This window comes from Roseibium sp. QJM3NY_11 (assembly GCF_056173175.1).
Genome location: NZ_CM149660.1, coordinates 2,435,074 through 2,657,823, shown reverse-complemented (window position 1 = coordinate 2,657,823; position 222,750 = coordinate 2,435,074). Strand labels below are relative to the sequence as shown.

The following is a 222,750-nucleotide window of genomic DNA, read 5'->3' as shown; positions in this document are numbered from 1 at the left end:
TCAAAGGATCCTGCGCACCACCACCTTCCCGATGGTCAAGGAAGCCATCCTGCACAATCTGGGCGTCGGCCTGCTTCTGGAAGAGAGCCTCTACCCCTCCGACAAGCTCGCCGCCGTCCGCGTCGATGAAATGCCCGAGCACTACCGCGACTGTATCGCGATCCCGTCGGAAAAACGCGACCTCAGGCTGATCCGGAGTTTTCTGGATGTGGCGGTGGAGGTCAGGGCGAGCGGGGAGATCTGAGGCGACACCGCGCGCTTGTACGCCGGCTCCTGGCGGATCCCGGTTCGCGTGTCTAATGCCGCGATTTAGTCTTGAAAATTCCTCAGGCTCAGCACGACCAGCGGAACGTAGAGCGCAACGAGAAACAACGGCAGGTAAACCTCGCCTGTCGCTCCGATCAGGCTTCCGACAGCCGGCAGGCCAACGACTGTCGTCAGCCCCCACGTTAGTGCCAGCAAACCGCTTCCGGTCAGAAGATCCGCGCCTATATGCTCATCGCCCAGTTTTTTCAAGGACATGGTATATGTCCCGAAGGCCGCTCCCCCCCAGAAAAACGCGATGACCGTCAACAGAAAAAAGTCGCTGGTCAGATAGAAGACAAAGGCCAGCGCAATCGTCGCCATGGATGCAAGACAAATAACCTTGTCGTTCGAGTTCTTGTCGGCCAGGACGCCTATCATGGGCTGAAAAACGGCGCCGCCGATGATGATCGAGCCGAGGACGAGGCCTATTTTTTCCACACCGATACCCTGGGCTTCTCCGTAAAGAGGCATCAGGGCCATCGCCGCATTGTCAAGCAAGGCAATACTGGCGAAACAGAGCACCAGATACGGCGCTCTCAATGCGAAGCCGATCATGCCCTGCCTGCCGCCCGCCCGGCTTGCACCGGTTGTGAATTCAAGCGCTCTTATCGTGGTGAAATAATAAAACAGCGGCCCTGCGGCAGCCAACAGGAACAGAAGGCTTGCGGACTGGATCATCAGATCACTGCCGGCCGAAATCGAAAGCAGGATCGGCCCGACGCCGTATCCGGCAATCAGAGCGGTCGTGTAGACACCGAGCAACCGGCCCCTCAGATCCGGTGGCGCGAGCTTGTTGATCCACGCTTCGCCGATCACGAACAGACCATTGATGAAAATGCCCAGGCACACGCACAGGGGCATCAACAGGTAGAACAGGTTTTCATTGCTTGCGAAATCGAGCCACAGATACATTGAGGCGAGTAAAACGGCGGACGCGAAGATCGAAAGCAGGGCCACCGCGTAGGGTCCGTGACGCATCGCGAACTTTGGCGTGACGATGCTGCCGATGATCAGTCCGACCGGGATCATCGCGGCGTTGACGCCGATAACTGACGAGGGAAACCCGCGTGCGCTCAAGAGGATCGTCAGGTAGGGATAGACAATTCCAAGCGTAACAGTGAAGACGCTCACCGCGACTATGACAGCCAAGGCCGGGCCGAACGAAGCCCGGACAGGCGTTTCCAGATGCTCATCCATCAGCTGGTTTGCTTGACGGCAGTAAGAATGAAACTCATGGGCGGCCGTATCTCGAAGTTTTCGACTTCTCTGTATCCGATGGAATTGTCGACATCATATTCATTGAAACGCTGGATGCTGAAGCCCGCTTTCAATACCGCCGAGAAGATATCCGAGAGTTTGTGATGATACCAAAGCACGGATTTCTTGCCGAATATTTCGTTGGAGTAATAGTCCAGCCCGGATTGATAATCGACCGGTTCATCCATGAAGTAGGAATAGTGCATTTCGAGTCTCTCGTCACCATCCCGCTTTCGGTCCCGGTCGGGCTTGAACATCTCCAGGCAGGGGTGGGTTTCCCACAGGGTCAGACAGCCACCGGCTGAAAGCGTCCTGAAGGCGATGTCAAAATAGGTGTCCAGATCGGGCATCCAGCAAAGCGCGCCTGCCGTGGCAAACAGGTGATCGACCGAGTTCGCGTGCTCCGCACCGATCTTGTAGATGTCCGTCTCCACGAACTGCGTGGAAACGCCGACTTCACGTGCATAGTGAGACCCCTGTTCGACAAATTCCTTCGAAAAGTCGAAGCCGACGGCATTCTTGAATCCGAGTTGATGTGCGGAAATCGTTTCCCGGCCATTGTTGCAGTTGAACTGGCCGACCGTGAGCGCGCCAACCGGTCTCCGCAGCAACTCCTGTTTCAGCACCGTGTCGATGAAGTAACCGGGCGTCTGGAGATTGCCGATGACTGTATCGCGATTGATGGAAAAATGTCGTTTCGCCACTTCATTCCAGGCGTCCATGTTCTGCGTGATGACCGGATTTATCTCTTGCAACATTTCAAGATCCCTTGCGGCTCTAGGTAAACACCGAAAACACGTTTGACTTTGCCTCGCCCGAGGGCTGGCTCAGGTAGAAGTCGGCGCACATGAACTCGTCGAGAAGGAACCTTTCCTTTTCGGAGGAGGTTTCCGCTCTTTTCGACAAGATCTGCGTCACACTTGTTTTTTCGTTTTGATTCTTGAATTTGCGCTGGCGAAATTTCCGTTGATCCAGGTAGACGGAATTGTAGTTGTATCTTCGCAGAGCGTCACCGATCGGCTCGAAATCGAAAATCTGCAGAACGAACGACGCGATCCAGGGCTTTTCCAGCTTGTAGTACTCGGCCAGCTTTCCAAGAGTAATTTCCGTAATATATCCGATGCAACCGGTAGAAACGATTATATCCACATCATCCGGCAGCTTTCCGGATTGGATATTTTCTTCCATTTCAAGATTTACGGCCAAGCCGCTCTCGATAAAACCTGAACTTATACTGTACTCTATTGCGTTCGCGCTCGTGTCGATCCCATGGAATTCAACGTCTTTCCTGCACGGCAGGTTTCGGAACCACCCGTCATCCAGACGTCCCTTATCCATGCCTTTCTGATTGTATTTGTTATACAGAACCTCGAGGTCCAGATTGAATTTGATGAGCGCAGAAAGAATTCCATAAGAACAACCAATATCCAGAATTTTAATCACATCCTTTCCGGTGCACTGCTTCTTTTCTTCAATTAGAAAATTCAAGATAGTTTTTGAGTTTTCCGGGATTTGATAGTCGAGAGATCTCATTTCTTTTAAATATTCAACCGGACTAGTCATGTTGTAGGCGTGGTCGAATCTGGTTTTTATCGCATTCTCTGCGCTATATCCCACAATCTGTCTCCAATGCAGGAGTAAAATCTAAAGGTGCATATTATAAAAACACAACTATAAGGTTTGTGCAACGGTACGATGACGGCGAGCGCACCGGCACGTCCCGGGGTGCCGCTCAAGGCTCATTGCAGGCCGCGTGCCGGCAAGGCAGCACGCGCACGCTCCCCGGCATCGCGGATGGATGCCTTGTCATCGGTAAGCAGAATTTGCGATTGAGGTCAGAGCCCGCGGTCCGGGCCCGAACTCCTGTCCGGTGTGCCGGAAAGCGGCTCATCTCGGGAATGATTTGGTGCGGGTGAAAGGTTCAACCTGGAACCAAACCCGCGCTCAAGCAGCCCGAAGGGCGGTAGCGCCAACAAAAACCGCGCTCAAGTAGCCCGAAGGGCGGTAGCGCCAACAAAAATGGTGCGGGCGACGGGACTCGAACCCGTACAGCCTAGGGCCGAGGGATTTTAAGTCCCTTGTGTCTACCAGTTCCACCACGCCCGCAGATCCATTTCACCTAGCGGGCCTTCCGGAAAAGCGCAAGCCGCAAGCCTAGAGCAAGCTCGACTATCCGCGCTTGTTAATAAAAAGAAATGGCAAAAACCCCAAAACAAAGAGCCAAATAAGTAGAATACCCAAAATGATTTGCCCGTCATAAACCCAATCATAAATTTGAGATTGAAATATATCGGCGGAAAATTCTTTCTCCACACCGTAATATTTATGAGCTGATTGAGCACCACGCACGAAATACGCTGGTGTTATAATAAAAATTGATAGAAAAAAACCTACCAAACAAATCAAAAAACGCCAAATCTTTGAAAACTCTTCCTGGTGTTTGTAGGCAAACCAAGTAAGCCCACTAAAGCCAGCAAGGCAGAGCCCGAAAAGAAAGGTTTCCATCCACATTCACGCTTTTTTTGAGACACAGTCATTTTCAAACGGCAAATCCCAGACTTTGAAAACATGCCACATCATAATCCTTAAAGCGCAAGCGGCAAGGTCGTGTTTGGAGTTCGGGCGCAACGGGTTTCCACGGACGCTTCAGTTTGCTGCATCGGGTGCTGGAAATTGGCGTCCGCAGGCGGTATGTGATCAGATAACCGAAAACAAGGAACGCTCGGAACCGTCTGGCATCGCACACCATCGTCTGGCATCAGCCGACCGGAGCCGGTTCCACCAGGACAAGACACGGACACCCCATGGTCAGCTATATCGACGCCGCCGTAGCCCCCCTGAAGAACACGGGACAGGTGCGCCTTTACGGACCCGAGGATTTCCAGGGTATGCAACGCGCCGGGCAATTGACGGCCGCCTGCCTCGACGACCTGGTCGACATCGTCAGGCCGGGCGTCACCACCCAGGAAATCGACGACTTCGTCTACCAGTACGGCCGCGATCACGATGCGCTGCCGGCCACCCTGAATTACCGCGGCTACACCAAGTCCTGCTGCACCTCGATCAACCATGTGGTCTGCCACGGCATTCCGAACGACAAGCCTCTGCGCGAGGGCGACATGGTCAATATCAACGTCACTTACATTCTGGACGGCTGGCACGGCGATTCAAGCCGCATGTATCCGGTGGGCCAGTTGAAACGGGCCGCCGAACGCCTGATCGACGTGACGTATGAATCGCTCATGCGCGGCATCGAGGCGGCCAGACCGGGCAACACGACGGGCGATATCGGCGCGGCCATCCAGACCTATGTCGAGGCGCAGCGCTGTTCGGTCGTGCGGGATTTCTGCGGCCATGGCCTCGGCTTGCTGTTTCACGACACGCCGAACATCCTGCATTACGGCCGCCCGGGCGAAGGCGTCGAACTGAAGCCCGGCATGATCTTCACCATCGAACCGATGGTCAATCTGGGCCGCCCCCATGTGAAGGTCCTCAGCGACGGCTGGACGGCGGTGACACGCGACCGGTCCCTGTCGGCCCAGTTCGAGCATTCCATCGGCATCACGACGGAGGGCTGCCAGATCTTCACGACCTCGCCCGGGGGCATCCACAAGCCGGGACGCCCCGCCGACTGATCAGGAGCGCATGAGCCAAGGCATTCCCGAAGACGCGGACACGGCTGCGGACAAGGACCCCGGCCACAAGGGACACCGCCAGAGACTGCGGGACCGGTTCCGTAAAACAGGCGAGCAGGGTCTCGCCGACTACGAACTTCTGGAATTCCTGTTATTCTCCGCCCTGCCCCGCCAGGACACCAAACCGATCGCGAAGGCGCTCCTCAAGCGCTTCGGGTCCTTCCCGGCCGCCCTCGCCGCACCGCGGGAACGCCTGAAGGAAATTGCGGGTCTTTCCGACATCAGCATCGATGCGTTCCAGGCCGTCCATGCCGCCGTCGTCCGGTATCACCGCTCGGGCTTCAACGACAGGAAGGTCCTGGAGTCCTGGTCCGGTGTCATCGATTACCTTCAGGCGGCCATGGGCCAGAGCGAGATCGAACAGTTCCGGGTCCTGTTTCTGGACAAGAAGAACGCCCTGATCGCCGATGAGGTCCAGCAGACCGGGACCGTCGACCACACCCCGGTCTATCCGCGCGAAGTCATCCGGCGCGCGCTGGAACTGTCCGCCACCGCGATCATCCTGGTGCACAACCACCCGTCCGGCGATCCGAGCCCGTCGGGGGCCGATATCAAGATGACCCGCAAGATCGTCGAAATCGCCGAGCCTCTTGGCATAACCGTTCACGACCACATCATCATCGGCCTGAAATCCAATGTCAGCTTTCGTGGCCTCAAGCTGATCTGAAACATCTCCACCGTCCGCATCACAAGACAGTTCCGCAATTCAGGAGAAGTCTGCAAGTTCCGGAAAACCTTACGCTTTGGTGAGTCGGAGCGAGCGGTATCAGGCAAACGTTCCGCGCGAACACTCGAGATGATGGAAGATTGCAATGCCAGAAAAAGTGGTGCCTCGCAGCCAGGACTACCTCATGACGATCCGGTCCGACCAGTATATCGAACTGGCCCCGGATCTGCTCGGACCGAAGATGAAGGTGTTTTCGGAAAAAATCGCGATGATCGGCGCTCCGTTGAACCCGCCTCTGGGCAATGCCGACACGATCATGGAACGCTTCGAGGATGCCGAGGACGGCAAGACGGTCAAGAGCAGACTGGTCGCGTTTGCAAATGTGAGCGCCGCTCCGATACTGCTCGAAGGCGACAGTGCGCTGGCCGGCTACTACGACCTTTACGCGACCTTGTCGCCCACGCGGGAATCGCCGGGCGAGATGACCTTCCATTTCGAAACGGACACCAGCGGGTATTTCAAGAGCATTGCGGAGTTCTGGCCCATGTTCGAACTGCGCCCGCTGGGCGGCGGCCGGTCGATCTTCATCGACACGGGCAAGGACAAGGTTCCCGGCTTCCCGATGAATGTCGGCCAATCCGGTGGCCGCTGGTCCTTCGAGGCACCGGTGAAGGACCCCGTCCGCGGTTTTCGCACAAGGCAGCTCTATTATGAAAACGTTGTCATGATCACCGCGGAACGCGACGGCCAGGTCACGGCCGAACGCAAGATGGAATTCGCCCCGCCCGTCCTGGCGGCATGCGCCAAGGCACAGGCGCAATTCCTGTCCGCCGGCACCATCGGCGCCTTCGGAAGAAACAATTTCCTGGAAACCGAGCGCGGAGCGAATTTCACCGACGAGTAACCGCGCGTGAACGCCCGCGCAACGATCCGGATCTTTTCGGTGATCGGCCATGCCGGCCTCGGGTTCGCGCATGGGCTCGTGATCGCGCGGCGACGCAAACGGCAGGACAGCCCATTCGACGGGTCCCTGCCCGTCGCCATGGCAATAGACAGGCTCGCCCGCAAGCTGGGCGGCCTGTTTCCGAAGCTCGCGCAGATCGTCAGCACCCGCCACGACCTGTTGAGCCCGGACGCCATCACCCTGTTGTCCCGGTCCTGCGACCGGCTCGACATGCAACCGGCACACAGCAGGAAACGGAAAACCGCCGGGCGTCATGGCGCGAGAACCATTTCGATCATCGGCTCCGGTGCGATTGCCGAAGTCTTTCTGACCGCCCCTGACAAGGGTGAAAGCGTCGTGATCAAGGCGCGGCGCCCCGCCATTGACGTTCTTCTGGCGTCCGATATTGCCGTCATGAACGCGCTTGCGGGCCTGGCCGGGCGCACCGGCCTGTTCAGATCGCTCAATCTGACTGCGAACGCCGCGCTGTTCTCGGACCTCCTGACCCTTCAACTGGATTTCGTCGCTGAAAGCCGAAACCTGAAGCAATTGCGATCAAATCTGGCGGGACATGCCACCGTCCCGCGCGTTTACGCGACCGGCGGCGCAGAACGCCTCTACATGCAATACCTGCCACGCGGAAACGACCTGACCGACGTGACGCCGGAGCACGGCAAGCGCCTTGCCATTAACGTCATGCGCCTGATGTATCGCATGGTATTCATCGACGGCTTGATCCATTGCGACCTGCATGGCGGCAACATCTATCTCGGTGAAGGCGGTGACATCGTGATCGTCGACGCAGGCTTCTGCGCTCACATCGACCCTGAAGTCCGCTCGGATTTCCGGGAGTTTTTCCTGGCGATCGGATTGAAAAGGGCCGCGATCCTGGCAGAACTCATCATCCGCTATTCGACCGGGCCCCGCGCGCCGGATCTGCAACGCAGGATGACCCGGCAATGCACCGATCTTGTCGACAGGCATTCCGGGCTGAAGGCGGGAGAGTTCCGCCTGATTTCCTTTATCAAGGACCTGTACAAGATCTACGATTGCCACGGGCTGACAATGACGAGCGATTTTTTCGCGATCATCTATGCGCTTCTCGTCGTGGAGGGACTGGTGATCAGGCTGGATCCCGAACTCGACTTCCAGGCCCTGGCCTTCGACTTCATGATCGCGTGCCGCGACCAGATATTCGCCAGCTAGCCTGCCCGTTCCTGTCAGGAGATCATGGGCTTCCATTTGCCATTAGATGCCCTGCCGGTGTGCCTTCAGCCGGAATTTGCCGCCAGGAAATCCGACATCCTTTCAGGCGCGCGTCCGAGAACCCGGGCCAGCGTGGGGTCAACGCCGGCAAACTCCCCGGCCCGCGCGGCGCGGTAATATCCCAGCAGGAGCGCAATCAGCCCGTCATGCGCCCCGGCACGGCGCGCGCCCGCCTCGAAGTCTTTCTCGCTGATCACAACGCGGGAAATCTCCTTGCCCGCAAAATCGCTCATCAGCCGTGCCAGGTCCTCCAGATCGAGGGCCTCGCCACCGGTCAAGGGCGGTGCCGGACCGTCGATAACCTCGTTTCCGGCAAGCAGGGCGGCATCCAGCGCGGCAAGGTCGTCATGCGTTGTCCAGGCGACCTTGCCGTCGTGCGGTGCGGCCAGTGTTCCAGCCTCGAAGCCTCGGGCATGCATCTGTCGTGCACTTTGCGCGTAAAAACCGTGGCGCAGCGCTGTCCACGCAAGCCCTGAGTCTGCAAGCATGCGCTCGGTCGCCGCGTGATCGCGAGCCGGCGGGAAGTGCGATGCCGCGGAACTGGAGATCTGGCTGGTGTAGAAAACCCGGTCAACGCCAAGCTCACGGGCCACGTTGATCGCCGTCGCGTGCTGGGCGAGCGGATCGCCTCCCGTCGCGGCCGCATTCGAAGAGACCAGCAAAAGACGCCCCGCCCCCTCCCATGCATGCCGCAGGCTCCGGGCATCGTCATAATCTCCCTGGCGCACGCGAATGCCCCGCGCTGCGAAATCGGCAACTTTCGCGGGATCGCGAACACTCACACCGATGCGGTCCGCGGGCACATGGTGCAGCAGGTTTTCGACAATCTTGTAGCCGAGATGGCCGGAGGCACCTGTAACGATGAGCATGGATTTGTCTCCTGAAAAATGATGACCGGCCGGGCTCCTGCAGCCCTGTCCCGGCATTCAGGCGACAATGACTGTTCTTCCATTTTTTGATAATGCTTCAAAAATCGAATAGGTTGTTCTCAATGAAGAACAATCCCTCTCCCGATCAACTTTCAATTTTCCTGATGGTGCTGCGTGAAGGCGGCTTTCGCGCGGCGGCCAGGCGACTGGGCGTCGCCCCCTCGAAAGTCAGTACGACCGTCTCCCGGATCGAGGCCCAGATGGGTGTGCCGCTCATTCTGCGCACGACGCGCAGCATCAGGGCCACGAACCAGGGGCGTGCCCTCGCCGACCGGATCGCACCGCTTCTGTCTGAAATCGAGGCTGCCTGTGTGGAAACGGCGCAGACCTCGGAGCGTGTGCGGGGCAAGCTGAAGCTCAACGTGCCTGGCGCGGTCATGCCGGACATACTGCCGCCGATCCTCGGGGCGTATCGGAGCGCCTACCCGGAGGTCGAGGTCGAGATCGTGGTGGACAACGACTTTGTCGACATCATCGCGGCGGGCTGTGACGCAGGCATCCGCTATGGGTCCCGGCTGGAAAAGGACATGATTTCCATTCCGATCGGACCCCGTGTCCAGAAGATCGCATTGGCTGCATCGCCCGCCTATCTGCAAGAGCGAGGTCATCCGCGAAAGCCTGCGGATCTGACGCGCCACGACGCAATCAGATACCGGTTGTCCGAAGGGCCCTGCCTGCCGTGGATCTTGAACGACGGGGGCAAGCGCGTCACCGTTGAGCCGGTCACCCGGCTGACGATCAGTGTGAATGCCCTGAACACCGGACTTTCCTGCGCCCGCGCCGGGCTGGGCGTCATCGGCACCTTTCACAATTGGCTTGAGGATGATTTCCACGCCGGAAAACTCGTGCCGATCTTGCAGGATTGCTGGCCGACGCAGGAAGGGCCACGGCTCTATTATCCCAGCCGCTTCGCCTCAGCGCCTCTCCGGGCTTTCATCGCCATATGCAGCAGATAAATAGCCGTGTATCGCGTGCAGGAGCAGGTCAGGCACAAAACGCATGCCAGTCAGGTCTGGATCTGAGTCTGGGTCTGAACCCGGGCTCAAAGCCGCCGCACGTTCCGGCACCGGCAGCGGCGGGTGGAAAGCGGGCCCGCCTGGAGGCTCGGGACCCTTTGACCTGACAGTCCGGCTTCCGCGACCATAGAAGGTCTTTGCGCGAGCTGCGGCGTGTCTCTCGTCCCTGCACATCATGGCTTCGCCGCCATGAAGGTCAGACCTGTTGGTCCCTGTCAGTGAGCCGTAAGATTCCGTCTGTCGGTTTACCCTTATTTTACTATGAGTTTGGGGCATTCCCTTAACCCGGAACGGCAATACTTCGCCCGAAGCAAACGGGCATTTGAATGTACAAGTCGACCGGAAATTCAGGCAGCCGTATAGCAAATGCGATCATTGTCCCGATGGTCGCCGTTGTTGTCATATCGCTGTCCGGAATATTTGCGCTGCTGCACTGGTCCGCCCGTGTCTCGGATGAAACCGCCGAACAGTCCCAGTACCAGCTCATTGCCGGCGCATTGCGGCTCACGCAGAATTACCTCGCCAAGCAGCAGAACGGCGTCGTGATCTGGGACGAGGCCTATCACCGGATCAATCAGCCCGAGCCCTCTCAGGGCTGGATCTACGACAACGTCATGCACTGGCTTTACAAGACCGACGGTTTCAACCGGTCGGTCCTGATCAATCGCGAGTTCAAGCTCGAATCGGTCTACGCCCAGAACCATTCAACCAAATGGCTGAACGCGAAACTGCTTGCCGATCTGAAGCCCGCCATCGCCAAGGTCCGGGCACGCTACATCGCGTCCTTCAAGCGCACACCGTCGGGCCTTTTCAGCTATACGCCGGAACTGATCAGTACGCGCCGGTCCATCGCCGAGACCGGTGTTGTTGCCCTGGAGGGCGAACCTTACCTCTTCAGCGCGGCGGCGATCATTCCGCAGATCCAGTCGGTAACACCCCGGCGCGTCCCGCCCGCCGTGCTTGTCAGCATGATGCCCCTACGCGGCGAAAAGCTGCAGGAAATCTCAGAGATGTCGCGTCTGGACGGATTCGTCCTGATGCAGCAGCAGAGCAGCGAGGCCGATCTGGGCCGCTATCCGCTGAAGTCGCCCCGGGGAGAGACCATCGGCGTCATCGCCTGGCAGAACGTCGCAGCCCGGCACCCAGATGATGCGCCGGATCGATCCCTTGCTGATCCTGGCCGCGCTGATGATTGCAGCCGTGGTGGTTCTGGTCACCGTCTTCACGCGCCAGATGACCCGCAGGCTCGCCCGCAGCGAGGCCAAGGCGGTCCATACGGCCCGGCATGATGCCTTGTCCGGATTGCCGAACAGAAGCCGCTTTCATGCCATGCTGAGCGACACCCTGATCGAGAACGCGGACGGCGAAACCAACACGGCCGTTGTCTATATCGACCTCGACCACTTCAAGGACATCAATGACACGCTCGGCCATTCCGCGGGTGACAAAGTCATCGTCGCGGTCGCTCAGCGCCTCAGGCGCGTCATTCCGGAAAGCGGCATCGTCGCGCGCATCAGCGGCGATGAATTCGCGATGGTCATCAGGAACTGCGAAGATAACGTCTGGCTCGATTTCATTCTGGATCAGGTCCAGGACGAGATCAGCCGCCCGATCATGATCGGACGCCGGGAGCTGTTCGCCAGCCTCTCCATGGGTGCAGCGATTGCGCCCCGCGACGGCAACGACCCGGATGAACTTCTGCGCAAGGCCGACATCGCCCTTTATGACGCCAAGGCCAACGGACGCGGCCGGCGCTCGTTCTTCGAACAGAGCATGGAGCTTCAGGTCCAGTCCCGGGACAAGATGTCCCGCGAACTGCGCCTGGCGCTCAAGAACGACGAACTGGACCTGGCCTTTCAACCCCAGACCGACACCAGCGCGAAACGGATTGTCAGCGTGGAGGCCCTTGCCCGCTGGACCATGGACGACGGTACGGTCGTGCCCCCGTCCCAGTTCATTCCGGTGGCCGAGGAAACCGGCCTGATCAACGAACTCGGCATCTGGGTCCTGAACAAGGCCTGCGCCAAGGCGCATGAATGGCCGGGCATCACCATGTCGGTCAATGTCTCGCCCAATCAGTTCAAGCACCCGAGATTCGTCGAAAAGGTCATGGCCATTCTGGCCGCCAACAACCTGCCGCCCCAGCGTCTGGAGATCGAAGTGACGGAAACCGTCTTCGCCGGACGCAATAACTCGGTGCTGAAGGCTCTCCGCAGACTGAAAAATCTTGGTGTGAAAGTCGCTCTTGACGATTTTGGCTCCGGCTATTCAAGCCTCAGCTATCTGCGCCGGTTCCCGTTCGACACCCTGAAAATCGATCGGGATTTTGTCTCCGACATGAACGGCAACGCCGAAGCCGAAGCCATACTGGTGTCGATCATTCAGCTCGGCAAGGCGCTGGGCATGACCATCGTCGCCGAAGGCATCGAGACCATAGAACAGATCCGCTTCCTGCAGGCGCATGATTGCCACAGGATGCAGGGCTACTTCATCTCAAGGCCCCTGGACGCTGGCGCGCTCAGCCAGTTCCTGGAAGATTTCCAGGGTGAATACAGCGCCGGTTTCGGCATGGATCTGAGCTATCGGGGTCGGACGGCCGAAGCCTGAACGCCCTCCCTTGCATGGCCTCCGGTCGCCGCTTGCGCTCGATGGTAATCCTTGTCGCGACGACAGTGCTCAGGGCTGCAGCAGGCCGGTCATTTTACCTGAAAACGATGCGAAGCTCGAAAAGGGAGCGGTCCGCGCCTCTTCCAGCCACGCCGCCGCCTGGTCTCCGCAGGCAAGCCGAAGGCCGGCAAGGCCGTATTGCGCGCGCACCATGTCCTTGAACCAGGCCGCATGCTGGGCCCGGCGCCTCGTCTCCAGCAGCCCACCCTGCGCCAGGTGGTCCTGATGACCGCCGAGAAAAGCGACTAGCTCCGGCAGCCCCGCTCCGGTCTGGGCCGACACTTCGCAGACGGGCACCTGCCAGGTATCCGCCGCGGCGCGGCAGAGGGACAGGGCTCCCGCAACGTCGGACGCCGCGCGGCGTGCCAGCGTTCCCATGTCCGCCTTGGTGACCGCAACGATATCCGGCAGTTCCATGATGCCGGCTTTCATGAATTGAAGACTGTCGCCCGAACCGGGCTGAATACACAGCACCACCGTATCCACGGCCTGTTTCAGGTCCCCTTCCGACTGGCCGATCCCGACTGTCTCGACAATCACCCGGTCGCAGACAGCCCTAAGGACAGCGATCGCGGCGACAGCCTGGTCGGACAATCCGCCAAGCCGGTCGCGCGCGGCCATGGAACGGACGAACACTTTCTCGTCCGAGGGGTCGGTCTGCAACCGTGTGCGGTCGCCCAGGAGCGCGCCCCCCGTCAGTGCCGAGGACGGATCGACGGCCAGAACACCGACCCGGTGCCCCTGCGCCCGGAACGCCCGGATCAAGGCATCCGTCAGGCTTGACTTGCCCACCCCCGGAGGCCCGGTCAGTCCGAACACCTGCGCGCACGGTTCGCACGTTACCTTGTCCAGGAACGCGGCGGTCGCGGGAGCACCGCTCTCTGCCTCCAGCCGCGAGAGCACCCGCGCGAGCGTCCGCTTGCCGCCCGAGCGCAACTCTTCCAGCGACGGAAACGAGACGCTCACCTGCGCGCCTCCTCTCTCCGGCCCTGGCCCGCCATTCAGGTGCCCGACGCGCGCTTGAGGGCCGCCTGGGCTGCGGCCAGGCGCGCGATCGGCACGCGGAAAGGCGAGCACGAGACGTAGTCGAGACCGACCCCCTCGCAAAAGGCGATCGAGGACGGATCGCCGCCATGTTCGCCGCAGATACCGAGCTTGATGTCCGGCCGGGTGGACCGGCCCCGTTCGACACCGATCCGGATCAGTTCGCCGACGCCTTCCTGGTCCAGGGACACGAACGGATCCTGCTCAAGCAGACCGCGGCTCTGGTAGGTCCCGAGGAACGAGGCGGCATCGTCACGCGAGATGCCGAAAGTCGTCTGGGTCAGGTCATTGGTGCCGAAAGAGAAAAACTCTGCGGACCGGGCAATTTCCGCCGCCTTCAGCGCCGCTCTCGGCAACTCCACCATGGTTCCGATCTGGTAGTTCAGCTCCGTGCCGGTTTCGTCCGACACCGCCTTCGCCATGGCTTCGATGCTCTGGCGGACGAGGTCCAGTTCCCCCTTGAGGCCGACCAGGGGCACCATGATTTCCAGCAAGACGGGCGCGCCCGATTTCCGGGCCGCCTCGACAGCGGCCTCGAATATCGCCCTGGCTTGCATTTCCGCGATTTCCGGATAGGAAACCAGAAGCCGGCAGCCGCGATGGCCCAGCATCGGGTTGAATTCCTCAAGCGCGTGGGCCCGGTCGCGCAGCAGGTCCGGATCGGCGCCCATCGCCGCGGCCACCTCGGCGAGTTCCTCAGCCGATTTCGGCAGGAATTCATGCAGGGGCGGATCCAGCAGGCGGATGGTTACCGGCAGACCGTGCATGATCTCGAAGAGGTCAGTGAAATCCTGGCGCTGCATCGGCAGCAGCTTGGCGAGCGCCGCCCGCCGTCCGTCTTCCGTCTCGGCCAGGATCATCTCGCGCACGGCCACGATCCGCTCGCCCTCGAAGAACATGTGCTCGGTCCGGCAAAGGCCGATGCCCTCGGCGCCGAACTCCCGCGCGACCCTGGCGTCCTGCGGGGTTTCCGCATTGGTGCGCACGCGCATGCGGCGCACCGTGTCCGCCCAGCCCATGAGGGTTCCGAAATCGCCGGAGAGCGTCGGTTGAAGCATGCTGATCTCGCCCGGAAGAACCTGCCCGGACGCGCCGTCGATGGTGATCGTCTCGCCTTCCTTCAACTGGCGGCCGGCCACGTTGATGACGCCGTTGCGATAGTCGATCCGCAAGGTGCCCGCCCCGGCCACACAGGGCTTGCCCATGCCTCGTGCGACCACTGCCGCATGGCTGGTCATGCCGCCGCGGCTGGTCAGGATGCCTTCCGCCGCATGCATGCCGTGAATGTCTTCCGGGCTGGTTTCGACCCGCACGAGGATCACCTTGCGGCCTTCAGCCCTGGCTTTTTCGGCCTCGTCAGACGAAAACACGATGGCACCCGACGCCGCGCCCGGCGATGCGGGCAAGCCGGTGGTGATGATGTCCCGATGGGCCTTCGGGTCGATTGTCGGGTGCAGAAGCTGGTCAAGCGACGCCGGCTCGACGCGGGCAACGGCTTCGTGTTCCGTGAGCAGGCCTTCGCCGACCATGTCCACGGCAATCTTGAGCGCGGCCTTCGCGGTCCGCTTTCCCGACCGGGTCTGCAGCATCCACAGCTTGCCCTTTTCGATCGTGAATTCGAGATCCTGCATGTCCTTGTAGTGCGCTTCCAGCCGGTCGCAATAGGACTGGAATTCGGCGAAGGCCTCCGGCATCAACGCTTCCAGCGACGGGTTGTTCGACCCGGCTTCCTGACGCGCCTTTTCGGTGATGTCCTGCGGTGTGCGGATGCCGGCAACCACGTCCTCGCCCTGGGCATTGACCAGGAATTCGCCGTAAAGTGCCTTTTCCCCGGTCGAGGGATTGCGCGTGAAGGCCACACCGGTTGCGGAGCTGTTGCCCATGTTGCCGAACACCATGGCCTGGACATTGACCGCCGTGCCCCAGGACGACGGCAGATCGTGCAGGCGGCGGTAGGTCACCGCCCGCGGCACCATCCAGGAACTGAATACGGCCCCGATGGCGCCCCAGAGTTGCTCGTGCGCGTCTTGCGGAAACGGTTTGCCGAGTTCCTCTTCCACCAGCGCCTTGAACTTGCCGATGATGCCGAGCCACGCATCCGCGTCGATTTCGGTATCAAGGCTCAGTTCGTTGCGGTCCTTGTAGTCCTCGAGAATTTCCTCGAATTCGTGATGATCCAGACCCAGCACGACGTCGGAATACATCTGGATGAAGCGCCGGTAGCTGTCATAGGCAAAACGGCGGTCGCCCGCCTCCCGGGCGATCGCCTCCACCGTCTGGTCGTTCAGTCCCAGGTTGAGAACCGTGTCCATCATGCCCGGCATGGAAACCCGGGCGCCGGATCGGACCGACACCAGCAGGGGCCGTTCGGCGCCGCCGAAGTTGCGGTTCGTCGCTTCGCCGATCTTCTCCATGGCGGCAACAACCTGCTCCGAAAGCGTGTCCGGATAGGACCTGCCGTCGTCGTAATACCGGGTACAGACTTCCGTGGTGATCGTGAAGCCGGGCGGGACAGGCAGACCGAGACTGCTCATTTCAGCAAGGTTCGCACCTTTTCCGCCAAGAAGGTTGCGCATGTCCGCGCCTCCTTCGGCCGCACCGTTGCCGAAACCGTAGACCCACTTGGTCATCTGTCATTCTCCTCACCTGGGGCACCTTGCGCATGTGAGAAAGCGGCAAGGTGCACGCCCTGACCGCCGCCGATGCACCGGCCGCGGCATGTGCTTTTGCACTTGATCCGAACGGCACGGGCTCCGAAACGCCGGTCCCGCCCGTTTTGCACCGCACATACCTGCTACGGCAGGTGCCCGTCATCAAGCCCTTTTTGGCAGAAAGCCAATTCGCCGCGCCGCTTGCTTCCGTTTTTCCAACGTTCTGCAAAATCAAATGGATTTAAACTCTCAGAAAGTTATCCCGGCTGCCTTGCCGCTCAGCCTTAAAGACGCCATTCTCAGGAGCAATAAGCAACAAATACCCTTCAAGCGACCAAAGTGCGAGGAATGATGACACAAGAGACCGGCGCCGTTGCGAAACCGGACCGCGGGCCCTTCAGGCTGATGCTCCTCGCGCTCGCCGGTGTTCTGGCGCTCGCGCCCGCTGTCGCCTCCGCGGAGACCACATCCGATTCGGTGACCTTCGGCACGCCCTCCGGTTTGCCCTTCACCCTGTCAGGAAGCTACCTGTCAGGGCGTCTGGCCGGGTTTCAGAAGGATTACGGCCAGGCGGCGGCCTTCTACGAGGAGTCCCTGTTGGCGGACCCGGCCAACACCATGCTTCTGGAACGCACATTAACTGGCCAACGGCAATGTCGATGAGGCCGTTCGCTTTGCCGAAGATCTTGAAAAGGCCGGTCTCCAGAATTTTCTCGCCCAGCTCGTGCTTGGCGCGGACAAAATGGGCCAGGGCAAATACGGCGAAGCGGAGAAGATCCTTTCCGAGAGCCGCAACGGTCCGCTGGCGCAACTGTCCATCGGCCTTTCCCGCGCCTGGGCGCTTTATGGCGATGGCCAGATCGACGAGGCGCTGAAGGTCATCGACGCTCTCAGCGGTCCGGACTGGTTCGAAGTCTTCACGGCAACCCACAAGACCCATATCCTGGTCGCCGCCGGACGCAATGCGGAGGCTCTCGAAGCCGCCGAAAGCGCCTATGCGATCGATCAGGGCGCCATTCGTGTCACGGATGCCTATGCCCGGGTTCTGGCCGCCAACGCCCGCCAGAAAGACGCCCTCGAGGTCCTCGACCGCTACGACAGCCAGTTTCGCGGTCATCCCAAGCTCGATCAGACCCGCGCGGTGATTGCCGCCGGCACGGTGGTCCCGCCCCTGGTGACGGAACCGGCCGAAGGCATGTCCGAAATTCTCTACGGTCTGGGCGCCGTGATCGGCCGGGACGGCGGCGAGGAACTGTCGACCTCCTATCTGCAGCTCGCGCTGTTCCTGGATCCCAGGGCCGAATTCGCGGCCATCGCGCTCGGCAGCGTCTTTGAGCGCATGGAACAGCCCGACCGGGCCATCGAGGCCCTGATGATGGTGCCCGATGACAGTGTCCTCAAGCGCGAGGCCGAAATCCAGGTCGGCATGAACTACAACCAACTCGACAAGCTTGCCGAAGCCCGCGACCATCTCGAGGCGCTCATCAGGGACGATCCGTCCGATCTTGAGGCAGTCATCGCGCTTGGCAACATCTTGCGGGCCCACGAGATCTATGAGGACGCGGAAGCCGTCTACAGCCAGGGCATCGACACCATTGCGGAACTTGAAAACCGGCACTGGCTGCTGCTCTATTTCCGCGGCATAGCGCGCGAGCGGCTGGGCAAGTGGGAGCTGGCGGAAGCCGATTTCCGCAAGGCGCTTGAACTCAACGAGCAACAGCCGCTTGTGCTGAACTATCTCGGCTACTCCCTGGTCGACCAGGGCCTGAAGCTCGACGAGGCGCTGGAGATGATCAAGACCGCGGTGGAACTGCGGCCGACCGACGGCTACATCGTCGACAGTCTCGGCTGGGTCTATTTCCGGCTCGGTCGCTACCCGGAAGCCGTCAAGGAACTTGAACGGGCCATCGAACTGCGTCCCTCGGACCCGGTCATCAACGATCACCTCGGCGACGCCTACTGGATGGTCGACCGCCGCAACGAGGCCCGCTTCCAGTGGAACCACGCCCGCGATCTCGAACCGGACGAAAAGGACCTTCCGAAGATTCTGGACAAGATCGCGAATGGCCTTGAAGACAGTCCGGCAACCGATGCGGCCAAGGCCGATACCGGCAACAACGGCGGCTAACGGAACACCGCCATGTCCGTTGCCTCAACCGCAAGACCCCGGGTGGAACTCGCCCGGGCCAAGGTCAACCTGACCCTTCATGTGACGGGAAGACGCTCCGACGGCTACCACCTTCTGGATTCGCTGGTGGTTTTTCCCCAGATCGGCGACCGGATCAGCCTGCAGGAAGCAAGCGGTCTGGACTTGCGGATCGAAGGACCGTTCGCCCGCGATCTTCACGCGCCGGCCGGCGACAACCTGGTTCTGAAGGCGATCACAAGTTTCTCGGCCAGCGCCCGCATTCCCCTGCCCGGCCTGCTCGTCACCCTGACCAAGCGTCTCCCGGTCGCCTCCGGTGTCGGCGGCGGCTCCAGCGACGCGGCGACCACCCTGAGGCTGCTCGAGGATTTCACCGGCACCTATCTGTCCGAGGAAGAGCTTCATGCCCTCGCCCTGTCTCTCGGCGCCGATGTCCCGGTCTGTCTCGTTCCCGAGCCACAGGTGATGCGCGGCATCGGCGAATTGATTTCGTCCGGTCCGGAGCTTCCCGCCTGCGGCATCGTGCTGGTCAATCCGAAGGTGAGCGTATCGACCCCCAACGTCTTCGAGGCCCTGACCAGCCGTGACAATGCCCCCATGCCGCTGCTGCCGGAGGGGTTCGACACACTCGGGCAACTTGCCGCCTACCTGGAAAGTTGCCGCAACGATCTCCAGGCTCCCGCCGTCGGCCTCGAGCCGCAAATCGGCACCGTGCTGTCCGCACTTCAAGAGGATCGCCGGGTGGAATTCGCCCGCATGTCGGGCTCCGGCGCCACCTGTTTCGGACTGTGCGAACTTGCCCATGCCATGGAGATCGAGCGGAGCCTGCGCGAAGCGCATCCCCAGTGGTGGATCGCCTCGGGCCCGCTCGCCTGACAAGCCGGCCGGCACCTGTTCCCTTCCAGCAACCGGACACGGATCATCCCCGTAGCTCTAAAGGCTATTCTGTATTCTTTATCAGAAACTTACAAAATTCAGCTCACACGTGAGATGCAGAACGCCACCGCGTCGGCAAGCGCATCATTGTGCGGCCCTGACGGCAGGGTTTCCAATGCGCCAAGCGCGTTGTTGCCGTATGTCTTTGCCCGTTCGACCGTCTCGGAAAGCGCATCGTATTTCTTGAGCAGTTCAATGGCCTGCTCCAGGTCGCCGTCCTCGACATTCTCGCCTTCCAGGCACCGTTTCCAGAAGGACCGGTCCGCATCCGAGCCGCGCGCGACCGCGAGCACCACCGGCAGTGTGATCTTGCCTTCCCGGAAATCGTCGCCGATGTCCTTGCCCAGATCAGCGGAGGAGCCGCCATAGTCAAGCGCGTCGTCGACGAGCTGGAATGCGTAGCCGAGTTCCATGCCGTAACCGCGGGCTGCCTGCTTCATTTTCTCCGGCTGTCCGGCGATCACCGGACCGACTTCCGCGGCTGCCGCGAACAGCGCGGCGGTCTTGGCCTCGATGACGCGCAGATAATCCGATTCCGTGGTGGTGATGTTCTTGGCGGCGCCGAGCTGCAGCACCTCGCCTTCCGCGATCACCGCGGAGGCCGACGCCAGGATGCGCAGCGCTTCCAGAGAGCCGACATCGACCATCATCTTGAAGGCCTGGCCAAGCAGATAGTCGCCGACGAGAACACTGGCCTGATTGCCCCAGAGCTTGCGGGCCGCCAGCTTGCCGCGGCGCATGTCGCTTTCGTCGACGACGTTGTCATGCAGCAGCGTGGCCGTATGCATGAATTCGACGCTGGCCGCCAGCGTGACATGACCCTTGCCGTCATAGCCGAACATGTCGGAACAGGCGAGCGTCAGCATCGGCCGCAGCCGCTTGCCGCCCGAGGAAATCAGATGTTTGGCGATTTCCGGGATCAGATCGACATTGGAACCGGCTTTCGACAGAATCAGCTCGTTGACATCTCCCATGCCTGCGGACACAAGTTCCACGAGCGACTGTATGCTCGGACGGCGCGGTTGACTGTCGGAATAGGTTGCAACAACGGCCACTTATGGCACTCCCTGAATATTTGTGCGGACAATATGGTGGGAACGGCTCCGGGGCAAGCCGCCAATCCGTTGACAAACCGTTGAATAGCCGCGATCTGCTGGGTTTGTTGCAATCTTGTTGCGGATGGATCGACGATGCGTCTGCGCGGCCACGCTGCTAACGCGGGGAAACCAATGGAAGAACTTGTCAGAACTAACGATCCCGTCCTGATCTCGTTTCTGGAATCGATCCTGGAAGAGGCCGGTATCAAGCATTTTGTCGCAGACGGCAACATGAGCATACTGGAAGGTTCGCTGGCCATGATCCCCCGGCGCGTCCTGGTCGACAGCGACCAGATCCGGCAGGCGCGCATGCTGCTTCGAGACGCGGGCCTGGAGCATGAGCTCCGGCCGGAAAACGGACAGACCTGAGATGTCCGCGCAGCAGGACATGACCGGAGACGATACGACCCGCGACGCGTTTCTGGGCGGCAGGATCTATGTGCACCAGCCCCGGACCGGCCGGCACCGGGCCGGTCTCGACGCGGTCTTTCTGGCCGCCGCCTTGCCGGAAACGACCCGGGGACATGTGGTCGACCTGGGCGCCGGGGTCGGGACGGCCGGGTTCTGCGCCGCCATGCGGCTCAAGGACATACGTGTCACGCTGGTTGACGTTGACACCACCGTGCTGGATCTGGCCCGGCACGGCCTTCAGGATCCGGTGAACGCGGCTTTCGCCAACAGGATCTCGCTGCTGGAAGCAGACATCACCGCCAAGGGCAGCCTGCGCCACACCGCCGGGCTGACACCGTCCATGGCAGACCATGTCATCATGAACCCGCCCTATTACGAGGCGGACCGGTTCCGCGCCTCTCCCAAATCGGCACGGGCGGGCGCGCACATGCTCGACGACCGGGGGCTGGAGCCCTGGGCGAAAACCGCCACCGACATTGTCCGGGAGAGCGGCAGCCTCACCGTCATCTTTCGCGCCGACGGATTGCAGGAGCTGTTGAACGTGCTCCAGGGCCGCTTCGGCGCGATCGATCTCATTCCCCTTCATCCGCGCCCGAACATGGCGGCCACACGGATCCTCGTGCGCGCCATCCGCGCCAGCAAGGCGCCCCTGCGGCTGCTGCCCGGCTTTGTGCTGCACGAGGAGACCGGGTCGGATTTCACTCTCCGGTCCCGCACCGTCATGCGTGATGGCGCGGGTCTCTGCCTGCCGCCCCGCTGAGCGGACCGCCAACCGGTTCAATGCAGGACGATTTCACCGTCCGCGTAGCGGAAGTCGACCGGTTCGATCAGATTCTGATGGGCGACACGCACCGAGTGGATGCGGCCTTCGATTTCCTTTTCCCAGAAATCGAGAAACCGCGTCAGTTCCGGAAACCCGGGTGCCATGTCTTCCGTCTGCAACAGAAAACTCTGCAGAAACCTCGGATGGTCGGGCAATCTGTAGACGATCTCGGCGGTGAGCAGTCCGTAGCCGAGAAGCCGCTTTTCAAAGTCAGAGCTGGTTTTCATGCCAATCCTTTCCGTCTTGCAGGAAAAGAGTGTCACGAAAATCCGGCGATCCAAACCCGGGAAACAAGATTTTCCGTTTATACGCAGCACTTTAGCAGCAGCTTCTTGCGGCTGCTACTAATTCGCCGGTGCTGGACGGCGCGCCGGCATCAGTTGGTCTGGATGGTGCTCAGATAGCCCAGAAAGGCATCGATGTCATCCGGCTCGAACGCAAATTCGGGCATGCCGTCATGGCCGGTGACGATGCCTTCCGCCAGCGGCTCTTCCAGACTGTCCAGGGGATACATCTTCGACAGATCCCGGAAGGCGGGCGCACCCGCCTGCGCACTGACGTTGCCGGCGGCGACCGCATGGCAGGCCGCACAATGGATCTCCGCCAGCTCTCTGCCGCTGGCAAGGCTCACGGGATCGCTCGGGTAGACGCTGTCGGCGGCCAAGGCAGCCGACCCCATGATGATCAGGACCGCAGCCGCGCTCATTACAAGTTTGCCAGGCAATTCTGTCTCTCCCTCGAATCACGTGCCCCTTTATAGGAGGTTCGCGCAGCGATGCCCATTAGGAGGATCACGTGGTCCCTGACGGATTGAACGCCGCCGCCGCCGCCCGGCGACGGCGGACCGCTCGACCGAAGTGCTTATATTGCTGCACTATGATGGTGAACTGCTCTATAAAACCGGAACACGCCTTGCCCGCTGGAGGAAACATGACCGCGCTGCCCCTGCCCGCTTCTATTGACGACACACTCGCATTGATGGACCAGGCGGGTTACGTGGCCGACCGGTCGCTGGCAACCGTGCTGCATCTTGCGCTGAAGCTGAAACGGCCCCTGTTTCTGGAGGGCGAGGCCGGCGTCGGCAAGACCGAAATCGCCAAGGTGCTGTCGGCATCGCTGGGGCGCGATCTGATCCGCCTGCAATGCTACGAGGGCCTCGACCTTGCCTCCGCGGTCTATGAATGGAACTACCCCGCCCAGATGGTCGAGATCCGGGTCGCGGAAGCGTCCGGAGACATGGACCATTCGGAACTGTCCAAATCGATCTTCGACGAACGGTTTCTGATCAAGCGCCCGGTGCTGCAGGCGCTGCAACCCTCGCTGTCCGGCCCGCCGGTGTTCCTGATCGACGAACTGGACCGGGCCGACGAAGCGTTCGAGGCGTTTCTGCTGGAAGTGCTCGCGGACAACCAGGTGTCCATTCCCGAACTCGGCACGGTCAAGGCCGACGAACCGCCGATCGTCATCATCACCACCAACCGGACCCGGGAAATCCACGATGCGCTGAAGCGCCGCTGCCTCTATCACTGGGTCGACTATCCGGACGCCGAACGGGAACTCGAGATTGTCCGCCGCAAGGTTCCCGGCGCGGCTGCGCGGCTGGCCGCCGAAGTCGTCGCCTTTGTCCAGAAACTGCGCGCGGACGAGGACCTCTTCAAACAGCCCGGTGTCGCCGAAACGCTGGACTGGGCGACGGCCCTTTCCGAGCTCAACGAAATGGCCCTCGATCCGGACATGGCCTCCGATACCCTCGGCGTCCTGCTCAAGTACCAGGACGACATCGAACGGGTGCGCGGCTCGAAAGTCCGCCAGATGATCGACGACATCCGCAAGGACGCCCCGAACCCGCAGTCCATGCCGGCGGTGTGAGTAAAGGCATGGTTTTCGTTGAAGCTCCAGAGCTTGCCGCCACAGCAATGCGTTCGCTTTTGAGGAAAAAGCACCGATGCCACTGGTGCCGCCCCGGGCGAGCAGCGCGAGACCCGGGGCCCACTCGGTTCCAGAGACCCGAGTGGGATGGGGATCTTCATGCGAGACAATTTCCCACTTCGACAACCGGCAAGGCAAATGCGCCCCGGCTCTGCACCACGCTTGTCCGGGGTGACCTTGTAGCAAGGCGCGACAAGAGCCTCGGCGTCCATGGAGAACAATATGTCCTCTCCTGAACTGCGCTCGCGCATCACCGACAACATCGTCTTTTTCGCGCGGACCCTGCGCAAGGCCGGCATGCCCGTCGGCCCGGCCTCGGTCGTCGACGCGGTCGCCGCGGTCGAGGTGTCGGGCATCGAGAGCCGGGAAGACCTCTACTGGACACTGCACGCGGTGTTCATACGCAAGCGGGAACACCGTGTCCTGTTCGACGAGGCCTTCCGGATCTACTGGCAGAGTCGCGGGTTGATCGAAAAGCTTCTGGCGGTTCTGTCTCCCGTCGCGCCCCCGCGCGGAGCGCCTGAAAAGCCCAGAGCCGGCCAGACCCGGGTCTCGCAGGCGTTCGAGGCGGCGAAGGAGCGGGTCGCCGAGGAAACGGTCCCCCAGATCGAGATCGATGCCAAATTCACGGTCTCCGGCAGGGAGCTTCTGCAATCCAAGGATTTCGCCCAGATGACGGCGGCTGAAATCGAGGAGGCCAGGCGGGCCCTGCGCGCGATGGCATTGCCGATGGACCGGATCCGGCTGCGGCGCCCGGCGGCCGCGGCCCGGGGACGGGTGGACCCGCGCCGGACCTTGCGCGCTTCCCTGCGGACCGGCGGCGGCATGATCGATTTGAAATTCCGCAAACCGGCCGAAAAACGGCCGCCGCTGGTGGTACTTTGTGACATTTCCGGCTCCATGAGCCAGTATTCCCGCCTGCTGCTGCATTTTCTGCATGCCGCGACAGCGGAACGGCGCGACGTGCACACGTTCCTGTTCGGCACGCGCCTCACCAATGTCACGAGGCAACTCAGGATGAAGGACCCGGACGAAGCGCTTGAAGCCTGTTCGGACGGTGTCGAGGACTGGTCCGGCGGGACGCGCATCGCCTCGGCCTTGCGCGATTTCAATCTGCACTGGTCGCGCCGGGTGCTGTCCGGCAAGCCGACAGTGCTTTTGATCACGGACGGCCTGGAACGGGACACGGACGAGGATCTGGACCGGGAGATCGACCGGCTCCACCGCTCCTGCAGGCGCCTGGTCTGGCTCAATCCCCTGCTCCGCTTCGACGGTTTCGAGGCAAAGGCCAAGGGCATCCGCGCCATACTGCCCCATGTGGATGAATTCCGCGCCGCGCATTCGCTTGACGCGGTCAAGGACCTGGTCGCCGCCCTGTCGTCGTCGGGCGCTCCCGATCCGGCCACCGACCCGCGGCGCTGGCTGTAACGGTCCTGCCCGGCGTCAGTCTTGCTTGCGGTAAAGGATCGTGCCGCGCTGGTTGATCAGCAGCACTTCGCCGGAAACGGGGTGCACATAGACCTCGACCCTGAGACCGTCCGGAGAGGTTCCATAGACCTCCCAGCAACCGCCGTCCTCTTTCATGCGGCGTATTTGCCAGCCGTCCTCCGTCAGCTTTTCACTGACTTGCACCTCACTGAGCCAAGCGGCCTTTTCAGTCGGTTCGCATTGATAGACACCGGTCGCGTAGGCCGGACAGGTGAAGATGCAGGACAGCATGGAAACCGCCGTGTGCAACGTAAGGTTCATGTGAATTCCCTCTCCTGGGGCGTGTTGGAATGTCCGGCCCGTGCCCCCTTGCCGTAAATCCGGTGGAGGCGATAGGCCTCCAGCCCGGCCAGTGGCAGGAAGTGGACCAGCGCCGGTCCGAAATTGTTGTGCACGAACATCCAGTGGAGCAGCGTCGCCACGGCAGCGGCATAAACCGTACGCTGAAGCGGTTTCCAGCTTCGGCCCAGCAGACGGACGGACGCATCGTTTGAGGTTACCGCCAGCGGGACGAACACCACGAATGCCAGCCATCCGGTCCAGATGCCGAGGCTCCGGAAGTCACCCAGAACAGACCGCAGAGTGCCCATGTCGACCAGATAAAGTGCAGTGTGCAGAGCCGCGTAGCCGAAGGCGGCGACCCCGAACGCACGCCGGCGCCGCCCCATCCAATGCCAGAACCGGGACTTGGGAAAGATCAACCTGAGCGGTGAAATGACCATGGCGATGATCATGAAACGCGCGGCGAATTCACCCGTCGGATGCAGAAGGAACTCGCTCGCGGAGCGGCCGTCCCCGGACACGGTGCCGCCGGCAAGCGCGGCAATCATCGGAAGGGACGGAACAGCAAGCAGGGCCCAGAGAAAATAGCGCGATTGGAGGATGCTTTTCATGAAATCACCAGCCGGAAGGAAAGCGACCGGTCTGAACCGGCGCGTCGGTCTCTTCACAAGCTAGAAGAAAGGTGTCGCGAATCTATGGCCGGAAACCGGTGAATGTGTCGCAATGTGTAACCGTGCGACATGCGCGGAAGCAAAACCCCGCCGGCACCGTGTTGGGGCACTGGATACCGACAGGGCTTTGCGACGGGCCGCAACCGGCCCGCCCCGAAATATATATTCAACAAAGCGAAACAACATGCGGCACGCTGTCCCTGCGCCGGCCTGGCCCTGGATCAGGGCAACGCCACCACCGGGCTGCGCACGCCGACCCGCTGGAACAGGTCCTGAATGTCGTGGTTGGCCATGCGGATGCAGCCGTAGGACACCGCGCGCCCGATGGAGCCCGGCCGGTTGGTTCCGTGAATGGCATAGTTTCCGTTGGAAAGCGTCATGGCGGCGACGCCCATCGGGTTGTTCGGCGCTCCGCCCCGGATCAGGGTGGGAAGATGCGGGTGGTCCCGGCGCACTTCCAGTGACGGCGCCCAGTCAGGCCTGATGTATTTCGCGGTAATATGCGCCCGCCCCGTCCAGGATTTCGTGCGTTTTCCGACGGCCACCTTGTAGCGGATCGCCCGGTTGCCGCGCAAAACCAGGTAAAGCCGCTTTTCGGAATTCCTGATGACGATCGTCCCCGGACGGAACCGGGTGTCGGAAAAGCCGACAAGCTCGGCCGCTGCTGCGGGCGCGCCGGCCGCAAGGCCGCAGAGCAGCGCAAACGCCGGCAGAGTTTGGTGCAACAAGGTGAAAAGACGCATTACGATCCCCGTGGTCACTGCCGCAGACTACCCTGCCGGGCGCCTTGACAGAACGGGGGGACGCCAGTTTCTTACCGGAAGGTTAACGGGCAAAGTCACATCGAATGGATCGGCGGACGTCGCGGAAAGCCGGACTGTGTCGCCTGTCACTATGCCAGCGGCGATCAACGGGGATACTGGATCACGACCCCGCCGGCTCCAGACACAGGAGCCTGACAGCGGAAACCCGCAGTCAACAGCCGCATCAGATTGCTTAGGCAATCCCGTTCAAGGATCTTTGAAATGCCCGTTATCACGTTTCTCCCGGAAGGCACACGTAATCGCTTCTGGACGTCGTTTGCCGCTCTTGCCGGCCTTCTTGGCGTCATCGCGGCCCCGCTACCCGCCGCGGCCGGACCGCTTTCGGGCACCTATACGCTGTCTCCGGCCAACATCGACGCGGATTTCTCGGTCAAGGTGCTCGGCCGGGGTCCCGTTACCGGCGAATTCAAATCCGTCTCCGGCAGCCTGGTCCTGAACCGGAAGCAGCCGGAAAAGAGCCGGGTCAGCGTAAAGGTCGACCTCTCGAGCGTTTCCACCCGGAACGACACGGTCACCGGCTTCCTGAAGAGCTCGGCCATGTTTGATGTCGCCAATCATCCGGTCGCGACCTTTCAGAGCACCCGGGTCCGCATCACCGGTGACTACACTGCCGAAGTCGACGGCGTGCTGAGCCTGCGCGGTCAGACGAAACGCACCAGTCTGACGGTGAAGATCACTGGCGCCAAGGCCAAGGGCCAGGTCGGGTTCGAAGTCACGGGCGGCTTTTTCAGAAGCTTCTACGGCATGGCGGCCGGTCTTCCGATCTATGCCGACAAGGTCAACCTGGTGATCAGGGGAACGGGACGCCGGACCTGAATATCACCGGAACTCGGCGAAAATCACCCGAACGGAACACCCGCGCACCGCTCCGACCGCGGGTTTTCCGTTTTTGAACGGCACGCCTGTTCCAGTGAGTTCACTCATCTGCGCGCCGGTGCACCGTCCCGCCATTCGTACCAGACATAGGCCGGCACGCCCGCATCGCCCTCGTCGTCAAAGGCAACGGTTCCCAGGACGGTCTCGAACGATCCTGCCCCAAGGGCGTCGACAACGTCCTGAAAGCCGGTGGTCTGTGCCTGCCGGGCGGCCTTTGCCCAGATCTGAACAGCAGCGTAAGTCGTCAAGGCATACCGATCGGCGAGCAATCCGGCCTTTTCCATCGCGGTGACGACCTTGCCAGCCGCTGCCATCCGGCGCGGGACCTCCGGATAGGTCAGCAGCGTGCCGTTCCCCGCCGGCCCGGTCACCGACCAGTATTCATCCGTCATCAACGCGTCGCCGGCGATCAGGATCGCATCAAGCCCCTGGCGCACCATTTCCAGCTTGATCAGTCCGGCTTCCGGGTGGTAGCCGCCCAGATAAACGACATCGATATTCTGAAGGACGAGATCGGAAACGAGCTCCCGATAGGCGTCCTCCCCGGCGTCATATCCGATTGACAGGCTCTCGCGTTTGCCCAGACCGTTCATCACTGTCTTGACCGCGTCGACAAGGCCCTTTCCATAGGCCGTCTTGTCATGGAGAAAGGCGATGCGCGCGTCGGCATGGTCCCGCGCCAGAAAGGCACCGGCGACGTCCGCCTGCTGGTCATCCCTTGGCGCCAGGCGGAAAACACCCGCGCCGGGACGGTCCTGCGTGAATTTCGGCAAGGTGGTGGCGGGAGACATCTGGATGATACCCGCCTGCGCATACACCTCGCTCGCCGAAATCGAGGGACCGAAGCAGAAATGACCGGCGACAAAAACCACTTCCTTGCCGATCAGCTGGTTGGCGACGGCAACCGCCTTGTCGGCGTCGCAGCCGTCGTCGACCGTCTCCAGAACCACCGTTTCGCCGTTCACCCCGCCGGCGGCATTGATATCGGCCACCGCGCTGGCGGCCCCGCCGGTCATTTGCGCGCCGAAGGCAGCGAACTGCCCCGTCATGGGTCCGGCGACGGCAATGCGGATTTCGGCAAGGACCGGCGCCGGAACCAGGCTGATGGCGAAAAGGACCAGGCCGGCCGCAACGTTCTGAAAGATCATCCGTGTCTCCGGCGCTCGATTGACGCCTGAATGTGGAATTTTATGTGTCCGCACCCTAGCGCGAGCCGAAACCGAGCTCAATCGGAGCAATCACAAAATACTGGCCGGATCCACGTTCGGATGCCATATCCCGGAGGGCGGCCCTTTGAACTCGCATCTAGGCAGTGCCCGCCGGCGCGCATAAACTCCGGACGCATCCGGTCGCACACGTGATTCTCGTATCGTCCGCCCAAGGAGCAGGCACCATGGCCCTTTCCCCGCCAGACCCCAACGACCAGGACAGGCTGACCCTGGATACAAGGGGATTCCGCGAGGCCATGAGCCGCATCGCCGCAGCCGTTCACGTGGTGACCACGGACGGACCCGGCGGGCGTCTGGGCGCCACGGTTTCCGCGGCCTGTTCCGTCAGCGACAATCCCCCGAGCATTCTCATCTGCCTCAACCGGGACACCCGGATCCACCATGCGGTTCTGAAAAACCGCTGTTTCTGCCTCAACACCTTGAGCGACGATCACGAGGAAATCTCGGACGTCTTCGCCGGGCGCAACAGTCTCGACATGCCGGAAAGATTCGCGAAAGGGGCGTGGACCAACCTTGCCACCGGATGTCCCGCGCTCGACAGTGCCCGCCTCAGTGTCGATTGCGAGGTGTATTCGGTCACCGAGATGGGAACCCATTCGATCATTGTCGGCACCGTCGCGGACCTGCGCATGACCGATCCCGGCAAATCCCTTCTATATGTTCGGCGCGGCTATAAAAGCCTCGACACGTGAGCGTGTCCCGATCAGACTTGAAAGAAGCATCGCAGCACTGATGGAACCCGCACCCATGACCGGCAAACGCAATCTGATCACCGATGTTCCCGGCCTGAAAATCGGCAATGCCTCCGATCAGGACCTCAAATCGGGAGCGACCGTGCTGGTTCCCGATGAGCCCGCGGTGACCTCGGTCGCCATCCATGGCGGCGCGCCGGGAACCCGCGAGATCGCCTTGCTGGAACCCGAGCAGACCGTTGAAAAAATCGATGCGGTGGTGCTGGCCGGCGGGTCCGCCTTCGGCCTGGATGCCGGCGCCGGCGTTCAGGGCCGTCTGGCGGAACTGGGTTACGGATTTCAGATCGGGCCGTTTCGCGTGCCGATCGTGCCGACGGCCATATTGTTCGATCTACTCAACGGCGGCGACAAGAGCTGGGGTCAGGCGGCTCCCTACCGCGATCTTGGACGCGCCGCTCTGGACGCGATCGGCCACGACTTCGCTCTCGGATCCGTGGGCGCCGGAACAGGCGCAACCACCGCGAACCTGAAGGGCGGCCTTGGGTCCGCATCCCAGGTTCTGGACAATGGCGTCACCGTCGGGGCGATCGTGGCGGTGAACGCCCTTGGTCGTGCGACCGTCGGTGACGGCGCCCATTTCTGGGCGGCGCCCTTCGAGATCGGCGAAGAATTCGGCGGTTTGGGCATGGCACACCCCCTGCCCGCTGACGCCATCACCGTTCGCACCAAGCTGGACGGCCTGAAGGCCGGCGCCAACACGACCATCGCAGCGGTGGCCACGGATGCGATCCTCACCAAGGGCGAAGCCAAACGTCTCGCCGTGATGGCCCATGACGGACTCGCCCGGGCCCTGTGGCCCGCGCACACGCCTCTGGACGGTGATCTTGTCTTCGCCTTGTCAACCGGACAACGCAGGCTGGAAAACGGTCTTGAGGACATGGTGCAACTGGGGGCGGCTGCGGCGTCCTGCCTGGCAAGGGCGATCGCAAGGGGCATCTACAATGCCTCCCCCGCCTCAGATGACCCCGTGCCGACCTGGCGGGACCGGTTCGGCCGCTGACGCGCCATCAGCCGGGCAATCCGCCTTCAAGTCATGAGGCCCGGCGGCCGAGACGCGCCGCGCGATCGAGCATCTTGTCGCGGGCCTTCTCGTCCGACCCGCGCAGCGGCGAAAACAGGTGATAGCCGACCGGCTTGAGACCGCAAAATCCGAGGATCTGTTTTTCGATCTGCTTGCGCACGCCCGCCCCGTAGATCCACCGGAAATACCACCCGGGCGTATCGCAGGTGACCAGAACCTCCGACGTCCGTCCCTTGAGCAGTTTTTCGGGCAAGGGCTTGCCCTGGACATATTTGAAGGCCGCGCCGGGAAGAAGAATCCGGTCGAACAGCCCCTTCAGCTTGGCCGGCAGGCCGCCCCACCACAGCGGATGCGCCACCACCAGATGTTCGCACCACTGGATTTCCTTCCAGACCGCTTCAAGGTCGGGCTCAAGCGGTTTGGCGTCCTTGAAACGCGACACGCCGAAATCGGGGTCGAAGGTCATCCGCGACAGCAGGCTGATGCGAACCTCGTGCCCCTTCTCGCGCGCCTGTTCGGCATATGTGTTCGCCAGAGCTCCGCAGAAGGAACCTTCGGCCGGGTGTCCGTCCAGGACGAGAATGCGTGTCATGTCTGATCCAGTCTTGTGCGAGGAAGTGCCGTAAAAAATTGACCACGGTCATTTTTTGACATCGACAGACGCATCGGTCAAGATATTTTTTGACCGCGGTCAATTTTTAAGAGGCTACATGACACGCAAACCGCAACAGCGCAGCATCGCCACACGCGCCCGAGTGCTGTCGGCCGCCCGGGACCTGAGCCACACCCACGGGCTGGAACTGATCACGGCGGACGCCGTCGCCAGGGAAGCCGGAGTTGCCAAAGGCACCGTATTTGCGCATTTCGGCGACATGGATGGCTTGCTGTCCTACATCCTGCTGGACCGGCTGAATGCCCTGCGCAGCACCGCCTCGGTAGAACCGGCGGAAATCGGGCAGATCGCCGACCCGGTCGGGCTGCTGATCCAGCGCATGATGGCGTTGATCGCGGTCATCACCGACAGCCCGACAATCCTGCGTCTGTTCATGGACAATATCGGGGTCACCAAGCCGAATTGCGCGGAAGCGTTCGTCGAGACACTCGACGCGCTCGATGGGGAACTGGCGGCGTTTCTGGAAATCTGGCAGCAGTCGGACACGCTTGAGCCGCCATTGCGCCGGGACAGGTCACCGGCCGAAATGGTCGACGGGCTGATTGCCTTCATGATCCACGGGGCAATTCTTCTCAAGAGCCATCAGCTCACGGACCGGACCGTGCTCAAAGCCCGCCTCCGCCGCCATGTGGAAGCATTTCTGCTGACGTCATGACGGCTTGGTGGCGCCTGTTCAGGCCGGGACTTCGGCCGGCCAGCTCACCACATGCCGCTCGTAGTCCTCAAGGGCCATGCCGTCTTCCGGGACCGTGCGTCCGCGAACGGAAATGCCGGCCTCGTGCACGGTTGCCGGATCGCCCGAGACCAGAGGATGCCACCAGTACAGATCCGCGCCCTCCCGGACCAGCCGATAGGCGCAGGTGGGTGGCAGCCAGGTGAGTGTCCGGACTTCTTCCGGCGTGAGCTGAATGCAGTCGGGCACGGTTTGCGCCCTGTTGGGATAGTCCCGGCAGCGGCAACTGGTGCCGTCCAGCAGCGTGCAGGCGACGTCGGTCCACACAATGGCGCCGCTGTCCCAGTCTTCCAGCTTGTTCAGGCAGCAGCGGGCACAACCGTCGCACAGGGATTCCCACTGCGCGCCGTTCATGTCCTCAAGCGTTGTTGTCTTCCAGAACGGAAGCCCGCCCGCGTTTTCGTCTGCGCTCATGGAACTGAAGGTGCCTTTCGGGTGCCGGATGATCCCGGCGCGTAGCATGCCGGGCCGCGCGCGGCAATGCAAACGCAGCTTATTGCGCCTGAAAACCGGACCTTCCGCTGGAAATGGTGGGTAAACCGCACCCCGGGCGCACCCTCGCACTCACAGGTTTTCCTCGCCGTCAAAACCGGCTAGTTTGCGTCCATCCAGTCTGATCCGGAGACACCGTTCGCGTGACGGACACACCGCAGTCAAAAGAAACCGGCCCGGCAGACGGGCAGCCGCCGAAGAGCAAGCGCCGAATCCGCCGCTTCTTCCTCGGTCTCGATGCCTTTGTCGACACCGCGCTGTGGAGAAGCGGATCAACCATCCGCCGGATCTTCGAAAGATATGACGCGTTTCTGCGCCGTTTCCGCGCCACGGGCGTGTGGCGCTTTCTCGCCGAGCTCTCCTCCGACGGTCTGACCTACGGTCTTGCCGGTTTCATCGTCGTGCTCGCCTTCGCCCAGCCCGCGTTCGAGGCCACCCGCTACGCCGACTGGAAGACCACCGACGATTTTGCGGTCACCTTTTTGGACCGGTTCGGCAAGGAAATCGGCCGCCGTGGCATCGTTCTCAACGACAGCGTGCCGCTCGAGGAAATCCCCGACTCGCTGATCAAGGCGACACTGGCCACGGAAGACCGCCGTTTCTTCAGCCATTTCGGCATCGATTTTGTCGGCACCTTCCGCGCCATGGTGGAAAACGCCCGGGCCGGCGGCGTTGTCCAGGGCGGCTCGACGCTCACCCAGCAGCTCGCCAAGAACCTGTTTCTGACCAACGAGCGCAGCCTCAGCCGCAAGGTCAAGGAGGCCTATCTCGCGCTCTGGCTGGAGGCCAATCTCACCAAGCAGGAAATCCTGAAACTTTATCTCGACCGCGCCTATATGGGCGGCGGCGTGTTCGGCGTCACCGCGGCCGCCGAATTCTATTTCAACAAGAACGTGCGCGAGCTGACGCTGGCCGAAAGCGCCATGCTGGCCGGGCTTTTCAAGGCGCCCGGAAAATATGCGCCGCACATCAACCTGCCTGCGGCGCGCGCGCGCGCCAACGAGGTTCTGACCAACATGGTCCAGGCCCGCCTTCTGACCGAGGGCCAGGTCATTGGCGCCCGCCGCAACCCGGCCCTCGCGGTCGACCGCTCCCAGGAACAGTTGCCGGAGTATTTCCTCGACTGGGCCCTGGACGAGGTCAAGAAGCTGGCGCGGCGCAATCCCGCGCTCGCCCGGGACCGCATCGTCACCGTGCGCACCACGCTGGATCCGGCGCTGCAGCGCCAGGCGGATCTGGCCGTTGAAACCGTACTGCGGGAAAACGGCAAGTTGCGCGATGCCGGCGCTGCCGCACTGGTGTCGATGATCCCCGATGGAGCGGTCGTCGCGATGGTCGGCGGCAGTTCCTACGGCGAAAGCCAGTTCAACAGGGCGGTCAACGCCCTCCGGCAGCCGGGTTCCTCCTTCAAGCCCTTCGTCTACATGACCGCCTTCATGAACGGCTATGAGCCGGACAGCATCGTGCCGGACCGGCCGGTCTGGATCGGAAACTGGTCGCCCAAGAACTACAACAGGAGCTATCGCGGCCCGGTCACCCTGAGGCTGGCGCTGACCAAATCGATCAACACCATTCCGGTCCGCCTGTCCCTGGATTTCGGCCGTGAAAAAATCATCGAAACCGCCTATGCCATGGGCCTCACCCATGAGCTGGAGAATTCGATCTCGCTGCCGATCGGCTCGTCGGAAGTCTCCGTCATCGACATGGCCTCCGCCTATTCCTCCCTGGCAAACGGCGGTTTCAAGGCGCCCGCCTACGCCATACTGGAGGTGACGAACAGCGACGGCGAAGTGCTCTACCGGCACGAGCAGGACGCGCCCCCGCCCCAGCGCGCCTTGCCGGAGGACAAGGTCCATCAGTTGAATGAAATACTGGTCAATGTGGTTGAGGCGGGCACCGCCCGCCGCGCGCGGATCGACGGTGTTGTCGCCGCCGGCAAGACCGGCACGACCAATGCCTACCGGGATGCCTGGTTTGTCGGCTATACCGGCAACTTCTCCACGGCCGTTTGGTTCGGCAACGACGATTTCACCTCGACCCGGCGCGTCACCGGAGGCAGCCTTCCCGCCATGACCTGGCAGAAATACATGGCCTTTGCCCACAGCGGCATCGAACTGGCCCGCATGCCGGGTGTGGAGGCGGACAGTCTGCCGCGCCTGGCGCGCGCCGCGCCGTCGCGGCAGGCCGACAAGCAGGTCGATGCCGTTCAGCCGCGTGTCCTGAAACGGCGTACCCAGGATCTCCTGCTCGAGATCGGACGGGACCTGCACCGGCTGCGCGCGCAAAAGAGCGCGCGCATCACGCCCTCTGGCGAACCGGAAAAGGCCGTGACGGTACAATGAGTGCGACTTTCCTGAAGCCGTTCTTCGGCAAGGACGACTGGTCGGACGGCCACCTGCCGCGCGCGATCCGCCCCCATCGCGGTCATCCCATGCGGACGCTGGCGACAGTCATCCTGGTGGTCCTGATCGCGGCGCTGCTGGGCATCAGTTCCGCCTATCTGATCATTGAGCGCGAAGAGCCGCTCAATGCCGCCACCATCGGCCCCTGGCATGCCTATCCCAAGGCGGGAACCTCGGAAGCCGATCCCTATTCGGTGGCCATCTACACACGCGGGGCCGTCATCCCGCTGGCCTCGGGCGAGGGTTTGGCCCTGACCGCGCGCGAGGACAGCGCCGGCCACCTGCTGGACCCGACCTGCATCTACCGGATTGCCGGCCAGACACCATCCGCGCGTCTGTGGACCCTGACCGCGCTTGACGGTCACGGCAATCTGGTGGAGACCCTGCCGGGCCGGGTGAACCTGGCGAGCCACACCCTGCTGCGAAACCAGGACGGAACATTTGAAATCACCGCCGCAAGGCGCGCGCATCCCGGCAACTGGCTGCCGCTTGCAGCCGCCGCGAACGCAAGCGACGGATTGCGTTTCGTGCTCAGGATCTACGATGCCCCGGTGACCACGGGCGCAGCCCTGGACGGTGTCAGCATGCCGGCAATCGAACGGCTGGGCTGCCCATGACGCTGTCCCCCCGTTTCAGCCTGACCGTTGGCGCGCTGGCGACACTCTGCCTTGCCGCGATCATCCATATTCTCGTGGTGCTCAGCATTCCGCGCAACGTCCAGCACAATGCCTACGACAAGGTCGCCGGCCACGGTCCCGACCGGCAGTTCAATCTGCTGCCGGATGTCCGTCCGGGCCAGGAGGTCCTGCCCGATCTCGATCCGGCCATGAAACACGCCGCATGCCGCTTTCAGCTCGACGAAGGTCCGGTCCTGTTCGACGCCAGAATTCCGGCGCCCTTCTGGTCCATCGGCCTGTTCAACACGGCCGGTGAAGCGGTCTACAGCCTCAACAACCGCACCGCCGGCGCGGAGCGCCTGTCCATGCTGGTGCTGACCACCGAGCAGCTTTCCATCCTGCGCGAGAACCCGCCGGAAAACCTGGAGGAGCTGATCGTCATCGAGACCGCCAAACCGATCAGCGGCTTTGCCCTGCTGCGCGCCTATGTCCCCAATCCGGCGAAGGCAGGCACGATCGACGGCGCATTGCAGGCGGCGCGCTGCGGCGGCATCGGCTGACCGTCGAAGCATGCACCCCGGTTTCAAGTGTCCGGGTTTCAAGTGTCCGGGTTTCATGTGTTTCGGACCGGGTTATTGGCCCTGCTGGAAAACCTGGTGCTGCCGGGCCACATCATTGTCTGGAAGATTGGGACGCTCCTCGTGACCGGCGAGCAGGCCTGCGGCGCCATCCGTCATTGTCGGCGCCAGCGGCCCAAGCGCCACGAACAGATCCTTCAACAGGTCCTTGTACCGTCTCCAGCGACCGATCGAGGACTGGAACATCGGCCTGCGGACCTGCAGGTTCGAGAAGGTCGTGACAGGACTGTCGCCCTGGTAGAACTGCAGGCAGTCATCTTCCCAGTCCATGCCGGTCTGTGCCAGCAGCGCCCTGCTTTCCCGTTCCTGGTTGTGCACGAGTTCCTCGTAGGAAAGCTGGTGCAGCTTCACGGGCAGGACCTTGGCCCAGTGCTCCATCAAATCCGTGTAGGTCTGGAAGTACCGGCCGAGCGTTTCCTGGGACAGGCAATAGTTGTGAGAGGGCGAAAGGGAGTGTGACAGGAGCGAAATGCAGGTGTCGGCCGGGCAGCGAACACAGTGGATGAAGGTGGCCTTGGGAAACAGCAGGCTCATCATCCAGAGCATTTCGAAGTTGTGCGGCATCTTGTCGGTCACCCGGTCCGTCCGCCGGTCGATCTGGTTGAGTTCAGCCAGGTAGCTCCGGGCAAACCGCTGATAGTCCTTTGGTCCGAGGTTTTTCAACCGCGTTTCCAAAGCTGCACTGGGCGCGCCCCTCAGGCCCAGATCCTGCTGCAACTGCCTGAAATAGGAGAGTTCCGCCCCGCTGGCGATCCGCGAGTGCCGGCAGATGATCTGTTCCGCAAGCGTGGTCCCGGAACGCGGCATGCCGAATATGAAGACCGGCCGCTCCGAACTGTCCTGAACCTCCTGGCGTTCCGCGAAGAATTTTTCGTTGAAGACCTCCTTCATGAAGGAGATCCGCTCCTCGTGTGCCTTCCGGTCGAAAGGCGGGTAGCGCAGTTGGCGGGCGGTCCGGAAGTGATGGACGGTTCTCTGGGTATCTCCCAGATCGTAATAGACCTTACCGGCGGCCCAGTGCAGGTTGGCCTGATCGGGAGCGGCGCGCGGAACGTCCTGCGACAGAAGGCCTTCGATGGTGTCCAGCTCGACCGGTCTTTCCTTGTAGGTCCGGGTGCCGGTAAGAAGATGCAGGGCCGTCGGCAGCTCCTTTCCTCCGTCAATCGCCTTTCGAAACCAGACGACGGCCGCCTCGATGTCACCGATGGTGATTTCCAGCTGCCCCAGACCGATCAACGCATAGCCATTCCCTGAATCGATCGCCAACGCTTTCTCGTAACTCTGCCGGGCGAGCACCGGTTGACGCCTCAACCGGTAGAGATCACCGAGGTGGGAATGAAAATCGGCCTGCCTGGGAGCCAGCGCGACAGCTTTTTTCAGGGAGTTCTGAGCCCCGGCGAGATCGCCCGCGTTCAGGAGCGCCAGTCCGAGCAGCTGATGGACCTGCGGCAGCTTGGAAGCCTTGCGTTCCGCGACGCGCAGCAATTCGATGGCGACCCCGAGATCGCCGTTCAGATAGGCCGCGATGCCGAGTGAGAAATTCGCCTGCGGGTTCCGAGGATCCTGCTGCAAAACCTTCTCGAACAATCCGAGTGCAACCTGGATGCGCCCAGCATGCTGATGAGCAAGGGCCTCTTTCACAATGAGATCGACGCTCGGGTTCATGGCTCACCCTCAAGTTACAAAAAAGCCGACATGTAAACTACACCGTCTAGTTCCTCGCCGGCTGAAGGGCAAGTCACATTCCAATGATCCATTGAGTATCACGGAAAAGTCAGCCGGCTTCCAGATAAGCAATTGTAATCAATTGTATCTTTGTTCTGCACAAAAATGCTGCACTGCAGGAAGCTGCCAAATGAGCGAATAATTATGTAATACAACCAAGAGTTTAGATCGCCTTGCCATCGCGCATCCAGCAAATCACTGACGTTGCGGGAGGTTCGTGCATCACCCGGCGTTGTCATCCAACGCCGCGGGCGGTCGGTTTGAATAGCAGGTTGTACCCGTCCCGGCATCCTGCCTGGAAATTAATCGTTCCCATATCACAGGTTTGGACAGTTTTTTTTCACGAAGACGCTACTTCTGCACCGGCGCGCGCTCGGTGCCCCAGCCCGTGAAGATCCTGGACCGCTTCGCTGGCCTGTTATCTCCGGAATGACTTTCCGCGCCGCAGCCGGCTTCGGCGATTCGGACCTGGCCCTCCAGTTCGCGGATGGCATTGTTGACTTTCCAGACCCGGTTACGGGTCGGCGTCTCGATTTCAAGGCCTTCCAGCGCCTTCTTGTAGGCGGTGATGCGGTAACGCAGGGCCTGACTGACCCATTTGGTCATCACCCGGTTTTCCCAGACCCGCGCCTTGGCGCCGTCATAGGTCTCTTCCGTCGTGACCGGCTTGTTCTTGAGGACGCGCAAACGTTCATCGTCGGCGGTCCTCACGCGCAGAGCCACCTCGCAGAACGGCATGACAAGTTCGGCATCACCATTGGCGTCGGCGGCGATTTTGTCATAGCGGGCATCCGACGACAGGAACCTGTCGGAGCGCAGATAGATGAGATAAAGATCCGGCGGCACCCGGCCTTCCACTTCCGGAAGCACACGCGTGCGCGACAGCTCCACGATGGTGCCCCCGATCCAGTCCTTGGTCCAGGGCGGGCGGATCAGCGTCCAGCCGCGGTTGCGCAGCAGTTTCTCGTCATTGGTATAGTTGAACTTGGAAACCGGATCGCCACGCAAGCGCGCGGCTTCGTTCCCGGCGACCGGCATCACCCTGTCGTGAATGACGGAAGGTCTGGCCCTGTCGAAATCTCCCGTGGGGCGGACGCAGGCGCACAGGCTGGCGCCGACCAGCAGCGCAGCAGCAAGCCGGACACCCCGTGGCGCGCCCTGTTCCCTGTCCCGAAAAAATGCGGCGGCGGAATGAACCGCGTTGCCTTTGCCCATAGGGCGTGTCTCCAGACCGCTGGTCAGATGCTCCGACACGTCTCGATCGATCACCGCGCGTGGGTCCCGGTCCCGTCCGGTTGTCCCTCGGGTGATCAGAAGCGGCTGGAGAGGCTTGGACCGTCAGTCCTTGTCGGAACCAGCAGGTCCGGCCGCTTTTCCGATGGTCGCGATTCGCGCGGCAAGATCAAGGTCATGACGCTCATAGCGCACACCTGGGAAGAGGATAACTTCACCAAAGCTGCCCGGCTCGGCCGCGTGGTGCCGGTCGGAGCGGTGTTTCAAGCGCGCGGCAGGCCGCTGTGCGGATGAAAAGTTCAACAAAGTGCCCATCGTCTCCTCCTTCGGTTCCGGTCTCCCCTAGCGGCGTATTACCGGCGGGAAACGGTCAAACGGGCGACGCATTACTTGCTGCTTGTTCATTAGGAAGCCGTCAGGGTTAACAGCATGCTAACGCTTTTAGGGCAATTTGAAGCAAGTCAGTCCCACCGGTGGTCCGGTCTTTTGTTTTGAGTAGTCGGGTCTCATGCGCCAATCCAAACGTTTCGATCATTTTGTGCCGAATTCACCTTCCACCGACACGAACATGCGCGGCAGTGGTCCGGATCGCGGCGTTCTTCTCGCGGCCACTGAACTCTTCACCCAGAGATCGCGCCACGACGTTGAAGAAAAACGGATTTTTCTTGAGCTCGCCTGCAATCTCCTGCCGTCCACTTCGCTGCAGGACCGGCGCAGGATTGCCACGCTGCTGGCCGGTCATCCTGAAATTCCGGAGGATCTCCTGGGTGCGCTTGCCGGAGACCCCGACGAGCTGACTGCCTATCCGGCACTTCGTTACAGTCCGGGGCTTTCTGTGGATCTCCTCCTGCGCACCGCGGTGGCCGGTCCCGATTCCCTCAGAAAGGCCATCGCCAACCGGCCTTCCCTGCGCGAATCGGTGATCGGAGCGTTGTGCGATCATGCCGGGGCCAACGTGATCGGCATTCTGCTCGACCGCAACAACGTCACTCTGACACCGGATCACCGGGCCAGGCTGGGCAGGCGCAGCGATATTGTTGCCACCCTCGGCCTGGAACTGGCCGGTCGCGATGCCCTCAATCCGGACGGTCTGATGGGACAATTCCTGCATTTGCCCAATCAGCTCAAGGCAAGGGCCATCGCCGCGGCGGAAATGACGTCCCTTGTGAAACAGGCCCAGGCGCCAGGTTCCGGCTCCCAGGTGCGCGCACGGCCCCCGCGCCGAAAGCTCTGTGACGGCTTGCACCGCGAGGCTCTCCGTCAGGACGCGACCCGTTTCGCGGATCTCCTGAGCCAGGGTCTCGGACTGCCCCTCGAGACATGCGAGCTGCTGTTGCGGCAAGACCAGGGAGACGGGCTGACGATCGCCCTGAAAGCCCTCGGCATGAGCGCGCGACAGGTGACGGCCGTGCTGATACGGCTCTGCCCCGGACTGTCGCTGGACCACTTGCGCGGTCTCCTGCGCCTGTACCGCACGCTCGGCATGGGCGCCGCCGAAGTGCTCGTGGATCAATGGATGTTGCAGGACCAGGGCACGCAGCCCCGGCACGAGACCCAGTTTCAGGACACCGGCAGGCGCGGCGGCATTGCCTCCGCGGCAAAGCTTCCCGAAAGCGTGCCCCTTGGAAAAACGGCCGGATCCTGATCCGTTGCCGCCCCAGGCGGTTCAAAAACGGAACAGCCCCGCGCCCGGATCAGGACCCGGGTTTTCCTGCGCAAGCGGCAGCTCCACCCGGCCGTCGCGTGCCTCGATCTCGACCAGCCAGTAATCCGGGTCCATGCGGGCTTCGCCGGCAAGGCGGCTGTCCACGGCCTCTCGCGCACTCTTTTCCAGATTTCTTTCAAACAGACGCCCCAGAGGCTCGTCACCGAACATGGCCTGCGGCGCCGGGCCGTAAAAATCGAACGTTCCATCCAGCCGGTCCACGCAGACAAAGACCGCACCGGCCTCCGGCGCTCCCCGCCTGGACACCGCGGCAAAACCACCCTCCCCGAAGACACGCCGGACCAGCGCACTGACAAAGAACTCCGAGGTGACGCGCATGGCACTTCTCCGATCAACGACGATTGCTGTTACGTCACGAGATAGATTCCGGCAACCGGCCTTCCAGCAGGATACGGACCCGGGCAGGCCCTATCCGGAGAGGGACAGCCCGCTGACCATCTCGAGGCGCTCGATCACCTTCGCCCCGGGGTCGCCGGTCAGCGGCAGGCCGCGGTCGAATTCGAACCGCTTGATGGCGGCCGTGGTGTTGGCTCCCATCAGCCCGTCCGCCGTCAAGGGACCGTACCCGAGTTCGGAAAGCGCCTGCTGGATTTTCATGAGCCTGGGATCGGCGTCTACATCCGACACCGCAGCCTCTTCCCCCGGCAGGGAGACCGTGCCCGAGAACCCCGGCTTGCGCCGGGGTACGGGCGCCATGTCTTCGGCGGGAGCATCCTTGTGCATGAGGACAAGCGCCAGCAGTGCCTCGCTCGCCTCACCTGTCTCCACCTGTTCCGCCCGCCGTTCGAACGCCCGGATCGCCCGCTCCGTCGCCGGTCCCTTGAGGCCGTCCAGCGGACCTTCATAAAGGCCGATCTTGCGCAGGGAGATCTGGATGTCGAGCACCAGAGTGGAAATTTCCTGGATCTGAAGGCCCGGACTGCGGCCGTCCGGCTCGGGCATCTGCGTGGTATCCGGCCGCTCGCGGGTGGCAAAGAACGGGGCCGGATGACGCCCTGGCTGAAGCCCGACCGCATTGGCAACGATAAGACAGGCGGTCAGTCCCATCACAACGGTGCCGCCGGCGGCAACCGGATTGTCCAGCGCCACGTGCCCGGCCTTCGCCATCAGCGACTCGGTGTGCTTCGGCGCCTGCTTCTTTTTCTGTTTCTGCGGTCTTGATGTCCTCGCCATGCGACCGCCTATGCCGTTTTCGCCAGCCGGCCGGTGCCGGAGGTGCTCACGAGGGCAGATGCGCTGAGCGGCAGATGCACGATCACGCAATCGCCCTGTCCCTGCGTTGCAAGAACCGACATGTGGGCGTCCGTGTGTTCCAGCAGCCCGGCGGCAACGTCAAATGCCAGTTTTGATCCGTCAACGCTCCAAAGCGCGCCGGACTGCCGGTTTCTGACCGAAATCAGGCAATCCAGTCTGGCGGTTTCAACAACAGCGGCAACCGTCACGACGGCGCCCTCCGCGCACGTCCCGATCATGTCCGCAAGAACGGAATAGAGCGCCTGGCGCAACAGTTTCCTGTCCATGGCCACGGCCGGCAGGTCTGCGCCTGCCGCAAGTTCCAACAGGATCCCGCGACGTGCGGCAACCGGCATCAGCAGATCGCGGCATTGCTCCAGGCAGCCGCCAATGTCGATGGCGGGGAGATCGGGTTGACGCCCGCTTTCCTGCCGCGGATCAAGGTCGAGGCCCGCGTCCAGGGCCGCAACATCACGCTCTCCCGATCGCGTCAGACCGCGGGGCAGAGCACCTCCGGTCAGGCTAATTCCATCCGGCCGCATGATCTCCGGCGCACGGCTGATGGGCGGCAGCGCGTCGCCGTCCGTGGCTTCGACGTTGATCCCGGCCGCCTGCTGCCGCTCCGCCAGATCCCGGAGCGTCATCAGCAGCACCAACTGGCCGTCACCGGTGCTCCGCTCCGCCGGGAGCGGGCGCACGGTCACTTCAAGGAGACGGTAGTCCGCCTGCCCTGCTTCCCCGGGGTTCGAGGTGCCGACGCGCAGGCGCACGTCAACGACCCGGGTTTCGCCGCTGTGCCGTGCCCCTGACACATGTGTCAGGTAAAGCGGGCGATCCGCCACATGGAGCCTCGGAAACAGCCAGTCCTCGTCATGGGCAAGCGGCAGGTGGCCAATGAGCTGCTTGACGGGGCCGCCCAGCACTCTCAGGGAACCGTCCGCTCCCAACTCGCAGACAACCTCGGAAATGGCGAGCCCCATCTCCCTCAGCCGTGCCTCGCAGGCACCGACGATATTTCGGGCCAGCTTGCGATCGAGTGTCAGCCTCAAGGACAGGATCCCCGCGTATAACACCGCTGCCAGCGTCGTGACCGCAACCAGATTGCCGGACGGAACGGCAAGCTGCATCGGCGGCAGGGGCAACAAGGCGATGACCGCAAGCAGCCCGCCACACAGCAACGTCACCGCGACCGAGGTTTTGCGTCCTGTTGAAAAGGCCGCCTCCATGGGCGCCACGAGCAACCACGCAAGGGCAAAAGAGCTTGTCCCTCCGGTCAGAAGGCAGACGGCGGCAACCAGACAGGCGAACAGTCCGGCGGACAATCCGATGGCACGGTCAAGCGCTCCAGATCTGGACAGGAACAGCGCCAGCGGCCACTGAATCAGCATCCAGGTCAGCACAAGCAGGATGATCGCATGCGGCGGACCGGCCAGCGCGAGATGCAATGGCAGCACAATCAGGGCGGCGCCCCCGCTGACAAAGCAACTGATCAGGAAGGAACGGTGCAAGGGAGCAAGAAAAGAATCGGATGCGGCTTCGGGATGAACCATTCCGTTCACCCGGGCGGCCCAATGCCCCAGTACATTATTAAATGATTTCAGAAAGTTACGCACGCTACTCTACCATACGACAACGACGAACACAGCCGCTTGCACCCATTGTGGAGACATTGTCGTCCGCAGCACTTAAGGAACGATAAAGGATGAAATCGGCAGGTCGATTTTTTCCGAAAAAGGCCTGAAATCAGGACCTTGCCGGGCATTCATTCAAATTTGAATCAAATTCTCAGACAATTTCACTCAAACACCTGTTTTATTTTATGAAAATTGGTCTTTCCGGTTCAACCGGGCATTCTCTTGTCGCTGCTATCGTTCCTTCATAACAAGCGTGCCCACGGCACAAGGGCGCGCACAGACAGAACAGACTATTGGGTAGCGACATGTTCTTTCTCTTGCGAACGGCCTTCTGGCTCACATTGGTTCTGGCCCTGATTCCATTCGGGTCCGAACAGAAAACCACTCCGACCGAAAATGTCGATCCTGTCTCCGCGTTCCTCGCCGCGCAGGCAACGGTCTCGGACCTCGGCGGTTTTTGCAGCCGCAATCCGCTTGCCTGTGAAACCGGCGGCAACGCACTCACCGTGATCGGAAGCCGGGCACGTGACGGCGCCCGCATCGTCTACGAGTACCTCGACACAAAAATTGCCGACAGTTCCGGCGACGAGCCTGTCGTGACCGGCTCGACCGGAAACGCGGTCGCCGGCTGGATGGAGCAGGCACGTCCCGGCGACGCGGCCGGTCCGCGCGAACTCGACAACGTCTCCACCGTGGAGACAGAACTTGGACCGGTGCCACGGTCCAAACCACGCTCGGGCCTGAGAACCTGAGCACCAAGGCCGCCGACGAACTTATGACCTCCTGGTTCTGAAACGGTCGATTGCGCCCCGCTGACGCGGTGCCGTCCAACGGCATCGCAAAGACGGCTTCACTTCAGCGGTTCTTCCGCTGCGCCGCAGATGGATAGCTGCCCATTTCATCTGCGGCGTATTTTTGTTTTCAGTTGCGTCCGTTCCCGAATGTCCGGTCCGCCTTCTCGTTGCAAATGTGTGAGACTGCTTTCAATGTCCCCGTTTGCACAACTGCCCTTGCGGGCTATATGAAGTCGAAAGCCTCCTTCAAAGACCGGTGCCATGACAGCAAGCCTCAGTGAAATCCTTGAAACCTTTGAATTTCTCGACGACTGGGAAGATCGATACAAATATCTGATCGACCTCGGCCGGGAAATGCCCGATCTGTCCGCCGACGAAAAGACGGACGGAAACAAGGTGCGCGGCTGTGTGTCACAGGTCTGGCTGATCACCTCTATCGAGAAGGGGCCGGATGGATCTCCGGTCCTGACCTTCAAGGGCGACAGCGATGCCCTGATCGTCCAGGGTCTCGTTGCAATCGTGACCGCTCTATTCAGTGGCAAGTCCGCCAGGGAAATTCTGGAGACCGATGTCGAGGAGATCTTTTCCCAGTTGGGCCTTCAGGACCACCTGACACCCCAGCGCTCCAACGGGCTGCGATCGATGGTCGGCCGCATTCGCACCGATGCGCAACAGGCCCTCGAGGCGGCCTGCCCCTGACGGCGGTCGCCTTCGGGAAATCGGAAAGGATTCCCGACAAAAAAGAGCTGCTCAAGGAGCAGCTCTCAGGACAGTCGGATAGCGGGCTGCGTTACTTGGAACGCTTGCGCTGCTGGCCGAGGCCCATTTTCTTCGCCAGTTCCGAACGGGCGGCTGCGTAGTTCGGTGCGACCATCGGATAGTCTGTGCCCAGGTCCCACTTCTCACGGTATTCTTCCGGAGTCATGTTGTAATGGGTCCGCAAGTGGCGCTTCAGAGACTTGAACTTCTTGCCGTCTTCCAGGCAGATGATGTAGTCCGGCATGACCGACTTCTTGATCGGCACGGCGGGCTTCAGCGGCTCAGGCTCTGGCTCGCTGGAAGCGTTCGCCGTCTTCTCCAACGCACCATATATCTCGCTGATCAGGTTTGGCAGATCTGTTGATGCAACCGTGTTGTTGCTCACATAGGCGGAGACGATGTCAGCCGTAAGATCAATCAGATTTATGTCCACCGGACTGTCAGTCATATGTCACCCGTTCTCTTCTGATTTTAAATTAAGCATTTGTGTTTACCTGCAAATCGAATGGCACGTAAGCGGTTCTAGAATTTCCGTTACTTGGAGATCCGAAAATCAAAAACGATTCTACTTTGCAGGAAATCGTTACAGCCTTATATCGCCGACTTTCAGAAACGACAACCCCGGAAACCAAATAAAAATCGATCAGTATCAATAAAAATCAAATTATACAAATATTGACAGGAGCCTGTGCACTTTGTTTCACAATGGACCGATAGTATTGTGCATGCACCAACCATCCCCCCGGGAAACAGCCCTCAGCCTTTTGGCCGCACCGTTTCAGCCAGGGCGTCTTCCTTGGTGTCTGCGCAGGGCCGATATCCAGCGGCGTAGGCAGCTTTCGCCAACAAATGGGCCGAAATTGGGGCGGTCAGCAGGAAGAATACCACGCCGGCGACAGCCCGGGTGACAACGGCAAGGTCACCGGCATGCACGGCAAGGGCAAGCAGCATGACACCCGACCCGAGCGTGCCGGCCTTGGAGGCCGCATGCATGCGCATGTAGACGTCCTTCAAACGGATGAGCCCGATCGATGCCGCAAGCGCGAAAGACGCGCCGATGATGAGCATGATGCCGGTGACAATCTCAACGACCGCGGTCATTGTCCGGCCTCCCTGCGTGCGATGCTTTCTTCCACTTCATCCATGATGGTCTTGTCGCCCGCCAACCCGCGATTGAGCACAAATCGCGCAAACGCGACCGTTGCCAGGAAACCGACCAGACCAAGCGTGATGGCGATGTCGATATAAAGGTAGAACCCGGTGGACACGCCGATGACGGCGATGAAGCCGATACCGACGGCAACCAGCATGTCCAGCGCAACCACCCGGTCAGGCAGGCTCGGCCCCTTCACCGTCCTGTAAACGATGATCAGGAAGGAGATCGTGAGAAGAGCGAAGGCGATATGCACGCTGGCGTCGAGAAACTGGCCGGCGAAGGTCTCAAACTGTGTCACCGGAACACCTCCAGAATCTTGCGCTCGAACCCGTTCTTGATGTCGTCGATCGTGGCCTGCACGTCCGGAACGTCGATGCAATGGACGTAGAGAATTTTTCTGTCCTCGGAGACATCCACCGACAGGGTTCCCGGGGTCAGTGTGATCAGGTTGGCCAGCATCGTGATCTCGAAATCCCGGTCGACGGTCAGCGGAAACGCGATGATCCCCGGCTGCAGCTCGATTTTCGGCCGCAACACGATGATCGCAACACGCCAGGCGGACAGGACAAGTTCGTAAACGAACAGCAAGGCCAGCCCGAACCCCTTGACGACGCGTTGAAAATACGCGCCCGTCCCGACCTGTTCACGGATCAGGTAAAGGGCTCCGAACCCCAGGATAAAGCCGAAGGCCAGGTTCAATTCCGAGAAACTGCCCGAGACGGCGCCCCAGGCAAGCGCCATCAGGATATTGATGAGAAAGAGACCGTTCATCCCTCACCTCCGAAAACCGAGCGCAGGTAACCGAACGGGTTGACGACACCGCTGGCTCCTTGCGTTGAAAGTTCCAGCATCCATTCCGGCTGAAGGCCGATATAGACGACAAGAGCGGTAAGTATCCCGAGCGGCAGCCACATGGCGGCTCCGGCGAGCTGCACCGGTTCTCCGGGCATGCCGGACACCGATTGACCATCCGGCGTTCCTTCCGGCCCGCCGCGCCAGAAAGCGTATATCCAGACACGGCCCATGGCCACTGTCGTCAGGAAGCCGCTCACCAGGATCGCGGCGCCCAGCCAGGCCCGTCCGTCCTGAAAGGCCGCATCGACCAGGATGACCTTCGGCCAGAAACCGGAAAAGGGCGGCAGTCCGGAAACGGCGAAGCCAAGTACCAGAAACACGCCCGCGAAGGCGGCGTTCTGCTGATAGAGACCGCCAAGCCGGCGCAGGTCGCTGGATCCGCCCATCATGCTCATGACGCCCGCGGCCATGTACAGCGCGGTCATGACGATGATCGAGTGGACGGCGTAGAAAATGGCGCCGGACATCGCCAGCACGGATCCGACGGCCACACCGGCCAGCATTGCTCCGATCCCGGCAATCACCAGGTAACCGAGAAGGCGCCGCACCTCGCTTTGCGCCAGCGCGCCGAAGGCTCCGGTCATGAGTGTCGCGATGGCCACCACGCTGATCACGTCGGCCAGGTACCCGCGCGATGCGGGCAATATCATGACAAGCACCCGGATCAGCGCATAGACGCCGACCTTGGTCAAAAGCCCGGCAAAAACGGCGGACACCACCACATTCGGCGTGTGATAGGACGCCGGCAGCCAGAAGTTGACCGGAAACGCGGCCGCTTTCATGGCAAAGGCCAGGAAGTAGAGTGCGGCGACGGTCGCCAGGGTGCCGGATGCCGGGTTCTCGAGAGCGGAGACCTTCATGGCGATGTCGGCCATGTTGAGCGTGCCGAAGATGCCGTAAAGCAGGCCCGTGGCGATCAGGAACAGGTTCGTGCCCACCAGATTGAGCACACCGTATTTGACGGCTCCGTCCAGCTGGATGCGGTCGTTACCGAGCACCAGCAGGCCATAGGAGGAAATCAGCAGGACTTCGAACCAGACGTAGAGGTTGAAGACGTTGCCTGTCAGAAACGCGCCGCAGACACCCGTCATCAGCAACAACAGGAAGGGATAGAACCCGTAGCGCCGGCCCGTGTTGTCGACAGTTGCTGCCCCGTAGACGCCGGCGCAGAAGGCAACCACCGAACCGATCAGCGACAGGGTCGCCCCGAGCGTATCCACGGTGAAGGCAATTCCGAAGGGGGGCAGCCAGCTGCCCATGACCATGGTGATCATGCCCGTGTCGAGGACACGGATCAGAAGGCCGACATTGGCCAGCACCAGAAGCGCCAGGAAACCGATACCGAGTTTCGGCTGCAGATCGGTGTTCTTGCGCAGCATCAGGCAGAGCGACCCGCCCAGAATGGTGATCAGCGACGGCGCGACCACCAGCCAGTCGCCCGCCGGAACCGGCAGGACGTTCATGGCCAGGGCAAGATCAACGGATTGGGAAGAACCGGCCATAAATATTAGTACCCCTGCGGCGGAGTTTGATCGTTTTCAGGTTCGGCGAGACGCATTTCGTTGACCTCGTCCGTGCCGAGTTCCTGATAGGCCCGGAAAGCCAGCACCAGCAAGAAGGCGAAGAAGGAAAAGGAAATCACGATAGCGGTCAGCACCAGGGCTTGAGGCAGCGGATTGGCCGTTGCGGTTGCAGGCACGTAGAGATCTTCGGGGATCAGCGGCGGCACCTCGCGTGTCAGCCTGCCGTTGGTAAAGATCAGCATGTTGACCGCGTTGCCCAGAATGGCGATGCCGAGCAGCATCCGCACGAGCTGTTTGGACAGCATCAGATAGACGGCAACGGAGAAAAACAGACCGATCAGAATTGTGACACCGGTTTCCATCAGTCGGTCTCCCTTTCCTCAAGCGCGAGCGCGATCGAACCGATCGCCCCGACAACCACCAGATAGACGCCGATATCGAAGACCAGCGGCGTCGACAGGGCCACCTCCACGTCGAACAGATCGAATATCAGCCATTGGCTGGTCATGAACGCCTGGTTCTTGAAGAACGACAGGGTCCCTGCGAGCGCGCCGATGAACAGCCCGAAGCCGGCAACGCCCATCGGATGGAACACCATGGCGCGGCGGACCGAGGCCACGCCACAGGCGATACCGAAAATCGCCAGCGCCGAGGCTGCGATCAGGCCGCCGATGAAACCGCCGCCGGGTTCGTTGTGGCCGCGCAGCAGCACGAAGATCGAAAACAGGACCATCAGCGCGGCAAGATAGGGCGCGATGGTGCGGAAGATGATTGTGCGCATCAGCGGGCCTCGGCCTGTTGGGTTTGCATGGCTTCCTGTTCGGACGCCTGTGCCGTCTTGTCCGGCCTGGTCCGCACCCGGATCAGGGCCAGCACGCACAGGCCGGCGAGCACGACCACGGCGATCTCGCCGAGCGTGTCGAAGCCGCGGAAGTCGACGATGATCACATTGACGATGTTGCGGCCATGCGCGATCGATCTGCTGAACTGCGCGAAGAAATCGGACAGGCGCGAATCGAAGGGCTGCTGGGTGATCGCCAGCATGGTCAGCGTCAGACCGAGGCCGACGGCAATGGCCACGATGCCCGTCAGGACGGCTGCGGGCCAGGGCCGGTGATCGCTGGGCGACAGGTTCAGCCGTGTCATGACAAGAGCCAGAATGACAACCGACAGGGTCTCCACCATGAACTGCGTGAAAGACAGGTCCGGCGCGCCGAACATCATGAAGATCAGCGCCACGGCGAACCCCTGGATGCCGAGGGACACGATCGCCGTCAGACGCGTCTTGGCGACCAGAACCGCGATCAGCCCAAGAACGGCGATCAGGAAGATGCCCCACTCGTAGAACCGGTATTCCGGCATTTTCGGCATGGCCGGGTAGCTGCCGGTAAGATATCCCGGCAGCAGCACCGCCACGGCCGTGAAACCGAAGATCAGGATCATGTAGGTCTGCATCTTGCCGTTCTGCACCAGCCGTGTCAGCCAGCCGGAGAAGCTGACGATGCCGGCGACGACCTGATCGAACCCCCTGTCCGGTCCCCACCCGATTGCCGCCAGCGCGCCGGCGATCAGGCTCCGCAAGCGGTCGATCTGCGTGAACAGGGCGATACCGAGCCCGATCGTGATCAGCGACAGGATCAGCGGCGCATTGATCTTGGTCGGCCACAGGTGGAGATCGACCTCCATGATCCGTCCGGCCACGGACGACAGGGTCGGACCGATGAAGAGCGTGCCCGTTGTGTGGGCGACCAGGGCGAGGCCGAGCCCCGTGACCGAGAGAAAGACCGGCCCGGCGAACAGAAGGACAGGTCCTTCATGCGCATGTTTGGGCGTCTCCACCTTCGGGCCCAGAAAGGGTTTGATGGCCACGGCAGCGGCGATGACCAGCATCAGGGCATTGCCGATGACCGCGGTCGCGGTGACGGCCAGCCCGAACCCGGGCCAGCCCCAGGTCCCGTAATAAAGCACTTCCTTGGCGACAAAGCCGATGAACGGCGGCAGCCCGGCCATGGAGAGAGCCGCAAGACAGGCGGCCGCGAACGTGATCGGCATTGCCGAACGCAAACCGCCCAGCTTTGTGACGTTGCGGGTTCCTGCCTCGTGATCGATGGTGCCGGACACCATGAACAGCGCGCCCTTGAACAGCGAATGGGCCAGCAGGTAGAGAACCGCGCCTTCCAGCGCCTTCTCGTGACTTGTGCCCGTCAGCATGACCAGAAGGCCGAGCGAGGCGACCGTCGTATAGGCGAGCATCAGTTTCAGGTCGGTCTGGCGCACGGCAAGCAGCGTGCCCACCAGCAGCGTCACCCCCCCGAACAGCGGCAGCACCGTTGTCCACAGCACCGTATCGCCCAGCAACGGATGCATGCGCATGAGAAGATAGACACCGGCCTTCACCATCGTTGCCGAATGCAGATAGGCGGAGACGGGTGTCGGCGCTTCCATAGCGTTCGGCAGCCAGAAATGGAACGGGAACTGCGCCGACTTGGTGAAGGCGCCGCCCAGCACCAGCAGGAAAATCGGCAGATACAGCGTGGTGTCCTTGATGATGTCGGGTGACGACAGCAGCACCGACATTTCGATTTCACCGGTCGCCGAGATGATCAGGATGAACCCGGCCAGAAGCGCCAGGCCACCGCCGCCGGTCACCAGCAGAGCCTGCAGCGCCGCCCGCCGGGACGCCGCGCGCAGATGATCGAAACCGATCAGCAGGAAGGAGGTGATCGATGTCAGCTCCCAGAAGATGAACAGCGAGATCAGGTTGTTGCACAGCACCAGCCCGAGCATCGACCCCATGAACATGAACAGGAACGAGAAGAACTGGCCCTGCTGGGGATGTCCTTTCAGGTAGCCGCCCGCATACAGGATGATGAAAGTTCCGATCCCGGAGATCAGCATCGCGAACAGGGTCGACAATCCGTCCACATAAACGGAGAAATTCACTCCGTAGCCCGGAGCCCACGCCATGGCCGCGACGAAGCTCTCCCCCCTGGACACCGGCTCGACGAAGCCGGCGAAATGAAGGAAGATCAGCGCGGGTACGATCGCGAGCGGCCAGGCGGCGTTGTGTTTGAACCTGCGTGTCAGAAACGGCGCGATCACAGCCGCAGCAAAGGGGGCGAGGACAGCATAGAGTGTGGTGTCGTCGATCATTGCTGGCGTCATTCTGATCTTTCGTCACGATAAAGAGTGAAACCTCAGCACGGATCGGGTCGAATCAGCGCTGGCTCGCCGGATCATAGCGATCCGGAAGGTCTATGACATGTCTTAGGCAGTAGAAATCGCCTCTTCAAGCTCCCGAATGCCGATTTTCAGACTTTTCGAACAGCCGCTTGCGCAGTTTTACAAGGGTCCGGCATCGTACAGCCTCACTTCTGCAGATTTTCCCGATGCCGGCAGGCCGCCGGCGAACCGCGTCAGGGGTTTTGCGGACGGTTTTGCGGGTTCCTTGCGCCGATCCGAACAACCGGCACAGGCCGGTCTCTCGCCGAACCGCCCTTGCCTCTTGATTTCGCAGCGTAAATACCGTTGACTTTGTTATGTCTTTTGACTTTCAGGTTTCGGTTCAGCCGGATTTGCCGGTGAACTGAGCGAGGCAAATATGGCGTTGGACAGCGACAGGGATCACCGGCCCGAGGCGGATTTGTTTCGCTCGTCCAGCATCGACTTCGAAAGCCTCGTCAAACTCAGCAATGATGCCCTCGCGCTCGTGACGCTTGACGGGACCCCGCTCTATATCTCGCCCGCCGCGGAAAAGCTGTTCGGCTGGAGCGCCGACAAGCTCGCGGACCGTCTCAGCGATCTTGTCTATGTCGGCTCCTTGAACGCGGACGCGGAACTGCTGCACCTGATACTGTCAGGCGGCGGCGACCCGCTTGCGCCGCTGCCTTGCGCGGAACTGCAGTTCCGGTCCGCCAACGGCACCCTGGCCTGGGCGGAAGTCACGACCCGTCTTCTGCATGATCCGGCCGGTGCGCCCTATGCATTTGCGGTCTATTTCCGCAGCATTGCCAAACGCAAGGAACTGGAATGGCTGCTGGAAGCGGCCACCCAGACAGATCCTCTGACCGGCCTGTACAACCGCAGGGCTTTCGAGGATGCCCTGAAGCGGGAATGGGCAATCGCCCTGCGCGAGAAGACCCACACCGGCCTGATCAAGGTTTCGCTCGACCGCTTCGATGCCCTGAGCGAACATTTTGGTCCGAGCGCCGCCGAGGACTGCCTCACCAAGGTCGCCAACACGCTGATGGAAACTTCCCGGCGTCCCGCCGACATCGCTGCCAGAACCGCGTCCTCGGAATTCTCGCTGCTTCTGCCCAGAACACACGAACTGGGTGTGGAAACAATCAGCGCCTATATACATGTCGCCATCCAGGATCTCGGCATCCCCAATCCGGACAACAGTGCCGGCAACGGTGTCATGACCGCGTCTGTCGGCGCGGCTTGCGCGGTCGCCGAACAGGCAGGGATTGCGGAAAGCTCCGAGTTCCTGCTGGCCGCCTCTGAAAACTGCGTCTTCAAGGCGCGCCAGGAAGGGGGCAACCGGGTCAAGTCCGTGATGAGTTCTCTCACACGCTAGCTGACCGGCTTCCCGTCTGGAACGGCTTGTCGCCATCCTGCATCGCGCTTATGTCTGGAGCAGACGGCAGAGAAGGATTTGTGGGATGAGCAAAGAAAACACGGACCAGGCCACCGAAGGCCCGCGTGTCAGGAAAAGCACCGCGGAATGGATGAAACAACTGTCCCCCGATCAGTTCTATGTGACCCGCCAGTCCGGCACCGAGCGCCCGTTCACCGGGCCGTACTGGAACAACACCCTGTTTGGCCGGTATGACTGCGTGTGCTGCGGCGCGCCGCTGTTCATGTCGGACACGAAATTCGACGCGGGCTGCGGCTGGCCGAGCTTCTTTCAGAGCGTGGAGCCCGATGCCATCCGCGAACTGGAGGATTCGTCCCACGGCATGGTGCGCACGGAGATCCGCTGCAACAGCTGCGACGCCCATCTGGGGCATGTTTTCCCCGACGGGCCGCCGCCGACCGGCCTGCGGTATTGCATGAACGGCCATGCCATGAATTTCGTGCACGGCGGCAGAAAGCCCGTAGGGAAAAACGAGGCCGAATAACCCCGAAAAAACAACCCCTGATAGAAATTTTGACAAAGCAGCCACCACACAGACCGTTTTTGCCTTTTTATTGGCATCCCGGCGTAGTGATTCAGAATTCAGTTACATTACATAAGCATTATTGCCGATAAGAATGATTTCTTCATCGGGAGATGTGCTTGTCTTTTCTACGAATATTCCGAGCACCCGCGCTGTTGCTCTGTCTGGGGTTCCTTGTCGCGAGCCCGCTTCGGGCTGAAACGGCAACGCGCCTGGTTGCCTTCACCGGCTACCTGCCGCCACTGTCCATCGACAAGCAGCACAAGGGTATTTCCGTCGAATTGATGGAACTGGTCGCCGAGGAAGCCGGTCTGGAGATCGAGGTCCGCTACGCTCCCTGGAAGCGGGCGCAGGTGCTTGCGGAGACCACGCCCGGATCGCTGCTGTTCACGGCCGCCTACTCCGCAAGCAGAAAAGAAAAATTCCGGTACATCGCCCCTCTTCTCTATACCCAGAGCTCTTTCGTGACCCTGGACCGGCCTCTGGACACGATCGAGGAGGCCATCGAGAACAACAAGGTCATCGGCGTCCATCTGGGCAGCCTGCGCAGCCGAATTCTGAAACGGTCCGGACTTGGAAATCTCGAGGAGATCTCCTCGGCGGACCAGATGAGTTCGATGCTCCGTGCCGGCCGTATCGACGCCTGGTACACCATGTCCATACGGGCGCGGTACATGTTCCAGCAACAGGGGTACGATCCGGAAGACCTCGTGGTCGGCGCACCGGTCAGCCATGGCATCCTGTGGCTGGTCGCCAACCGGGACCTGGATCCGAAGATAAGCTCCCGGCTGGCCGCCGCTGTCTCGCAGGTCTGGCGCGATCCGCGTTATTGGCAGATCGTCGACCAGTATACCCGCTAGCCGATCTTGCGCTCAATCGGCTCAGGCCGGTACCAGGGCCCAGGCCATCAGGATCGTCCCTGCCAGTGCGATGCCATAGGCAATCGACCGCGGACCCGGGATGCCGCTGAGATAAAGCGGCACATAGGCAAGACGGCCGAAAAAGAAAGCCTGCGCCCCGATCACTGCGAGGTCCATGTCCGTTTCCGGCAGGACGCAGGCAAGCACCGCAGGCACCAGGAAAAACGGCAGGTTCTCCTTCATGTTGACCAGCGCCTTGTCCGAGCGGGCGGTGAATTTGCCCTTGTCGGGCAAGACATCGCGTCCGCCCGCGTGGCGGAACAGGCCCTCCGCCGGCAGATAGAGCGCTGCGCTCAGATAGATCTGGCAGAAGTAAAGAACAAGAACGGCAAGGATCCAGGTCGTCATAGGTCTCTCCGGGGTGTCGGTTGCGCGGGAACGGTACGGACCCTAGATAATTTCATGTCCCCGGCAATTCCCTTGCCGGGAATAACATGGACGGTCTGATGACATTCGGCAGCAATTTGAAGTCCTTGCGCCGCGAACGCGGCCTCTCTCAGGCGGGACTGGCGGACCGGCTTGGATCGACCCAGCGACATGTGTCCTTTCTGGAAACAGGGCGTGCCAGCCCAAGCCGCTACATGGTCCAGCGTATTGAGCGCGAGCTTGCCCTTCCGGTCGCGCGCGCACAGGTGCTTTATGAAGCCGCGGGCTTCGCCAGCCCCTACAGATGCCGCGCTCAGGATTCGCCCGACATCGTCGAGGCACTTGACCTGATCGAGACACGCCTGCTCGCCCATTGGCCGTTTCCCGCCTATGTGCTCGACAAGCGCTGGACGATCCTGCGCCGCAACCAGCCCGGAAACCTCTTTCTGTCCGGGTTTCACGAAGACCGGAACGAGCCGCCGAACCTGTTCAGGATCTTCCTGTCGCAGGCTTTCCGGGACCGCATCCTAAACTGGGAGGAAGCCGCACCGATCTTCGCCGCGCGGCTCTACCGGGAAGCCGCGGAAGATCCGGAACTGGCGGAACTTCTGGAGCAGGCGCGCGAAAGCGGCCTGCTGGACGGGCTCGACGAGAGCTTCCGGGAGAATATTCCGATCTTTGTCCCCGTCGAGGTTCTGGGACCGGACGGCAGCCGTCTGAAGATCACGTCCCTGCTCGGTCAGCTCGCCTCCGTGCAGGACGCGGTGGTCGAGGGCATGACGGTGGAACTCATGGTGCCGATGGACGCCGCCAGCGAAACCTGTCTGTTGGGTGCCGGCGCGCAGGCGTCCACTCTCAAGGCTGCCGGATAGTCCCGGCACCGGCCGCTTCCGCGCGCGCCTGCGAGGCGTCTCCCCTTGCCGTCAGGATCCGGCCGATATTGACTTCGATCCAATCGGCGAAGTCCCGGACCTTGACCGCCACCTCCTGTCCGATGGGAGACAGACTGTAGGAGACACGGGGAGGAACCACCGGATACGAATGACGATTGACGAAGCCATCCGCTTCAAGGGTCTGCAGTGTCTGTGCCAGCATTTTCTCGCTGACCCCGTCAACCTTCCGGCGCAGGTCGGAAAACCTGTGATCGCGCTCCAGCAGTGCCATCAGCACAAGCACGCCCCAACGGCTGGTCAGATGCTTCAGGATCTCCCGCGACGGACACCCCTGACTGAACAGCGCACCGCGCCTCAACTTGTCGGACAGGGCCACGCCGTCACCGGACATATCCGTTTTTTCCGTCCCGTCGTCTCTCAAGGTCTCACCTCGGCTCAAAATCAAAACTAACCTTTTTGTAGGTACTAACAAAAAGAAAGCATCTCGTCTACATCACGGATGTCCGATGGAAACATCGCAGTTGAAACCAAGGAGAAACGAGATGATCGCAGTCACCGGAGCCAACGGCCAGTTGGGCCGCCTTGTTCTGAAGCATTTGGCAAAACTGACCGACACCCCGGTGCGCGCGCTCGTGCGCACGCCGTCGAAAGCGGAAGATCTCGCGAGCAGCCGGATCAGCGTCGTGAAGGCCGACTATGACGAGCCGGCAACGCTGCGGACGGCCCTTGAAGGTGTCGACACCCTGTTGCTGATCTCCGGATCGGACATCGGCAGCCGCGTCCCCCAGCATACCGCGGTCATCGAGGCCGCCGGTGAGGCCGGCGTCGGGTTCATCGCCTATACCAGCATCTTGAACGTTTCCCGTTCCAGCCTGATCCTCGCGAGCGAGCACGCTGTCACGGAACAGCTCCTCGCGGACAGCGGCATTGCCCACGCCCTCCTTCGCAACGGCTGGTATCTTGAGAATTTCGCCGGCACCATTGCCGGCGCCCTTGCCCATGGCGCCGTCGTCGGAGCCAGCGGCGACGGCAGGTTCTCGGCTGCCGCACGCGAGGATTATGCGGAAGCGGCCGCCCGCGTCCTCACCGGCGAGGACCGGACCACCCGTGCCCTTGAGCTGGGTGGCCGGCCTTCCTTCACCCTTGCCGAACTCGCCGCCGAGTTGTCGTCCCGGACCGGCCGGGACATTCCCTTCAAAAACCTGCCGGAAACGGCCTATGCGGATGTTCTTCAGCAGGCCGGACTTCCAGAAGGCTTCGCCAGGGTGGTTGCCGATGCCGACAGGGGCGCGGCGCAGGGCGAACTCGAAACGAATTCCTCCGACCTTGAGGAGGTGATCGGCCACCCGACCCGATCTTTGAGTGCCTTCGTGGCCGACACCCTGAAAGGGCTCGCCGCAACTGCCGCCTGATCCGTTCTGAGCATTCCGACCATTCGGCCCGCCCGGCCTGCCCGCGAGCGCGGGCACCCCATTCCGGGCGGTGCCGAGGTCATTCATTCCTAAAACTGTTCAATAGCTTCAAGGATATTTGTTGGTTTGGGCCGGCGGGAGCTGTTAGGCAGGACAGATCGTCATTCCCCGGAAGCAGACCGATGTCCATCGCCGCCGTGCCCGATCCATACATACAGGACGGCCCCTATGCCTGGTTCCGCCTGGCTGTCTGCATTCTGTTGAGCACCATCGGCGGCGCGGGCATGTGGGCGGTCGTCGTGGTGTTGCCGGCGGTGCAGGCGGATTTCGGCATCGACCGGGCGGACGCCTCCCTGCCTTACACCGCCACCATGCTCGGATTTGCCGCCGGAAACTATCTGCTCGGGCGCTTCGTCGACCGGTTCGGCATCGTCCCGCCGGTCATCGGATCGGCCTTCGCCCTGAGCGCGGGCTTCGCGCTCGCCGCCCTATCGGGCGATGTCTGGATGTTCTCGCTCGCCCAGGGCGTGCTGGTCGGCCTCGGCACGGCGGCGACCTTCGGTCCGCTGATCGCCGACATCTCCCACTGGTTCGTGAAGCGCCGGGGACTGGCGGTCGGCTGCGCCGCTTGCGGCAACTATCTCGCCGGCGTGCTCTGGCCGTCCTTCATCCAGTGGAACCTGGCAACGGCCGACTGGCGCGAGACCTATCTCGTGATCGCGGTGGCCTGTCTTGTCACGATGGTGCCGCTGGCACTGATCCTGCGCCGCCCGCCGCCGGAAGGCGCGCTGTCGGCCGGCGCCGGTGCCCGCCCGTTCGGCGCTGAATCCACGGGACTTCCCCCGGCCGCCCTGCAATGGCTGCTGGTGCTGGCAGGGCTTGCTTGCTGTGTCGCCATGTCCATGCCCCAGGTCCATATCGTCGCCTACTGCGTCGATCTCGGGTTCGGCATCGCGCCGGGAGCGGACATGCTCGCTCTCATGACCGGCGCCGGCGTGATCAGCCGGCTGGCCTCAGGTTACGTCGCGGACAAGATCGGCGGCGTCAAGACACTGCTGATCGGCTCCGTCCTGCAATGCGCCGCTCTGTTTCTCTATATCCCGTTCAACGGCCTGGCCTCCCTCTATCTGGTCTCGCTGGTATTCGGTCTTTCCCAGGGCGGTATCGTGCCGAGCTATGCGGTGATCGTGCGGGAATACCTGCCGGCCAGGGAAGCCGGGCAGCGGGTCGGACTGGTCATCATGGCGACCATTCTCGGCATGGCCCTCGGCGGTTGGCTGTCCGGCTGGATTTACGACCTGACCGGCTCCTACGAGGCCGCGTTCTTCAACGGCATCGCCTGGAACTTCCTGAACATGGCCGTGATCGTGTTCATTCTCTTCAGCGGCCGCCGCCGGCCTTCGATCGCAGCAGGACAATGAAGAACAGCCCGCCGATCAGGCCGGTGACGATGCCGATCGGCATGTCTTCCGGCGCCATCAGCGTGCGTGCCAGAATATCGGCCCAGATCAGGAAAATGGCGCCCAGGAGCAACGAGACGACGAGCACCCGCTCGTAATTTCCGCCGACAAGGTATCTGGCGATATGCGGGATCATCAGACCGACAAAGCCGATAATGCCGGAAAAGGCGACCATGACACCCGTGACCATCGCACCGACGACAAACACGGTCAGACGGAACCGTGCAACGGCGATGCCCAGTGTTGCTGCGGTCTCGTCGCCGATGGTCATCGCATTGAGATCGACGGCTTTCAGATAGAGATACGGGGTTGCCACGGCCAGAGCGGCGAGCGGATACAGCAGATGGCTCCACTGGGCCAGCCCCAGACCGCCCAGCATCCAGAAGACCACCGTGTGGGTTGCGCGTGGATCGCCAAGAAAGATCAGGACGTTCGCGAACGCCATGATGACGAAGGACACCGCGACCCCCGCCAGAACAAGCTTGTCAGCGCTGGTAGCGGACGCAAAACGCGTGACGCCGAGGACCGCCAGTGTGGCCGCAAGCGCGCCGGCGAAAGCCATCAATGGCACCGTCAGCAATCCCAGGAACAATCCCGTGTGGAGCAGTGCCAGGATTGCCCCGGCGGCGCCGCCCGAGGAAATGCCGAGCAGGTGCGGATCGGCAAGCGGATTGCGCGTGATCGCCTGAAGCGCTGCTCCCACGACGGCAAGCCCCGCCCCGACCAGGCCGGCCAGCAGGGTCCGTGGCAGCCGGACGTCCCAGACAATCGCTTCCCGGCCGGGCGACCAGTCCACGGCCACGAGACCGGGCCAGAGCTTGTTGGCGATCACGCCGAGAACCGTCTCGGCCGAAACGGACACGGCCCCGACCGTGACACCGGCGATCACGGACGCCGCCAACAGGACAAGACCGAGCGAAACGGCGGGCGCCATCGCGCCCCGCCTCCCCTCCGCTCCCGGGCCGTTGTCGTCGTGTCCTTGTGCCGATCCGTTGCGTGCCGTCTGCAAGGCCTCACTCACCCGCAAAGGCCTCGACAAGTTTCCGGACGGCCCCGATGTTGCGCGGGCCGGGCGTCGCCTCGACATAGTCAAGGGTGACGAAGCGGTCGTTCCTGACCGCATCGATCCCGGCAAGCGCCGGATTTGACCGCATGAAATCCCGCTTCTCTTCTGCCGTGACATTGCCGTAGTTCACGATCACCACCACTGCCGGGTCGCTGTCGATGACGGTCTCCCAGTCGATCCTGGCCCAGCTCTTCTCGAAACCGTCCAGCACGTTGACCCCGCCCGCAGCCTCGATGAGCGCTGTCGGCATGGCATAGCGTCCGGCAGTGAACGGCTTGTCCTCACCGCTGTCATAGACGAAGACGCGTACCCGCTCCGCATCCTTCAGCGGGGCCGTGATCCGGTCCAGTTCGAGCTTGTAGGCGGCGACCAGATCATGGGCTGTATCCTCGACGCCGAAAATCTTCCCCAGATTGAGCAGATCCGCATACATGTCATCCATGGAGACTTTGGCTTTGCCGCCGACATGGATGCAGGATTCGGTGAGTTCGTAGACCTTGATGCCGAACGGTGCCAGCGTTTCCGGTGTCACCTCGCCGCCGACCTTCATGCCGTAGTTCCAGCCTGCGAAATAGAAATCCGCGTCCGCCCCGATGAGAACTTCCTTGCTCGGATACCGCGCCGACAACTCCGGCAGTTCGGCGATGCCCGACCGCATTTCCTCATCCAGGGTTTTCCAGCCCGAGATGCCGGTATAGCCGACCATGCGGTCGCGCAGGCCGAGAACGAGCATCATCTCGGTCAGATTGACGTCGTTTGAAACCGCGGCACGGGGCGGCGTGTCGAACGAGACTTCCCGATCGCAGCTTCTGACGGTTGTTTCAGCGTATGCAGACCCGGTAAAAAGGACGGCAGTCAGGCACAAAAGCAGTCGTTTCATGTGTTTTCTCCAAAGTTCAAAGATGAAATGTCAGATGGGCCCGGCCACCGGGATCGCAGTCCCTGCGATGGACCTTCACCGCATAGGCCTTTTCGATATGCTCTGATGTCAGGACCTCGTCCGGCCTGCCGTGGGCGACCTGGATGCCCCGGTGCAGGAGCAGGATCCGGTCGCAGACCTGCGCTGCCAGATTGAGGTCATGCAGGCTGGTGACGACTGTTATGTCGAGACCGGCAAGCAGGGCCACGATTTCGAGCTGATGACGGATGTCGAGGTGATTTGTCGGCTCATCCAGAATGAGCAGTTGCGGCTCCTGTGCGAGAGCACGCGCAACCATCACCCTTTGTCGCTCACCGCCGGACAGGGTCCCCATCGACCGCCCCGCCAGATCGGCAAGGCCCATGCGCTCCAGAGCCCCCTCGACAATGTCGACGTCCCGCCGCCCGCCGCGGGAAAATCCGGCGCCGTGCGGTCTGCGGCCAAGGGCCACAATTTCGCGTACCGACAGGGCGAAGTCGGTGGGCTGTTCCTGCAAAACGGCAGCAACCTTGCGCGCGGCCTCGCGCGCCGACAAGGACCAGATATCGTGTCCGTCCAGACAGACGGTCCCCTCCACCGGCCTGTGAAACCGGTACAGCAGACGCAACAGGGTCGATTTTCCCGCCCCGTTGGCGCCGGCGATCCCCAGGACTTCGCCCCTTTCGAGCTCGAAACTGACCCGGTTGAGGAGCGGATCGCCCCGACCCGGTTGCCAGCTGACACCGCGCACAGACAAATGACAGCCGCTCATGACGGGTCCGCCATCTCGGTTTCCGTCGCGATCATCGCCGCGGGAATGCGGGCAAGCGCGGTCCGGCGCAGTTTGCCCGGCCGGTCCCCGGACGTGCACCAGCCATCATCCAGGGAACGGTACTGTTCGGCGAAGGCCACGAGGTCGTCGATATCCGTCTGGGGATCGATGTCCCCGAACAGATAGGTCGCCTTTTCACTGGCCCGGTAAGCCACCGTGCAGGGCCTTGAGCATCCGGCCATGCAGGCGATCCCGGACACTTCGAAGCCGTCCGCGACCAGAGGCGCCGCCCCCTTCAGCGCTTCCTGAAGTTTCGCGATGAGGTCATGACCGGGACGGCAATCGCCGCCCTTGTGACGGCATGATGTGCACACGAAGATCCTGTGTTTGTCGGTGGTCATCAGTCTGTGCCCCTGCCGGTTCTTCCATGACGGTCCGGCACCGGGATATCCGGCACCGCGCACCTGCGCGCCTCCGGCACACGGGTGTCCACGGCGGCAGAGATTCGTAATGTTATTACATTACTACTATCATAATGCGCAAGGCCGCCGGCACAGCCGTTCGGGCGCATTGTCCTGGCCGCGCGATTGCCAAGACGGCTAGCAGCCGCCGCGATTAGGGATCGGATTGAAGGATATGTCGTGCGTGTCCGGTTCATGTCGCCCTCCGCGAAGATGCGGGGCGGCAGGAAACCGAATGTCAATCTGTGTCAGCGCGGGCTGATAGGCCATGTCACTCGCTCCTCCGGGACACCCCGCCCGGGTTGAGGTTAAAGATGAAATGGCAGGTCTCCTGACTTGCGGGTCGACGCTTTCCTGGTCCTTCCCGGGTCTCCCCAGTGGCGTTTCCAGGTTCGCTCACCGCTCACAGTTGCGGGGGCAGTCACGGTTTTGGTGCCTGATGGCTACGCCGCACCGTGTTCCCTTTTAATCCCGATCCGGGGACGCCGGATTCGGAAACCATGTCGATCTTTGTGGCGAATTGCCCCGTGCCTGTCAATGCGCGAGGATTGCGTTCAGGCATGTCGCCGTCGTGCCGTCCGCCTGGTCCTCTTGGCAACACTGTCCTCTTGCCTTCCCGGGTCAAAACTCCTACCTGCGGAGCCATGACAAAAAACTCACTTCCCCCGCGCGCCGAAGCGCGCCCCGTCACCCTCAAGACCCACGGCATCGAGCGCCAGGACGACTACGCCTGGCTGCGCGCCGACAACTGGCAGGAGGTCATGCGCGACGGCCGCGCAGCTTTGGCCGATGACATCGAAGCCTACCTCGATGCCGAGAACGCCTACCAGGATGCGCAGATGGCGCACACGAAGGATCTGCAGGAACAGCTCTTTTCCGAGATGCGCGGCCGCATCAAGGAAGACGACAGTTCGGTGCCCTTACCGGACGGCCCCTATGCCTACGGCCTGAAATACGAGACCGGCGGCCAGCAGCCGATCTTCTTCCGCACGCCCCGCGACGGCGGCAAGGAAACGCTCCTGCTGCACGGCGACAGGGAAGCCGAGGGCAAGGCCTATTTCAAGCTGGGCGGCGCCGGCCAGTCGCCCGATCACAAGCTGCTCGCCTGGGCCTATGACGACAAGGGCTCGGAATTCTATACCCTGCAGGTCCGCGACATCGACACCGGCAAGGACCTGAGCGACCGCATCGAGGACACCGGCGGCGGCGGCGTCTTTTCCGCCGACAGCCGATATGTTTTCTACATCCGCCTTGATGACAATCACCGGCCGTCGAAACTGTTCCGTCACGAGATCGGCACCGACCCGTCCACGGATCAACTGGTTTTCGAGGAACAGGACGCCGGGTTCTTCATGGGGGTCGGCAAGACCCAGTCCGGCGACACCATCGTCATCGACATTCACGACCATGAAACGTCCGAGGTCTGGACGATCCCCGCGAACGACCCGACTGCCGAGCCGGTGCAAATCGCCCCGCGCGAGACCGGCATCGAGTATTCCATCGACGATCACGGCGACACCTTCTACATCCTCACCAACGCGGGCGATGCGGAAGACTTCAAGATCGTCACAGCGCCGAAGGCCAGTCCCGGACGCGACAACTGGACCGACCTCGTGCCGCACAAGCCAGGCTGCCTGGTCCTGTCCCACTGTGTCTACAAGACCTTCATGACCCGCCTGGAGCGCGAGGACGGCCTGCCCCGGATCGTGATCCGCCGCCTGGCCGACAATATCGAACACGAGATCGCCTTCGACGAGGAAGCCTATTCCCTCGGCATGGGGGGCGGCTACGAGTTCGACACCTCGACCATCCGGATTTCCTATTCCTCGATGACGACGCCGTCTCGGACCTACGACTACAACGTCGACACCCGCGAACGGGTCTTGAAAAAGGAACAGGAAGTGCCGTCCGGCCACAAGGTCTCGGACTATGTCACCCGCCGCGTGATGGCCCCTGCCGCGGACGGGGAAACCGTGCCTGTGTCGATCCTCTATCACAAGGACACCGAGCTGGACGGGTCCGCCCCCCTGCTGCTTTACGGCTACGGTTCTTATGGCATCACGGTGCCGGCCAGCTTCAACACCAACGCCCTGTCCCTGGTCGACCGGGGTTTCGTCTATGCGATTGCCCATATCCGTGGTGGCAAGGACAAGGGCTTTCGCTGGTACAAGGACGGCCGCCGGGAGCACAAGAAGAACACCTTCACGGACTTCATTGCCGCCGCAGATCACCTTGTTGCGGAAAAGCTCTCCTCACACGACAAGATCGTCGCCCATGGCGGCTCCGCCGGCGGCATGCTGATGGGGGCCATTGCCAATCTCGCGCCGGAGAAATTCGGCGGTCTGATCGCCGAGGTTCCCTTTGTCGACGTTCTCTCCACCATGCTGGACGACACGCTGCCGCTGACACCGCCGGAATGGCCCGAATGGGGCAACCCGATCACCGACAAGGCCGCATATGAGTACATTGCGTCCTATTCGCCCTACGACAATGTCGCGGCGAAAGCCTATCCCGCGATCTTTGCCGTCGCCGGCCTTACCGATCCGCGCGTGACCTATTGGGAGCCGGCAAAGTGGGTCGCAAAACTGCGCGCCACCCAGACCGGCGACAGCCTTGTGTTGCTGAAGACCAACATGGAGGCCGGACACGGCGGCGCTTCGGGCCGTTTCGACCGGCTGAAGGAAGTCGCCCTCAATCAGTCCTTCGCACTGATGGTCGCCGGCAAGGCCTGATCCGGTCGCTCACGGTGAATTGAAAACAGATCCGGGCCCGCATGCGGGTCCGGTTTTTCTTTTTCCTGCAAATGCCATAGGCTTGATTGAGACGAACAAGACCATGAACCATGGGGATATTCATGAAACAGTCCTGCCACTGGATCCAGAGCCTTGCGGCGGTTGTCACACTTACCGCGGCCCTTCTGTCATCCGTGACGCTCGCATCCGCCGCCGAATTGCGCTGGTCCTCGCCGACGGATCCGCAGACAATGGATCCCCATGCCGTCAGCTCCGCTCCGGTGCTCGGGTTTTTGAACAACGTCTATGAAGGCCTGGTCCGGCGCGACAAGGACATGGCGATCGCGCCCTCTCTGGCGGCAAGCTGGGAACCGCTCGGCGGCGACGGTTGGCGCTTTCACCTGCGCGAGGGCGTCAAGTTTCATGACGGTGCCGATTTCACCGCCGAAGACGTGTTGTTCTCCTACCAGCGCGCCTCTTCCGAAGCGTCGGACGTGAGTTCCTGGTTCGCTCCGGTCAAGGAAGTCAGGGTGGTCGACGACTACACGGTCGATTTCCTGACACATGCCCCGGATCCGATCTTCCCGGACTCGATCGCCAATTTCATGATCCTGGACAAGGACTGGGCCGAGGCCAACGGTGCCGCACTGCCGGCAAAGGACACGGAAACCCACGCCACCCTCAATGCCAACGGCACCGGCCCTTTCAGGCTGGCCGCGCGGGAACCGGGCGTCGAGACGGTCCTGGAAGCCTATGACGGCTGGTGGGATCAGCCGGAGCACAATCTCACCAAGGCAACGTTCCTTCCGATTGCCAACCCCGCCACCGCCGTCGCCGGCCTGTTGAGCGGTCAGGTCGACCTGATCAATCCCGTGCCGGTGCAGGATGTCGACCGCATCCGGAACCAGGACGGTTTCGCCCTGCATCAGGGCATCGAGGCGCGCGTGATCATGCTCGGCTTCGGCCACAGCCACGACGCCTTGAAGTCATCCGGCGAAACCGCCGGAACGAACCCGTTCCAGGATGTGAAGGTGCGCACCGCGGTCCAGAAGGCGATCAATGCGGAAGCACTGGTCGACAAGATCATGCGCGGCAATGCCGAGGTCGCCAGCCAGCTCGTCAGCCCGCAGATGAAGGGCTACAGCAAGGCGGCGAGCGCGCGTATCGGCCACGATCCGGAAGGCGCCCGGGCGTTGCTCTCGGAAGCAGGCTATCCGGACGGTTTTTCCTTCGGACTGTCCTGCCCCAACGACCGCTACATCAATGACGAAGCCCTGTGCAAGGCCATGGCCGCCATGCTTGCGCAGGCGGGCATGAAAGCAAAACTGAACGCGATGCCGGTGCGCAACTACTGGCCGGAACTGCGGGCGGGCAATTTCGACATGTATCTTCTCGGCTGGTCGCCGGGCACGTTCGACGCCGAGCATCCGGTCCGGTTCCTGGTTACATCCAAGAACGACGAGAAGAAGCTCGGCAGCTGGAATTTCGGCGGCTATTCCAATTCGAAGGTCGACGCGCTGTTGCCGCAGATCCAGCGGGAAATCGATCCGGAGAAACGCCAGGCCATGCTGGACGAGGTCGCAACGATTGTCCGTGACGACGTGGTCTATGTGCCGCTGCACATCCAGCCGCTTCTGTGGGGCTCGAAGTCGAACATCGACCTGACCCAGCGCGCAGACAACTTCCTGATGCTGCGCTGGATCACGGTCAACTGAGACCGGCCTGTTGAGAAAAAGGGCGGCAACCGGCGTCAGTGCGCCGGCTGCCGCCTGACCCAGTCGACGAAGGCCTTCGCTGCCTTTTTCTTCAGCGCTCCGTGGGAGCAGGTCACGAAATAGGCCGTTCCGAAGTCATGCACGCCTCCGGGCCACGCCGCCAGGGCTCCGTCGTCGACCAGTTTTCTCGTGATCGACTGCCATCCGAGCATGACCCCTCTCCCGTCATGCGCAGCCTGAACCGCCTGCACGTAGTTGTCGAAGGTATGACCGGGCCGGCCGCTGCGCCTGATCTGTCTCTGTGCAAAATAATCGGACCAGGAATCCCACAGGTGCGGGGACCCCAGCCGGACATCGATCAGCACCGCCTCTTCCAGTTCGCCCGCCTTCCGTGCCTCGGCGATGACATCGGGCCTTGCGACCGGGCAAGCGCGCTCGTCGAACAGTTTCCAGGTCCTGCCGTCCGTCCAGTCGCCGCGCCCGTAGCGAAAAGCGACATCGAGCCCCGTGGACAGAACGGGCTGGTCCGAGGGAGGCGCCTGCACGTTGACGGTTATGTCCGGATGACGCGCATAGAAATCGGAAAGCCTCGGCATCAACCAGTAGGTGGCGAAACCGAGCGTGCAGCACAGCGTGAGCTGATGGTCCGACACTCCGGCCGCATGACGTGTTTCGGCAATCGTATCCTCGATCAGGGCAAATCCGTTCCGCACCGCTCTTGAGATCCTCTCGCCGGCTTCCGTCGGCACGGCCGGCTTGGCGCTGCGATCCAGCAGGCAAACCCCGATCTCCTGTTCGAGCGCGCGGATCGCCTGCGTGACCGCCGGCGGTGTCACATTGAGCGACTGCGCGGCCCGCTGCATCGAACCAAGCCGGCAGACCGCATCGAACGTCAACAGGAGTCGAAGGGGAGGAAGATTGGCCATAACTTAACACATGGATTAACTTGGGTTCAGCGTTTATCGCCTTTTTGCATGACCCGTTCGCCATCATCTTAAGAAGCACACAGAATCTGAAATGGCAATCGAAGCCGGATCGGACGCGTGCTTTTCAAAGAGGTGGCGCAGGATGCGGTTACGAACTGCCTGTTCCGGCACGGGAGACATTCCGCGCAAACAGACATACGGGGATTGATGACATGACGGAGCACACACTGACCGAAGACCAGTTGAGATCCTTCGAGGAAGACGGATTTCTGGCGATAGACAATCTGCTTCCCGCCGACGACCTGTCGGAGATCGAGGAGGAATACGCGCTTCTTCTGGACCGGACCGCCGAGTTCCTGCGCGCACAGGGCCGCATCCCCAGGCTCTACGCACATCTTTCGTTCGGAGACCGGTATTGCGCAATTCTCAACGACTATCCGGATCTGCACCGGCACTTCAATGTCTCTCTCCCCTTGCAGAACGAGGCGATCACACCGGAAAACTTTCTGATGCACACCGGTCCCGCAGCCTTCAGGCTGATGCGGCACCCGGCGATCCTCGATGTGGTGCAATCCGTCATCGGGCCGGAAATCACCTGCAGTCCCGTTCAGCAAATGCGCATGAAACCGCCCCAGGGCAATCTGTCGGGCGGCCTCACCGCCCACTCCAATGTCGGTGTGACGACCTGGCATCAGGATATCGTCGCCCTGCTTCCGGAAGCCGACGACACGCAGCAGGTAACGGTCTGGCTTGCCATCACCGAGGCCTCGATCGAAAACGGCTGCCTCGTCTCGGTGCCCGGCTCGCACCGCGCGGGCCCCAGGGTCCATTGCTCCAATCGCAAACTGGCGTCGGAACCCTCCGTGCCGGACCGGCTGATGCAGGAGCAGGAAGGCGTGCCGCTGCCCGTGAGCAAGGGGGGCGTGGTGCTGTTCCACAAGATGAACGTGCACAGGGCGCTGCCAAATCTGTCAGACGGTCTGCGCTGGAGCCTCGACCTGCGCTATCTTCCCACCGGACAGGCGACCGGCCGGCCCGCCTTCCCGGAGTTCGTTGCCCGCAGCCGGTCAGATCAACACCTTGAACTGCGCAATCCCAACAGATGGGCAATGTCGTGGGATGACGCCCGTGATGCAATCCTGTCGGGACGCTACAAGGGACGGATTTTCGAAGATGCCCGATGGGCCGACCCCGCGGTGTGCTAGCGTGCGCGGCCGGCGCGCCGGTGCGGCGTCACTCCCCGGATAATGACTTGATTTTGCCCCGGTCTTCGGCTCATGTGACAGGCGTTGCAAATCAGTCTTTCGGCCGCGCACAAGACGGTCATGTCAATCTCTGGAGCGAGCCATGCACCGCAGTTTCCGCAGTCTGTTCCCGGCCAGCCGGCTGAAGGCCGGCCTGAAAGCGGCGCCCGCCCTGTTGGCGGCGCTTGCGCTGACGGCCTGCCAGACGGAAACCACGCAAGTGTCCGATCTACTGTTCGCTCCGACCTTCTCCAAGAGCCGGCAATACCTTCCCAACACCTACAACACCCAATACGACTGCCGCGCCTTCACCGGCAGTGGCTGGAAGGGCATTGCCAGTGGGCGGGTGGAGTATTTCGACGAACGATACATGATCTCGCAAGCCGGCTGTTTCCGCACGAAAAACGAATGCGAGGCCTGGCTGTCCCTCATGCGCGGCTACATCGATATCCCGCGTTTCATCCGCTGCAATCCCTACAGCGCCTAAGAGCGTTTCTCTTTCATATGGAACCCTATGAACAAGACACGCCCTAGGGACCGTCTGCGCCGGGCATTGCGCCTTGAAATACAGAACAGTCGTTGAGAAAAGCGGCCATGTACTCGCGCAGGCATTTTGCCCTGGCGCTGAGCAGCCGTCCGGTCGGCCAGACCGCAAAAATGTCGCGTCCCGGCCCCCTCCAGTCTGTCAGGACCCGCCGGAGCCGACCAGACTGCAGATCGCCGGAAATCTCGCTGACAGGCAAAAGCGCAAGCCCGTGGCCGTCTGCAGCGAACTGACGCGCAAGACCGATATCGTCAACGGTGACGAAGGCATTCGGATGAAGCATTTCACGGTCTCCGGAAAGAGTGTTTTCCAGTTCCCACGATTGAAGCGCCACAACCTTTATCAGGCTGTGACCGGCCAGGTCATCCGGAATCAACGGTGTACCTGCCGCCTTCAGATAGTCCGGCGATGCCACGACGGTCGTGGCGATGCCGCCCAGCCTTCGCTGAAAAAGACGAAGGTCGGTCTGTGGACCAATCCGTAACGCAAGGTCCACGTGGTTTTCCAGCAGGTCCTTGTTCTCGTTGTTGAGTGTCAGCGTCAGCCGGATATCGGGAAACTCCCTTATGAAGCCGGACCACATCGGCTGCAGGATGCCAACGGAAATATTGGTCGGTGCCGCGACTTTCAGGCCACCTTGCAGCGCATGCAGATCGGCGCTCAAGCCACGGAAATTTGCTTCCGCTTGCCCGATCAGATCTGCAAAGGCTTCATAGAAGGCTTCACCCTCGCTCGTGAGGGCGAACTTGCGGGCGGACCTGTGCAGCAGCTTCGCACCGGTCCGTTCTTCCAGCTTGCGCAACCGCCGTGTCACCGTTGCTGCCGGAACGCCCAGATGAGACGCCGTCCGCGCAAGACTGCCTTTTTGAACGATGTGAACAAACAGCGCGATATCGTCGAACATGATTTCATCTATGGAATTTAATTTGCCATATTTCAATATGGATTATCAGATCACAAATCAATACGTCTTCGTCAGTCACCAGACTGAAACGGAGATATTCATGACCCACTATTTCATCAGCGCCGGAATCGAGCTCCAAAAGGGGGCGGATCTCATGAAGGCCGAGGCAGGTCTTCAACGCCTTGCAAAACAAACCCGCGACGAACCGGAGTGTCACCTTTTCGAGATCCGCCAGAACCTCACGGACCCGACCCGCTTCACCTTGTGGGAATGCTGGACTGATCGGGCCGCCCTCGCCGCCCACTACGAGATGCCCCACACAAAGGCCTATCTGGCGCAAGATCTGACAAAGGTCTGTTACATCGAGGAACTTGGCGAAATCGGTACGCGGGAGCCGGCCTAGCCATGAAAAGCCGTCTGATCGCAACCTTGCTGATGTCCTTCGGCCTGTCCCTGCTGATGTCTTGCTGGGTCACTTTTCTCAATCTGGGCCTGACGGATGTCTTCTTCGAAAAATGGATGGACGCCTTCCGGCTCGCCTGGCCTGCCGCTGCCGTGATTGCCTTTCTTCTCGGCCCGCCAGTCCAGAAAGCCACGGCATTTCTCACCAGCAGAACCCCCTGAAACTCTCTGGAGACACAATGACCATTGTCAGAAAAAACTCCGAAAGACTCGGTAATCCGGTTGGCCCCTATACCCACGCGGTTGTCCACGACCGAACGCTTTACACGTCCGGGTTCACGGCGTTCGGCACGGAGGCGCACTCGGGATCAGCCGGCGCGCAGACCCGGGCTGTGCTCGATCAGCTCGACAGTCTTGCCGAGGAATTTGGCAAGTCACTGGCCGACCTTGTCAAGGTGACGGTCTTCGCGATCCATCCTGACGACATTGCCGAGATCCGCGACGTCTTGTCGGAACGCTATGACAATGCGGTTCCGGCAAGCTCAATGGTATTGGTCGCATCCCTGTTTGCGCCCGAGCTGAAAGTTGAAATCGAAGCGATTTTCGGTCTCTAGCGCATTGCCCGGTCATTCTTGAAACAGTCAAGTCATTGGAGGTTGGCTCTTCCCGGAACCGTGAATTGTGCCAACGGGCTTCGGTGGCCCGCTCAGACTGTCAGGCGCTTGCGGAAAAACACGGTCTCCGCGATCGGCGTATCGTAATACGCGGGCGTTTCCTCGAAGCCGGACGCGGTGTAGAGCTTGATCGCGCCGGTCATGCTGGGCAGCGTATCGAGCAGCATCTCGCGGTAGCCGGCCGCCTCCGCCGCAGCGACGACGCGCCCGACCAATGCGGCGCCGACGCCCCGGCCCCGCCCGGCCGGCAGCACGTAAAGCCGTTTCATTTCGCAGTCCCCCGCTTTGCCGAACCCGCGCAGGCCGACACAGCCCAGAACGCAGCCGTCATGGTCGCGCGCCAGGAACAGCGCCCCGGCGGGCGGCGTGTATTTTCCGGGCAGGCCCGCCAGTTCCTCGTCGAACCCCTGATACGACAGGTCGATGCCGAGCCAGTCGACATAGGCCCTGAACAGGTTCCTGATCGCGTCCAGATCTTCCGCGCTGGTCGCGGCGACGATGGCAAAGGAATGCGCGCTTGTCATGCTGTGTCAAATCCGAGGAAATGCCGGGTCAATCCGCTGCCGGCACAACCGGCGGGATCGCTTTCAGGTAGGCCGCGATGGCGTCCCGGTCCTGGGCGGGCAGTCTGGCCATGTTTTCCTGCACATGCACCATCTCGCCGCCGACGGAATCGTAATCCGGCGTGAAACCGCTTTCCAGGTAATAGGCAATGTCGGACGCGCTCCAGCTTCCGAATTCGGGCGCACCCGGCGTGATGTTGGGGATCCGCCCCTCGCCCGTCGGTGCCGGGGCACCGCCAAGCCAATCGGTCAGGATCAGCCCACCGGCAAGATTTCGGGCGGTGTGGCATTCCCCGCAATGGCCCGGACCTTCCACGAGGTAGCGGCCGCGTTGCCACAGTTCCGGATCGGCCTCTCCGTCGCCCGAAGGCGCCGCGATGACCGCAGCCGGCTTCAGAAAGAGGCGTTTCCACAGGCCCAGAGCGCGCCGGATGTTGAACGGAAAGCCGAGTTCATGCGCCGCTGCCTTGCCCGCGACCGCCGGCAGGGATTTCATGAAAGCGAACAGGTCGCCAAGATCCTCTGCACTCATCCGCGCATAGGAGGTATAGGGAAACGCCGGATAGTAGTTGCGCCCGTCCGGCGACGTTCCATGGGTCATGGCATCGGCGAAATCGGTGAGCGTCCAGGCACCGATCCCGTCCGAAGCACTGGACGAGATGTTTGGCGCCACAAAGACACCGAAAGGCGTCTCGAGCCTGAGGCCGCCGCCGAGTTTGAGCAGATCGTCCCCCTCCGCGCCCTTGGCGGCATGGCAGGAGGCACAGCCTCCCGCCCAGAACACGAACTCGCCCCTGTCAGGGCTGCCCTCGGACAACAGGGCGCTGTCCGCGGCGCTCATGCGCGTGGGCGCGGACAGAACCCAGCCGGTCCCGGCGCCAACCAGGACCAGCGCGACCAGAACCGCCAGCGCTTTCTTCATCGTGTTTCTTCCGCAATCGGTTCAGGAAAATGCCCCGAACAGGGTCAGTTCTTCTTACGGTAGGTTTCGTGACACGATTTGCAAGTGCCAAAGACCGGCCCCATGGCCGCCTTGAAGGCGTCCAGATCCGCAGGGCCGGATTTGCCCGAGGCACTCGCCGCAGTGGCGGTGGCCGCCGCGAATTTTGCCAGTTCACCGGCAAATCCGTCGGCATTCTCCCAGATCGCCGGAGCGGCTCCGGTATTGCCCTGATCCGATCCGGCAGGCAAAAAGTCGCCAAAGGTCAGCGAGGCCGCCCGCATTGTCGTGATCGCCGCCTTTCCGGCAGCCGGCGTATAGGCGATCTCGCCCTTCATCATGCCGCCGGCAAGACCTGCGGCACCGCCCACGGACGCCATGATGGCCTGCCGCGTGGCAATCGGGTCATCCGCGGCCTGCACGGATGCACCAGTCAGCCCGAGCCCTGCGACCAGACCCAGAACGGCAATTTTCAGGAAACGACCCATAACATTCTCCCTCTCTCTCATGCGCATCTACCGATGCGGCACCTCACCGGGAGTACAGCGCATTCCCCCGTTGATCATGAAATCACGCTCCCGTGATCAGGTCCGTTTTTTTGTAACAAACGGTCCCGTGGCCGGATAAATCGCACGCGCGGATACAAAAAGGCCCCGGTTCTCTCGAACCGGGGCCTTCACGGGACAAGGTGGCCCGCTTATTTCGTGGCAGCTTCGTACATCTCCAGGACGTAGTCCCAGTTGATCATGCTGTCGATGAACGCTTCCAGGTACTTCGGACGCGCGTTTCGGTAATCGATGTAGTAGGAGTGTTCCCAGACATCGCAGCCCAGGATCGGCGCAGCGCCGTGAACAAGCGGGTTTTCGCCGTTCGGTGTCTTCATGATTTCAAGCTTGCCGTCCTTGACCGCAAGCCAGGCCCAGCCCGAACCGAACTGGCCGACGCCGGCCGCGATGAAATCGGCACGGAACTTGTCGAACCCGCCCAGGTCGCTGTCGATGGCCGATGCCAGGGCGCTCGGCAGTGACGAACCGCCACCGTCCTTCTTCATCCACTTCCAGAAATGGATGTGGTTGTAATGCTGGCCGGCGTTGTTGAACAGCGGCGCGTTCTTGCCGTAGCTTTCCTTGACGACCTCTTCCAGCGACTTGCCTTCAAGGCCACTGCCGGCGAGCAGCTCGTTGCCTTTGGTAACATAGGCCTGATGGTGCTTGTCATGGTGAAACTCGAGTGTTTCAGCGGACATGTAAGGGGCCAGTGCATCATATGCATAGGGCAGGTCAGGCAATTCGAAAGACATGGCTAACTCCTTGGAAAGGTCGGTGACCGGCGGTCCGCACGGCACGCGCCCCGGGACCGCTTCGAGGCGCAAAATAGGATCGTGGAGCGAGGTCGGCAAGCAGGGATCGCCAAAATAAAGAAGATTTTTCTTATTTTTTTACAATCGATGCCTGCCCGCAGAAAATGTCGTGCCCTCTGGACCAGTCGCCCCGAAGGGTGCCTGGAAATGTCCCGGCCCGAGATTCAGGCGATCCGGTTCTCGTTTTGCGGATCGAAGACGACTGCCTTTTCCATATTGAAGGCAAATGGATACACGTCACCTGCATTGACAGCGACGTTGGCCCTGAACCGGGCCGTCACGTCCTTGCCGCTGATCTGGCTGACAACAAACGTGTCCGACCCGGCGGGTTCGGTGACTTCGACAGGCGTCTCCACCACGTGGATCGCCCGGGAGTTGCGATCCGCGCCGTCCAGGTCCGTGATCGCCTCGGGCCGGATGCCGAGAATGATGTCCCGTCCAAGGCTGGAGGACAACTGATCGGAAGCAAACGGGATCGCGGCCTTGGTGCTGTCGGCAAGGGCAACTTCGGCAGCCGGCTTGCCGTTCAACGAGACCACCTTGGCGGGAAACAGGTTCATGGACGGCGAGCCCATGAAACCGGCGACAAACATGTTGGCCGGATTGTCGTAGATCTCCTTGGGCGTACCAAGTTGCTGAACAAAGCCGCCATACATGACCGCGATCCGTGTGGACAGGGTCAATGCCTCGATCTGGTCGTGGGTCACATAGACGATGGTCGTGCCCAGTTTCTGGTGAAGCTTCTTGATCTCCGTGCGCATGTCGACGCGAAGCTTTGCATCCAGATTGGAAAGCGGCTCGTCAAACAGGAAGATGTCCGGCTCACGCACCAGGGCACGGCCCATGGCCACCCGCTGGCGTTGCCCGCCGCTGAGCTGCCCCGGTTTCCGGTCCAGCAGGTGCGTGATCTGCAACAGGTCGGCCACCTGATCGATGCGCTTTGCGCGTTCCGGCTTGGCGATGCCGTGCATTTCCATGCCGAAGGAAATATTGCCCCGCACGGTCATGTTCGGATAGAGCGCATAGGACTGGAACACCATGGCGATGTTCCGGTCAGCCGGCTTCACCCCGTTCATGCTCCTGCCACGCACGGATATGTCGCCCGTCGTGACACCTTCCAGACCAGCGATCATGTTGAGGAGCGTTGATTTTCCGCAGCCGGAGGGGCCGACGAGCACAAGAAACTCGCCTTCCTCGATGGAAATGTTGGTTTCCTGCAAAACCTGCACGGCCCCGTAGGACTTGGTCGCCTGCTTGATGTCTAGAAAACCCATGGTGTTATCCCTTTACCGAGCCGGCCATCAGGCCGCGCACGAAGTAACGCCCCGCGACGATGTAGACGAACAACGTCGGAAGCGCGGCCATGATCGCCCCGGCGAAATGGACGTTGTATTCCTTCACGCCGGTCGAGGACTGCACGAGATTGTTGAGCGCAACCGTCATCGGTTGACTGTTGAAGTCGGAAAACGATGCTCCGAACAGGAAGTCGTTCCAGATGTTAGTGAACTGCCAGATGATGCAGACAACCGCGATCGGACCTGAGGATGGCAGCAGAATGCGCCAGAAAATCCTGAAGAACCCGGCTCCGTCGATTTGAGCCGCCCGAACAAGTTCGGTCGGAAAAGCCGCATAGTAGTTGCGGAAGTAGAGTGTCGAAAATCCGATCCCGTACACAAAATGGACGAAGATCAGCCCGGGCACGGTCCCGGCGATCCCGATCAGGCCGAGCATCCGGGCCATCGGAATCAGGACCATCTGGAACGGGATGAAACAACCGAACAGCAGCAACCCGAACAGAACCGTAGAACCGCGAAACGCCCATTTGGTGAGAACATACCCATTGAGGGCCCCGACAATCGTCGACAGTGCAACGGCCGGCACCACCATGATGATGGAATTGAGGAAATAGGGGCGCAGCCCCGTCGCCTGGACGCCGATCTGAGCGGTCGACCAGGCGCTGGACCAGGGCGCCAAGGTCCACTCCTGCGGCAACGCCATCATGCCGCCCGCGGTGATCTCGGACAGCGGTTTCAGCGAATTGACCAGCATCACGTAAAGCGGAAGCAGGTAGTAGATGCAGAACACGGCCAGAACTGCATAGAGAATGACACGCGCGGCACCAGACGACCGCGATCTTGAAACGGCGGCCATCATTTTTTCTCCCGCAGTTCGGACCACAGATACGGCACGATGATCGCTGCGATCGTCATCAGCATGATCACGGCGGATGCGGCGCCAATCCCCATCTGGTTCCGGGAGAACGTATAGGAATACATGAAGGTTGCCGGCAGTTCGGTCGCCGTTCCCGGCCCCCCGCCCGTCAGCGCAATCACCAGGTCATAGGACTTGATCGCCATGTGGGCGAGGACGACGAAAGCAGACATGAAGGCCGGCCGAAGCTGCGGAATCACGATCCGCCGGTAAAGCGCAAACGTCGACGCGCCGTCGATCTGGGCGGCCTTCATCATCTCTCCGTCGATGCCGCGCAAACCGGCAAGGAACATGGCCATGACGAAACCGGACGTCTGCCAGACCGCCGCGATGACGATCGTGTAGATCGCCATGTCGCTGTCCTTGATCCAGTTGAAGGTAAAGGTCTCCCAGCCCCATCCGCGGACAACGGCTTCAACACCAATCCCCGGATCCAGGAACCACTTCCAGGCGACGCCGGTGACGATGAAACTCAGTGCCATCGGGTAAAGGTAGACCGTTCGGATAAACCCTTCCGCACGGATCCGTTGATCCAGCAGGATCGCCAGAAACAAGCCGAGCACAGAACAGATCGCGATATAGAGAACACCGAAGATGACCAGATTGGAAACGGCCTTGTCCCAGGCACGAATCCGAAACAGGTTCTCGTAATTCTGCCAACCGACCCAACCGAAAGACGGCAGGATGCGGCTGTCGGTGAACGACAGATACAACGTGAACGCGATGAAGCCGTACACGAAGATCAACGCAATCGCGATTGTCGGGCTGAGCACCAATTTGGGTAGGGCATCGCGCAATCTGTCAACAACAGAACCACGCGGGTTCGCCGTTTCAGGCAAAGACATCAGGGCCCTCCGGGCAGGCCGGGAACGGTGAGGTTCCACCGTTCCCGTTTCGATCGTTACTTGTTGATTTGAACCGCGGTCACGAGTTCATCAACAGCGGTTGCACTGTCGTATTCCCCGTTGAAATGCGCCGTGATTACATCATACATGGCATTCTTGATCGCCGCAGGATTGGCGTGACCATGGGCCATCGACCCGTAGAGATTGCCGCTCTCGGCAGCTTTTTTCAGGTCGGCCATTCCCTTCTTTCCGCAAGCATCAAATGCTTCGTTCGACACATCCGTACGTGCCGGCACCGAGCCTTTGACAACGTTGAATGCGGACTGGAAATTCGGAGACAGGATCGCGGTCGCAAGGGCGGCCTGTTCCTTGCCGACTTCCGAGCCCTGCGAGAACATCGCAAACTGATCGGCGTTGAAGGTGACCTGCTCCTGAGTTCCCGGGAAGCGGAAGCACAGGAAGTCCTGATCGGGCACCTTGTCGGCATTCAGGAATTCGCCCTTGGCCCAGTCGCCCATCATCTGGAATGCAGCATCCCCGTTGATGACCATGGCTGTCGCCAGGTTCCAGTCCCGTCCGGAGAAGTTGTCATCGACATGCGACCGGATCACGGCCATGCGATCGAAGGCTTCCTTCATGGTGTCGGACCCGAGAGTGTCTTCATCAAGGTCGATGAAGGCCTTCTGGTAGAATTCCGGTCCGCCGGTGGACAATGCGACGGCATCGAACACGGTCGCATCCTGCCAGGGCTGCCCGCCATGAGCGATCGGAGTTTTGCCGGCTGCCTTCACCTTGTCCAGGGCGGCGACGAATTCGTCCCAGGTTGTCGGAACCGCGATACCAAGCTCATCCAGCACGGCCTTGTTGGCCCAGACCCAGTTTGTTGAGTGAACATTGACCGGCGCCGCGACCCATTTGCCGTCGTGCTTTGAAAATTTCTGCAAGGCTGCCGGAACGACGGTGTCCCAGTTTTCCTGTTCAGCCTGGGTATTCAAATCGGCAAGCGCCCCCTCTTCGGCCCAGTCCAGAATGTCGAAACCGAGCATCTGTACGGCGGTGGGCGGGTTTCCGGAGGTCACGCGGGCCCGCAAGACGGTCATCGCCTGTGTCCCGCCGCCACCGGCGACCGGCATGTCTTTCCAGTCAATCCCCTGGCTCTCGAGGTCCTGCTTCAGGACGTTCAGGGCAGCAGCTTCACCACCGGAAGTCCACCAGTGCAGGACCTCGACTTCCTCGGCCTGAATGCTCGTGCTTGCAGCCATTAAAGCGGCGGCAGCCGTCACCATTCTTGTCAATTTACGCATATATTCCTCCCATTAAGCGCCATTCGGCGTCCCGGATACCGTCAACGGGTATCTCGTTGCCAGACAAAATACATTGTAACGTTACAAACGAACCATCTGTCAATAAATTTTGGAAACCAGAACAGCCTTGTTTTGCGTGCCCGTTTTCACATTTTTCAATGCCTCTCCATGCTGCATTGCAAAATAGGATTTTATTGTAACGTTACAAATTCCCTGTTTAGACTGACATGGAATTCCGCCACGCGCTTCATCACCTGAACAAAACCGGGCATCTCTCGCAAACCATTGAAAAACACGGAAGACATTGCGGCGGAAAAACCGCCTCGCCCAACCCTGCGCACCGTAGCGGCTGAATCCGGCTTCGCGGTCACGACCGTGTCACGTGCCCTGTCCGGTGACCCCCGAATAGCGGAAAATACCCGAAACAAGGTGGCCGAAGTCGCACGCCGGCAGGGTTATGTTCCCAATCGCGCAGCTCAGAGGCTGCGCACGGGAAAAACGAAGGTCATCAGCCTGATCCTCGATCCGCACCACGAAATACCGGATTTCGGCCGCTCCCTGATCGCCGGCATCAGCTTTGCCCTGAAAGGCACTGGTTACCACCTGACAATCATCCCGCATTTCCAGGAAGAATCGACGACGGACCCGGTCAACTACATCCTGGACAACCGTCTGGCCGACGGCCTGATTTTCACCCGGACCGAGGCCTTCGACGCGCGTGTCCGACTATTGCAGGAAGCGAATTTTCCGTTCGTGACGCACGGCAGGACCGACTTCACCCGACCCCACGCCTACGTCGACTATGACAATGAGGAATTCGCGTATCAGGCTGCACGCCGGTTGATCGATCTCGGCTGTGACCAGATCGGCATTGTGCTGCCTCCCGAACGCCTGACGTTTTCGCAGTATTTGCGATACGGGTTCATGCGCGCCGTCCGCGAAAGCGGGATCAAATACGACATTCCCGAAGAAGTTACGCTCGACAGTCCGGCGGAGGCCCTGTGGGCGGTCTATCGCGACCGGCTGAACAGCATAGCCAGGCCTTATGGCGTCGTTTGCGCAGGCGAAACCTCTGCGCTCGCCATTTCATCCCTGTTTATTGATCAGGGGCTTGAACCGGGAAAAGACTTCCACCTGGTCGTGAAGCGGACCTCGAACCTGTTCAAACTGCACCGACCCGTGTTCCGAAGCATTTACGAAAACATATTTGAGGCCGGAACACTGTTGGGGGATACCATTTTGAAGGTGGCCAGTGGGAGCCCTCCCGCCGAAAACCAGACCGTGCAGAGGTCGGTACCGGATTGATGCCGTTCCCGGATATCCCTGATTTTCCATAGATCCCGGCGTCTGCTGTCCCGGTTTTGGGCCCCCCCCCCGACACAGTCAAGCGCGTTTGCAAAAGCAGCCGTCCCCGGCGGGCAAGGCAGTCTGCCTCGCACGTCAGGGACAAGCGATGGACGGCACCCGGGCATCCGACGCCGGCTATGCAGGTCCAGCGGCGGCTTCCGGGGATCTGTCACCAGGGCTGGAGCCCCAGCAACCTTTCTCCAAGCGGGGTCAATGTCGCCGTTTCGGCGTTTTTCCTTTCCCAGTTCCGAGGATCTCCGGGGAAGTCCGGCCGGTCGGGATGATCGAGCTCGCGCCACAGGCGAATGCGCTCGTTGCGTTCGGCGACATTGTCGTAATCGGACGGATACATGGAGATATATTGCGCCATGCGCACACGGTTGTCGGAATGGTTGGGCCTCACACCATGCGCCAGCAGCGAATTGAAGATCAGAAGGTCGCCGGGCTCCATCGAGATGTTCTCGCGATCCAGGCCGGTCATGTCCGGCAACAGCGGATTGCGGTCTTCGGGCTGGGTCTTTTCCCATTCCTCGAAATGTTCAAACAGATAGGGCACCGCCTGGAAGCCGCCCGTCTCGTGGTCCTGCTTCTTAAGGCTCAAGACCCCTTGAACACCAATCGGTTGCGGGCGCTGCTTCGTGTCGACATCCCAGTGGATGAAACCTTCGGGATTGCCTTTCTCCCGCTTTGGCGGATTGAGGTTGGCACGATCAATGGCAACCCAAAGATCCTCGCGATCCCAGATGTCCACGAAAGCGTCGTAGACCCGCTGCTCCATGCGGTTGTCCCAGAGATACTGGTGATTGTAGATCTCGACCATGCCGGCATTGTTGAGTTCCTTGCGGACGTGCGGACGGCGTTCCGGAGCGTACCAGGTCGATGGATCATCCGGATCCTTCTCATCGAACTCCCAGAGCAGATCGGCCAACCGGTCGGCATTTTCCAGCGGCACGGCCTGCCGGACGATGACATACCCCTTGGTGATCCAGTGGTGCCAGTCGGATTGGCTCAGCACCCTGAAAGGCAGGGTTTTCTCGATGTCCTTGAGTTGGGTCGTTACCTTCTCGCTGACCGGATGGCTGATTTCGGCGGCGGTTGGCTGCATGGTCTTCCTCCTCCCTTTCCCGGCTTTCATGTCCCTGTGTCCGGGTTGATGAACGCAATTCTAGAACCGAACCGGCATCCGGTGTTGTATTCGCGTGGCCCAAATTGATACTATTCTGGCGCCAGCAGGAGAATGACGCCCGATGAAGCCCTTTCTGGAGACCTTGCCGCGCCAGCCCGACTCGTCGCTTGCCATGCTGAACCGCCGGCTGGAGACGGCAATCCCCTTCGAGTGGCACCACCATCCCGAATACGAACTGACGTTGACGCTGAATTCGCGCGGCCAGCGGTTCATCGGCGATCATGTGGGCGACTACGACGACGAGGACCTGGTGCTCGTCGGGCCGAACCTTCCGCATACCTGGGCGTCACACCAGGCGATCGACGGGACCTCGCCGCATGTCGCGCTGGTAATATGGTTTCATCCGGAGTGGGCGGACTCCGTGGCGCGCGACTTCATAGAATTCAGGAGCATCGGCAACCTCCTGGCCCGCGCCGGCCGAGGATTGTCCTTCCCGCCGGAGGCAGCCGCCGCCGTCCGCAGCCGGTTCGAGCTGTTTTTCGATCAATCGGCCGCCGAGCGCCTGCTCACCCTGATGAACATTCTCGATCACCTGAGCGGCGCCCCGAACCCGCAACCGCTCGCAAGCGCCCCGGTCTCGCTGGACGGTGTTTTCGAAAGCCGCGAACGCATCGACCGGGTCCTGACCCATGTCCACGCGCAGTACACCAAGGCCATCACCTTGCCGGAACTCGCCGATGTGGCAGCCCTCAGCGTCTCCGGATTGCACCGGCTGTTTCGCAAGCACACGCAGGGAACGGTCAGCGATTATGTCCGGGCCCTGCGGATTGGCGACGCGGCCGCGCGGCTGTCTAGTACAAACCAGCCAGTCGCTCACATCGCGGCCGCCGTCGGCTATGGCGCACTTGCCAACTTCAACCGTCAGTTCAAGGCCGCAAAAGGCATGACGCCGCGCGATTACCGGGCGCATTTTCGGCAGGGTTGAACCGTCCGCCGCCGAAAACATCGTCAGGTGCGTTTCAGAAATCAGCGGCGCTCGGCGCAAAGAACCGGCATTTTGTGGAGACGGAAAAGGGGCTTGTTTGCAGCTCTGTCCAAGCCACGACCAAGAAAGGTACTTCACGCAATTGTGCACCGGACAGATGCCCGCCCGAAGCCTTCAGACCGGTCTCCCCTGGACCGGCATACCACAGAAATGACAAGGCCCCGGGAGTATGCAAGGTTGCGCCTGCGAGACCTGAATACTCACGGCACGTTGCCACTCCCCCGGAACCACACCGAATGTCCTCACCTGCCCGTTCACCGGTCGCACTTGCCTTTGGCGGGTTTCTGGCTCTGGCCGCTGCCATGGGGATCGGCCGCTTCGTCTATACGCCCGTTCTGCCGTTCATGAGCGAAGCCTTGAACCTGCCGGCAGGCGATGCCGGCCTGATCGCGTCGGCGAATTTTCTCGGCTACCTTGCAGGCGCCCTCGCGGCTGCCTCCCGTTCCCTGTCCGGCAGTCCCCGTCTCTGGTTTCTCGGCGGCCTGCTGGTCAGCGCGCTGACAAGCGCGGCCATGGCGGCGACAACCTCCCTAACAGTTTTTTTCCTGATCCGCTTTGCAAGCGGCATTGCCAGTGCCTTTGTGCTGGTATTCGCGACCACGCTCGTCATGGAGCGACTCACGGCCACGGGCAAAGCGGGCCTTTCCGCGCTGCACTTTGCCGGGGTCGGCTCCGGCATCGCGTTTTCCGCGTTGATGGTCGCGGTGGTGGCGGATCTTTCGGCGGATTGGCGGATGCTCTGGCTGGCCAGCGCTGCCGGAACGCTTCTGTTCCTGGTGGGAGCGGCCTGTCTGGTGCCTTCGCACGCACTGGTGCAAGTCGGCACTGCCGGCGGGCCCACCGGCACAGTCGCGGCATCGCCCGGCGCGGCGCGCAGCCGGCTTCGGCTGATCCTGGCTTACGGTCTGTTCGGATTCGGCTATGTCATCACGGCAACATTCGTCAACACCATCGCCCGCGCGGCCCCTGCCCTGCAGCCGACGGAACCATTCGTGTGGCTCACCGTCGGACTGTGCGCGGCACCCTCGATCTTTCTCTGGAACACGATAGCCGTCCGTCTGGGGACCCGCAGGGCGTTCGCGCTGGCCTGCCTGCTCGAAGCCGTCGGGGTCGCCCTGACCGCCCTGACCCTTCACCCGGTCCTGTTTCTGGTTGGCGCCGGCCTGCTCGGAGCAACCTTCATGGGGATCACCGCGCTCGGGCTGATGGAAGCACGACGCCAGGCGACCGCCGGAGGGCCGGCGGCGATCCGCCAGATGCTTGCGGTCCTGACCGCCAGCTTCGGCCTGGGCCAGGTCGCCGGTCCCTGGTTCGCCGGGATGCTGCACCACGCCACCGGGTCCTTTGCTGCCCCGTCGCTGGCGGCTGCCGCCGCATTGCTGCTGGCAGCCGCCCTCGTCATCCGCTGACCGGCTTTCCAGGCGCCGGCCACAATCAATGTTCGTGACATTCAGGCGTGGGAAAAGTCCCAGTAGAGCTCGCGTGCGCGCGCGGCGATCGGACCGGGTTGCAGATCCTGATCCTCGATCCGCTTGACCGGCGTCACCTTGTTGTAATTGCCGGTCGAGAAAATCTCATCGGCCTGCAGGAACTCGCCATATTCCATGGTCCGTTCAAAAACCTCATAGCCGGAGGCGCGCAACAGCTGGATCACGCGCTGGCGGGTGATCCCGTTCAGGAAGGTCCCGTTCGGCGCAGGCGTGTGCACCTTGCCGTCCCTGGCAATGAAAACGTTGGCGGACGTCAGTTCGGCCACATTGCCGAGCATGTCGCGCACCACCGCATTGTCGAAACCGCGTTCCCTGGCTTCCACCATCGCCCGTGCATTGTTGGGATAAAGGCAACCGGCCTTGGCATTGACCGGCATCGATTCCATGGTCGGGCGCCGGTAGGGCGACAGCGTGATGCTGATGGCCGCGTCCTTCGGCGTCATCGGTGCATCGAACAGGCACAGACAGAAGCGGGTGCTGTCCGGGTCACCTGTTATGACCCCCGGACCATCGTTTTCCAGCCAGTACATCGGCTTGACGTAAATCTGCTGATCGCTGCCGAATTTCTTGCAGCCTTCCCTGGTCAGCTCGGCCATCTCCTCGGCACGCAAGGTCGGCTTCATGCCAAGTGCATAGGCTGAATCGTTGACCCGGCGGCAGTGAAGGTCGATATCCGGCATCACCCCTTCGAAAAAGCGGGCACCGTCAAAAACACTCGAACCGAGCCAGGAAGCATGGGTACGCGGCCCCATGATCGGCGGATTGCCTTCATGCCAGGTCCCGTCGATCCAGGTCCAGGTGTCACTCAATCCGCGCATGTCAGTTGCCTCTCCCGCTATGTGTTTCCGATGAGGAGCCGACACAACACCCGCCGCCTCCCGGCGTCAACAGCTTAGCGATTTTTATGAAAAAGTTGTTGTCTTTCTTCTACCTGCACCGGACTTCAGGGATGGATTTACCCTCAAGCCGCTTGATGACGAATGATTTTTCCGGGACGCGCGGCGCTTCCAGATGCGGCAGCAACAATAACCACGCCGCAGTCGCCGCGGCTTCATCCACGGAACGGCAGTTGACTCGCCCCACTAATTGTTCTCTTTATGTTCCGCCTCATCTGGAGACCATGACATGGAACAACGCATTTCAATGATCACGCTTGTGGTCGATGACATCGCAGAGACACGACGTTTTTTCGAAGACGGCCTGGGCTGGCAGGTCAACGAGGCCCCGGCACCGGACGTGGTGTTCTTTCAGGTTATCGGAGGTGCGTTCGCGCTCTACAGCCGCGCCGCGCTGGCAGATGAAATCGGCCGGGAGGTCACCGCCCTTCCGTTCGGTGCCACGACCATCGCCTGGAACAGCCGAACGGCTGAGGAAGTCGACGAGGCCTATCAGCGGGCCATCGATGCCGGCGGAAAAGCCGTGAAAGCACCTGAAAAGGCATTCTGGGGCGGCTACACCTCCTATGTGGAGGTGCCCGGCGGCCATCTGCTTGAAATTGCCTACAATCCATTCTGGCCGGTAGGCCCGGACGGCGCCGTAACGTTACCCCCACAAAAATAACCGGGGTCTCCGGCCATGGCCCGGCGCCGCATCCGGTGTTTTCCGCCAGAACAGCAGCAATCTCCGGATGCGGGGCTTCACTAAGACTTTTGTCGCACACGGCGGCGCTTGACGCATGATCCATCAGGCTGTTCTCTTCCGCGGTTTCCGGAACAAGGCTTGGAGGTCCCGTTATGGCGCATGCCGCCTATGTATTTGATGCCTACGGCACATTGTTCGATGTGCATGCCGCGGTTCGCAAACACGCGTCAAAGCTCGGGCCCGACGCCCAAAGACTGTCCGCGCTCTGGCGTGAAAAACAACTGGAGTACTCCTGGGTGCGTGCCCTGATGGGCCGTTACGTGGATTTCTGGGAACTGACGCAGCAGGGACTGGACACCGCGTTCGCTCTGGTGCCGTCAGCCGATAAATCCCTGCGCGATGAATTGCTGAATGCCTACTGGGAACTGGACTGCTACCCGGAAGTTCCCCAGGTGCTCACCAACCTGAAGGCAAGCGGCGCCAAGATCGCCATCCTGTCGAACGGATCCCCTGCCATGCTGGAGGCAGCGGCAAAGGCGGCGGCGCTGACCGATCTGTTCGACGAAATCTTTTCCGTGGACCAGTTGAAGACATTCAAGACCGATCCGCAGGTCTACGAGATGGTTACCACCCAATTCCGCATCTACCCGGAAGAGGTCTCTTTCCAGTCCTCGAACCGCTGGGATGTCGCGGGCGCGGCCGCGTTCGGGTTCCGCACCGTCTGGATGAACCGGGCCGGCATGCCCGATGAGTATCCAGACCTTGCCCCCAAGGCGGTCCTTGCCGATCTGACCGGGCTGGCCGCGCTCGATTGAGACCTTTTCCGGAGCACATACCGGCCGGCGTACCTGCCGGCCGGCGGCCCCCCTGTGCCTTTTCCCCCGGGAGGGCGCACGGCACAAAAGTGCAGGATCTTGAAGGCGTGATGTCTTCCAGTCACCTGGGGCGCATGTCTTCAGATCTTCCAAGGCCGGCGTAAGGCAACCAAAAAACATATCATTCAGAAGATAAAATTTATTGTTTTACATTAATTTTTAAATCCAAAACGTGTTTTTCCCGTTGTGCTTCCGTACCATTCGGTATAGTGTTTCGGCAATCTGATCGACCTCGTGGAGACGGCTATGAGCACCCTTGAAGGACTGGAGCGGGACACGCGGCTGAGGCGCATCCGGCGGCTCTCGAACGCGATGAAATGGTTTGTGACGGTGTTGCTGGTACTGATGAGCGTTGCCAGTGCGATTCTGGTTTTCATGCTTCTGCTGCCCGCCTTTCTCGATGTCCCGAACGGATTGCTCGATTCGGCCGGTCTGGAGCGGAAACTGGAGGAAGTGCCGGTCGCCCAGCGCCTCGGCCTCAGCGCGATGGTCGTGTTGGCCTTCTTTCTTCTGCGCAGCATTTTCTGGAACCTCCGGCAGCTCTTCGTCCAGTTCCACGACGGAGCGTTTTTCGCCCCGGCCACTCAGGCGCACATCCTGAACGCAGGTTTCTGGCTGATTGCCTATGGCCTGTTCGATATTCTGAGCGACCCGGTCAGTTCCGTTCTCCTGACCTGGGACAATGTCCCGGGTGCACGCAGGCTTGAAGTCGAACTGAGCGGAGGCGAATTCTTCTCTCTGGTTTTTGGGGCGCTCCTGCTCGTGTTCGGCTGGATCATGCGCGAGGCTGCCTCGCTCGCGGACGAAAACCGTCAATTTGTCTGACCCCTTGCGGCGCAGACCGTCCTCCGATCGATAAAGGAACCCAATGCCGATAGTCGTGGAACTGGACGTGATGCTCGCACGCCGGAAGATGCGGTCCAGGGAACTGGCGGAACGCATCGGCATCACGGAGCAGAATGTGTCCCTGCTCAAGTCGGGCAAGGTGAAAGGCATTCGTTTCGATACGCTTGAGCGGATCTGCGCTGCGCTCGAGTGCCAACCCGGCGACATTCTCGTCTACCAGCAGCCCGCTGCACCGAAAGACTGATCCTCCCGGGTGATCGCCACCGGCCAACGCGAACGCCCGCCAGCCCCGCGCAAGTTTCAACCGGTATCTCCAACCCTGGAGAGTCCGACGACACCCAGGTTGAGACAGGCAAGGCCCGCTGGAATGCAACAGACCCATTTTTATTCGGAAGACCGGCCCACCCCTGCGACCAGAACCCGTCTGCGGTCCGGCAAACTGTTCGATCTGGACAAGAAGCCGATCTGCGAATGCACCCTGTATGATCTGGAAGACGGCGATATCGGCATTGTCGTGCCGGAAACCGAGCTGTCCGTACCGGACCGGGTCCTCATTCAGGACGACAAGGATCTGACTTTGGCATTCACCCAGATCTGCTGGCGCATGGGCCCTTATCTCTTCGGCGCCTATCTGGAGCCGCCGATACCGCTCGGCATGACCGCGGACCGCTGACAGGATTTACTGCCGCACTCTGCTGGCCGAGCCTTTATTTTGCCTGCGGCGTCATTTCCTCGAAACAGACCAGTTCCGGATCGGCCGGGTCCCAGGAAAGCGCGCGCGACACGTAGATGGCCCGCTCCGGCGTGACGCTCTCCGGATCGTCCAGAGACGACGCCCGGACGACCACGAGCCCCTCCATACCGCCGCGCGTATGATAGAGCGCACTGCCGCAGACGGGACAGAACCGCCTGTTGATGGTCCGGCCGCTGTCGGCGGTCTTTTCGTATTCGGTAACCGTGCCCGTCAGAGAAAAGGCTTCTTGCGCAAAGACGCTGTGGGTCGCGTGCCCTGTGCCGCCGATCCTGCGGCAGTCGCCGCAATGGCATTTGACCGTGATCGTCGGCGGCGCTTCGCAGACATAGCGCACCGCCTCGCACAGGCACCCTCCGGTCAGTTTTCGGGACACTGCCTGCTCCTGCGATCTTGAACTATTCGGCCGCTTCCGCCGAACCGTAACCGAGCTGCTCGTTCAGTTTGCCGATCAGCCCGATCGCCGCTTCGGCAATGACGGTACCGGGAGGGAAGATCGCCGCCGCGCCGTTGCTGTAGAGTTCGTCGTAGTCCTGTGGCGGCACGACGCCACCGACAACGATCATGATGTCTTCACGGCCCTCGTCGGCCAGTGCCTTCTTCAGGGCCGGAACCAGGGTAAGATGGCCTGCCGCCAGCGACGACACGCCGACAACGTGCACGTCGTTCTCGACGGCCTGACGGGCCGCTTCTTCCGGCGTCTGGAACAGCGGACCGATATCAACGTCGAAGCCGAGATCTGCGAAGGCGGAGGCAATCACCTTCTGCCCCCGGTCATGACCGTCCTGGCCCATCTTGGCGACCAGAATACGCGGCCGGCGGCCATCGTTGTCCTCGAAGACCTCGACCAGTTTCCGAACCTTTTCCATCGTTCCGGACATGGCTCCGGCCTCCCGCTTGTAGACCCCGGCAATCGACTTGATCTCGGCCTTGTGCCGGCCGAACACCTTTTCCATCGCCATCGAAATCTCGCCAACCGTGGCCTTGGCCCGCGCGGCCTTGACGGAAAGATCCAGCAGATTGCCCTCGCCGGTCTCCGCGCACACCGTCAGCGCATCGAGCGCGGCCTGCGTCTCCGCCTCGTTGCGCTCCTCGCGCAGGCGCTTCAGCTTGTCGATCTGGGCTGCGCGGACCTGGCCATTGTCGACCTTCAGCACATCGATCTGCTGTTCGCTGTCGGGCTTGTACTTGTTGACGCCGACCACGGTCTGGCTGCCGCTGTCGATGCGGGCCTGTGTCTTGGCGGCGGCTTCCTCGATACGCAGCTTCGGAATGCCCTTCTCGATGGCTTTCGCCATGCCGCCGAGCTCTTCCACCTCGCGGATATGCGCCATCGCCTTTTCGGCCAGGTCGGCGGTCAGCTTCTCGACGTAATACGACCCTCCCCAGGGGTCGATCACCTGGGTCGTGCCGCTTTCCTGCTGCAGGAACAGCTGGGTGTTGCGCGCGATGCGTGCGGAGAAATCCGTCGGCAGGGCGAGTGCCTCGTCAAGCGCATTGGTGTGAAGCGACTGGGTATGCCCCTGCGTTGCCGCCATCGCCTCGACACAGGTGCGGGTCACGTTGTTGAACACGTCCTGGGCCGTCAGCGACCAGCCGGATGTCTGCGAATGGGTCCTGAGGGACAGGGACTTCGGGTTCTGCGGCTGGAAGTTCTCTTCCATCAGCGTCGCCCAGATCAGCCGGGCCGCGCGCAGTTTGGCGACTTCCATGAAAAAGTTCATGCCGATCGCCCAGAAGAACGACAGGCGCGGCGCGAACTGGTCGATTTCCATGCCCGCGGCCACTCCGGCGCGGGCGTATTCGATCCCGTCGGCGATCGTATAGGCCAGTTCCAGATCCGCCGTCGCGCCGGCTTCCTGCATATGATAGCCGGAGATGGAGATCGAATTGAACCGCGGCATGTTCCGCGACGTGTACCTGAAAATGTCGGAGATGATCCGCATCGACTGCTTCGGCGGGTAGATATAGGTATTGCGAACCATGAACTCCTTCAGAATATCGTTCTGAATGGTGCCCGACAGGTCCTTTTGCGCCACCCCCTGCTCTTCCGCCGCCACGATGTAGAGCGCCAGCACGGGCAGGACCGCGCCGTTCATGGTCATCGACACGCTCATCTTGTCCAGCGGAATTCCGGAAAACAGCGTGCGCATGTCATAGATGCTGTCGATGGCCACACCGGCCATGCCGACATCGCCGGCAACCCGGGGATGATCGCTGTCATAGCCCCGGTGGGTGGCAAGATCAAAGGCGACCGACAGGCCTTTCTGGCCGGCCGCCAGATTGCGCCGGTAAAAGGCGTTGGAATCCTCTGCCGTCGAAAAGCCCGCATATTGGCGCACCGTCCAGGGCTGCTGAACATACATGGTCGGATAGGGCCCGCGCAGGTAGGGCGCGAGGCCGGGCCAGGTGTCCGGGGGTTTCAGTCCCTCCAGATCGGCCGCCCGGTACACCGGCGGCACCGCGATCCCTTCCGGTGTCAGCCAGGGGTCGGTGCCGGTGGATACGGCTTCCTCGGGATGGGTCTGAAACGGTCTGTCCGCGTAGTTCGGGATCCGGCTCATTGTTGGACCTCCAGATTTGAAAACTCCGCGCCGTGGATCTCTTCCAGCTTCTGCTGGACGTCCCGCAGCAAGGCGAGCAGATCGCACCCGGCATGGAGATAGCCTGCGATACCGGCGCCGGAATAAGCCGCCTCGTGCGGGCCCCGCCGGCCGGCAAGGAGAAGATGCCGCGCACCGGCGCTGCTCAATGCCTGCGCCGCTGCCACCGCCTGATCGTCATAGACCTCGTCGGAAGAGACCAGACAGGCAACAACCGCTCCACTGTCCTTGAACGCCCGGACCAGATCATCAAGGCTGGCATGCACGGCGGGACCAACGGTCTTCAATCCGCCGGTGGCAAAGGCATTGGTCGCCCAGCTCGCCCGGGTGGCGAACTGCGTCGCGCTGCCGAGACTTGCCAGAAACACCTTCGGCACGATGGCTTTGCGGAGTTCAAGATCCTCCGCGCTGCTGCGCAGATCCTCAAAGGGTTCCGACAACCGTCCGCGAACGAGTTTCGGCAACCCGGTATCGCGCGGCAGCTTGTCCAGCCGCATGCCCAGATCGTGCAAGTGGCCGCCCTGAAGCGCCAGCTTGCGCAGGGCGGTCAGTCGCTCCCCGTCTCCCGGGGCGGGCAGGTCTGGCAAAGACGGAGCGAATCCGGCCAGATCGGCCGGGTTCGCCGCCAGAACCGCGACCGTCTTTTCCGACAGGTCGGGAAATTCGCTCACGCCCGTGATCGGCCGTTTGCGGCGGGCAACATCGCGCGCACTTTCGTTCCGGGCGGCATCGATCCGGCGATGAACAAGCCCCTGCCGGATCGCCTCCATCAGACCGCCCGCCGCCTCGATTTCCTGAAACAGGCCCCATGCGGCCTCGCAGAACTTGTCCGTCCGGTCCTCGATCGCACCCGATCCGGCCGCGGGATCCGTGACTTTCGCGAGATTGCTCTCTTCCAGAAGGATCGACTGGGTGTTGCGTGCCAGCCTGCGCGCAAAACCGTCGGGCAAACCGACGGCAAGGGTATGCGGCAGCACACAGATGCTGTCCGCCCCGCCGACACCGGCCGCAAAGGCGGCAACCGTGTTGCGCAACAGGTTGACCCAGGGATCCCGCCGGGTGAGCATTCTGTAGGACGTGCTCATGTGCACGGGCATCGGCGTCTTCGGCAGGCCGGCGCCGTCCAGGACGTTCGACCAGAGCGCCCGGATGGCGCGGGCTTTCGCAATGGTGCCGATCTGGTCCGCATCCGCGATCACGCTCAGGGAAATGCGCTCGGACCATGCCTCGGGCGCAAGCCTGGTGCCTTCCAGCATGCGCAGATGGGCCGTCGCCGAGGACAGCACCAACGCCAGTTCCAGCGCGGCAGGCGCCCCGGCTTCATGCCAGATCCGGCCATCGGCCTTCATCATGCGCAGCGGGCTGCCAAAATCATGCGCGGAAACGATCGCATCGCGAAAATGCCTGAAGGCATCCTCCATGTCGATCAGGGCGACGCCGTTGGCCGCGATCCATCCGTAGGGGTCGAACCCCGCGGTGATGCGCACGCTCGCCGGATCCAGCTGTTTCTTTTCAAGATAGGCAAGCAACAGGGCCAGTATCTCGATGTTCTCGCGTCCCGCCTCGAAACGCAGATCGATCAGGTCGAGCTGCACGTTTTCGAAAAGCGCTTCCATCCCGGCAAGGTCGTCAATCTGAATGCCATTGCCATAGGCGGCAGCGGCATTTGAGAAAACCAGATCCAGGCCGGCTGCCCCGCCTTCGAGGTCTTCGAGAATCTGCTCGTTCGCAGCGCGCGCATCCGGAATGTCAATCCGCTGAACGACGGACCAGTCCTGTTGCGGCGGCCGCAAGGCGATCGCCGGGCGGTCCGTGCGCCGTCCATAAAGCGGGGCAATGTCCAGGCCGTCCCCGGTCGTGGCGAACAGTTTCTGCCGCGGTGCCCCCTTGAGCGCCTTGTCGACGGCGCCCCACCAGGCGTCTTCGTCGGCGGCATAAAAACGATCTGGACCGGAAAAGCTGTTGGGCATTGTCGTCATCTCCCTTGTCCCGTTTTAGTCCCTGCCCGCGAACCTTGGCAACTCAGCACAAAGGGTAAATTGCCTGCTCCCGGGCCGCATTTCAGGCAGGCTTTCGGCGCACGCGCAAAGAATCAAGATCGCCTTTACTTAGCCTGGCAGCTTAACAGTCGAAAGAAGCTCGAATTTGCCGCCCGCTGCAGAGCAATCGGCGACGCGGATCTATTGCCCTGCAACATAATTCGAAGGTTCAGATGCTAAATGCCAATTTTTTGGCGGAATAAGCTAAATTTGCCAGTTTTCCCTATTGGTACGATCATCAATTGTATTGTAGCGTATAGGGGCTGACGCATGGGAAATTCTATCCCCATAACAAATGCGCGGCAACCGGCCCGGTACAGACCTGAACAGGCTTGAGACGGGGTGCGGTTCACCCATCAGCGACTGACCGGCTCTTGCCGGGCCAGTTGCAAAAAAGCGGCATCTAAAGCCGCACCTAGGACGTGCACAATGCTTGACCAAGCAGAACTGAAGAGCAAGCTGAGAGCAATCTCGGAAGCCAACGCAGCCCATCATGTTCTCGACATCCTGGAATCAAATCTCAGGCGTATGGGGGCAACACATATTCTCATCACCGGCCTGCCGATGCCGAACCGCCCGATCGACAACCTTGTCCAGCGGTTCCGGTGGCCCGACCAGCGCAATGACGGGATCGAAAGCACCTCGCTTTCGGCCAACGACAGCGCCCTCATGCTGGGCCTGGGATCGAACCGCGCGCGGGTCTGGACCATCTCCGCAGGTGATATGGAGCATTCCGACCTGCTGGCTTCCGCAGGTGAAGGCAGCCAGATCGTCGTGGTTCCGGTCACGGAACTCTATCCGTTCCAGGCATTTGTCTTCGCAAGCGGCCCATCGCTCCAGGCCAACAAATACGACCTGACCAATCTGGAAGCGCTCTCGGCAGCCGCCTTTTCCCGTCTGAGGGAACTTGGCGTCATTTCCGGCCAGCGTCCGGGTGCCCTGTCGACCCGCGAGCGCAGGGTTCTGGAACTGACGGCTTACGGCAAGACCGCGGGCGAGATCGCCGAAGTGCTCGAGATCTCCCAGCGCACCGTCCACGCCCATCTGCAGAACGCCAGCGTCAAGTTGAATGCATCCAACAAGACCCACACCGTGGTCGAGGCGCTTCGCTACGGTCAGATCAGCGTCTGAAGCCTGTGAAAATCCGGCCGACTGACAGCCGTCGGACCAAAAAAAGGCGCGCCCCCCGGCGCGCCTTAATCGTATGACAAACCTTCGACCGGTCAATCCGGGCAAGTGCAGCGACGCTGCGCGCTGACCCGGAACCCAGCACATCAGCCGCGCCTCAGGCGCGTCAAAAAGCCACTAAATCAAACGCTTGAAGGAAATGGTGCTCGCTGCCGCTCGCGCTGATCCGCTGGATCCCGGGTCGGTGCGCAGCCTTGGCTGCACTTGCCCGGGATGACGGCCCAGATGTTTGTCACCGGTCTGAGGCGCGCCCCCGGCGCGCCTTTCGTGTTTCAGAACCTGACCTGAGCCCGGCGGGACCTCAATAGGTCATCATCGGCGGCAATTCCTTGGCCTGGTCGACCCATTTGGTCACCTGGCTTTCGCTCGGAACCTGGCGCACGAGTTTCTTGGTCTCGTTCACCTCTTTCATTTTCTCCGCCAGGTTGACCGCATTGCGGTTCCTGAGTTCCTTCACCGTGTCGACGCCGGCGGCTTCCAGGAGTTCCGAATATTCCTCGCCAACACCGCTGATCCGCATGAGATCGGCCATGTTGGCCCACTTCAGAAGTCGCTTGCCTTCGATACCCGTTTCGGTTTCAAGAGCCTTGCGGCCCTTCGGGTCCTTGGCGCGCTCCAGATAAGCTTCCGTTGTCTTGATGCCGACTTCACCCAATTTGGCTGCGTAAGTCGGACCGATGCCCTCGATTTCGGCGATGGAATAAGACATCCGCACAGAACTCCCTTTAGACCGGCGATAGAACTCTGGGGCAGTCAGACGATTTGGCTCAATCCCGGAATTTTTGAAATCACTTCATCCACAACGTCTTCCCCTGCTTTTTCCTTAGCATAGGAAACGAGTTCTTTGACAACACTTTGCACGCCGTCCATATCCAGTCCGGCATTTGTCAACTCATTTAATGCCGCCATGGCGCCCATGCCACCGCCCATCATGCTGCCGAGGCCGCCCAACAGGCCGCCGCCGCCGGACTGCTCGCGCGCCGCGACCAGTTCCGAAGCACCTGGCAAGGCATCGAAAATAAGCTGCATCTTGTCTTCCGGGCCTTCCTTGTTGAGGAAACCGAGAATAATGCCGATCGCATTTTTCGAAACATCTTCATCGATGCCAGCGGCCGCCATGACCCTTTTGATGAGCTCTTCCATGGAAATCTCCTGATCACAATTCCGCGCCCGATTCCCCGGCGCTCCATTTGGCTCCTCTATACAAGCGACAGGCCGTGTCCGTCGATAATCATTTCGCACAGGTCACCAGGCCAATGCCATTTCATCGTCATCTGCGGGTGGGAGCCTAAACTGGTTCCATTGACCGCAGGATGTTCTAGTCTGCGAAAACACAGATGGATTCGGGGGAAAAGGTGACGGCACGAGACAAGATCTTCATCGGCGCGAGCGACCGGGACGAAACCCTGACGCTGAAGCTCGCCAACCGTCACGGCCTGATTGCCGGCGCGACCGGGACCGGCAAGACCGTGTCGCTGCAAATTCTGGCCGAAGGATTTTCACGGGCTGGTGTTCCCGTCTTCTGTGCCGACATCAAGGGAGACCTGTCCGGCCTGGCCACGGCCGGCATTGCCAAGGATTTCCTGGAAAAACGCGCCAGGGAAGTCGGACTGGGCAAGACCTATACGTATGAATCCTCTCCGGCTGTATTCTGGGATCTCCTTGGCGAGCAGGGCCACCCGATCCGCACGACCGTCTCCGAGATAGGCCCTCTGCTGCTGGCCCGCCTGCTGGAGCTCAACGACACCCAGGAAGGCGTCCTGAACGTCCTGTTCGAACTGGCCGATGACGAGGGCATGCTGCTGCTCGATCTGAAGGACCTGCGCGCCATGCTGGCCCATGTGGCCGAGCGCTCTTCCGAACTCTCGACCATCTACGGCAATGTGTCCAAGGCATCGGTCGGCGCCATTCAGCGCCGCCTGCTGGTCCTCGAACGGCAGGGCGGCGAGAATTTCTTCGGAGAACCGGCGCTGGATATCCGCGATCTCATCCGGACCGCTCCCGACGGGCGCGGTGTCGTCAATATCCTGGCCGCCGACAAGCTCATGACCGCGCCGCGCCTTTATGGCGTTTTTCTGCTCTGGCTTCTGTCGGAACTCTTCGAGGAACTGCCGGAAGTCGGCGATCCGGACAAGCCGCGTCTGGTCTTCTTCTTCGACGAGGCGCATCTTCTGTTCTCCGATGCGCCCAAGGCCCTGATCGAAAAAGTGGAACAGGTTGTCCGCCTGATCCGCTCGAAGGGCGTTGGCGTCTATTTCGTGACCCAGAACCCGCTCGACGTGCCTGAAACGGTGTTGTCGCAGCTCGGCAACCGCATTCAGCACGCGCTGCGTGCCTTCACCCCGCGCGACCAGAAGGCTGTGCGCGCAGCCGCCGAAACCTTCCGTCCCAATCCCGATCTCGACACCGAACGCGTGATCACCGAGCTCGGCGTTGGCGAGGCCCTGGTCTCGACCCTCGAAGGCAAGGGCATTCCATCGGTCGTTCAGCGCACCCTGATCCGGCCGCCCTCCTCCCGCCTCGGTCCGGTGACCCAGGCCGAACGGCGGTCCCTGATCCAGTCAAGTCCCGTCTTCGGCGTCTATGACCGCACCAAGGACCGCATATCCGCCTACGAGATCCTGCTCGGCCGCGCGGAGGAAACACAGCGCCAGGAGCAGCGCCGCCAGGAAAAGGACGACAGCTTCGCACGCAAGCACGGCGAACCCCGGCGCTCGCGGACCGGCTTCCAGTTGCCCGATTTCGGACGCGACGACCGGCCGCGGCGTGAAAGCCGGAGCCAGCGCAGCAACCGGCGCAGCCGCAGGGATTCCGTTTTCGAGGCGGGTCTCAAATCCGCCGCCAGAAGCCTCGGTACCACGCTCGGCAAGGCCCTGGTCCGGGGCCTGCTCGGTTCGCTCAAACGCGGCAATTGAGCCGGGACCATGGAAAATCCGGCACCCCGCCCCCTGGAGGTGGAACGCAAGGCCCTGGCCACCGGCAAATGGGCCAACCTGTTCATGGCCATCGCCGGCCTCGTGACGGCATGGGCCTCCCGCTCCGACGCCATGCTGGTGGACGGGCTCTATTCCGCGGTGAATTTCGTCTCTGCCATGGCTGCTGCCCGGATCGGCGCCCGTGTCGGCCTGCCGCCGACCCGTGCACGGCCCTGGGGACACGATTTCGACGAAGTGCTGTATGTCACCTTTCGCAGCCTCATCCTGATCGGTGTGCTTGTCTTCGCGGCCTATGTCTCCGGAGCAAAGATCTGGACCTTCTTTTCCGGCGGAAGCGTGCCCGAACTCGTCTTCGGTCCGATCGCGGTCTATGCCGTGGTGATCGTCGCCATCTGTCTCGGCCTGGCCGCCAACTACCACCGCGCCTACCGCAAGGCGGGAAAACGCAGCACGATCCTGAAGACAGAGGCACGCGCGGCCCTCATCGACGGCGCGCTGAGTCTCGGCTCCGGCGCCGCGCTCCTGTCCCTGCCCTTCCTGGAAGGCACCGTGCTGGGCCCCTACGTTCCGATCGGAGATGCCGTGATCGTCCTGGTCCTGATTCTGGCGATCATCTGGCAGCCCCTTGCAGCCTTCCGTGAAACCCTTGCCGATCTCGCCGGTGTCAGCGCCCCCGGCAACACATACGCCAAGGTGGCACGCAGCGCGCGCGACCTGGCAAGGGAAAACCGTTTCAGGTTCCGCCGCGCCGCTGTCCTGCAGGCCGGGCGCATGCATTTCGCCGCCGTCTATATCGATCCGGAGCGTCCCGTGTCCGCGAGCGATGTCGATGCCTTCCGCGACGCTCTGGCCGCCCGCCTTGAAGACAGGATCGGTCCGACCCGCGTGGAAGTGATCATGACGGCGAACGATCTCGTGAAATCCACCTGAGACACATCGGCAAGCCGGATGCCGGCACGGTTCCGCTGGGTAACTGGATGGTTACCCCTGGGTATTAATACTGTGGTCTTGTCAGAATCAGATGGTGCAGCATGAGAACGCGTACAGTCCGGACCCATTCTCACAAAGGTTCCAGCTCCGCGGAGCGCATGGCCATGCCTCAAAGTCCCCGGGCCGTTCTTGTGTTGGTCCTGGCGCTGCTGACGGCCCTCGCCGGCGCGCCTGCCTCGGCCCTGTCGCAGACACCTGACGGCAATCGGATCCTGAGCGAAGAACGCTCCGGAGCACTTGCCCCCGACCGGGTGGAGATCGCCCGCAACTATCTCCGGGACAATCCGATTTCGCCGCCGGACACGACCAGCCCCCGCGCGACCCTTGAAAGTTTCGTCTTCATCATGAACGAGGTGAATACGCTCTGGAAAAGAATTCGCACCTCCTATGGCAACAGCAATCGCTTTTTCCTGACGAATGAGGAAAGGACACAGCAGCTTCTTGTGCGCGCGCTGCTGGGAAAGGCGGCGCAGACGTTCGACCTCAGCGAAATTCCCGTGACCTCGCGGGAAAATGCCAGCATCGAGATCGCCCTGCAACTGCAGGAAATTCTGGACAGGATCCCGAAACCGGTGTTCGCCGAAGTGCCCGGCGCCCGGGCCGGCAGTTTTCTGAACACGGGCGGCAATACCGATCTGCCCGATCTCTGGACCGTTCCGGGAACCAGCATCAGCATCCTGCGCCAGGAAACCGGCGAACTGCGTGGCCACTACCTTTTCTCCAGGAAATCCGTCGCGCGCATCCCCGAGGACTACGCCATCGTGCGCGCGCTCCCGCTGCAGGCAGACCGGGGCGAGGATCTCTTCGAGCATTACATCTACACCCCCGGAAATCTGATTGCGCCGATCTGGTACGACATCATCCAGGCCGGGCCGGATTGGCTGAACCGTCATTTCGCCGATCAGGCCTACTGGCAATGGCTTGCGCTGTTCATTCTGCTCCTGCTCTACGCGGTGGCGTTTGGTCTCTACATCCGCTGGCGCAAATGGCGTGCGGTGTCCGTGGACGAACGAAAACGCATCCTCCAGTCGATCGTCACCCCGGTGCTTGTGGTGGTCGCGGCGAATTTCTTCCGCTTTCTGTGCGAGGATCAGATCAACATTACGGGAACGACGCTCGTCGCGGTCGCCACGACAACCACCGCCATCATCTGGTCAGCAGCGGCCTGGCTGGTCTACCAGGTCCTTCAATTGCTGTATGTGGGCGTCGTCAGCACCTCCAGCAATGCGCAGGAAGGGCTTGATGCAAGCCTGTTGCGCACGGGCATCCGCGTGTTTTCCCTGGCGGTCGCCCTGGTGGTGCTGGGATATGGCGCAACACAGATCGGCATTCCGATATACGGCGTCATTGCCGGCCTCGGCGTCGGCGGTCTGGCCATCGCCCTGGCCGCGCAGCCGACAATCGAGAACCTCATCGGCGGCATCATCCTCTATGCGGACCGCATGGTGCGTGTCGGCGAATATTGCCAGTTCGACGAACTGGCCGGAACGGTTGAATCCATCGGCATCCGCTCGACCCGCATCCGTGCGCTCGACCGGACCTTGATCACCATCGCCAATGCGGATCTGGCCAAGCGCAAGATCATCAATTTCAGCCAGCGGGACCAGTTCCACTTCCGCCACCAGCTCCCCCTGCGCTACGAAACCGAACCGGACGTCCTGAAGACCGTCATGGCCTCGATCCGGTCCTACCTTGCCGGCCGGGACAAGGTTCTCGCCGAGACATCGCGGGTCCGGATGATCGGCTACACCGACTGCGCGGTGTCAATCGAAGTCTATGCCTACGCGCTCGCGCCGTCCTACGGTGACTTTCTGGCGATGCAGGAGGAAATGCTGTTCGACATCCGCGCGATTGTCGAAGACGGCGGATCACAGTTTGCGTTGCCCTCTTCCACGGTTTACCTGTCCCGGGACACCGGGATCGCACGCAAGACCGAGAACGGCCGCGAGGCATCTGCGGATGGACCGGACACCCGGGCCGCCTGATTTTAGCCAAAGGGCCGCAACAAAAACGGCTTCCGTTATTTTGCAAATCCATTTGCGCCGGCCGTCTTGCACTGCCCGTCGTGTTGTGGCCTTTTAGCGCTTTCCCGGATGGTCCTCTTCTGTCCGGTCCAACCCGATCAGTTCCAGTTTCAAGGATACGTCATGAGTTCCATCGACACTGTCCTGGCGCGCATCGACGCTGACCTCGACAAGAGCCTCAACCGTCTCTTCGACCTTCTCAGGATCAAGAGCATTTCCACCGATCCGGCCTTCAAGGCTCCCTGCCGCGAAGCCGCCGAGTGGCTTGCCGGGGAATTGAACGACATCGGCATCGAGGCTGCGGTGCGTGACACGACCGGGCACCCGATGGTGGTCGGCCACCGCAAATCGGGCAAGCCCGGCCCGCATGTTCTTTTCTACGGTCACTACAACGTCCAGCCGGTCGACCCGCTGGAGCTCTGGCACCAGGATCCGTTCGAACCTGCGATCAAGACCCGGGAGGACGGCAGCAAGATCATCGTCGCCCGTGGCGCGGCCGACGACAAGGGCCAGTTGATGACCTTCGTGGAAGCCGCCCGGGCCTTCATCGCCGAGACCGGAGACCTGCCGGTGGATGTCACGGTCCTGTTCGAGGGCGAGGAGGAATCCGGGTCACCGTCCCTGCATCCCTTTCTGGAAGCCAACCGGGAGGAACTCTCCTGCGATCTGGCTCTGGTCTGCGACACCGGCATGTGGGACGACCGGACCCCGGCCATTTCCGTCATGCTGCGCGGCATGGTCGGCGATGAGATCATCGTCAGGGGCGCCAGCCGCGACTTGCATTCGGGGCTTTACGGCGGATCGGCCCAGAACCCGAACCATATCGTTGCCGGCATCATTGCCGGTCTGCACGACGAAAACGGCAAGGTCACCCTGCCCGGTTTCTACGACGGGGTTATCGAGATACCGGCCGAGGTCAAGGCGATGTGGGACAAGCTGGGCTTTTCCGCCGAGGAGTTTCTCGGCAACGTCGGCCTGAAATATCCCCGGGGCGAAAAGGACCGCATGCCGCTTGAACACATCTGGACGCGCCCGACCGTCGAGGTCAACGGCATGTGGGGCGGCTACCAGGGGGCAGGCTCCAAGACGGTGATCCCGGCCGAAGCCCACGCCAAGTTCACCTTCCGCCTGGTTGGCGATCAGGATCCGGACAAGATTCAGGACGCTTTCCGCGCCTATGTGCGTTCGAAAATTCCCGCCGATTGCTCCGTGGAATTCATCGCCAAGGAAGGAAGTCCGGCGCTCCGGCTCGATTTCACGATGCCCGTGCTGGCCAAGGGGCAGAAAGCGCTCCAGGAGGAATGGAACCGGGAAGCCGCGCTGATCGGCATGGGCGGATCCATCCCGATCGTCGGCGATTTCAAGCGCATGCTGGGCATGGATTCCCTGCTGATCGGTTTCGGTCTGGAAGACGACCAGATCCATTCTCCCAACGAGAAATACAATTTGACCAGCTTCCACAAGGGCATCCGCTCCTGGGCGCGTGTGCTGGACGAACTGGCCAAGGACTGAGCACCAGCAGGGTCTCCTGCCGCACCCATCACTTCGGAGAACACACATGAGAGCCATCTGTGTCTTTTGCGGCTCAAGCTACGGCAGCCGGGAAATCTATGCCGACGCGGCGGCCAGAACGGGCCACCTGATCGCTGAGCAGGGCTACACCCTGGTCTACGGCGGGGCGAAGGTCGGCCTGATGGGCAAGGTCGCGGATGCTGCCCGGTCCGCCGGTGGCAAGGTCATCGGCGTGCTGCCCCGTGCCTTGCAGGAAAAGGAAATCGACCACGAGGGGCTGAGCGAACTGCACCTTGTCGACTCCATGCATGAGCGCAAGGCCCTGATGGCAGATCTGTCCGATGGTTTCATCGCCCTGCCCGGCGGTGTCGGCACGCTGGAGGAAATCTTCGAAGTCTGGACCTGGGGCCAGCTCGGTTACCACGGCAAACCCTGCGGATTCCTGAATATCGGCGGCTATTTCGATGATCTGATCGCCTTTCTGGACCACCAGACCCGCGAAGGCTTCACCAGGGACGTGATGCGCGCCATGGCGCAGGTCGCCGAAACGCCCGAGGACATGATCCGCCTTTTTGAAAACTACAGCCCGCCGTCCGCTCCCAAATGGATCACCAGGGAAGAGGAAACCTGAGGGGGCAGCCTTCGAAAAATTGCACGCCCCCGTGGGGCCGGCCTGCAACTGTCCACAGGCGCGCGGTCTCTCTTTGCAAACAGTGTTTTACTTGGTAAATCCCTCGAGGCTTCACCTCCCGAAGCACCAAACAATCAGTCCGAGTATCAGTATGCGTCCAAGTGCCATCGGTTTTGCGTGTCTGGCTGCTATTACAGCCGCCGCCTGTTCCCCGAACGTCGGATCTCGACGGAACTTCCGGCCGTCTGGCCCGGACGTTCAACGAGACCCTGGTCCAGATCACCGAGGACCGGATCGGCGGCATCACCGGCGACACCGTGTATGGCTCCAAGACCATCGAGGCAGCTCTGCCGGGCTTCACCACGGACGGCATTCAGACCGCAGTCGAAAACAACACCGAATGGGCTCTGGCGGCCTTCAACAGTGACGGCTTTCAGGTGCTTCAGGTCTTCAAGGGCAAGAACGGCCGGGTGCGCACCGTTCACGGCGTGACCCACCACCTGCAGGGTCCGAACGGCGAGCGCATCGGCATGACATTTTCCGAGATCGGTTCGTCGCGCGCGGATTGCCGCGTCGGCAGGAACCTCTGGCGCGGCATGGCGATCTGCGTGTCGGAGGGTCACTCGAACGTCGAACTGGTCTATGCCATCCCCGGTTATCAGGGTCCGTTCGACCGGCTGCCGGCCGAAAACGACCTGTTCGATGCCGAACTTCAGCGTATCCTGTGGACACCGAAGAGCTGACGGCCTGTCAGGCCGATCGGGCCACGCCCAGGCCGGGCCGGCGCGCCGCAGATTTATAGGGCCTCAGCCCGTTTTAACCGGCATATTGCTCAGACATGCGCCTTGGACTGCACGTCGACCTTGCCGACCGGCCGCCAGACATTCCGCATCTTCAGGGACTTCTCCGCGACATCGGCCAGATCCATCAGCATCGGCATGCCCCTGTCCTTGAGAAAGGGCAGCGATTTGAGGTCCCCGCCGGTCCAGGGCAGGAACGGGTTGCGCCGCATGTGCCAGTGGATTTCCGAGCGGACTGTCGGTTTTTCGGAGGGGGTGCGGCCGTGAAACGCAAACGTGTCGGCAACGATCAGCGTGTTTTCCGGCACTGCCATTTTCACCGGTTGCGGCAGGCCGAGGGCGGCAAGCTCATCGGCGCGGATCCGGAAGGACCCGCTGGCGTGGTGCGAGCGCGCATCCTTGGCCGCGCTCAGGGAGCACTCGTATTCCCACTCCAGCCGCTGTTTCGTCAGCTTGTGTGACCCGGGGACGAAGAAGAACGGACCGTCGTCCTCGCCGACATCCTGGAGAAACAGCCAGGCTTTCGAGGTGGCATGAAACGTGTCCGCATGTGCGTCCGACTGCGGATCCTTCTTCTTCACCTTCTGCGGCTCGACCAGCACGGTCTGAAGGAAATTGAGAGGCTGCCCGCCCTGGGACGCCGCGTAGCGAATCATGTTCAGGGCGCGCGGGTCACGCACGGCCCGGCCGAGCGCCGGATTTGCCGCAAGAACATCGGGCGGCAGCAGCGTCATGCGCGTGACGGCCTGGCCCTGTCTCATTTCCCGGGCTTCGAGCGGCTGACCGAAGACCTCTTCCCTGAGCTGCCTGTAAACGTCGTCCGGCAGGAAATCCCGCACCAGAAAATAGCCGTTTTCATCGAAAAACGCGCGCTGTTCGGGGTCCAGCAGACCGGCAAGGCTAGCACGCCGCCGCGCGGCCAGAGCGGCCGCCGTCGCGACCCGCTTCTTGTGCAGGCCCCATTCGTTGAGCCGCTCGCTGCCCAGGATCGGGTTCTTGCGCGGCGACTTGTCGGTTCCGGCAAGGCCGAGAACCCAGATGGGAGCTTTGAGATAGGACAGCGGGGACATCACAGACCATAAAATCATGTTTCGAAGTGGCTTAATCTATCGCGCCTTTTGCGACCCGTTTCAATCTTTCAATCCGTCAGAGCCGGGACTTCACCCTTTGGCGGCAGTGACCTTTGACGATTCCTGCGCTAAAGCCTTGAGCATGACACCGAAGCCAAGAACACCCGACCCTGCGCTTTTGGCGAAGGACATCACGAACGGCAACCGCGCAGCGCTTGCCCGCGCGATCACGCTGGTGGAGTCAAAGAAGGCGGATCACCGGCGGCTTGCGCATGGTCTCATTCAGGATCTGCTGCCGCTGACCGGCAAGGCCCTGCGCGTCGGCATTACCGGCGTGCCCGGTGTCGGCAAGTCCACCACCATCGACACCCTAGGTTCCAACCTGACACAAGCCGGCCACAAGGTGGCTGTCCTGGCCGTGGACCCCTCCTCGACCCGCACCGGCGGTTCGATCCTGGGCGACAAGACCCGCATGGCAAACCTCGCCGTGGACCTGAACGCCTTCATCCGGCCCTCGCCTTCGGCAGGCACCCTGGGCGGCGTCGCGGCCAAGACGCGCGAGACCATGCTCCTTTGCGAGGCGGCGGGCTTCGACGTGATCCTCGTGGAAACCGTGGGCATCGGCCAGTCGGAAACAGCCGTGGCCGACATGGTCGATTTTTTCCTGGTCCTGATGCTGCCCGGCGCCGGAGACGAGCTGCAGGGCATCAAGAAGGGCGTCCTGGAAATCGCCGACATGATCGCCGTCAACAAGGCCGAGGGCGACGGGGCGACCCGTGCCAGGTCCGCGGCGTCCGATTACCGCGCCGCGCTCCACATTCTTGCACCGAAATCGCCCAGCTGGACACCGCCCGTCATCACCATCTCGGGCCTGGCCAATGAGGGTCTGGATCATCTCTGGCAGCAGGTCGAGGTGTTTCGGGACCGCATGCTGGCGAGCGGGGAATGGTCTGAAAAGCGCAGCCGCCAACAGGTTGCCTGGATGTGGGACCTGCTGCAGCAGCGCATGCTGGAAGCCCTGAAATCCAATCCGCGCACCGCGGACCGGCTCAGGTCGCTGGAAGCAGATGTGCGTGACGGCAGGACAGCCGTGTCGCTGGCGGTCGACGAGCTTTCCGCGCTGATGGGGCTGACGGAATGACACCTGCCCGTCACAAGACCGTCCTGGTCACCGGCTTCTCGCCGTTTCCCGGCGCGCCTCTCAATCCGACGGAAAGGCTGATGCACCGCCTGGCGAAGCGGCTCGGGGTCCACCAGTGCGGGGTCCGGTTCATGTTCGAAGTCCTTCCGACCACCTGGGCGGGACGGAACGAAGTGACGGCACGGCTGCGGCGCGAGATCCGGCCGGACGCGATCGTGCATTTCGGCGTCGACGGCTCCTGCCGGACGCTCAACATCGAGACCCGCGCAGTCAACCAGGCCGTCCGGGTGCGCCCAGACGCCACCGGGCAAGCGCCCCTTCGTCCCGAACTCGACCCGTCAGCCGAACGCGCAAGGACCGCGACGCTGCCCGCCGAAGCCCTGCGTCGCGCCACGGCCGGCAGCGGCGTGCCCGTCAGGCTCTCGCGCAATGCCGGAACCTATCTGTGCAACGCCACCTTGTGGGACTCCATCGGCTCGGGCATTCCCAGTATCTTCGTCCATGTTCCCGCCCTGCCGCGGGGCCGCCGGGATACCAGACCGTCCCAGGCGCTCATCGAGGAAGCCGCCTTGCGCATTGTCAAAGAAACCGCGCGCCGCCTGCGATAGCTGTCTTCAGCCGGCCCGGTCGATCAGGCGCTCCACCTGCCCGATACAGTCTGTCGCCATGTCTGCCGAAAGACCCGCGCGGCCGAGGACGCGCAGACCGAAATAGGTGGACAGGATGCCCCGGGCGACGGCACGGGCTTCGTCTTCGGCCAAGCCGTCATCCTCGAGCGCCCTTCGAAAGCCGCCTTCCAGCCGTCGTGTCATCGCCTGCAGCCTGGCTTCCGCCTCGCCGCCGCCGGCCGCCTTGTCGATCATCGCATTGCACAGGAAACAGCCCAAGCGATCGCCGGTTTCAAGGGCTGCCTCGGCAATCCGGCCGAACAGCCCGAGGATCCTGTCCCGGCCCGAACCCTGCGCGCCGTCCCCGAGATAGGCAACGGTGCCGCTGACCACCTTGTCATTGTACCTGTCGAGCGCGGCAAGATAGACCGACTGCTTATCGCGGAAGGCCTTGTAGAAGGACCCCTTGGTGATCTCCATGGCCGACAGCAGCCCAGCCAGCGACGCTTCCTCGTAACCAACGTCCCAGAACAGCACCATGGCCTTGTCCATCGCGCGGTCGGGATCAAATTCCCTCGGTCTTGCCATCGTGTTCGCGCGCCGGCGCCCTCACATTTTCATCACCCCGGTGTCACGGGCTTGTGTTTTGTACCAATCGGTTCCTAACCGTATGTAGGACCCATCGGCGGGAACGGAAGGGTGCGCTTGATTAGGAACCAAATGGTACCGAAAAAGCCCGGACACTTCAATCGCTTCATGCCGGTGCAGTTCAAAAACGCATTGGGAGTGCTTCGGAATGATTGCAAACATGGTACGCGGCTCCATCGCCGCCCTCGTCATCGTCACCGGCCTTGTCTCAAGCGCCTTCGGCGCGGGCTTCGATGTCAACGCCACAGTGACCGGACTGGCTTTGCGCGGCGTCGACCCGGTCAGTTACTTCACCAACGGCGCCCCTCAGGAGGGCAGCATTGCCATTACGGAAGTGCACAATGGCGCCACCTATCGGTTCGTCTCGGAAGAAAACCGCGACCTCTTCAAGCAGAACCCGGCCGGCTACCTGCCGCAATATGGCGGTTTCTGCGCATTCGGCACGGCCATGGGTGTGAAGGTCGACGGCGATCCGGACCTGTGGAAGATCGTCGACAACAAGCTTTACCTGAACCTCGCACCGTCGATCCAGGAACGCTGGGTCAAGGACATCCCGGGCTTCATCGTCAAGGCGGACGACAATTGGGCAGGTCTGGAAAACACCGACCCGGGCACGCTTTAATCGGCCCGACCATTCTTTCCGAGAAATCGACGAACCGGCCGGGAGCTATCCCGGCCGGTCTTTTCTCGTCTTTGGATCTCAATGGCCACCCTTCGCGCCAATCGGCACGCCTCTTGCGGTTTCCGTCTTGAAGAACGGCAACGGGTCTCATTTCGGGACACTTACAGGCGAATGGCATCGACCATGGGACGGAAACTGCAAAAACTGAACCGCCGCGCGTTTCTTGCAGGGACGGCCTTGTGCCTTTCCGGAACGCTCGCCGCCGCGCAAATGAAGGTTGCCGACCTCCGGGGATCGATCGATTCCGAGGATCTGGGCCTGTTGCCCAACGCCGCCAGCGACCAGACCGCCCAGTTTCAGAACGCGGTCAATCGCGCCGTGGAACGCGGCCGGGCCCTGTTTCTGCCCGCAGGCACCTATCCGGTCGCCAATCTGCGTCTGCCGGCCGGCACCCTGATCGTCGGCGTGCCCGGGCGCACACGGCTTGTCTACCAGGGCGGCGGCGGCCAGCTGGTGCGCGCTGAGGGCGTATCCAACATCGGCCTGACCGGGATCACCTTCGATGGGGCCAACCGGTCCATCGGCGACTTCACCGAGGGGCTTCTGCATTTCATCGGCGTCGGCAATGTCGTCTTGGACAATTGCGAGATCACCGGCTCCTCCAAGATGGGCCTGCTCATGGACCGCTGCTCCGGCCGCGTCGAGAACTGCCGCATTTCAGGCGCGGCGGAAGCCGGATTGCGCTCCAACGAGGCAACCGGTCTGGCCATCACCGGCAACACGATCACCGACTGCGCCAATGGCGGCATCTGGGTGCATCGCTGGCGCGAGGGCGAGGACGGCACCATCGTCTCCGGCAACCGGGTCGAGCGGATCGGGGCGCGCTACGGCGGCACCGGCCAGTTCGGCAATGGCATCAATGTGTTTCGGGCCAACGGCGTGATGGTCTCCAACAACCGCGTCGCCGATTGTGCGTTCTCGGCGATCCGCTCCAATGCCGGTTCCAACGTGCAGATCATCGGCAATTCCTGCCTGCGGTCCGGCGAGACCGCGATCTATTCCGAATTCGGTTTCCAGGGCGCGGTGATCGCCAACAACATCGTCGATGGCGGCACCATCGGCATCTCGATCGCCAACTTCATGGATGGCGGACGCATGGCGGTCTGCACCGGCAACCTGATCCGCAACATCAAGGAAGACGGCCCCTACCCGCCGGAAGTCGCCGGTTTCGGCATCGGCATTGTCGTGGAGGCCGACACGACGCTGACCGGCAATGTGGTCGAGGGCGCCCCGAAAATCGGCCTGATGCTCGGCTGGGGCCCGTACATGCGCAACATTGCCGCCTCCCAGAACGTCGTCCGGGACTGCGGCACCGGCATCGCCGTGACCGTGGTCGAGGGCGCCGGCTCCGCCGTCGTCACCGGCAACATCATCCAGGGTGCGAAATCGGGCGCCATCAACGGCTACCGCTGGCTGGAAAAGACCACCGGCGAACTCGACAACACCTCGGAATTCCCCAATCTGACCATCCACGGCAACCAGATTGCAGCTTGAACAGACAATCGGATCTGAAGGAACAATTTGCCGACGCGGAAGCACACTGCAATCCAGGATCGTAAAACTTCTAAGATCGCCCTTTAGGATATATTATAGGCTTGTGCCCTATCCGTAGTTGTACCAATTCTGACAGGGGGCAACTATGGCCGATATCTTGGCAACCGAAAGCATCGTTCAATCTGTCTCGACCGAGGCTGAATTCAACTCCGCAATCGCGCTGGTAAATTCAGGGCGGATCCAGACGATTGATGTCGTGGGTTCCTTTACCTTGAGCGCCGACACCACTCCACTTCAAAAGAACGCGGAAATCAGAAGTTCAACGGACAGCGAGATCCACGACGGCGGTTTTTCGGTCATCAGGGTCGAAAACGGCGCCCACGTGATGTTCAGCGTCCGGGCGAAGGGGACAGGGACAAGCCACATCGATGGACCGAACGGCACTGCGCTCCTGGGTATCGCGGGAGGCTCTCTGGCGAATGTGTTTGCCAATAACGGTCTGTTTCACATCCCCTCCGGAGAGATGTTTTCCACTGAAGCTGTCTCGATTACCAACTTCGCAGAACTGAAACTCGGCGGCCGGCTTTTCAACGAAGGAGAAGTCAGTGTCTCTTCTGAGTCCCTTGTCACCGTGGAAAACCGTCCGCAAGACAAGTCCGTTCGGGACAGCATGGCCGAACACTACAAAACGGCGGAACCTGCCATGGGCGCTCTGACCATGGAGTATCAGTCCGAAACCTTCATGACGATTCCCGCCGACACCGTCGTTATTGTCGGGAAGACGACTATCGACACTTTGTCCAAAGTCAGTTCCGATGGAACCGGCACGATCTGGAGCGCGGACACAATCAAGGTGAGCGGCAACAATTTTCAGGACCCGGGGGAGATCGTAGGCACCAACGTCAACAAGATCGAACTGATAAATAGTGGCCGTTTTTGCGGAAAGACCAGCGCAAACCACCCCCACGGCCTCTTTGAAGGAAATACCGCTGACACGGTCATCAACACCACCGGCGACTTTCAAATGGGATCCATGGGCTCCTTAACCGTCGAACACTACAAACAGACCGGCGGCGACCTGAGGTTCGTCATTGACAACTTCAAAGGCCGCACAGCCCATTTGACGCTTTCGGAAACCGTCGACGTATCGGGAGGCACTCTCGAAATTATTGCCGGACTCTTCTATATTCCCGACGGTACGCAATCCACGGTCTCGACCCTCATCACGGCACCGGGTTCATCCGCAGGTCTGCAAGAGCTCGCCCAACGGGTCGAGTTCAAGGGCTTTCACGCGATTGAACCCAATAAACACCTGACCCTTACACCTTCTGTCGAGGTCGCCGGTGACAGGCTCAATCTCGTCTTGACGGTCGTTGAACACTGAGAAATCCGAACCGGCGAAACTCGAAACACGCGCCGGTTCCTGTGACGAAACCAACCCTGTCCCCTTGCGGACTTCGAAAGAGGTCCGCAAGGGGACAGGCACCCGAGCGCCATCAGGTCGGTGAAAATCTCAGCGACAGGCAGGAAAGCCCACCATCCACCTTTCGGGCTTCATGGGTCGGCAGAACAACCGTCCTGAACCCGGCCGCCGCGATGGCCGCAAGCGTCTTTGGATACCCCTCCGGCACCAGAACCACATCGTTCACCCGGATGACATTGGCGGCATAGTCCTCGCCTTCCGGCACCACGACGACCTTGCGCTCTCCGAAAAAGCCGCTGTCGGCCATGACCTTCGTGGCCAGGATGACATCGTCGCCCAGCGTGGAACAGGCCGTCTTGAAATGCAGCACCCCGTCCGGTGTTTCGCAGACCATTGCGCGGTAGCCCCATTCGGCGAGCATGCCGGCGAAGGCCTCTGCCCCCTCCCGGTCCGTACGCGCCGACAGGCCGATCAAGATGACGTCGTCCAGAAGGAGCACATCGCCGCCATCGACGTGACCCGCCCCTGGCAACTCGGCAACCTTGCCGAACCGCCGCTCCAGCGCTGCACGGCTCTCTCTGCTTTCGCCTTCACGGCTCGCCGCGCCCGGTCGCAGCAGGACAGCGCCTTCCGGCAGGCAGAAGGCCGGGTCCTCGACGAAGCAACTGTCCGGGTAGTCTTCCAGCGGCGGCAGCACATCCACCTTGAGGCCGGCTTCGTGCAGGGCCGACACGTAGCGACCATGCTCCGCGCGGAAGGCCTCGGCGTTCGGGTCACCGGCATCCACCGCCCGAAGGCCCCTGGCAACACTGTCGGCGGGTGTGCGGGTGATGGCGTTGGTAAAACGGAACGACAGACCGGGACGATGCGCCATGAGACAGCTCCAATGACAAGACAAGCGCCCAGCCAGCCATTCGCAGGGCCAAATTGCAAGATGCGGGTGCCCTCAAGTCCTGTATCGACCGGACCTGTGCACCGCTAAATTCATCAAAGCTGCAGCAAAACCGGAGGAAGAGGATATAAAGCCATGATGAAAAACATCTTTTATGAACCGGGCCTCCGACAAAATCATGATGCTTCCGTCGTCATCCCGATTCTCTCCGCTCGGCCGGAATGACGAATGAGACGCGTGTCATCAGCCTTAAGGGGCAAGAAGACATGACGGCACACCCCGTCAGCCCGATGGCCGAGACTTCACGGCAGCTCCGATTTCAGCGCGCTTAGAAAGTCCCGGGTCGGCTTGATGTGGCCGGCCTGGATGCCGCGCCGGGTCAGCAGCGGCGGATTGACAAGGCTGTCCAACAGGGTGGCCTCGTCGTCGTTCAGGTCAAGAAGGGATTCCAGCACGGTGGCCATCATCACTTCCGCGGCGCGCGTGGCGCCGTCGTCGCATTTCAGGGCGATGCCGAAACCAAGCTCCGGAATGGCACCGCAATAGACCCCCTCCGCCCCGGTCTTGACGAAGACCCGTCCCCGGAAGGTCTCCATTACCCGGGTGCAGAATCTGTCCGTGCCGGCGACCATGAAAGGTTCGTTGATGCAGGCGTCGAAGATACGCCGGGCGGCGTCCGCGCGCAGGGGCTCAAGTCCCTCGCCCGTTCCGAACGCGGCGAAGGCCCTCGCGAAGCCTTCCAGAGGCGAGGCATAGGTCGGAATGGAGCAGCCGTCCGTGCCGCAGACATCCTCCGACAGGGTGTCGCCGGTCAGTTGTTCCATGACCAGCTTGACCTCACGCTGGACGGGATGGCCGGGTTCGACATAGCCCTTCGTTTGGACGCCCATGACCCGCGCGAGTCCGAGGAAGCCGGCATGCTTGCCCGAACAGTTGTTGTGAAGCCCGCAGGGGAACTCGTTCGCCAGCACCAGCCTGGCGGCATCCTCCATGCGCTGCGGCCATTGCGGACCGCATTCCAGGTCGTCCTCGGTAAGCCCTGCTTTCATCAGCATCACACGCGCCGAATTGGCGTGGACGACCTCGCCGCTGTGGGACGCGCAGGCCAGCGCCAGTTCCGCATCGCTCAGATCCAGCGCTTCCGCGGCACCGGACTCCACCAGAGGCAACGCCTGGAGGGCCTTGATCGCGGAGCGTGGAAACACCAGGTCGCCCACATTGCCGATCTCGAAAACGCTCTTTCCGGACGCATCGGCGATCGCGATGCTGCCACGGTGCAGGCTTTCGGTCACGCTGCCGCGAATGACGTCAACCAGTGCCGGATTTCTCATGTAATTTCTCATTCTGCAAGTTTACGTTGCATAAGACTATGGGGATTCGCGTGGCCCGCCGACAAAAAAGTTGCCAGCCGCGCCAACGCCTCGTCGATAACCGCCTCCTTCTTGCAGAAGCAGAAGCGAATGTAGCCGGTCGGCGCATCGTCGCCATAGAAGGCGGACACCGGTACGGCGGCGACACCGGCTTCCCGAACCAGGGTCTGACAGGCGTCGACATCCGAACTTCCCAGGTCCAGCCCCTCGATGCCGCAAGTCAGGAAATAGGTCGCGGCACTGGGCAGCACCGAAAAACCGAGTGCCGCCAACCCCTTTGCCATACGGTCCCGTTTCGCCATCAGGTCGTGGGTCAGGCCCGCGAAATAGCTGTCATCCTTGGCCAGACCATAGGCCACCGCGCGTTGCAGATTGGGCGCGGTCGTAAAGGTCAGCCACTGATGGGCCTTGGCGATCGGATCCAGCATCAAAGCAGGCCCCGTGACATAGCCTACCTTCCAGCCAGTCAGCGAAAAGGTCTTGCCGGCCGAGCCGATCCGGACCGTGCGCTCGCGCATGCCTTCGAAAGTCATCAGGGGGCGATGCCTGTGACCATCGAAGACCAGATGCTCATAAACCTCGTCGCAGATCGCATAGGCGTCATGCCGCTGGCAGAGATCCGCGATCAGCTGCAATTCCGCATCTGAAAACACCTTCGCGGTCGGGTTCATCGGATTGTTGAGGAGAACGGCCTTGGTCCTGTCCGAAAAGGCCGCCTTCAAGGCGTCCGCATCCAGGGTCCAGTCCGGCGGCGTCACACGGACCCGCACCGGGATACCGCCAGCCTGTTTCACCAGGGGCAGATAACAGTCGTAAAGCGGTTCGATCAGCACGACCTCGTCACCGGGTGCGACCAGTGCGAAAATGCAGTCTGCAAGCGCCTCCGTGGCGCCGGAGGTCACCAGAACCTCGCTGTGCGGATCGATATCAAGTCCGTAGAAGCGCTTGTTGGAGGCCGCGACCGCCTCGCGCAATTCCGGAAGACCCAGCATCGGCGGATACTGGTTCGGGCCGTCCATCAGCGCAGTTGCAGCAACCTTGCGGATGTCGTCCGGCCCGTCCACGTCCGGGAAGCCCTGACCCAGATTGACGGCATCATGGGCCATGGCAAGGCGCGACATCGTTTCGAACACGGTCGTGTCGATGCCGGTAAACACCGGATTGGTTGGTTTCATTGTTCCTCCCGGACGTCTTTTTTCCGGTTCTAATCCCCTGCCGCAGCTCCGTCGAGCCTTTTCCGTGCGGCGCCGTCGCACAGGCCGGAATTCAACAGAAGCTTCGGTTGCACCTCCCGCGCGGCGACGCCCGGATGACCGCCGCAAGGACCGCGCGTCCTTCCGCGGCCTTCCATGGCTTGTGTCAGTCTGCCGGACGAGGCCGCATCCCACGCAACACCAATCCGGCCGACCTGCATGGCCGGCCCCTGGTGTTCAATTGCCCGTGGCCGATAAAACCGGTGCGGAGCAGAGGTCTTGTCTCGGCCCCTGCGATGGAGCGCGGCGCTTCGCCCTCAGAGAAGATCCTTTCGCCGCGCATCAAGGCTGACCACGAATTCAAGAGGATATTCCTTCACCGCAGTGAGGAATTCCCGGATCTGGTGAAAAGCCCCCATGTTTTCTTGCACAGTATCCGAAAGGTCCCTAAGCACGTCTCTGCTATGAAAAAGTTCTAAAAACGCCGGATCATGTTCTCTTACGTTGAACAGATTCCCGAAAAAATCGTGATCCGAGGAAATCGCCACGACCGGTTCAAGGTTTGTCAGTACATCGTCCAGAGCCCTGAGGGCGGTTTCGGCCTTCTTGCTCAAGAGATCGATCATGGTGTCCAGGTTGAAACGCACGCCCTCCAGTTGGTCGTCCGGAAGCTGCGCCCAGTAGCCCTGGAGGAAAACCTGGCCAAAATGGTCTCCGGATTCGAGCAGCTCATGAACGTTCCTGCTGAAAAAGCGTTCCAGGCCGTTGAGTGCATTGATCAGCAAAACCGGTCCGGACGTTGGTTCATCCGGACCCCGAGCTCCCTGCCTTCCCGTCTCGGATGCCAGCCCTTCCAGCCCGGTCCCCTCGAACAAAGCCGTCTTCAGACCCTCCGAAGCGTCATCAAGGCTCCGCAAGTGCCCCTTGACCGGCCCGAGCGATATCAGGCGGTCCCGTAAATTGAACAGACCGTCCCCGCGAAGCCTCGAACGGGGATCAGGAAACGCCGAGATATCAAGATCCAGATCGAAGAAGTTTCCGTCTCCTGAATCGATAAACATCGAGAAAAGCTGCGCCATTTCCCGGTTGTCCGCATGCAGCATTTTCGCCGAAGCAATGCGAGAATCGCCAAACGCCGCCAACAGGGAACTGGCTTGATCCGCAACCTCAAACACGATCTGATCTTCGGACGCCTGATTCAAAACAATCTGCGCGCGATCCAGCAGTGCAAGCGCCTGCCTTTCCAAGTCGACTGTGCTGCCAGGGCCATCGCCGTTGGCGAAGACTTGACCTGCGGCATGGAAAAGCACCTCTGCAAGTGCGTGGCTCCGTCCCCGGAGACCGCAACCCGGTGCGAACTGGTTCAATTCGTTGAAGAAGCCATTGAGAGCCTCCACGACCTCAGAGGAATCAAACGCATCTTGCCCACTGATGAGATTGACCAGAGCCACGCCGCACCCATTTGCAATAAGGGTGTCCTTGATGAGGGCGATAGATTTGATGGATTCCTGACGCAGCCTGTCGTCTTGGGCCGAGTAGCCATCCTTGAGAGCGTTGCTGAATACAATAAATTTCACATCAAGAGGCAGAGGAGAATTTTGCAGTTCATCGAAAAAACCAAGAAGCCCCAGCGTCTGTTCCACAATCACATTGCACGTTTCTCCGTGCATGCCCTGCTCGAAGAACCCAGGTTGCAAAAGCAACTCAGGTTGGCGGCCGACCATTTCGACAATGGTATTGTAAACTGCTCCATTCAGATCATTTTGGATGCTCTGTCCCAAACTGGCAAAACAACCGTCAGTACTGTAGAAAAGAAAGCCATCATCTTCTCGAAGCATGATTTCGAAAAAGTCCTGCAAGGTTCCCTCTCCGATCCGCGAACCGCCAATTGCACGCCTGATCAGTTCCGGACCGGTCCCGAACGAGTTTTCGTCATCGCGGTCGGCAAAATCATATCCCTGCACCATGCGGGCGGCGAAGGTTTCGATAATCGCGTTCCGCGTCTTGCTGTTTGGATTCCTGGTTAGAAACTCTACAAGGCCCGTGCCGGCATCACCGAGGTTGACATCGTAAGGGACGCGACCTTGCGGGTCCGGTCCCAGGGAAAACAGTTTGCCGAGCGTTGCGAAGAACCGTATGTCGCGCACCCTGAAATTGCCGTCATCTGCAAGGCGGCTTTCGGCAAAGTCCCCATAAGCCTCGCCGAACTCATATCTCAATGCATCGATAAACCGGAACCTTGCATCGGAATTCTGCTGAAAACGCACATCCGCCGACTTGAAAACATTCAATGGGGTTTCTCTGATGTCGACTGCGAAGCCATTTCCTTCCAAGGTCAGCTTCAGGACAGCAGAGTCGCTGTTCCTCAACATCGAAGTGAAGTCATGGAGAGAATTGGTCGGATTGATGTCCTCAAGAACGACCTTGCTCAGTATCTTCAGCGGATTGATTCCATTCGGCATTGCGATCTCCTTGTTGCGGTATCGAGACGGCGGCCGAAGATGCTTTCGCACCTGGCGGTCAGAGTGGATTTGCCTCGACACGGTACCGGGAACTTCGTTCGCTTTTAGAAGCCGTTCTCATGCCGCGTGGTGCTAAATGTGTCAGGTGAGAACGAATAGTTGTGTTTCCGCCGAGCGCCTACCGTATGCGGCGAAGCCCGGTGGAGAGGGCTTTCAAATACAAATGGACGCGTTTGCCTCTTCCGCCCGCCACAGGAGGGCTGCAGAACCGGCGCGAGCCAATGCAATCCGCCGGTCCTCGGCGTGTCACATCCGTTGCTGCAACGCAAAAAATCCTCTAGAAGCCTGCCAATCCCGGTCGCGGGCCGGTGAACCTTCCAGCTTCGACCTACCAACCCAAAAATGAAATCTGGAGCTTTTCTTGACAGAACGAGCCGGGGCCACCGCGCCCTCCCAATCGATCAAACTCGACGCATCACGCATCAAGATAGAAATTCTCGCCGGTTTGACCGTGGCTCTGGCCTTGGTGCCCGAAGCCGTCGCTTTCGCCTTTGTTGCCGGTGTGAACCCCCTGGTCGGTCTGTATGCCGCTTTCTTTGTCGGACTGATCACGGCGTGTATCGGCGGTCGTCCCGGCATGATTTCCGGCGCCACCGGGGCATTGGCCGTCGTGATGGTGTCTCTGGTGGCCCAGCACGGCATCGAGTACCTGTTTGCGACCGTTGTCCTGATGGGCATTCTCCAGATCGGCGTCGGAGTGCTCCGGTGGGGCAAGTTCATTCGCATGGTGCCCCATCCCGTGATGCTCGGCTTCGTCAACGGACTGGCCATCGTGATCTTTCTCGCCCAGCTCGGCCAGTTCAAGGTGCCTGACGGTGCCGGCGGGCTGACCTGGATGACCGGCTCCCAGCTCTATCTGATGCTCGGCCTGGTCGCGCTGACCATGGCTGTGGTCTGGTTCCTGCCAAGGCTCACCACCAGTTTCCCCGCCCCCCTGGCCGGGATCCTGGTGGTCTCCGCGCTTGTGCTCGGCTTCAATCTGGACACACGTTCGGTCGGCGATCTGGCGTCCATCGCCGGCGGCCTTCCGGAGTTCCACATTCCGATGGTCCCCCTGACATTCGAGACCTTGCAGATCATCCTGCCTTACGCGGTGATCCTGGCCGCCATCGGCCTGATCGAGTCGCTGCTGACCCTCAATCTCGTCGCCGACCTCACCAACACCAAGGGCGGCGCCTCCAGGGAATGCCTGGCCCAGGGCACCTCCAATATCGTCACCGGGTTCTTCGGCGGCATGGGCGGCTGCGCCATGATCGGCCAGTCGATGATCAACGTGAAGTCGGGCGCCCGCACGCGTATTGCCGGCATCGCGGCCGCCCTGTTTCTGCTGTCCTTCATCGTCGTCGCCTCACCGCTGATCGAACGGATCCCGGTGGCCGCGCTGATTGGCGTGATGTTCATGGTGGTCATCGGGACCTTCGCCTGGACGAGCTTGAAGATCATGCACAGGATCCCGGTCATCGATGCACTGGTGATGGTCGTGGTCACCTGTGTCACCGTCTATGCCGACCTGGCCGTCGCCGTCGTTGTCGGCGTGATCATCTCCGCGCTCGCCTATGCCTGGAACGCGGCCAGCCGCATTTCAGCCCGGATCGGCACCAGCAAGGAAGGCTGGAAGGTCTACCGTCTCAGCGGTCCGCTGTTCTTCGGCTCCGCGACGGGTTTCGCCGACCTGTTCGATCCGCAATCCGACCCGGAAGACGTCGTCGTCGATTTCATCGACAGCCGCGTGGTCGACCATTCCGGCCTGGAAGCGATCGACGCGCTGGCCTCCAAATACGAAGCATCCGGCAAGCGCCTTCACCTGCGCCACCTGTCCCCGGATTGCCAGAAGCTGCTTGCGAAAGCCGGAAACCTGGTGGAAGTCTCCGTGCTCGAGGACCCGGACTACGAAATCGCGGTCGATTATGGCGACACGTTCGAGCAGCCGGCAAAGCCTGCCTGATCCCTCTTGCCCCTGCCTGACGAGGACCCGCGATCGACAGATCGCGGGTCTTTTTTTACGGAAACCGCATGCGCATTGTCCGCGGGAATGCCCCGGCCTATTGTTCCTGCCTTGATCGGACAGGATAAAATCGGACGGCCGGTTTTCAATCACACGCGCGGGACACCGTATTGGCAGGACGCAGAAAACTCTTCATCACACCGACCCTGGCGACCGTCATCGGCTCCTTCGTGCTGATCACGGCTGCGGCGATCCTGATCATCCAGACCCTGACCTCGGCCAGGGTGGTGCGCGAACTCGGTGGTGAACTGGTCGATATCGGCCTGGATTCGGCCGAAACCGCCTTTGTCGAGCAACTGCACGCGGTCAGGGAGACCGCGCAATACACGCGGCTGTCCTGGGAACGCAAGGAACTCCGGTTCGACGAGCCCGATCTTCTCACCACCTATCTCTTCGGCGCCCTGGCACCGATGGAACAGGTGTCGTTCCTTGTTCTGGTCGATGAAAACGGCAATGGTGTCGATGTCGACCGCGGCGATGGTGACGGCGAGGTGCTCGGCGGCGACGTGACCCTTCCGGCCGACATTCCGATCCTGGAACCGCTCACCCAACAGGCCGCCCAGCAGGGCAACCCGTTCTGGAGCGACCCGCTCTACATGCCCGGACGCGAACACACCTACTATGTGTTTGTCCACCCGCTCCTTGAGGGAGACACCTATCGCGGCAGCCTGCTGATCGGGATGTCGCTCGACCGGGTGTCCGAGATCACCTGGCACGTCTCGACCGACGACATGACGGTGTTCCTGATGCAGGAAGGGTCCAACAGGATCATCGGCCATCCGGACCTGCACAAGACATTCGACGGCCTCAGCGAAACGGCCCCGCTGCCTCACGTCGCCCAGATCGAAGACGGTTTCCTCGGGCGCTTCGAGGACATGCCCAGACTGGACAACACCTCCTTCGACATATCGGAGGATCTGGATCTTCATGCCGGCCTTGATGATGACGGCGTCAAACGTTTTGTCATCCTGGAACGCAAGAACGAGAACCTTCTGGGCATGCCGGTCCGCATCGGCGTGCACTTTCCGGCGAAGTTTCTGGACCAGCCGCTCAGACAACTGCTGCTGGCGGCCCTGGTCGGCGGCGGATTGCTGTTGATTTCGCTGCTTGGCGCGGTGGTTCTGGCACAGCGCATCGCGCGCCCGATGCAGCGGGCCTCGGCGGCGGCCCGCGAAGTCGCCAGCCTCAATCTCACCGCCGTCGAACCGCTGCCCGGCAGCGTGATCCGGGAACTGGACGACCTCTCACGAGGCTTCAACGCGATGGTCGGCGGCCTGACGGCGTTCAACCGCTATGTGCCGACAACCCTGGTCGAGAAGCTCCTGAGCGAGGGCCGCGCGGACGCCCCGCCCGAAGAGCGCGAGGTCGCGGTCCTGTTCACCGACATTGCCGGTTTCACCGCCGCTTCCGAAGGCATGTCGGCAACGCAGACCGCCGCCTTCGTCAACCATCACCTGTCCCTGCTTGGCGCCGAAATCACCCGCGAGGGCGGCACCATCGACAAGTACATCGGCGACAGCGTCATGGCCTTCTGGGGGGCGCCAGAGCATCTTGACAATCCGGCCGCGCCCGCCGCCCGCGCCGCCCTTGGCATGGCGGCAGCCATCCACGCGGACAACGAGGCCCGCATTGCCTCCGGCGAGGCCCCGGTCCGAGTCCGCATCGGCTTGCACATGGGCCCGCTCGTCGTCGGCGACATCGGCGCTCCGGAGCGGGTCAACTACACGGTCATCGGCGACACGGTGAACGCGGCCTCCCGTCTGGAGAGCCTCGGCAAGGACATCGACGGCACCGCGGAAATCATCATCCTCGCCTCGACCGAAATCACCGGCAGGCTCGGTCCGGATTGCAAGCTGCAGCCGATCGGACCTCAGCGGGTCAAGGGCAAGGCGGAGCCGCTGGAAGTGGTCCGGTTGATGCCCTGACCCGGCGCGACCGGAGACCAGGGCCGGTGGCGTGATATCCATCTCGACAAACAGCCGGAAAATAAACTTCTCGATGCCACTGGACTATGGAACAATCCATTCCCATCTCTGATGGCGCCGCTGGCAAATATCGGTGAAACGCAAGGCCGTTCAGACAGATCCCGGCCATACCCCAGCGCGCTTCGGGATGAAAGATATGCAGCAATTCGAATTCGCTCGGACCGCGATGACCCCTTCCACGGTGATCGACTCCACGCTCCTGCTCCTGACGACCGCCCTGTTTTTCCTGGTCGTGCTGACCTACTTCCTTGCCTCGGCCTATTTCCAGTCACACAGACGGCGCGGCAGGTTCTCCGGCGACGGCTTTGCCTTTCTCCTGTCCGGTGGTCTTCTGGTCGCCTTCACGGCAAGCTATCTCGAGATCTTCCTGATCGCGCTTCGACTGCCCCTGTCCGCCTACCTCGACCTGGCTATCGGCGTGACCGCGGTGACCGCCGCCATCACCGGCGCCCGCGCGCTGGCAAAGATGCTGAAACACCGCGGCATGCCCAAGACGCTCACACCTGGCTGAGGGCGCCGTCAGGGGGCTTTCGGCGCATGACAGGCCCGGTTTTCGAACCTTGCCACTGCCGCTCGGTTGCAGATCATGCCATATAAGCAAGCGGGTTTGTCGGCAGTTTGAAACGCCACCGGTTCTCATACCAGTTTCGGCAGGGACACCGCGTCTGTCGGCGACAGCAGACCACAGGCCGGGTCGCTGACCCCGGCTCCCGCGAGCACCCCGTTCAGCTCAGCCAGGTGGCCGCGTACCATTTCCAGCCCGAGGAACCTGTCCAGATCAACCGGTCCGGGAAGCACGACCTTATCCAGCAGACCCGCGGCGAAACCGAAGCGGGCATAATACGGCAGGTCGCCGACCAGGATCACCAATCCGTGGCCATGCATGGCCGCCTGGTTGAGCGCATGGCGCATCAGCCGGTCGCCGACCCTGTTGCCCCGGCACCCGGGGTCGACGGCCAGGGGCCCGAGCAGCAGGCATTGAAATCCGCTGCGGTCCGCAACGGACCACAGACGCACCGTCCCGACCAGCTTGCCAGTGGCGTCCAGCGCCACAAATGCGAAGACCGGCAGACGGCCTTCGCGCAGACGTTCCGAGGTCCTGGCACGGCGCGCCTCGCCGAAGCTGAGGTCGAGCAGAGCCTCGCGGGCGCCGATATGGACCTGCGCCTCCTCCACGATATCGATCATGGCCGACGCCTCAGATAACGAAGGATGCCAGCGGCGCAAAGCCGTTGAAGCCGACCGTCGAATAGGTGGTGGTATAGGCCCCGCAGGCCTCGATCAGCACCTTGTCGCCGATAGACAGGCTGACGGGAAGTTCGTACGGCGTCTTCTCGTAAAGAACATCGACGCTGTCACAGGTCGGTCCGGCCAGCACGCAGGGTGTGGTCCGCTCGCCGTCGCGCGGGGTGCGGATCGGATAGCGGATCGCCTCGTCCATGGTTTCGGCCAGACCGTTGAACATGCCGATGTCGAGATAGACCCAGCGGACTTCATCCTCGGCGGACTTTTTGGAGATCAGCACCACTTCGGCTTCGATCATGCCGGCATTGCCGACCATGCCGCGGCCCGGTTCGATGATCGTCGATGGCAGGCGGTTGCCGAAATGCTTGGTGAGCGCGTGAAAAATGGCTTCGCCATAGCTCGGCACACCGGGAATTTCCTTGAGGTAACGGGTCGGGAAGCCGCCGCCCATGTTGACCATCTTCAACTCGATGCCGCGCAGCGCCATTTCCCCGAACACGCCTGCCGCCATCGACAGCGCGAAGTCCCAAGCCTGCAGGTTGGCCTGCTGGGAACCGACATGGAAAGAGACGCCGTAAGCGGTCAGACCGAGACGATGGGCGTGCTCCAGAACGTCGGGTGCCATTTCCGGATCGCAACCGAACTTGCGCGACAGCGGCCATTCCGCGCCGGCACCGTCGCACAGAACCCGGCAGAAAACCTTGGATTCCGGGGCAACGCGGGCGATTTTCTCGACTTCCTCGACACAATCCACCGCGAACAGGCGGACACCGTGCTGATAGGCCCGCGCGATGTCCTTTTCCTTCTTGATGGTGTTGCCGTAGGAAATGCGCGCGGCGTCTGCGCCGGTGGCCAGCACCATTTCGATCTCGCCGACGGAAGCGCAGTCGAAGCACGAGCCGAGACTTTCCAGGAGCGAGAGGATTTCCGGAGCCGGGTTGGCTTTCACCGCGTAATAGACGGACGTGTCCGGCAGGGACTTCGCAAAGGCCTCGAAATTGTCGCGGACGATGTCGAGATCGACAACGACACAGGGGTTGTCGTCTTCGCGTCGGCGCAGGAAGTCGCGGATACGGTCGCTCATCGGGATATCCCTTTTCTCAAATCAGGCCGCAGCCGCGCATCTGGTCCGGTGGCGCGCTGCAGGTTCTCGTCGCAGGGGGCCGCGAGACTCACCGGGCCTCCCCCGGGATGGAACCGGAGGCCGGGTTGACTGCGGCGACGGTCGGGCCTTGCGGTTGCCGGACGGCAAACACAAAGCTTTCCCGCGTCGGGAATGCCGTTGATTGGATCGGGAATACCGAACCGCACGTCGGACAAGGATGTAACAAGTGCCTCTTCAGTGACACCGGGGGTTGGAGACCCCGGCCGAGACCAAAAAAGCCCTCTTACGTCGTTGCTTTAAGCCGTCCGGATCATGCTGCCCCGCCCCTTGGCGGATTGTCTGGCAGCGGCCCCTTAAGAGATGCTTGTTGAAACATCCCATGAACGACCACGGGCACGTGCGAATTTGGGCGAGGCGTATATGCCCCCAATTTCACCGGGGTGCAAGAGGAAATTTGAAGGTACCGGCCCGGTGGATTGCCCATGTCCCGGGGTCGTGATCGCGTGTGGACCTCGAAATGCGTTGCCGCATGGCCCGCGCAGATGTAACCATGGTGACAGGCACTGCCCTGATCTTGCGGTTCTTCCTTCAGCCGACCGGCACCGACCGGGACAGCTGAAAACCGCTTCGAAATTGTCAAAAGGACATGGCATGCCAATGAACAATGCCACCGGCCAGAAGCTCGGCCGCATTGCCGCGACGCTCGGCGTCACCGATATCGACCGCTCCTATCAGGTTTTTAATGCGGTCTTCGGATTCGAAAAGGTTTTTGAAAACGGCGATCCCGTCGGTTTCATGATCCTGAAGAAAGACGATGCGGAGCTTCATCTGAGCCTTCAGAAAGGCTACAGGGCGCCCGCCTTCAACCAGGCGCACATGCTTGTCGGCGATGCGGATGCCGCCTTGCGGGCCTGCGAAAGGCACGGCCTGAGGATCATCCGGCACATTCAGGACAAGGACTACGGATTGCGCGCCTTCGTCTTCGCCGATCCGGACGGCAACCGGATCGACGTCGGGCAGATCATCTGACGGGCTGATTGCCCGGAACCGCACCGTGCCTGCCGGGCTTGCATGAACGGGCCTGCGAGGGCAGATTTGAGCCACAAGAGTACACGGATGCCGGGCGGGGGGCTTCGCCCGCCCGGCTTTCGACACGCTACCGGGAGACATTTCAATGGCCGCGACACCACCAGTTTGCAACTTCGGTTGGCAGGCACAGCCATTTGCCCTGCCCGCCACCGACGGCAAGACCTACACGCTGGACGACCTGAAGGGGGACAACGGCCTGCTGGTCATGTTCATCTGCAATCACTGCCCCTATGTCCTTGCCGTACTCGACAAGATCGTGCGCGACGCGCGCGACCTGCAGGCCCTCGGCGTCGGCGTCGCTGCGATCTGCTCCAACGATCCGCAAGCCTACCCGGCGGACAATTTCGACAACATGCGCAAGATGGCGCTGGATCACGCTTTCCCGTTCCCCTATCTGCACGATGCCGATCAGAGCATCGCCAGAGCCTATGATGCGGCCTGCACCCCGGATTTCTTCGGCTTCAACGGCGACCTCGGGCTGCAGTATCGCGGCCGTCTCGACGCGACCCGCGTGAACAGGGAAGCGCCGGATCTGCGCAGGGATCTTTATGAGGCGATGAAACAGGTCGCGGAAACCGGCAAGGGTCCGGCCGAACAGATCCCGTCAATGGGCTGTTCCATCAAGTGGAAGGCAGCGTGATGAAGATCGGCAAACTCGACCACGTCAACCTGCGCACGACGCGGCTCGACGACATGATCGCCTGGTACGACGCCGTGCTCGGCATGAAGACCGGTTTCCGGCCCGATTTCCCCTTTCCCGGCGCCTGGCTCTATGCCGGCGATGCCGCCGCGGTCCACCTGGTCGGCATTGAAGCAAAGGAGGCAACCGGTTCGGAACAAGAACTCAAGCTGGAACATTTCGCCTTCACGGCCTCGGGCGCGCAGGACTTCGAAGCCCGGCTCAAGCAGCGCGGCGAAACCTACCGCCGCTCGGTGCAAACCGGCACGGGCACCGTCGCCTTCAACATCTGGGACCCGGACGGCAACCACATCCACGTGGATTTTGAGCCGGAAGCATGACGCCGCGATCAGAGATCTGGTTTTCTCACCAGATCCTCTGTTCGTTCCCATCTCCCCTTTGTGGGCAGGATTCGTGCAGTTGCCCCAGAAGTTGCCGCAAATACTGGTGTCACCCCGTGCGAGCGAAGCGAGACCCGGAGCCTACTCATTTCCAGAGAGCAAACGAATTGCAGAAACTCTACTGGCTAGGAAATAATCATCTCGACAAGTTGCACTGCGAGTAGGCCCCGGATCATCGCTTCGCTTGTCCGGGGTGACTCCCGAAGACGGCAGCCTCCGCAAACCATCAGGACTGGCGTATCTGGCCATATGCGATAACCCTGCCTGCAAAGGTGAAAAGGGACGCAAGCGGGAAACAACGTCTCAGAACCGCATCACTTCAGTGCGCTGCCGTTTCTCAAAAGGTCTCGGACCGGATCCTGCTTTCCGGCACGCCCTCTCCCTCCAGATCCGATTTCACTTCGGCCAGGAAGGCGGCGGGTCCACACAGGAAATAGCCGGCGTCCTGCCGGTTCGCGAGCGCCGCCAGAAATCCTCCGGTGATGTGTCCGGCCGCATCGAAGTCCCTGCCCTGAATATCCGACGCCAGCGGCCGGCTGTAGAGCGTATGCCGCCGGAAATTCGGTTTGCCTGCGATCAACTTCGTGACCTCGTCCCGGAACGGATGGTGGTCGCCGTCGCGGGCACCATGGACGAACCAGACCGGCCGCTGGCCGTCTTCGCGCGCAAGCGCATGCAGCATGCTCAGCATCGGCGTGACGCCGATCCCGGCACTGACCAGCACCAGCGGGCCGCTGGTGCCCGGCAGCACGAAGTCACCGGCCGGCATCCGGCAGTCGATGGTGGCACCGACCGCATGGGTGTCGTGCAAAAGGCGCGAGCCGAGGCCCAGCGGATCCCGCTTGACGGAAATCCGGTAGCGGGCATCGTCCGGCGCACCGGAGAGCGAATAGCTGCGCTGGATCCTGCCGGCCCCGTCCGGCAGCGTCAATTCGATCGGCAGATGCTGGCCGGCCTCGAACGGCGGCAGCGCGCCGCCGTCACGCGCCTCGAACACGAAAGACGTGACATCGGAAGTCTCGCGGGTCCTGTCGACCAGCCTGAGCGAGCGGACCGCGTCTGCGTCCTCCTGCCAGCGCAGACGCAGCACAGACGACAGCTCGACGATCTCGTCGATGTCCAGCGTGACCAACTGGCGCGCGCCCGGAAACCGGACCATGTCCGCGCTGTCCCAGTCGATCGTGGCCCGGCCTGTGAGTTGCAGAAGGCTCCCCGTCGCATAGTCGATAAACAGAAGACCCGTGCGCGCGTCGAGCAGAATGTTGCCGAGCGTGTTGTAATACCGGTTGCCGGCATAGTCGGGAAACCGGATTTTCGTGCCGCTCAGAACCTCGACAAAACCACGTGCGCCGCCCCGGTGTGACGCGTCCATGCCGAAAGCCGGATCATGGCCGTCGCCGCGATACCCTGTGGCCAGGAAAAACGTGTCGGCCGAGGCGATCCAGTCTTTCTGACCCTCAGTCAGAACCGTGCCTCGCGTCGCTGTCCCGTCCGGAGCCTCCGGGCTCCACCAAAACGCCCGTTCGCGGATATATTGCGGGCAGTTGCCGAAGGACTGGCCAACGGCAAACCGGATCCCGCCCTCGCCGATCTCTGCCACGGTGCCGTTGACCCGGTTCCGGCGCCGCGTCGCCAGCTCGATGCCCAGCAGGCCGATGTCCGCCCCCTCGGTGAACGCGCGTTCCAGCGCATCGCCCGGCACCGGCAGCGCCGTGATGGTCAGGCTTTCAGGATCGGGTGAAAACGCAAAGCCTTCCCGGCCTTCCAGAACGCTCGCCCAGGGTCTGCCGCTGGCATCGCGCGCGGAGACAATCAGGAAGGGCAGCGCCTCGAAGAACTGCCGGTGCTGGTCGGGCATGAAGGGCCGGATGACCCTGCTTGCCCAGGTTTCTATGTCCCGCTCACCCAGCTTTTCCTGAACGAGCTGTTCGCCCTCGTGAAACGGCGACGCCGTCGCGGCCCCGAATGAATGCGGATCTGTGTCGTTCATGGTCTCGTTCCTCGCAAGTCGGACGCTGGCCAGAAACTGTCCGGTCGGCCGGACGCATCGCTGCGGCGCGCCCGGCGTCAAGTCTCGGCCATCTGGCGGCAATCAGGCGGCAAGGCCGGCCGGTGTCGACGGCATCGCCACGAACCCCGGCAGGTCTTCGACCCGTTTCAGGAAGGCTCGGACCTGAGGATACGGCTCCAGGGAGACATTTCCTTCCGGCGCGTGGGCGGTGTAGCTGTAGATCGCAACATCCGCGATCGTGGCGCGGTCGCCCACAAGCCAGGTCCGGCCTGTCAGATGGCCTTCCAGCAGGTCGAAGGCATAGGTTGCGGTCGCTTTGGCCCGCTCCGCATCCAGCTCCGCCCCGAACACGGTCACAAGACGCGCGGCGGCCGGTCCGTTGGCGATTTCATTGGCCGCGAGCGACAGGAACCGCTGCACCCGGGCTTCGCCGACCGCGTCGGCGGGCAGCCAGTCCGGCGCGTATTTGCGGGCCAGATAGACCAGAATGGCGGTCGAATCGGCGATGACGACGTTGCCATCCTCGATCACCGGCACCTTGCCGGCCGGATTGAGCGCCAGAAACGGGTCGCGCTTGTGCTCGCCCGCCGCCAGGTCGACGAGGACCAGCTCATGGCCGATGCCGGTCAGACCGGCGAAGAGCTGAACCCGGTGGCAGTGGCCGGACAGCGGGAAGCTGTGAATACGAATGGCGTTGGACATTGCAGTTTCCTCTTCAATTGGACCTCCAGCAAGGTGACGGACACAAATCCGACCCGCTCACTGCAATATGCAGACAGCCAACCCTGGATATAATCCTCGATTTCATTCAATGATTATGTACAATTCATGGACAGTATTCTCTTTCCCGGCCGGTTCAGGAAACATCAGAAATGGACAGGATCGAAACCATGCGCGCCTTTGTTGCGGTTGCCCGGGAGCACTCCTTCACGGCGGCCGGGCGGCGGCTCGGGCTGTCGACAAAGCTGGTCAGCAAATATGTCCAGCAACTTGAAGGCACCTTGCGGACGCAGCTTTTCAACCGCACCACGCGCAATGTCTCCCTGACGGATGTCGGTGCCGCCTATCTGGAACGCTGCCGGCCGATCCTGGAACAGATCGACGAACTGGACTCCCTGGTTCGAGAACGCCAGGGCGCCCTTGCCGGTCCGGTCCGCCTGACGGCTCCGACCGGCTTCGGCAGCACACGGCTGACGGAAGCCCTGATCCCGTTCCTGCGCCGGCATCCGGAAGTCGAACTCGACATGAAGCTTACCGACAACCGGGTCGCGCTGGTCGAGGAAGGCATCGATCTGGCCATCCGCATCGGCGCGTTGCGGGACTCGACGCTGATCGCCCGCAAGCTTGCCGACATGCCGCTGGTTCTGTGCGCCTCCCCGGACTATCTGGAGCGCAACGGCCGGCCCGCGACGCCCCAGACACTGGCCACCCATTCCTGCCTGGTCGACAACAATCAGCGCGAACGAAACGTCTGGCGTTTCAATGATGCGAGCGGCGAACATGTCGTGCGACTGAACGGGGCGGTGCAGACGAATTCACCCGGAGCGCTCGCCCGCATGGCGGCCGGCGGCCTGGGCATCGCCCTGGCGCCGCTCTACGCGATCGAGGACGCGCTCGCCAATGATCGCCTGGAAAAAGTGCTGCCGGATTTCACCGCGGCCACCTTCGGCCTTTATGCGCTCTACCCGCCCAACCGGCACCTGACGCGCCGCCTGCGCGCGCTGATCGACCACCTTGCGGGCGAGTTCAGCACACGCTGGACGGTCTGACCGGAAAGACAAGCTCGAATGCGGCCCCTTCTCCCGCGCCGCCAGAGGCAAGCCGGATGGATGCCCCGTGCGCTTTCAGGAGCGCCTCGACAATCGCGAGTCCCATCCCCGTGCCGCCGCTGTCGCGGCGCGTCGTGAAAAACAGGTCGAACACCTGGGCCGCGTTGCCCTCCGAGATACCCGTCCCGTTGTCTCTAACACGCAGAGTGAGGTCCCGGCCCGCCGCATCCGCAACCACGTCGATCCGGTCGGCCCCATGCCGCAGCGCATTGTCGACCAGATTGTCCAGAACGATCCGGGCGTTTTCCGCCGACATCGGCAGATCCGCGTCCCGGGGACACGAGATCACCGCGCCCCGGCGCCCCGCACGGATGTCTGCCACCACATCCGCCAGCCGGCAGGTTCCGGCGATGTCGACGCTCTCGGCCCTGGCCTGGGCACGCAGCCGGTTGAGCAGAAGCGAGGCCCGCTCCGTGTCGTCAAGGATGTTCGTCAGGAACCGGGCCCGGTCCGCCTCATCGAGATCGTTGCCCCCGTCCCGGAGAAGCTCGGCGGCGCCCTGGATGGCCGTGAGCGGCGTTTTCAGTTCGTGGGTGACGTGATCGGCGAAGCTGCGGATATAGTCGTTGCGATCGAACAGCTTGCGCGACATGTCCAGCATGCTTTCCGAAAGCACGTGGATTTCCCGGTTGCCGTGAATGGCAAGCGGCTTCAGGGCATCGCGGTCACCACCGCCGATCCTTGCCGACCGGCGCGTCAGCGCCCGGATCGGGCCGGTGATCGCCCGCACGAAGATCAGCCCCACCACGAAGGTCGCCCCGAGCGTGAAGGAAACCACCCAGAAAACGGCCTCCCGTTTCAGATACAGTTCTCTCAGGATGTTGCTCGGCGTGCGCGAGGCATAGACAACGCCCGCGACCTTGTCGCCGACGATAATCGGCAAGGCGGTAAAGACACGCACGCTCGTTCCCCGGCTGATCGAATAGATCGGCTGCGGGTTGTCGACCTCCCGCTCGCGCAGGGCGCTGGCATAAACGCCCGAAAGCGCCGCGCGGACTTCCGCGACATGGGCAAGGGATTTCCCGACATCCTCCCTCCCCGCAATGACGGTGCCGTTGAAATCCAGTAGCCGGAATCCGGCCAGGGTCAGTTTCTGGGTCTCCTGCAGGACCGGATCGAGCTGCCTGCCGGTCTTCGAATAGTCCGGAAGAACACCGGTTGTTGCCGGCACGGGCTCGGGCCGTCCCGGCAGAATGGCTGTTCTGGTCAGATCCAGCTTCGACAGGACCGGGGTCCAGTCTCCCGTCGAAGACCGTGCCCCAGGGGCGCCGTAACCGGCCGCATCCGCTCCCAGCGGCAGGCCCGGGCCGCCGTTTTCCATCAGACGCTGTGCCGTGACTGCCGCGATCGCCGCCGACTGGGCGATCAACTCGGCTTCCGTCGTCTCGATGAGCTGGTTTTCGTACACCCGGAAAAAGGCGATACCGGCAAGCGGCACCAGCAGCATGATGCCCAGCACCAGGGCCACCACCAGGAAGAGCGGCGGCCGCCATTTGTCACGGAAGGTGCGGGAAAACAGCATCGGGGCGCTATCCGGCCCCGGCCGAGCACGTTCCCAGTCTGAAACCGACCCCGTGAACGGTGTCGATGGCATCGGCGCAGCCGGCCGCGCCGAGCTTGGCGCGGATGTTTCGGATGTGGCTGTCGATGGTGCGGTCCGAAACATGCATGTTGTCCCGATAGGCTTGCTCCAGAATCCGCTCACGGGTGAAGACGATCTTCGGCCGGCCGATCAGTGCGGCCAGAATGTCGAATTCGATCGCCGTCAGGGCCACCCGCGCGCCCGCGACCGAGACATCGCGCTGCGCCTTGTTGAGGCTGAGCGCCCCCTGCCGCAACGAGCCTTCCTCCTCCTTCCCGGTCCTGTCCGCGCCCGGCGCGCCGTAGCGCTTCAGGATGGCGCCGACACGGGCGGTCAGTTCTCTCGGGCTGAAGGGTTTGGTGACATAATCGTCCGCGCCGAGTTCCAGGCCGACGATCCGGTCGATTTCATCGTCCCGCGCGGACAGGAACAGGATCGGCACCTCGGATGTTCGGCGCAAGTGACGGCACACATCCAGCCCGTCCATCTCCGGCAGACCGATGTCGAGCACGATCAGGGACGGGTTGCACAGGACAGCCTTGTCGAGCGCTTCCTTGCCGTCACCGGCGGTCTCGAAGCTGTAGGAGGCTTTTTGCAGCGCAAAACAGATCACGTCCCGGATATGCGGATCGTCGTCGACTACCAGGATCGTTCTGTCGTGCAATGCGGTGTTCCTGAAAGCTGGCTCCCGCGGTCGGCCGCGGGAGCATTATCAATAGCCGAGCGGCGATCAGGTTTCCAGCCACCAGCCGTCCCGGCGGACGGATCGGGGCAATCTGCGGTCGGTCCCCGCCTCCGGGCGCGGCCCCGCCCCGTTCTTCAGCCTGTCAATGACAACGGTCCGGATTGAGAACAGCCAGCCGAGCCGGCGGCGGAACCGGGCGGCCAGTGCAATCAGGAGCATCATCATGCCGAACAGGCCTTCCGGTTCGGGCGCCGAACTGCCGCTCAGGTTGAGCGTGGGATAGGCGTTTGCCGAAACACCGGATACCTGAGGCAGCGGAACAGTCGTCTGCCGGGCCGATGCCGGGTCGGCGTTCAGCTTTTTTTCCGACACGGCAACGAACGAGGTGAACCGCGACTGCAACGCATAGTCCAGTCCGAGGTCTGTGATCTCCTGTTCCAGCCGCCTGTCGCTGCTGCCGCCGATCGTATAGGCGCGGTTCTTGTCGAAGATCTGTTCGCGCGCCCACAGCAGCGGCAACGCCTTCGCCGGCGCTGCCGAGGTGCTATCCCTGGCCGCAAGATCGATGTTCATCGGCAGGCGGGCCGCGCGCCCGTTGACCAGAGCGTCGATGTAGACCGTATGTTTGCCGCCGGCCGGGTAACGTGCAAGCACCCGCACCGTTCCGCCTTCAAAAAGATCCGGGATCTTCGCCGGTGTCTGCTCCGTCACGACGAGCCCGTTCCAGTCGATGGAAATATCGGTCAGAAGCGGCGTCTTCAGGCTGGCGGCAAGTCCGGCAGCGACCTCATGGGCATCTTCGCCCAGCCCTGCATAGCGAACATAGCCCCGGCCTTCCCGCGCCATGGCCTCCAGCAGAAAGCGGTTGACAGCCCTGCCCACACCAAAGGCGAAGATGCGCGCGTCGCCGATGCGGCGGGCGATGGAGGAAATGACGTTCCGCTCATCGCCGATGTAGCCATCCGTGAGAAAGACCACGATCCGCGTGGTGTCCTTGCGCTGGCGCAGACCGAACGCGGTGTTGATCGCCCGGTTCATTTCAGTGCCGCCTCCCGCATGCAGTCCTGCAACAAACCGGAGCGCATCCGACTTGTTGCTTTCGGTTGCCGGGACGGCGTCGCCGGAAAATGCGGACGTGCTGTCGGAAAAGCGCATGATGCGGAAATAGTCGTCCGGCCGCAGCCCTTCGATGGCTGCCTCCATGAAGGCTTTGCTGGCCGCGATGGGTTCCCCGGACATGGAACCGGACGTGTCCAGAACGAACACCAGCTCCCGTTGGCCGGCCATGTCCCCGGCAGACAATTGCGGCGGCTCGATCAGGAGCGAGAGATACCCGCCGCGGTCCTCATCAAAAAAGGACGAAATCCCGGCGGCGACTTCGCGTTCGCCCGCCAGTTGGTAGCGCAGCACGAAATCACGGTTGTCGACGGCCTTTCCTTGCGCGAAACGGACGGTCCTGAACCGGCCCTCGCCGCCCACATCCAGCTCATGGGTGTCGCTCCACAGGCCCGTGACGGACATGGGCGCCGCCAGCCGGAGATCGAGTGAAACCCGTTTCGGATCGATGTCACCGGGCGCATCCTGGCCGATGACCGACGGATAGGCCGGCAGCCTGTCTATGTGCCAGCCCGACACCGTATCGATATGCTTCACCGGCGCCGGATCGTCCGCAAAGGGCTCTTGCCTTCCTTGTGGAACGCGATCCTCACCTGCGGAGGACACCGGTTGGTCACGGGTTTCGACGCCCCTCTTTTCGTATCGCGGGCCGACCACCATCGGCACGACCAGTTCGTGGGCACCGTCGATCTTGGGAACGTGCTGCACATATTCCAGGGTGATCCTGACCGTCCGGCCGGGCATGAGATGGGCAATACCCTGGGTGAACATGTTGGGCCGGTGCTGGGTCAGCAATGCGGCCGCCTTGCCCTCCGCCTTCGCCTGGTCGAAGGCCTTTCTGGCCTCTTCCTTCTTCCTGATGCGCGCGATCACCACTTCGCCGTCCAGATCCATGCGCATGGCATGAATGGCGGCTTTCCGGTTCAGGGGAAACAGATAGGTCGCGTGCAGTGGCCGGGCCGTCGGATTGACAAAGGTCTGGGTCACTTCCACATGGGCGGCATCCCCATCGATCCTGACCGTGTAGTCCGCCTTCAGCAGCGGCAGGTGGAGGTCCTTGCCGTCCACCTTCGCGACAACGCTGCCTGACAGGTCGTCCGGGTCCGGCGCAGCCGTCGCAGGCAGGACCAGGGCACCCAGCGCAACCACCATCAGGGCTGCAGGGGCAAGTTTCGGCATTGATACCATCAGGAATTTCCTTCTCTTCGCGTTTTCGGGGAGGACAGATCGAGGGCAGCGCCCGTTGCAGCCTCGAAAGCCGCACGGCGGTCTTCTGCAAGCGCCCAGGGCGTGATCCGCTGGACGCTGGTCCAGGTGGTGCCGGGCTGTTTCAGCCACAGCCAGATCGCTTCGGCGATGTTGTGGGTGGTTGCCCCGGTTTCGGACACGAAGGTGACCGCGACCCGCCAGTCGCCGCCATCCTTGGATCGCGCCCTGTAAAGGGCCGTCGGCACCGGCTCGAACCGGGACCCGAGAAAGGTCACCTCGAGGCCCAGGCCGCGCAGACAGTCGTCCGGTGCATGCAGATGGCGCAGCGGCGAGGATGTCCGCACCAGGGTCAGCGCAAGCTCTCCGTACCGGCGCTTGCGCGCATACCCGCCATATTGACGGAAATACCGCTCTTCAACGGGCAGCAGCTTTTCATCGACGCCGGCGACCCCGCCAAGGGACATCGGCAGCGGCTGCGGCGGGATCGCCGCCGAAACGTCCAGAGCCTGCCGTGGCAGGCTGACAATGACGAACGCGATACTCAGGAACACCAGCGCCGACAGGCAGCGCACGCCGCGCGTCATCGGCGCCAGGACCGGCAACGGTACAAGCGCAGGTCTTGTTCCGGACCGGAAGCCGCAGAAGGTTTTGGATGTTTGAGAAGCCGGGGACCTGTGGGAAGACGGGGACCTGTAGAAGATCAGCACCGGTGCCATCGACAGGCCGAGCGCCAGGTACCCGATCAAATCATGCAGCGGCTGGGCCATGACATCGGCGCCGAAGACACTCTGGGGAAAGGCGATGCCGACGGCGAGCAGGCCGATGCGCAGGGCATTGCCCAGGAGACTGAGCGCAAGCCCGGCGGCGATCCAAGCCGCGGCGGTCAGGAAACGGGGCCGGTACAGCGCATTCAGGATCACCACGAGGGCCAGGGACAGCATCAGTCCGGAGGTCCCCGAACAGGGCAGATCGACCAGAACGTCCCTGCCCTGAAATCCGATGCGGATGCCCGAGCAGGACAGGTCCGAAAAGACCGTGCCGAGCCCGGCACACGAGAGCTTCGCCGAGAGTTCCTGCAAGGGATAGCCGATCAGCCGCTGGGCGATGCGCTCCACGGGCAGCGTGAACAGGAACAGCACGGACAGCCAGAACGGCGAGACCGGCCGTTGCCGCTGCCCCGTCCGCAGCAAGGTTGCCAGCGCGAAGACATCGAGCGCCAGGGCCAGGCCGCCGATCACATTTATCGCCAGGAGCTGGCCGGCCAGACGGGCCAGTGCGGACGCCAGCAGCACGAGCACCGCCGTTTGCCGTTGGCCGAAGCCACCGCGTATCACCGGGCTGCTGAGCGACCATGCCAGAAGGCCGGCCAGGGCGGCCAGATAAACCACGCCGCTGGAGGCATAGGACGGATCCGTCCAGGATCCGGCCAGCCACCTCAGCGGTTCACAGGCAAGAACAAGCGAGGCGAGCGCAAAGACAGCGGTGGTCGGGGAAATTCGGGCAAGCAAGGTCATGGCGGACGTTGTGCCGGGACCGCTTGCAGGGCCTTTTCAGGCTATGTGCAGATTTTGCGCATTTTGTTCAGACCACCTGTTTTCCCGGACGACCCCGTCCCCAGGATACGATGACCGGACGGTCCAATCCGTCCATCGGCATCACCCTGCAGGAAACGCCGAAGACCGAAGAAATGCTGTGCTCCGTCAGAACCTGTGCCGTCGGCCCGCTGGCCGTCACCCTACCCTTGTCGAACAACACCACATGATCCGCATAGCGCATGGCCATGTTGAGATCGTGCAGGACGATCACGAAACTGCGCTGCTCGGTCCGGCTCAGGTGGGCTACCAGGTCGAGCAGTTCGTAGGCATGGGCGATGTCGAGGTGATTGGTCGGCTCGTCGAGGAAGATGCGCGGCGCGTCCTGCGCCAGAGTCATCGCCACCCAGGCCCGCTGCATCTGTCCGCCCGAAAGCCGGGCCAGCGCCCGGTCTCGGAAATCCGTCATCCCAGTGACGGCAAGTGCCGCGTCGCAGGCTGCCTGGTCCAAAGGCGACGGACCGGCAAAGCGGCGGCGGTAGGCAAAACGTCCCATCATCGCCAGATCACCGACTGTGAGATCGGCGGGAGCCTCCGGTGATTGGGACAGCATGGCGATCTGCAGGGCAAGCTCTCGGGGAGGCCAGTCGGCCAACGGTCTGCCCGCGACAAAGACCGCCCCCTCCAGGGGTTTCAGCAGACCGCGCATCACCTTGAGCGCCGTCGACTTGCCACTTCCGTTAGGGCCGCAAAAAGCGACGATCTTGCCGTCGGGAAGATCCAGCGACACCTGGTCCAGGGCGCGCGCACCGTCATAGGCTGCACTGACACCCTCCAGGCGGGCCATGGGTTCAGGCATGATATTGCCGTCCTTTGATCAGGAGGTACAAAAACAGTGGCGCACCGACAAGGGCCGTCAGGGCCCCGGCGGGCAATTCCAGCGGCGGTGCGATCACCCGCGCCAGCGTGTCCGCGCCCAGCACCAGCAGACTGCCCGTCACTGCGGTTGCCAGCAGATACCCACTGCGGAACTGGCCGTGAAACACCCGTGCCACATGTGGGGCAACGAGACCGACAAAACCGATGGCGCCAACATGGGCGACCGCAATCGCGGTCAGGAAAACAGCGCCCCCTAACAGCGCAAACCGGGTTCTTACCAGAGGCAGTCCGGTTAACACTGCGCTTTGCGGATCGAGCGCCAATTGGCGCAGCGGCAGACTGTTCGCGATCAGCACGGGCAGGCCGAGCGCGAGGCCTGCACCGACCACCGCCACATCCTGCCAGTGGGCTACCCCCACCGATCCGGTCAGCCATGTCAGTGCATGGCTCGCCCGGTGGACAGGCCCCACGATGATCAGGAGCGTCACGGCGGCCTTGGCGAGCGCGGCAAGCGCGATGCCGTAGAGGATGAGTTTCAGCGGACTGCTGCCGCCCCGGTCGATCGATGTCAGGACCATGACCAGACCGGCGAACACGGCAGCCCCCGTCATCGCAGCAGTGGGCTGCCAGTGGATCGAGACGGTCAGCGCGTTGGCCTGGTCGGAAAAAAGCCAGAGAAACAGCATGACGCCCATGGCCGCCCCGTCGGTAATCCCCAGGACAGAGGGCGAGGCCATCGGATTGCGGACGACACGCTGAAGCAGTGCACCTGCCAGCGCCAGCGCCGCTCCGACAAGAATGGCGAGCACGACCCGGGGCAGGCGAAGCTTCCAGACGATCACCTCGTCCATGCGCGCGCCCTGACCGGCCAGCGCGGCGATGACACGTTCCGGCGGCAGAAAGCTCGACCCGATCCCGGTCGCGACCACGGTCAGCAACAAGAGCAACAGAAATGCCGGCAGCAGCGTCGAGAGGCTGGGCGAGTTACTCATGAGACGGCCGGCCTTTCCCGGCGCCTCAGGACATGAATCAGCATCGGAACGCCAACCAGCGCGAGAACCGCGCTCATCGGCGCCTCCCCGGGGGCGACAATGATCCTTGCGAGAATGTCGGCGATTATGGCAAGCAAGGCCCCCGTCAGCAGCGTCAGAACAATGAGCTGCCAGGTCGGAGGCAGAGCCCTGCCCGTCAACATGCGGGCGATATGAGGCGCAGCCAGACCCAGAAACATGATCGGACCGGCCATCGCGACAGCCCCCGCGGCCAGCAACGCGGCAAACGTGAGCGCGGCCAACCGGACGCCGGCAACATTCAGCCCAACAGCATGGGCACTGGTGTCGTCGAGGTGCAATACATCCAGTGCAGTCGACAGATAGAGACTGCCAGCAACGCCCAGAATCAACATCGGAACGCCCAGACGAAGAAGCTGTAAGGGCCGGTCGGCGAAGCTGCCGGAAAGCCAGAACAACAGCGTTTCAAGGGCGGTTTCATCAATCAGTAGCAGGGTCTGCGTGAAGGAGGCCAGCAGCGCGGCGACAGTAAAACCGGCGAGCAGCGTCGTTGCCGGATTTGCGGCACCACCCACCGAAAGAGAAATGGTGAATACGAGGCCGGTGGTCAGAAGCGCGCCGAGAACCGCTGCTGCGCCGATCCCGGCCAGGGTGGAGACACCGAAGACGGTGACACCCAGCGTCACGAACAGGGCCGCCCCCGCATTGATGCCAAGCAGTCCGGGTTCGGCCACGGGGTTGCGTGTGACCGACTGCATCAGGAGCCCGGACAAACCCAATGCCGCACCTGCGGCGAGGCCGATCAGCGTGCGCGGCACGCGCAATGTCGTGACGATCAGTGCGTCCGCCCCCTCACCGCCCCCCAGCGCCAGCCACACCGTGGACGGCGCAAAGAAGGTCAGGCCGGCATGAAGGCTGAAGACCGCAGCCGCGCAAAGAGCAAGGCTCAGCCCGATGACCAGCCGCGTCATCCGCGGACCTCCCTACAATTGACAATCCATCCGCCTCGTCACATACACAGGATTAATACTGGAAGCAAATATTCAACTTTTTGGAGTCGTTCTAATGAAGGCCCTTTTCCGTCTGTTGCACGCTCTGCCCCTCTGCGCGGCACTCGTGTCCACGCCCGTTTCGGCGCGCGATATCACCGATGCCATGGGGATCGTTGCGGTTCCGGACGCCCCCAAACGCGTCGTGGTACTGACGAATGAAGGCACCGAGGCTGTGCTGGCCCTTGGCGTGGTCCCGGTCGGGGCGGCCAATTCCTGGAACGGTGACCCGTGGTGGGCTCACATCACCGAAGCGATGGCCGGCGCCGAGCCGGTCGGCAAGGAGAGCGCGATCAATCTCGAACTGATCGCGGCACTCGAGCCGGACCTGATCCTTGCCAACAAGCAACGCCACGAGGAGATCCGCCCGCAGTTGACGGCAATCGCACCAACGGTCATGTCCGAAAAACTGCGGGGCAACTGGAAGATCAACTTCCGGCTCTATGCCAAAGCTCTGGGACGCGAAGCACAGGCAGAGACGGCCGTCGCGGACTATGATGCCGCCGTCGCCGGCCTGCGTGAGAAACTCGGTGACCACCTTGAGGAAGAAGTCTCGGTGATCCGCTTCGTGCCGGGTCAGATCCGTATCTACCAGCTCGACAGCTTTTCCGGTGTGCTGCTCAAGGACATCGGCTTCAACCGTCCGGCCAACCAGAATGTCGAAGCTTTTGCGATCCGCACCGGCAAGGAAAGCATTCCGGACATGGATGGCGATCGCATCTTCTATTTCACCTATGAGAGCGGCGACGGCAAGGGATCATCCCTGGAAGAAGACGTTCTGGCCGATCCACTGTGGCAGTCCCTTTCCGCAGTAGAAGCGGGCAGAACCCACCAGGTCAGCGACGCCATCTGGAACACCGCCGGTGGCATCATAGCGGCAAAACTGATGCTCAAGGACATCGCCCGCCTCTACGGCCTCGACTGATCCGTGCACACAAGGAACGCTCCGGGGCGACGCTGGCTGCTTGCAGGAGGCGCCGCTTCCCCAGCCAGGCACATTGCCTGACATACTGAAACGTATGATGTTGCTTGGTGTTCTTGGAAAAATGAGTGCCACAGATGGATTGAATGGCTTGGACATGGTCGAGGCATGAAAATGAGTGAAGCTGGTACATCCGCGCGTTTGTTGTGATCGCGTTGTCTGGCGGCGGTGCCTGCTTTGGAGCCTCGTCGTCGCAAACCTGAACTCGGCCGCCAAACTCGTTTTCAGTATCCTGGCACGGGGCGAAACGGGCTGAACAGCCTTGGTGCCGACTTTGATCACTGCACTGGTCTTGAACGCCGGGAGTGGAACATGGCTCACGAGAATTTCGCGAAATCAATCAGTTGGGAGAAAACACTTTGCGTGCTTTGCGCATGCAATGTTCGAGACTGGCTCGAAGCAACCCTCGTTGGAGAACCGCACCGAGCGAAGGGTGCAGACAGTTTCCGGATGGTAAGGGGCCTGGGGGGACAGGCCCCTCACCTTCCCCCCGCCTCGTCCGGAAACCGGTGAGGCGGGGGAAGCTTAGGGTGTTTGCGGATCCCTGGGGGATCTAGCCGCGGTGGTGCTTGCGGCCGTGGTGGCCCTTGCCGCCCTTCTTGCCACCCTTGAAGTCGGCCTTGGTGATGACGCCGTCCTTGTTGCGGTCGGCGCGTTCCATCAACCGGTCCAGGCGCTTGTCATGCTCCTCGGCGGTGATGCCGAGACTGCCGTCCGCATCGGCCTTCTGGAACATGCCGACGACCCGGTTTTCATTGACGGCCAGCCACAGAGGACCGAAATCCTCCAGTGTGAATGACCCGCTGCCGTCCGTGTCGGCCAGAGCGTAGAGTTCGGCACGCCTTGCGTCGAAATCCTCACGGGTGACGGTGCCGTCCCCATCGGTGTCGAACAACTCAAGGAACATGCCACCCGGGCCGCCCGATCCGCCACGACCGCCCCGGGCGTGATGCTGACCGTGATGCTGGCCGCGCGGGCCACCGCGTTCGCCCCGGTTCGCGTGCTGTCCGCGTTCACCCCGTTCCGGGCGCTCCGCACGTTCACCGCGCTCTCCACGCTCTCCACGTTCGGGGCGCTCTCCACGCTCACCGCGTTCGGGGCGCTCGGCACGTTCACCGCGTTCGCCGCCTTTACCGGCTTCCTGACCGCGCTGGCCGCGCACCCGTTCGACGGTGCCGTTGCCATCCCGGTCGAGCCGGTCGAACATCCGGTTCGCCATCCGGTCGACATCTTCCCGGGTCACCGTGCCGTCACCGTCCCGGTCCATGAACTGGAACGCGCGCACCATGCGGTCATTCGACCGGCTCATGAACCCGGCCTTGAATTCCTCAAGGCTGATGTCACCGGATCCGTCGGTATCCGCCGCCGCGAAACCCTGCGTCCGGACATCGGCGATTTCGGCTTCCGTGATGATGCCGTCTTCATTCACGTCGAAACGTTCGAACAGGCGTTCCGAACGGCGTTCACCGCCATGACCGCGGCCCATGCCGCCACGCTTGCCCATATGGGCGAAACGCGGGTTGTCGCCTTGCTCGACTTGTTGCCCCCCGTTCCCGCTTGCAGCCGTGTCCTGGGCTGATGCAGTCAGACCGGCGGTCAGCGCGGTGCCCGCGACACTTGCCGCCAGAGCGGCCATTGCAATCTTCTTGAACGGTTTCATTCCAACAACTCCTTGGTTCGTTGATGAGCTGAAGTTAAGAACGAATTGTCGCAGGAATACCGCCCCGCAGGGCCGGAAGTGTCGCCATCTGTCCCGCAGCAGCCTTTCGACACAGATTGTTACAAGTTCGGCTCGCATCAATAATTCAGGGAGACTATTTTAGCCTTGAAACAGCCCGATCGGCAGCCTTCCGGACCAGATGTCCCTGAAGGCACGAACTGATCAGCAGGAGTGGAGACATCCGTGAGCGATCCGAGCCCGCATATACTGGTGGTGGACGACCACCGCGACATCCGCGAGACTCTGGCCCGATATCTGGTCAAGAACGGCCTGCGCGCGACAACGGCGGAAAGTGCCGCCCATGCGCGCAAGGCCCTCAAGTCCGCCGCCATCGATCTCGTGGTACTCGATATCATGATGCCGGGTGAGGACGGCTTGTCCCTGTGCCGCCATCTCGTGGAAACCGGGTCCATGCCGGTCATCCTGCTGACCGCCATGGCCGACGACACGGACCGGGTGATCGGCCTGGAAATCGGTGCGGACGATTACGTCACCAAGCCGTTCAACCCGCGCGAACTGCTGGCCCGGATCCGCGCGGTGCTGCGGCGCACGTCGCTTGCGCCAAGGGAACGCGATCCCATCGAACAGGAGCGGCTCCACTTCGACGGCTGGTCGCTCAATGTCTCCCGCCGGGAGCTGCTCGATCCGGAAGGAACGTCCGTGGCCCTGTCCAGCGGTGAATTCCAGTTGCTTTGCGCCTTCTTGAAACGTCCGAAAATGGTGCTCAACCGCGACCAGCTCATGGATCTGACCACCGGACGCACTCCGGCTGTCTTCGACCGGTCGATCGACAACCAGGTCTCGCGCCTGCGCCGCAAGATCGAGATCGACGCGAAGGACCCCCGACTGATCAAGACGGTCTGGGGCGGCGGCTACATGTTCACCGCCGATGTGAAAGACGAAACCGGATGACCCTGAGAGCTCTCGCCCGCAAGGCCCCCTCCTGGCTGTGGCCTGGCACTCTGGCCTCCCAGCTCATCGTGCTGCTTCTCCTGGCAATCGTGGTTGCCCAGGCCCTGAGCATCTGGATTTTCGCAGACGAGCGGCGCATCGCCCTGGTCGCCGCCGCCCGCGACAGCCTGTTGTCGCGCGCCGTTTCGCTGGCCGAACTCATGGAAGACACGCCGCCCGCCCTTCAAGACCGGATTCTGGAAGCCAGCAGCAGCCGTTTCGCCGTCTTCTGGCTGGGTGAATCGCCTCTTGCGCCGGAACCGGGATCCTCGCGTTTTGAAAAACGTCTGCAGGGCTACATGGCCAGGGGTCTTGAGCACGGCCAGGTCGTCCATCTCAACATTCACGCCGACGAAAAGCGCGGTCCGCGCAGATGGGATTCCGACGAGGACGACCATCCGAACTTTCGCGCCGTGCCACGAAAAGAACGGCCGCAGAACCTGCGCAAGGTCATGAACAAGCCGGAAGACCTGTCAGTTTCGATCCGGATGACCGACGGCCGCTGGCTGAACACCGCGACGAGTTACCGGCCTCCGGCCAGCGCGCTGATCCCGCTTCTTGTCCAGCTCGCGCTGACCGCATTGCTGTCGATCGTCATCATCGGTGTTGCCGTGCGACGGGTCACCCGCCCGCTGAAGGACCTGGCCGCCTGCGCAGAGAGATTCGGCCGCGGCGAAGAACAGGCGCCGCTGACCCCCAGCGGACCGCGCGAGGTCCGGGCACTGACCTCCGCCTTCAACGACATGCGCGACAGGCTCACGCGGTTTGTGCGGGACCGGACTCGCATGCTGGCTGCCATCAGTCACGACCTGAGAACGCCGATCACGTCCCTGCGGCTGCGCGCGGAGTTCATCGATGACGAGGAAAACCGGGAAAAAGTCATCGAGACCCTCGACGAAATGGCCGCGATGACTGAGGCCGCGCTGCGTTTTGCCCGGGACGAGGCCCACGCGGAAAAGGCCGAAAACGCGGATCTGGGCGCCATTCTGGAAGCGCTCGCGAGCGACCAGCAGGACTTTGGCAAGGAGTGCGCGGTCGAGGTCGACGAACGGATCGTGCTGCCCTGCCGGCCGGTCGCGCTGAAGCGGGCGTTCCGCAATCTGATCGAAAACGGGATCCGCTACGGCAAGGACGTTTCGGTCCACGTCGCCAGACAGGGGACCGAAGCGGTCATCCGGGTCCGCGACACCGGCCCCGGCATCCCTGAAGACCGGTTGAAGGACGTCTTCGAACCCTTTGTCAGGCTTGAAGAATCCCGCAGCGAGGATACGGGCGGCATTGGACTGGGTCTTGCCATCACCCGATCCATCATTCACGGCCATGGCGGCCGGATCGCGCTGAACAACCGGCCCGATGGCGGGCTCGAAGCCGAAGTCAGGCTGCCGCTGTGATGGCCGGTGCCGCCGAACCCGGATCTGTCAGGTCCCCGGCGGCACCAGGGTTCCCGAAATCAGGCGCGAGAGCAGGCGCGGCATCGGTGGAACGCGGCTTGCCGGGAAAAGCACGTGATCCCTCAGCGCCGGCAGCCATCCGCTGTCGCTCTGATAGGCGGGTGTGAACACTGCGCTGAAGGCCTGATAGATACCGACATGCCAGCGCCTTGCCCGGCCATAGGCGGGCAGCGCCAGGTCGGGCGGCAGGGTTTCCAGGGCATGCGCGAGCGCGGCCGCGTCCAGAAGCGCCATGTTGGCCCCTTGCCCGAGCTGCGGGCTGGCGCGATGAGCCGCATCGCCGATGAACACGATCCGGTCGTTCCAGACTTTCTTCAGCGTGCCGTGGCTGTAACGCGCCATGGTCATCTGGTCCGGGTCGACGATCTGCTCGATGAAGGGTCCGGCCTCCGGCCAGAGCGAAAGCGCCTCGTCTTTCCAGGCCTGCAAACCCGCACGCAGCCACGCATCATGACCTCCCTGGGGCAACGACCAGAAGAAGGCCGCTTTCCGGTCGTCTCCTCCAGGCATCCGGCCGACCGGCAGCACGCCGATCATCCGGTCCGCACGGCGGTAGCGCTGTGACAGGTGATCGTCCGGCAGCACGCCGGGCACCCAGTCGACCGTTCCCCAGATCGCACCGAAGGCCAGCGTACGCGCTTTCAGGGGTGAAAGAGCTGACCCGGCGCCCGACGCATCGATCACGAGATCGAACCGGCCGGATCTGGAACCGTCGGCAAAGTGAAGTTGCCCGTCAACATAGTCTGTCACCCGGCGCCCCTGATGCCAGGCAAGGTTCAGCGTGCGCGCCCTGTCGTAGAGGGCTGCAAACAGCGCCGCCCGGTGGATACCAAGCCCCGAAACGGTGCCGTAGCTCACGTCAAGGACCCGGCGCCCGGTTGTCGCGGAGCGGCCGAGAACCCGCGTGATCGGCGTCGCATGCGCCTGAACCGCCTCCGCGGCACCGGCAAGTCTCAACACGTCCAGCCCGACAGGCTGAATCATCAGCCCGGAGCCGACCGGAGCCGGTTCGTGGAACTGTTCGAAGACGGAAATTTCATGACCGAGGCGCTCGATCAGGATGGCGGCGGCCAGTCCGCCGATCCCGGCACCGGCAATGGCGATCTTCATGGGAAAGGTCTTTGCCTCTGCGCTCAGGTGCCGCGATGGTGTCTCAAAAACGGCAGTGCCGGCTACCGCCGCGCTTCGATGCCGCCGGCATAGGTGGCTTCCTCGACCGGCTCCAGCCAATCGGTCACCAGGCCGTCGCGTTCCTCCTGCATCGCCAGATGCACAAGACAGGTATTGGGGCCCGCACCGTGCCAGTGCTTCACGTTCGGCGGGATCCAGATGACGTCACCCGGCAGGATGGACAGTTTCTCCTGACCCCACACGTGGATGAACCCGGCCCCGTCCAGAACCTGAAGGGTCTGGCCGAACGGGTGGGTGTGCCAGTTGGTCCGCGCTCCCGGTTCGAAAGTGACCTTGAGCGCGCGAACGCTGGCGGGCGCAGGTGCCTGGATCACAGGGTCTTGCCAGACCGTTCCGGTAAAATAATCCGGATTGGCCCGTTGCGACGGCCGCGATCCGGCTTCGTAAACAGTCAGAACGCTCATGACATCTCCTTGCCTACCGATGGCGTGACTTCAAACTTTGTTTCGTTTGTGAGTCCGCTCCCTAGGCCAGTTGATCAGAACCACCCCGAAAATGGCAAGGCATATTCCGGCTAAAGTCGCCAGCTCCAGTCTCTCCGACAGGAACACGACACCCAGAACCACGCCGACACCCGAGCGCAGGTAGGCCTGGCTTGCCGTGCCCATCGGCCCGAGGGTCGACAGCAACCGGAAATAGATCAGGAAGGCCAGCGCGGTGCAGACAAGCCCCAGGACAAGCGCCGAGACAAGCCCGGTCGTATCCGGCGTGAGCTGCCAGGGGCAGTCGATCACCAGGCTCATCGGAACGAGCACCAGCGAGGAACATATCAACGTCCCCGTGGCCGTGACGATCGGCGCCATGCCGGCAAACAGCCGTCCCTGCAGCGCCGCGATGCCGTAGAGCACTGCGCCCATGAGAACCGCAAGCTGGGCAACGAGGTTCTGGCCGAGGTCCTCCAGCGCACCGACGCCCACGATCAGGACAATACCGCCAAACCCGAGCAGCGCCCCGGCAAGCTGACGCGCACCGGGACGCTGGCCGGCACTCATCAGCACCCAGGAGAAAACGAACACCCAGAGCGGCGAGGTTGAATTGAGCACACTGGAGACAGCCGTCCCCGCGTATTGCTGGCCCCAGGCCAGCAGCAGCCACGGGCCGGTGCTGTTGACCAGAGACTGGATGAAGAACAGGCGCCAGCTGCGGCCGTCGAGCGGCATCCGGACCCCTGTGACCAGCAAGATGACCAGAAGCGCGAACGCCGCGGACAGGACACGGATGGCGATCAGCGTCGCCGGCGGGATCGTCGGCAGCGCCAGGGCAATCCAGAAATAGGACGAGCCCCACAACAGCGCGAGACAGCCCAGCAGGGCAAATTCGAGGGACCGGTTTTGCATGAAGGCTGGACTATCCGTTCACGTCGCGGCTGTCGGCCGGGGCCTCGTCTCGTTCATGCATGCCATAGTCCCGCAAGACATGCGCCACCCGCAGACGGTAGTCCTTGAAGTAGCTTGTCCGGCCCGCCTTTTGTGCCTTGCGGTGCCCGGTCAGCCGGCGCCAGTCCTCAAGCGCGGCCTCGTCCCGGAAGAAGGAGACCGACAGGAGCTTGTCCGGATCGGTCAGGCTCTGGAACCGCTCGACGGACACGAACCCGTCGATCTGCTCGACCAGGGGCCGCATTTCGGCGGCCATGTCGAGATAGGCCTGCTTCTTGTCCGCATGCGGAATGACTTCGAATATCACGGCTATCATCGCTGGTGCTCTCCCCCGGCATGCGGCGCGGACGCCAGTTTCAGGAAGGTCCGGTCTTCCCGCAAGATGAATTTTTCCGATTGCGCGAAGGCATAGTTTTCCTGTCCGAGCGGATCGGCTGCGAGCCGCGCCCTGTAGGCCTCATAGGCTGCCAGGTTTTCGATCGAATAAACCCCGTAGGCCAGGGTGGAAGACCCTTCGTGCGGCGCGAAATATCCGATCAGGTCCGCGCCACAGCGGGGAATCGCCTGCCCCCAGTTGCGGGCGTACTGCTCAAAGGCCGCCCTTTTTGTCGGGTCGATATGGTAGCGGATGAAACAGGTGATCATGGAAACGTCCTTCCTGGCTGGCGTTGTCCGTGTCCATGTGCCATCTTTTGCGTCAACAATGCTTCGACGCGGATCGAACCATGAAAGACAGAAGATGAAAGCCGGAATATGAAGGCCAAAAAATGAAAGCCGAAATATGAAAGCCGAAATATGAAAGATGGTCCGGACATTGCGCGCATCGGCACTTTGATCGGCGATCCCGCGCGCGCCAACATCCTCAACGCGCTGATGAGCGGCAAGGCGCTGACGGCGACCGAGCTGGCGACGGAGGCCGGCATCACCGGCCAGACCGCCAGTTCCCATCTGAAAAAGCTGATGGAAGGCGGATTGCTGACCCAGGCCAAACAGGGTCGCCACCGCTATTTCACGCTCGCAGGACCGGAAGTCGGTGCGGTCCTGGAAGCGGTGATGGGACTGGCGGCCCAGAAGGGTCATTTGCGCACGCGCACCGGCCCCCGTGACCCGGCAATGCGCAGCGCGCGGGTCTGCTACGATCATCTGGCCGGCGATATGGCGGTCCGGATCTTCGACAGCCTGCAGGCGCGGCGGTTCCTTGCCGTTTCGCCCGACAAGGGCGGCCTCGGTCTGACGGACGCCGGCGAAGGCTTCATCGCATCGCTGGGCATCGACGTTGCGCCGCTGAATGCGAGCCGCCGGCCGCTCTGCCGTGCCTGTCTCGACTGGAGCGAGCGCCGCAACCATCTCGCAGGCAGTCTCGGCGCCGCCTTCCTTCGGCACTTTCAGGACCAGGGTTGGATTTCCAGGCACGAGAACAGCCGGGTCATCACGATTTCACCGGCCGGACGAACAAATCTGAACAAGCTCTTTCCGCCTCGGGAGCTATAGCGCCCGCGACTGCGTTCCCTGTGAAGATCTGTCCGCGCCCGGATCCCGTACCCAGGAAACGCCCGTTAGCCGCGCGCCCTGGAAGGGCGCTATGTGGGGCCGTCCCCTAGCTCCCCGCCTCCGGGCCGGGAGCGACTTCGTCCTTGAACCGGATGTCAGCCTCCGCGTTCGCGTCCAGTTTGAGAGTGACCGTGTCATCGGTACCGTTGAAGGCGATCAGGATTTGACCGTCGTCCTGCGTCACGGTCATGTCCTCGCGGCTGTATCCTTCGCCGATCTCGACGGTGATGTCGCCCGTGGCGTAAACAACATCGTTTCCGCCTCCCCTGTCGAACGAAATCGTGGAGCCTGCGCCAACGGAAATCCAATCCGCTCCAGCGCCACCGTCAACAACCGCCTCGGAACCGGCCGCGATCCAGTCGTCACCATCCCCACCGGAGACTTTCGACCCCTCCTGCGTCCAGATCCGGTCGTTGCCTTCGCCGCCAGAAATGCGCGAATTGTCTCCCGAACGGATCACGTCGTCACCCGAACCGCCGTCGACATTGGAGAAGTTGTTTGTCTGAACGGCATCGTCTCCCGCACCGGCACGAATCACCGCATAGTTGTGGGCGTTTACGACGTTGTTGCCGGCACCGGCCTCGACCGTCGTATTGTCATAGGCCTCAATCCTGTCATTCCCGTTGCCCGCGTAGACACGACCGCGGTTGGAGACCCTGATAAGGTCGTCTCCGTCTCCTGCGTCAACATAGGCATGGTCATACGCGCTGATGACATCGTCACCGCGGCCCGCCTGCACATTGGCCTTGTCGGAAGCGCTGATGGTGTCGTTGCCGTCTCCGCCGGAAATCTGCGCATTGTCGTAGGCCGTGATGTAATCGTTGCCTGAACCGCCTGACACCGTCGCCCGGTCATAAGCACTGATATGGTCGTCTCCGGCGCCACCGGTCAGTTTGGCGTTGTCATAGGCGCGCAGAACGTCGTTGCCTGCACCGCCGTTCAATGTCGAATTGCCGTAGGTGCTGATATAATCGTCACCGGCACCACCACTTGCGAACGAGTTCGCGTACATCTCGATCCGGTCGTTGCCTGCCTCCCCATAGGCGGTCGAGTTGCCGTAGGTGCTGATGTGGTCGTCTCCAGCACCGCCATAGACCGTCGACGCCGCATAGGTACTGATATGATCGTCGCCGGCACCTCCCCGGACATAGGCATTGCCATAGGTCTGGATCCGGTCGTTACCGGCCCCGCCGTAAACCGTCGAATTGTCATAGGTGCTGATATAATCGTCACCGGCACCGCCATAGACCGTCGAATTGGCATAGGTGCTGATATGGTCGTCGCCGGCACCACCCCGGACGAAGGCGTTTGCGTAGGTGCTGACGCGGTCGTTTCCGGGCCCTGCATCGACAATCGCGTGGTTCCCGGCACTGATCCGGTCATCCCCTGCGCCGGCGAAGATCACCGCGTAATCGTCGGCAGTGATGTCGTCGTCTCCGTCGGTGCCCTCGTGGACGGTGTAGCGCCCCAGATTCTTCAAAGCATCCAGCTGCGCGATCAGTCGCCTGGCGGATTCAAGATCGGCCATGGCCTTTTCAATCCGCTCCCTGACAGGATCATTGGCCTGGCTCGGACCGGTCTGAGCGCTCTTGGTATTCGCCCCGCCGGATTGCACAACCTTTGCGCTGGCCTGCGCCTGAGTGCTCTGAGGCGAGAATGGATTCCGGTAGCTTTCGGCAATAGAATTCAGCACGTTCTCAATCCGTCAAAATGGGACACCTCCACAACCTTGAGGAGAATATGTTACCAAACATCTAATAATTCAGAGCCCGCTACTGCAATTAATGACAATGATCAAATTTGCGGATCAGCAGCGGATGCCGAGAGGAATTGCCTTTACGGCGCAGGCATCGACCGGGCCGTCTCATCTCAGGTTCCGGATCATCCGGCTGATACCGGGTTTTGCATGAGACTGTTCCGCAAGAAGCGTATCGCAGGGCGATGATCGATACGCCGCCACACTCCCGGGTCGGGTTTACATTGCCAAGGGCCACGCGCGCCGCCAAACAACAAAAAACCCGGCCGGAGCCGGGTCTCTTCAGTATGTCGGCGGACGCTCGGGGTTTGCGAACGTCTGCCAGGGTCGTGTTCTTGTTATTGGGGCCAGCAGAACCCGGATCAGGATGCCTTGCGGGATTCCTGCCTTGCCGGAACAGCTTCTCTCCAGGTGCGGTACAAACGCGACGGCAACCACGCGAGGCGGTCCCGGTTGTAGTCCTGGCGATGCTGAACCAATAGCATTCTGGCGATTTGCACAGTCATATTGTTCTCCTTTGGCAAGCACGGAACAGTCCGCCCTCACCTGATGAATTTGAATGTAGCGCACTTTGTGCACTTTTCAAGAGCGCACTATGTGCATTTCCACTTAAAAAACCCTTATTTTCCCGGATCTCTTTAATTCACGCACAAAATTAAAAGGCCTCCTGCTGGTAAACAGCAGGAGGCCTGTCAAGTTCCGAAAAAACAGTCGCGTTGAAGCCGGGACTACTCCGCGGCCTCCACACGTGCCGGATCGTAATTCAGGATCGGTGCCAGCCAGCGTTCCGCATAGGCCAGGTCCCAGCCCTTGCGTGCCGCGTAGTCTTCCACCTGATCGCGTTCGATCTTGCCGACACCGAAATAATGGCTGTCGGCATGGCTGAAATAGAGGCCGGAGACGGATGAGCCCGGCAGCATCGCCCGGCTTTCGGTGAGCTGGATGCCGGTCAGCCGCTCTGCGTCGAGCAGACGGAACAAGGTATCCTTCTCGGTGTGATCCGGCTGGGCCGGATATCCCGCGGCGGGACGAATACCCTGGTATTTCTCTGCGATGATGTCCTCGGCCGACAGCGTCTCATCAGCCGCGTAGCCCCACAGGTCCTTGCGCACGATCTGGTGCAGCTTTTCGGCAAAGGCCTCGGCCAGCCGGTCCGCCAACGCCTGGGACAGGATCTTGTTGTAGTCGTCGTTGTCGCGCGCGTATCGGGCCGCCAGTTCGTCCTCGCCATGTCCCGCCGTGACGGCGAAACCGCCGACCCAGTCATCGACACCGCTGCCCTCGGGCGCGACGAAATCGCTGAGCGCGACATTGGCGCGCCCCCCCGCCGTACGCGTCATCTGCTGACGCAGCGTGTGAAAGGTCGCCAGTTCCTGTGACCGGCTCTCATCCGTGAAGATCCGGACATCGTCACCGGCGGCATTGGCCGGCCAGATCGAGGCGACGCCGCGCGCCGTCAGCAGTTTTCCCTCGACGATCTCGTCCAGCATCCGCCGGGCATCGTCATAAAGCGCCTTCGCGGCAGGCCCGTAGCGGTTGTCGGTCAGGACCGCCGGATAGCGTCCCTTGATTTCCCAGGTGGCAAAGAACGGCGTCCAGTCGATCAGGGGCACCAGATCTTCCAGCGGGAAGTCATCGAACACGGAGAGCCCGGAGGTCTTCGGCGCAACCGGAGGCTTCCCGGCGAAGTCGGGCCTGAACGCGTTTGCGCGCGCGGCCGCAAGGGCCGTGCGTTTCTGCCCGCCTCGTCCAGCGGCGTGCTTTGCGGCGATATCGACATATTCGCTGCGAATGTCCGCAAAATAGGGATCGCGGCCGTTTTCACTCATCAGTTTCGAGGCGACGCCGACCGCCCGGCCGGCATCGGTGACATAGATCGCCTGGCCGCGCTCGTAATTGGGATGGATCTTCACAGCCGTGTGGATCTTGGAGGTCGTGGCCCCGCCGATCAGCAGCGGCACATCCATGCCTTCGCGTTCCAGTTCGGCGGCCACGTGGCACATCTCGTCGAGTGACGGAGTGATCAGGCCGGACAGACCGATGATGTCGACCTTTTCCTGGCGCGCGGTTTCCAGGATCTTTGCAGCCGGCACCATCACGCCAAGGTCGATCACCTCGAAATTGTTGCACTGGAGCACGACGCCGACGATGTTCTTGCCGATGTCATGGACATCGCCCTTCACGGTCGCCATCAGGATCTTGCCGGCGGAGGAATAGCCGGACAGGCCCTGCTCCAGCTTTTCCTTTTCCATGAACGGCATCAGATAGGCAACGGCCCGCTTCATGACGCGTGCGGATTTGACCACCTGCGGCAGGAACATCTGGCCCGAGCCGAACAGGTCGCCGACCACGTTCATTCCGTCCATCAACGGCCCTTCGATGACGTGGAGCGGCCGGTCGAAGGCCTGTCGCGCCTCTTCCGTATCCTCTTCCACGTAATCGGCGATGCCATGGACCAGAGCGTGCTCCAGGCGCTTGGCAACACCCCAGGTGCGCCAGGTGAGATCGGCTTCCCGTTTCTGACCGCCCTCGCCTTTCCAGCGCTCGGCCGCCTCCAGCATCCGGTCGGTGGCATCGTCGCGCCGGTTCAGGACCACGTCCTCGCACAGCTCGCGCAGCTCGGTGTCCAGATCGTTGTAGACCGCGAGCTGACCGGCATTGACGATGCCCATGTCCATGCCGCGCTGAATGGCGTGATACAGGAACACCGAATGCATCGCCTCGCGCACGGCCTCGTTGCCGCGGAACGAGAAGCTGAGGTTCGAGACGCCGCCCGAGACATGGGCATGGGGCAGATTCTCGCGGATCCAGCCGGTCGCCTCGATGAAATCGACGCCGTAATTGTTGTGTTCCTCGATACCGGTTGCCACCGCGAAGATGTTCGGATCGAAGATGATGTCTTCCGGCGGAAACCCGACCTCTTCCGTCAGCAGCTTGTAGGATCGGGCACAGATTTCGGTCTTGCGCTTGAAACTGTCGGCCTGGCCGGTCTCGTCGAACGCCATGACCACGACGGCCGCGCCATAGCGGCGAACCAGCTTCGCCTGTTCGATAAACGCCTCTTCGCCTTCCTTCATGGAGATGGAGTTCACCACCCCCTTGCCCTGGATGCATTTGAGGCCCGCCTCGATCACCGTCCATTTGGAGCTGTCGATCATGATCGGCACCTTGGCGATGTCCGGTTCGGCGGCGACGAGATTGAGGAAGGTGACCATGGCTTCCTCGGAATCAAGCAGGCCCTCGTCCATGTTGATGTCGATGATCTGGGCGCCGTTTTCCACCTGCTGGCGGGCGACGTTCAGCGCGGTTCCGAAATCGCCTTCCTTGATCAGCTTGCGGAAGCGGGCAGAGCCCGTGACGTTGGTGCGCTCGCCGACATTGACGAAGTTCGTTTCCTTCGTGATCACGAAGGGCTCGAGCCCGGACAACCGCGTGTGCCGCTCGATCTGCGGAATTTCGCGCGGTGTCTTGTCCGCGACCGCCTCGGCGATCGCCCTGATATGGGCCGGCGTGGTGCCGCAGCAGCCGCCGACCATGTTGACCAGACCGGCTGAGGCGAATTCGGCGATCAGACCGGCCATGTGTTCCGGGCTCTCGTCATACTCCCCGAATTCGTTGGGCAGGCCCGCATTGGGATAGGCGCAGACGAGCGTGTCCGCCACCCGGCCGAGTTCGTCCACATGGGCCCGCATTTCCTTCGCGCCGAGAGCACAGTTCAGACCGATGGTCAGCGGATTGGTGTGCCGCACCGAGTTCCAGAAAGCCTCTGGGGTCTGGCCGGAGAGCGTGCGTCCCGACAGGTCCGTGATCGTGCCGGAAATCATCACCGGCAGAGCCTTGCCGGTCTCCTCGAACACTTCCTCGACGGCGAACAGCGCCGCCTTTGCATTCAGCGTATCGAAGATGGTTTCCACCAGAATGATATCCGCTCCGCCGGCGATCAGCCCGCGCGTGGCCTCCGCATACGCAATGCGCAAATCATCAAAGGAGACAGCGCGGTAGCCGGGATTGTTCACGTCCGGAGAAATCGATGCGGTCCGGTTGGTCGGACCGAGCGCGCCAGCGACCAGGCGCGGGCGGGACGGATCGCGGGCGGTGACCTGGTCACAGGCTTCACGCGCCAGTTTCGCGCTTTCGAAGTTCAGCTCATAGGCCAGCTCCTGCATGCCGTAATCGGCCTGCGCGATGGTCGTGGAGGAAAACGTGTTGGTCTCGACAATGTCGGCCCCGGCTTCCAGGTAGTCGACATGGATCTGGCGGATGGCGTCGGGCTGGGTCAGACTGAGCAGGTCGTTGTTGCCCTGGACATCGCTGGGCCAGTCCCTGAAACGCTCCCCGCGATAGGCCGCCTCGTCCAGCTTCAGAAGCTGGATCTCCGTGCCCATCGCGCCGTCGAGCACGAGAATGCGGGTTCTTGCAAGATCACGGAGGCGCTCGAAGGCGTCGGACTTGATCACGGGGTATTTCCTTCCAGAGTGTCTGGTTCGTTGTTCTTGGTTCGGGCGCCGAGGTATCGGAAGCGCCCTTGAATTAAATGTGTGCGGCGGGAGCCTGACGGGCGCCGCGCGCACCGGCTGCGACGATCTTGCTACGGCTTTCGCCGTTTACCCCCATCCCTCACCCTTCCCCACAAGGGGGAAGGGAATTCCGCCGAATGCGTCGCGACGCGGTGCTCAATCACCCCTTTGAAAAGAACGCCGCATCCCGGCAGTTGAGGCCTGACCCCTCCCCCTTGTGGGGAGGGGTCAGGGGTGGGGGTCCACACAAGAAATCAGGGGTGGGGACCCCACAAGAGTTCAGCGGCAGGTGCCCCCCACAAAGCATACGGCGGACGTCCGGAACCTTATGCCGCCAGATCTTCCCGCACGGGCTGTCCCATGCCCAGCATGTGGCAGATGGCGAAGGTCAGATCGGCCCGGTTCATGGTGTAGAAGTGGAAATCGCTGATACCGCGGTCGACCAGATCCATGACCTGCTCGCAGGCAATCGCGACGCCGACCAGTTTGCGGGTTTCCGGGTCGTTGGCAAGGCCGGCGAACCGGCGGGCGAGCCATTGCGGGATCGAGGTGCCGCATTTGGCGGAGAACACCATGGTCTGCTCGAAATTGTGGATCGGCACGATGCCCGGAATGACCGGGATGTTGATCCCGGCAGCGGCGATCCGGTCCAGATAGGCATCGAACAGGTCATTGTCGAAGAAATACTGGGTGATGATCCGGTCCGCTCCGGCATCCACCTTGCGCTTCAGGTTGTCGATCTCGACCTGCCAGTTGCCGCTTTCCGGGTGTTTTTCCGGGTATCCCGAGACCGAAATATCGAAATCGGCGATCTTCTTGATGCCCGCGACCAGGTCGGAAGCGAAGGCATAGCCGGTCTCGTGCGGAACGTAACGCGAGCCGATGCCCTCCAGCGGATCACCGCGCAGGGCAACCAGATGGCGCACGCCCAGAGCCCAGTAGTCCCTGACGATGGCATCGATTTCGTCCTGCGATGCGCCGACACAGGTCAGATGCGCCGCCGGCGCCAGGTCCGTTTCCTTCAGGATCCGGTCCACGGTCTTGTGGGTCCGCTCCCGCGTCGACCCGCCCGCGCCATAAGTCACCGACACGAAGGCTGGTTCGAGCGGCGCCAGGCGCTGCACCGTGTTCCAGAGCGTCTCGGCCATCTTGTCCGACTTGGGCGGAAAGAACTCGAACGACGCGGAGATCGGCGACGCGGCGGCCTGCTGCGAGCGGCGGTTGGAAGTGTCAGTCATGTCAGGCGACCTCTCGGGACGTGTCTCGGGCAGGCCAGTCGGTGACGATGCGTCGATCCCGCGCGAGCCATAATGTTACGGTCAGATTGGTGTCGGTGTCGTCTCCCGGAACCAGGTCGGTCACCTGTTCCAGGTCCAGGTCATGGGTTTCCAGCCAGCGCTCCATCTGGTCGCGGCCAAAGCCGAGCCGGCGATGGGCATGTTTCTCGCGCAGGAATTCCAGTTCGTGGGGGGCAAAGTCGATGATCAGCAGGCGGCCGCCGGGACGCAATGCCCGCGCGGCTTCGGACAATGCCCGTGCCGGTTCATCCAGAAAATGCAGCACCTGGTGGATCGCCACCACATCGAACGAGCGCGGCGGCACATTCAACGCGTAGACGTTGCCGTGGCGCACCTGCGCATTCGTCAGACCGGCCTTGGCAAGGTTCGCCCGCGCCACCGCCAGCATGTCGTGGGACGCATCGATGCCGAGTGCGGACGTGTACTGATCGGAGAACAGCTCCAGCAGGCGCCCGGTGCCTGTCCCCAGGTCCAGGAAGGACTGGAACGGCGTGTCGCCCAGGGCGGCCCGCATGCTTGCCTCGACGGCGTCTTCGGACACATGCAGGGAGCGCTCCCTGTCCCAGGTGAGCGCGCGCGCGGCGAAATAGGCCGCAGCCTCCTCCGCCTTGGCCTTGCGGATCGCCTGAAAGCGTTCCTGATCGGCCGCCAGCACGGCGTCATCGCCGGAAATGCGGGCCACAAGGTCCCGTGCCAATTGCCCCTCGGGCCCGTCCGCCAGCCGGTAATAGACCCAGGCCCCTTCCGGATAGCGCCGGATCAGATCGGCCTCGGCCAGAAGTTTCAGGTGACGGGAGATACGCGGCTGGCTCTGCCCGAGGATCGCAGTCGCGTCCTTGACCGTCAGCTCGCTTTCCGCAAGCAAGGCAATCAGCCTGAGACGCGTCGTCTCACCGACAGCTCTCAAGGCCACAAGGGTATCTTCCACGGAAAGGGTCTGCTCTTCAGTCATGCACTCAGCCATCGATGTCGATATAAAGATATGTTTATATCAACAGAGACAGCAATGCAAGTCTCCGATCCCGCCGGTTTTACTGTCGGTGGCATGTGCCCCGAAAGCACGACACGCCGGACAAAGGGTGGACAACACTCCACCAGACGCGTGTCGCAAGGCGATGCGGTGTATCGGACAAGACGCGCAACGAAGTCCGGCGGGCGCACATGGGCCGCCAGTCGGGTCATAATCAACACCGTTCGATACTACAGGGGCTGATCCTCAGCCGCCAGCATGTGATCGAACAGCCCGTCGCGCACGCAGGCAGGAAGGCCGGTGCGGGGTACGAGCGCGGTGCCTTCCAGCTCGCGCGCATACAGCTGCTCGATGTCGCTTGTGTCGACGGTCTGGCCATGGACGACCGAGTCCAGCTTGGTACGGAAGGCGTCGAGGCCGCCCATGGAGGAAAAATGCCAGCCGGCGTCCCGGATGATCTTCACCGGCCGGCCGATGCCGGACAGGTTGTTGTTGCGGCTGCGCAGGAAGGGTTGTGCCAGAACATCCGGCACCCAGGACTTCTTGGTCATGCGGGCCTTGGTGCGGCGCAGTTGCTGCGGTGTTGTCAGGTATCTGTTCTCGATCATGCGGGACCCGAGCAGCCAGGTCTTGTCCGGGACAATCCTGTTCAGGTGATGCTTGTGCAGGCTTTGCTCGAACACCAGCAGCCTGCCCTCGTAAAGCCGGTCTTGCAGAACACGTTCCAGAACCTCGGCGCGCACGATCTCGTCAACATCCGACAACAGGATCAGATCATCGGGCGCGCAGGCCTCCAGCGCGCGGGAAATGCAGTTGCGCTGGTAATTCTCCCGCTCCCAGTCGGCCCTGCGCCGGTTCTTGTAGACACCCAGAGCGGGCGGCAAAACATCCGGAAAGGTGATCTGCAGGTCGATGATCCTGTCGGCCCAGAGCGCGAACCGCTCCCGGTTCTCGGCGAAATAATACGGCTTGGCCCCGCCGCGCTGGGTCCGGTCGGCCTCCACCAGAACGAACCTGTCGACATGATCGCCCATCTCCCGGAGGCGGATCTCCAGAAGGTCGAACTCGTTGTGAAAGACGAAACAGTCGTAAAGCTGCATGAATTTTCCTAAAGGCTCTTCCAGAGCCTGAATTTGGCCCTGAGAGCCTTTTCCTGAACCAGGCGCCTTGCCCTGAAAACCGGAGACAGCTTGAGCGGCTCGGCGGGTGCGGCGCCGGACAGGAACACCTCGTCGAACCGTCGCATCACCGGGCCGGGCAGAAAATCCGTTACCGAGGCGCGCGCCAGCTCCGCGTCCGAATGCGCGGGCGTATAGTCCGTCAGCAGGCGCAGCAGATCCCGCCGCGTGCGGTAGATCCAGTCCGGCTTCGGCGTCATGACGACATGGTTCCGGTCCATGCCTCCGGCCCAGCTGAACACCGGCTTTCCGGCCATCAGGAATTCGGCGATGGCGAGGCCGAAGCTCTCGCCGATCTTCTTGGCATTGAGGCCGGCATCGCACGTCGCGATGAAACGGGACTTTTCACGGGCATCGACAATCGGCGGCAGAAACAGTGCCCTTGGGTGGTCGATGAATTTTTCCGTGTTCACGAACAGGAAATGCAGATCGGACCGGCGTGCGAGCGCTTCCCCGGCGGCCTTCCGGGCAAAGGGAATGTTGAACTGGTCATGGCCGCCATAGCGGCCGACCACAAAAGCATCGCGTGGAATGCCGAGTGTCTCGCGCAGGGTGTCATCCGACCGCGGCAGATCGACGATATGCGGCACGAATGGCGCCAGCCCGCCGCTCATCCAGTCGGCCAGCCACTCCGACACATAGGCGTAGACATCACTATGGGGCTCGAAATGACGAAACACGGTGTGAACACCGGAGCGTTCGGCGCTGATGCCGAGTGGAGCAACACGTCCTTCCCTTATGTAATAGCAGAAATCGAGCTTGAACGGGTCGCTGACCCGGCGGCTGTCGTCGCCCGGTTGAACCGGGACCAGCGTTACCGACTGCCCGAATTTCTCGACCACGGAAGGCGTGCTTTTCGCCGGGCTGTAAAAGACGAATGCCTCATGGCCAAGCTCGTTCTGAACACCGAGCGCATAGTCGTGAAGCGCGACACTCATGCCGCGTTCGTTGAGTGTGCCTGCCTGAAATCCGATCCGCATTCCGGTCCCGTCAAGTTATCTGCCGGGACCGATATCGGATTTCACCGCCGAGGTCCATGCGGTCACGGCCGAATTCGAACCCGGCACCGCCAAGACCGGGACAGGCGCTACTTGATGACGAAGGGCAACTGAACCCTGGCAGAGCTTCCGCTGTATTCGTCATTGATGGTCAACACCAGCAGATAGTCGCCCGCCTCGGCCCCACTCACGTTGAGCGTCAGGTTGGCCATATATTCGGTGTTGGGCACATGGCTCTTGAACTCGAAACGGCCAAAGCCCTTCTGCCCGGCAAGCACCTTGCCGTCCGGCGACGTTAGATCGAAATCGACGGTCAGGAGCGAAGTGTGGAAGCCGTCCGCCTGTTTCCAATCGAAGCCGACCGGCTCGAGATAGATCCGGAGCGGCTCGCCCTCGGCAAAAACGTTGTCTGCCCGCACGGTGTAAATGCCGTAGCCGTCCGCCTGAGCCTCGACGAAGATCGCCGTCTCGACGGTGAGCGGCGCGGCGCGCCAGGCCTCGAACAGAGCCTCTCGCATCAGCAGGACGGCCCGGGTTCCCTCTCCGGCGCTCAGCGCCGCTTCGGCCTCGTTCGCCTTGTCCAGCAAGGGACCGGCCGCGCCCGGCAGGCAAAGGCCCAGCAACACGACAAGTCCCGCAAAACCACGTTTCAGCATCTTTCCCCCCATCCGTACGGCACCCTGAAATGCGGCACCGGCAATTCCCGGCACCAAGACAGCATGACCGTCCTGTTTCAGTCCAGCCGGCGGGCCGTCAGAGCTGATCGGCGGATGCCTCGCCCGACTGCGCTCCTTCTTCATCGTCCAGCATGCGGGCGGCTGCCGCACCTGCAGCGGCAGCCGCTGCCGCATTGGTGGTGGCCGGCGCCTGATCTTCCGGTCCGTCATTCGGGTTGGCGACGCGCACCGTCACCTGCCGGTGGGCAAACTTGATACCGTTCTTCTCGAACAGGTCCTGCAGCCCGGCATAAACGACCTTGCGCAACTCGAACTGCTTGCCCGGCTTGGTGGTGAATTTCACCCGGGCGATCATGGCGCTGTCCTCCATGGACATGATGCCCTGGGACTTGAGCGGGGCCAGGAACATCGGACCGAAATAGTCGTCGTCCAGAAGCTCCTTGCCGAACGTCTTGATGATCTTGCGCATCTTCTCGACATCCGTGTCGTAGGTGACCCGGAAGGCCAGCTTCATGACGGCCCAGTCGCGCGAGAAGTTCTCCACCTGCTGGATTTCGCCGAATGGAACCGTGGTCAGCGCACCGCGGTGGTGGCGCAGTTGCATGGAGCGAATCGATATCTTCTCGACCACGCCCTTGGCGCTGCCGATGTCGATATATTCCCCTTTCCGGAAGGCATCGTCGATCAGGTAGAAAGCCCCGGAGAAGATGTCCCGGATGAGGGTCTGTGCGCCGAAACCGATCGCCAGACCGACAACACCGGCACCGGCAAAGAGCGGCGCGATATTCACGCCGAGTTCCGCCAGCACCACCATCGCGGCGATGACGACAATGGTGATCAGCAGGAAATTCCGGAAGATCGGCAGCAAGGTCGCGATCCGGCTCTCTCCGGCCCCGCCGACTTCCGCTTCCTCATCGGCTTCAGCCGGCGTTTCCTTGGCGATCTGCCTGTCTATGACGATCTTGACCGATTCATAGGCCATGTAGCCCAGGAACACGACGAGCAGGACCTCGATGAAGGATCCGATCAGCGATCCGCTGCCCGCGAGCGGAACGCCCCACATGCTCGCCAGAGTATCCACTGCCCCGAACAGGACGACAATGGTGGCGCCGCGGTCGAACAGATCCCGGAACGGCGACCGCATGGCCTCGCGTTCCGTCGCCTCGGCCTGCGCCTGTGCCCGCGCGCTCTCTTCATCCAGAACGCCGCCTTCGCTTTCTTCCGCACGCTGGATGTCTTCGACGATCCGCTCCCGGGCCGCCGGCGTGTCCAGCCGGGGCAGCAGGACCCGGTCGATGATCAGGATCAGCAGCCCATAGACCACCGCAGCCAGCAACAACACCTCGAGCGGCGCGGCGACCAGTCCCGTCGCATCCGGCAGATCGAGCAGGATCCGCACCGCGGAAATGCCCCAGGCAAGAACAAAATAGAAGATGGCGATATAGTGCCACGCCCCCGCGAGCACCCTGCGCCATATCGGCGCTTCGCCAGTGCCCCTGATCAGACGGGCGACGGTCCGGCGGAAAGCGAACGCAATGACGCTCAAGACCACCGTCGACAGGGCGGCCGCGCCGATCAGCGCGACCTTGTGGGCGTCCCGGTTCAAGCCCAGGCGATCCATCCACAGACAAAAGGCGACCGCGAACAGGGAGATCGCGGATCCGAGCAGAAGGCTTCTGTAGAGCCCTTTCGCCTCGCCGTCGGTCAAGGCCGGCAACCGGTGGCTTGCCGCGTCCGGCGCGAACAGATTGAGCCAGATGACCCGCAACGCCAGGAACACGGAGACGACACCGAACACCACCATCGCCGTCTCGTTGGCCGCTTCCAGGCCCGTGCCGATCAGAAGGTAGACAGCCACCGAGACGCCGAAAAATAGAACCACGCCGACGATCATGAGCAGCGCGCGCAGATACAGGTAGATGATCTTGTCAGCGCGCGAGTAGACGTTGGTGCGGAACAGGGAGGCGAACATGTGCCGGCCCCAGCGTCCCAGCAGGACGGAGGCTGCAATCCCGATCGCCGCCGCAATCCCGATATCGATCAGGGCGGCCCCGATCCAACTCAATCCCCGGTCCTCGCCTTCGGCCCTGAGAGTGGTCAGAATGGTGGCGTGGATCGTCGGAATTTGCCTCACGATGGATTTCAGGACGTTCCGCGCCTCGACGGCATCGTCGGCGAAATCGTCAACCGACCGGAGAAGCCCCCCTTCGCCGTCTCCGCTCTCGCCAGCCCCCTTGCCGCCGCCATCGGTCTGCCCGGCTGCGCCATCGGCCTTCCCGGCTGCGTCCCCGGTTGTTCCGGCCGCGGGCTCTGTCTTGTCCCCGTCGGCTTCGGCCAGACCGGACAGGATTGCGGAGACGCCCTGCGCCATGACGGGTGCCTGCGCTGAAGACAGCAGCAGCGTGCCGGCAATCACGCAGGCAACAAGGCCAATGCTTCCGAGCAGGCGGGTCAGGTCCGAACGGGACGGATGAAGCAGGCAGTTGCTACGGCGCATGAGGACTCCACGTCTGCTCGTACAAGATTTCCGCGTCATTCTTGCCACGGTTCCGTTCCGATTGAAAGGAACCCGCACCGCCCATACCGGACAAAAAAACCCGGCTCATCGAGCCGGGCTTCAGGTGACAGGATGCGCCATCCTGGGATTTCAGTGCAACACTTCGTGGTTCCAATGCGCCATCTTGCGCTTGGCGTCCGCAATACTCATGCGTTCGAACATGCCCATGGCCTCGCCGCGGACTTCAGGCGTCAGACGATGGCGCCAGGGACCGATGGACAGGAGCGAGCCCGCGGTGATCGACGACAGGCCGGACGCCTTCGCAAGGATCACGAACGGCTCCGGGTCCGGACGCACCATCCAGTGGCTGACCTCCTCCACGCCGCAGCGTGCGAGCCAGGCAAAGGTCGCGACCGCCTCGGCGAACCGGTCTTCCGACGCGAACCGGCGAAGCGCGGCCTCGTTGACCATGCCGCGCTTGGCAAGCAGAAGAACCCGGCTGCGCGCGGTTTCGAAATCGTAGCGACCCAGCCAGTACTGGTTCGACATGCGTTGCGCGGCGACCTCTGCGGCCTCCTCCACGCGCTCGGCTTCGTGTCCACGGCCGGACGCATGCAGCTTCCGGCGGACTTCCTCGCTGGCCACCGAGACCAGGCTGGCAATATGCGCCTCGGCCAGATCGGCGCGTTCGCTCAGGGAGAGCTGCAGCGTGGCGTCCGAGGCCGCGTCGCTGATCAACGCCATGATCGAGGCATTCGACAGGCTGGCGCCGTCATTTCCGGCGACCTTGCGCTTCACCTTGAGGTCGCCCCGCCGCACCAGAACGTCGGTGAGCTCCTCGGAAAGCACTTCCCTCTGGGCAATCGCGAATCGGTGCGCATCGCCCCGCTTTTCCGCGATCTTGATGAGATCGGCGTCCCGCAGGACGGTCGACCGCAGCAGGATCGGTTCGGCAACGTCGATGTCGTCGTCTGCAAGGCGGCGGATCGTTTCCTCCGGCCCCCGGCGTAGGCTGGACATCTGATCTGCCACGTAACTTCTGACTTCGCCCTCGACCATGTCGACAAGACGCAGCAAAACGGAATCGTAGATATCGACCTGTTCATCCGAACAACGGTCGGAGGTCAGGGCGAACAGTGTCGCGACATGGCGGGCAAGTTCGGCCCTCCGGGCGCTGCCAGCTTCGCCGGTCAGCTCCGAGAAGTTCACCAGTTCTGTTTTCAACGCTTCAGTCATTCTTCGATACCAATTGTCAAAATTAAGCCGATCCGGCGGTGTTATCGAAAATGAACAGGAGACTTAAAGAAGGTCGAAACACGCTTTTCGAGAATGTAATTGTGTTTGTCTAAAACTTTCGACGAATTCTCGCCTCTTCAAGATTGATCGCATCAAATAACTGAATTTTATATCCCTTTTCCAAATCACCCCTAAAACCGGAGCACCGTGCCGGGGGTGAATTAGATTGATAATTTTTGCATATGAGCGTTTTTACTCCCCGCTTTCAGGGCCTGCACGGCCGAAATTTAAGATTTTGCCGATGACACGAGGCCCGCCACATCCCGATCCAACACCCCCGGCATGAAAATGCAGCGCATTTAAAAATATTTTCCTTTTTATATTGCAGATCTCCTGCGCCGCCGCACATAAAGAAAGAAATATATTTCTTTATAGGAGACCCTCATGGACCGCCGGACGTCATCGAAGCCGTCTCATTCCGTATCCGTTCCGCCCGTGTCCGTTCCCCCCGTGTCCGTTTCGCCCGTGTCCATTCCGAAAAGCATCATTCGGCGTCTGACCGGCGCTTTCCGCCAACTCGTGGGAAGGAACATCGGCAAGCGGCAGGTCCGGCAACGGCTTCCCCGGGCTCTCCTTGCCGATGTGCTCGGCGACACCGGCCTGCTGCACGCCACCCTGGACGATAGAGGCCGCCGCCCGCCACGGTTCGAAGGTCCGTGGCTGGCGACCGACCCGACACTGCCGGGTGGAGTGCCGGGAGGACCGCCCAAACGCCCGCCTTCCGACTGAGATCTACTCCGCTGCGGCCAGAAACTCCTTGGAGCTGCTCTTGTCGTCGCTGCCGTCATTGCTGCGATGCAGCCTGCTCAGCAATTGGCTGCGCTTTTCCGAAGCCTTTGCCAGAGTGCCCTCCTTTACCGGGCCGAAGCCCCGCACAAGATCGGGAACCCGGGCCAGTTCGACCAGCAGGCCGTAATCGCTGTCCGGCAGCCGGTTCAGGATTTCGGCGACATCACCCTGGTACTGTGTGGCAAGAGCCCGTTCGGCCCTGCGTTCCGCGGTGCGCCCGAACGGATCATACCAATTGCCGCGGGCGCCCTTGAACCGGGCAAGAAGACGGAACGCGCTGAAGATCCAGGGCCCAAAGGCGATTTTCTCCGGCCGACCGGTCTTTTGATCCTTGCGATGGGCAAGCATCGGCGGCGCCAGGTGCACCTTGACCTTGCCCGGATTTTCAAACCGCTGCAGCAGCTTGTCCCGGAATGCCGGATCCGAATAGAGCCGTGCGACTTCATACTCGTCCTTGTAGGCCATCACCTTGAAAAGCATGTCGGCCACCGTCCGGGTCAGGCGCAGAGTCGCCGGGCCATGCGTCTCGTCGGCGGCTTTCACCCTGGCGACCAGATCGGCGTAGCGCTCCGCATAGGCCGCGTCCTGATAAGCGGTCAGTTCGCGCGTGTTGAACGCGACCTTCTCGTCAAGCGTGAAACTCCGGGGACTGGCCTGCGCGGGCAGCGCAGCCATCAGCTTGTCCGGTGCGGCCGCCAGTACCCGGCCGGCACGGAACGCCTTGATGTTGTTGCCGACGGCGGCGCCGTTGAGTTCCAGCGCTGTCTCGATGGCATAGTCGGAGACCGGCAGAGCGCCGCTCTGATAGGCCATTCCGACCAGCAGCATGTTGGCGAAGATGGCATCGCCGAGGAGTTTCTCGGCCACATCGGCGGCGTTCAGCGGAAGATAACTGCCGGATGCCTCGCGCAGGGACTGGTCCATTCGCTTCTCGTCGAAGGACAGGGTCTGCTTGATCACAAACTCGGCTGTGGGAGCCACCTTGGTGTTGGCAACGGTCAGCGTGTGGCCGCGATGGGCCAGCGCGAGCTGGTCGGCATTGGCGGCCACCACCATGTCGCTGGCGATCAGGAGGTCGAGGCTCGCCGCGGGAACACGCGGACCTTCGATCGACTTGTCCAGCGCGGCGAACCGCACGTGGGACGTCACCGGACCGCCCTTCTGCGCTAGGCCGGTCATGTCGAGCGTCGATGCCTGCTTTCCGTCGACGTGCGCGGCCATCGCCAGGACGGCGCTGATCGTGGTCACGCCCATGCCGCCGATCCCCGCAACCAGTGCGTTCCAGGTCCGGTCAAGCGGTGCCTGTTCCGGCAGCGGCAGACCGGCCACAAGCGCGTCGATATCGACCTCCGCCTTTTTCGGCTTCCTGAGCGCGGCGCCCTCAACCTCGACAAACGAGGGACAGAAACCCTTGATGCAGGAAAAATCCTTGTTGCAGCTGGACTGGTTGATGACCCGCTTTTCGCCGAACGGCGTCGCCAGCGGTTCGACCGACAGGCAATTGGACTGCACGGAACAGTCGCCGCAGCCTTCGCAGACCCGGTCGTTGATGAAGAGCCGCTTGTCGGGATCGGGAAACTGGCCCCGCTTGCGCCGGCGGCGCTTTTCGGCGGCGCAGGTCTGATCGTAGACGATCACGGACACGCCGGGAAACTCCTGCAGCTCCCTTTGAACGTCCATCAGTTCATCGCGGTGATACACTTTGGTGCCCGGTGCGATCGGCGACCAGGAACCGTACAGGTCCGGAGTTTCGGAGACGATCGCGATGCGCTCGACCCCTTCGCCCTCGAGCTGACGCGTGATCTGCGGCACGCTCAGCTGGCCGTCCACTTTCTGTCCGCCGGTCATGGCGACCGCGTCATTATAAAGGATCTTGTAGGTGATTGGCACGTTGGCGGCGAGCGCCTGCCGGATCGCCAGGATACCGGAATGGAAATAGGTGCCGTCGCCGACATTGGCGAAAACATGGGTGTCGCCGGAAAACGGCTGCTGACCGACCCAAAGGATGCCCTCGCCGCCCATGGCGATCTGCCCTTCGGTCGTGCGCCCCGCCATTTCGGTCATCGCGTGGCAGCCGATGCCCGGCAGCGACCTTGCGCCTTCCGGCGTGCTCGTGGAGGTGGAATGCGGGCAGCCGGAGCAGAAATAGGGTATCCGCGCCGCCCGTTCCGCATGGCCCTGGGCCCACATGGCCTGTTTGTTCATCCGGTTGGCAACGGAGCGCATCTCCTCGGTGACAACCTCTTCCGGCAGCCACTTCATGAGACCTTCCATCAGTTCGGCAACCGACAGTTCGAGCACGTCAGAAAGGAAGGGCGATCCGTCCGGGCGGCGCTTGCCCCAGATCTCGGGCCGGCTCATTTCGGGCCAGTGATAGGAAATCTCCTTGATCTGGGTTTCCATGAACGCGCGCTTGTGCTCGACAACGAGCAGGCTCTCGACACCGCGGGCAAACTCGCGCAGGCCGAGCGGCTCGAGCGGCCAGGTCATGGCGACCTTGTAGACGGACAAGCCCAGCGCCCGGGCCATGTCTTCGGTGACGCCCATGAGGTCGAGCGCCTGCAGCAGGTCGCGATAGGCCTTGCCCGAAGCAACGATGCCGAACTTGGCCTGCCCGCGCGCACCGAACGCCACCCGGTCAAGCCCGTTGGTGCGAACGTAATTCTGGGCAGCGGGGACCCGCAGGTCGCGCACCAGGCGTTCCGTCTCCAGCCGGTTGCCGAGCAGAAGATCGCGGTTCTGGCGATAGTCCTTGCGCGGATCGCCTTCGAGCGGGAGCACAAGGCGCAGCCGGTCCGGGGCAATATTGATGGTTGCGGATGCATCCATGGTGTCGGCGACACAGATCAGCGCCGTCCACAAGCTGGTGAAGCGGGACATTTCCAGCCCGTGCAGACCGTAGTCGAGCACTTCCTGGATATCTGCCGGATTGAGCACCGGCATTTCCGCGTGCTGAAAGAAGAACTCGCTCTGCGCCGGCAGGATCGAGGATTTCGCCAGATGGTCGTCGCCGGCCAGGGCCAGGACGCCGCCGTTGCGGTCCGTGCCCGAGGCGTTCGCCTGGCGCAGGGCGTCGCCGGCGCGGTCGACCCCCGGGGACTTGCCGTACCAGATGCCGAAGACGCCGTCATAGGCGGTCGGCCGGCCGACACCGCCCTCCCCGCGCAGCTTCTGGCTGCCCCAGACCGCGGTGGCGCCGAGCTCCTCGTTGACGCCCGGCTTGAAGACAACGTCATGGCTCTTGAGATGACCGCGGGCCCGCATCAGTTCCGTGTCGTAGCCCGCCAGCGGAGATCCCCGGTAGCCGGAAATGAAACCGCCGGTCTTCAGGCCCGCCTGCCGGTCCAGCCGCGTGCGGTCGAGAGCAAGCCGGACCAGTGCCTGTATGCCCGTCAGATAGACCCGTCCCTCCATGGCGACATATTTGTCTTCCAGGGTCACGGTTGGCATATGCACGTTCATCCGAATTCCTCCTCAACCGATGCGTTGGGGGCCGCCGCGCACGGCCCTCCCTCTCAAAGCAATATCATCCTTTTCCCGGGCAATTTCTGTGCTATCGTCACGAACATTCACCCAATGGCAGCATAAAAATTCCCAAAATGACCAATGACTGATAAATATCTTCTCGACCCGTCCGACGTGCGCGTTCTGCGCGTCCTGCAACGGGATGCCTCGCTCTCCATCGCCGAAGTCGCCAAGGAAGCCGGAATGAGCCAGACGCCCTGCTGGCGCAGGATCAAGCGCTTGAAAGAACAGGGCATCATCCGGCAAATCACCGCCATTATCGACCGCGAATCCGTCGGGCTCGGGTTCGTGGCCTATTCCTTCGTCAAGCTTGCCGTTCCAAGCCGTGACAACATGGAAACTTTCGACAAGCTTGTCCACCACTGGCCGGAAGTCGTCACCTGCGAGCGTATCACCGGCGCCGTCGACTACCTGATCAAGGTGGTCACCGATGATATCAAGGCCTACGACAATTTTCTGCGTCTGAAACTGCTGGACAACACGCTCGTGTCCGACGTGCAGTCCCGCATCGTCGTCAACACGGTGAAAGATACGGTGGCCTTGCCTCTGCGCGAAAGCTGAGCAGGACCGCCCCCGCCCCGACCTCGACCCCGTTCCATCGCCGCATCGCTCGTTTCAGGTGTTCAACCGGCACCGCCTTGGGCTGTTTCTGATCCGGCCCGAACCTGTTAACACTCAGCTCTGAAGTCAGGCTGGTTGGGGGAAAGACAGCAAATGCGGGCAGATGAAGTTGTGAGACAGGGCCTCGTGGTCTCCATGATGGTCCTGTTGACCGGTCTTGTCGCGGCTTGCCAGAGTTCCTCCGGAACGCAAGTGGCGCAGCAACCAAGCTATCTTTCCCAGATTCACCTTGCCCAGGTCGATGTGGATTTCTCCAACGCCGAACGGCCCCTGCTTGTCGGCGAACTCGATGCGGAAATCAGCGGCTCCGTGTCGAGTGGATCGGCGGTCGAGACCCTGGGCACGCGCGTTGGCGTCGTCAATGGTCGGGCCAAACAAGCGGCCCTGGAAAAGGCGATCGCCGCCAATGTCAGGCCCTATGTGGAAGAAGCGCTGACACCCCTGTTTACGGGCACCCGGCCCGTCCGGGCCGTCGTTACGGTCAAGTCCGTTTTCATCAGAAGCCGCATGAGCCTTTATCAGCTCACGGGCACAAAGCTGACCGTCAATGGCAAGAAGAGACCTGACAACGCCCAGTTCATTGCCGGTCTCAAGCTTTATGACCAGAGCACCGGACTTCCCTTCCAGGAGGTCGAGCCGATCACCCGGATCGACGACGGCTCGATCACGCTGGCAGGCGGCGGGCCCAAGGCGCCCCGCTACGGCAAGTCCGCCCGGCTTGACCAGTTGATCTTCGACTATGCGCGCGCCGCAGCCAACGCCTTGCAGCGGAACGCATCCGGCAGCAACTTCAGCATCGCCGCCGAGGAAGGCGACAAGAAGACGCTCTGGGAAAGTCGCGGGAGTTTCTAGGATCCAGGGACAATCAGGATTTGGTCGAGACGCACCGCGACCCGAACCGGATTGTCCAAACACCCTAGAGAGCGAATCGGGCCGGCGACAGGCTCGCGGGATCCAGCAGCGGCTTTGTGCCGGCGATCATCGATGCCAGCAGCCGGCCCGTGACCGGACCGAGCGTGAACCCGTCATGGGCGTGGCCGAAATTCAACCACAGTCCGGGTGTTGCCGGTGACGGACCGACCACCGGCAACGAGTCGGGCAGACAGGGCCGGCATCCCAGCCACACGTCGTCTTGCAGCGGCTGGCCCAGCGGAAACAGCTCCTCCGCACGCCGCAGGGCGCGCCGGATCACGGCCGGGTTGACTGGCGCATCGCGCGGCGCCAGCTCGACACCCGTCGTCAGCCGGATCCCGTTGTCCGTCGGCGTCAGGGCAAATCCGTTCTCAACGTCGACCACAGGCCGCGACAGCGAGGCACCGGACACCGGCCGGTAATGCATGTGGTAGCCGCGCTTGACCGCATGCGGATAGGTTTCGCCGAGCTTTTTCAGGAGATCCCCCGACCAGGCCCCCAGTGCGACCACCACATGCCGGGCAAAGACGTTACCGCGTTCGCACGGAAGCTGCCAGGCGCCCCTTTGGCGGGTGAGCCGCTGCGCATCCCCGCGCAGGGAACATCCGCCTTCGCGGATGAACCCGCGCCAGAAGGCATCGACAACCGCCCCCGGATTCGAGACGGAGCGGCTCTCCGGCCAATGCACGCCTTTCAGGCCTGCGGCCAGGAGCCCCGGCTCGAGACCCGCCAGATCGCCATCCGAAAGTTCCTTGTAGGCAACACCGAAGACCCGCGCATATTGCCGCTCGGCCTCCCCGGCCCTGAAGGCGGCTTCGGACCGGTAGAGATGGAGCCAGCCGCCCTGGCGGTAGAAACGGTCCGCATTTGTCGTGCGGGCCAGTTCAAGATGCTCCGCGACGGCAAAGGCCCTGAGCGGAGCGATGACCCTGGAATAGGCTTCCGCGCCCCGGGCGGTGCTGGCCAGATGGTACTGCCGCAGCCAGGGCAGCATTCGGATCACCGTGGCCGGATCAAGCGTGACCGCACTCGAGCGGCCCAGCGCAATGCCGAGCAGCTGCAGCGGGCGGACAGGCACCGCGTGCGGCACGAAACCGTTGCGCTGGACGATGCCCGCATTGCCGTAGGACGCTTCCTCACCCGGGTGTCTCCGGTCGACCAGTGCAACATCCAGCCCCAGCCTGCGCAGATGCAGGGCAGTCGACACGCCGACGATCCCGGCACCGAGCACCATCACGTCGAACGACTGGGTCTGCGTCTTCTTTTTTGTTGTCATATCTGTTCCGGCCGGCCTGATATCCGGGGCTGGCATCCCCCCGTCCGATCCGATAAGAATCCCTGAAGTGCCTGCCGTAGCAGACATTTCAGGAGATGACTCTAAATGATTCGCTTGATCGGGGCAGGTTTGGCATGGATCGGGCGCCACGGAACGGCAGCGCTCGCGGTGAGTATCTTCATCGGCGTCGCCCTGCCTGCCCTCTCGTCCACCATGCGTCCCTATCTGACACTGTCCGTGTTCAGTCTGCTGACCCTCGCCTTTCTGCGCCTCGACGCGGCTGAATTCAGGCAACGCCTGCGTCGGCCGGCGCTGTTGCTTGCCGCGCTGGCCTGGATGATGCTCGGCACGCCCCTCCTGACCTTCGGCCTGATCGCCGCCGCCGGGCCGGAAGCCCTCGGCCCGGACGCCGTCCTGGCCCTGTTCATCGCGACCGCCGCCCCGCCTGTGATGGCGGCCCCGGCCTTCATCTACCTGCTTGGACTGAACGGCACGCTCAGCCTGGCGCTGTCCGTGGCGGCCCTGATCGTGACTCCGCTGACGGCGCCCTTGATCGGCGAGCTGATGCTCGGGCCCTCGCTGCCCCTGAGTGTCGGCGGACTGGCCGCGCAGCTGTCATTGCTGCTCGCGGGCGCATTCGTGATCGCGGCGGCGCTGCGCCGGCTGGCCGGTTCGGAACGCCTCGGCCGAAGCGCCCACCACATCAGCGGCCTGAATGTTGTCCTGCTGCTGATTTTCGCCATTGCCGCCATGGACGGCGTTGCGGCCAGCTTCGCAAGCAGACCGGTCTTCACCCTCGGCCTGACCGCGCTCACCTTCGTACTCGCCCTGGTGCAAATCCTGCTGACGCTGCTGCTGTTCTCACCGGCCAGCCGGGAAGACGCCTATGCCATTGCCCATACCTGCGGCACCCGCAACATGGGCCTGATGGTGGCCGCCCTTGGCGGGACCCTGCCAGAACTCACCTGGCTGTGGTTCGCGGTCGGCCAGTTCCCGATCTACCTGCTGCCGATGATCCTGAAGCCATTCGTCCGGGTCTTCTGCCGCCAGAACGTGAAACCTGTGACGCCGCCGGTGTGACGACCCGGCTGTGATATGCTTGGGTCTCTCCACGTCAACCACTGCCCGGGAGAGTGTCATGCCAATCGTCCGCTCACGTTTCCATTTTCTGGCCGGGAGGCTGCGCTTCTGCGCGGCCGCTCTTCTGGCCGCCTTCAGCCTTGTCCCGGCCGCCGTCGCCGGCGACACGGCCGAGCTTCAGCTTCTCGGGTTCTCAAAGACCGGCGATGTCTTCGCCTTCGAGCAATACGGCGTCCAGGACGGCTCGGGTTTCCCCTATTCGGAGATCTTCGTGATCGATGTGATCGGCGACACCTGGGTACCGCCCTCGCCATTCCGCCTGCGCAAGGATGTCGAGGCCGGCTCGGGCGAAGCCAGCGACAGCGCATTGTCGCAGACCCGCGCCGAAAACCGGCTCGCCGCCCAGCCGCTGCTGCAGGACACGGCGGTCGCCGGCAAGGGCCGGACGATGGGTTTCAACCCGCGTACCGAACTCACCTCCGACCCGCACAAGATGCTGGTTGCCGCCCGCGACACGGTCCAGCCAGGTGACGATCCGATTGACCTCACGTTGAGCCAATACGCTCTGCCCGACGCGCAGTGTCAGGGCTACGGCGCCGAGACAAGAGGCTTCCGGCTGACCATGGTCCGGGGTGGCGTGACCAGGACACTCAACGAGGACAGCGCGGTCCCGGCAAGCCGGAACTGTCCGCTTGCCTACCGGATCGAGCGCTTCGTCACGCATTTTCCGGAACACGCCCCGCCTGTGTTCGCGGTGCTTATCCAGATGGACAGCCTTGGGTTCGAAGGGCCGGACCGCAGATACCTGGCGATAACCGGGCGGCTTTGAACGCCTAAACCGATTGAGCGCCGCAGCGCGGTCTTGCCCGGACGCAAGAGAAGTGGTAGCGCGGCGTCATCATCTGAAGCCGGTTGTCCAGACGACCGTGCCGGCCAATCCGGGAGACTGCCATGCCGCGCGAGATCAAGATCGCCCCGTCCATCCTTGCCTCCGATTTTTCCAAGCTCGGCCAGGAGATCCGCGATGTGGTCGAGGCCGGCGCCGACTGGATCCATCTGGATGTCATGGACGGCCATTTCGTGCCCAACATCACCTTCGGTCCGGACGTGATCGCGAAACTCCGCCCGCACACGGACAAGGTGTTCGACACCCACCTGATGATCGCGCCCTGCGATCCCTATCTCGAAGCCTTCGCCAAGGCCGGCTCCGACATCATCACTGTCCATGCCGAAGCCGGCCCGCATCTGGACCGCTCGCTGCAGGCGATCCGGAACCTGGGCAAGAAAGCCGGTGTCTCGCTCAATCCGTCAACGCCGGAAAGCGTTCTGGAATATGTGCTCGACCGGCTGGACCTCATTCTGGTCATGACGGTCAACCCGGGTTTCGGCGGCCAGAAATTCATCCACTCGCAGATTGAGAAAACCCGGCGCATCAAGGCCATGATCGGCGACCGTCCGATCGACCTGCAGATCGACGGCGGCGTCACCCCGGATACCGCCCCGCTGGTCGCCGCCGCAGGCGCCAACGTGCTGGTCGCCGGATCGGCCGTCTTCAAGGGCGGCACGGTCGAAAGCTACGCAGGCAACATTTCCGCGATCCGCAAGGCCGCCGAAGACGCCTGAACGCACCCGCCGCCTGTCGCGTCTTCCTGGGTGCATGAACCTGATTGCACCAGGCCCCGGGGCGTGCCCCTTCGTGAGCCCTCTACTCGAAGGGGGCAGCCTCGCCGCCCAGCGCGATCTGGAGCGAGTTGCCGAGATGCAGCGAGAGGGCGCGCTCCGTGGCCGCCCGGTCGCGGGCGGCCAGGGCAGACAGAACCTTGAAATGCTCTCCCATGATCCGTCCGGCGTTCGTTCCGGTCACCTTCAGGCGTGATTGCGCCACCATCCGTATCTTGATGGCGTTGACGCGGTAAATATTTTCGATGAGGCTATTGCCCATGGCCGCCACGAACGCGGCGTGCATGTTCCAGTCCGCCCGCTGGATGCGATCGAGCAGATCGGCCGAAACGTCCTGCCCGGCATTCAACAGTTCCGCTTCCAGGGCTTTCTGGCTATCGATGAAACCGCGGATCGTCGCATCATCAAGATTGCGGATCATGTCCGGGACGGCGGTGTGCTCGATCATCGCGCGCACCTGGTAGGCTTCGCGAACGAATTTCACATCGAGGCCCGGCACCATGAGCCCCTTCTTGGGGACCGTCAGGAGCAGGCCTTCGGCCTCGAACCTCGGCACGGCCTCACGCACGGACCCCAGCGTTGCCCCGGTCAGGGCCACGAGCTCGCGCTGCGAGATCAACTGGCCAGGCGCCAGCCGCCCGGAATTCAGAAGATCCTCGATCCTGTCATAAGCCCGCCGACGGAGCGCGCCGTCGCCTGCGACCCGTTCGTCGTGCTCCCCCCGGCTGCGGTCCGGAGCGGGGTAGATCGGTGGCTCACTCATGGCGTTCCCACAAAAATCATTGCTAACATGTTACTGACATGTTAGTTCGATGTCCAGGTTGACGGTACAAACTGTCAGGGTTTGTGCACAACCGCTCAAAAAAAGCAAAACTACCTGGGAGGAAATCGAAATGTCACTGACCCGCCGCAGCTTCTCCGCTTGCGCTCTCGCGCTGAGCCTGATGGTGTCCACCGCCCATACCGCGTTCGCGCAGGACAAGGTCACCCTGCGCCTGTCGACACCCGCCTCCGAAACCGATCAGCGCAGTGTGTCGCTGGCGGAGGTCTTCGGTCCGGCCGTCACCGAATTTGCCGTCTACGAGCCGCATTACAATGCCTCGCTCATCGCACAGGGCGCCGAACTGGAGTCGATCGCCACGGGCGATCTGGAAATGTCGATCGCATCGGCCCAGGAACTGGCCACGTTTTTCCCGGAGTTCTCGATCTTCACGGCCGGCTATGTTCACCAGAGCGCCGAACACCAGGTCGCCGTCTTCAACGACGCGGTGATGGACCCGTTCAAGCAGAAGGTTGAAGACGAACTGGGCGTCAAGCTCCTGGCCGTCATGTATCTCGGCAAGCGCCATGTGAACCTGCGCTTTCCGCGCTCCGAAAAGGACGTGAAGACGCCGGAAGATCTTGCCGGCGTCAACCTGCGCATGCCGGGCAGCGATGCGTGGCAGTTCCTCGGGCGCGCACTTGGTGCCAACCCGACCCCGATGGCCTTTACGGAAGTCTACACCGCGTTGCAGACCGGATCCGTCGACGGTCAGGACAATCCGCTTCCCACTGTCGTCGACGCCAAGTTCTACGAAGTCACCAAGCAGATCGCCCTCACCCAGCATCTCGTCGACCTGAACTATATCGCCTTTTCCAAGGCGGTCTGGGATGAGCTCAGCGCCGACCAGCAGGCAACCCTGCAGAAGGCGGCGACCGATGCGGCGGAAGCAGCCCGCAAGGCGCAGCTCAAGAAGGAAGAAGACCTTGTCTCCTTCCTGAAGGAACAGGGCCTCGACATCTATGAGCCGGATCTGGCCGCCTTCCGCACCACGGTGCAGCAGAAATACCTGAGTTCAGAGCTTGCCGCCGCCTGGCCCGAGGGCGCGCTGGACCGCATCAACGAACTCGGCAACTGAGCCCCTCGCACTGCGGCAATGGGCTGACCCTTGCCGCGGTGCGAACCGGCCCGTTCGGGACATGACCGGATATGCGCGATTTCCTACGTCTGCTGCGCCGATTTGGCGAAGCGGTGACCGCCCTCTTCATGCTGCTGATCTTCGCGACCTTCATCATCCAGATCGCGATCCGCTACGGTGCGCGTATCGATGGGCTTGTCGCGGTGCTGCCTTTCCTGAACCCGGACCTTTACGGGTGGACGCTTGAATTCTGTCTTGCGCTCTGGGTCTGGCTCATCTTCTGGGGCAACGCCTTTGTTGTCCGCAGGCAGGACCACGTGACGTTCGACATCCTGTCCGCAAGCGTGCCGCGCCCGGTCGGGCGTCTGTTTCTGGGCCTCACCGGACTGGCGGTCGGCATCGGCTTTCTCGCCTCCATCGAGCCCACCTGGGGCCGCTTCGCGATCCTGCGCATCAAGAAAACCGCGACCTTGAGCAGCCTTCTGGGTGACTGGATCCGCATGCGCGACATCTATTCGATCTACCTCGTGTTTCTGGCCGTCGTCGGCCTGCGTGCCCTCTGGTCGACCGCCGAGGCGATCCTCGGCCGGGAGCTCCCCGCCAGGACAGACAAGACCGGAGGGGACGACGCATGACGACCGAGTTTCTTCTTTGCCTGACGGTCCTGTTTGTTCTGGCCGCCATGGGCGCGCCGATCGCCCATGCCATCCTCGTCGGCGCCTTCGTCTACCTGATCGCCGACGGCAAGAGCATCGGCGTTGCCGGCAAGGTGCTGATGGACGGGCTCTACCAGAGCTTCATCCTGCTGGCCGTTCCGCTGTTCATCGTCGCGGCAAACATCATGAACGCCGGAACCGTATCCGACCGTCTGCTTCAATTCTGCGTGGCCCTTGTCGGACGGTTCCGCGGCGGGCTCGGACATGTCAACGTTCTGGCGTCGCTGGTCTTTTCCGGCATGTCCGGGTCGGCGGTCGCCGATGCGGCAGGTGTCGGCAAGGTCATCATCTCCATGATGACGAAGTCAGGCCACTACACCCGCGGTTATGCGGCCGCCATCACGGCGGCTTCGGCCACGATCGGCCCGATCATTCCCCCTTCGATCCCGATGGTGCTCTACGCCCTCGTCTCCAACACCTCCATCGGCTACCTGTTTCTGGGTGGAATCCTGCCGGGCCTGCTGATGGCCGCCGTGCTGATGACAATGAACTTCTGGATTTCGCACATACGCGGCTTTGCGGTTGAGGATCCCGTACCGCTGAGCGACATCCCGAAGGTCACGTTTCAGGCGTTTCCCGCCCTGCTCATGCCCGCCATCCTGCTCTACGGCATCTATGGCGGCGTGACGACACCGACGGAAGCCGCCGCCGTCGCCGCGCTCTATGCGCTGATCCTGGCCGCGGTCTTCTACAGGTCCCTGAGCCTGCGGGGTTTCTACGAAATCCTCGTCACCAGCGCACGCTCCTCCGCGGCCGTCGGCCTTGTCATCGGCGGCGCCCTGATCCTCAATTACATCGTCGCCTCGGAGAACCTGCCGAACCGGGTCGCCAGTGCCCTTGGCGGCCTTGACGTTGATCCGCTGCTGTTCCTGCTGTGTGTGAACCTGCTGATCCTGCTGCTCGGCTGCCTGCTGGATGCCTCGACGATCATCCTCGTGATCATTCCCCTGTTCATCCCGTCCTGCCGGGAACTGGGCATCGATCTCGTCCATTTCGGCGTGGTCGCCATCGTCAACTGCATGATCGGCCTGATCACACCGCCCTACGGCATCCTGCTGTTCGTGATCAACGCGGTCACACGCATTCCCCTTGTCGAGATCATCGGGGAAATCTGGTGGTTCCTGGCAGTGCTCGTCTTCGCGCTTCTTCTTCTGATCCTGTTCCCCGGCATCACCCTGTGGCTGCCCGAACTGATGGGCTACGCCGGCTGATCCGGCCTTCAACCTTGGACTTGAACATGCAACACGTATTCTCAGGCGTTTTTCCGGTGGTGCTGACGCCGTTTCATGGCGACGACCGCATCGACTGGGACGGCTATGCCCGGCTCCTGGACTGGTATGTCGAGATGGGCGCCAATGGCCTGTTCGCGGTCTGCCAGTCTTCCGAGATGCAGTACCTGAGCCTTCAGGAGCGTCGGGATCTTGCCCGCTTCACAGTGGAGCATGTCGCCGGACGCCTGCCGGTCGTCGCCTCCGGCCATGTCTCCGACACTCCAGACGAGCAGAAGGCCGAACTCAAGGCGATGGCGGAGACCGGTGTCGATGCGCTGGTCTTTGTCACCAATCGGTTTGCAGGTGCTCAGGATCCCGAGGGAACACTTCTGGAGCGCATGAAGGACGTGATCAATGTGCTTCCGCCGGAGCTTCCGCTGGGCCTGTACGAGTGCCCGGCTCCCTACCGGCGGCTCTTGAGCGATGACGAATTGAAGTGGTGCGCGGACAGCGGCCGCTTCCGGTTCCTGAAGGACGTTTCCTGCGATCTGGAAATCGTCCGGCGGCGCATGTCACTGACTGCCGGAAGCCCGCTCGTCATCAACAACGCGAACGCCGCAATCGCCCTGGATGCAATAGGGGCCGGCTGCCGGGGGTTTTCCGGGGTGATGAACAATTTTCACCCGGACCTTTATCGCTGGCTGCTGGACCACGGCCCCGGCGAACCGGAGCTGGCCCGCGAACTGGAAACGTTCCTTGTCCTGTCCGCGCTCAGCGAAGCGTTCGGCTATCCAAAGCTCGCCAAGCGGTTCCACAAGCGGCTCGGCACCTTTGCCAGCGACCACTCGCGCGCGGTGCCCTACGATGTCGCCGAAAAACACTGGGCGATCGACGCGATCCTGGACAGGATCATCTTGGGTGCCGCCAGCATGCGTGAGAAGATCCGGGCGTCAGCCGCCGAAGACTGACGGACAGCGTCAACCGAACGTGCGCCTGCCGCAATGCGCGGGCGGTCTGCCGGGCCCGGAGCGGCCGGAGTTCCGAACCTTTCGATGCGCCAGCCTGCCCCGCAATGACACGTCCGGACCCGCAACCGGTCCAGTGTGTCTTTCCGTCGGGCCACAGCCTCGGCTAAGCTCGTGTCCAGACAGGGATCGGGGGATTCGCTTTGGCGCATATGCAACGCAATATCGGGCTGCTGGGCCTCACCTTCATAGCCATCAGCGGCATTCTGGGGTCGGGCTGGCTGTTCGCCCCCTTGCTCGCGGCCCAGGCCGCCGGGCCGTCCGCCCTGATTGCCTGGGTGATCGGCGGCTTTGCCATGCTGCTGCTCGCGGCCACCTTTGCCGAAATCGCCTCAATTCTGCCGGTTGCCGGCGGCATCGGCCGGGTGCCGCATTTCTCCCATGGCTCGGTGGTCTCGATGGCCATGGGCTGGACCGCCTGGGTCGGCTACAACACCACGGCCACAATCGAAGTGGAAGCGGTCCTGCGCTACTCCAAAAGCCTTGCACCCTGGCTGTACAGCGAAGCAGACCATCTGACCGCGCCCGGAATTGGCGTTGCCTGCGTGCTCCTGGCGGTCTTCACGGTGTTCAATGCCTTCGGCGTGAAATTCTTCGCGCGGATCAACACGGCGCTCACCTGGATAAAGATCCTGGTGCCGGCGCTGCTGGCTGGTGTCATCCTGACGTTGGAATTCCGCATCACCAATTTCAGCGACTATGGCGGCTTCGCCCCCGAAGGCCTCAAGGGCATTCTGTCGGCCATATCCACCGGCGGTGTGATCTTCGCCCTGATCGGTTTTCGCCACGTCATCGACATGGCCGGAGAAGCCCGCAATCCCAAGGTCAACGTGCCGCTCGCGCTGGTCATCAGTCTCCTGGTCTGCCTGGTGATCTACGGCGCCCTGCAAGTTGCCTTTCTCGGCGCGCTCGATCACGACCAGCTTCAGGGCGGCTGGCCGCAGTTGCATTTCTCCGGGGACCTCGGCCCCATGGCCGCCCTTGCGACCGCCGTCGGCGCGCTCTGGATCGTCAGCATTCTCGATACCAGCGCCCGCATTTCCAGCTTCGCCTCCGGCCTTGTCTCCGTCGGCTCCAATGCCCGGCTCGGTCTCGCCATGGCCCAGAACGGGCTGTTTCCGAAATTCATAGAAACCCTGTCGGCCCGGGGCGTGCCATTGTTCGCGCTGGTCGTGAATTTCGTTGTCGCGGCCCTGTTTTTCGTGCTGCTGCCCTTCAACGAAGTGATCGCCCTCAACACCTCCTCGATCGTCATGTCGTTCATTGTCGGACCGGTCGCGGTGCTGGCCTTCCGGCGGCTGTTGCCGGATGCGCCGCGGGCGTTTGTGCTGCCGGCAGCGCCTGTCACCGGCTGCTTCGCCTTCATTGTCGCCACCTTGATCATCTACTGGAGCGGCTGGGACACGATGCTGCATCTGGGCCTCTGCCTTGCGGTTGGCTTCGCACTGATGCTTTACCGCAACTGGCTGGGCGGGTTCGACAGTCTCGACTGGCGCGAGGCTGCCTGGCTCGCACCGTTTCTCGTCGGGATCATGCTGTTCTCCTGGCTCGGGTCTTTCGGCGGCGGGTCCGGTCTCATTCCGGTCGGACCGGACATCGCGGTCGTCGCGGTGCTGGCGACGGGCGTCTATGTGTTTGCCGTCCGCCTCCGCCTGAACAAGGACAAGTTCGACCGCTACATGGCCGAGGAAAAAATGGACGAACAGATGGAATATGGCCCGGACGGCACTGGCGTCTAGAAAACACCCGCGCCTGAACCCGGACGCCTGCCGCGGCACCCCGCCCCGCATGCACACAGCCTCGCAGCGGGTGTGTCTCTGTCCGTCGGATCAGGACGGCGGCGCGAACCGGGACCGGCCTGGTTTCACACGCTCCGGGTCTGGATTTGACCGGCGCCAATCTGCTGGTCGCCGACCGGGCGGTGTTCAAGGCTGAAACTGTAGAGAGTTTCGCAGCCAACAGCTTGGCGATCCGCAACACCACGATAAAGACACAGACCACGATCAGCAGCCGATCCTTCGAGATGGACCTGGCGGTCCTCCTCAGGATGAGGCGGGTGTGTGTTGCATCTTGCGGCTTTCAACCCCGCCAACCTCAGCCGAGACGGACCTGGCAGCTTTCTTCAGGACGAGGTCGGTGTGTGTCGCATCCGGCGGGCTTTCAAACCCACCAACCTCAGCCGAGACGGACCTGGCGGCTTTCTGCAGCATGAGGCGGGTGTGTGTCGCATCTTGCGGGCTTTCAACTCCACCAACCTCATCCTGAGGAGCTTGGCGCAGCCACGCGTCTCGAAGGATCGGCCCGTTGCTCATGTCGACGTCACACCCCGCCGCGAAAGCCCCGGAAGCAGGGCGAAGTCCCCCCGGATCAAGGCCTCTTTCTTCTCGCGCCGCCACCCCTTGACCTGCCGCTCGCATGAGATGGCATCCGTCACCCGCTCGAAATGGCAATCAAAGACGAGTTCGACGGGTCTGCGACGCGCTGTGAAGCCGTCATTGAGACCGAACTGATGCTCGCTCACCCGGGTCTCCAGATCTTTTCGCGTAAGCCCGGTGTAGTAGCTGCCGTCCCTGCATTTCAGAATGTAAACCGTGGCACCCATTCAGCGACTATACAGAATTTTGCAATTCAAACGGGTTTTTGAGCGCGTGCAGCCGATCCTTCGAGACGGACCTGGCGGTCCTCCTCAGGATGAGGTCGGTGGGTGTTGCATCTTGTGGCCTTCAACCCAACCAACCTCAGCCGAGACGGACCTGGCGGCTTTCTTCAGCATGAGGCGGGTGTGTCGCATCTTGCGGGCTTTCCCCCCCACCAACCTCATCCTGAGGAGCTTGGCGCTGCCAAGCGTCTCGAAGGATCGGCCGCACACCGGGCAGTCCCCTCCCCTCAACTGTAGAGCCGACCGGGTCGTGTGGCGGTCTCCGGTCGGACCAACCGGTCAACCAGCCCCGTCGGAAAAAGCTCCAGTCCCTTCACCGCGAGTTCTGCCGGAGACACCCATTTCGCCGTACCGAGGCTGACACCGGCGTCCTCGATGGCGATGCTGTCCATCTTGTAGAACTTGTTGTCGTTGAAATGAGCGTGGCACAGGAAGACGACCTCGTGACCGGTCGTTCCGTGGTGCTCGTAGATATTCTCCATGACGAAATAATTGTCGAGCAGGGTGATCCGCGCGCCGAGCTCTTCCAGGAATTCCCGTTGCAGGGCATCGCGCCAGGGTTCGCCGAACTCCACCGTGCCGCCCAGGGGACGCATTCCGGTGACCCTGCCGCTGTCATCTTGAACATCCCACAAGAGCAGGGCGTCGTCCTGCCAGATCAGGGCCATGGCCTTGACCGCAATCGACGTGGCCGGCCGCCAGATCGTCATCCGCCTCTCCTTCAAAAATGCCCCTGGGACTGCCGAGATCGATAAAATTCACATTGTGCGGCTGTCCTGCAAGCAAAATCCGCCATGCCGCATTGAAGCGACTGGCCCCCTCTGCTATTCCGCAGCCAGAATTCCTGAAAAACGAGGTCCTGCCAGCGATGATCCCGCGCTATTCCCGTCCCGACATGGTTGCCATCTGGTCGCCGGAATCGAAATTCCGCATCTGGTTCGAGATCGAGGCCCATGCCTGTGACGCCCTGGCCGAGCTCGGCGTGATCCCGAAGGAAGCCGCCAAAACGATCTGGGACAAGGGCGGCAGCGCCACCTTCGACATCGAGCGCATCGACGCGATCGAGCGCGAGACCAAACACGACGTCATCGCTTTCCTGACCCATCTTGCCGAAATCGTCGGTGACGACGCCCGCTTCATCCATCAGGGCATGACCTCGTCGGACGTTCTGGACACCTGCTTCAGCGTTCAACTGGTCAAGGCGACCGACCTGCTGCTGGCCGACATGGACGCGCTGCTGGCCGCGCTCAAGCGCCGCGCGATGGAACACAAGGACACGGTCTGTATCGGCCGTTCCCACGGCATCCACGCAGAACCGGTCACCTTCGGCCTGAAGATGGCCGAGGCCTACGCCGAATTCGACCGCTGCAGGACACGCCTTGTGGCCGCCCGCGCGGAAATCGCCACCTGCGCCATTTCCGGTGCCGTCGGCACCTTCGCCAACATCGACCCGGCTGTCGAGGAGCATGTCGCCAAGGCCATGGGCCTTCAGGCCGAACCGGTCTCCACACAGGTGATCCCGCGCGACCGCCACGCCATGTATTTCGCCACCCTCGGCGTGATCGCCTCGTCGATCGAGCGCGTGGCCACCGAGATCCGTCATCTGCAGCGCACGGAAGTCCTGGAAGCGGAGGAATTCTTCTCCAAGGGCCAGAAGGGCTCCTCGGCGATGCCGCATAAGCGCAATCCTGTGCTGACCGAAAACCTGACCGGTCTGGCCCGCCTTGTGCGCGGTTTCTCGATCCCGGCCATGGAAAATGTCGCGCTCTGGCACGAGCGCGACATTTCGCACTCGTCCGTCGAACGCATGATCGGTCCGGACGCGACCGTCACCCTTGACTTCGCGCTCGTCCGCCTGACCGGCGTCATCGACAAGCTGATGGTCTATCCGGACCGGATGACCGGCAACATGGACCGTCTCGGCGGCCTCGTGCACTCCCAGCGCATTCTGCTGGCCCTCACCCAGGCAGGCTCCTCGCGCGAGGACGCCTACCGTCTGGTCCAGCGCAACGCCATGAAGGTCTGGGACAGCTACCAGGTCGCCGGCTCCGCCTCCGTCGATTTCCTGAGCGAATTGTTGGGCGACGCCGACGTGCGCAAGTATCTCTCGGAAGAAGACATCCGCGACCGCTTCGATCTCGGCTATCATACCAAGAACGTCGACACGATCTTCAAGCGGGTGTTCGGGGAAGACTGATACGCACCCGCCGGTGATCGCGCAACCCGCTTGCCCTTGCCGGATCGGCCAGGCCCGGCCGGGTCGGACAAGGACGAGAGCAAGGGCGATGAGCAGGGTCACCGGTTCATTGATGCCAATTGATATCAGCGGCGGGGTCTCATGAAAATCGCGGTCATTTCAGACATTCACGGCAACGTCCTGGCCCTGGAGGCCGTTCTTGCGGATCTCCGGGCCGAGGCGCCCGACATCATCGTCAATCTGGGCGATTGCGTTTCCGGCCCGCTGTGGCCGGAGGAAACCGCCGCAATCCTCAGGGAGACAAACTGGCCGACCGTGCGCGGCAATCACGACAGGATCGTGCTCGACGACCCGGTTGAGAAGATGGGACCGACCGATGCCTTCGCCGCCGAACGCCTTTCGGCGGAAAGCCGGACGTGGCTGGCGACCACGCGGCCGACCATCCGGCTGAACGACGACATCTTCCTGTGTCACGGCACACCAGACAATGACAACCGCTACCTGACCGAGAAGGTCGAGGGCCCCAAGGGTCATCTGCCCGACGAGGACACCCTCCTGAGCGAACTGAAGGGCGAGACCGCATCCGTCGTCTGCTGCGGCCATACCCATATTCCCCGCCTGATCCGTCTTCAGGAAACCGGGCAGATCCTTCTCAATCCGGGCAGTGTCGGACTGCCGTCCTATGAAGACACCCACCCGCACCACCATGTCATGGAGGCCGGCAGCCCCCATGCCCGCTACGCGTTGATGACCAGCAATGGCGGTGCCTGGAACTTTCAGGAAAAGATCCTGTCCTACGACTGGGACGCCGCGGCGCTCGAAGCGCAAAAGAACGGCCGCTCCGGCTGGGCGCGCGCCCTGAAACACGGGTTTTACGGGCCGCTCTCCTGATCCGGACCACCGGTCTTTCTCCTGGGCTGCGGAACCGGCGCGCCCTTACAGCGTTTTCAAACCACAAGGATGGAGACACACATGAAATTCAAAGCACTTGTTCTCAGCGGCATCATGTCCAGCGCCTTTCTGCTCGGCGGTCCGCTTCCGGCCAACGCCGTTCCCCTGGCCCCGTTGAACCCGGCGGTCTCGCAGCACACAGACGCCGCCCCGCTCGTGCGCGCTGATCACCGTCCCGGACACCGCAGCAACGGGCACCAGGGCAATCGCGGGCCGAACTACCACAACGGCCACCGCGGGTATCGCAAGCCGCGCAAGGGCTACCGGCAGCACAATGGCTGGTGGTTCCCGCCTGCAGCCTTTTCCCTGCGCATCGCACCGGCTCCGAGGAACACCGGGCCGCGATACGTTCCAGGTCACGGGCCCGATCCCAGGCATGGTCGTCGTCAAGCCCGCGGCCTGACACCGGCCCATTATCAGTGGTGCAACCAGCGTTACAGGTCCTACCGCTCCGCCGACAATACCTTCCAGCCGTACAACGGTCCGCGGCGCGCCTGCGTCTCCCCGTTTACGCGCTAGTACCGGGAGCGCGTTCAGACCTCGCGATTGCTTCCCTGAGAGGATCCGGGGCGCCGTCTGGCGCCCTCATCTCCTGTCCAGGCGCTGAGTGGCGGTTTGAAAGCATTTCGGCCAAGGTTTGAAAGTCGGCAAACCCGCCGGCTTTCCCGCTGCCTGGAAGGAGCGGTTTGACAAGGTCCCCGGTCATCTGTCAGAGAGCGGCACAAAGTCCGAACGCAGCGAACGGGTGCCCCCATGAAGATCTCAGAGACCGATATTCTGCTCATCCCCGGATACGGCAGGACGCTCCCGGGTCACTGGCTGCTGCGCTGGCGGGACAAGATGGCGAGCGCCCGTGTCGTAAGCCAGGCCGAGCAGCACCGTCCCGGCCGGCAGGCATGGCTGGACACGCTGGTGAAGGAAGTCGACGCCGCCGGCAAACCGGTTGTCCTGGTCGCCCATTCGCTCGGCTGCATTCTTGTTGCCCATGGCGCGCATGTGCTCAAGGACAAGATCCGGGGCGCGTATCTGGTTGCCCCGTCCGACTGGGACCGCGACGGCCTGGTGCCGGAATTCGACGGCGGCGATTTCAAGCCGATCCCCAGAGATCCTCTGCCCTTTCCGGCCCATCTGGTCGCCAGCCGCAACGATCCCTATTGCGATTTCGAACGTGCCCAGGACTTCGCCAAGGCCTGGGGCACGACCTTTCAGGACGCGGGCGAGGCCGGTCACATCAACCTGGAAAGCGGCCACGGCCCCTGGCCCGAAGGCATGATGTCCTTCGCCCATTTCATGAAACGACTGGGCTGATTCTCAGGGCTTTTTCGCACCGGTCTCAGCGCAGTGAACCGGAGGTCGCCTCTTCCACTTCGCGCTGTGCCTCGTCAATGGCATCGCCGACAAACGACCGGTCGATGCCGTGTGTGATCAGGCTGAAGCCCTGACCGATGGCCTCCCGCACCTTGCCCGCGTTCATGCAGAAGATGCCGGCAATCTTGCCTGCCTTCACCGCCTTGTCCGCGATTGCAGCGCAGACCTTCGCCGTCGCGTCGCCGTTGGGATCGAGCCCGGCTCCGTTCGACAGGGACAGCGACAGGTCGCTCGGCCCGACGAACACGCCATCGAGTTCTGGAACCGACAGGATCTCGTCCAGCGCGTCAATGGCGTCCTGGGTCTCGATCATGGCGAGTGAGAGCGTTTGCGCGTTCGCGATCTGCCGGTAGGCTTCCTGGGTCTGGCCGTTGAGCATCGCCGCGCGGAACGGCGACCAGCTCCGGTCGCCGACCGGGGGATATTTGACCGCCCTGGCGAACTGGGTCGCTTCCTCTTTCGAATTGATCATCGGGGCAATCAGGCACTCGGCGCCCATGTCGGCCAGCCGGCCGGCCAGCGCGTTGTCGCCGACCGGAACGCGGGCAATCCGGTGGGCACCGCCCAGGGCCGTCGCCGCGAGCGCTTCGCAGGCCGAGGCAAAGTCGTACATGCCGTGCTGAAGGTCGATTGTCACCGCTTCATAGCCACCCCTGGCCATCATTTCAGCGATCATCGGTACACACAGCACGGACCAGCCTGTGATCACCGGCTTTCCCGACCGCAGCTTGTCCGCAAGATTGTTTGTTTCCGTCACGGGCGTTCTCCTCTTCTGGGAGAGCATCAAATCCGCCCTGACTGCTCGCCGCAAGGGCGTTTTGCAGGAAGATGTCAGGTTGGCCCTGTCTGCCGGAATTTAATGTCGGCAGGCCAGACGAAAAACGCCCACCGGGACAGGCGGGCGTTTCTGAAATTTTCAAGCGCCTTGAAGCGACGTCAGCCTTCGTTCTGCAACTGGTCGACCGCAGTCGCCATCAGCTCGTCCATGGTCCGGCGAATCTGGTGGTCGGACTGGTCGACCTTGCCGTTGTCGAAGTCAGCGCGGATCTTGCGGAACACGTCTTCATCGCCCGGCTCCTCGAAATCGGCGCGAACGACTTCCTTGGCATAGTCCTGCGCCTTGTCACCCTCGTAACCCAGGAGCTCCGCAGCCCACAAACCCAGCAGTTTGTTGCGCCGGGCGTTCGCCTTGAACCGCAGCTCCTCGTCATGCGCAAACTTGTTTTCAAATCCCTGTTCGCGCTTGTCGAATGTGCTCATACCTGTCGTCTCCTGAATTGCGCTGATGCAATTACCCACATATGGGGTTGATCTGGTCTCTTGCATATCCCTGCAAGGCCCGCAAATCAACGCAGTACCTTCACTCATGCGCCGAAAGCATAACCGCTCTGCGCATTCCTTACCCCGCAAGCACCAAACTTAGATTGTACTTTTGTCCCGCTTCGGGTAAGTTCCGCGCCGCAAATCAGGGCATTCTGCCATCTCGTGCCTGCCGGTCGACGGCGTACGTCCCGGTGGAAAAACAGACAAGGTACACAATGGCCCTGCACGAGTTTCTCTAAATAGCAAAACGGTATAGCCAATGAACCGCCGCCGGCGCATTTATGAAGGTAAGGGCAAGATCCTTTACGAAGGACCGGAACCGGGAACCCTGGTTCAGCACTTCAAGGACGACGCGACTGCCTTCAACAACAAGAAACACGAGATTATCGACGGCAAGGGCGTGCTCAACAACCGCATCTCCGAGTTGATATTCAACAATCTGAACGCAATCGGCATTCCGACCCACTTCATCCGCCGCCTCAACATGCGCGAGCAGTTGATCCGGGAAGTGGAGATCATTCCGCTGGAAGTGGTCGTGCGCAATGTCGCCGCCGGCTCCATCGCCAAGCGGCTCGGTCTGGAGGAAGGCACACAGCTGCCCCGCTCCATCATCGAGTTCTATTACAAGAACGATGAACTCGACGACCCGATGGTTGCCGAGGAGCACATCACCGCCTTCGGCTGGGCAACCCCGCAGGAACTGGACGACATGATGGCGCTGGCCATCCGGGTCAACGATTTCCTGTCCGGCCTGTTCCTGGGTGTCGGCATCCGGCTTGTCGATTTCAAGATCGAATGCGGCCGCCTGTTCGAAGGCGACCTGATGCGCATTGTCGTGGCCGACGAGATCTCTCCGGACAGTTGCCGTCTGTGGGACATCGAGACCAACGACAAGATGGACAAGGACCGGTTCCGCCGCGATCTGGGCGGCATGCTGGAAGCCTATCAGGAAGTCGCCAAACGCCTCGGCATCATCCTGGGCACCGAGCGTCCGATCGGCTCCGGTCCGACCCTGGTGCAGTAAACTCCGCGGATCCGGAGCAACATGCGTTCCCGTGACCGCATGTTGCTCCGGCACGCTCTCCCATATGCCGCTCACTCAAACCCGAGTGATCATCACCACAAGATCAGGAAATTTTCCGGACCCGGAACAACCGCTTTCTTGCGTTGGTTTCCGATGAACGATCGTGGCCGCGCAATCGCCTGAACTGCCTCAACAGCCTGAACTGATTGAAATTGACCGAATTCAATCTACGATATCGGCCTTGTTGCATGGATAGATTTTTTAAAAAATCCTTTTAAAGTAATGACTTGCCTTAGCCATCCCGGGATCTGCTGCACGCTGCCAGCGGATTTCAATTGAATTTCATAGCAAATTTGCTATATTTCAAGAGGATTTCGGAAACCGATGACAACTTTCAAGGTGGAGCCCGTGCCAGGTTGCGAAGACGAGATTGTGGAAGAATTTTCCAGGCTCTCGCTCCCCTGTGCCAATGGATTTGCAAGCATGTTGGATATTCTTGAGGAAAATGATCCGAGCCTCAACGATCGATGTGGCCAACTCGCTGACCAGTTCGAACTCTATGCGGTCCCCCTTCCCGATTGCCCCAGAAGGGTGCTGATACTCTCGATCGATCAGAAAGCATCCGGTTTCCCCCGCTGGATACATGGCACCCTGCCTGTTTCCGAAAAGGCTTGCGAACGGGGCAGCCGGATCGCAATCCGGCAATTCGGCCTTGTCGATCCGACATGGGAGAAAAGACAATGAGCAACGACAACAAGTCCTTCCGCAAACGTATGCGTGACGCGCGTCCGGATGTCGTCGAGCGGCAGGAAAAGCACGCCCGCAAGCAATCCATTGCGAAAAAGCTCCGTGCGCTTCGCGATTCGCGCGCGATGACCCAGAGCGACGTTGCAAGGAAGTCGGGCATGACCCAGTCGGTCATCGCACGAATGGAGGCCCTTACCGGCCCCGTGCCCGGGCTTGAATCGATAGAGCGCTATGTCGTGGCCTGTGACGGCCATCTGGCTCTGACAATCTCTCCGGACCAGATCGACCATGGTCAGGAACAGGAGCTCGTGCTCGCCTGATGTTTTCATTCGGCTGGTGGTTGAACCTGGCGACGTTTTCCGGGATCGCGCTCCTTGCGGTTCCCGTCTGGGACCTCAATTCCCGAAAACGCCGGCTTCACCAGGTCCAGCAGGCGGACAATGAAGCCGAGAACGACAGCCAGTTTCGCGCACGCACACGCAAAATTCTCGCCGAAAAACACAGGAAAAACGTGGAAGGTTGGCGCTGGCGGGATCAGGCGTGCCTGTTGATCGGATACATACTGCTTCTCGGCGCGGCAGCCGTGCGGATAGCATGTCCTGAAAGCCTGTAATGACCGGACATTTACAAATCCACCGAGGTCAATTGCCCGAAAAACCCGGGCCGGTTCCCTGTTTTTGATAAAAACCGAGAAAACAAAGACCTGTCTTTCCGTCTGATGCCATCCGGACCTGCGCAACACTCCCCCGGCTCATTTCGGAAGATTATCCGTTTTTTTGAACGGCCTGCCTTTCCAGACCACGCCAAGCTGGTGTAATCAGCCTTCCAACAGGCTTGATCAGCGAACCTCCGGGCGCAACCGGCTGGAGATAAAAAAGCTGATCGGTTTCAAAGCGGGCGAGCTTCTTGTCTGCGTTCAACAGAACGCGGGATGCTCCGGCCCGGCGCTGACGGAGACAGGACCCCATGAAAGCACGTGTGATCGTCACCTTGAAAAACGGTGTGCTCGATCCTCAGGGAAAAGCCATTGAGGGGGCCCTCGGCGGCCTGGGTTTTGACGACATCGGGTCCGTCCGGCAGGGCAAGATCTTCGATGTCGAACTGACAGGGTCGGACAAGGATGCCGCAAGGACCGAGCTGACACAGATGTGCGAAAAGCTGCTCGCCAACACCGTCATCGAAAACTACGCTATCGAAATCGACTGAAGTCCGGTCAGCTGCCATGGATGAAGACACCCGCAAGGCAATCACATTGCTTGCCGTCAAGGCGGCCGTTTTCATTCTGGTTCCGGCCCTGGCGGCCTTCATTGCCGTCATCGTTCTGCTCTAGGTCATGGGTTCACAAATGAAAACCGCCGTCATCGTTTTTCCGGGTTCCAACCGCGACCGAGACATGTTCCATGCCCTGGAACTGATCACCGGCACCAGGCCGCAAAGCGTCTGGCACACGGAAAGCACACTTCCGGACGTGGACCTTGTGGTGGTGCCCGGCGGGTTTTCCTACGGCGACTATCTGCGTTCCGGCGCCATCGCCGCCCGCTCCCCAATCCTCAAGGACCTGGTGGCCAAGGCCAACAGCGGTGTTTCTGTCTTTGGCGTGTGCAACGGTTTCCAGATCCTGACCGAAGCCGGCCTGCTGCCCGGTGCCCTGATGCGCAACGCGGGCCTGACCTATGTCTGCAAGGAAGTCAGGATCGAAACGGTCAATACCGCGACCCGTTTCTCCTCCAGGTTCCTCAAGGGCCAGGTCTGGCGCTGCCCAGTGTCCCACCACGACGGCAACTATTTCGCCGACGAAGACACGCTCAAACGTGTCGAGGACAATGACCAGGTGGTGTTCCGCTATGCCGAAGGCACCAATCCGAACGGTTCGATCAACGACATTGCCGGTGTCACCAACAAGGATGGCAACGTGCTTGGAATGATGCCGCACCCGGAAAACCTGATCGAGCCGCTCCATGGCGGCGTGGACGGCAGAATGCTTTTTGAAAGCCTGCTCCGCGCCGCGTAGGGCTCCTGCGAACCCGACCTCATTCAACAGGTTCGTCAACGGTCCCGGGATGCGCGCGCCCCGGGAACAACCAACTGGTCGCAACGCCACCGGCGCCGGTGCGCGTCCTGCTCGGCTCGCCCGCAATCGGAAGCGGATGCCGCTCTGCAGCGGAGCGACACCATTGCCGGGCGGTGCCTGGGTAGTCCCCGATGGTATCGCACGCCAGCCGCGCCACCTGGGGAGACGCCACGCTGGTTCCCGACATCCGGACCCAGCTTCCACATCTTGAGCCGGCGCTGTAGATCCCGCGAAGGACGACACTGGTATCGCTTTTCGTGACGAGGTCGGGCCCGGTCCGGTCCGGAGTGCCTTTACGCCTGCCCGGCACGACAGGCCCTGCCGACGAATACGGCGACAATTCTGCGCTTTTCATCGTCCAGGCACCGACAACAACCGGAGACTGTCCGCAGCCGAATCCGCTGAGTGTCCCGGATCGGCGCACCGGACAGTCGCTGTTCGGCGGATCGACCGGAAGTGGTGCTCCGAAACGGTCATATCGTATGTACGACGGATTGCTGAAGAAGGCCTGCCTTGCACCGGTTTGAAAGCCGGGCAAGGTCTCGTCGCGGCGTACCCAGACATGAAAAGGCTCGACAGGCACGTTTTCGGTGCGGTGGATTTTGATCTTCCAGACGCCGGCGCTGGCCAGGGCACAGTTCGCCTCAAGGCTGCCCGTGGGATTGAGCAACAGGGTGACCAGCCCGCGCGACGTCGGAAAGCCCACGAACTGATAGGCCAGCCGTGCGATTTCATGTCCCGTGCCGTCGACCAGGCTGACATGCTCCCCGGGCTGGGTCTGGATGCCGGCCTCTTGCCCCCCGAACGGCGGCGTCACGGAGATCCTGGCGAAGTCGGGCTGGTGATCCGGATCGCAGGTCGGCAGCCAGATCTGGAGCTGCGACAAAGTCCGGTCGTCGGGCAACACCGTCAGGTCGAGGCAGGCGTCTTTTTCCGGCTCCTTTCCTGTATCCACCGCGTGCAGGCGCTGCAGGTTGCTGTTGCCCGCGGGAAGTGTCAGCCACGCCTTCTGGCGATTGCAGCCATCGGTGGCCTCCCCCAGGTAATATTCGAATATCTGTGCGAACGGACCTGTCCCGTCGTGAGGCCCCGCCGTATTGCCATAGGAAAAGTTGATCACCACGGGCGCCAGCGCACCGCTCTCCGTGCGAAACCGTCTGGCCTGCTTCATCAGGTCATGAAACGCCAGATAGAGCAGCGGCAGACTGTCGGACCCCGTGGTGTCCTCGACCACGAACATCGGCAGCGCGGCGCAAATAATCGGCCTGGTCTCGCACTGCTCCCACATGTGATGGCCAGCAGCCAGCGCGCCCACATGCGTTCCGTGAGACCTGCGCAAGGCCACATTCGAGATCACCTGTTTTCCAGGGACGACCTGACCGGATTTTCTGTAGAATAGGTCTTCATCCAGATAGCCGCCATAATTGCAGTCTTCCAGGAGACGCTCGGTCTCCGCGCGGGCCAGGATCCGCCCCATGGAACTGTGCGAACCCCGTTCCGTCGGCAATGTTCCCATGAGCCAGGCATGCTCGATCCGGCTTTCGCTCGCGCCGGTCCGGAACAGGTCATGAGCGATGGCGATCGAATCGTCGATGACCGCCTGGACCACCGTGTCGTCCGAGACGGTAATCTCGCTTGTGGAGGGAGAAACGGCGGACCGGTCGAGATACCGTTCCGGGATCGCCGCCCCCAGATGCACAGAGGTGACGCCAAACGGATTGCCTGCCCGGTTCAGCCTCGAAATCAGCGGAGTGCGCGCGAAGATCGCGACCGGTTGGCGCTTTGGTTCCGTTGCCCTGTCGGCTGCGTCATAGGCAGCCGGGATCAGAAGATCCCTGGCAAATCTCTTGGTCTTCGCCTTGAATTGATCGATGCTGGTGTCCTCCAGCTCGATCAGGACGGACCACCAGGTTTTGCGTCGGCCTTCGCTATAGAATTGGTTCTGGCGTGTCAGCCGGTAGTCGGTGACATGGTCCAGCACCGGCCACTTGCTGATTTCGGGATTCAAGGTCCAGTCTGTCATGGACTCGCCTTTCGCATGGATCGACGGATGTTCATTGTGAACCGCGTCAACATCCCGAAGTTGATCGTTCGAAGATGCCTCGGGATCGGTGGACAATCGGGTTTCGGTGCGGGCCCCTAGTCGTGAGGGTCTCTCCACTCGTCAACGGCCTTGGCCCGGAGCCACTCGAGAATTTCCGATTTCACCCGTGTTCCGGACGTGGAATGATCCTCGGCCGTTGCCCAGATTTTCCCGCCGGTGGCGGATTCTCTTTTCTGGCGATCGTCGGCGGCCGAATACAGGGCGTGCCAGTCAAAATCCTCGGCGGGATCGAAACTCGGACCGTCGAACGTGGCGCTCGTCCAGGCCGGGCCGCCACTCAGTGCACTGACATGGTCCGCCAAGGTCAAACCGAGCAAGGCCCCCGCGACACTGTCGACGGGAAAATGAACGCCGGCCACCGTGCGGTTGATTGCAATGCGCGCCGCGAGCCGCATCAGCATATCGCCCCAATAGGCCTTGTCGTTATACTGCGGGGTCTCGCTCTCGATCAGGATCTTCCAGAGCAGCCGTGCCATCAGAAACGCTTCCGTGGCATGGCCGCTGGGCAGCGAGCCGTGGGTCGGTGTCGGGATCATCGGCTGGATCTGTGGCGAGAACTCGATCGGGCGCTTGATGGCCAGGGCGAATTTCATGCGCTGGATCACCGGCAGTGAAAAACTCAGCGCGGCGAACAGGAACTCCAGAGTGTAGGGCGTACGTGCGCCATTGAGGAAATTGATGGACGCAAAGAAGGGCGTCGGCACACCGAGCTGCGCCACGATCTCCGCCGCGCGGTCCTGACGAATTTGCGCGTAGCCGGAAACCTGATCCAGCTGTATCCGGAACTGGTCAACTGTCGGTGCCTTCAGCGACACCATCTTTTCAAAGCTGACCGACCTGTCCTTGCCGGTTTCCGCACCGCGCCGCCACAGGGTCGCGGTCGGCTGGCGCTTTCCCGTTCTGACGGTGATATCGACACTCGGCCCGAGGATCGACTGATAGATCGCGGCGCGCTCGCCGGCGGACAGACGCACCAGGTTTTTGACACTGTCCGGCAGGCCGGGTTCAACCGGGGAAATATCGTCAAGCCGGGTGCCTACGATCCCGTCCCTGGTGGTGAGAAGCGCCTCGGCCAGAAGCGGGCTCTCACCGCCATTCGCGGCAAGCCCGTTGAGACCGTTCAGGCCGTTCAGGCCATTCAGACCGTTCAGACCGTTGAGGCCATTCAGACCGTTGAGGCCGTTCAGACCGTTGTAGGCGCCCAGGGCACCTTCTGGAAAAAAGCTCATGTGTCCCCCTGTTTCAATCGTTCCCGGTCAGTCGGGAATTCCCGCCAAGCGCATCAGCTCGGCAACCTTGCGGCCCATCTCGTAGTCAGCGCTAGGTGAAGCACGCAGCCACGTACTGACCCGGATGTCGGGCTGAAGCCGCAGGAGTTCCCGGGCTGTTCGTCGGGCGCTGTCGACATCCCCTGTCCCGGCCTGTGCGACCGCCAGTGTGCGTATTGTGGAACTGTGCGACCGGTTGAGCCGCAGCGACTCCTTGGACAGGGTCACCGCGCGCGCATAATTTTCGACCGAAATATTGGCCCCTGCCGCCTGGACAAGGAAAATGAAGCGGTGCGGATCAAGCGGCGCAAGATGCAGCGCCCGTTCGGTGTCCCGCTTTGCGTCTGCACCCCGGTCGCGGAAGGCGGCGAGCATACCGCGCAGTGCCCTCGCCTGGGCATCGTTGGGATTGGAGACAAGCGCTGCGCTGTAGCGGTCCTCGGCCTCGTCAAGCCTGAGCGCCAGGTTGACCAGCACCTGGCCTTCGCACACCAGCGCCAGTCCGTGTTCAGGTTCCAGATCCAGAGCGCGCCCGGTGTAGTGCAGTGCGGCACTCGCTTCCCTGGCAGGATCGTCGGCCCATCCCTGGACCGCGCGCAAAACGTGCCATCTGGCAAGCCAGGCCAAGGGAGCGGGATGGTTGGGCACCTGTGCGCTGACATATTCCAGATATGTTTTTGCCTGATTGAATTCCCTCGGCGTCAGCCGGTACATCAACCCGACGGCCCCTTGCAGAATGCTGAACAGCTTGAGGCTCTGCAGGGGGCGCGACTGCAGGCGGCGCAGCTCGTTCAACGTGATCGCCTTGCGGATGCGGGTCACGATCTGATGAACGCTGTCGGTATCCTGAAGAAAGGAATCCAGTTGACGTTCGAACCGGTCAGACCAGAGGACAAACTGGGTCTCCGTTTCGCAGAACTCCACGGAAACGATGATCCTTCCGCCCCGGCACACAACATAGCCCGACAGGATGAAATCAGCCCGCAACTGGTGACCGGCGCTGCGTAGGCCACCTGTGGGACTGCCCATTGACGACGACGAGAACCAGGAAATGATATTGACGTCTTCCGCCAGGGACAGAGCCGTGGTGATGTCATTGGCAAACAACGCCCCCAGGCTTTCGTCCTGGCTGCCTGCCTGCGCCTTGAACGGCAGGATCGCCAGGGTCGGCAGCACGTCCTTGGGATCGAGCTGGGGCAGCAGGGACTCGGCCGGCCCGCTCGCACGCGGACGATCAAGCGGATGGGCTGCGCCGGCGGCAGTCGGCCCGTGTGCTCCCGTGGTCTCCGGTTCCCTGGCAGCGACCGGCAGCCGAGCTGAGCCTGTCGCCTCCGGGTCCACCCTGCCGTTGAGAATGTAGCCCCTTTTGGGAACGGTCCTGAGAAGGACCCGGTCCCTGTCCTGAAGAGCTTTGCGGATGTCGGCGATGCACTGTGTCAAGCTGTCGTCGGTGACGGCGATGTCCGCCCAGACTTCCTGCACAAGTTCATCGCGCGTCACCAGGTTGCCCAACCTGCCCGCAAGGAGTTGCAATACCTTCGCCGACTGGGAACGCAGGACTGTTTCTTGGCCATTTGCTGAAACCAGGCGCTGGGAATGGCAAAAATATTTCACGTCGCCAAACAGAATTCTTTCAGGCGCTTCGGCTATCTCCAGCAAGTGTTTCTTCATCCTTGTGGCGCTGACCTGTCGGATTGGACTTCTGGGAAAGCCTCCGTATCGAACGCTGCGCTTCGCAGTCGCCCGAAATCGCGCTGATGAACCGCCCCGAAGACCCCTCGGGAAGATATCACCTTTCGTTTTCGCGCAATAGTCGCAATTCTCAAGGATATACATAATGAGATGAAATCCTATTCCACTTTCAGCAACAGGGCCGGGTCTCCGGCCTCGACACAAGTCAATCCCTCCAGGGTTACCGACTGCAGGGTTCGTTTGCTTTTGGCGGACACGGCGATTGCATCCGCCCCCTCGGGGAACATTGGCGGCAAGGTAGGTTTCTCGACCAGGATCCCGATCGTTTGAGGTGTTGTAACTTTCGCCATGACGAGCCATCCTCGAATACCGATCTGCACCTGGGCCAGGCCGCCCACGGCGCCGGGCATCTGCAAGATCGCCACGAGATCGAACAATTCCTCGAGCTTCACCAGAAGTCCTTCGGTTTCAGCCCCCAACAAGGGGCTCAAAGGCGCGTAGCTGTTCAGTTTCGCCCAGTTTCGAACAACGCCGAAGTGCAGAAGCGGGCCGGCTTCGGTACAGTAAAGCCAGTGCGTATGGACGTGCGCTCCCTTCTGCGTCCGGGCAATGCAACTGTAGGTACATCCGATCTCCAGGTCGCTGATGTCACCTGCGCTGTCGAAGGCAAGGGAATGAAAGCTGTGTCCCATCAACTGACCTGACACATACGTTCCGGTGCCGTTTTGCATAACCGGCTCTACTTCGATTGGAATGCCCCGATAGAAAGGGAAAACCGAGATCTGAAGAAGATGTTGCACATTGAATGAAATCAAATTTGGCCGTTCCCAACAGAAGTTTGCCGCACCAGCGGCTTAAAGTGCTGAAGGGTCCACGATTGACCGGATCGCACGCGAAAACCTGAAATCCGTGCGAAATTTTCCTGAAATCAAACCGTTTCCAGCGCCGGTTCCCGACCTCGAGAACGAGGACGGAACGGCATCGCAAACGGCGGAAATTCGCCGGAAAAGGTCCTGTCCCGCGGGAGGCGCGCGGCCCGGTCATCGGGCCGCGCGGCAGGGCCGTCAGTTGTTCAGGTCAACCTGACACACCGACATCTGGCTCGGCACGGTGGTCCACCACTGGCCATTCCACTTGCCGGCAACGGAGAAGCCCACGACCGGGCACTTCTTGTCGGCATCTTCCTGGTTCCAGATCGGGCCGGCTTCCAGGGTCTTGATCGGAATGTCGGTGACGCCGCAGACGGACATTTCACCTTCGACGGTGGTCTTCCACTGGCCATTCCATTTGCCTTCGTAGGCAGCGGCAGCAACCGGACACTTGAGTTTGGCGTCTTCATCGTTCCAGATCGGTCCTGCTTCGATGTCGCGGGCACCGGCCGCAGAGGCAAACATGACTCCGGCCAGCATTGCCAGCGCCGAACTCTTGACAACATTCTTTGCACTTACAGACATTTCCGTTCCTTTCGAGATATCGGATCTCAATGATCCAGCTTGTTCTCGTGCCGCAACCCGTTACCAGCGGCCACACCGACAACTTGCAATCCCTGACTGCGAAAATCATGAAAGCAATCTGAAGAAGTTCGGAAAAAAACTGAAATCTGTCGGGACGAAATCTGATGCGTTCCGAAATCGAAAATTCAGCCGTTGCGCCGCCACGGATCTGAAGACCCTTCCCTGGCGCGTGCGCCGGACGGCAGTAACCGCAACTTCGGATTGATTTCAGTTTTTCCGCGCGACGGCGCGATAGGCTGGAATGCAGCCCGAAGCGGCTGCACGTCACCAACGGGATCAACCAGGAAGAGCACCATGCAAAGACCCTTCAAGAAAGCCATTGCGGCGGCGACCATGCTGTTCGCATCGTCGCTGTCCGCCGCTCATGCGGACCTGTTGAACGCCTCCTATATCAATACCCAGCCGCAGCCTTTCGGCACGCTGAGCCTGACCATGGCGAAAACCTATGGCGGCACGAAGTTCAACCGCTTCAACATCATGGGACTGACGTTCTGCGACCCGGACGCTTCCGGATGCGAGGTCTACAATCCGGTCCATTGGGGCGATCAGCCGATCATGGCCTATTCCACCGGGACCGGGGGAGAAGGCAATTGGACCGCTGCCAGTCCGGATGCGGTGGCCGTCGTCAAGGCGCTCAAGGCCGGCGGCGCCAGTGTCTATGCGTCCATGGTCGGCGGCAACACGGTTCCCCACCTGAACGCCCTTGCCGACGACCAGGGCACCGCCGGCGCGGCGAATTGCGCCGAAAACGGTCCTGACGTGACCAAAAGAGCCTGCGCGGCCTTCTATCTGACCCAGGCGTTTGCAGCCTACGGCGTGGACGGGCTCGACATCGACATCGAAAGCGACTGGTCCAGTCCGCCGCAATACAACGGCGCGGAAGCGACCGCCGCGTTCGAGATCCTGCTTTCGGGGCTGACGGACGGCGGCACGGCAAAGCCCTCCTTCGGCATGTCCTTCGCCCCATATTACGATTCCGCAGCCGATCCGGTCAGCGCGTCGACGACGGCAGGCGCCTGCGTCTACAAGAAATACGGCATTACCGGTTACATTGACGCCCGGCAGTATTATGCCGGCGGCACCAGGGGCATCACGCTCGACAGCCTCTTTGGCGATGTGGAATCGCTTTTGTCGACCCTGTCCACCTATTCGTGTCCGGATGACACTTCGCTCGATCTTGCCGCCAGCCAGTTTGTCGTCGGCATGTCGCCCTATTCGGTTCTGGGTTTCGAATTTCCGTTCCGGGGCGGTCCGAACAACTGCCAGTACCAGTACGAAAGGGGCTACCCGAACTGTTTCGAGGAAATCGCCGACATGGTCACGGGCTACACGTCTTCGAAAGGCGCAACCAAACCGGCGCTCGGCATCGGCGGCAGCTTCGTCTGGACGATCCAGCTCATCGATCCGGTCTATTATGCCTGCGCGATGGACGTCGCGCTGAACCATCCCGCGAAGATCAGCGATCTGTCGAAACTGTGCGGGACGATTGCCGCCCCCACCTATAACGACGGCGCCTGCAGTCAGTATCCGGCAAGCGCGAGCAAGGCCAGGAACGGCGACAAATGCTGCGCACCGAACCAGAGCCTCACCTGCACGGGCTGGGTTCCCCATGCGGTCAATTCTTCAGCCGGCCTGACCTACTACGATCAATGCACCTGCGATGTCAGATAACAGACCGTGGAGCGGGCTTGAGAGACCTGCGTACCCGTGGCTCTCTCCCAGTTTGAACGGATGATATCCCATTGCCCTGCACAGGAAACGGCCGTGATGAAGCGGCCGTTTCCAATTCCGCTCACACCCTGTATTGCTTCACCTTAACGAGCGGTGAGCGGGACCGGTTCCGGCCGCCCCGACCAGACAGGAGGCAGGCATGACGGAACTGAAACTCGACAAGGACAGCAGAACCCGCCTCGCCGGCCGGATCAAACGCTTCCTGGGCGACGAACTCGATGTCGAGATCGGCAACATGGACGCCGAACAGCTGATCGATTTCCTGATCCCGAGCCTCGGTGCCCGATTCTACAATCTCGGCCTGACGGATGCCCGGGCATTGCTTGCCCGCAAGGTGGACGACATCAACGACGAATTCTATGGCCTGGAGCGTCAGGTGGAGGAACGCGGCTAGCTGTGAAACCGGATGTCATTCCTCAGGCAATGACACCCGGCCGCGTCCCGGCAGTTCCACAATCGTGATTGCCGCGGGCCCTATGCCGCCGCGGCCGAGCGCTTCTTCGGCGGATGGCCGAAACGCCGCGAATAGGCGCGGGAGAAAGCCGCCGGACTGGCGAAACCGCACAGGCCGGCTACCGATTTCACTTGCCGTCCGGCATCCAGCTCCGCCCTGGCAATATCCAGACGCCAGTTCGACAGATACCCCATCGGCGTCGCGCCGACGCGTTCGCGGAAAGTGACCGAGAACTGGGTGCGTGACATGCCAGCCGCTTCGGCAAGCTTTTCCAGGGTCCAGGCTTCGCCGGGCGCCTCGTGGATCGCGACCAGCGCGGCGGCAATGCGCGGATGCGACAAACCGTTCAGCAGCCCGGTATCCGCCTTGCCCTCTTCCATCGCGTGGCGCAGAAGCCGGATCACCACCACCTCGCACAACCGCTGAAACGCCGCCTGGCCGCCGCAACGCGGAACCGCCACCTCTTCAATCAGCGGCATGACCACCGCATTCAGGTAAGGCTCCTCCGACAGGGTGATGGACAGGATCCCCGGCAACGCGCTGATCAGTTGCCTGCCGATACCGGTAATGGCGATCCGGGCCGCGACCAGCGTGGTTTCGTTCGCCGCAGGGCCCATGGCCTGACGGTCTGCGGCGCCGACTTCACGCGACGGGCAGAACACCAGGCGCAGCCCATGCTCCTCGGTCCGGTAGATCTTCAAATTGGCCGTGTGCCCGTCCGCACAGCCGGCCGGCACATTGGTTACCTGCACCCGCAAACGGTCGATCAGGGACGACAGCCGGTCCAGTTTTCCATTGAAGGAGGTTCGGTAAGGCACAGACATATTCCGTACTCCGGGACATCTTTTTGGGATGTATTTGTCACATTCGTTCGTTATCTTATGAACATCCGCAGGGAATTGTGAAGCCTTGCCATCAGAAAAAAGAGGATAAACATGCTCATTCCACGCCAGCCGGTTCCCGGCCTCACGCTCGAAACCCTCGACAACGGGTCGTTCGACCTTGCCGCTGACGGCGCCGGGTTCGCGACGCTTGTCGTGTTCTATCGCGGTCTGCACTGCCCGATCTGCGCCACCTATCTCAAGGAACTCGGACGCCTGACCCCGGATTTCGCTGAAAAAGGCGTCAAGACGATCGCAATCTCGTCCGACGGCAAAGAGCGCGCGCAGCAGATGGCCGACAAGGTCGCCCAGCCGGACCTGCGTTTCGGCTACGATCTGTCCTTGCAGGTTGCCAGGGACTGGGGGCTGTTCATCTCCACCAGCCGCGGCACCACCTCGATCGGTATCGAGGAACCGGCCCTGTTCTCCGAGCCGGGTGTGTTCCTGGTTAAGGCCGATGGCACGCTCTACTTCTCGTCGGTGCAGACCATGCCGTTCGTGCGCCCGCATTTCCAGGAAATGGTCGGCGCCCTCGATTTCGTTCAGAAGAACGAGTACCCGGCACGCGGCGAATACACAGACGCTGTCTGAGCCGACCTGAAAAAAGATGCCGGACACGGGCTGCATCGTGTCCGGCATCAACAAAGACCGGCGAAGGAAAAGCCGGTCTTTGTATGACAAGCCGTATTGACCATTCGGTAAATTGCGTCCGCAGCCGCTCAAATGCGCCGCCCCCGCCACGGGAACCTGCCTGACGGTTCTCCTGCCGATGACATTGCATTTGCGGTTCAGCGCACCGGGCTCTCCGCGCCGCACGCTGCCGAAAACTCACATCCTGTCTGCCAACTGTCTCAGAACCAGCCCTTGTATGGCGCATCGCTCTCCCAGAACGGGCGCATGGCTTCCGCGCGCGCGGCGGCACGGGTCAGGCCGAGATCCTGCAGTTGATGATCGTTCAATTCCAGCAGGTGAAGGCGTGTGCGTTGGCGTCTGCGCCAGAGCCGCAATTGCTCCTGCAGCTTGATCATAACCGAACCGACACTCTGCAATCGCCGAACCGGCCGGCCCGGGATTGTTTCGATTGAACTCATATCGCACCTTCCAAAGGGTAACAATTCGCTACATAACGCCAAATTGTAGCGCTACAATCATATGAATTGACCCAAATTGGAATGCAATATATAAATTGTCACCATGACAAATTGGTACCCCCATCTTCCCGAGGGCAAGGGCCCGCTTTACATCCGTCTTGCCGACCGGATCGCCGAGGACATTGCCACCGGCGCGCTTGGCGCCGGCACCAAACTGCCGCCGCAACGGGACCTCGCCTACGATCTGGGTGTTACTGTGGGCACCGTCGGACGCGCCTACGCGCTGGTTCGTCAACGCGGGCTGGTCAGCGGCGAGGTCGGACGCGGCACCTTCGTGCTTGGCAGCAATCCGGGCGCGGGACTGGAGGAGGACGCCAAACCCGACCTGAACAGGCCCGCTTTCACCTTGAACGACCACGCAGGACCGCAGGCCGTCTCCTGGCTGCAAGGCGCCATGGTCGCCCCGAACGACACGGACTTCGCCGGCACCAGAATTTCGGTCCCCGCTCCCGAAGCGATCCGCTTCGACAGCACCTCGGCCCCGGAAATCGGCCAGGCCGGCGCCATCGGCAGCCTCACCGCCGCCATCACGCGCGAAGCTCCGCATGAAATCGCCAGCTACACACGAGCCGTGCCGGACAGTTGGCGCGAGGCGGGCAGGCTCTGGCTCGCGCGCTCCGGATGGGAACCGTCCGAAGGCAGCATCGTGCCGACCACAGGCGCCCAGGCGGCGATCATGGCGATCATCGCAGCGACGACGGCTCCAGGTGACCAGATCGCCTTCGAGGACCTGACCTACAGCTCGATCGCCCGTGGCGCGGCACTGTCAGGACGCCCCCCCGTGCAGGTCGCGCGTGACGACGAGGGTCCTCTGCCGGAGGATCTGGCCCGCGTCTGCGCCCAGAAACATCCCAGGCTGCTGTTCGTGATGCCGACGATGCACAATCCGACGCTCGGCCTGATGGGCGCCCAGCGCCGCCAGGACATTGTCTCGATCGCAAGGCAATACAATGTCTCGATCATCGAGGACGAGGTCTACGGCTCCCTGCGCGACACTGACCTGCCCCCCATTGCCGCGCTGGCGCCGGAGCGCACGTTTCATGTCGGCTCCCTGTCGAAATCGGTGACGGCGGGCGTGCGCGGCGGCTGGGTGGCCAGCCCCCTCTCCCATGCCCAGCGGGTCTATACCGCCCACAAGATGCTCACCGGCGGCATCTCGTTCCTGTTGTCGGAACTTTCCGCCCGGCTGGTGCTGTCCGGCGCAGCCCGGGACTTCCGGAACAAGATCCTGGTGGAAATCGCCGCGCGTCACGATCTCGTCCGCAAGCACCTGGGCGCATACGACATGGAAGCTGCCACGGATGCCCCGTTCCTGTGGCTGAAACTGCCCGAACCTTGGCTTTCCGGCACCTTCAAGGCGGCGGCAGCCTCCGTGAACGTGCTTGTCGACGACGAAGACGAGTTCAAGTCAGGCCGCTCCGGCACGGTCCATCATAGGGTCCGCATCGGCGTCACCAATCCGATGACCCGCGCGCAGACCGCCAGCGGCCTGGCCATCGTGCAGAGCCTTCTGGAAGACAATGGTGCCTGTTACGACAGTTTCGAATAAGCGGTTGGTCCGCCTTACGCAAAACGCGGCCGATATCATGTCCCGACGACCCATTGCGGGACGCGCGATGAGCCCCCACATGCCGGCAACCTAATTTCCGGATCTCTCAAATGACCCTCGTTGAAATTCTGCTCGGCCTTGTGCTTCTGGTTGCCGGCGGCGACCTTCTCGTGCGCGGCTCGGTCGGCCTGGCGCAGCGCTTCGGCATGTCCGAACTGCTGATCGGCCTGGTGCTGGTCGGGTTCGGCACCTCGACGCCGGAGCTTCTGACCAGCATTCTTGCCGCCCTGAACGGCTCGCCGGGTATTGCCGTCGGCAATGTCGCCGGCTCGAACATCGCCAACATCCTGCTCATTCTCGGTCTGACCGCCGTGATCTGTCCCCTGCGGGTCGAGCCGTCTGCCTTGCTGCGTGACGGCCCCGCCAACCTTCTGGCCGCCGCGGCCTTTGCCGGGCTTGCGCTCACCGGGCAGATCAGCCGCGAAGCGGGTCTTGCGCTGATGGGCGCCCTGGCCGTCTACCTCGTGCTCACCTACCGCATGGAAAAGGGCCGGCACACGCCATCCGCGGACCTGCACCGGAGCGAGACCGACCTGATCAGTCCGGGCCCCCAAGCCTCAAATCTTGCCCTCAATCTGGTCATGGCCTTCGGCGGCCTCGCGATGATCCTGGGCGGGGCGCATTTCCTCGTCTCGGGCGCCATCACCCTGGCAAGGGCCGCCGGTGTCAGCGACGCCGTGATCGGCGTGACCGTCGTCGCCGTCGGCACATCCCTGCCCGAACTCGTCACCTCCGTCATTGCCGCCCTCAAACGCCAGACCGACATCGCACTCGGCAACATCCTGGGTTCGAACCTGTTCAACATTCTCGGCATTCTGGGACTGACCGCCGCGATGACGCCTCTGCGGGTTCCGCCGGAAATGATGCGGCTGGATATCTGGGTGCTGCTGGCGGCCACGGTGATTCTCCTGGTCTTCGCCATGACCGGACGGCGCCTGTGCCGCTTGGAGGGCGCGCTCATGCTGCTGGCCTATGGCGGTTATACGGCAGCGATACTGGCGCTTGCCCTTGGATGACGGACAGGATTGTGGATAATCTTTTACCCGTGACTCTCCCCATTGGCGGGACAATCTGCTAAATGGCGGCATCACTGCCTGCCTGCGCCCGCGCGGACCAACCGCAGCGGCCAAGAACACTGGACCGACATGATCCCGAACGACATCAAGATCACGCCCGACCTGATCGCCTCCCACGGCCTGAAGCCGGATGAATACGAGCGCATTCTGGAGCTGATCGGCCGGGAGCCGAGTTTCACCGAGCTCGGCATATTTTCGGCCATGTGGAACGAGCACTGCTCCTACAAGTCCTCCAAGAAATGGCTGAAGACCTTGCCGACCGAGGGCCCGCGGGTGCTGCAGGGACCGGGCGAGAACGCCGGCGTGGTCGATATCGGCGACGGCCAGGCGGTGGTCTTCAAGATGGAGAGCCACAACCACCCCTCCTATATCGAGCCCTACCAGGGCGCCGCGACCGGGGTCGGCGGCATCCTGCGCGACGTCTTCACCATGGGCGCGCGTCCCGTCGCCGCCATGAATGCGCTGCGCTTCGGCGCACCGGACCACCCGCGTACCAGACACCTGGTTTCCGGCGTGGTCTCGGGTGTCGGCGGCTACGGCAATTCCTTCGGCGTCCCGACGGTCGGCGGCGAGGTCGAGTTCCATCCCCGCTACAACGGCAATTGCCTGGTCAATGCTTTTGCCGCCGGTCTGGCCCGCTCGGACGCGATCTTTCTGGCCAAGGCCGAAGGCGTCGGCCTTCCGGTTGTCTATCTGGGCGCCAAGACCGGACGCGACGGCGTCGGCGGGGCGACCATGGCCTCCGCCGAATTCGACGACACCATCGAGGAAAAGCGCCCCACCGTTCAGGTCGGCGACCCCTTCACCGAAAAATGCCTGCTGGAAGCCTGCCTTGAACTGATGGAGACCGGTGCGGTCATCGCCATTCAGGACATGGGCGCCGCCGGCCTGACCTGTTCGGCCGTGGAAATGGGCGCCAGCGGCGATCTCGGCATCGAACTGGATCTCGACAAGGTGCCGGTGCGCGAGGAGCGCATGAGCGCCTATGAGATGATGCTGTCGGAAAGCCAGGAACGCATGCTCATGGTGCTTCGCCCTGAAAAGGAGCATGAGGCCGAGGCCATCTTCAAAAAATGGGGCCTCGACTTCGCGATCGTCGGCAAGACCACCGACACTCTGCAGTTCATCGTCCGGCATCAGGGTGACATTGTCGCCGACCTGCCGATCAAGGAGTTGGGCGACGAGGCCCCCGAATATGACCGTCCCTGGATCGAACCGGCGAAGCTCCCCGTGCTCTGCACCGCGGACGTTCCCGAGCCGGAAGACTACGCACAAGCGCTGAAAACGCTGGTCGGCAGCGCCAACGGCTCCTCCCGCCGCTGGGTCTATGAGCAATACGACACGCTGATCCAGGGCAACACGGCGGCAACGCCCGGCGGCGATGCCGGCGTGATCCGGGTGGACGGCACGCGCAAGGGTCTGGCCTTTTCCGTCGACGTTACCCCGCGTTATTGCGAGGCCGACCCGTTCGAGGGCGGCAAGCAGGCCGTTGCCGAAGTCTGGCGCAATCTCACCGCCGTAGGCTCCGAACCGCTGGCGGCCACCGACAACCTCAATTTCGGCAATCCGGAAAAGCCGGAGATCATGGGGTCCTTCGTCGGCTGCATCAAGGGCATCGGCGAAGCCTGCCGGGAACTGAATTTCCCGATCGTCTCGGGCAACGTCTCGCTTTACAACGAGACCCATGGCGAGGCGATCCTGCCGACACCGGCCATTGGCGGTGTCGGTCTCCTGCCGGATGTCACCATCCGCGCGGGCGCCGCGTTCGCCGGCGAAGGCGACGCGATCCTCGTTATCGGCGGCTATGGCACCCATCTCGGCGCCAGCCAGTATCTGGCCGAAATCCTCGGCCGTGAGGAAGGCGCTCCGCCCCCGGTCGATCTGGCCGCTGAAAAGCGTCGCGGCACCCTGGTCCGCCAGTTGATCGGCGCCGCCCGCCTGACCGCCGTGCATGACATTTCGTCCGGTGGCCTGGGCGTCGCCCTTGCCGAGATGGCAATCTCCGGCGGGATCGGCGCCACCGTCAAGGTGGACGGCCCGGCTCATGCGGCCCTCTTCGGCGAGGACCAGGGCCGGTACGTCCTGACCGTGTCACCGGACCGGGTCGAAGCCGTTCTGGAAGACATTCTGGACGCGGGCATCGACGTTCAGCAAATTGGCACCACGGGCGGTGACAGATTGACTGTGGAGGGCATCCTCACCATATCCGTTGCAAACTTGAAAAAAGCACATGAAGATTGGTTCCCGAATTACATGGCAGGCGTCTGAAGCCGCTTGCCTGTCAGGAACTTGACAACAAGGACGAACGCACGATGCCGATGAACGCGAATGAGATCGAAACCCTGATCAAGGAGGCGCTGCCCGACGCTCAGGTGGAGATCCGTGATTTGGCTGGAGACGGCGATCATTATGCGGCCAATGTGGTCTCGGAAACCTTCCGGGGCAAAAGCCGCGTCCAGCAGCACCAGTTGGTCTACGAGGCACTGAAGGGCAATATGGGCGGAGCCCTGCATGCCCTTGCGCTGCAGACAAAGGCACCGGACTGATCCGAAAGGGAACCCGACATGATCTGGCTTCTGCTTGTCGCAACACTTCTCAGCCTCCTGATCATGGAATTTCGGATATGGCGAGCCATCGGCAATCTGCTATATCGCACCGCATTCACACGAGTTGCAGCGGCTAAAAACAAGGACACACGCTCATGAGCATTCAGGACTGGATCAAGAACGAAGTCGGCAGCAACGACGTGGTGCTGTTCATGAAAGGCACGCCGAACTTTCCGCAATGCGGGTTTTCCGGCCAGATCGTTCAGATTCTCGACTATGTCGGCGCCCCCTACAAGGGCATCAACGTTCTGGAAGACGATGACCTTCGCCAGGGCATCAAGGAATTCACCAACTGGCCGACCATCCCGCAGCTCTATGTGAAGGGTGAATTCGTCGGCGGCTGCGACATCATCCGCGAAATGTTCCAGAACAAGGAACTGCAGGACATGCTCGCCGAAAAAGGCGTCCCGACCAGCGAGAAGACCGCCTGAGTCTGCTCTCTTTGTGAACCACCTGTTCGAAGGGGCGGATCTTCCGCCCCTTTTTACGCCATGCCCAGCGTTCTACACCGTGTGCCCCGAAACAGATGCGCTGACCTGCTTGCTTTGTCAGGCTTCGCGATCCCGGTTCGTCATGGGAGCTGCTTTCCGCAATGCACCACGCGGGCCCTTTCGCAGGCAAAACCGGGCAGCACACACCTTTATCCAAAGTAAACCCGAATCGAAATCCACCGAATAAGGCGAAAACTCGGCAAAATTTGCCGAATCGTCTAAACTGAACGTAAGGTGAATGCGGATTTCAGGGAAAGTACAGGTGCGTTCCGCCATTCTTCGTCCAGACGACACGGCCTCTGGAAAAGACCGGGCCGGGAAATGGGACCGGGGACAATGAAAAAAATTGCAGTTGCGGCAACCACCACATTCGCGCTCGCGCTGGCCGGCGTCGGCTTTGCCATGTCCGGCGGTGTGAAGACCGACAGCGAACTGCGCCGGGTGGACTGCCAGGCCCTGACCATGTTCACACCCGCTTACAGGAAAAGCGCCGAGGAGCTTTGCGCCAACTATGGCGGCATCGCCCAGAAAGACGCCGCCCCGAACAAGGAAGGCCTGGTGATCCTCGTCCGCAACCAGCCCATGGGCGGCTTCGACGGAGAACAGTCCCTGCGCTGAACGGCATCGGATTCAAACGCATTTCTACAAGCCGATTTCGGGTGACCGCTCGATGTCTCGTGCCGCCCTGCCTGTCGGACTGTTTCGATTGCACTGGCCGGCAGCCGGGTTTCGCGCATCAGCCTGACGTTGGCCGAACGGGCCAGGATCTGGTCGCCCCTCAGAGCGACCGCCTCGCCGGCCAGCGGTTCCACAGGGATGCCACAGTCGGTCGAGGCCGGGTTACGACGAAGTCACCCGGTGACCGCCTTCAGCTCCAGGAAATCGGCCAGACCGAATTCACCGTATTCGCGGCCGTTGCCGGATTGCTTGTAACCTCCGAAGGGCACATCCCAGTCCGGCGCCGCGCCGTTGATATAGACGCTGCCGGCCCGCAACCTGCGGGAAACGCGCTTCGCCCGCACCGGGTCGCCGGTCTGGAGATAGGCGGCAAGGCCGTAGGGCGTATCGTTGGCGATCTGGATGGCCTCTTCTTCCGTGTCGAACGGGATCATCACCAGAACCGGGCCGAAAATCTCGTTGCGGGCAATCGACATGTCGTTGCCGACATCGGCGAAAACGGTCGGCCTCACGTAGTAGCCGGTGTCGAAGCCGTCCGGCTTGCCCGGGCCGCCGGCGATCAGCCGGGCTCCCTCGGCAATGCCGCTCTCGATATAGTCCTGGATCTTTGCGAATTGCAGACCGCTGATTACCGGGCCGATATGATCGCCCTCCTCGGCCGGATCGCCGACGCGGATCTCCGCCGCAAGATCCGCCGCAAGATCGACCGCTTCAGCGTAGACGCTCCGCTCGACCAGGAGCCGCGTCGGCGCGTCGCAGGACTGGCCGGTGTTGAAAAAGCAGCTTTCGAGTGAAAACCGCAGCGCCGTTCCCAGATCCGCGTCGGCAAAGAGCAGGTTCGGCGACTTGCCGCCGAGTTCCAGCGCGACCCGCTTCACGGTTGGCGCCGCGTTTCGCGTTACCGAGACGCCGGCCCGGGTGGAGCCGGTAAACGACATCATGTCGATGCCCGGATGGGCGGACATCACGGCGCCGACGCCCTCGCCGTCGCCATTGACCAGGTTGAACACGCCCGGCGGGCAACCGGCCTCGTCGAGCATTTCGGCAAACAGCAACGCGGACAGCGGCGCGATCTCGCTCGGTTTCAGAACCATGGTGCACCCGGCGGCCAGCGCCGGCGCGACCTTGGCGGCGATCTGGTTGATCGGCCAGTTCCACGGCGTGATCAACCCGCAGACGCCAATTGGCTCATGCCGGAGCAGACTGCCGCCGCGCGGGCTCGGCCACTCGAACCGGTGCGCTTTCAGGGCTTCCAGCGTGGCCTGCAGATGCCCGGTGCCGGCCGGTGTCTGCTGTTCACGCGTGAAGGTTCTGGGCGCGCCCATTTCCAGGCGGATCGCCTCGTCCATTTCGCCGGCGCGGCGCTCATAGACCGCGATGATCCGCTCCAGCAGCGCCGCCCGCGTGTCCACGGACGTTTCCGACCAGGCGTCAAAAGCCTGCCGGGCCGCTCCCACCGCCTTGTCGACATCGCCTTCCGATCCAAGCGAGATCACCGCCACCGGCTTTTCCGTGGCCGGGTTGATCACGTCCAGATCATTTGGCGCGACCGGGTCGACCCAGTCACCGCCGATATAGAATTGCCGCTTTTCAATCATCAGCCAGTCGCTTCCCGCATGTCCAGAGCCGCGCCATCCGCGCGTTTAGGCTTCACCTCATACCCGGCTTCTTCCGGCTCGTCGTCAACCATTTCAGCCGGAAATCCCGGCGCCAGAACCTCAAGGCCAGTCACCTCTTCCAGCCGTCTGATGATGTTGGGCGAGAGTTCGCGCGGGCCGAAGCGGTCGATCGCATCGGCGAAGATGCAGTTGAGCAGCGGAGACAGTTCAAGCGGCACATCGTGGGCCTCGGCAATCGACTGGAACAGCCCGATATCCTTGGCCACAAGGTCCATGGTAAAGGAAATGTCGCGGGATCCGTTCAGGATCACCTGGCTTTCGGTCTCGTGGACGAAGGAATTGCCCGAGGAAATCCGGATCGCCTCATAGGCGGTCCCCATGTCCATCCCGGCCGCCTTGCAGGTGACGAGCGCTTCGGCAACCGACACCAGATTGGCGGTCGCCAGATAGTTGGTCACCACCTTCAGCACCGAGGCCGAGCCGATCTCGCCGGTGTGCAGCACCCTGCGACCCAGCACGGTCAGGAACGGCAGCGCTTTCTCGAAGGTTGCCCGGGTGCAGCCGGCGAAGATCGCGATGTTGCCGGTGGCCGCCCGGTGGCAGCCGCCGGAAACCGGACACTCGATGGCTTCCGCGCCCGTCGCGATGACGCGTTCCGCCAGGCGTCTGGTCTCGCCGGCATCCGTGGTCGACATTTCCGCCCAGATCCGGCCCGGCCCGATGCCTTCCAGAATGCCGTCCGGCCCCTCGACAACCGCGGCACAGGCAGCCGGACTCGGCAGGCAGGTGATGATCACGTCGCACGTCTGCGCAAGCTCCTTTGGACTGGAGGCGCGAACTGCCCCCCTGGCGACGAAGCCCTCCTCGAGGGCAGGATCCAGATCGAGAACGCTCAGGTCGAAACCGTTGCGCAGGACGCTGCCGGTAAGCTTGCCGCCGACATTGCCAAGACCGATGAAGCCGATACGCATGAGCCGCGCCTTTCTGAGGAACTGAATTCGGGAAAACTCACCCTGCATCTCGCGCGCCTCAAAGAGAAACGATATAATCAGTCAAAATTACCTGCATTTTTTTATGAATGGTGCGCGATGCCGTCCCTTCCCAATCTGGTCTGGATCCGAAGCTTCGAGGCCGCGAGCCGTCTGGGCAGTTTCACCGCGGCGGGCACCGAACTTGGCCTGACCCAGGCCGCCGTGAGCACCCATGTCAGCGCGTTGGAAACCCAGCTCGGCCACCAGCTTCTGGAGCGGACCACGCGCAAGGTCGACCTCACCGCCAGCGGCAAGGCCTATCTTCCGGCCGTGCGCAAGGCGCTTCAGGAACTCGCCACCTCCACCGAAGGTCTTTTCGGCAGCCGCTCGACCGGGACCGTCACCATCCGCGCGCCGATCTCCGAAGCCGCGCTGATCATGGCTCCGGCCCTCGCCGATTTCCGGCGGCAGCATCCCGGGCTCGATATCCGGCTTCTGTCCGCCATCTGGGCGGACACGGTGCTGGAAACCGGCATCGACATCGAGATCCGGCTGGGCACGGGCAACTGGCCGGACAGTCCGGCGGAACCGCTCGGTCCGGAGGTCATCGTTCCGGTCTGCCATCCGGAGATGGCCGCGTCCCTGAAAGCCCCGGAGGACCTGCTGGCGCAGCCACGCATTCATGTCCTCGGCTTCGACGATCACTGGCCCCGCTATCTGGAGGCCTGCGGTCTGCCCCGTCCGGAAAGACACGCAAGCATCACGGTCGACACGTCGCTGGCCGCGGTTGAACTGGCCGCGGCGCATGGTGGCATCGCGCTGCTGCTTGGCAAGGTCGCCGCGCGTCCCGTTGCCAACGGCCGGCTCTCGGTTCCGCTTGATATCCGGGTTCCGTCTGCCCGCACGCACCACCTGCTCAGCCGAACCCCGGCAGTCTCGCCGAAAACCGCGACACAGACGGTGGAGGCATGGATCAGGAAGCTGTTCGCGGGATAAGGCGCCGACGACAGACGGCTTGTACCAAGCGCAGTTGAAAGGAACCCGTTTGATGGCATTGTCCCGGTTCGCCGACGAGGCGCGTAGCGAAGGGCGGTCTGGTTGACCGTTCAAGCAGCGCAACGCTGCCCGGTGAGCCGGAACAAGCCACCGCAGGCCGCGTTTGGAGACTGTTCTGCCGTGTCCCACGTCTTGACCGATGATCCACATCGCTCTGCGACGTGCTCCTTGCCGAACAATCTCCAAACGCGGTCAAACGGGTTCCTTTCAACTGCGATTGGTATTACGCATCCCGGCCAAACGACACGCTGCGCCGCAGACCGGACGGAACGGCCTCTCACTCCGCCGCGAACAGCTTCGCGGTCATCGCAAGACTTGCACCGCAAGGTTCTTCCGCTTCAGCTCCGTCTTCTGCAGGGGAGCCGTCTTCTGCAGGGGGGCTGTCCGCCGGACGCAGGTTGATGAAATCATACAGCGACCGGTCGAGCAGATGCGAGGGACGCGAATTGCCCAGCGCGCGTGCCATGATCGCCAGGCGGCCGGGGCTCTGCTTTTCCCAGCCCTGAAGCATGCGCTTGACTTCCTCGCGCTGGAGCCCGTCCTGGGAGCCGCACAGGTTACAGGGAATGATCGGAAACCCCATGCCGTTCGAATAGCGGGCAATGTCGGCTTCCGCAGCATAGGCGAGCGGGCGCAGCACCAGAAGGTCGCCTTCGTCGTTGATCAGCTTCGGCGGCATGGAGGCCAGACGGCCGCCGTGGAACAGGTTCATGAAGAAGGTTTCCAGGATATCGTCCCGGTGATGGCCGAGCACGATCGCCTCGCAGTCCTGTTCGCGTGCGATCCGGTAGAGGATCCCCCGGCGCAGCCGCGAACACAGCGAACAATAGGTCCGGTGCGCCGGGATCTTCTCGGTGACGATGGAATAGATGTCCTCGCGCACGATCAGGTGCTCGATGCCGTTGTCTTCAAGGAACTTCGGCAGGATGTCGGCGGGAAAACCCGGCTGCGCCTGATCGAGATTGCAGGCGATCAGATCGACCGGCAGCAGTCCCCGCCATTTCAGCTCGATCAGCACCGCCAGCAATGTGTAGCTGTCCTTGCCGCCGGACAGGCACACCAGCCACTTCGGCTTTCGATCGTTGGCGGAGGTCTCCGTCACCATGCCGAAATCGCTGATTGCCTCACGCGCCTGCCTCAGCAAGCGCTTGCGCAGCTTCTTGAACTCGACACTCGAAGGCGCTGCGCGCAAGAGCGCGGGCACGTCGGTGACGGAGGTGTCGGCGATGTCGTTCATGATGGCGGCTCGATACGGTGTCCGGACTTTGCGCTGGCATAGCGGATCGCGGCGGCCGGGAAAAGGGCAAAGCGTATGCGCAGCGCGCGCGTGCCGGCGCGCAGACACCGGCACCGTCGCTCTTGCAGCGGGCGATCCGCTTCCTATGATGGCCACCGCAATGCCTTGGAGGGGCTCAGGTGAAAACGCAATATGTGGAACTGGTGGCCGCGATCGCGACCCTGGGCAGCCTTGCCGCGGCGGCAAAGGCACTGGACAAGTCCCAGCCGGCCATCACCAAGGCGCTCAAGAAGGTGGAGAGCGACCTCGGCGTGGTGCTCTTTCACAGGGTGCCGAGCGGGATCGTGCCGACGCTGGAGGGCCTGCCCGTCATCGAACGCTGCCAGCGGATCCGCCGCGACCTGGAGAAACTGACCGAGGACATCGCGCAATCGCGCGGCACCTATGTCGGATCGATTTCCGTGGTGGTGTCCCCGTTGGCCGCGCTGAAGATCATTCCGCCGGTGATGCGGCGGTTCCAGAGCCGGTTTCCGGGGATCGAGCTGCGCATCACCGGCGGGCACGCGCCGGAAGCCTTCCGCAGCCTGCGCTCTGGCGAAGCCGACTTCGTGATAGGTCCCGCCCCCGAGGACGTCTCGAGAACGGGTCTTCATGTCGAACACCTTGTGAAGACGTTCGATCACCTTCCTGGCCGGCCGGCAATCGCCGCTGAAGGATCTCAGCCGCCCGGAAGATCTGCTCGGGGCCCGGTGGGCCGTCATCGGGCCGCGCAGCCGCCCGCCTCTGTTCCAGAACTATTTCCGGCATCACGGCCTGCAGGGACCGGACCCAGCGATCAGATCCGATTCGATCCTGAGCATCCTTGCCATCCTTGAATGTTCGGACGTCCTCTGCTCGTTCCCTTCGCTGATCGCGGACGACCTCGTCGCCAGATGGCAGGTGACCGCGCTGCCGGTGGACCTGAGCATGCTCACGGTCGATATCGCCCTCACCTGGACACGGGAAAGACTGCTGACCCCCGCCGCCCTCGCCTTCGCGGATTTTATAAGGGAAGAAGGCCGGGCTCTGACCAAGGCATAACCTGAGGTTATGCCCATGAGATCAGGTTAATTGAGAGATATACCCCTGGAGTGCTAGTCTGCCCGCAATGATGCCGCTCAAGCGGCACGTCGGGAGGAAAATACGTGAACATCCTGTTCATCATGTATGACCAGCTCCGGTTCGATTACCTGAGCTGTGCGGGCCATCCGCATTTGCACACGCCGAATTTCGACCGGGTCGCGGCCATGGGCGTGCGCTTCACCAATGCCTATGTGCAGTCGCCCGTGTGCGGCGCCAGCCGGATGAGCTGTTATACCGGCCGCTATGCGTCCTCCCACGGTGCCCAGTGGAACGGCTTTCCGCTGCGGGTCGGCGAACAGACGCTCGGCGATCATCTGCGCCGCGCCGGCATGGAGTGCTGGCTGCTCGGCAAGACCCACATGAAGGCGGACGTGGAAGGCATGGCCCGGCTCGGGCTCAGCCCGGACAGCCAGATCGGTGCCCGGCAGACCGAATGCGGCTTCGACGCCTGGATCCGCGACGACGGACTTTGGGGAGAAGGACCGGACGGCTTTTATGATGAGAAACGCTCGCCCTACAACGAATACCTGAAGACAAAGGGCTATCCGTCTCAAAATCCCTGGGCGGACTTCGCGAATGCAGGCGTCGAAAAAGACGGCGAGATTGCTTCGGGATGGATGTTCAAGAACTGCGACAAGCCGGCCAACATCCGGGAAGAGGACAGCGAAACGCCCTGGCTGACCCGTGAGGCAATCAGCTTCATCGACCAGGCACAGGACGACTGGTGCGCGCATCTGAGTTTCATCAAGCCGCATTGGCCCTACATCGTCCCCGCCCCCTATCACGACATGTACGGCAGCAACCATGTGCCACAGGCCGTCGTCCATCCGGTCGAACGCGAGAACCCGCATCCGGTTTACGATGCCTTCATGGGCAACCGCATCGCGCAGGCCTTCCAGCGCGACGACGTCAGACAGAAGGTCATTCCGGCCTATATGGGCCTCATCAAACAATGCGACGACCAACTGGGGGTCCTTCTCGATCACCTCGAGGAAACCGGCCGCATGGAAAACACCATGATCGTGCTCACCTCCGATCATGGCGATTATCTCGGTGATCATTGGCTGGGCGAGAAGGATCTGTTCCATGATCCATCGGTGAAGGTGCCGCTGATCGTCTACGATCCGCGAACACAGGCCGACGGCACCCGGGGCACCACATGCGACGCCCTCGTCGAGGCAATCGACCTCGCCCCCACGTTCGTCGAGGCCGCCGGCGGCAAGGTCGCCGATCATATCCTGGAAGGCCTCAGCCTGACGCCGTGGTTGCACGGAGAAACCCCGGACTGGCGCAGCTTCGTCGTCAGCGAATACGACTATTCCGTCACCCCGATGTGCGAAAAGCTGGGCGTCTCCTCGCGCGATGCCCGTTTGTTCATGGTCTTTGACGGCCGCTACAAGCTGATCCATGCCGAGGGCGGCTTCCGTCCCATGCTGTTCGACCTGACATCCGACCCGCAGGAATTCCATGATCTTGCCAAGTCGGCCGGCCACCAGGCCGAGATCGACCGTCTCTACGGCCTGCTCGGGCAATGGGGGCGGCGCATGTCCCAGCGTGTCACCCGGTCCGAGGACGACATTGCCGCCATGCGCGGGCGCTCGGCACGGCGCGGAATTCTGCCCTTCCTCTATGATGGCACGGAGGTGCCTGAAGAGATGACCGCCCGGTACCGGAGCCGGGCGCAGACCGTTTATGCGAAGGAGTAGCATCCATGCCGAACGAAGCGCTCCTCGCCCACGACAGAACACAGTTCAGAAAAGAGATCATCGAACTTGCGCCCGGCGTCTGGGGCGCGGTCGGCTATGCCGCGTCCTGCCAGTTCATGATCGAAGGCGGCAACAGCGTCACCATCGTCGACACATCGGAAAGCACCAGGGCGGCTGAAAACGTGCTTGCGGAATTCCGCAAGCTTTGCGCGAAACCCGTCGGGCGGATCATCTATACCCACAGTCACCGGGACCATATTTCCGGCGCCAGCGTGTTTGCGCAGGGGCGTCAGATCCCGATCCTGGCGCAGGCAGGTTTCAAGTCCGATCTGGTCGACAACGATCCCGACGAGATCTCGCCGGCCCGGGCACTCGGCCGGCGCACCCGGGCCCAGTTCGGGTTCGGCCTGTCCGCGCAGGAACGCGTTTCCATCGGCTGTGGCCCCGGCAACCGCCCCCTTGAAGGGCTTGGAGCCGGTTTCGTGCCGCCCAACCGGCTCATTTCCGAGGATTGCACGTTCGATCTGGACGGCGTGCCCGCCAGACTGCTGGCCGCGCCCGGAGAAACCGCCGACCACATGGTCGTGTGGCTGCCCGACACAAGGGTGCTGCTGTGCGGAGACAACTGGTATCACGCCTTTCCGAACCTCTACGCCATCAGAGGCACGCCCTACCGGGACTTCGCTGCCTGGGCGCACAGTCTCGACCGATTGGCCGGCCTCGGCGCCCGGGTGCTCGGCCCGGGCCATACCCGGCCCGTGTTCGGCGAAGCGCAGGTCCGTGACGTTCCTGACCTCGACGCGCGACGCGATCTTTCATGTGATGAGCGAAACGGCACGCATGATGGACGAAGGGCTCGGACTTGAAGAGATCGCGGCAACCATTTCACTTCCCGGCCATCTGGCTTCCAAACCCTGGCTGGGCGAGTTTTACGGCAAGGTCGGCTGGTCGGCCCGCGCATATGCGGTCGGCACGCTCGGCTGGTACGACGGCAATCCGAGCAATCTGGGCGCCATGACCGCAAAACGCCGCGCGGAACACATGGCCCGCCTCGCCGGGGGGCCGGAAGCCCTCGACCAGGCGGCCCGCGCGACCCGGGACAAACAATGGTGCCTGGAACTTTGCGATCACCTGATGGCGCTGGAAGTGCCCGCTTTGGAAGCGTCCACCCGGGAACTCAAGGCGGCAACCCTGAGCCTGCTGGCCGAGGACGAGATAAACGCCACCGCCCGGAACACGTACCTGTGGGAAGCCAAACGGCTGCTGTCATCAGAAAAGCGGACCGCTGATGCGTGACACAACCGAGCGCACAGTCGCAAATCTTCTGTCGGTGGCCTTTGTCTTTGTCATCCTGATCTACGCGGCATCCGGTCCTCTGACCGAATTCGTTCGCTGGTTCATTGAAACCACGACACCGGGATTTGAGGACCTGTCACGCAGGGATCAACGCGTTTTGCTGAAGGAAAACTGGCTCGGCGCAGCCTACAAGGGCTTCGAACGGTCTTTTCTGCTGCCGACCGGCCTGATCCTTGGTCTGCCCATCGTGTTTTCGTTCGCGATCAGCTTCCTGACGCTTTCGGTCCGGTTTCGCTGGTTGAACTGGGGACTTGCGGCGCTGTCCACCGCCACCTTCTGCCTGTGGATTGCCAAGCTGTTCGCTGTCGACGGAGGCGCGTTGCCATCGGCTTCGCCCCTCGATTTCATCACGTTTCCCATTGCCGTGGCCCTGACGCTCTACCTCACATGGCGCCAGTTCGGCAACTTTATCGTCGGCTTCTGCCTGTTCTGGATCATCTATTTTTTCGTCCGCGGCCTGCTGCCGGATTGGACCGGCATCCTGGCGGGTTCGGAAAGCACCTTTGAGCAATCGATGCGGTCGATGGTGCTCAATTTCTGGGCGCAGACAGGCGGCATGTTCGGCCAGCCGATTCAGGTGGTTTCGGGCAACGTTCTTGTTTTCATCTGCTTCGGAGCCGTCCTGATGGCCAGCGGCGCCGGCACTCTCCTCATGAAGATTGCCAACCGTGCCACGGGCCGGTTCACCGGCGGCGCAGCGCACGCGGCCATTGCCTCGTCGGCGCTGTTCGGAACCCTTTCGGGCGCCGCGATTTCAAACGTGGTTTCGACCGGCGTCATGACGATCCCGGTCATCAAGAAGTCCGGTTTCAAGCCTGCATTCGCCGCGGCCGTGGAAGCCTCGGCATCAACCGGTGGCCAGATCATGCCACCGGTCATGGGTGTGGTCGCGTTCTTTGTCGCCGGACAGATAGGGCTGGAATACCGCTATATCGTGGTTGCCGCGATCGTACCGGCGGTCTTTTTCTATCTCGGAATTTTCCTGACGGTCTATTTCGAGGCACGGCGGCAGGGTGTCGGCGCGCTTCCGGCCGAGGCGCGGCGCGGTCTGAGCCGGTCGGAAGGGGTCAAATGCCTGGTGTTCATCCTGCCACTAGGTGTCTTGAGCTACTTCCTGTTTTCACAGCCTTCCATCCCGAAAGCCGGATTCTACGGATTCGTTTCGGCACTGGTTTGCGCACTCGTGTTTTTCCCGGAATTCCGGAGCTGGAACAGGCTCTACACGGCCTTTGTCAACGCCGGAAAAATGTCCGCCTCGATCGTGGTCATCGTCACGGCGATCGGTTTGATCGTCGGTCTCATCCAGGTGTCCGGTTTCTCCGGAAGACTGTCGCTGCTGCTGGCGCAGCTTGCGTCGGGCCCGCTGTTCACGACCCTGATCGTTGTTGCCCTCGGGGCAATTGTCCTCGGCATGGGACTTCCCCCGGGCGCGACCTATTTCATCATCGTGATCGCGCTGAGTTCCGGGATCGATGCGGTCGGAATTGCGCCGCTCACCCTGCATCTGTTCGTGGTGTTCTTCGCGGTCATTTCGACGGTCACGCCGCCGGTTGCCCTCGCCGCCTTCGCGGCAGCCCCGATTGCTGGGGCCGATCCCGTCCGGACCGGTTTCGAGGCCGCCCGCCTTTCGGTCGCCGGCTTTCTCATTCCGTTCGTCTTCGTCTATCACCCGTCGGTTCTTTACAAACTGCAGGTTCTTTTTGCCTGGTTTGGCGAAGAACTGCCAAAATCGAAAGCGATGATTGACGTGACCAGCGTGAGCTGGGCCGGACTCGGCTGGATTGTCCTGGCGTTCACGATATCGATGTGGCTGCTGACCTCGGCAATGGCCGGATACGAGAAGAACAAGCTGTTCCCGCTTGAACGGATCGCCCGGACCGCCGCCGGTTTTGCCATCCTCGTACCGAATTATCTCGTGGCTGGCCCGGCGCTTCTGGCCACTGCCGCATTGCTTGTGGCGCACCGTTTCCTAGGAGGAGCCCCCTCTCCGACGGCCATTCCCAAATCCACCACGTGACACGCACCTATTCAGGGAGGAATACCATGCGTTTCTTATCGGCAGTGACACTTGCGGCGTTTCTATCAACGACGCCCGCGCTCGCCCAATCCACGACCTTGAAGATGGCGACAATCGCCCCGAGCCTTGGTCAGGCGATCACCATGGCAACATTCGCCAATGTGGTGACCGACAATCTGGACGATATCTCGATTGAGGTTTCCGGCGGCGGAGCAGCGACGCTCCATCAACTGGAAGTCGGCCGCGGAAACCTGGAAATGTCGATGACAAGCCCGGTTATCTACAATCTGATGGCCAGCGGCAAGGCAATGTACAAGAACGAGGCCGAGGCTCCGGAGCTCGCGAAAAACGTTCGCCTGCTGATGTGGTTCCCCTATGGCGCGTATCACTTCGCGGTCCGCGCCGACAGCGACATCCAGGTGCTCGACGACATCGAAGGCGCGTCGGTGTTTCTGGGCCCCCAGGGCGGCGGCGCCTACAACGCCGCGCGCGGCTGGGTCGAAAGCTCGACCGGTCTCGTTGCCGGCGAAGACTACGACGCCATAAAAGCCAATTGGGCAACGGGCTATCAGGCCTTTCTCGACGGGAAAATCGATGTCTATGTGAACGGGTGCCTCGATCCCTGCGGTCAGTTCATCCAGTTCACGGAAACCGAGAACCTGCGCTTCATCGGCCCGGAAGATGCCGAGGGCGAAGCCGTCGACAAGTGGCTCGGCAAGTGGCGCTACCGGGCGGAAACACCCGCAGGGCTTTACACCGGACAGGCGAATGACGGTCCGGTGGTCTCCTTCGACACCGCCGTCGGCATCGCCGTGCGCACCGATCTGGATGAAGACACCGTCTACCGCATCACCAAGGCGTTCTGGGACAACATCGAGAGTGTGACCTCCGACGCGCCCTGGGCGCGGGCGCTCGATGTCAAATTCGCCGCAAGCAAGCGCGGGCTGATGGAATTGCATCCCGGCGCGGAACGGTTCTATCGCGAGGCCGGCGTCCTGGATTGACCGCAGCGTCGGCGCAGGAGAGCCTGCTCTCCTGCGCCGACCCGACACCAGACGTGCCTGCCTTGACCCGAGCGCGGTGCATCATGGCGCTTGCAGGTCAGATTACCCAGGGAGGGAGGACCCAATGCGTGCAGTCATCACGGGTGCTGCGACCGGTATCGGAGCGGCGGCGGTCGCAAAGCTCAAGGCCCGCGGCTATGAAATCACTGCGTTCGATATCCGCGAGCCGGAAGATGTCGACCTTTGGGTCAAGGTCGACATGGCCGATCCTGCGGCCATCGAGACGGCAGCCGCCCGCGTGGACGGGCCGTTTGACTGCCTGATCAACAATGCCGGTCTGCCGCCCCGCGAGGGCCTATCCAGAACTATTCTGGCCGTCAATTTCCTGGGTCTGGTCAAGCTGACCCATTGCCTCGAACCCAAGCTCGCGAACGGCGCAGCGATCGTGAACACCGCCTCGCGCGCCGGCGTCGGCTGGCGCGAGAATATCGAGCAGGTAAAACGGCTCCTTGCGCTTGAAGGCGTGAGCGAGCTGGACCGTTTTATCGCGGAGGAACGCATCGGCCATGTGGCGGCCTACAACCTGTCCAAGGAAGCGGTCATCGCCTGGGGCGTCGCCAACACGGAACGGCTGATCGCCCGCGGCCTGCGGGTCAATTCGGTAAGCCCCGCAGCCGTCAGCACCGGCATCCTGGATGATTTCGCCGCCGCCTTCGGAGATCGTATGGCCAGAAACGTCGCCCGTGTCGGGCGTCCGGGCACGCCGGCGGAAGTCGCCGATCTGATCCTGTTTCTGGCCTCCGAGCAAAGCAGTTGGCTGAAAGGCAACGATCTTACCATTGACGGCGGCATGTCCGCCCTTGCCGCATGTGATCAGCTCGGCCTCTGACCGGCGCCGGCGCATCTGTTCCAGGTCCCGGCACGCCGGTCCCGTGCTGCCTTCGGCAAGGCACGGGACCGGCGCATCATTTCTGTCCTTTTGCAACGCCCTATTCGAACAGGGACGGCAGGAACATGGAGACCGCGGGCACGTAAGTGACCAGCATGAGCGCCGCGAACAGCGCCAGATAGAACGGCCAGATCGATTTCAGCGCCTGCTCGATCGGGATCTTGCCGACCGCACACCCCACGAACAGGCAGGTTCCCACCGGCGGTGTGCACAGGCCGAGCCCCAGATTGACCAGCATCATGATTCCGAACTGAACGGGATCCATGCCCAGTTCCCGCGCAATCGGCAGGAAGATCGGTGTGCAGATCAGGATGAGCGCCGCCATGTCCATGATCATCCCCAGCATGAGCAACATGACGTTGATCATCAGGAGAATGACGATCTTCTCTTCTGAAATGCCGAGCAGGAACTCGCTCAGCCGTGCCGGCACCTGATAGAGCGCCAGCAGATAGGCAAAGGAACTGGCGAAGCCGATCAGGATCATGACCATCGCGGTGGTTCGCATGGCACTGGTGACCGCCACCACGAACTTGTCCCAGTCCAGGGTGCGGTAACAGAAGGCCGTCAGCGCGAGCGCATAGATCGCACCGAAAGCACCCGATTCCGTGACCGTGAAGACACCGGACAAGACGCCGCCGACAATGATCACCGCGGTGATCAGACCCGGCACCGCGGTGACGGCAGTCTGCGCAACGACCCGCCATCCCGGAAAGGGTTCAGACCCGTAATTATGTTTGAGCGCAACGACATAGGCGGCAACCGCCAGACACAGGCACATAAGCATGCCCGGGATCACGCCGGCGAGGAACAATTTGGAAATCGAGATGCCGCCACCGGCCGCGACCACGAAGATGATCATGTTGTGGCTCGGCGGAATGACGATCCCGGCGACCGATGAGGTCACGGTCACGTTGACCGCATAGTCCGCCCTGTAGCCCTTTTCCTTCATCACCGGGATGAGCAGGGAGCCAAGGGCCGAGATATCGGCGATGGCGGAGCCGGAAATGCCGCCGAACAGCATGCTGGAAAAGATGTTCACGGAAGCCAGCCCGCCGCGGACATGCCCGACCAGCGCGGATGCCAGCCGGACCAGGCGGACCGCAATACCGCCGTGCAGCATCAGTTCACCGGCGAAGACGAAGAACGGAATCGCGAGCAGCGAAAACGAGGCGACACCCGCAATCGCCCGTTGAAAGGTCATCAGGAGGGGAAAGCCCTCGTACCAGAACGCCGCCGCGGCCGAGATACCCATGGCGAAGGCGACGGGAATGCCGACGACGACGCTGACGCCGAAGACACCGAGCAGAATAGCAAGACCCATTATCGTTCCACCCTATTTGTCTCGTAGATCTCGCCGTGCAGAAGACACCTGACGCGCAACAGCAGCCGGCCGCCCGCGAACAGCACCATCAGCGCGCCGCAGGCCACGGCGGAGGCGGTTCGCACGCTTTCGGGAATGTTCAGCATGGGAAGAAGGGTTGCCCAGCCGAACTGAAACAGTTCGAGACTGGCCACCAGCATGATACCTCCGAATATGGCGAGGCAGAAATCGGTTAACAGCAAAAGCACTTCCCGCGCCTTTTCCGGCAGAGAGTCGCGCAGGAATGTCACGCCGAGATGGGTCTGTTCCTGAATACCGACTGCGGACCCCAGAAAGGTGATGTAGCAGATCAGCAGAAGCGCGAGCTGTTCGACCCAGGTGGGCGTCTGGTTCAGAACATAGCGGCCGAACACCAGCCAGCCGAAGGTCGCGACGAGCACCACCAGGGCGACGGACGCCAGCAGCACGCAGACACGCTTGATCCGGTCCAGGGACACTTCCAGCAAGTCCCAGAAACTTCCAATTTGCGGCATCAAGGCCTCTCCGGATTAGATTACGAACTCAGAACAGGAACAGGTCGGCTCGATCGGAGCGATGTTAATCCGCGAGCGAAAACGAGGGAAGCGGTGCACGTTTTCAATTGTTCGTGCCGCTGGAGCATGCCCCGTCCGGCGTCCGGGGACGCTCGGCCATTTCGCAAAGGTCAGCCGGAATTCGTGTATTTCAGACGTAGAAGTTTGTTACGCTTTGGCGCACGCGACCATGTGGGCCGTGCCGGAGGAAGAGTGGCACGGCCCACACAGGGCGTTACTGTGCGTTCCGGAACATGTCGACCAGTTCGGTCAGGTCCGGATTTTGCGACAGGAACGATTCGTAGACCGGCGCCATAGCAGCCTGGAACGCGGCCTTGTCCTCGATCGAGTTCACGGCAACACCGCCGGATTCCACCTTGGCCATGCTGGCCGCTTCACGGTCCTGCCACAGCTTGCGCTGCAGTTCGGTGCTGTTGCGGCCGGCGACCCGGACGATTTCCTGCTGCTCGGGCGTCAGCGCATCGAAGCTCTTCTTGCTCATGCACAGGCACTCGGGAATGACCAGGTGTTCCGTCAGCGAGTAGTATTTCGCGACTTCGAAGTGGTTGGTGGACTCATAGGACGGCGGATTGTTTTCCGCACCGTCCACCACACCGGTCTTGATCGCCTGGTAGACTTCGGCGAACGCCATCGGCGTTGCGTTGCCACCCATGGAATCAACCATGCCGACGAACAGATCGTTGTTCATGACACGGATCTTCATGCCGCCCAGATCCGCCGGTTCGGTGATCGGCTTCTTCGACGTGTAGAAAGAGCGGGCACCGGCATCGTAATAACCGAGCGCGACGAGGCCTTTCGCTTCAAGCCCCTTGCTGAGCGCTGCGCCAGGCGCACCGTCCATGAGCTCGTACATCTGCGGAACGCTCTTGAAGATGAACGGCAGTGACACGACGTTGGTTTCCGGAACGGACTGTCCCATCGGCCCGAGGCTGAAGACACCGAAATCGATCACTCCCAATCGAGTCTGTTCGATGGCATCAGGCTGCGAACCGAGCACCCCGCCGTGGTAGACCTTGCCGGTGATCTCACCGCCGGTCTTTTCGCTGACTTCCTTCACGAACGCTTCCATGCCGTGAGACACCGGATAGTCGTCGACATGGATGTTCCAGCCGCGCAGTTCGCGGGCTTGCGTTTCAAGCGAGCCGAACGCGACAGTGGCTGCCACCGCGGACGCGAGCGCCACACCCAGTTTCAAAGATTTGGCAATGGTCATTAGATCCTCCCTGTTTGACCTTCGCAGACGATACGTAAATAACAAATTTTTACAAGTTTAAAAATCGATAAAACAAATTCTCCCTGACACAGATATCAATGAATTGAAATATTTGAAGAATTCAGAATTCCTGTCCCCCGCTCACCCGGCGCCGCTTCGACAACACCGGCGAAACCGCGCAACGGTTTCGCCGGCATGCGGGCGACGGCATCGTCAGGAGAACAGCATTCCGCCATTGATATCGACGCAGGCTCCGGTGATGAACGCCGAGTTGTCACCGGCAAGGAACACGGCAAGATTTGCGACGTCCTCCGATGCCCCCTCACGTTTGAGTGGCGTCGCCTCCGCAACCTTCTTGCGAACCTCCGGCTTGGTGAAGACGTTGTGGAAGTCCGTGTCGATCATGCCCGGGCAGATCGCATTGACCCGAATCGCGGGCGCGAATTCCTTCGCCATTCCCCGGGTCATGGTCATCACAGCCCCCTTGGCCATGCCGTAGGCGAGCGCGCCCGGGCCGCCGCCGTCGCGGCCGGCCTGCGAGGCGACATTCACGACGGCGCCTCCGGCTCTCATGTGCGGCAGGGACTTCTGAATGATGAGAAACGCCGATGTGACATTGAGGTCGAACACCGTCTGCCAGTGTTCCGCGGTGATTTCAGGGACGGTCTTGCGGGCAACGAGCCCGCCCGTGACCGGCACCACGATATCAACGCCACCA

General features: G+C 62.0%; 216 protein-coding genes, 1 tRNA gene, 1 pseudogene and 1 riboswitch (2 of these 219 cut by a window edge). Of the genes and pseudogenes, 110 read left to right on the top strand and 108 right to left on the bottom strand.

Annotation, left to right across the window (positions count from 1 at the left end):
• Window positions 1-244 carry the end of a LysR family transcriptional regulator gene (locus AC0VX3_RS12240; protein WP_475524938.1) on the top strand. It extends 653 nt beyond the left edge of the window, so the window shows 244 of its 897 coding nt (coding positions 654-897); its start codon lies off the left edge, out of view; it ends in the stop codon at window positions 242-244.
• Between the two features lie 65 nt (window positions 245-309).
• Here the strand turns inward: AC0VX3_RS12240 and AC0VX3_RS12235 are convergent, their stop codons facing one another.
• The 5 genes from AC0VX3_RS12235 to AC0VX3_RS12215 all read right to left on the bottom strand — a co-directional run bounded on the left by AC0VX3_RS12235 (window position 310) and on the right by AC0VX3_RS12215 (window position 4,068).
• Window positions 310-1,503 (bottom strand): MFS transporter, encoded by a 1,194-nt coding sequence (locus tag AC0VX3_RS12235; RefSeq protein WP_475524937.1) that lies wholly within the window; start codon window positions 1,501-1,503, stop codon window positions 310-312.
• Complete coding sequence (locus tag AC0VX3_RS12230) at window positions 1,503-2,321, bottom strand: class I SAM-dependent methyltransferase (RefSeq protein WP_475524936.1); 819 nt, start codon at window positions 2,319-2,321, stop codon at window positions 1,503-1,505. Before AC0VX3_RS12230 ends, AC0VX3_RS12235 begins: the two co-directional genes overlap by 1 nt.
• Window positions 2,322-2,340: 19 nt before the next feature.
• Window positions 2,341-3,180, bottom strand: a complete 840-nt coding sequence (locus AC0VX3_RS12225; protein ID WP_475524935.1) for a hypothetical protein — start codon at window positions 3,178-3,180, stop codon at window positions 2,341-2,343.
• 403 nt (window positions 3,181-3,583) lie between these two features.
• A tRNA-Leu gene (locus tag AC0VX3_RS12220) sits at window positions 3,584-3,669 on the bottom strand.
• Window positions 3,670-3,732: 63 nt separating this feature from the next.
• Complete coding sequence (locus AC0VX3_RS12215; RefSeq protein ID WP_475524934.1) at window positions 3,733-4,068, bottom strand: hypothetical protein; 336 nt, start codon at window positions 4,066-4,068, stop codon at window positions 3,733-3,735.
• Between the two features lie 299 nt (window positions 4,069-4,367).
• Between AC0VX3_RS12215 and map the strand changes: the two genes are divergently transcribed.
• From map to AC0VX3_RS12195, 4 genes are all read left to right on the top strand, one after another.
• Window positions 4,368-5,198 (top strand): type I methionyl aminopeptidase, encoded by an 831-nt coding sequence (map, locus tag AC0VX3_RS12210; protein ID WP_475524933.1) that lies wholly within the window; start codon window positions 4,368-4,370, stop codon window positions 5,196-5,198.
• A gap of 10 nt (window positions 5,199-5,208) precedes the next feature.
• Window positions 5,209-5,925 carry a RadC family protein gene (gene radC, locus AC0VX3_RS12205; RefSeq protein WP_475524932.1) on the top strand — a complete coding sequence of 239 codons (717 nt, stop codon included), beginning with the start codon at window positions 5,209-5,211 and terminating at the stop codon, window positions 5,923-5,925.
• Between the two features lie 145 nt (window positions 5,926-6,070).
• A complete protein-coding gene (locus AC0VX3_RS12200; RefSeq protein ID WP_475524931.1) occupies window positions 6,071-6,829 on the top strand; it encodes a hypothetical protein in 759 nt (252 codons plus the stop codon).
• Between the two features lie 6 nt (window positions 6,830-6,835).
• Entirely contained in the window at window positions 6,836-8,074 is a 1,239-nt protein-coding gene (locus AC0VX3_RS12195; protein ID WP_475524930.1) for an AarF/UbiB family protein, read from the top strand.
• A gap of 65 nt (window positions 8,075-8,139) precedes the next feature.
• Here AC0VX3_RS12195 and AC0VX3_RS12190 read toward each other — a convergent pair whose 3' ends face one another.
• Window positions 8,140-9,003 carry an NAD(P)H-binding protein gene (locus AC0VX3_RS12190; RefSeq protein ID WP_475524929.1) on the bottom strand — a complete coding sequence of 288 codons (864 nt, stop codon included), beginning with the start codon at window positions 9,001-9,003 and terminating at the stop codon, window positions 8,140-8,142.
• Between the two features lie 122 nt (window positions 9,004-9,125).
• Between AC0VX3_RS12190 and AC0VX3_RS12185 the strand changes: the two genes are divergently transcribed.
• The 3 genes from AC0VX3_RS12185 to AC0VX3_RS12175 all read left to right on the top strand — a co-directional run bounded on the left by AC0VX3_RS12185 (window position 9,126) and on the right by AC0VX3_RS12175 (window position 12,686).
• A complete protein-coding gene (locus AC0VX3_RS12185) occupies window positions 9,126-10,019 on the top strand; it encodes a LysR family transcriptional regulator (RefSeq protein ID WP_475524928.1) in 894 nt (297 codons plus the stop codon).
• Window positions 10,020-10,405: 386 nt separating this feature from the next.
• Window positions 10,406-11,368, top strand: coding sequence for a CHASE4 domain-containing protein (locus tag AC0VX3_RS12180; protein WP_475524927.1), 963 nt, complete (start codon window positions 10,406-10,408; stop codon window positions 11,366-11,368).
• Window positions 11,268-12,686, top strand: coding sequence for a putative bifunctional diguanylate cyclase/phosphodiesterase (locus AC0VX3_RS12175; protein WP_475525171.1), 1,419 nt, complete (start codon window positions 11,268-11,270; stop codon window positions 12,684-12,686). Before AC0VX3_RS12180 ends, AC0VX3_RS12175 begins: the two co-directional genes overlap by 101 nt.
• A 69-nt stretch (window positions 12,687-12,755) precedes the next feature.
• On the opposite strand, the gene meaB (AC0VX3_RS12170) is transcribed toward AC0VX3_RS12175, so the two are convergent.
• Together meaB (AC0VX3_RS12170) and ppdK are read right to left on the bottom strand one after the other, a co-directional pair.
• Window positions 12,756-13,712, bottom strand: a complete 957-nt coding sequence (meaB, locus tag AC0VX3_RS12170) for a methylmalonyl Co-A mutase-associated GTPase MeaB (RefSeq protein WP_475524926.1) — start codon at window positions 13,710-13,712, stop codon at window positions 12,756-12,758.
• A 35-nt stretch (window positions 13,713-13,747) separates the two neighbouring features.
• The gene (gene ppdK / locus AC0VX3_RS12165; protein ID WP_475524925.1) at window positions 13,748-16,420 is read right to left on the bottom strand and encodes a pyruvate, phosphate dikinase; all 2,673 of its coding nucleotides are present in this window, start codon (window positions 16,418-16,420) and stop codon (window positions 13,748-13,750) included.
• Window positions 16,421-16,470: 50 nt separating this feature from the next.
• Between ppdK and AC0VX3_RS12160 the strand changes: the two genes are divergently transcribed.
• The 4 genes from AC0VX3_RS12160 (at window position 16,471) to AC0VX3_RS12145 (ending at window position 19,463) form a co-directional block, all read left to right on the top strand.
• Entirely contained in the window at window positions 16,471-16,686 is a 216-nt protein-coding gene (locus AC0VX3_RS12160; RefSeq protein WP_475524924.1) for a hypothetical protein, read from the top strand.
• Window positions 16,687-16,789: 103 nt separating this feature from the next.
• Window positions 16,790-17,104, top strand: a complete 315-nt coding sequence (locus AC0VX3_RS12155; protein WP_475524923.1) for a hypothetical protein — start codon at window positions 16,790-16,792, stop codon at window positions 17,102-17,104.
• 79 nt (window positions 17,105-17,183) lie between these two features.
• Window positions 17,184-18,569 carry a tetratricopeptide repeat protein gene (locus AC0VX3_RS12150; protein ID WP_475524922.1) on the top strand — a complete coding sequence of 462 codons (1,386 nt, stop codon included), beginning with the start codon at window positions 17,184-17,186 and terminating at the stop codon, window positions 18,567-18,569.
• A gap of 12 nt (window positions 18,570-18,581) precedes the next feature.
• Window positions 18,582-19,463 carry a 4-(cytidine 5'-diphospho)-2-C-methyl-D-erythritol kinase gene (locus AC0VX3_RS12145; protein WP_475524921.1) on the top strand — a complete coding sequence of 294 codons (882 nt, stop codon included), beginning with the start codon at window positions 18,582-18,584 and terminating at the stop codon, window positions 19,461-19,463.
• A 98-nt stretch (window positions 19,464-19,561) separates the two neighbouring features.
• On the opposite strand, the gene AC0VX3_RS12140 is transcribed toward AC0VX3_RS12145, so the two are convergent.
• Entirely contained in the window at window positions 19,562-20,578 is a 1,017-nt protein-coding gene (locus AC0VX3_RS12140) for a polyprenyl synthetase family protein (protein ID WP_475524920.1), read from the bottom strand.
• Between the two features lie 174 nt (window positions 20,579-20,752).
• On the opposite strand from AC0VX3_RS12140, the gene AC0VX3_RS12135 reads away from it, so the two are divergent.
• Together AC0VX3_RS12135 and AC0VX3_RS12130 are read left to right on the top strand one after the other, a co-directional pair.
• Entirely contained in the window at window positions 20,753-20,989 is a 237-nt protein-coding gene (locus AC0VX3_RS12135) for a putative signal transducing protein (RefSeq protein WP_348148885.1), read from the top strand.
• A gap of 1 nt (window position 20,990) precedes the next feature.
• Window positions 20,991-21,791, top strand: a complete 801-nt coding sequence (locus AC0VX3_RS12130) for a tRNA1(Val) (adenine(37)-N6)-methyltransferase (protein ID WP_475524919.1) — start codon at window positions 20,991-20,993, stop codon at window positions 21,789-21,791.
• Between the two features lie 17 nt (window positions 21,792-21,808).
• Here the strand turns inward: AC0VX3_RS12130 and AC0VX3_RS12125 are convergent, their stop codons facing one another.
• Window positions 21,809-22,081 (bottom strand): usg protein, encoded by a 273-nt coding sequence (locus AC0VX3_RS12125; protein ID WP_342892349.1) that lies wholly within the window; start codon window positions 22,079-22,081, stop codon window positions 21,809-21,811.
• 149 nt (window positions 22,082-22,230) lie between these two features.
• Complete coding sequence (locus AC0VX3_RS12120) at window positions 22,231-22,560, bottom strand: c-type cytochrome (protein WP_475524918.1); 330 nt, start codon at window positions 22,558-22,560, stop codon at window positions 22,231-22,233.
• Window positions 22,561-22,784: 224 nt separating this feature from the next.
• On the opposite strand from AC0VX3_RS12120, the gene AC0VX3_RS12115 reads away from it, so the two are divergent.
• Both AC0VX3_RS12115 and AC0VX3_RS12110 read left to right on the top strand, forming a co-directional pair.
• The gene (locus tag AC0VX3_RS12115; RefSeq protein ID WP_475524917.1) at window positions 22,785-23,723 is read left to right on the top strand and encodes an AAA family ATPase; all 939 of its coding nucleotides are present in this window, start codon (window positions 22,785-22,787) and stop codon (window positions 23,721-23,723) included.
• Between the two features lie 282 nt (window positions 23,724-24,005).
• The gene (locus AC0VX3_RS12110) at window positions 24,006-25,211 is read left to right on the top strand and encodes a vWA domain-containing protein (protein WP_475524916.1); all 1,206 of its coding nucleotides are present in this window, start codon (window positions 24,006-24,008) and stop codon (window positions 25,209-25,211) included.
• A 15-nt stretch (window positions 25,212-25,226) separates the two neighbouring features.
• On the opposite strand, the gene AC0VX3_RS12105 is transcribed toward AC0VX3_RS12110, so the two are convergent.
• The 3 genes from AC0VX3_RS12105 to AC0VX3_RS12095 all read right to left on the bottom strand — a co-directional run bounded on the left by AC0VX3_RS12105 (window position 25,227) and on the right by AC0VX3_RS12095 (window position 26,967).
• Window positions 25,227-25,532, bottom strand: coding sequence for a PepSY domain-containing protein (locus AC0VX3_RS12105; protein ID WP_475524915.1), 306 nt, complete (start codon window positions 25,530-25,532; stop codon window positions 25,227-25,229).
• Entirely contained in the window at window positions 25,529-26,164 is a 636-nt protein-coding gene (locus AC0VX3_RS12100) for a protein-methionine-sulfoxide reductase heme-binding subunit MsrQ (protein WP_475524914.1), read from the bottom strand. The genes AC0VX3_RS12105 and AC0VX3_RS12100 overlap by 4 nt, the downstream gene beginning before the upstream one ends.
• A 281-nt stretch (window positions 26,165-26,445) precedes the next feature.
• Window positions 26,446-26,967 carry a L,D-transpeptidase gene (locus tag AC0VX3_RS12095; protein ID WP_475524913.1) on the bottom strand — a complete coding sequence of 174 codons (522 nt, stop codon included), beginning with the start codon at window positions 26,965-26,967 and terminating at the stop codon, window positions 26,446-26,448.
• Between the two features lie 282 nt (window positions 26,968-27,249).
• Between AC0VX3_RS12095 and AC0VX3_RS12090 the strand changes: the two genes are divergently transcribed.
• Window positions 27,250-27,864, top strand: coding sequence for a YceI family protein (locus AC0VX3_RS12090; RefSeq protein ID WP_475524912.1), 615 nt, complete (start codon window positions 27,250-27,252; stop codon window positions 27,862-27,864).
• Between the two features lie 104 nt (window positions 27,865-27,968).
• Here the strand turns inward: AC0VX3_RS12090 and AC0VX3_RS12085 are convergent, their stop codons facing one another.
• Window positions 27,969-29,072, bottom strand: a complete 1,104-nt coding sequence (locus tag AC0VX3_RS12085; protein ID WP_475524911.1) for a branched-chain amino acid ABC transporter substrate-binding protein — start codon at window positions 29,070-29,072, stop codon at window positions 27,969-27,971.
• A 245-nt stretch (window positions 29,073-29,317) separates the two neighbouring features.
• Between AC0VX3_RS12085 and AC0VX3_RS12080 the strand changes: the two genes are divergently transcribed.
• Window positions 29,318-29,845: a flavin reductase gene (locus AC0VX3_RS12080; protein ID WP_475524910.1), complete on the top strand. Its 528-nt coding sequence runs from the start codon at window positions 29,318-29,320 to the stop codon at window positions 29,843-29,845.
• A 55-nt stretch (window positions 29,846-29,900) separates the two neighbouring features.
• Window positions 29,901-30,905 (top strand): P1 family peptidase, encoded by a 1,005-nt coding sequence (locus AC0VX3_RS12075; RefSeq protein WP_475524909.1) that lies wholly within the window; start codon window positions 29,901-29,903, stop codon window positions 30,903-30,905.
• A 31-nt stretch (window positions 30,906-30,936) separates the two neighbouring features.
• Here AC0VX3_RS12075 and AC0VX3_RS12070 read toward each other — a convergent pair whose 3' ends face one another.
• Complete coding sequence (locus AC0VX3_RS12070) at window positions 30,937-31,518, bottom strand: NAD(P)H-dependent oxidoreductase (RefSeq protein ID WP_475524908.1); 582 nt, start codon at window positions 31,516-31,518, stop codon at window positions 30,937-30,939.
• A gap of 118 nt (window positions 31,519-31,636) precedes the next feature.
• On the opposite strand from AC0VX3_RS12070, the gene AC0VX3_RS12065 reads away from it, so the two are divergent.
• On the top strand, window positions 31,637-32,254 hold the full coding sequence (locus tag AC0VX3_RS12065; RefSeq protein WP_475524907.1) for a TetR/AcrR family transcriptional regulator: 618 nt from the start codon (window positions 31,637-31,639) through the stop codon (window positions 32,252-32,254).
• Window positions 32,255-32,272: 18 nt separating this feature from the next.
• Here AC0VX3_RS12065 and AC0VX3_RS12060 read toward each other — a convergent pair whose 3' ends face one another.
• Window positions 32,273-32,746, bottom strand: a complete 474-nt coding sequence (locus AC0VX3_RS12060; protein WP_475524906.1) for a YcgN family cysteine cluster protein — start codon at window positions 32,744-32,746, stop codon at window positions 32,273-32,275.
• A 221-nt stretch (window positions 32,747-32,967) separates the two neighbouring features.
• Between AC0VX3_RS12060 and AC0VX3_RS12055 the strand changes: the two genes are divergently transcribed.
• From AC0VX3_RS12055 to AC0VX3_RS12045, 3 genes are read left to right on the top strand one after another with little or no spacing between them, the layout of a single operon-like run.
• On the top strand, window positions 32,968-35,166 hold the full coding sequence (locus tag AC0VX3_RS12055) for a transglycosylase domain-containing protein (RefSeq protein WP_475524905.1): 2,199 nt from the start codon (window positions 32,968-32,970) through the stop codon (window positions 35,164-35,166).
• On the top strand, window positions 35,163-35,843 hold the full coding sequence (locus tag AC0VX3_RS12050; protein ID WP_475524904.1) for a DUF1214 domain-containing protein: 681 nt from the start codon (window positions 35,163-35,165) through the stop codon (window positions 35,841-35,843). The genes AC0VX3_RS12055 and AC0VX3_RS12050 overlap by 4 nt, the downstream gene beginning before the upstream one ends.
• On the top strand, window positions 35,840-36,403 hold the full coding sequence (locus AC0VX3_RS12045; RefSeq protein WP_475524903.1) for a DUF1254 domain-containing protein: 564 nt from the start codon (window positions 35,840-35,842) through the stop codon (window positions 36,401-36,403). The genes AC0VX3_RS12050 and AC0VX3_RS12045 overlap by 4 nt, the downstream gene beginning before the upstream one ends.
• Before the next feature lie 72 nt (window positions 36,404-36,475).
• Here the strand turns inward: AC0VX3_RS12045 and AC0VX3_RS12040 are convergent, their stop codons facing one another.
• From AC0VX3_RS12040 to AC0VX3_RS12030, 3 genes are all read right to left on the bottom strand, one after another.
• The gene (locus tag AC0VX3_RS12040; RefSeq protein WP_475524902.1) at window positions 36,476-38,146 is read right to left on the bottom strand and encodes a tetratricopeptide repeat-containing sulfotransferase family protein; all 1,671 of its coding nucleotides are present in this window, start codon (window positions 38,144-38,146) and stop codon (window positions 36,476-36,478) included.
• Window positions 38,147-38,557: 411 nt separating this feature from the next.
• Complete coding sequence (locus AC0VX3_RS12035) at window positions 38,558-39,475, bottom strand: hypothetical protein (RefSeq protein WP_475524901.1); 918 nt, start codon at window positions 39,473-39,475, stop codon at window positions 38,558-38,560.
• Window positions 39,476-39,544: 69 nt separating this feature from the next.
• Complete coding sequence (locus AC0VX3_RS12030; RefSeq protein ID WP_475524900.1) at window positions 39,545-39,754, bottom strand: hypothetical protein; 210 nt, start codon at window positions 39,752-39,754, stop codon at window positions 39,545-39,547.
• Between the two features lie 193 nt (window positions 39,755-39,947).
• Between AC0VX3_RS12030 and AC0VX3_RS12025 the strand changes: the two genes are divergently transcribed.
• A complete protein-coding gene (locus AC0VX3_RS12025; protein ID WP_475524899.1) occupies window positions 39,948-41,084 on the top strand; it encodes a DUF2336 domain-containing protein in 1,137 nt (378 codons plus the stop codon).
• Between the two features lie 21 nt (window positions 41,085-41,105).
• Here the strand turns inward: AC0VX3_RS12025 and AC0VX3_RS12020 are convergent, their stop codons facing one another.
• From AC0VX3_RS12020 to AC0VX3_RS12010, 3 genes are all read right to left on the bottom strand, one after another.
• Entirely contained in the window at window positions 41,106-41,483 is a 378-nt protein-coding gene (locus tag AC0VX3_RS12020; RefSeq protein ID WP_475524898.1) for a DUF1491 family protein, read from the bottom strand.
• 90 nt (window positions 41,484-41,573) lie between these two features.
• Entirely contained in the window at window positions 41,574-42,338 is a 765-nt protein-coding gene (locus tag AC0VX3_RS12015; RefSeq protein ID WP_475524897.1) for a peptidoglycan-binding domain-containing protein, read from the bottom strand.
• Between the two features lie 8 nt (window positions 42,339-42,346).
• Window positions 42,347-43,948 (bottom strand): hypothetical protein, encoded by a 1,602-nt coding sequence (locus AC0VX3_RS12010; protein WP_475524896.1) that lies wholly within the window; start codon window positions 43,946-43,948, stop codon window positions 42,347-42,349.
• A 389-nt stretch (window positions 43,949-44,337) separates the two neighbouring features.
• Between AC0VX3_RS12010 and AC0VX3_RS12005 the strand changes: the two genes are divergently transcribed.
• Together AC0VX3_RS12005 and AC0VX3_RS12000 are read left to right on the top strand one after the other, a co-directional pair.
• Window positions 44,338-44,784, top strand: a complete 447-nt coding sequence (locus AC0VX3_RS12005) for a DUF5330 domain-containing protein (RefSeq protein ID WP_475524895.1) — start codon at window positions 44,338-44,340, stop codon at window positions 44,782-44,784.
• Between the two features lie 303 nt (window positions 44,785-45,087).
• Window positions 45,088-45,525, top strand: coding sequence for a SufE family protein (locus tag AC0VX3_RS12000; protein ID WP_475524894.1), 438 nt, complete (start codon window positions 45,088-45,090; stop codon window positions 45,523-45,525).
• Window positions 45,526-45,616: 91 nt separating this feature from the next.
• Here AC0VX3_RS12000 and AC0VX3_RS11995 read toward each other — a convergent pair whose 3' ends face one another.
• The 8 genes from AC0VX3_RS11995 to AC0VX3_RS11960 all read right to left on the bottom strand — a co-directional run bounded on the left by AC0VX3_RS11995 (window position 45,617) and on the right by AC0VX3_RS11960 (window position 52,284).
• A complete protein-coding gene (locus tag AC0VX3_RS11995) occupies window positions 45,617-46,033 on the bottom strand; it encodes a Ros/MucR family transcriptional regulator (RefSeq protein WP_342892325.1) in 417 nt (138 codons plus the stop codon).
• 308 nt (window positions 46,034-46,341) lie between these two features.
• A complete protein-coding gene (gene mnhG / locus AC0VX3_RS11990; protein WP_342892324.1) occupies window positions 46,342-46,686 on the bottom strand; it encodes a monovalent cation/H(+) antiporter subunit G in 345 nt (114 codons plus the stop codon).
• On the bottom strand, window positions 46,683-47,039 hold the full coding sequence (locus AC0VX3_RS11985) for a cation:proton antiporter (RefSeq protein ID WP_475524893.1): 357 nt from the start codon (window positions 47,037-47,039) through the stop codon (window positions 46,683-46,685). Before AC0VX3_RS11985 ends, mnhG begins: the two co-directional genes overlap by 4 nt.
• Window positions 47,036-47,512 (bottom strand): Na+/H+ antiporter subunit E, encoded by a 477-nt coding sequence (locus tag AC0VX3_RS11980; protein ID WP_342892322.1) that lies wholly within the window; start codon window positions 47,510-47,512, stop codon window positions 47,036-47,038. Before AC0VX3_RS11980 ends, AC0VX3_RS11985 begins: the two co-directional genes overlap by 4 nt.
• On the bottom strand, window positions 47,509-49,098 hold the full coding sequence (locus AC0VX3_RS11975; protein WP_475524892.1) for a Na+/H+ antiporter subunit D: 1,590 nt from the start codon (window positions 49,096-49,098) through the stop codon (window positions 47,509-47,511). The genes AC0VX3_RS11980 and AC0VX3_RS11975 overlap by 4 nt, the downstream gene beginning before the upstream one ends.
• Before the next feature lie 5 nt (window positions 49,099-49,103).
• Window positions 49,104-49,481: a Na+/H+ antiporter subunit C gene (locus tag AC0VX3_RS11970; RefSeq protein ID WP_342892320.1), complete on the bottom strand. Its 378-nt coding sequence runs from the start codon at window positions 49,479-49,481 to the stop codon at window positions 49,104-49,106.
• Window positions 49,481-49,900, bottom strand: a complete 420-nt coding sequence (locus AC0VX3_RS11965) for a Na(+)/H(+) antiporter subunit B (protein WP_348148945.1) — start codon at window positions 49,898-49,900, stop codon at window positions 49,481-49,483. Before AC0VX3_RS11965 ends, AC0VX3_RS11970 begins: the two co-directional genes overlap by 1 nt.
• On the bottom strand, window positions 49,900-52,284 hold the full coding sequence (locus tag AC0VX3_RS11960; protein WP_475524891.1) for a putative monovalent cation/H+ antiporter subunit A: 2,385 nt from the start codon (window positions 52,282-52,284) through the stop codon (window positions 49,900-49,902). Before AC0VX3_RS11960 ends, AC0VX3_RS11965 begins: the two co-directional genes overlap by 1 nt.
• A gap of 436 nt (window positions 52,285-52,720) precedes the next feature.
• Between AC0VX3_RS11960 and AC0VX3_RS11955 the strand changes: the two genes are divergently transcribed.
• From AC0VX3_RS11955 to AC0VX3_RS11945, 3 genes are all read left to right on the top strand, one after another.
• A complete protein-coding gene (locus AC0VX3_RS11955) occupies window positions 52,721-53,698 on the top strand; it encodes a GGDEF domain-containing protein (protein ID WP_475524890.1) in 978 nt (325 codons plus the stop codon).
• Window positions 53,699-53,783: 85 nt separating this feature from the next.
• Complete coding sequence (gene msrB / locus AC0VX3_RS11950; RefSeq protein ID WP_475524889.1) at window positions 53,784-54,242, top strand: peptide-methionine (R)-S-oxide reductase MsrB; 459 nt, start codon at window positions 53,784-53,786, stop codon at window positions 54,240-54,242.
• Window positions 54,243-54,400: 158 nt separating this feature from the next.
• Window positions 54,401-55,141 carry a substrate-binding periplasmic protein gene (locus tag AC0VX3_RS11945; protein ID WP_475524888.1) on the top strand — a complete coding sequence of 247 codons (741 nt, stop codon included), beginning with the start codon at window positions 54,401-54,403 and terminating at the stop codon, window positions 55,139-55,141.
• A gap of 21 nt (window positions 55,142-55,162) precedes the next feature.
• Here the strand turns inward: AC0VX3_RS11945 and AC0VX3_RS11940 are convergent, their stop codons facing one another.
• The gene (locus tag AC0VX3_RS11940) at window positions 55,163-55,549 is read right to left on the bottom strand and encodes an MAPEG family protein (RefSeq protein WP_475524887.1); all 387 of its coding nucleotides are present in this window, start codon (window positions 55,547-55,549) and stop codon (window positions 55,163-55,165) included.
• Between the two features lie 98 nt (window positions 55,550-55,647).
• Between AC0VX3_RS11940 and AC0VX3_RS11935 the strand changes: the two genes are divergently transcribed.
• Window positions 55,648-56,439, top strand: coding sequence for an MmyB family transcriptional regulator (locus AC0VX3_RS11935; RefSeq protein ID WP_475524886.1), 792 nt, complete (start codon window positions 55,648-55,650; stop codon window positions 56,437-56,439).
• On the opposite strand, the gene AC0VX3_RS11930 is transcribed toward AC0VX3_RS11935, so the two are convergent.
• Window positions 56,423-56,851, bottom strand: coding sequence for a winged helix-turn-helix transcriptional regulator (locus AC0VX3_RS11930; RefSeq protein ID WP_475524885.1), 429 nt, complete (start codon window positions 56,849-56,851; stop codon window positions 56,423-56,425). The genes AC0VX3_RS11935 and AC0VX3_RS11930 overlap by 17 nt on opposite strands.
• 151 nt (window positions 56,852-57,002) lie before the next feature.
• Here AC0VX3_RS11930 and AC0VX3_RS11925 point away from each other — a divergent pair, with 151 nt between their 5' ends.
• A complete protein-coding gene (locus AC0VX3_RS11925) occupies window positions 57,003-57,872 on the top strand; it encodes an SDR family oxidoreductase (RefSeq protein ID WP_475524884.1) in 870 nt (289 codons plus the stop codon).
• A gap of 182 nt (window positions 57,873-58,054) precedes the next feature.
• Window positions 58,055-59,293 (top strand): MFS transporter, encoded by a 1,239-nt coding sequence (locus AC0VX3_RS11920; protein ID WP_475524883.1) that lies wholly within the window; start codon window positions 58,055-58,057, stop codon window positions 59,291-59,293.
• On the opposite strand, the gene AC0VX3_RS11915 is transcribed toward AC0VX3_RS11920, so the two are convergent.
• The 4 genes from AC0VX3_RS11915 to AC0VX3_RS11900 all read right to left on the bottom strand — a co-directional run bounded on the left by AC0VX3_RS11915 (window position 59,253) and on the right by AC0VX3_RS11900 (window position 62,469).
• Window positions 59,253-60,266: a FecCD family ABC transporter permease gene (locus tag AC0VX3_RS11915; protein WP_475524882.1), complete on the bottom strand. Its 1,014-nt coding sequence runs from the start codon at window positions 60,264-60,266 to the stop codon at window positions 59,253-59,255. The genes AC0VX3_RS11920 and AC0VX3_RS11915 overlap by 41 nt on opposite strands.
• A 79-nt stretch (window positions 60,267-60,345) precedes the next feature.
• On the bottom strand, window positions 60,346-61,278 hold the full coding sequence (locus AC0VX3_RS11910; RefSeq protein WP_475524881.1) for an ABC transporter substrate-binding protein: 933 nt from the start codon (window positions 61,276-61,278) through the stop codon (window positions 60,346-60,348).
• A 16-nt stretch (window positions 61,279-61,294) separates the two neighbouring features.
• On the bottom strand, window positions 61,295-62,068 hold the full coding sequence (locus AC0VX3_RS11905) for an ABC transporter ATP-binding protein (RefSeq protein WP_475524880.1): 774 nt from the start codon (window positions 62,066-62,068) through the stop codon (window positions 61,295-61,297).
• The gene (locus AC0VX3_RS11900) at window positions 62,065-62,469 is read right to left on the bottom strand and encodes a DUF1636 family protein (RefSeq protein ID WP_475524879.1); all 405 of its coding nucleotides are present in this window, start codon (window positions 62,467-62,469) and stop codon (window positions 62,065-62,067) included. Before AC0VX3_RS11900 ends, AC0VX3_RS11905 begins: the two co-directional genes overlap by 4 nt.
• Window positions 62,470-62,833: 364 nt before the next feature.
• A riboswitch (cobalamin riboswitch) is annotated at window positions 62,834-63,047 on the bottom strand.
• 126 nt (window positions 63,048-63,173) lie between these two features.
• Here AC0VX3_RS11900 and AC0VX3_RS11895 point away from each other — a divergent pair.
• Together AC0VX3_RS11895 and AC0VX3_RS11890 are read left to right on the top strand one after the other, a co-directional pair.
• Window positions 63,174-65,261 (top strand): S9 family peptidase, encoded by a 2,088-nt coding sequence (locus tag AC0VX3_RS11895; protein WP_475524878.1) that lies wholly within the window; start codon window positions 63,174-63,176, stop codon window positions 65,259-65,261.
• Between the two features lie 122 nt (window positions 65,262-65,383).
• Complete coding sequence (locus AC0VX3_RS11890) at window positions 65,384-66,976, top strand: ABC transporter substrate-binding protein (RefSeq protein ID WP_475524877.1); 1,593 nt, start codon at window positions 65,384-65,386, stop codon at window positions 66,974-66,976.
• Window positions 66,977-67,011: 35 nt separating this feature from the next.
• Here the strand turns inward: AC0VX3_RS11890 and AC0VX3_RS11885 are convergent, their stop codons facing one another.
• Window positions 67,012-67,902 (bottom strand): LysR substrate-binding domain-containing protein, encoded by an 891-nt coding sequence (locus tag AC0VX3_RS11885; protein ID WP_475524876.1) that lies wholly within the window; start codon window positions 67,900-67,902, stop codon window positions 67,012-67,014.
• A 212-nt stretch (window positions 67,903-68,114) separates the two neighbouring features.
• Between AC0VX3_RS11885 and AC0VX3_RS11880 the strand changes: the two genes are divergently transcribed.
• Both AC0VX3_RS11880 and AC0VX3_RS11875 read left to right on the top strand, forming a co-directional pair.
• Entirely contained in the window at window positions 68,115-69,107 is a 993-nt protein-coding gene (locus AC0VX3_RS11880) for a phytanoyl-CoA dioxygenase family protein (RefSeq protein ID WP_475524875.1), read from the top strand.
• A gap of 142 nt (window positions 69,108-69,249) precedes the next feature.
• Window positions 69,250-69,633, top strand: coding sequence for a hypothetical protein (locus tag AC0VX3_RS11875; RefSeq protein ID WP_475524874.1), 384 nt, complete (start codon window positions 69,250-69,252; stop codon window positions 69,631-69,633).
• A 43-nt stretch (window positions 69,634-69,676) separates the two neighbouring features.
• Here the strand turns inward: AC0VX3_RS11875 and AC0VX3_RS11870 are convergent, their stop codons facing one another.
• Complete coding sequence (locus tag AC0VX3_RS11870) at window positions 69,677-70,594, bottom strand: LysR family transcriptional regulator (RefSeq protein WP_475524873.1); 918 nt, start codon at window positions 70,592-70,594, stop codon at window positions 69,677-69,679.
• A gap of 100 nt (window positions 70,595-70,694) precedes the next feature.
• On the opposite strand from AC0VX3_RS11870, the gene AC0VX3_RS11865 reads away from it, so the two are divergent.
• Genes AC0VX3_RS11865 through AC0VX3_RS11855 form a run of 3 tightly spaced genes read left to right on the top strand, consistent with a single transcriptional unit; the run spans window position 70,695 to window position 71,610 of the window.
• Entirely contained in the window at window positions 70,695-70,997 is a 303-nt protein-coding gene (locus AC0VX3_RS11865) for a putative quinol monooxygenase (RefSeq protein ID WP_475524872.1), read from the top strand.
• 2 nt (window positions 70,998-70,999) lie between these two features.
• Window positions 71,000-71,218, top strand: a complete 219-nt coding sequence (locus AC0VX3_RS11860) for a DUF2798 domain-containing protein (protein WP_342892298.1) — start codon at window positions 71,000-71,002, stop codon at window positions 71,216-71,218.
• Window positions 71,219-71,235: 17 nt separating this feature from the next.
• Window positions 71,236-71,610 carry a RidA family protein gene (locus AC0VX3_RS11855; protein WP_475524871.1) on the top strand — a complete coding sequence of 125 codons (375 nt, stop codon included), beginning with the start codon at window positions 71,236-71,238 and terminating at the stop codon, window positions 71,608-71,610.
• 92 nt (window positions 71,611-71,702) lie between these two features.
• Here AC0VX3_RS11855 and AC0VX3_RS11850 read toward each other — a convergent pair whose 3' ends face one another.
• The 8 genes from AC0VX3_RS11850 to AC0VX3_RS11815 form a co-directional block, all read right to left on the bottom strand.
• Window positions 71,703-72,194, bottom strand: coding sequence for a GNAT family N-acetyltransferase (locus tag AC0VX3_RS11850; RefSeq protein ID WP_475524870.1), 492 nt, complete (start codon window positions 72,192-72,194; stop codon window positions 71,703-71,705).
• Between the two features lie 28 nt (window positions 72,195-72,222).
• Window positions 72,223-73,155: a c-type cytochrome gene (locus AC0VX3_RS11845; RefSeq protein ID WP_475524869.1), complete on the bottom strand. Its 933-nt coding sequence runs from the start codon at window positions 73,153-73,155 to the stop codon at window positions 72,223-72,225.
• A gap of 44 nt (window positions 73,156-73,199) precedes the next feature.
• Complete coding sequence (locus AC0VX3_RS11840; RefSeq protein WP_342892294.1) at window positions 73,200-73,661, bottom strand: c-type cytochrome; 462 nt, start codon at window positions 73,659-73,661, stop codon at window positions 73,200-73,202.
• 209 nt (window positions 73,662-73,870) lie between these two features.
• Window positions 73,871-74,473, bottom strand: a complete 603-nt coding sequence (locus tag AC0VX3_RS11835) for a superoxide dismutase (protein WP_475524868.1) — start codon at window positions 74,471-74,473, stop codon at window positions 73,871-73,873.
• Between the two features lie 224 nt (window positions 74,474-74,697).
• Complete coding sequence (locus AC0VX3_RS11830; RefSeq protein WP_475524867.1) at window positions 74,698-75,807, bottom strand: ABC transporter ATP-binding protein; 1,110 nt, start codon at window positions 75,805-75,807, stop codon at window positions 74,698-74,700.
• Between the two features lie 4 nt (window positions 75,808-75,811).
• Window positions 75,812-76,684, bottom strand: a complete 873-nt coding sequence (locus AC0VX3_RS11825; RefSeq protein ID WP_475525170.1) for a carbohydrate ABC transporter permease — start codon at window positions 76,682-76,684, stop codon at window positions 75,812-75,814.
• Window positions 76,684-77,589, bottom strand: a complete 906-nt coding sequence (locus tag AC0VX3_RS11820) for a carbohydrate ABC transporter permease (protein WP_475524866.1) — start codon at window positions 77,587-77,589, stop codon at window positions 76,684-76,686. Before AC0VX3_RS11820 ends, AC0VX3_RS11825 begins: the two co-directional genes overlap by 1 nt.
• Before the next feature lie 56 nt (window positions 77,590-77,645).
• On the bottom strand, window positions 77,646-78,893 hold the full coding sequence (locus AC0VX3_RS11815) for an ABC transporter substrate-binding protein (RefSeq protein ID WP_342892290.1): 1,248 nt from the start codon (window positions 78,891-78,893) through the stop codon (window positions 77,646-77,648).
• A gap of 285 nt (window positions 78,894-79,178) precedes the next feature.
• Here AC0VX3_RS11815 and AC0VX3_RS11810 point away from each other — a divergent pair, with 285 nt between their 5' ends.
• On the top strand, window positions 79,179-80,198 hold the full coding sequence (locus tag AC0VX3_RS11810; protein WP_475524865.1) for a LacI family DNA-binding transcriptional regulator: 1,020 nt from the start codon (window positions 79,179-79,181) through the stop codon (window positions 80,196-80,198).
• A 211-nt stretch (window positions 80,199-80,409) separates the two neighbouring features.
• On the opposite strand, the gene AC0VX3_RS11805 is transcribed toward AC0VX3_RS11810, so the two are convergent.
• Complete coding sequence (locus AC0VX3_RS11805; protein WP_475524864.1) at window positions 80,410-81,345, bottom strand: phytanoyl-CoA dioxygenase family protein; 936 nt, start codon at window positions 81,343-81,345, stop codon at window positions 80,410-80,412.
• A gap of 142 nt (window positions 81,346-81,487) precedes the next feature.
• On the opposite strand from AC0VX3_RS11805, the gene AC0VX3_RS11800 reads away from it, so the two are divergent.
• Both AC0VX3_RS11800 and AC0VX3_RS11795 read left to right on the top strand, forming a co-directional pair.
• Complete coding sequence (locus AC0VX3_RS11800) at window positions 81,488-82,351, top strand: cupin domain-containing protein (protein ID WP_475524863.1); 864 nt, start codon at window positions 81,488-81,490, stop codon at window positions 82,349-82,351.
• Window positions 82,352-82,647: 296 nt separating this feature from the next.
• Window positions 82,648-83,820 (top strand): YbfB/YjiJ family MFS transporter, encoded by a 1,173-nt coding sequence (locus tag AC0VX3_RS11795; protein ID WP_475524862.1) that lies wholly within the window; start codon window positions 82,648-82,650, stop codon window positions 83,818-83,820.
• Between the two features lie 41 nt (window positions 83,821-83,861).
• On the opposite strand, the gene AC0VX3_RS11790 is transcribed toward AC0VX3_RS11795, so the two are convergent.
• On the bottom strand, window positions 83,862-84,719 hold the full coding sequence (locus AC0VX3_RS11790; RefSeq protein WP_475524861.1) for a branched-chain amino acid aminotransferase: 858 nt from the start codon (window positions 84,717-84,719) through the stop codon (window positions 83,862-83,864).
• Between the two features lie 307 nt (window positions 84,720-85,026).
• Here AC0VX3_RS11790 and AC0VX3_RS11785 point away from each other — a divergent pair, with 307 nt between their 5' ends.
• The 5 genes from AC0VX3_RS11785 to AC0VX3_RS11765 all read left to right on the top strand — a co-directional run bounded on the left by AC0VX3_RS11785 (window position 85,027) and on the right by AC0VX3_RS11765 (window position 87,876).
• The gene (locus AC0VX3_RS11785) at window positions 85,027-85,461 is read left to right on the top strand and encodes a VOC family protein (protein WP_475524860.1); all 435 of its coding nucleotides are present in this window, start codon (window positions 85,027-85,029) and stop codon (window positions 85,459-85,461) included.
• Between the two features lie 173 nt (window positions 85,462-85,634).
• Window positions 85,635-86,297 (top strand): haloacid dehalogenase type II, encoded by a 663-nt coding sequence (locus tag AC0VX3_RS11780; protein WP_475524859.1) that lies wholly within the window; start codon window positions 85,635-85,637, stop codon window positions 86,295-86,297.
• A 306-nt stretch (window positions 86,298-86,603) separates the two neighbouring features.
• Window positions 86,604-87,182 (top strand): DUF2975 domain-containing protein, encoded by a 579-nt coding sequence (locus AC0VX3_RS11775; RefSeq protein WP_475524858.1) that lies wholly within the window; start codon window positions 86,604-86,606, stop codon window positions 87,180-87,182.
• A gap of 43 nt (window positions 87,183-87,225) precedes the next feature.
• A complete protein-coding gene (locus AC0VX3_RS11770; protein ID WP_475524857.1) occupies window positions 87,226-87,447 on the top strand; it encodes a helix-turn-helix domain-containing protein in 222 nt (73 codons plus the stop codon).
• 123 nt (window positions 87,448-87,570) lie between these two features.
• Window positions 87,571-87,876 carry a hypothetical protein gene (locus AC0VX3_RS11765; protein WP_475524856.1) on the top strand — a complete coding sequence of 102 codons (306 nt, stop codon included), beginning with the start codon at window positions 87,571-87,573 and terminating at the stop codon, window positions 87,874-87,876.
• Between the two features lie 34 nt (window positions 87,877-87,910).
• Here the strand turns inward: AC0VX3_RS11765 and AC0VX3_RS11760 are convergent, their stop codons facing one another.
• The 3 genes from AC0VX3_RS11760 to AC0VX3_RS11750 are packed head-to-tail and all read right to left on the bottom strand — an operon-like array spanning window position 87,911 to window position 92,536.
• Window positions 87,911-88,330 (bottom strand): GFA family protein, encoded by a 420-nt coding sequence (locus AC0VX3_RS11760; RefSeq protein WP_342892279.1) that lies wholly within the window; start codon window positions 88,328-88,330, stop codon window positions 87,911-87,913.
• A gap of 22 nt (window positions 88,331-88,352) precedes the next feature.
• Entirely contained in the window at window positions 88,353-90,518 is a 2,166-nt protein-coding gene (gene scpA / locus AC0VX3_RS11755) for a methylmalonyl-CoA mutase (protein WP_475524855.1), read from the bottom strand.
• A complete protein-coding gene (locus tag AC0VX3_RS11750) occupies window positions 90,515-92,536 on the bottom strand; it encodes a methylmalonyl-CoA mutase family protein (RefSeq protein ID WP_475524854.1) in 2,022 nt (673 codons plus the stop codon). Before AC0VX3_RS11750 ends, scpA begins: the two co-directional genes overlap by 4 nt.
• 489 nt (window positions 92,537-93,025) lie before the next feature.
• Between AC0VX3_RS11750 and AC0VX3_RS11745 the strand changes: the two genes are divergently transcribed.
• Complete coding sequence (locus AC0VX3_RS11745; RefSeq protein WP_342892276.1) at window positions 93,026-93,727, top strand: helix-turn-helix transcriptional regulator; 702 nt, start codon at window positions 93,026-93,028, stop codon at window positions 93,725-93,727.
• A 358-nt stretch (window positions 93,728-94,085) separates the two neighbouring features.
• Here the strand turns inward: AC0VX3_RS11745 and AC0VX3_RS11740 are convergent, their stop codons facing one another.
• Both AC0VX3_RS11740 and AC0VX3_RS11735 read right to left on the bottom strand, forming a co-directional pair.
• Window positions 94,086-94,493: a DUF4332 domain-containing protein gene (locus AC0VX3_RS11740; RefSeq protein WP_348149016.1), complete on the bottom strand. Its 408-nt coding sequence runs from the start codon at window positions 94,491-94,493 to the stop codon at window positions 94,086-94,088.
• A gap of 44 nt (window positions 94,494-94,537) precedes the next feature.
• Complete coding sequence (locus AC0VX3_RS11735; RefSeq protein ID WP_475524853.1) at window positions 94,538-94,927, bottom strand: DUF2267 domain-containing protein; 390 nt, start codon at window positions 94,925-94,927, stop codon at window positions 94,538-94,540.
• A 194-nt stretch (window positions 94,928-95,121) separates the two neighbouring features.
• Between AC0VX3_RS11735 and AC0VX3_RS11730 the strand changes: the two genes are divergently transcribed.
• The 6 genes from AC0VX3_RS11730 to AC0VX3_RS11705 all read left to right on the top strand — a co-directional run bounded on the left by AC0VX3_RS11730 (window position 95,122) and on the right by AC0VX3_RS11705 (window position 102,620).
• A complete protein-coding gene (locus AC0VX3_RS11730) occupies window positions 95,122-96,699 on the top strand; it encodes a helicase HerA-like domain-containing protein (protein WP_475524852.1) in 1,578 nt (525 codons plus the stop codon).
• Between the two features lie 9 nt (window positions 96,700-96,708).
• Window positions 96,709-97,650, top strand: a complete 942-nt coding sequence (locus AC0VX3_RS11725) for a cation transporter (protein ID WP_348149020.1) — start codon at window positions 96,709-96,711, stop codon at window positions 97,648-97,650.
• Between the two features lie 164 nt (window positions 97,651-97,814).
• Window positions 97,815-99,695: a mechanosensitive ion channel family protein gene (locus AC0VX3_RS11720; RefSeq protein WP_475524851.1), complete on the top strand. Its 1,881-nt coding sequence runs from the start codon at window positions 97,815-97,817 to the stop codon at window positions 99,693-99,695.
• A 162-nt stretch (window positions 99,696-99,857) separates the two neighbouring features.
• Window positions 99,858-101,246 carry a dipeptidase gene (locus AC0VX3_RS11715; RefSeq protein ID WP_475524850.1) on the top strand — a complete coding sequence of 463 codons (1,389 nt, stop codon included), beginning with the start codon at window positions 99,858-99,860 and terminating at the stop codon, window positions 101,244-101,246.
• Window positions 101,247-101,292: 46 nt separating this feature from the next.
• Window positions 101,293-101,877, top strand: a complete 585-nt coding sequence (locus AC0VX3_RS11710; RefSeq protein ID WP_475524849.1) for an LOG family protein — start codon at window positions 101,293-101,295, stop codon at window positions 101,875-101,877.
• Between the two features lie 173 nt (window positions 101,878-102,050).
• A complete protein-coding gene (locus AC0VX3_RS11705; RefSeq protein WP_475524848.1) occupies window positions 102,051-102,620 on the top strand; it encodes a DUF1131 family protein in 570 nt (189 codons plus the stop codon).
• Between the two features lie 89 nt (window positions 102,621-102,709).
• Here AC0VX3_RS11705 and AC0VX3_RS11700 read toward each other — a convergent pair whose 3' ends face one another.
• Window positions 102,710-103,765: a phytanoyl-CoA dioxygenase family protein gene (locus AC0VX3_RS11700; RefSeq protein ID WP_475524847.1), complete on the bottom strand. Its 1,056-nt coding sequence runs from the start codon at window positions 103,763-103,765 to the stop codon at window positions 102,710-102,712.
• Between the two features lie 124 nt (window positions 103,766-103,889).
• On the opposite strand from AC0VX3_RS11700, the gene meaB (AC0VX3_RS11695) reads away from it, so the two are divergent.
• A complete protein-coding gene (meaB, locus tag AC0VX3_RS11695; RefSeq protein WP_475524846.1) occupies window positions 103,890-104,888 on the top strand; it encodes a methylmalonyl Co-A mutase-associated GTPase MeaB in 999 nt (332 codons plus the stop codon).
• Window positions 104,885-105,496, top strand: coding sequence for a pyroglutamyl-peptidase I (locus tag AC0VX3_RS11690; protein WP_475524845.1), 612 nt, complete (start codon window positions 104,885-104,887; stop codon window positions 105,494-105,496). Before meaB (AC0VX3_RS11695) ends, AC0VX3_RS11690 begins: the two co-directional genes overlap by 4 nt.
• Before the next feature lie 6 nt (window positions 105,497-105,502).
• Here the strand turns inward: AC0VX3_RS11690 and AC0VX3_RS11685 are convergent, their stop codons facing one another.
• The gene (locus tag AC0VX3_RS11685; RefSeq protein ID WP_342892264.1) at window positions 105,503-106,084 is read right to left on the bottom strand and encodes a TetR/AcrR family transcriptional regulator; all 582 of its coding nucleotides are present in this window, start codon (window positions 106,082-106,084) and stop codon (window positions 105,503-105,505) included.
• Between the two features lie 208 nt (window positions 106,085-106,292).
• Between AC0VX3_RS11685 and AC0VX3_RS11680 the strand changes: the two genes are divergently transcribed.
• The 3 genes from AC0VX3_RS11680 (at window position 106,293) to AC0VX3_RS11670 (ending at window position 109,704) form a co-directional block, all read left to right on the top strand.
• Window positions 106,293-106,766: a YHS domain-containing (seleno)protein gene (locus tag AC0VX3_RS11680; RefSeq protein ID WP_342892263.1), complete on the top strand. Its 474-nt coding sequence runs from the start codon at window positions 106,293-106,295 to the stop codon at window positions 106,764-106,766.
• Between the two features lie 171 nt (window positions 106,767-106,937).
• Complete coding sequence (locus AC0VX3_RS11675; RefSeq protein WP_475524844.1) at window positions 106,938-108,320, top strand: TIGR03808 family TAT-translocated repetitive protein; 1,383 nt, start codon at window positions 106,938-106,940, stop codon at window positions 108,318-108,320.
• Window positions 108,321-108,465: 145 nt separating this feature from the next.
• A complete protein-coding gene (locus tag AC0VX3_RS11670) occupies window positions 108,466-109,704 on the top strand; it encodes a hypothetical protein (RefSeq protein ID WP_475524843.1) in 1,239 nt (412 codons plus the stop codon).
• Between the two features lie 112 nt (window positions 109,705-109,816).
• On the opposite strand, the gene AC0VX3_RS11665 is transcribed toward AC0VX3_RS11670, so the two are convergent.
• The 4 genes from AC0VX3_RS11665 to AC0VX3_RS11650 all read right to left on the bottom strand — a co-directional run bounded on the left by AC0VX3_RS11665 (window position 109,817) and on the right by AC0VX3_RS11650 (window position 115,660).
• Window positions 109,817-110,617: a dimethylarginine dimethylaminohydrolase family protein gene (locus tag AC0VX3_RS11665; protein ID WP_475524842.1), complete on the bottom strand. Its 801-nt coding sequence runs from the start codon at window positions 110,615-110,617 to the stop codon at window positions 109,817-109,819.
• Window positions 110,618-110,937: 320 nt separating this feature from the next.
• Window positions 110,938-111,966, bottom strand: a complete 1,029-nt coding sequence (locus tag AC0VX3_RS11660) for an asparaginase (RefSeq protein ID WP_475524841.1) — start codon at window positions 111,964-111,966, stop codon at window positions 110,938-110,940.
• A gap of 8 nt (window positions 111,967-111,974) precedes the next feature.
• Entirely contained in the window at window positions 111,975-113,180 is a 1,206-nt protein-coding gene (locus AC0VX3_RS11655; RefSeq protein WP_475524840.1) for an aminotransferase, read from the bottom strand.
• Window positions 113,181-113,515: 335 nt separating this feature from the next.
• Complete coding sequence (locus tag AC0VX3_RS11650) at window positions 113,516-115,660, bottom strand: hypothetical protein (protein WP_475524839.1); 2,145 nt, start codon at window positions 115,658-115,660, stop codon at window positions 113,516-113,518.
• 421 nt (window positions 115,661-116,081) lie between these two features.
• Between AC0VX3_RS11650 and AC0VX3_RS11645 the strand changes: the two genes are divergently transcribed.
• The 3 genes from AC0VX3_RS11645 (at window position 116,082) to AC0VX3_RS11635 (ending at window position 120,221) form a co-directional block, all read left to right on the top strand.
• Window positions 116,082-117,665, top strand: a complete 1,584-nt coding sequence (locus tag AC0VX3_RS11645) for a SulP family inorganic anion transporter (RefSeq protein WP_475524838.1) — start codon at window positions 116,082-116,084, stop codon at window positions 117,663-117,665.
• A 170-nt stretch (window positions 117,666-117,835) separates the two neighbouring features.
• Complete coding sequence (locus AC0VX3_RS11640; protein WP_475524837.1) at window positions 117,836-119,650, top strand: adenylate/guanylate cyclase domain-containing protein; 1,815 nt, start codon at window positions 117,836-117,838, stop codon at window positions 119,648-119,650.
• A gap of 196 nt (window positions 119,651-119,846) precedes the next feature.
• On the top strand, window positions 119,847-120,221 hold the full coding sequence (locus tag AC0VX3_RS11635; protein WP_475524836.1) for a hypothetical protein: 375 nt from the start codon (window positions 119,847-119,849) through the stop codon (window positions 120,219-120,221).
• Between the two features lie 125 nt (window positions 120,222-120,346).
• Here AC0VX3_RS11635 and AC0VX3_RS11630 read toward each other — a convergent pair whose 3' ends face one another.
• Window positions 120,347-120,898, bottom strand: coding sequence for a GNAT family N-acetyltransferase (locus tag AC0VX3_RS11630; RefSeq protein WP_475524835.1), 552 nt, complete (start codon window positions 120,896-120,898; stop codon window positions 120,347-120,349).
• A gap of 10 nt (window positions 120,899-120,908) precedes the next feature.
• Window positions 120,909-122,039: a type III PLP-dependent enzyme gene (locus AC0VX3_RS11625; RefSeq protein WP_475524834.1), complete on the bottom strand. Its 1,131-nt coding sequence runs from the start codon at window positions 122,037-122,039 to the stop codon at window positions 120,909-120,911.
• A gap of 678 nt (window positions 122,040-122,717) precedes the next feature.
• Here AC0VX3_RS11625 and AC0VX3_RS11620 point away from each other — a divergent pair.
• The 3 genes from AC0VX3_RS11620 to AC0VX3_RS11610 all read left to right on the top strand — a co-directional run bounded on the left by AC0VX3_RS11620 (window position 122,718) and on the right by AC0VX3_RS11610 (window position 124,169).
• On the top strand, window positions 122,718-123,089 hold the full coding sequence (locus tag AC0VX3_RS11620; RefSeq protein ID WP_475525169.1) for a VOC family protein: 372 nt from the start codon (window positions 122,718-122,720) through the stop codon (window positions 123,087-123,089).
• A gap of 145 nt (window positions 123,090-123,234) precedes the next feature.
• Window positions 123,235-123,789 (top strand): thioredoxin family protein, encoded by a 555-nt coding sequence (locus AC0VX3_RS11615; RefSeq protein WP_475524833.1) that lies wholly within the window; start codon window positions 123,235-123,237, stop codon window positions 123,787-123,789.
• The gene (locus AC0VX3_RS11610) at window positions 123,789-124,169 is read left to right on the top strand and encodes a VOC family protein (RefSeq protein WP_475525168.1); all 381 of its coding nucleotides are present in this window, start codon (window positions 123,789-123,791) and stop codon (window positions 124,167-124,169) included. The genes AC0VX3_RS11615 and AC0VX3_RS11610 overlap by 1 nt, the downstream gene beginning before the upstream one ends.
• A gap of 397 nt (window positions 124,170-124,566) precedes the next feature.
• On the opposite strand, the gene AC0VX3_RS11605 is transcribed toward AC0VX3_RS11610, so the two are convergent.
• Both AC0VX3_RS11605 and AC0VX3_RS11600 read right to left on the bottom strand, forming a co-directional pair.
• Entirely contained in the window at window positions 124,567-126,219 is a 1,653-nt protein-coding gene (locus AC0VX3_RS11605) for an FAD-binding oxidoreductase (protein WP_475524832.1), read from the bottom strand.
• 102 nt (window positions 126,220-126,321) lie between these two features.
• On the bottom strand, window positions 126,322-126,942 hold the full coding sequence (locus AC0VX3_RS11600; RefSeq protein ID WP_475524831.1) for a glutathione S-transferase family protein: 621 nt from the start codon (window positions 126,940-126,942) through the stop codon (window positions 126,322-126,324).
• Between the two features lie 170 nt (window positions 126,943-127,112).
• On the opposite strand from AC0VX3_RS11600, the gene AC0VX3_RS11595 reads away from it, so the two are divergent.
• On the top strand, window positions 127,113-128,009 hold the full coding sequence (locus AC0VX3_RS11595; RefSeq protein WP_475524830.1) for a LysR family transcriptional regulator: 897 nt from the start codon (window positions 127,113-127,115) through the stop codon (window positions 128,007-128,009).
• On the opposite strand, the gene AC0VX3_RS11590 is transcribed toward AC0VX3_RS11595, so the two are convergent.
• From AC0VX3_RS11590 to AC0VX3_RS11560, 7 genes are all read right to left on the bottom strand, one after another.
• Window positions 127,987-129,591 carry a HAMP domain-containing sensor histidine kinase gene (locus tag AC0VX3_RS11590; protein WP_475524829.1) on the bottom strand — a complete coding sequence of 535 codons (1,605 nt, stop codon included), beginning with the start codon at window positions 129,589-129,591 and terminating at the stop codon, window positions 127,987-127,989. The two genes, AC0VX3_RS11595 and AC0VX3_RS11590, sit on opposite strands and share 23 nt — an antisense overlap.
• A 7-nt stretch (window positions 129,592-129,598) precedes the next feature.
• Window positions 129,599-130,315, bottom strand: coding sequence for a response regulator transcription factor (locus AC0VX3_RS11585; protein WP_475524828.1), 717 nt, complete (start codon window positions 130,313-130,315; stop codon window positions 129,599-129,601).
• A 66-nt stretch (window positions 130,316-130,381) separates the two neighbouring features.
• The gene (locus AC0VX3_RS11580) at window positions 130,382-132,640 is read right to left on the bottom strand and encodes a VIT and vWA domain-containing protein (protein WP_475524827.1); all 2,259 of its coding nucleotides are present in this window, start codon (window positions 132,638-132,640) and stop codon (window positions 130,382-130,384) included.
• On the bottom strand, window positions 132,640-134,175 hold the full coding sequence (gene xrtT / locus AC0VX3_RS11575) for an exosortase T (RefSeq protein WP_475524826.1): 1,536 nt from the start codon (window positions 134,173-134,175) through the stop codon (window positions 132,640-132,642). Before xrtT ends, AC0VX3_RS11580 begins: the two co-directional genes overlap by 1 nt.
• Window positions 134,176-134,242: 67 nt before the next feature.
• Window positions 134,243-135,052 carry an ABC transporter ATP-binding protein gene (locus AC0VX3_RS11570; RefSeq protein WP_475524825.1) on the bottom strand — a complete coding sequence of 270 codons (810 nt, stop codon included), beginning with the start codon at window positions 135,050-135,052 and terminating at the stop codon, window positions 134,243-134,245.
• Entirely contained in the window at window positions 135,045-136,064 is a 1,020-nt protein-coding gene (locus AC0VX3_RS11565; protein ID WP_475524824.1) for a FecCD family ABC transporter permease, read from the bottom strand. The genes AC0VX3_RS11570 and AC0VX3_RS11565 overlap by 8 nt, the downstream gene beginning before the upstream one ends.
• Complete coding sequence (locus AC0VX3_RS11560) at window positions 136,061-137,053, bottom strand: FecCD family ABC transporter permease (protein ID WP_475524823.1); 993 nt, start codon at window positions 137,051-137,053, stop codon at window positions 136,061-136,063. Before AC0VX3_RS11560 ends, AC0VX3_RS11565 begins: the two co-directional genes overlap by 4 nt.
• 94 nt (window positions 137,054-137,147) lie before the next feature.
• Here AC0VX3_RS11560 and AC0VX3_RS11555 point away from each other — a divergent pair, with 94 nt between their 5' ends.
• Window positions 137,148-138,056: an ABC transporter substrate-binding protein gene (locus AC0VX3_RS11555; RefSeq protein ID WP_475524822.1), complete on the top strand. Its 909-nt coding sequence runs from the start codon at window positions 137,148-137,150 to the stop codon at window positions 138,054-138,056.
• Window positions 138,057-138,666: 610 nt separating this feature from the next.
• Here AC0VX3_RS11555 and AC0VX3_RS11550 read toward each other — a convergent pair.
• Window positions 138,667-139,773 (bottom strand): EF-hand domain-containing protein, encoded by a 1,107-nt coding sequence (locus AC0VX3_RS11550; protein WP_475524821.1) that lies wholly within the window; start codon window positions 139,771-139,773, stop codon window positions 138,667-138,669.
• Window positions 139,774-140,016: 243 nt separating this feature from the next.
• Here AC0VX3_RS11550 and AC0VX3_RS11545 point away from each other — a divergent pair, with 243 nt between their 5' ends.
• Together AC0VX3_RS11545 and AC0VX3_RS11540 are read left to right on the top strand one after the other, a co-directional pair.
• Window positions 140,017-140,745: a response regulator gene (locus AC0VX3_RS11545; RefSeq protein WP_348149086.1), complete on the top strand. Its 729-nt coding sequence runs from the start codon at window positions 140,017-140,019 to the stop codon at window positions 140,743-140,745.
• The gene (locus tag AC0VX3_RS11540) at window positions 140,742-142,175 is read left to right on the top strand and encodes an ATP-binding protein (RefSeq protein ID WP_475524820.1); all 1,434 of its coding nucleotides are present in this window, start codon (window positions 140,742-140,744) and stop codon (window positions 142,173-142,175) included. The genes AC0VX3_RS11545 and AC0VX3_RS11540 overlap by 4 nt, the downstream gene beginning before the upstream one ends.
• A 27-nt stretch (window positions 142,176-142,202) precedes the next feature.
• Here the strand turns inward: AC0VX3_RS11540 and AC0VX3_RS11535 are convergent, their stop codons facing one another.
• The 5 genes from AC0VX3_RS11535 to AC0VX3_RS11515 all read right to left on the bottom strand — a co-directional run bounded on the left by AC0VX3_RS11535 (window position 142,203) and on the right by AC0VX3_RS11515 (window position 145,447).
• Window positions 142,203-143,345 (bottom strand): FAD-dependent oxidoreductase, encoded by a 1,143-nt coding sequence (locus tag AC0VX3_RS11535; protein WP_475524819.1) that lies wholly within the window; start codon window positions 143,343-143,345, stop codon window positions 142,203-142,205.
• 62 nt (window positions 143,346-143,407) lie between these two features.
• Window positions 143,408-143,830 (bottom strand): (R)-mandelonitrile lyase, encoded by a 423-nt coding sequence (locus AC0VX3_RS11530; RefSeq protein ID WP_342892234.1) that lies wholly within the window; start codon window positions 143,828-143,830, stop codon window positions 143,408-143,410.
• A gap of 30 nt (window positions 143,831-143,860) precedes the next feature.
• Window positions 143,861-144,763, bottom strand: coding sequence for a DMT family transporter (locus AC0VX3_RS11525; protein ID WP_475524818.1), 903 nt, complete (start codon window positions 144,761-144,763; stop codon window positions 143,861-143,863).
• A 10-nt stretch (window positions 144,764-144,773) separates the two neighbouring features.
• Entirely contained in the window at window positions 144,774-145,118 is a 345-nt protein-coding gene (locus AC0VX3_RS11520) for an antibiotic biosynthesis monooxygenase family protein (protein ID WP_475524817.1), read from the bottom strand.
• A complete protein-coding gene (locus tag AC0VX3_RS11515) occupies window positions 145,115-145,447 on the bottom strand; it encodes an NIPSNAP family protein (RefSeq protein ID WP_475524816.1) in 333 nt (110 codons plus the stop codon). The genes AC0VX3_RS11520 and AC0VX3_RS11515 overlap by 4 nt, the downstream gene beginning before the upstream one ends.
• 150 nt (window positions 145,448-145,597) lie before the next feature.
• Between AC0VX3_RS11515 and AC0VX3_RS11510 the strand changes: the two genes are divergently transcribed.
• On the top strand, window positions 145,598-146,293 hold the full coding sequence (locus AC0VX3_RS11510; protein WP_475524815.1) for an ArsR/SmtB family transcription factor: 696 nt from the start codon (window positions 145,598-145,600) through the stop codon (window positions 146,291-146,293).
• A 106-nt stretch (window positions 146,294-146,399) separates the two neighbouring features.
• On the opposite strand, the gene AC0VX3_RS11505 is transcribed toward AC0VX3_RS11510, so the two are convergent.
• The 9 genes from AC0VX3_RS11505 to AC0VX3_RS11465 all read right to left on the bottom strand — a co-directional run bounded on the left by AC0VX3_RS11505 (window position 146,400) and on the right by AC0VX3_RS11465 (window position 161,480).
• On the bottom strand, window positions 146,400-148,046 hold the full coding sequence (locus AC0VX3_RS11505; RefSeq protein ID WP_475524814.1) for a hypothetical protein: 1,647 nt from the start codon (window positions 148,044-148,046) through the stop codon (window positions 146,400-146,402).
• Between the two features lie 791 nt (window positions 148,047-148,837).
• Window positions 148,838-152,566 (bottom strand): methionine synthase, encoded by a 3,729-nt coding sequence (metH, locus tag AC0VX3_RS11500; RefSeq protein ID WP_475524813.1) that lies wholly within the window; start codon window positions 152,564-152,566, stop codon window positions 148,838-148,840.
• A 386-nt stretch (window positions 152,567-152,952) separates the two neighbouring features.
• A complete protein-coding gene (gene metF, locus AC0VX3_RS11495) occupies window positions 152,953-153,864 on the bottom strand; it encodes a methylenetetrahydrofolate reductase [NAD(P)H] (protein ID WP_475524812.1) in 912 nt (303 codons plus the stop codon).
• Window position 153,865: 1 nt separating this feature from the next.
• Complete coding sequence (locus AC0VX3_RS11490; protein WP_475524811.1) at window positions 153,866-154,876, bottom strand: ArsR/SmtB family transcription factor; 1,011 nt, start codon at window positions 154,874-154,876, stop codon at window positions 153,866-153,868.
• 248 nt (window positions 154,877-155,124) lie between these two features.
• Window positions 155,125-155,994, bottom strand: a complete 870-nt coding sequence (locus AC0VX3_RS11485; protein WP_475524810.1) for a hypothetical protein — start codon at window positions 155,992-155,994, stop codon at window positions 155,125-155,127.
• An 8-nt stretch (window positions 155,995-156,002) separates the two neighbouring features.
• Window positions 156,003-157,052: a glycosyltransferase family protein gene (locus AC0VX3_RS11480; RefSeq protein ID WP_475524809.1), complete on the bottom strand. Its 1,050-nt coding sequence runs from the start codon at window positions 157,050-157,052 to the stop codon at window positions 156,003-156,005.
• Window positions 157,053-157,159: 107 nt separating this feature from the next.
• Window positions 157,160-157,726, bottom strand: a complete 567-nt coding sequence (locus AC0VX3_RS11475) for a hypothetical protein (protein ID WP_475524808.1) — start codon at window positions 157,724-157,726, stop codon at window positions 157,160-157,162.
• 97 nt (window positions 157,727-157,823) lie between these two features.
• Window positions 157,824-160,244: a mechanosensitive ion channel family protein gene (locus AC0VX3_RS11470; RefSeq protein WP_475524807.1), complete on the bottom strand. Its 2,421-nt coding sequence runs from the start codon at window positions 160,242-160,244 to the stop codon at window positions 157,824-157,826.
• A 150-nt stretch (window positions 160,245-160,394) separates the two neighbouring features.
• Window positions 160,395-161,480, bottom strand: coding sequence for a DUF2336 domain-containing protein (locus AC0VX3_RS11465; RefSeq protein WP_342892221.1), 1,086 nt, complete (start codon window positions 161,478-161,480; stop codon window positions 160,395-160,397).
• Window positions 161,481-161,924: 444 nt separating this feature from the next.
• Here AC0VX3_RS11465 and AC0VX3_RS11460 point away from each other — a divergent pair, with 444 nt between their 5' ends.
• On the top strand, window positions 161,925-162,269 hold the full coding sequence (locus AC0VX3_RS11460; RefSeq protein WP_475524806.1) for a hypothetical protein: 345 nt from the start codon (window positions 161,925-161,927) through the stop codon (window positions 162,267-162,269).
• Window positions 162,270-162,272: 3 nt separating this feature from the next.
• Here the strand turns inward: AC0VX3_RS11460 and AC0VX3_RS11455 are convergent, their stop codons facing one another.
• Window positions 162,273-165,791: an indolepyruvate ferredoxin oxidoreductase family protein gene (locus AC0VX3_RS11455; RefSeq protein ID WP_475524805.1), complete on the bottom strand. Its 3,519-nt coding sequence runs from the start codon at window positions 165,789-165,791 to the stop codon at window positions 162,273-162,275.
• A 144-nt stretch (window positions 165,792-165,935) separates the two neighbouring features.
• Between AC0VX3_RS11455 and AC0VX3_RS11450 the strand changes: the two genes are divergently transcribed.
• Window positions 165,936-166,415 (top strand): Lrp/AsnC family transcriptional regulator, encoded by a 480-nt coding sequence (locus AC0VX3_RS11450; protein WP_342892218.1) that lies wholly within the window; start codon window positions 165,936-165,938, stop codon window positions 166,413-166,415.
• Window positions 166,416-166,568: 153 nt separating this feature from the next.
• Window positions 166,569-167,327 carry a hypothetical protein gene (locus AC0VX3_RS11445; RefSeq protein ID WP_475524804.1) on the top strand — a complete coding sequence of 253 codons (759 nt, stop codon included), beginning with the start codon at window positions 166,569-166,571 and terminating at the stop codon, window positions 167,325-167,327.
• A 64-nt stretch (window positions 167,328-167,391) separates the two neighbouring features.
• On the opposite strand, the gene AC0VX3_RS11440 is transcribed toward AC0VX3_RS11445, so the two are convergent.
• On the bottom strand, window positions 167,392-168,663 hold the full coding sequence (locus AC0VX3_RS11440; RefSeq protein ID WP_475524803.1) for an NAD(P)/FAD-dependent oxidoreductase: 1,272 nt from the start codon (window positions 168,661-168,663) through the stop codon (window positions 167,392-167,394).
• A gap of 105 nt (window positions 168,664-168,768) precedes the next feature.
• Between AC0VX3_RS11440 and AC0VX3_RS11435 the strand changes: the two genes are divergently transcribed.
• The 3 genes from AC0VX3_RS11435 (at window position 168,769) to rpe (ending at window position 171,366) form a co-directional block, all read left to right on the top strand.
• Entirely contained in the window at window positions 168,769-169,743 is a 975-nt protein-coding gene (locus AC0VX3_RS11435; protein ID WP_475524802.1) for a sodium:proton symporter, read from the top strand.
• A gap of 58 nt (window positions 169,744-169,801) precedes the next feature.
• On the top strand, window positions 169,802-170,572 hold the full coding sequence (locus AC0VX3_RS11430) for a DUF2259 domain-containing protein (protein WP_475524801.1): 771 nt from the start codon (window positions 169,802-169,804) through the stop codon (window positions 170,570-170,572).
• A gap of 122 nt (window positions 170,573-170,694) precedes the next feature.
• Window positions 170,695-171,366 (top strand): ribulose-phosphate 3-epimerase, encoded by a 672-nt coding sequence (gene rpe / locus AC0VX3_RS11425; protein WP_475524800.1) that lies wholly within the window; start codon window positions 170,695-170,697, stop codon window positions 171,364-171,366.
• A gap of 82 nt (window positions 171,367-171,448) precedes the next feature.
• Here rpe and AC0VX3_RS11420 read toward each other — a convergent pair whose 3' ends face one another.
• A complete protein-coding gene (locus AC0VX3_RS11420) occupies window positions 171,449-172,186 on the bottom strand; it encodes a GntR family transcriptional regulator (RefSeq protein ID WP_475524799.1) in 738 nt (245 codons plus the stop codon).
• Between the two features lie 130 nt (window positions 172,187-172,316).
• Here AC0VX3_RS11420 and dctP point away from each other — a divergent pair, with 130 nt between their 5' ends.
• The 5 genes from dctP to AC0VX3_RS11395 all read left to right on the top strand — a co-directional run bounded on the left by dctP (window position 172,317) and on the right by AC0VX3_RS11395 (window position 178,012).
• On the top strand, window positions 172,317-173,321 hold the full coding sequence (gene dctP, locus AC0VX3_RS11415) for a TRAP transporter substrate-binding protein DctP (RefSeq protein WP_475524798.1): 1,005 nt from the start codon (window positions 172,317-172,319) through the stop codon (window positions 173,319-173,321).
• 71 nt (window positions 173,322-173,392) lie between these two features.
• Window positions 173,393-173,956 carry a TRAP transporter small permease gene (locus tag AC0VX3_RS11410; protein ID WP_475524797.1) on the top strand — a complete coding sequence of 188 codons (564 nt, stop codon included), beginning with the start codon at window positions 173,393-173,395 and terminating at the stop codon, window positions 173,954-173,956.
• Complete coding sequence (locus tag AC0VX3_RS11405) at window positions 173,953-175,248, top strand: TRAP transporter large permease (RefSeq protein WP_475524796.1); 1,296 nt, start codon at window positions 173,953-173,955, stop codon at window positions 175,246-175,248. Before AC0VX3_RS11410 ends, AC0VX3_RS11405 begins: the two co-directional genes overlap by 4 nt.
• A gap of 26 nt (window positions 175,249-175,274) precedes the next feature.
• On the top strand, window positions 175,275-176,216 hold the full coding sequence (locus AC0VX3_RS11400; RefSeq protein WP_475524795.1) for a dihydrodipicolinate synthase family protein: 942 nt from the start codon (window positions 175,275-175,277) through the stop codon (window positions 176,214-176,216).
• A gap of 209 nt (window positions 176,217-176,425) precedes the next feature.
• On the top strand, window positions 176,426-178,012 hold the full coding sequence (locus AC0VX3_RS11395; protein ID WP_475525167.1) for an APC family permease: 1,587 nt from the start codon (window positions 176,426-176,428) through the stop codon (window positions 178,010-178,012).
• A 569-nt stretch (window positions 178,013-178,581) separates the two neighbouring features.
• On the opposite strand, the gene AC0VX3_RS11390 is transcribed toward AC0VX3_RS11395, so the two are convergent.
• Window positions 178,582-178,875: a GIY-YIG nuclease family protein gene (locus AC0VX3_RS11390; protein ID WP_475524794.1), complete on the bottom strand. Its 294-nt coding sequence runs from the start codon at window positions 178,873-178,875 to the stop codon at window positions 178,582-178,584.
• A 284-nt stretch (window positions 178,876-179,159) separates the two neighbouring features.
• Window positions 179,160-179,642: an NUDIX hydrolase gene (locus AC0VX3_RS11385; RefSeq protein WP_475524793.1), complete on the bottom strand. Its 483-nt coding sequence runs from the start codon at window positions 179,640-179,642 to the stop codon at window positions 179,160-179,162.
• A 158-nt stretch (window positions 179,643-179,800) separates the two neighbouring features.
• On the opposite strand from AC0VX3_RS11385, the gene purB reads away from it, so the two are divergent.
• The 4 genes from purB to AC0VX3_RS11365 all read left to right on the top strand — a co-directional run bounded on the left by purB (window position 179,801) and on the right by AC0VX3_RS11365 (window position 183,388).
• On the top strand, window positions 179,801-181,129 hold the full coding sequence (purB, locus tag AC0VX3_RS11380; RefSeq protein ID WP_475524792.1) for an adenylosuccinate lyase: 1,329 nt from the start codon (window positions 179,801-179,803) through the stop codon (window positions 181,127-181,129).
• 141 nt (window positions 181,130-181,270) lie between these two features.
• Window positions 181,271-182,020, top strand: a complete 750-nt coding sequence (locus AC0VX3_RS11375; protein WP_475524791.1) for a metallophosphoesterase family protein — start codon at window positions 181,271-181,273, stop codon at window positions 182,018-182,020.
• A gap of 81 nt (window positions 182,021-182,101) precedes the next feature.
• The gene (locus AC0VX3_RS11370) at window positions 182,102-182,599 is read left to right on the top strand and encodes a BA14K family protein (protein WP_475524790.1); all 498 of its coding nucleotides are present in this window, start codon (window positions 182,102-182,104) and stop codon (window positions 182,597-182,599) included.
• 234 nt (window positions 182,600-182,833) lie between these two features.
• Complete coding sequence (locus AC0VX3_RS11365) at window positions 182,834-183,388, top strand: RBBP9/YdeN family alpha/beta hydrolase (RefSeq protein WP_475524789.1); 555 nt, start codon at window positions 182,834-182,836, stop codon at window positions 183,386-183,388.
• A gap of 25 nt (window positions 183,389-183,413) precedes the next feature.
• On the opposite strand, the gene AC0VX3_RS11360 is transcribed toward AC0VX3_RS11365, so the two are convergent.
• Together AC0VX3_RS11360 and AC0VX3_RS11355 are read right to left on the bottom strand one after the other, a co-directional pair.
• Window positions 183,414-184,205, bottom strand: coding sequence for an HpcH/HpaI aldolase family protein (locus AC0VX3_RS11360; RefSeq protein ID WP_475524788.1), 792 nt, complete (start codon window positions 184,203-184,205; stop codon window positions 183,414-183,416).
• A 179-nt stretch (window positions 184,206-184,384) separates the two neighbouring features.
• Complete coding sequence (locus tag AC0VX3_RS11355; RefSeq protein WP_475524787.1) at window positions 184,385-184,708, bottom strand: DUF1476 domain-containing protein; 324 nt, start codon at window positions 184,706-184,708, stop codon at window positions 184,385-184,387.
• 322 nt (window positions 184,709-185,030) lie between these two features.
• Between AC0VX3_RS11355 and purC the strand changes: the two genes are divergently transcribed.
• The 7 genes from purC to purQ all read left to right on the top strand — a co-directional run bounded on the left by purC (window position 185,031) and on the right by purQ (window position 188,553).
• Window positions 185,031-185,795, top strand: a complete 765-nt coding sequence (purC, locus tag AC0VX3_RS11350) for a phosphoribosylaminoimidazolesuccinocarboxamide synthase (RefSeq protein ID WP_342892195.1) — start codon at window positions 185,031-185,033, stop codon at window positions 185,793-185,795.
• A 384-nt stretch (window positions 185,796-186,179) separates the two neighbouring features.
• Window positions 186,180-186,539 (top strand): hypothetical protein, encoded by a 360-nt coding sequence (locus tag AC0VX3_RS11345; RefSeq protein ID WP_348149164.1) that lies wholly within the window; start codon window positions 186,180-186,182, stop codon window positions 186,537-186,539.
• Window positions 186,536-186,862: a helix-turn-helix domain-containing protein gene (locus AC0VX3_RS11340; protein WP_475524786.1), complete on the top strand. Its 327-nt coding sequence runs from the start codon at window positions 186,536-186,538 to the stop codon at window positions 186,860-186,862. The genes AC0VX3_RS11345 and AC0VX3_RS11340 overlap by 4 nt, the downstream gene beginning before the upstream one ends.
• Window positions 186,862-187,155, top strand: coding sequence for a hypothetical protein (locus AC0VX3_RS11335; protein WP_342892192.1), 294 nt, complete (start codon window positions 186,862-186,864; stop codon window positions 187,153-187,155). The genes AC0VX3_RS11340 and AC0VX3_RS11335 overlap by 1 nt, the downstream gene beginning before the upstream one ends.
• 353 nt (window positions 187,156-187,508) lie before the next feature.
• Complete coding sequence (gene purS, locus AC0VX3_RS11330) at window positions 187,509-187,748, top strand: phosphoribosylformylglycinamidine synthase subunit PurS (RefSeq protein WP_342892191.1); 240 nt, start codon at window positions 187,509-187,511, stop codon at window positions 187,746-187,748.
• Window positions 187,749-187,764: 16 nt separating this feature from the next.
• Window positions 187,765-187,872 (top strand): phosphoribosylformylglycinamidine synthase-associated small membrane protein, encoded by a 108-nt coding sequence (locus tag AC0VX3_RS11325; RefSeq protein ID WP_342892190.1) that lies wholly within the window; start codon window positions 187,765-187,767, stop codon window positions 187,870-187,872.
• Between the two features lie 15 nt (window positions 187,873-187,887).
• Window positions 187,888-188,553 (top strand): phosphoribosylformylglycinamidine synthase subunit PurQ, encoded by a 666-nt coding sequence (gene purQ, locus AC0VX3_RS11320; protein WP_342892189.1) that lies wholly within the window; start codon window positions 187,888-187,890, stop codon window positions 188,551-188,553.
• A 19-nt stretch (window positions 188,554-188,572) separates the two neighbouring features.
• Here purQ and AC0VX3_RS11315 read toward each other — a convergent pair whose 3' ends face one another.
• From AC0VX3_RS11315 to AC0VX3_RS11290, 6 genes are all read right to left on the bottom strand, one after another.
• Window positions 188,573-190,636, bottom strand: coding sequence for a S8/S53 family peptidase (locus AC0VX3_RS11315; protein ID WP_475524785.1), 2,064 nt, complete (start codon window positions 190,634-190,636; stop codon window positions 188,573-188,575).
• Between the two features lie 116 nt (window positions 190,637-190,752).
• Window positions 190,753-191,946, bottom strand: a complete 1,194-nt coding sequence (locus AC0VX3_RS11310) for a phosphatase PAP2 family protein (protein ID WP_475524784.1) — start codon at window positions 191,944-191,946, stop codon at window positions 190,753-190,755.
• Between the two features lie 27 nt (window positions 191,947-191,973).
• Window positions 191,974-193,656, bottom strand: coding sequence for a winged helix-turn-helix domain-containing tetratricopeptide repeat protein (locus AC0VX3_RS11305; RefSeq protein ID WP_475524783.1), 1,683 nt, complete (start codon window positions 193,654-193,656; stop codon window positions 191,974-191,976).
• Window positions 193,657-193,835: 179 nt separating this feature from the next.
• Window positions 193,836-194,492 (bottom strand): hypothetical protein, encoded by a 657-nt coding sequence (locus AC0VX3_RS11300; protein ID WP_475524782.1) that lies wholly within the window; start codon window positions 194,490-194,492, stop codon window positions 193,836-193,838.
• A gap of 249 nt (window positions 194,493-194,741) precedes the next feature.
• Complete coding sequence (locus AC0VX3_RS11295) at window positions 194,742-195,131, bottom strand: mannan-binding lectin (protein ID WP_342892184.1); 390 nt, start codon at window positions 195,129-195,131, stop codon at window positions 194,742-194,744.
• Between the two features lie 185 nt (window positions 195,132-195,316).
• Complete coding sequence (locus AC0VX3_RS11290; RefSeq protein ID WP_475524781.1) at window positions 195,317-195,487, bottom strand: hypothetical protein; 171 nt, start codon at window positions 195,485-195,487, stop codon at window positions 195,317-195,319.
• On the opposite strand from AC0VX3_RS11290, the gene AC0VX3_RS11285 reads away from it, so the two are divergent.
• Together AC0VX3_RS11285 and AC0VX3_RS11280 are read left to right on the top strand one after the other, a co-directional pair.
• Window positions 195,486-196,862, top strand: coding sequence for a hypothetical protein (locus AC0VX3_RS11285; protein ID WP_475524780.1), 1,377 nt, complete (start codon window positions 195,486-195,488; stop codon window positions 196,860-196,862). The genes AC0VX3_RS11290 and AC0VX3_RS11285 overlap by 2 nt on opposite strands.
• A 199-nt stretch (window positions 196,863-197,061) precedes the next feature.
• Entirely contained in the window at window positions 197,062-197,316 is a 255-nt protein-coding gene (locus tag AC0VX3_RS11280) for a DUF2164 domain-containing protein (RefSeq protein WP_342892182.1), read from the top strand.
• A gap of 80 nt (window positions 197,317-197,396) precedes the next feature.
• Here the strand turns inward: AC0VX3_RS11280 and AC0VX3_RS11275 are convergent, their stop codons facing one another.
• A complete protein-coding gene (locus AC0VX3_RS11275; protein WP_475524779.1) occupies window positions 197,397-198,200 on the bottom strand; it encodes a helix-turn-helix transcriptional regulator in 804 nt (267 codons plus the stop codon).
• A gap of 111 nt (window positions 198,201-198,311) precedes the next feature.
• Between AC0VX3_RS11275 and AC0VX3_RS11270 the strand changes: the two genes are divergently transcribed.
• Complete coding sequence (locus AC0VX3_RS11270) at window positions 198,312-198,848, top strand: peroxiredoxin-like family protein (RefSeq protein WP_475524778.1); 537 nt, start codon at window positions 198,312-198,314, stop codon at window positions 198,846-198,848.
• A 260-nt stretch (window positions 198,849-199,108) separates the two neighbouring features.
• Here AC0VX3_RS11270 and AC0VX3_RS11265 read toward each other — a convergent pair whose 3' ends face one another.
• Window positions 199,109-199,348: a YjiS-like domain-containing protein gene (locus AC0VX3_RS11265; protein ID WP_475524777.1), complete on the bottom strand. Its 240-nt coding sequence runs from the start codon at window positions 199,346-199,348 to the stop codon at window positions 199,109-199,111.
• Between the two features lie 103 nt (window positions 199,349-199,451).
• Between AC0VX3_RS11265 and AC0VX3_RS11260 the strand changes: the two genes are divergently transcribed.
• The 6 genes from AC0VX3_RS11260 to AC0VX3_RS11235 all read left to right on the top strand — a co-directional run bounded on the left by AC0VX3_RS11260 (window position 199,452) and on the right by AC0VX3_RS11235 (window position 205,808).
• The gene (locus AC0VX3_RS11260) at window positions 199,452-200,957 is read left to right on the top strand and encodes an aminotransferase-like domain-containing protein (RefSeq protein WP_475524776.1); all 1,506 of its coding nucleotides are present in this window, start codon (window positions 199,452-199,454) and stop codon (window positions 200,955-200,957) included.
• Window positions 200,958-201,067: 110 nt separating this feature from the next.
• Entirely contained in the window at window positions 201,068-202,033 is a 966-nt protein-coding gene (locus AC0VX3_RS11255) for a calcium/sodium antiporter (RefSeq protein WP_475524775.1), read from the top strand.
• Window positions 202,034-202,162: 129 nt separating this feature from the next.
• Window positions 202,163-204,361 carry a phosphoribosylformylglycinamidine synthase subunit PurL gene (gene purL / locus AC0VX3_RS11250; RefSeq protein ID WP_475524774.1) on the top strand — a complete coding sequence of 733 codons (2,199 nt, stop codon included), beginning with the start codon at window positions 202,163-202,165 and terminating at the stop codon, window positions 204,359-204,361.
• 44 nt (window positions 204,362-204,405) lie between these two features.
• Entirely contained in the window at window positions 204,406-204,639 is a 234-nt protein-coding gene (locus AC0VX3_RS11245) for a BolA family protein (RefSeq protein WP_068419787.1), read from the top strand.
• A gap of 155 nt (window positions 204,640-204,794) precedes the next feature.
• The gene (gene grxD, locus AC0VX3_RS11240; RefSeq protein ID WP_475524773.1) at window positions 204,795-205,130 is read left to right on the top strand and encodes a Grx4 family monothiol glutaredoxin; all 336 of its coding nucleotides are present in this window, start codon (window positions 204,795-204,797) and stop codon (window positions 205,128-205,130) included.
• A 396-nt stretch (window positions 205,131-205,526) separates the two neighbouring features.
• On the top strand, window positions 205,527-205,808 hold the full coding sequence (locus AC0VX3_RS11235) for an antitermination protein (RefSeq protein ID WP_342892173.1): 282 nt from the start codon (window positions 205,527-205,529) through the stop codon (window positions 205,806-205,808).
• 233 nt (window positions 205,809-206,041) lie between these two features.
• On the opposite strand, the gene AC0VX3_RS11230 is transcribed toward AC0VX3_RS11235, so the two are convergent.
• Window positions 206,042-207,466: an aldehyde dehydrogenase family protein gene (locus AC0VX3_RS11230; protein WP_475524772.1), complete on the bottom strand. Its 1,425-nt coding sequence runs from the start codon at window positions 207,464-207,466 to the stop codon at window positions 206,042-206,044.
• Entirely contained in the window at window positions 207,466-208,458 is a 993-nt protein-coding gene (locus tag AC0VX3_RS11225) for an NAD(P)-dependent oxidoreductase (protein ID WP_475524771.1), read from the bottom strand. The genes AC0VX3_RS11230 and AC0VX3_RS11225 overlap by 1 nt, the downstream gene beginning before the upstream one ends.
• 117 nt (window positions 208,459-208,575) lie before the next feature.
• On the opposite strand from AC0VX3_RS11225, the gene AC0VX3_RS11220 reads away from it, so the two are divergent.
• The gene (locus AC0VX3_RS11220) at window positions 208,576-209,454 is read left to right on the top strand and encodes a LysR substrate-binding domain-containing protein (protein WP_475524770.1); all 879 of its coding nucleotides are present in this window, start codon (window positions 208,576-208,578) and stop codon (window positions 209,452-209,454) included.
• A gap of 337 nt (window positions 209,455-209,791) precedes the next feature.
• Here the strand turns inward: AC0VX3_RS11220 and ttcA are convergent, their stop codons facing one another.
• Complete coding sequence (gene ttcA, locus AC0VX3_RS11215; protein WP_475524769.1) at window positions 209,792-210,751, bottom strand: tRNA 2-thiocytidine(32) synthetase TtcA; 960 nt, start codon at window positions 210,749-210,751, stop codon at window positions 209,792-209,794.
• A 179-nt stretch (window positions 210,752-210,930) separates the two neighbouring features.
• Here ttcA and AC0VX3_RS11210 point away from each other — a divergent pair.
• The 8 genes and pseudogenes from AC0VX3_RS11210 to AC0VX3_RS11175 form a co-directional block, all read left to right on the top strand.
• A pseudogene (locus AC0VX3_RS11210) lies at window positions 210,931-211,359 on the top strand (LysR family transcriptional regulator); the annotation flags it as partial.
• A 70-nt stretch (window positions 211,360-211,429) separates the two neighbouring features.
• Window positions 211,430-211,831, top strand: a complete 402-nt coding sequence (locus tag AC0VX3_RS11205; RefSeq protein WP_475525166.1) for a LysR substrate-binding domain-containing protein — start codon at window positions 211,430-211,432, stop codon at window positions 211,829-211,831.
• Window positions 211,832-211,953: 122 nt separating this feature from the next.
• On the top strand, window positions 211,954-213,579 hold the full coding sequence (locus tag AC0VX3_RS11200; RefSeq protein ID WP_475525165.1) for a sulfatase-like hydrolase/transferase: 1,626 nt from the start codon (window positions 211,954-211,956) through the stop codon (window positions 213,577-213,579).
• 5 nt (window positions 213,580-213,584) lie between these two features.
• On the top strand, window positions 213,585-214,445 hold the full coding sequence (locus AC0VX3_RS11195; RefSeq protein ID WP_475524768.1) for an alkyl/aryl-sulfatase: 861 nt from the start codon (window positions 213,585-213,587) through the stop codon (window positions 214,443-214,445).
• Entirely contained in the window at window positions 214,402-214,875 is a 474-nt protein-coding gene (locus AC0VX3_RS11190) for an alkyl sulfatase dimerization domain-containing protein (protein WP_475524767.1), read from the top strand. The genes AC0VX3_RS11195 and AC0VX3_RS11190 overlap by 44 nt, the downstream gene beginning before the upstream one ends.
• Window positions 214,868-216,952: a TRAP transporter permease gene (locus AC0VX3_RS11185; protein WP_475524766.1), complete on the top strand. Its 2,085-nt coding sequence runs from the start codon at window positions 214,868-214,870 to the stop codon at window positions 216,950-216,952. Before AC0VX3_RS11190 ends, AC0VX3_RS11185 begins: the two co-directional genes overlap by 8 nt.
• 26 nt (window positions 216,953-216,978) lie before the next feature.
• Window positions 216,979-217,956 (top strand): TAXI family TRAP transporter solute-binding subunit, encoded by a 978-nt coding sequence (locus tag AC0VX3_RS11180; RefSeq protein WP_475524765.1) that lies wholly within the window; start codon window positions 216,979-216,981, stop codon window positions 217,954-217,956.
• 124 nt (window positions 217,957-218,080) lie between these two features.
• On the top strand, window positions 218,081-218,845 hold the full coding sequence (locus AC0VX3_RS11175; RefSeq protein WP_475524764.1) for an SDR family oxidoreductase: 765 nt from the start codon (window positions 218,081-218,083) through the stop codon (window positions 218,843-218,845).
• Window positions 218,846-218,945: 100 nt separating this feature from the next.
• Here the strand turns inward: AC0VX3_RS11175 and AC0VX3_RS11170 are convergent, their stop codons facing one another.
• The 4 genes from AC0VX3_RS11170 to AC0VX3_RS11155 form a co-directional block, all read right to left on the bottom strand.
• Window positions 218,946-220,226 (bottom strand): TRAP transporter large permease, encoded by a 1,281-nt coding sequence (locus AC0VX3_RS11170; RefSeq protein ID WP_342892162.1) that lies wholly within the window; start codon window positions 220,224-220,226, stop codon window positions 218,946-218,948.
• The gene (locus AC0VX3_RS11165; protein WP_475524763.1) at window positions 220,226-220,759 is read right to left on the bottom strand and encodes a TRAP transporter small permease; all 534 of its coding nucleotides are present in this window, start codon (window positions 220,757-220,759) and stop codon (window positions 220,226-220,228) included. Before AC0VX3_RS11165 ends, AC0VX3_RS11170 begins: the two co-directional genes overlap by 1 nt.
• Before the next feature lie 274 nt (window positions 220,760-221,033).
• Complete coding sequence (locus tag AC0VX3_RS11160) at window positions 221,034-222,032, bottom strand: TRAP transporter substrate-binding protein (RefSeq protein ID WP_342892160.1); 999 nt, start codon at window positions 222,030-222,032, stop codon at window positions 221,034-221,036.
• Window positions 222,033-222,245: 213 nt separating this feature from the next.
• On the bottom strand, window positions 222,246-222,750 hold the 3' portion of the coding sequence (locus tag AC0VX3_RS11155) for an SDR family NAD(P)-dependent oxidoreductase (RefSeq protein ID WP_475524762.1). The gene runs 242 nt beyond the window's last position; 505 of the gene's 747 nt are visible here — the last part of the coding sequence; its start codon lies off the right edge, out of view — the gene reads right to left on this strand; the stop codon is at window positions 222,246-222,248.

What these genes read in the sequence shown, in the direction of transcription:
- AC0VX3_RS12235 (WP_475524937.1), bottom strand. Translation starts at nt 1,503, where the DNA reads ATGGATGAGCATCTGGAAACGCCTGTCCGGGCTTCGTTCGGCCCGGCC.
- AC0VX3_RS12230 (WP_475524936.1), bottom strand. Translation starts at nt 2,321, where the DNA reads ATGTTGCAAGAGATAAATCCGGTCATCACGCAGAACATGGACGCCTGG.
- AC0VX3_RS12215 (WP_475524934.1), bottom strand. Translation starts at nt 4,068, where the DNA reads ATGGAAACCTTTCTTTTCGGGCTCTGCCTTGCTGGCTTTAGTGGGCTT.
- map (WP_475524933.1), top strand. Translation starts at nt 4,368, where the DNA reads ATGGTCAGCTATATCGACGCCGCCGTAGCCCCCCTGAAGAACACGGGA.
- radC (WP_475524932.1), top strand. Translation starts at nt 5,209, where the DNA reads ATGAGCCAAGGCATTCCCGAAGACGCGGACACGGCTGCGGACAAGGAC.
- AC0VX3_RS12200 (WP_475524931.1), top strand. Translation starts at nt 6,071, where the DNA reads ATGCCAGAAAAAGTGGTGCCTCGCAGCCAGGACTACCTCATGACGATC.
- AC0VX3_RS12190 (WP_475524929.1), bottom strand. Translation starts at nt 9,003, where the DNA reads ATGCTCATCGTTACAGGTGCCTCCGGCCATCTCGGCTACAAGATTGTC.
- AC0VX3_RS12185 (WP_475524928.1), top strand. Translation starts at nt 9,126, where the DNA reads ATGAAGAACAATCCCTCTCCCGATCAACTTTCAATTTTCCTGATGGTG.
- AC0VX3_RS12180 (WP_475524927.1), top strand. Translation starts at nt 10,406, where the DNA reads ATGTACAAGTCGACCGGAAATTCAGGCAGCCGTATAGCAAATGCGATC.
- AC0VX3_RS12175 (WP_475525171.1), top strand. Translation starts at nt 11,268, where the DNA reads ATGATTGCAGCCGTGGTGGTTCTGGTCACCGTCTTCACGCGCCAGATG.
- ppdK (WP_475524925.1), bottom strand. Translation starts at nt 16,420, where the DNA reads ATGACCAAGTGGGTCTACGGTTTCGGCAACGGTGCGGCCGAAGGAGGC.
- AC0VX3_RS12155 (WP_475524923.1), top strand. Translation starts at nt 16,790, where the DNA reads ATGATGACACAAGAGACCGGCGCCGTTGCGAAACCGGACCGCGGGCCC.
- AC0VX3_RS12150 (WP_475524922.1), top strand. Translation starts at nt 17,184, where the DNA reads ATGGGCCAGGGCAAATACGGCGAAGCGGAGAAGATCCTTTCCGAGAGC.
- AC0VX3_RS12145 (WP_475524921.1), top strand. Translation starts at nt 18,582, where the DNA reads ATGTCCGTTGCCTCAACCGCAAGACCCCGGGTGGAACTCGCCCGGGCC.
- AC0VX3_RS12135 (WP_348148885.1), top strand. Translation starts at nt 20,753, where the DNA reads ATGGAAGAACTTGTCAGAACTAACGATCCCGTCCTGATCTCGTTTCTG.
- AC0VX3_RS12130 (WP_475524919.1), top strand. Translation starts at nt 20,991, where the DNA reads ATGTCCGCGCAGCAGGACATGACCGGAGACGATACGACCCGCGACGCG.
- AC0VX3_RS12125 (WP_342892349.1), bottom strand. Translation starts at nt 22,081, where the DNA reads ATGAAAACCAGCTCTGACTTTGAAAAGCGGCTTCTCGGCTACGGACTG.
- AC0VX3_RS12120 (WP_475524918.1), bottom strand. Translation starts at nt 22,560, where the DNA reads ATGAGCGCGGCTGCGGTCCTGATCATCATGGGGTCGGCTGCCTTGGCC.
- AC0VX3_RS12115 (WP_475524917.1), top strand. Translation starts at nt 22,785, where the DNA reads ATGACCGCGCTGCCCCTGCCCGCTTCTATTGACGACACACTCGCATTG.
- AC0VX3_RS12110 (WP_475524916.1), top strand. Translation starts at nt 24,006, where the DNA reads ATGTCCTCTCCTGAACTGCGCTCGCGCATCACCGACAACATCGTCTTT.
- AC0VX3_RS12105 (WP_475524915.1), bottom strand. Translation starts at nt 25,532, where the DNA reads ATGAACCTTACGTTGCACACGGCGGTTTCCATGCTGTCCTGCATCTTC.
- AC0VX3_RS12100 (WP_475524914.1), bottom strand. Translation starts at nt 26,164, where the DNA reads ATGAAAAGCATCCTCCAATCGCGCTATTTTCTCTGGGCCCTGCTTGCT.
- AC0VX3_RS12095 (WP_475524913.1), bottom strand. Translation starts at nt 26,967, where the DNA reads ATGCGTCTTTTCACCTTGTTGCACCAAACTCTGCCGGCGTTTGCGCTG.
- AC0VX3_RS12090 (WP_475524912.1), top strand. Translation starts at nt 27,250, where the DNA reads ATGCCCGTTATCACGTTTCTCCCGGAAGGCACACGTAATCGCTTCTGG.
- AC0VX3_RS12085 (WP_475524911.1), bottom strand. Translation starts at nt 29,072, where the DNA reads ATGATCTTTCAGAACGTTGCGGCCGGCCTGGTCCTTTTCGCCATCAGC.
- AC0VX3_RS12080 (WP_475524910.1), top strand. Translation starts at nt 29,318, where the DNA reads ATGGCCCTTTCCCCGCCAGACCCCAACGACCAGGACAGGCTGACCCTG.
- AC0VX3_RS12075 (WP_475524909.1), top strand. Translation starts at nt 29,901, where the DNA reads ATGACCGGCAAACGCAATCTGATCACCGATGTTCCCGGCCTGAAAATC.
- AC0VX3_RS12070 (WP_475524908.1), bottom strand. Translation starts at nt 31,518, where the DNA reads ATGACACGCATTCTCGTCCTGGACGGACACCCGGCCGAAGGTTCCTTC.
- AC0VX3_RS12065 (WP_475524907.1), top strand. Translation starts at nt 31,637, where the DNA reads ATGACACGCAAACCGCAACAGCGCAGCATCGCCACACGCGCCCGAGTG.
- AC0VX3_RS12060 (WP_475524906.1), bottom strand. Translation starts at nt 32,746, where the DNA reads ATGAGCGCAGACGAAAACGCGGGCGGGCTTCCGTTCTGGAAGACAACA.
- AC0VX3_RS12050 (WP_475524904.1), top strand. Translation starts at nt 35,163, where the DNA reads ATGAGTGCGACTTTCCTGAAGCCGTTCTTCGGCAAGGACGACTGGTCG.
- AC0VX3_RS12045 (WP_475524903.1), top strand. Translation starts at nt 35,840, where the DNA reads ATGACGCTGTCCCCCCGTTTCAGCCTGACCGTTGGCGCGCTGGCGACA.
- AC0VX3_RS12040 (WP_475524902.1), bottom strand. Translation starts at nt 38,146, where the DNA reads ATGAACCCGAGCGTCGATCTCATTGTGAAAGAGGCCCTTGCTCATCAG.
- AC0VX3_RS12030 (WP_475524900.1), bottom strand. Translation starts at nt 39,754, where the DNA reads ATGGGCACTTTGTTGAACTTTTCATCCGCACAGCGGCCTGCCGCGCGC.
- AC0VX3_RS12025 (WP_475524899.1), top strand. Translation starts at nt 39,948, where the DNA reads ATGCGCCAATCCAAACGTTTCGATCATTTTGTGCCGAATTCACCTTCC.
- AC0VX3_RS12020 (WP_475524898.1), bottom strand. Translation starts at nt 41,483, where the DNA reads ATGCGCGTCACCTCGGAGTTCTTTGTCAGTGCGCTGGTCCGGCGTGTC.
- AC0VX3_RS12015 (WP_475524897.1), bottom strand. Translation starts at nt 42,338, where the DNA reads ATGGCGAGGACATCAAGACCGCAGAAACAGAAAAAGAAGCAGGCGCCG.
- AC0VX3_RS12010 (WP_475524896.1), bottom strand. Translation starts at nt 43,948, where the DNA reads ATGGTTCATCCCGAAGCCGCATCCGATTCTTTTCTTGCTCCCTTGCAC.
- AC0VX3_RS12005 (WP_475524895.1), top strand. Translation starts at nt 44,338, where the DNA reads ATGTTCTTTCTCTTGCGAACGGCCTTCTGGCTCACATTGGTTCTGGCC.
- AC0VX3_RS12000 (WP_475524894.1), top strand. Translation starts at nt 45,088, where the DNA reads ATGACAGCAAGCCTCAGTGAAATCCTTGAAACCTTTGAATTTCTCGAC.
- AC0VX3_RS11995 (WP_342892325.1), bottom strand. Translation starts at nt 46,033, where the DNA reads ATGACTGACAGTCCGGTGGACATAAATCTGATTGATCTTACGGCTGAC.
- mnhG (WP_342892324.1), bottom strand. Translation starts at nt 46,686, where the DNA reads ATGACCGCGGTCGTTGAGATTGTCACCGGCATCATGCTCATCATCGGC.
- AC0VX3_RS11980 (WP_342892322.1), bottom strand. Translation starts at nt 47,512, where the DNA reads ATGAACGGTCTCTTTCTCATCAATATCCTGATGGCGCTTGCCTGGGGC.
- AC0VX3_RS11975 (WP_475524892.1), bottom strand. Translation starts at nt 49,098, where the DNA reads ATGGCCGGTTCTTCCCAATCCGTTGATCTTGCCCTGGCCATGAACGTC.
- AC0VX3_RS11970 (WP_342892320.1), bottom strand. Translation starts at nt 49,481, where the DNA reads ATGGAAACCGGTGTCACAATTCTGATCGGTCTGTTTTTCTCCGTTGCC.
- AC0VX3_RS11965 (WP_348148945.1), bottom strand. Translation starts at nt 49,900, where the DNA reads ATGCGCACAATCATCTTCCGCACCATCGCGCCCTATCTTGCCGCGCTG.
- AC0VX3_RS11960 (WP_475524891.1), bottom strand. Translation starts at nt 52,284, where the DNA reads ATGACGCCAGCAATGATCGACGACACCACACTCTATGCTGTCCTCGCC.
- AC0VX3_RS11955 (WP_475524890.1), top strand. Translation starts at nt 52,721, where the DNA reads ATGGCGTTGGACAGCGACAGGGATCACCGGCCCGAGGCGGATTTGTTT.
- msrB (WP_475524889.1), top strand. Translation starts at nt 53,784, where the DNA reads ATGAGCAAAGAAAACACGGACCAGGCCACCGAAGGCCCGCGTGTCAGG.
- AC0VX3_RS11940 (WP_475524887.1), bottom strand. Translation starts at nt 55,549, where the DNA reads ATGACGACCTGGATCCTTGCCGTTCTTGTTCTTTACTTCTGCCAGATC.
- AC0VX3_RS11935 (WP_475524886.1), top strand. Translation starts at nt 55,648, where the DNA reads ATGACATTCGGCAGCAATTTGAAGTCCTTGCGCCGCGAACGCGGCCTC.
- AC0VX3_RS11930 (WP_475524885.1), bottom strand. Translation starts at nt 56,851, where the DNA reads ATGTCCGGTGACGGCGTGGCCCTGTCCGACAAGTTGAGGCGCGGTGCG.
- AC0VX3_RS11925 (WP_475524884.1), top strand. Translation starts at nt 57,003, where the DNA reads ATGATCGCAGTCACCGGAGCCAACGGCCAGTTGGGCCGCCTTGTTCTG.
- AC0VX3_RS11920 (WP_475524883.1), top strand. Translation starts at nt 58,055, where the DNA reads ATGTCCATCGCCGCCGTGCCCGATCCATACATACAGGACGGCCCCTAT.
- AC0VX3_RS11915 (WP_475524882.1), bottom strand. Translation starts at nt 60,266, where the DNA reads ATGGCGCCCGCCGTTTCGCTCGGTCTTGTCCTGTTGGCGGCGTCCGTG.
- AC0VX3_RS11910 (WP_475524881.1), bottom strand. Translation starts at nt 61,278, where the DNA reads ATGAAACGACTGCTTTTGTGCCTGACTGCCGTCCTTTTTACCGGGTCT.
- AC0VX3_RS11905 (WP_475524880.1), bottom strand. Translation starts at nt 62,068, where the DNA reads ATGAGCGGCTGTCATTTGTCTGTGCGCGGTGTCAGCTGGCAACCGGGT.
- AC0VX3_RS11900 (WP_475524879.1), bottom strand. Translation starts at nt 62,469, where the DNA reads ATGACCACCGACAAACACAGGATCTTCGTGTGCACATCATGCCGTCAC.
- AC0VX3_RS11895 (WP_475524878.1), top strand. Translation starts at nt 63,174, where the DNA reads ATGACAAAAAACTCACTTCCCCCGCGCGCCGAAGCGCGCCCCGTCACC.
- AC0VX3_RS11890 (WP_475524877.1), top strand. Translation starts at nt 65,384, where the DNA reads ATGAAACAGTCCTGCCACTGGATCCAGAGCCTTGCGGCGGTTGTCACA.
- AC0VX3_RS11885 (WP_475524876.1), bottom strand. Translation starts at nt 67,902, where the DNA reads ATGGCCAATCTTCCTCCCCTTCGACTCCTGTTGACGTTCGATGCGGTC.
- AC0VX3_RS11880 (WP_475524875.1), top strand. Translation starts at nt 68,115, where the DNA reads ATGACGGAGCACACACTGACCGAAGACCAGTTGAGATCCTTCGAGGAA.
- AC0VX3_RS11875 (WP_475524874.1), top strand. Translation starts at nt 69,250, where the DNA reads ATGCACCGCAGTTTCCGCAGTCTGTTCCCGGCCAGCCGGCTGAAGGCC.
- AC0VX3_RS11870 (WP_475524873.1), bottom strand. Translation starts at nt 70,594, where the DNA reads ATGTTCGACGATATCGCGCTGTTTGTTCACATCGTTCAAAAAGGCAGT.
- AC0VX3_RS11865 (WP_475524872.1), top strand. Translation starts at nt 70,695, where the DNA reads ATGACCCACTATTTCATCAGCGCCGGAATCGAGCTCCAAAAGGGGGCG.
- AC0VX3_RS11860 (WP_342892298.1), top strand. Translation starts at nt 71,000, where the DNA reads ATGAAAAGCCGTCTGATCGCAACCTTGCTGATGTCCTTCGGCCTGTCC.
- AC0VX3_RS11855 (WP_475524871.1), top strand. Translation starts at nt 71,236, where the DNA reads ATGACCATTGTCAGAAAAAACTCCGAAAGACTCGGTAATCCGGTTGGC.
- AC0VX3_RS11850 (WP_475524870.1), bottom strand. Translation starts at nt 72,194, where the DNA reads ATGACAAGCGCGCATTCCTTTGCCATCGTCGCCGCGACCAGCGCGGAA.
- AC0VX3_RS11845 (WP_475524869.1), bottom strand. Translation starts at nt 73,155, where the DNA reads ATGAAGAAAGCGCTGGCGGTTCTGGTCGCGCTGGTCCTGGTTGGCGCC.
- AC0VX3_RS11840 (WP_342892294.1), bottom strand. Translation starts at nt 73,661, where the DNA reads ATGGGTCGTTTCCTGAAAATTGCCGTTCTGGGTCTGGTCGCAGGGCTC.
- AC0VX3_RS11835 (WP_475524868.1), bottom strand. Translation starts at nt 74,473, where the DNA reads ATGTCTTTCGAATTGCCTGACCTGCCCTATGCATATGATGCACTGGCC.
- AC0VX3_RS11830 (WP_475524867.1), bottom strand. Translation starts at nt 75,807, where the DNA reads ATGGGTTTTCTAGACATCAAGCAGGCGACCAAGTCCTACGGGGCCGTG.
- AC0VX3_RS11825 (WP_475525170.1), bottom strand. Translation starts at nt 76,684, where the DNA reads ATGGCCGCCGTTTCAAGATCGCGGTCGTCTGGTGCCGCGCGTGTCATT.
- AC0VX3_RS11820 (WP_475524866.1), bottom strand. Translation starts at nt 77,589, where the DNA reads ATGTCTTTGCCTGAAACGGCGAACCCGCGTGGTTCTGTTGTTGACAGA.
- AC0VX3_RS11815 (WP_342892290.1), bottom strand. Translation starts at nt 78,893, where the DNA reads ATGCGTAAATTGACAAGAATGGTGACGGCTGCCGCCGCTTTAATGGCT.
- AC0VX3_RS11805 (WP_475524864.1), bottom strand. Translation starts at nt 81,345, where the DNA reads ATGCAGCCAACCGCCGCCGAAATCAGCCATCCGGTCAGCGAGAAGGTA.
- AC0VX3_RS11800 (WP_475524863.1), top strand. Translation starts at nt 81,488, where the DNA reads ATGAAGCCCTTTCTGGAGACCTTGCCGCGCCAGCCCGACTCGTCGCTT.
- AC0VX3_RS11795 (WP_475524862.1), top strand. Translation starts at nt 82,648, where the DNA reads ATGTCCTCACCTGCCCGTTCACCGGTCGCACTTGCCTTTGGCGGGTTT.
- AC0VX3_RS11790 (WP_475524861.1), bottom strand. Translation starts at nt 84,719, where the DNA reads ATGCGCGGATTGAGTGACACCTGGACCTGGATCGACGGGACCTGGCAT.
- AC0VX3_RS11785 (WP_475524860.1), top strand. Translation starts at nt 85,027, where the DNA reads ATGGAACAACGCATTTCAATGATCACGCTTGTGGTCGATGACATCGCA.
- AC0VX3_RS11780 (WP_475524859.1), top strand. Translation starts at nt 85,635, where the DNA reads ATGGCGCATGCCGCCTATGTATTTGATGCCTACGGCACATTGTTCGAT.
- AC0VX3_RS11775 (WP_475524858.1), top strand. Translation starts at nt 86,604, where the DNA reads ATGAGCACCCTTGAAGGACTGGAGCGGGACACGCGGCTGAGGCGCATC.
- AC0VX3_RS11770 (WP_475524857.1), top strand. Translation starts at nt 87,226, where the DNA reads ATGCCGATAGTCGTGGAACTGGACGTGATGCTCGCACGCCGGAAGATG.
- AC0VX3_RS11765 (WP_475524856.1), top strand. Translation starts at nt 87,571, where the DNA reads ATGCAACAGACCCATTTTTATTCGGAAGACCGGCCCACCCCTGCGACC.
- scpA (WP_475524855.1), bottom strand. Translation starts at nt 90,518, where the DNA reads ATGAGCCGGATCCCGAACTACGCGGACAGACCGTTTCAGACCCATCCC.
- AC0VX3_RS11750 (WP_475524854.1), bottom strand. Translation starts at nt 92,536, where the DNA reads ATGACGACAATGCCCAACAGCTTTTCCGGTCCAGATCGTTTTTATGCC.
- AC0VX3_RS11745 (WP_342892276.1), top strand. Translation starts at nt 93,026, where the DNA reads ATGCTTGACCAAGCAGAACTGAAGAGCAAGCTGAGAGCAATCTCGGAA.
- AC0VX3_RS11740 (WP_348149016.1), bottom strand. Translation starts at nt 94,493, where the DNA reads ATGTCTTATTCCATCGCCGAAATCGAGGGCATCGGTCCGACTTACGCA.
- AC0VX3_RS11735 (WP_475524853.1), bottom strand. Translation starts at nt 94,927, where the DNA reads ATGGAAGAGCTCATCAAAAGGGTCATGGCGGCCGCTGGCATCGATGAA.
- AC0VX3_RS11730 (WP_475524852.1), top strand. Translation starts at nt 95,122, where the DNA reads ATGGATTCGGGGGAAAAGGTGACGGCACGAGACAAGATCTTCATCGGC.
- AC0VX3_RS11725 (WP_348149020.1), top strand. Translation starts at nt 96,709, where the DNA reads ATGGAAAATCCGGCACCCCGCCCCCTGGAGGTGGAACGCAAGGCCCTG.
- AC0VX3_RS11720 (WP_475524851.1), top strand. Translation starts at nt 97,815, where the DNA reads ATGCCTCAAAGTCCCCGGGCCGTTCTTGTGTTGGTCCTGGCGCTGCTG.
- AC0VX3_RS11715 (WP_475524850.1), top strand. Translation starts at nt 99,858, where the DNA reads ATGAGTTCCATCGACACTGTCCTGGCGCGCATCGACGCTGACCTCGAC.
- AC0VX3_RS11710 (WP_475524849.1), top strand. Translation starts at nt 101,293, where the DNA reads ATGAGAGCCATCTGTGTCTTTTGCGGCTCAAGCTACGGCAGCCGGGAA.
- AC0VX3_RS11700 (WP_475524847.1), bottom strand. Translation starts at nt 103,765, where the DNA reads ATGATTTTATGGTCTGTGATGTCCCCGCTGTCCTATCTCAAAGCTCCC.
- meaB (WP_475524846.1), top strand. Translation starts at nt 103,890, where the DNA reads ATGACACCGAAGCCAAGAACACCCGACCCTGCGCTTTTGGCGAAGGAC.
- AC0VX3_RS11690 (WP_475524845.1), top strand. Translation starts at nt 104,885, where the DNA reads ATGACACCTGCCCGTCACAAGACCGTCCTGGTCACCGGCTTCTCGCCG.
- AC0VX3_RS11685 (WP_342892264.1), bottom strand. Translation starts at nt 106,084, where the DNA reads ATGGCAAGACCGAGGGAATTTGATCCCGACCGCGCGATGGACAAGGCC.
- AC0VX3_RS11680 (WP_342892263.1), top strand. Translation starts at nt 106,293, where the DNA reads ATGATTGCAAACATGGTACGCGGCTCCATCGCCGCCCTCGTCATCGTC.
- AC0VX3_RS11675 (WP_475524844.1), top strand. Translation starts at nt 106,938, where the DNA reads ATGGCATCGACCATGGGACGGAAACTGCAAAAACTGAACCGCCGCGCG.
- AC0VX3_RS11670 (WP_475524843.1), top strand. Translation starts at nt 108,466, where the DNA reads ATGGCCGATATCTTGGCAACCGAAAGCATCGTTCAATCTGTCTCGACC.
- AC0VX3_RS11665 (WP_475524842.1), bottom strand. Translation starts at nt 110,617, where the DNA reads ATGGCGCATCGTCCCGGTCTGTCGTTCCGTTTTACCAACGCCATCACC.
- AC0VX3_RS11660 (WP_475524841.1), bottom strand. Translation starts at nt 111,966, where the DNA reads ATGAGAAATCCGGCACTGGTTGACGTCATTCGCGGCAGCGTGACCGAA.
- AC0VX3_RS11655 (WP_475524840.1), bottom strand. Translation starts at nt 113,180, where the DNA reads ATGAAACCAACCAATCCGGTGTTTACCGGCATCGACACGACCGTGTTC.
- AC0VX3_RS11650 (WP_475524839.1), bottom strand. Translation starts at nt 115,660, where the DNA reads ATGCCGAATGGAATCAATCCGCTGAAGATACTGAGCAAGGTCGTTCTT.
- AC0VX3_RS11635 (WP_475524836.1), top strand. Translation starts at nt 119,847, where the DNA reads ATGCAGCAATTCGAATTCGCTCGGACCGCGATGACCCCTTCCACGGTG.
- AC0VX3_RS11630 (WP_475524835.1), bottom strand. Translation starts at nt 120,898, where the DNA reads ATGATCGATATCGTGGAGGAGGCGCAGGTCCATATCGGCGCCCGCGAG.
- AC0VX3_RS11625 (WP_475524834.1), bottom strand. Translation starts at nt 122,039, where the DNA reads ATGAGCGACCGTATCCGCGACTTCCTGCGCCGACGCGAAGACGACAAC.
- AC0VX3_RS11620 (WP_475525169.1), top strand. Translation starts at nt 122,718, where the DNA reads ATGAACAATGCCACCGGCCAGAAGCTCGGCCGCATTGCCGCGACGCTC.
- AC0VX3_RS11615 (WP_475524833.1), top strand. Translation starts at nt 123,235, where the DNA reads ATGGCCGCGACACCACCAGTTTGCAACTTCGGTTGGCAGGCACAGCCA.
- AC0VX3_RS11610 (WP_475525168.1), top strand. Translation starts at nt 123,789, where the DNA reads ATGAAGATCGGCAAACTCGACCACGTCAACCTGCGCACGACGCGGCTC.
- AC0VX3_RS11605 (WP_475524832.1), bottom strand. Translation starts at nt 126,219, where the DNA reads ATGAACGACACAGATCCGCATTCATTCGGGGCCGCGACGGCGTCGCCG.
- AC0VX3_RS11600 (WP_475524831.1), bottom strand. Translation starts at nt 126,942, where the DNA reads ATGTCCAACGCCATTCGTATTCACAGCTTCCCGCTGTCCGGCCACTGC.
- AC0VX3_RS11595 (WP_475524830.1), top strand. Translation starts at nt 127,113, where the DNA reads ATGGACAGGATCGAAACCATGCGCGCCTTTGTTGCGGTTGCCCGGGAG.
- AC0VX3_RS11590 (WP_475524829.1), bottom strand. Translation starts at nt 129,591, where the DNA reads ATGCTGTTTTCCCGCACCTTCCGTGACAAATGGCGGCCGCCGCTCTTC.
- AC0VX3_RS11580 (WP_475524827.1), bottom strand. Translation starts at nt 132,640, where the DNA reads ATGGTATCAATGCCGAAACTTGCCCCTGCAGCCCTGATGGTGGTTGCG.
- xrtT (WP_475524826.1), bottom strand. Translation starts at nt 134,175, where the DNA reads ATGACCTTGCTTGCCCGAATTTCCCCGACCACCGCTGTCTTTGCGCTC.
- AC0VX3_RS11570 (WP_475524825.1), bottom strand. Translation starts at nt 135,052, where the DNA reads ATGCCTGAACCCATGGCCCGCCTGGAGGGTGTCAGTGCAGCCTATGAC.
- AC0VX3_RS11565 (WP_475524824.1), bottom strand. Translation starts at nt 136,064, where the DNA reads ATGAGTAACTCGCCCAGCCTCTCGACGCTGCTGCCGGCATTTCTGTTG.
- AC0VX3_RS11560 (WP_475524823.1), bottom strand. Translation starts at nt 137,053, where the DNA reads ATGACGCGGCTGGTCATCGGGCTGAGCCTTGCTCTTTGCGCGGCTGCG.
- AC0VX3_RS11555 (WP_475524822.1), top strand. Translation starts at nt 137,148, where the DNA reads ATGAAGGCCCTTTTCCGTCTGTTGCACGCTCTGCCCCTCTGCGCGGCA.
- AC0VX3_RS11550 (WP_475524821.1), bottom strand. Translation starts at nt 139,773, where the DNA reads ATGAAACCGTTCAAGAAGATTGCAATGGCCGCTCTGGCGGCAAGTGTC.
- AC0VX3_RS11540 (WP_475524820.1), top strand. Translation starts at nt 140,742, where the DNA reads ATGACCCTGAGAGCTCTCGCCCGCAAGGCCCCCTCCTGGCTGTGGCCT.
- AC0VX3_RS11535 (WP_475524819.1), bottom strand. Translation starts at nt 143,345, where the DNA reads ATGAAGATCGCCATTGCCGGTGCCGGGATCGGCGGACTGGCCGCCGCC.
- AC0VX3_RS11530 (WP_342892234.1), bottom strand. Translation starts at nt 143,830, where the DNA reads ATGAGCGTTCTGACTGTTTACGAAGCCGGATCGCGGCCGTCGCAACGG.
- AC0VX3_RS11525 (WP_475524818.1), bottom strand. Translation starts at nt 144,763, where the DNA reads ATGCAAAACCGGTCCCTCGAATTTGCCCTGCTGGGCTGTCTCGCGCTG.
- AC0VX3_RS11520 (WP_475524817.1), bottom strand. Translation starts at nt 145,118, where the DNA reads ATGATAGCCGTGATATTCGAAGTCATTCCGCATGCGGACAAGAAGCAG.
- AC0VX3_RS11515 (WP_475524816.1), bottom strand. Translation starts at nt 145,447, where the DNA reads ATGATCACCTGTTTCATCCGCTACCATATCGACCCGACAAAAAGGGCG.
- AC0VX3_RS11510 (WP_475524815.1), top strand. Translation starts at nt 145,598, where the DNA reads ATGAAAGATGGTCCGGACATTGCGCGCATCGGCACTTTGATCGGCGAT.
- metF (WP_475524812.1), bottom strand. Translation starts at nt 153,864, where the DNA reads ATGACTGACACTTCCAACCGCCGCTCGCAGCAGGCCGCCGCGTCGCCG.
- AC0VX3_RS11490 (WP_475524811.1), bottom strand. Translation starts at nt 154,876, where the DNA reads ATGACTGAAGAGCAGACCCTTTCCGTGGAAGATACCCTTGTGGCCTTG.
- AC0VX3_RS11485 (WP_475524810.1), bottom strand. Translation starts at nt 155,994, where the DNA reads ATGCAGCTTTACGACTGTTTCGTCTTTCACAACGAGTTCGACCTTCTG.
- AC0VX3_RS11480 (WP_475524809.1), bottom strand. Translation starts at nt 157,052, where the DNA reads ATGCGGATCGGATTTCAGGCAGGCACACTCAACGAACGCGGCATGAGT.
- AC0VX3_RS11475 (WP_475524808.1), bottom strand. Translation starts at nt 157,726, where the DNA reads ATGCTGAAACGTGGTTTTGCGGGACTTGTCGTGTTGCTGGGCCTTTGC.
- AC0VX3_RS11470 (WP_475524807.1), bottom strand. Translation starts at nt 160,244, where the DNA reads ATGCGCCGTAGCAACTGCCTGCTTCATCCGTCCCGTTCGGACCTGACC.
- AC0VX3_RS11465 (WP_342892221.1), bottom strand. Translation starts at nt 161,480, where the DNA reads ATGACTGAAGCGTTGAAAACAGAACTGGTGAACTTCTCGGAGCTGACC.
- AC0VX3_RS11460 (WP_475524806.1), top strand. Translation starts at nt 161,925, where the DNA reads ATGGACCGCCGGACGTCATCGAAGCCGTCTCATTCCGTATCCGTTCCG.
- AC0VX3_RS11455 (WP_475524805.1), bottom strand. Translation starts at nt 165,791, where the DNA reads ATGAACGTGCATATGCCAACCGTGACCCTGGAAGACAAATATGTCGCC.
- AC0VX3_RS11450 (WP_342892218.1), top strand. Translation starts at nt 165,936, where the DNA reads ATGACTGATAAATATCTTCTCGACCCGTCCGACGTGCGCGTTCTGCGC.
- AC0VX3_RS11445 (WP_475524804.1), top strand. Translation starts at nt 166,569, where the DNA reads ATGCGGGCAGATGAAGTTGTGAGACAGGGCCTCGTGGTCTCCATGATG.
- AC0VX3_RS11440 (WP_475524803.1), bottom strand. Translation starts at nt 168,663, where the DNA reads ATGACAACAAAAAAGAAGACGCAGACCCAGTCGTTCGACGTGATGGTG.
- AC0VX3_RS11435 (WP_475524802.1), top strand. Translation starts at nt 168,769, where the DNA reads ATGATTCGCTTGATCGGGGCAGGTTTGGCATGGATCGGGCGCCACGGA.
- AC0VX3_RS11430 (WP_475524801.1), top strand. Translation starts at nt 169,802, where the DNA reads ATGCCAATCGTCCGCTCACGTTTCCATTTTCTGGCCGGGAGGCTGCGC.
- rpe (WP_475524800.1), top strand. Translation starts at nt 170,695, where the DNA reads ATGCCGCGCGAGATCAAGATCGCCCCGTCCATCCTTGCCTCCGATTTT.
- AC0VX3_RS11420 (WP_475524799.1), bottom strand. Translation starts at nt 172,186, where the DNA reads ATGAGTGAGCCACCGATCTACCCCGCTCCGGACCGCAGCCGGGGGGAG.
- dctP (WP_475524798.1), top strand. Translation starts at nt 172,317, where the DNA reads ATGTCACTGACCCGCCGCAGCTTCTCCGCTTGCGCTCTCGCGCTGAGC.
- AC0VX3_RS11410 (WP_475524797.1), top strand. Translation starts at nt 173,393, where the DNA reads ATGCGCGATTTCCTACGTCTGCTGCGCCGATTTGGCGAAGCGGTGACC.
- AC0VX3_RS11405 (WP_475524796.1), top strand. Translation starts at nt 173,953, where the DNA reads ATGACGACCGAGTTTCTTCTTTGCCTGACGGTCCTGTTTGTTCTGGCC.
- AC0VX3_RS11400 (WP_475524795.1), top strand. Translation starts at nt 175,275, where the DNA reads ATGCAACACGTATTCTCAGGCGTTTTTCCGGTGGTGCTGACGCCGTTT.
- AC0VX3_RS11395 (WP_475525167.1), top strand. Translation starts at nt 176,426, where the DNA reads ATGCAACGCAATATCGGGCTGCTGGGCCTCACCTTCATAGCCATCAGC.
- AC0VX3_RS11390 (WP_475524794.1), bottom strand. Translation starts at nt 178,875, where the DNA reads ATGGGTGCCACGGTTTACATTCTGAAATGCAGGGACGGCAGCTACTAC.
- AC0VX3_RS11385 (WP_475524793.1), bottom strand. Translation starts at nt 179,642, where the DNA reads ATGACGATCTGGCGGCCGGCCACGTCGATTGCGGTCAAGGCCATGGCC.
- purB (WP_475524792.1), top strand. Translation starts at nt 179,801, where the DNA reads ATGATCCCGCGCTATTCCCGTCCCGACATGGTTGCCATCTGGTCGCCG.
- AC0VX3_RS11375 (WP_475524791.1), top strand. Translation starts at nt 181,271, where the DNA reads ATGAAAATCGCGGTCATTTCAGACATTCACGGCAACGTCCTGGCCCTG.
- AC0VX3_RS11370 (WP_475524790.1), top strand. Translation starts at nt 182,102, where the DNA reads ATGAAATTCAAAGCACTTGTTCTCAGCGGCATCATGTCCAGCGCCTTT.
- AC0VX3_RS11365 (WP_475524789.1), top strand. Translation starts at nt 182,834, where the DNA reads ATGAAGATCTCAGAGACCGATATTCTGCTCATCCCCGGATACGGCAGG.
- AC0VX3_RS11355 (WP_475524787.1), bottom strand. Translation starts at nt 184,708, where the DNA reads ATGAGCACATTCGACAAGCGCGAACAGGGATTTGAAAACAAGTTTGCG.
- purC (WP_342892195.1), top strand. Translation starts at nt 185,031, where the DNA reads ATGAACCGCCGCCGGCGCATTTATGAAGGTAAGGGCAAGATCCTTTAC.
- AC0VX3_RS11345 (WP_348149164.1), top strand. Translation starts at nt 186,180, where the DNA reads ATGACAACTTTCAAGGTGGAGCCCGTGCCAGGTTGCGAAGACGAGATT.
- AC0VX3_RS11340 (WP_475524786.1), top strand. Translation starts at nt 186,536, where the DNA reads ATGAGCAACGACAACAAGTCCTTCCGCAAACGTATGCGTGACGCGCGT.
- AC0VX3_RS11335 (WP_342892192.1), top strand. Translation starts at nt 186,862, where the DNA reads ATGTTTTCATTCGGCTGGTGGTTGAACCTGGCGACGTTTTCCGGGATC.
- purS (WP_342892191.1), top strand. Translation starts at nt 187,509, where the DNA reads ATGAAAGCACGTGTGATCGTCACCTTGAAAAACGGTGTGCTCGATCCT.
- AC0VX3_RS11325 (WP_342892190.1), top strand. Translation starts at nt 187,765, where the DNA reads ATGGATGAAGACACCCGCAAGGCAATCACATTGCTTGCCGTCAAGGCG.
- purQ (WP_342892189.1), top strand. Translation starts at nt 187,888, where the DNA reads ATGAAAACCGCCGTCATCGTTTTTCCGGGTTCCAACCGCGACCGAGAC.
- AC0VX3_RS11315 (WP_475524785.1), bottom strand. Translation starts at nt 190,636, where the DNA reads ATGACAGACTGGACCTTGAATCCCGAAATCAGCAAGTGGCCGGTGCTG.
- AC0VX3_RS11310 (WP_475524784.1), bottom strand. Translation starts at nt 191,946, where the DNA reads ATGAGCTTTTTTCCAGAAGGTGCCCTGGGCGCCTACAACGGTCTGAAC.
- AC0VX3_RS11305 (WP_475524783.1), bottom strand. Translation starts at nt 193,656, where the DNA reads ATGAAGAAACACTTGCTGGAGATAGCCGAAGCGCCTGAAAGAATTCTG.
- AC0VX3_RS11295 (WP_342892184.1), bottom strand. Translation starts at nt 195,131, where the DNA reads ATGTCTGTAAGTGCAAAGAATGTTGTCAAGAGTTCGGCGCTGGCAATG.
- AC0VX3_RS11285 (WP_475524780.1), top strand. Translation starts at nt 195,486, where the DNA reads ATGCAAAGACCCTTCAAGAAAGCCATTGCGGCGGCGACCATGCTGTTC.
- AC0VX3_RS11290 (WP_475524781.1), bottom strand. Translation starts at nt 195,487, where the DNA reads ATGGTGCTCTTCCTGGTTGATCCCGTTGGTGACGTGCAGCCGCTTCGG.
- AC0VX3_RS11280 (WP_342892182.1), top strand. Translation starts at nt 197,062, where the DNA reads ATGACGGAACTGAAACTCGACAAGGACAGCAGAACCCGCCTCGCCGGC.
- AC0VX3_RS11275 (WP_475524779.1), bottom strand. Translation starts at nt 198,200, where the DNA reads ATGTCTGTGCCTTACCGAACCTCCTTCAATGGAAAACTGGACCGGCTG.
- AC0VX3_RS11270 (WP_475524778.1), top strand. Translation starts at nt 198,312, where the DNA reads ATGCTCATTCCACGCCAGCCGGTTCCCGGCCTCACGCTCGAAACCCTC.
- AC0VX3_RS11265 (WP_475524777.1), bottom strand. Translation starts at nt 199,348, where the DNA reads ATGAGTTCAATCGAAACAATCCCGGGCCGGCCGGTTCGGCGATTGCAG.
- AC0VX3_RS11260 (WP_475524776.1), top strand. Translation starts at nt 199,452, where the DNA reads ATGACAAATTGGTACCCCCATCTTCCCGAGGGCAAGGGCCCGCTTTAC.
- AC0VX3_RS11255 (WP_475524775.1), top strand. Translation starts at nt 201,068, where the DNA reads ATGACCCTCGTTGAAATTCTGCTCGGCCTTGTGCTTCTGGTTGCCGGC.
- purL (WP_475524774.1), top strand. Translation starts at nt 202,163, where the DNA reads ATGATCCCGAACGACATCAAGATCACGCCCGACCTGATCGCCTCCCAC.
- AC0VX3_RS11245 (WP_068419787.1), top strand. Translation starts at nt 204,406, where the DNA reads ATGCCGATGAACGCGAATGAGATCGAAACCCTGATCAAGGAGGCGCTG.
- grxD (WP_475524773.1), top strand. Translation starts at nt 204,795, where the DNA reads ATGAGCATTCAGGACTGGATCAAGAACGAAGTCGGCAGCAACGACGTG.
- AC0VX3_RS11235 (WP_342892173.1), top strand. Translation starts at nt 205,527, where the DNA reads ATGAAAAAAATTGCAGTTGCGGCAACCACCACATTCGCGCTCGCGCTG.
- AC0VX3_RS11230 (WP_475524772.1), bottom strand. Translation starts at nt 207,466, where the DNA reads ATGATTGAAAAGCGGCAATTCTATATCGGCGGTGACTGGGTCGACCCG.
- AC0VX3_RS11225 (WP_475524771.1), bottom strand. Translation starts at nt 208,458, where the DNA reads ATGCGTATCGGCTTCATCGGTCTTGGCAATGTCGGCGGCAAGCTTACC.
- AC0VX3_RS11220 (WP_475524770.1), top strand. Translation starts at nt 208,576, where the DNA reads ATGCCGTCCCTTCCCAATCTGGTCTGGATCCGAAGCTTCGAGGCCGCG.
- ttcA (WP_475524769.1), bottom strand. Translation starts at nt 210,751, where the DNA reads ATGAACGACATCGCCGACACCTCCGTCACCGACGTGCCCGCGCTCTTG.
- AC0VX3_RS11200 (WP_475525165.1), top strand. Translation starts at nt 211,954, where the DNA reads ATGTATGACCAGCTCCGGTTCGATTACCTGAGCTGTGCGGGCCATCCG.
- AC0VX3_RS11195 (WP_475524768.1), top strand. Translation starts at nt 213,585, where the DNA reads ATGCCGAACGAAGCGCTCCTCGCCCACGACAGAACACAGTTCAGAAAA.
- AC0VX3_RS11190 (WP_475524767.1), top strand. Translation starts at nt 214,402, where the DNA reads ATGAGCGAAACGGCACGCATGATGGACGAAGGGCTCGGACTTGAAGAG.
- AC0VX3_RS11185 (WP_475524766.1), top strand. Translation starts at nt 214,868, where the DNA reads ATGCGTGACACAACCGAGCGCACAGTCGCAAATCTTCTGTCGGTGGCC.
- AC0VX3_RS11180 (WP_475524765.1), top strand. Translation starts at nt 216,979, where the DNA reads ATGCGTTTCTTATCGGCAGTGACACTTGCGGCGTTTCTATCAACGACG.
- AC0VX3_RS11175 (WP_475524764.1), top strand. Translation starts at nt 218,081, where the DNA reads ATGCGTGCAGTCATCACGGGTGCTGCGACCGGTATCGGAGCGGCGGCG.
- AC0VX3_RS11170 (WP_342892162.1), bottom strand. Translation starts at nt 220,226, where the DNA reads ATGGGTCTTGCTATTCTGCTCGGTGTCTTCGGCGTCAGCGTCGTCGTC.
- AC0VX3_RS11165 (WP_475524763.1), bottom strand. Translation starts at nt 220,759, where the DNA reads ATGCCGCAAATTGGAAGTTTCTGGGACTTGCTGGAAGTGTCCCTGGAC.
- AC0VX3_RS11160 (WP_342892160.1), bottom strand. Translation starts at nt 222,032, where the DNA reads ATGACCATTGCCAAATCTTTGAAACTGGGTGTGGCGCTCGCGTCCGCG.